Below are 230,686 nucleotides of genomic sequence, written 5' to 3' on the forward strand. Positions count from 1 at the left end.
AACCTACCCAGACGGTTCTACGGATGAAGTTCCAGTAAATGTTAAGGTCAAAGACTTAACCGACGCAGAAAAGAACACTCCACAAGGGCAAGACATCAACGCTAAAGTTGGTCAAACACCAGACGCTAAAGCTGGTATCAAGGATGCCGACAAGTTACCTCAAGGCACTAAGTTTGACTTCAAGGAACCAGTCGACACCAAGACACCAGGCGACAAGCCAGCTACTGTTGTTGTGACTTACCCAGACGGCAGCAAGGATGAAGTGCCAGTAAATGTTAAAGTTTCTGAAAACCCAACCCAAGCTGAAACAACTGACCCAACCGTCCCAGCCAAGACTGAAGTTGAAGATAAGACCAATTTAACTCCTGAAGAACAAGGCAAGGTTAAGAAGGCTATCGAAGACGCTAACAAGGATAAATTCCCTGCCCCTAAAGAAGGTCAAAACCCAACTACAGTTGAAGTAGGCAAGGACGGTACTGCTACGATCACCTACCCAGACGGTTCGAAAGACACCATCCCAGGTACGGACTTAGTCGTTGAACGTCCTAAGACTACGGTTGAAGGTACACCTAAGCCAGTTAAGCCAACTAACGATCCTCAAGACACCGGCCTTGTTGTGAAGAACCAAGACGACAAGACCCCAACCAAGGTGACTGCCAAGGACGAAGACGGTCAAGATGTTCCTGTAACCGTTGATCCTGCAACTGGCAAGGTTTCCGTAACCCCTGGCACTAAGGTAGATGGACCTATCACCGTAACGGTCGAAGACAAAGACTTACCTGAAGGCAAACAAGACTTCGTTGTCCCAGTCGAAGGTCATGAAGCGGGCCGCGACGACAACGGTACAGATAAGACCCAAGCAGATCTTACTGACCCAGTTGTCCCAGCCAAGACTGAAGTTGAAGATAAGACTAACTTAACCCCAGAAGAACAAGGCAAGGTTAAGAAGGCTATCGAAGACGCCAACAAGGACAAGTTCCCTGCTCCTAAAGATGGACAAAACCCAACAACTGTTGAAGTAGGCAAGGACGGTACCGCAACCATCACCTACCCAGACGGTTCTAAGGACACCATCCCAGGCACCGACTTAGTGGTTGAACGTCCTAAGACTACGGTTGAAGGCACACCTAAGACCGTTAAGCCAAGCAAGGATCCTCAAGACACTGGCCTTGTTGTGAAGAACCAAGACGACAAGACCCCAACCAAGGTGACTGCCAAGGACGAAGACGGCAATGATGTTCCTGTAACCGTAGACCCAACAACTGGTAAGGTTTCTGTAACCCCAGGTACTAAGGTCGATGGACCTATCACCGTAACGGTTGAAGACAAAGACTTACCTGAAGGCAAGCAAGATTTCGTTGTCCCAGTCGAAGGTCATGAAGCCGGCCGCGACGACAACGGTACAGATAAGACTCAAGCAGATCTTACTGACCCAGTTGTTCCAGCTAAGACTGAAGTCGAAGATAAGACTAACTTAACCCCAGAAGAACAAGCTGAAGTTAAGAAGAAAGTTGAAGACGCCAACAAGGACAAGTTCCCTGCTCCTAAAGATGGACAAAACCCAACAACTGTTGAAGTAGGCAAAGACGGTACCGCAACCATCACCTACCCAGACGGTTCTAAGGACACCATCCCAGGCACCGACTTAGTGGTTGAACGTCCTAAGACTACGGTTGAAGGCACACCTAAGACCGTTAAGCCAAGCAAGGATCCTCAAGACACTGGCCTTGTTGTGAAGAACCAAGACGACAAGACCCCAACCAAGGTGACTGCCAAGGACGAAGACGGTCAAGATGTTCCTGTAACCGTTGATCCTGCAACTGGTAAGGTTTCCGTAACACCTGGTACTAAGGTAGATGGCCCAATTACTGTAACTGTCGAAGACAAGGACCTCCCAGAAGGCAAACAAGACTTCGTTGTTCCTGTTAACGGTCACGAAGCCGGCCGCGACGACAATGGTTCAGACAAGAACCAAGCAGACTTAACTGACCCTACTGTCCCAGCTGAGAAAACCCCTGTAGCTGACAAGACCAACTTAACTGAAGACGAAAAAGCTCAAGTTAAGAAAGCCATTGAAGACGCCAACAAGGATAAATTCCCAGCGCCTAAGGACGGTCAACCTGCAACTAAGGTTGAAATCGGCAAGGACGGCACTGCAACCATCACCTACCCAGATGGCTCGAAAGACACCATTCCAGGTACCGACTTAGTTCGTGAAAAGACCAATGTTGACGCCAAGAATGTGAAGCCTGTTGATCCAACAGACGCTAAACAAGGCACCGACATTAAAGTCAATAATCCTGACAAAGACACCACAGTAACCGCTAAGGACGAAGACGGCAAGGGCGTTCCTGTTGTCATCAACCCAGAAACCGGCGAAGTGGAAGTCACTCCAGGTACAAATGTTGACGGTCCAATCGTGGTAACTGTTAACGACCCAGATCTCCCAGGCGGCAAACAAGAAGTTACCGTTCCTGTTAAGGGTCACGAAGCAGGCCGCGACGACAATGGTTCAGACAAGACCCAAGCAGATCTTACTGACCCAACTGTCCCAGCTGAGAAGACCCCTGTAGCCGACAAGACTAACTTAACTGAAGACGAAAAAGCTCAAGTTAAGAAGGCTATCGAAGACGCTAATAAGGATAAATTCCCAGCGCCTAAGGACGGTCAAAAGCCAACCACCGTTGAAATTGGCAAGGACGGCACCGCAACTATCACCTACCCAGATGGCTCACAAGACACCATCCCAGGTACAGACCTCGTTCGCGAAAAGACCAACGTTGATGACTCAGCCGTTAAGGAAGTCAACCCAAGTGACGAAAAACAAGGCACAGGCATCAAGGTTAACAATGCGGATAAGGATACGACAGTGACCGCCAAGGATGAAGACGGCAAAGATATTCCAGCCGTAATCAACCCTGAAACTGGCGAAGTTGAAGTCACTCCAGGTAAGGATGTTGACGGCCCAATCACCGTGACGATCACCGATCCTGAATTACCAGGCGGCAAGAAAGAAGTGACCGTTCCAGTCAAAGGCCATGAAGCTGGTCGCGACGACAACGGTTCTGACCAATCCGCTAAACCTACGATTGAAGCCATCCATGAAGGTGACGAAATCGTGGAAGGTAACGGGGTGCCAGGTGCTAAGATCGTGGTGAAAGACAAGGACGGCAAGGTCATTGGCGAAACCACAGTTGACGGTATCGGCAACTGGTCTGTCAAAGTTCCAGCCAACAAACTTTTCGCTGGGGACAAGGTGACAGTTGAACAAACCGAAGAAGGTAAGAAGCCTGCTGTTGAAACGGCAACGGTTCAAAAGGCAACGGGCGAAACGACACGCAAGGGAGACCCAGCTGTTGCTTACCCAATCGAATCCCACCCAGTTGTTAAGCATGTCGGCGACAGCTTGACCGCAGACGACATCACCAAGGCCATCGTTGTAGTCGGCGTTCCTGAAGGCTCTTACAAGGTAACCATCAATGAAGGTCAAACACTTCCATCAACCGATAAAGTGGGCGACGCCATCATCGATGTGACCGTTACCCTACCAGACGGCACCACCGAAGCTGCCCAAGTATGGGTCATCGTGAAAGCTCAAGGCGGCGCAACTCCTGAGGTCAAGAAGCCAACTACCGTGGACGACTCCCAAGTTAAGGAAGTTAACCCAACTAACGACCAACAAGGTACTGGCATCAAGGTGAACAACCCTGATAAGGACACCACAGTCACCGCTAAGGACGAAGACGGCAAGGACATCCCTGTTGTCATCAACCCTGCAACCGGTGAAGTGGAAGTGACCCCAGGCACCAACGTTGACGGCCCAATCACTGTGACCATCTCCGACCCTGAATTACCAGGCGGTAAGAAAGTCGTTGTGGTTCCAGTCAAAGGCCATGCCGCTGGACGTGACGATAATGGTTCAGATGCTGCTCCAGAACCTGCTGTTCCAGCGAAACCAGAAACACCAGCAGCTCCAGCTCAACCAGCTACCAAACCAGCCGCTCCTCAAAAAGCAGCCCCAGGCACTGTTAAAGTGGACAAGAAACAAGCAAGCGCTCTTCCAAAAGCTAGCCAAGCAGGCAAAGCCCATGCCAAAGCAGCTCAAACGAAGACCAAACTCCCACAAACCGGAGCCCTAGTCGGCCTAACGAGCGGCCTCGCCCTCGCTTTAGTCGGCGCTGGTAGCTTGCTGGCACTCGGCAAAGGCAAAAAGAAAGACTAAAATTTTTCTTGATTGCTAAAGCTGAATAAGAAGAAGCCCTCGCACGAGAATGTGCGGGGGCTTTTTGCGTGGGCGGGTATAATAGTAGGAAGTAGAATTTGGAGTGCTGGCCTAGGTCTGGGAGGGGCGGTTTAGCGCCAAATGAGAAGGGATATGTCGGTATCTCGGAGGCTTAGCGCCAAATGAGAAGGGATATGTCGGTATCTTGGAGAATTAGCGCCAAATGAGAAGGGTTATGTCGGTATCTTGGAGAGTTAGCGCCAAATGAGAAGGGATGTGTCGGTATCTTGGAGAGTTAGCGACAAAAGCTGAGGTGATCTGTCCGTAACTCGGAGAGAACCGGTCATAGGAGTAGGTGATCTGTCCGTAACTTGGAGAGAAAGGGACACAGGGGCAAGGGATCTGTCCGTTTCTCAGGAAGAACCGGCCATAAGGGTAAGGGATATGTCCGTAACTTGGAGAGAACCGGTCATAGGGCTAAGAGATCTGTCCGTATCTCAGGGAGAAATGGACATAAGCCAAGAGAAAAGGCAGTGAGTCGGCTAGAAGCTGCCAGTTCCCAAGAGAAGAGGCAGCATCTCCTTTAGAAGCTGCCTTTTCCTAAAAGGAAAGGTTCTTTCTCGCGGAGAAAGAGCTTCATCATAGGGAAAACTAGGAAGTTCAGCATAAATAGAAAAGCCAGGCTGCTTCTTTTGTCCGTTTGAGGGGGAGGCAGCCTGGCTTGTTATAAATTGGGTACTAATATAGTAGGAAGAGGTTCAAAATAGTAGGCCCGGCTTGTTGAAACGGCATAAGTCTGAGCGACATTACCGTATTCCAGCGCACCTGCCAGGTCTACAAGCGACCACGTAGTCGCTTTTCAGATCAACAGGGGTTTCCACACAGCCACTAGAGGTCTTTACGCTCATAAATCTTTACGGTCAGGATGAAGAGTGCGCTAGCGAGGCCCAGGCAGACCAGGCTGGCGGATAGGACGAGAAGGGTGGGGTCGAGCGACTGGAGGTAGCTGATGAGGCCTTGGACGAAGGCGCTGGTGAAGATGGTCCAGCCGAATGTGATTAGAACGAGGAAGAGGGCGACGCTGACGTAGTTCATGAAGACGGGACCGAAGAGGGTATAGAAGAATTGGTAGCCAACGAGTAGGACGATCGCGGCCAGGCCTAGCAAGAGAATTTCAGTCAGGCTGTTGGCTCTGTAGCCCGGGATCATGGCGTTCAAGATAATGAGCGGAAGGATGAGGGTGGCGACTTGCAGGAGGTGGGAGAGGATCTTGCCAGCGACGACTTCCCTGCGAGAGACGGGGAGGCTCTGGATTAATTGCTGGTAGACTCTCTCGTCGTCCAGGCCGTCGATGTTTCGGATATGGATGAGGGCGAGAAGCAGGCCGAGTGTTAGCGGGAACTGGCCATCCCCTACGATAAAGAGGCCTAGAAGGCTCACCACTAAGGATAAAAATAAGAGTTTGCGACCGATCAACCAGTCTTTGACTAATAAGGCTTTCATTTATTGGCCTCCTTTCAAAGTATAAACCATGATTTCTTCCAGGGAGGCGGGTTCGATCAAAACCTTGTCGCCGTAGAGTTCACGGAAAGTGTCCGCTTCTTGGGTCAGGCCAACAAAGCCGGTAGACGTTTCCTTGAGCCCCGCCAGCAAGGGCTGGGTGTCGGCGTCGAGCAGGTCTGTCGCTCCCTTGACCAGGCGGAAGCGGTCGAGTAAGTCGTCTTTGGCCTCGTCCATGACAATCGTCCCGTCCTGGATCAAGACCACATAATCGGCAATCTTTTCCAAGTCAGTCGTGATGTGGCTGGAGAAGAAGACGGTCTTGTTCTGGTCTTGGATCAGGTCATAGAGCAGGTCGAGGATTTCCGAACGAACGAGGGGGTCTAGGCCGGATGTCGGTTCATCCAGGATAATCAAGTCCGCATGATGGCTCAAAGCCACCGCCAGTGACAATTTGACCTTCATCCCGGTCGATAAGTCCTTGACTTTCTTCCTTGGCGGCAGGCTAAAGTCCTGGCAGAGCTGACGAAATTTGCTCGTGTCCCACTTGGAATAAAAGCCACCCACAACTTTGCCGATAGCTTCCACCGTCAAATTCTCGTAAAAAACATTCTCAGGATAGACAAAACCAATCCGGTCACGCACCGCCTTGCCAGCTTCCTGGTGGTCCATCCCGAAGATTTTAATTGCACCAGCATCTAGCTTGACTAAATCCATAATCAGCCGGATAGTCGTCGACTTGCCTGCACCATTGGGGCCAATAAAGCCGGTGATATAACCTTTAGGGATTTGTAAATTCATCTGGTCAATGCGGAAGTCTCCCAGATGCTTGGAGACATTCTTCAGTTCAATTGCGTCAGTCATTCCTTATTCCTCCATTCTATCTTGTATGCGCTGAGCCAGGTCCTGGGCGCTGAGGCCGATACTCTTAGCCTTGGTCGTAATTTCTGCTAGGTTCTGGTCAATCTCAGCCAAGATCTTCGCTTCAATCTGATCTGTATCTAAGTGGGCCACATAAGTCCCCTGGTAGGGCACCGTCATCAGAAAATGCTCCTGCTCAAGCTTCTCATAAGCCTTCTTGACCGTGATCACGCTCACTTCTAAGTCTTTGGCCAACTGGCGAAGCGGGGGCAACTGCTCTTCTTCCTGCAATTCTCCAGATAAAATATTGCGCTTAAGCTCTTGGACAATCTGCTGGTATAAGGGCAGCTTGGAAAATTTGGATAGGGTGATGTTCATCGGCACAGCTCCTTTGTATCTAGTGTATATTCTTTATACACAGTGTATACTGTGAGGGAACTGTTGTCAAGTTTGATTGGAGGATGTTATTGATAGGCAAAAAAAGCCAGGCGGCGATACTCCAGGCGGTAATACCCCAGGTAGCAAGCTGCCAGGTGAACTAAAGATTAAACAAACCATGTAGTGGTTAATCAAACGGAAACCCCTAAATCTCAAAGAAAAGCTACTAAAGGACACCAAATGGTAAACAGTAAATTACCACAAACAGACGCTATTGCTGGCGTACCCACAGCAGCACTTACAATATCCGTACTTTTGGGCTTTGCATCACTAACTTTAGGGTAAAAGAAAAAAGATTAATCAATAAAATAATCGCAGGTATTTCTTCTCAATATCTTTCGCAAAAGTATAAATAACAATAAGGCATATCAAAGACGCTATAAAGCTGATTTGATATGTCTTTTATTGTTTAGGGGGTGGGAGAGTGTAATAAAATTTTAGATATGTAATCCTTTTCATTTGTTGAATCTCTCATTAAATGATAGAATTTATCTATATTAAATTGGATGATTTGATGAGGATCTGTTTAATAATTCAAGAAAGGACTGAACTTGCCACAAATGCCAGCGCATACATAATAGTTATTTCGTTTGATTTAGAGAGTTATTAAGGAATGAGAGGAAAATTGTGAATAGGTTGTGGAAAAATATGAGACAAGTTCGTGTGCCTCATACATATGTTTTATTATTTAGTTTTATTGTAATTGCAGCTATCATGTCATGGATAGTGCCAGCAGGTGCCTTTGAACGTACGATGGTAGATGGGCGAGAGGTTATTGATCCTTCTTCATTCAGTTACGTTGAAAGGAATCCGCAGGGTATATTTGATATTTTGAAAGCTTTGCCAACGGGGTTTGAAAGAAGTCAACATATTTCTTATTTTTTATTCGTTGTCGGTGGAGCCTTTGGGGTCATTAATCAGACAGGTGCTATTGAGGCAGCTCTAAGTCGTATTGTACGAGCATTAAAAGGTAAAGAAGCGCTAGTTATCCCAATTGTCCTTTTAATTATGGGGATTGCAGGGTCAACTATTGGTTTAAGTGAAGAGACCATTTTATTTATTGCACTAGGTGTGACTTTAGCACGAGGAATAGGCTACGATGCTTTAGTTGGTGTTGGTATGATTGGCTTAGGCGCAGGATTAGGGTTTACAGCAGGCTTCATGAACCCTTTCTCTGTGGGAGTAGCCCAATCGATTGCTGATTTGCCACTATTCTCAGGGATGGGCTTGCGCTTAATTCTCTTTGTAGTGGTGTGGTTAGCCACGACAATTTATCTAAGTCGTTATGCTAAAAGAGTAAAAGCTGATCCTAGTCAAAGTATCGTATATGAAGAAGAGAAAGCAGCTCGAGCAAATAAAAAAGACCAAAAACAGAAAGAAGAACAGCCCTTTACCTTGCAGCAAAAAATTATTTCTGCCATTTTTGCTTTATCTTTTGTCCTGATTGCGATTGGTGTCATTCGATTTGGCTGGTATATCCAAGAAATTGGGGCTGTTTTCATTGGAATGGGGATATTATCTGGCTTTGTAGCAAAAATGCGTCCTGGAAAAATTGCTGATGGCTTTATTGAAGGGGCAAAGGATATGGTATACGCAGCACTGATTGTAGGGTTAGCTCAAAGTTTAATTGTCATCTTAGAAGATGGCATGATTATTGACACGATTATTAATGGTATGTCGAATGCGATTTCATCTTTGCCAAGCGTATTAAGTGCCGTTGGTATCTATATCGTTCAAATTATTATTAATTTCTTTATTTCATCAGGTAGTGGGCAAGCAGCCGTAACAATGCCAATTACGGTACCTTTAGCAGATGCTCTTGGGGTCACACGCCAAACTGCAGTATTATGCTATCAATTAGGAAATGGCTTCCTGGACTCCATTATGCCAATGTCTGGTATCCTAATGGCGCAACTAGCTATTGCTGATATTCCATATTCTAAGTGGGTTAAATTCTCGATGCCTTTAATGGTGATTTGGCTACTTATTGGTTTGATCTTTGTTATAGCGGCTCAATTGATTGGTTATGGACCATTTTAAATCATATTAAAATAAAAAAGTACTGTTAGAGGGCTCCTTCCTCTGTCACTAGTGGAGAATTATCGTATAGTGAACAGAGAAAGAAGTGAGTTCTAACAGTACTTTTTATTTATAAAAAGGAGTCTTCAATTGAAGACTCCCTTATCTATGCACCCAGCAGGATTCGAACCTGCAACCGCCTGATTCGTAGTCAGGTACTCTATCCAGTTGAGCCATGGGTGCGACTCATAACTACACCCATTATAATGCATAAGATAATAAAATGCAAGCTTTAAACTGTAAAATTTAACTATTTAATCAGCGATTGTGATAGAAGGATGGTGTTGGTCACAAATCTCAACTTTGACTTCTTGGTCAAAATAGCGATTTAGGAGATCTTCAAAGTAATCGATTAATTGATTAGCACGGCTAATTTGTTCGGGATAAACACTTTCAAATATAAGAATAGCATCGCGCGTTTCTTCAGTTAACATGGTACGTTGTGCTTCTCGCCAGTTAAAGTTACGACATACTGCGCCTGCATCATCTTTATATATAAGTTCACCAGCTAAGGCTGGATCCGATTCTTCTTGTCCAAGAGGGAAGAAGGACTCGCCACCCTCAGCGAAGGTGAAGGTAAGATTTCCTTGGATCTTCTCAATATCTTCGCCACCGCCTGGTACTCCATAAGTTAGGGAAGTACTATTATATAAATCCACTAAGGGATTAATTGGACGAAGTGTCTCGCCTTTATTTACGCGTTTAAATAGAGCCTCAATGGTCGAACGTGCCCCTTTCTTTGTTTTAAAGGCTCTAAAAATTTCGCGCCATTCTGCTACGATAGGATTGAAACGGAAGGTCTCTTCCGTTAAAAATTTTTGCGCTTCTTGACAGGCCTGGGTGAGCAGCTTTTCTCGATAGTCTTCGTTTTGTTTATGGTTATTGATACCTTTAAGAATAAAGATATGGAAAGTTATATCTGGAAAGAGATCAAAAACCGCTGGGTCAATCGTAAATTTTTTCATATATATTCCTCCTTAAGTTAATCATATCACAAATCAATCGAAAATTATTTTGAATTTAATTCTATTTTTTCTTTACTAGAAAGCTTGTTAGAACAAGGATGGAAGTTCAAATTGTGATGTAAGCGCAATCATAAATGTGATAAATCTCACATACGATATGTGACAAAGCTAAAGGAATCGCTTACAACACCTTGTTATACTACAAGTGTAATAAATAAAGAAGGAGAGAAAGAACAATGACACATGCGATTAATGTATTTTCTGAAATTGGCCGTCTGAAAACAGTACTTGTTCATAGACCAGGTAAAGAATTAGAAAATCTTGTTCCTGACTATCTCGATCGTTTACTGTTTGATGATATTCCATTTTTAGAGGAAGCTCAAAAAGAACACGATAACTTCGTAAAAACTATGGAAGATTTCGGTGTAGAAGTTGTCTATCTTGAACGTTTAGTAGCTGAAGCAATTGATGAAGCTGACGTTAAGGAACAATTTGTTGACGAATGGTTAAGTGAAACAGGTCTTGAAGCTGGAGCTGCTTGGGATGCTATCCGTTCTGACCTTCTCGCCTATGAAGATACCTTTGAAATGGTTCTTAAGACTATGGAAGGGTATAAGAAGATTGATGTGGATCTTGGAGAAGCCGCTTCACTTGATGATTTAGTTGATTCTGAGTATCCATTCTTAGTTGATCCAATGCCTAACCTTTATTTCACACGTGATCCGTTCGCAACAATGAGTCATGGTGTAACGTTGAACCATATGTATTCTGATACACGTAACCGTGAAACCTTATATGGCAAATATATTTTCACCTACCACCCAACATATGGTGGCGATGCAGTACCACGTTACTATGATCGTGACGAACGGACGCGTATCGAAGGTGGCGATGAACTCGTTCTATCTCCAACAACTTTAGCAGTTGGTATTTCTCAACGTACAGGGGCAGCTTCAATTGAAAAATTAGCTCGTCGTCTATTTAAAGAAACCGACTATAAAGAAGTCTTGGCTTTCTCTATTGCTAATAATCGTAAGTTCATGCACTTAGATACAGTATTTACGATGGTTGATTATGATAAGTTTACTATTCACCCTGAAATTGAAGGGGACTTAACAGTCTATTCAATTACTCCTGACGGTGATGATATTAAGATCGAAGAGCGTGTTGATGAATTAGAAAACATCTTACAAGAAGCTCTAGGTATTGAAAAAGTAACCTTAATTCGCTGTGGTGGCGATGATATTGTTGCTTCAGCTCGTGAACAATGGAATGACGGTTCAAATACCTTAACTCTTGCGCCAGGTGAAGTGTTAGTTTATGACCGTAATACTGTAACGAATAAATTATTGAAAGAACACGGGATTAAATTACACGAAGTTCGTGGTAGTGAATTAGTTCGTGGTCGTGGGGGCCCTCGCTGCATGTCAATGCCTCTATACCGTGAAGATATTTAAAAAGATCATAAAAGTAGTTAGCATATAAAATTCCGACAATAATATTCCTAAAATTAAGCTCCACTTTATAACAGGCATACAACAATTTATTAATAGTGTTTAGCCAATACATATACATTCCACTTTTACTAACTTTTAGATTCTACATTGTAGTCATAGGTCTCTACGATTTAATAATGCAAGCAAAAACTCATTTATCCTTAAAGGAGGAAACATATGTTTCAAGGACGTAACTTATTAAAAGAAATCGATTTTACACCAGATGAACTTAAGTATCTAATTGATTTCTCAATTCATCTTAAAGATTTGAAAAAACGTGGGATTCCACACGAATATATGAAAGGGCAAAATATCTGCCTATTATTCGAAAAAACCTCTACACGTACACGTTCAGCCTTTACTGTTGCAGCTAATGATTTAGGGGCAGCACCTGAATTCTTAGGGGCTAACGATATTCAGTTAGGTAAGAAAGAATCTGTTGAAGATACCGCTATCGTATTAGGAAGCATGTTTGATGGGATTGAATTCCGTGGCTTCTCTCAAGAAGTGGTTGAACAACTCGGTGAATTTGCAGGCGTTCCAGTTTGGAATGGCTTAACTGATGAATGGCATCCAACCCAAATGATTGCTGACTTCATGACAATGAAAGAAGAATTTGGTGAACTTGAAGGGCGTACTTTAGTTTACTGCGGTGATGGCCGTAACAATATGGCAAATAGCTTGATTGTTATGGGGGCTTTAATTGGTGTCAATATTACAATTGCAGCACCTAAAGAGTTACAAACCAGTGAAGACATTGTCAAAATGGCAGAAGGCTATGCGAAAGAATCAGGCGCTACTGTTAAAGTAACCGATGATGTAGTTGCAGCTGTTAAAGATGCTGATGCTATCTATACTGATGTTTGGGTATCTATGGGTGAAGAAGACAAATTCGAAGAACGTGTTAACTTACTTAAACCATATCAAGTGAATAAAGAGTTAACATCACATATTGAAAATGAAGATTGGATCTTCTTACACTGCTTACCAGCATTCCATGATACTGAAACTACTTATGGTAAAGATGTTGAAGAAAAATTCAATGTCAGCGAAATGGAAGTTACAGATGAAGTCTTCCGTGGCGAACATGCACGCCAATTTGAGCAAGCTGAAAATCGCATGCACTCAATTAAAGCGATTATGGCTGCAACAAATGGTAACCTCTTCATTCCAAAAGTTTAGGAAATAGAGGGTTAGTGTTTTGACTCAATAATGCACAAAATGAGGGTCAGGATGAGAGGCATCGGCCTTCTTATCCTGGCCTTTTATTTATAAATTTTAATAAAGGAGATGAGAGATATGGAAGAGGCAGGTCAAAAAAAGAAAAAATCTTTTAAGATGCCAACATCTTTTACGATTTTATTCTTAATTACAATTGTCATTGCCATATTTACATGGATAATTCCAGCGGGCCAGTATGATGTCACGGATGCAGGTGACTTTATTTCTGGAACCTACCAGACAATTGAAAGTAATCCCCAAGGTATTTGGGACGTATTGGCTGCTCCGTTCGCTGGTTTAACAGGGAATAAATTAACTGAAGGTGCGATTCAAATCTCGCTATTCATTTTAGTTTTAGGGGGATTCCTACAAGTCGTTACCGTTACAGGAGCTATTGATGCAGGGATTGGTGCAGCAATCCGTGCGAATAAGGATAATATGACACGTTTAATTTGGATCTTAATGGGTATCTTTGCTTTAGGTGGGAGTACCTATGGGATGTCTGAAGAAACCGTGCCATTCTACGCTCTATTGATTCCGATGATGGTAGCAGTTGGTTTTGATGCGATGGTTGGGATTGCAGTCGTTCTTGTTGGCTCAGGTGTTGGTTGTTTGGCTTCTACAGTCAATCCATTCGCAACTGGGATTGCGTCTTCAATGGCTGGAATAGGCCTGGGAGACGGTATTGTTCCACGTGTCATTATGTTAGTTGTGATGTATGTCATTGCAGCAAGTTATGTTACAAGATATGCGAAAAAAGTCCAGAAAGATCCAAGTAATTCTCTGATTGCGGATCAATATGAATCTGACAAAGAAAAATTCAAAATTGAAGGTAACATTGACCAAATTACATCGAAGCAACGTTCCGTATTGGGGTTATTCTTATTCACATTCTTAATTATGGTGATTTCTTTAATCCCTTGGAGCGAATTCGGTATTACTATCTTCCATGATATTCATGATTGGATCAATAGTATTCCAATCCTTGGTGCTTTGGTTGGTCAAAGTGTCATTCCTTTTGGTGAATGGTATTTAGGTGAAATTACAGTACTGTTCTTCTTAATGGGTATCATTATTGCCTTCGTTTATGGCATGAGTGAAGAAGATTTCGTGAATAATTTTATTGATGGTGCTAAAGATTTACTGAGTGTTGCTCTAATCTGTGCGGTTGCTCGTGGGATCCAAGTTATTATGAATGATGGTCAAATTACTGCCACGGTTCTGCACTGGGGAGAAATGGCACTTTCAAACTTATCTTCAGGATTCTTTATTATTCTAACTTATCTCTTCTACCTACCTATGTCATTCTTAATTCCTTCAACATCTGGGCTAGCTGCAGCAACTGTAGGGATTATGGCACCTCTTGGTGATTTCGCTGGCGTTGCTCAAAGCTTAGTCATTACAGCTTACCAATCAGCTGCAGGAATCGTTAACTTAATTACACCAACTTCAGGAGTAGTTATGGCAGCGCTTGCGATTGCAGGAATTGAAATTACTACATGGTGGAAATTTATGTGGAAGTTAATCTTAATGCTTGCAGCAGCTTCGCTCATTATCTTAGTCCTCTTTGCAATTTTCTAGAGAATAGAAGGGAAGAAGCCGTATGGAATATGAATTAACCGCAAGTGTTCAGAAAGAAGCTCTACGAAGTTTAGATCAGTGGATTAGCGTTCCATCTGTACTTGATGAAGACTCTGTGCATACACCTTTTGGCGATAACATTCAGCACGCCTTGGAAGTAGCGATGGAAACCTGTCAATCACTGGGGATGCAAACACATATTGACGAAAAAGGTTATTATGCATACGCAGAAATCGGTTCGGGAGAGAAACTATTAGCTATCTTATGTCATTTAGATGTTGTTCCTACTGGAGATGAAACTGCTTGGCATTTTCCACCATTTGAACTAAATCTTGCAGATGGAAAATTATATGGGAGAGGAACGCAAGACGACAAGGGGCCAAGTGTGGCAGCTCTGTACGGACTAAAATCGCTATTAGATCGCGGAGAAAAATTGAATAAGCGTGTTCGTTTTATCTTCGGAGCAGATGAAGAGACCTTATGGCGCTGTATGGAGCGTTACAATGCTAATGAAGAACAAGCTGATTATGGCTTTGCACCAGATTCAGCCTTCCCTTTAACTTTTGCTGAGAAAGGCTTACTACAACTCTACTTATATGGTCCAGGCAGTGTTGCGATCAGTCTTGATGTGCAACATGCTTTAAATGTGGTGCCAGATCAAGCGAAGTATCAAGGTAAAGATTTAGATGCAATTAAAGCTTCACTCGAGGAAATAGGAGCCAACTATGAGGAAAATGGCAATGGAGTAACTGTCATCGGCAAATCTATCCATGCTAAAGATGCACCTCAAGGGACCAATGCTTTAGTTCAATTAGCTAAAGCTCTTAATGAAAGTAATCAACATCCAATGCTTGAATTTATTAGTAAACATTTTACTAAGGCAAATGGTGAAGATCTATTTGGTGAAGTTGAAGATGAGATGAGCGGGGGGCTCACTTGTAATCTTGCCCAATTAAGTATTGATTCTAAGCAATCAAAATTAGGGATTGATATGCGGATTCCTGTAACAGCAAACAAGGAGGCCCTGGTGGCAGAACTGGAAAAGGTCGCGAGCGAATATGAGCTTCGCTATGAAGAATTCGATTACTTAGCTTCTTTATATGTACCAGAAGATAGCGATCTTGTTCAAACTCTTCTAAAGGTATATCGCGAGTTAACGGGTGACGATTCCAAACCCATGAGTTCTGGCGGCGCTACATTTGCTCGTACGATGCCCAACTGTGTGGCTTATGGTGCCTGTTTACCTGGTGTTCCTATGACTGAACACCAGATCAACGAAGCCATGCCATTAAAGAATTTTTATGATGCAATGGAAATTTATGCGCAAGCTATTCGCGCACTAGCAGTCGACTAAATCTAGAAAGGAAGATCATATGTCAAGAAAAGTTGTTGTTGCATTAGGTGGTAATGCCATCTTATCAGATGACCCAAGCGCAGAAGCACAAAAGAGTGCCTTAGAACAAACAGCAAAATATCTCGTTCAACTCATTGCTAATGGTGACGAATTGATTATCACGCACGGTAATGGGCCACAGGTAGGGAATTTGCTTTTACAACATATTGCAAGTGACTCCCCAAAAAATCCAGCCTTTCCTTTAGATAGCTTAGTAGCTATGACTGAAGGAAGCATTGGCTATTGGCTACAAAATGCTTTACAAAATGAACTACAAAAAAATAATATCGATAAATCAGTCGCGTCTGTTGTTACTCAAGTTGTAGTGGATAAAGAAGATCCAGCATTCAAAGACCCTTCGAAACCAATTGGTCCTTTCTATACCGAAGAAGAAGCAAAAGCTGAGATGGAAAAATCTGATGCTAGCTTTAAAGAAGATGCTGGACGTGGATGGCGTAAGGTTGTCGCATCTCCTAAACCTGTGCGCATCCAAGAAATTGCAGGCATTAAGAGTTTAATTGAAGCTGGACAAGTCGTTGTTGCAGCCGGTGGGGGCGGTATTCCCGTAGTTGAAACAGACAATGGCCTAGAAGGTGTAGAAGCAGTTATCGATAAGGATTTTGCTTCTCAACAATTAGCTCATGAAATTGATGCCGATCTATTCATTGTACTGACTGGTGTTGATTATGTTTACATCAACTACAACAAAGAAAACCAAGAAAAATTAGAAGAAGTTTCTATTGATCAGTTACAAACTTATATCGAAGAAGATCAATTTGCACCGGGGTCAATGTTGCCTAAGATTGAGGCAACCATGGCATTTGTTGATGGACATGAAGAACGTAAGTCGGTGATTACCTCCTTAGAAAACCTAGGAGAATTAATCAAGTCTGGCGCAGGAACTACCATTAAAAATTAAAAAGGGCCTTGTAATTTCTCTTAGACTATGGTAATGTAGTCTATAATTATGATATATAAAAATAATATCAAGAGAGTAAATAAGTGGATGAAGTACAGCGATTTGGGATGATGAGAGCCAAAATTCTAAACTTATTGAACCGCACTTGATTTCTGATAAAGTGAAACTAGCAATAGCTTTATCCGGTCTCAATCCGTTAACATTGACTAAAGGGATAATTTAATTATCTAAATTAGAGTGGTACCGTGTTATTGAAAGACACCTCTAGGACTTTTCCTGGGGGTGTCTTTTATTTATAAATTAATGGAGGTAAAAATATGAATGAAAAACAGAAAATTGTTGATTTAATCTATTCTAGTGTAGAAGAGCATTTAAATAAAGAAGAAATCATGGATTTGATTGAAGTTCCTGCTAATCCAGAATTTGGCGATTATGCTTTCCCAACCTTTCAACTCGCAAAAGCTTATAGAAAAGCGCCACAAAAAATTGCTGAGGAGATAACAGAAAGTCTGGAAAATCAAGAAGAGTTTACAGAGATTACAGCAGTCGGTCCATATATTAATTTTAAATCAAATCGTGAGCTAGTTTCTCAACATGTGCTTTCAAATGTTTTAGAGCAAGGCAGCGATTATGGGAGCACTGATATTGGCAAGGGCGGCAATATTACTATTGATATGTCATCACCTAATATTGCCAAGCCAATGTCAATGGGTCACTTGCGCTCGACCGTTATCGGGAATGCAATTGCTCTTATACTTGACAAATTGAATTATAATTCCATTCGAATCAACCACTTAGGTGACTGGGGAACTCAGTTTGGTAAATTGATTGTAGCTTACCGTAAATGGGGAGACGAAGAAACCGTTCGCCAAGATCCTGTGAATGAACTAGTGAAACTCTATGTTGAATTCCATGAACGCGCTGAAGAGGATCCGTCATTAGATGAAGAAGGCCGTGCAGCTTTCAAAGCCTTAGAAGATGGTGATGAAGAGGTTGTCGCCCTATGGAATTGGTTTAAAGATGAATCAATTAAAGCTTTCCAAAAGGTTTATGATCTCTTAAATGTTCATTTCGATTATTATACTGGCGAATCTTTTTACAATGATAAGATGCAACCGATTATTGATGAATTAGAAGACAAAGGGATTAGCGAGATTGAGCAAGGAGCGACAATTGTTCGTCTAGATGATGTCGACCTCCCACCAGCCTTGATCAAGAAATCTGATGGGGCAACACTTTACCTTACACGGGACTTGGCAACTGCCTATTACCGTAAAGCAACCTTTGATTTTGTGGAGAGCCTCTATATCGTTGGTAACGAGCAAACCAACCACTTTAACCAATTGAAAGCTGTATTGAAAAAATTGGGTAAAGACTGGTCTGATGATATGCATCATATTCCATTTGGTTTGATCACTTTAAATGGGAAAAAATTATCAACACGTAAGGGTAAGATTGTCTTACTCGAAGATGTGCTAAATGAAGCCACTAAATTAGCTTATGAGCAAATTGAAACGAAGAACCCCGACCTTCCGAATAAAGAAGAAGTGGCTGCACAAGTCGGCCCAGGTGCTGTTATCTTCCATGATTTGAAGAATGAACGCTTGCATAATTTTGATTTTAATTTACAAGAAGTAGTTCAATTTGAAGGGGAGACAGGTCCCTATGTTCAATACGCTCATGCTCGTATTCAAACAATTCTCGAAAAATATGGTAAAGAGGTAGAAGCTAACCCTGATCATGTACTGACGGATGACTATAGCTGGCAAATCGTTAAACTATTGGAGCAATATCCTAAGGTAATTATTCGAGCAGCTAAACAATATGAACCCTCAGTTGTATCGAAATATTTAATTTCTTTAGCTCAAGCCTTTAATAAATATTATGGGAATACACGTATTCTAGAAGATGATGACCAACTAGAAGCAAGAATCGCACTGATTTCTGCAGTTGCTATTGTCTTGAAAGATGGTCTAGGTTTACTAGGTATTGCAGCTCCTAATAAGATGTAATTCTGCGATAAGCTGACGCACTCTCTCAGGCAAATCAATTTTGTCTGAGAGTTTTTTATTCAATAAAAATACGCATTATAGTCTTACATTAATGTCAGGCGTGAATCTCTACTTGGGATGTGGTAATATAGACTTATGCTATGGATAGTCAATCGATATGTTATTTATTGAATAAAGATACAATTTAGGTTAAAAAGCAAAATGAATTTAATTTCTTCTATAATAATGTGTACCAGGGGAGTGACCTAAGTGTGAACCGAGATTTTGAATATTATATGGAAAATTTATCAGATGAAGAATTTTTCTCGCGTTTTACAGAAGATGAAATGATGAAAATAAAGAGTCATTCAATCATTCATCAATTTGGAAAAGGGCAGATTCTTTTCTTTCAAGAAGACTATAAAAATTATTGTTACTACTTGTTGAAAGGCTTAATTCGTTTGGAGAAGACAGACGAAACAGGAGACTTTCAATATATTGATTATGTGACAGCACATTCCTTCTTACTCTATGGTGAGTTCTTAAACCCAGATAATATGAACAAATATACTGGATTTGCTGCAACAGAAATCATCTTATTAATGATTCCACGTGATCTTCTGGAGAAGATTACGATGCAGAATAATGAGCAAATGATATATATGTATCAAATGATCGCCGAAGTACTCGTATTTCCTGAGCGGCGGATTCAAATGACCACTATCTCCAGTGCTAAACAGCGAGTGATTCAGACGCTTGCCATTTGGATGTACGATCTGGGGCAGCGTATGGGAGATAATATTGTAATCGATTATCCATTAACGATTGGTGAACTTGCAACGGTTTCCGGGACGACGCGAGAAACGGCAGGTCGTGTCGTTAAGCAGTTAACTAAAGAGGATCGGATTGATTTTACACGTCAAGAAATCATCTACCTTGATTTAGACTACTTCAATGAATTGTTGTGGTAAGGTCTTGTGAGTATACTATACCAAGTTCTCTTTCAGAAGATTTAGATCGATTGCTCTAGAATAAAAAATTGGCAAGCTTATTGTGTCATTTAAGCTTGCCAATTTTTTATTATAAGCTTTCTAGTGGATAGTTGGTGGTCATCTTAAAGGCGAGAGTTCATTAACTAAGTAATAAAAAAGGATATTGTAACCTACGCCCACAAAGACAAGGACGAAAGTAGAACGTAGGTATACAATATCCCCTATAATCAGTATAGGATAAAACTTTTAAAAATGCTAGGATAGTCTACAAAATTTAATCGATTTTTCAGGATGATATATGAGATGGTCAGCATATTTCTAAGCTAGTATTCACTATTTGGGAGATGATTCAGAATCAGTGAGGATAAGATCAATTGTTTTTTTACGATCAGGGATTAGAAAATAAATTTTTCCAGGTAAATTATAGTGTTTTGGAATATGAAGAGGACTTAGCTTGGTATATATGAAGCTAGTTTTATTATCTTCTAAAATTATATTATAAAGTATAACCGTAATAAATCTGCCCAATTTTGGTAGCAGATAGAGTATCGAATATAAGAAGAGGATAAAGTAAAAATGGTTGAGCACCATATTTTCATTAAACTGATAAGGAACTCTTACTTGGTAAGTTTTGCCTTCTGATTCTAAGGTCAAAATAGAATAGTTTATGTCACTTGGATCTGAACGTTTATTGATTAGTTTAGTTGGCGTAGGCTCTATAAGAATTGTTGACTGATCAACGACTTGTTCAGTTCTATTGCTTAAAATAAAGAAATTTAATTTTGAGTAATCATTTAGTTCATAATTTCCAAATTCTAGAGCTAATAAAAAATATGGAATGGTTACTGCAGAAATGACTATTTTTTCTAGCTTTGAAAGTGTGTAAAAACGTGGTGCTATTGTCTTTACTAGGTTGCCTGGCGCATTTTCAATAAAGAAGAGATAGATAATCCAAATAAAGCAATTTGTACATAAGAATATTAATAAATGGGACGTATTATACATGAATATGAACATAATACCAAAGCCAAAAATCACAAGTATAATAGCGAAATTAATCAATAAATTAATGTTGTTTTTTAAGCTCTGAATGTTCAGTTCAAAATTTTTACATTTAAATCCTAGGCCTCTGATTCTCCAGAAATAAAAATAATTTATATATGTGAATAGGACTAGTGCGTATATCAATATAATTTGCCCCATACTTTGCTCGTTAGGTAATTTCGAGTGAATCAAGCTACTTCCATATAAGATAAATATAATCAAAATAAATGCAGATTCAATAATATGTATAATTGCTTTATTACGTCGTCTTCTTCATGATTATCTATATGGCCGTTGTTCTTATCCAAAATAATTACTCCTTTTTAATTAATTATAAAATAAATAGTATAATAAGTCTTTTACAAAAATAGAGAAAGAATTACGGATGCCATGATCTGTTAAAGAAGATGAAAAAGTCGCTTGCTTCTCTTATCATTTGGAGTTGGATAAGGCAAGGCAGCTACTTTATTATTGTAACTGATATAATATGTCACTAATATAGTAGAAACTAGTTTTAAAGGGCGAGTATAGAGTGCACGTAAAGATAAATATTCCCTATTACCTAGGGGTCAGGAATGGAATTCTGACCCTAGACTTTAGCTATATCCTGCTGTTCAGGAGTACTGTTATACCGTTTGAGAGTGATCGGTTTTCTAAGATATTTTATATGTTAAAGTATATTTAAACATAATAAAATAGATTGGAGAAATTGATATGAAGAAATCAATAAAGTATCTTGGCTTAAGCGTGTTGACCCTATCCATGCTGGCTGCTTGTTCGAATACTGAGGAAGGTGCGAGTCAAGGACAAGGTGATGATCAAGCTGGTGGACAGGAATTAGTGACCAATTCAAAGTCTGACCAGAAGGAAGTAACAGAGGATGATGTTGACAAGATTAAAGAACAAATTGAGCTATCAGATCTTAAAATTGAAGAATCTAAACGGAACCCAGATGACTATCGGGTGCAGCCAAATGGTTCACTATGGGATACGTCATTCACTGTGACGAACAATAGTGATTTTACCGTGAGTTTCCCAGTCGAATTCTATACGACACGGGGGGTTGAAGATGAATATGGAGAAATTACTTCAGAACAGACGAATGAAGCAGGTTTCGGACAAAGCTTCGAAGAGCTGGAAACTGGAAATATTCTTGACAAGGGCTATGTTGCTTACCTTGAGCCTGGCGAAAGTCGAACTTATCAAGGTTATATGACAACTGGCGAAAATGAGGAAATTCATCAAGCAGTTGAAATGGGAGATATGTTCTATACGAATGTAGAGGATGCTGAAGATGGGAAGGTTCCTCATGTTGCGACGACTGATGAAATTAGCTATGAGTTATTTAAGGAGAGACCTGATGATGTAGTCATTAGTTTAAAAGCCAAAAATAACTTAGGCCAATATATTAAATCCGCTGACTTTTATTTCAAAGATAAGAAACAATCAGGGGACTCCCTGGTAATGTATGATGTTAGTCATCTAAAACCTAATGGGGAAGCTACATCTGAATTTGTTTGGGCTGGGGAGCCTGAAAACTTACAAAGTACTGGTTATGTTCTGTACTATGTCGACACAGCTAAACGCGACGAAAATAAATAAAACATTCTATCCATTTTAATACAAGAAAATCCAACGCAGAGCTTCACTGAAGGCCATGCGTTGGATTTTTTCTTAATTATGGTGTTGCTAGATCCTGCTCAAGCAACCAACCCAGGTAGACCCCTGGACTGGCCAAGAGATAGGCTTTCCGACTGCGGCTCTGCTTGACGGCCTTCTCACCAACTACCTTATAGGTCTTACCGAGTACCTTGGGATGGATGCGCTCGCCAGTCTGCCAGTGGCTGGCGTGCTTGGCGATGGTGATCTCTCGAGCGTCACGCAACTTGACTAATTCATTGACAGCCTGCTGGACGGTCGATGGATTGTGGCCAGCATTCCGGAGGCGGTATACTCTATCAGCCCCGTTGCCCCACTTGGCGTCTAGAACTTCTTTAGCGAGCTGGTAGTCCTTGTCAGTAGGCTTAACACTCGAACTATAGCGTGGCCTAGCATAGCCCTTGATTCGCCAGTCATTCCACCTGAAGCGATTGCGGCGGACCATGTTCCCCGAATTGCCTTCAATCGTAGTGACTTGACCTCCAGAAACGTTCTCCACAAAACCGATATGGTCCGCAAAACCGGCCCCGTCCCAATCAAAAGTAATGATATCGCCTGGCTTGGGGTAGACCCGACCTAACCAGATCCCGAGCTGGGTGAAGCGATGGATGTGTCGCTGGACGCCGCACTCCCGGCCGATGAGGGAACCCGCTCCCACTTCATCACTGACCGCCGTCACAAAGGCATCGCACCAGTCGTCGGCATAGGTCATGGTGTAGCCTACTGGACGGGGAAGAACCGCATTGTAGCGGTCGATCAGTGCCTTGTGTGCACCCGACCACTGGCGAACACCCAGATACTTGCGGGCACCATTAAGAATATCTTGGGCGCTGACCATTCCCGTCACCTCCCCCATAATAATGCTGGCTTGAAATCTGTAGGATGGTCCCCAAGAAGGCCGTGCCCAGGTTGATTAGCGTTATCCAGACATCAACAGCCTCCCAGTAGAGGACCTCACCAACCCCTTTTATTAAGACGGCTAGGGCGGGCAGGAAGATCAAGACCAACCACTTGGCCTTGTCGTAAGAATCATTATCTAAGAACATGTGACAACCTCCATTTCTTTGAGTCTTTCTTGAAACTTCTGAATGGCTTCTTGGTGGACCTTGATCTGGTAGCTGTGGACACCAACTTCCTGGGCGAGTTCCTGACGAGCTTCCAGCTGCCGGTCCAGCGTCTCCTGAATACTATCGATCCGAGTGATGAGGTCATGGATGGCGGTAATCAGCCGAACCAAGCGCCGAATCAGCGTGACCAAGGTTAAGACCGCCCCTGCTAGACTTCCGATTTCGATAAGGGTCATCGCTCTTTCCTTTCTATAAAAATAGCCCCGCTGATCGTACAGCGAGGCCAGACTCGAGGAACTTAGGCTTGGGCGTCAGCTTCCCCAGCGACGTAGAGCTCATCCACCTGGCGGGTCACATAGCGGGCGGATACGGCCTCGTCATAGACCAGGGTGCCCTCAGGTGTCACAAAGGCGTCTGCCCCAGCGATGGCTTCGATAGCCGCTTGGGCTTCTTCCGCACTGACATCCAGACGCGGCTTGGCAACGGTGATGCGGGTGGATTTTCCTAAACTGTTCTTGAAGTTGAGTTCAAGATTTTGCGTGATTTCTGGCATGCTATATTCCTCCTTCTAAGCTCTTAGGCAAACACATTGGTAACGACTTCGGCAACGGCGAAGATGTCGTAGGCGGACAGGCTGGCGTAGGCGTCTTTGACAGCGGTGGCCTCTTCCGTGGTCACGCCTTCCTTCAAGTTGTTGATATGGATCTTCTTGTCTTTACCTGACTCCTGGTCAAAGCCGATGAGCTGCAGGCGGGCGCTTTCGAATACTTTCATTTTTGTTTCCTCCTTTTTTCTGATGTCATGCATGACACCCTAAGAACGAGAATCGGGCGAAGGATGTCAAGGGCGGAGGATGTCGGCTAGGGGGAGGAGCTTCTCCCGCAGGCGCTTGACCCGGCAGTGGACGGATTGGCGAGAGACGCCGTCAGTTTCTGCGATACTGGCGAGGGAGTGGCCGGCCTGGAGCTGGCGGACAGTCTGGAATTCCTTGGCAGTGAGGATGGTCTTAGCCTGGGAGAGGAAGACCTGGACAGCCAGTGAATGTTGGCGCGGCGCCTCGTCTCGGAGGTAGTGGAGGCCTTCTAAGGAGCTTGTGTCCTGGGGCTTGCGGCGGAGGAGGTCCAGGCAGTACCAGGACAGGGCGCGTTTGAGATAGGCCGTGAAGCGGAAGCGGTCCTGGTCGAGCAGGTCACCGTCAAAAGATGCCGCCACCTTGAGCGCCTTGAGCCGGAGTTCCTGGAGCAGGTCGTCGTAGTCCGCGTGGTGGGGCGCAATGGAGAAGTTGGCGAGCACATGGTGGAAAAGGGGCGTGAACTGGTTGAGAATGGCGGTTGAATTGGTCATGGGGGCTCCTTTCTTGGGTCGGTCAAATTGTAAAAAGTGATGGACTGCTGAGCATGCGTTTCGCTGTTGAAGTTGGTCCTTGAAAAGCCATGGCACCGGTTCGGGCCAAGGTCCCTCACCTAGCAAGCTTCAAAGTTAGAGTGCGACAAAAGTCGGTTAAGCCTGAACCACTGGAGCAAAATCTAGAAGAGCCTTGCTAAAGGCTCGCCTAGATTTTGTGAAGTGGAGTCAGGGTTGACTTTTGGAGCAGGTTTGGGCTAGTAACGGCTAACGCCGACTATCCCTAATTCACATCGCTTGCTTTTTCATGGCTAAGGACCAACTTCAACGCTCCACTCCTGCTCAGAATGGCACTGCCTGATAACAATTTGACCTAGTCACTCAATGGAAAAAACAATGCTATTAAACTCTAACTCTATGATAAGGTCCCTCGCTGGTTTTTGCATTAGGTCTTTTTGTGCAAAAATGCGTCGAAAGTGAGCATAAGGGTGTGAAGGCGCAAGGGCAAGCCCCACTTGAGGAACTTGATTGTGTGTTAGATCCCATTAAGCCACACTCGGAGGGCCAGACTGTGTGCTGGACTTTGGCAACCCTCACTGTCACTTCCTGAGTGTGGCTTGCTGTCGACAAAGCCCCACTCGAAGTCCTCGACTGTGTCTTGGACCAACTCCAATCGCTCAGTATTCCACCGGATCCCGATTTGCATTCACTCTCCTCGAAAACAATTAGCGGCTTCCGATTTGCCTGCAGGATCTCTGAAGACAATTAGCAGCTTCCGATTTGCACATAGGGTCTTCGAAGGCAAATAGCACTTCCCTATGTGCACGCAGGCCTTCCAAAAGCAATTCGCCTCCCCGGATTTTGACCTGTAAAAATTTCCAAATAAAAACAGGTTATCCTGCCGATAACCTGCGCAATATATAATATCTATGTTTCATCAAGGAGACGGCTCTAGCCGAGTGACGGTCGAAAGTCTGTCGATGTATCCAAAGCCAGTTCCTTGGCGTAGGCGTAGATGGTCTCTGGGAAGCTGAGATCAAAGACCGCTTCCGACATGGCCCACAAGGCATAGAGTAAGTGGTTGAGGGGGTGGTAGATCAGGCCTTCGTTGCGGAGCCCCTTGACCAGGAGTCCGAGCTCGCGACTGACCGAGAGCTCCTCCACATAGCGGTAGGAGAGCTCGAGCTTGATTTGAGTCATACGAGACAAGGTGTAGAGCTGGACGAAGGCTTCCCCAATCCGCTTCTCGATAAGGGGGAGGTAGGTCGCCGTCTCCAGGTCATGGAAACATTCCACCAGGCCGAGCGCGAGTTCACTCGTCGTAGGATAGTCCGCCAGAATAATTTCTTCAAGATTTTCGATTTGCGTGATGGTTTGAGCCAAAAGTAAGCGTTCGATAAATTTTTCGCTGTCCACCAAGAAAAGATCTTCAATCATGTGGGGCCTCCTTGTTTTAATTAATTGAATTAATTGGTAACTCCGTATTTAATAGACTCCGTATTTAGTAACTCCGTAGTTAGTAACTAAGTACTTAGTAGCTTGCGATTCTCTACTGACTAGCTTTTCTACTTGTTGAAAATCAAGAAGTAGAGAATCTAGTGACTAGCTTTTCAAGATCAAGACCGACTCGCATTTACTGACCCAAACGGTAGAGGGGCCTTTCGAAGACGACGGTCTCCCAGTACTTAATCCGGCGGCCGGACCGATCGCGAATCGGATTACGTTCAATGTAACCCTGTTGAACCAGCTCTGCCCAGCCCTTGCGAAAAGAACTCGCCCCATCTGTGGTATGGGTTTCGATTTCCTTAAGCTTGATCACCCAATCGTCCGGCAGGGTGAGGAGGTAGGCGAGGATTCCCTTAGCCTTCCAAGAGAGGTCCGAGCGCCGGAGGAAGTCATTGTCCATAACCGTATAATTCTTGACCTTCTCAATCCGCACATAAGAAGTCTGGGGGCTGGGGCATATATGTTTAATCATCGAATGGTCTCCTTTGACTATAGGCTTTGCGTAAATTTTGAATCATTGCGGTCAGGTCGCACTTAGAGCACGTGCTCGCCCCGGCGACTGGTGATGGTGACAACCAGGTCCTCGGCATCTCCCAGGTAGATATAGTCCTTGTCCATCTGGTAGAGATAGCACATTGCTTCAAGAATGTGACAGGGCATTTGGCTGCTGTCCCGCTCATAACGGCGCAAGGTCTGGACGTGGATGCCACAATAATCAGCAACACTCTCTGCAGAAAGCCCGCTATTCACCCGGCAGGCCTTAATGGAAAATTTCATACGACTAAAAACCTCCATCTGATCATAAATTAATATTCAATTGTCAAAATAACAGAAAAATAATGCAAAAATGTTACACAAGTGAGGCCTCAAAATAAATATATCAAACCAGAAATTATTTTCAAGTCATAATAGGGGCAATGTATAAAAAATATAATTTGTGCTCACTTTTTGAGCATGGGGTGTTATTTAGGGGGAGGGACTCCAGTATCGTGTAATAGCTTAGTGAATGAACAATTTATGCTTTAAAACATATGCCTAGCATTCAAAAAATGATGCTTATCGTACGGTTTAGGAGTGTATTTCACTAGTTTGGGAGTCAAAAAGATACAAAGGCTTACAAAAGTGAAGAAAAAGTGAAGATATAGTTGCATTTCTATCAGTAATGTATTACACTACAAAATATACATAAAATTGGTTTAACTGATATTATGGATTCCCCTTCGGACTGAAATCAGCAATATTAGTCATTCAAGATCTTATTCATAGTATAATTTATGAATTAATTATGAATTATTTTATGATTTAGTGTGACTAATGTGTTGGTTTACGTTATAATAGGGGTGTGTAGGGAGAGGAAGAATTCAGCTTTGAATTTCAACTCTACATGATGTAGTTGTTACTAAGCATTTTGACTAAGGTCAAGGAGGAATTATCTATGAAAGACTTGAAAAAAGTTTTATTAACATCAGTTGCTACTACTGCAGCTGCCGGTGCCTTCTTCGCAGCTAACGCTAACGTTGCACAAGCAGCAGGATTAACTCTTGAAGAAGCTCCATTTGGCGCTGGTGGAATTGGCACACGTTTTGAAGAATTCCATAAAGAAGAAGCTCCTAAGGAAGAAACTAAGAAAGAAGAAACTCCTAAGGAAGAAACTAAAAAAGAAGAAAAAGTTGAAATTCCAGCAGATGAAAAAGCTCCATTAAGCAAAGAAGAAGCTCCATTTGCAGGAAAAGAAACTAAGAAACCAGAATTTAATTCAGCAGAAGCACCCTTCGCTGGCCGTACTCAAGGTGAAGAATTCACTAATGCAGAAGCACCATTTAAGAACCGTCAAGAAGGTACTGAATTAAACTCTGCAGAAGATCCATTTGGCGCTACTAAAGTAAACAAAGAAGCACCAACTACTTCATATGAAAACGTACCACACTACTTCGATACCTTACAAGATGCTTTAGGCGCTTATCCTAACGCTAAACCAATGTATGACAACAAGACAGATAAGTATGTTGTTTACTCAGACAAGGGTCAATTAGTTAAATATGAATTCAAATCTGTTGAAGAAGCAGCAGATGCCTTCCCTAATTTAGATCCGCTTGCTGAAAACGGTAAATACTATGTATATACTGACCAAGCACCTAAGTTAAAATATGTGTTCGATACTCGTGAAGAAGCATTCAACGCTTTTCAAGATATCGCACCAATGTTCGAAAACGGCAAATATGTTGTTTACACACAAGAATCACCAAAAGTTCGCTATGAGTTCAAGACTGTTGATGAAGCATTAGCTGCATTCCCAGGCTCAAACCCAATGGCTGACGGTGACATCTATGTTGTTTACACTAACATGAAACCTGTAGCTGGTACTGTTGCTGAAATCGTTCCAGGTAAAGTTGTTAAACCAACTGCATTAAATCCTGAAACTGGCAAGCCTTTAAACCAAGCTGCTGCAGCTCAACAAGATCCTAAGGCTGAAGGTGAAAAACCAGCAGACCAAAAAGATTCTAAAGTAGAAGGCCAAAAAGCTGGCGACAAGAAAGCTGCAGACAAAGTTGCTGCAGATAAGAAAGTAGCTGCTAAGAAAGCTGACGCAGTTAAAGCTAACAATAAGAAAGAAGCTGCTAAGAAAGCTAAATCTACCTTACCTAAGACTGGTGCGGTAGCTTCTGCAGCTCCTGCTGTATTAGGTTTAGCACTAGCTTCTGTTGGTACTGCATTCGCATTCGGTAAGAAGAAAGAAGATAAATAAGTTTCTTTCTAAAATTGAATAAGAAGCGAAACCACCCTAGCATTAGCATTATATGATCGAACGAGATAGGCAATTGCTACGGTAATTGCCTTTTTTCTCTTTTGCTGTTAAAATATAGACCGAGCTAGGTACTGGCAAGCCATATTTTCGGTCTTGCCGAAAAAATTAAAAGGAGGATGTCTATAATGAACTTCAAAAAAGTTTTATTAGGCTCTATTGCGACTACCGCTGCTGCGGGGACACTTTTTGCAAGTCAATTACAAGTTGCAGAAGCTGCAGCTTATGAAACACCAGTTGATGAAAATGGTAATGTTATTCTTGGAGGGGCTCCTGATGTTAACCCAGCTGATAAATCAGCAACACCAGGCGGATCCAACCAATTTGAATTATCATTAGATGAAAACGGTGTACCTACAACTGTTTCAAATAATCAAGAAGCTAAGCCTAAATCTGTTCAAGATCTTAAAGAACAAAATTTAAACGAAGGCTTTAAGACAAAAACAGAAGCAGAAGAAGCTGCTAAGAAAGTCCTTAAAGAAGATAAAGTGAACAAATCATTCACTGTTTCTCAAGGTGCAAATAGTAACTATTACTTCTCATTAAGCCCAAATGAACCTGCTAAGAAAGCGGACACTAAAGACAACCAAGCAAGTGTTGAAGCATTAAAAGAACAAAATGCAGGTGAAGGCTTCGCAACTAAGGCAGAAGCAGAAGAAGCTGCCAAGAAAGTTCTTGCAGAAGATGAAGTAAACAAATCATTCACTGTTTCTCAAGGGGCAAATAGTAATTACTATTTCGTCTTAAGCCCAAATGAAGCAGAAGCAGCAGATACTGAAAAATCAGAAGTAACTGTTGAAGATCTTAAAGAACAAAATGCAGGTGAAGGCTTTGCAACTAAGGCAGAAGCAGAAGAAGCTGCCAAGAAAGTTCTTGCAGAAGATAAAGTAAACAAATCATTCACTGTTTCTCAAGGAGCAAATAGTAATTACTATTTCTTATTAAGCCCAAATGAAGCAGAAAAAGCTGGCCAAGAAGATAAGAAAGACAGCCAATCCGAAGATAAAAAAGATACCAAATCTGAAACTGTTAAAGAACTTGAAGAGCAAAACTTAAACGACGGCTTTAAGACAAAAGAAGAAGCAGAAGAAGCTGCTAAGAAAGTTCTTGCAGAAGATAAGATTAATAAGTCTTTCACTGTTTCTCAAGGGGCAAATGATAATTACTATTACTTATTAAGCCCAAATGAAGCAGAAAAAGCTGGTCAAGAAGATAAGAAAGATAACAAATCTGAAGATAAGAAGGGTAATAAGTCCGAAGATAACAAATCTGGCGACAAGAAAAATACCAAAGGCGAAGACAAAGACAAAAAATCAGATAAAGAAGTTGCAGCTGATAAGAAAGTAGCGGCTAAGAAATCTGACGCCGTTAAAGCTAACGGTAAGAAAGAAGCGGCTAAAAAAGCAAAAACTACTTTACCTAAGACTGGTGCCGTAGCTTCTGCAGCTCCTGCTGTATTAGGCTTGGCTTTAGCTTCAGTTGGTACTGCCTTCGCATTCGGTAAGAAGAAAGAAGACAAATAAGTCTCTCCCTTTTAAGTCGAATGGCACTTAGCTAAATATGATCGAACGAGATAGGCAAGAGCTCAGGCTCTTGCCTTTTTGTGCAGCTATAAAGAAAAAAATGACAAGTGGATAAATAGTGTCAAATCAGGCTTTCCGGCAAATGTGAATTTTCTAAGAAGATTTTTCTTTTGCTGAGAATAGACAATGGGGTATGATTTGAGTTAGGTATAGACGGGCTTTTTTCCGATTTTACCGAATAAAAATTTTATCTTTCGAGAGGATGTCGAACTATGAACTTCAAAAAAGTTTTATTAACATCAGTCGCTACTACCGCTGCCGCAGGGGCATTATTTGCAACTAGCTTACAAGTTGCTGAAGCTGCTCCAGCTTACACTGCTCCAGTTGACAAAGACGGTAACATCATTCTTGGTGGCAACGCAGACGTTAACCCAGTAGATACTAACGCTGACAAGCCAGCAGATACTCCTGCAGACAAACCAGCAGATAAACCTGCTGCAACTCCTGATGCTTCAAACCAATTCAAAAAATCTGTAGACGCTGATGGCGTTCCTACAAGTGTATCTGGTAAACCAGCTGTAGAACAAAAAGAAGAAGTTAAAGCTGAAGATCCTAACTATTCACCATACGAATATGAAGCAGAAACTAAAGAAAAAGCTATCGAAATTGGTCAAGCAATGTTAGACCGTTCTAAATTAGAAGGTACTGCATTAGCACAAGTTAACAACCATGTTGATGCTGTTCAAACTGCTTCAGGTAAATGGACCCCAACTTTCAGCTTCGTAGAAAAAGCTGCTAAAGAAGACAAAAAAGCAGAAGCTAAGAAAGAAGATAAGAAAGCAGATCCTAAGAAGGACGTTAAAGTAGAAGATAAAAAAGCTGCCGACAAGAAAGCTGCTGGCGCCAAAGCTGACGCTAAGAAAGCCGCTGACAAGAAAGTAGCTGCTAAGAAAGCTGACGCTGTTAAGGCTAACGGTAAGAAAGAAGCAGCTAAGAAAGCTAAATCTACCTTACCTAAGACTGGTGCCGTAGCTTCTGCAGCTCCTGCTGTATTAGGCTTAGCCTTAGCTTCAGTTGGTACTGCTTTCGCATTCGGTAAGAAGAAAGAAGACAAATAAGTCTTTCCCTTTTAAATTGAATGACACCTAGTTAAATATGATCGAATGAGATAGGCAAGGGCTTGGGCTCTTGCCTTTTTTTGTGGCTTTAGGTGGAAAAGGGGGAGTTGGGGCTCGGCGCCGGTAGCGATAGGCTCTGTTTGCAAGCTAGCACTAGTCATTTTTTCTAATCGATAGAAAAAAATTAGCTAAGTGTGTTGACAAGTATATTATGATATACTAATATACTAATATGCCCAGGAAGGAGAAAGCAAATGGAAGTAAAAACTGATGCCCATAAGGCTTATATGATCCAGAAAGCTCAATTAATCAAGGCTATGGCACATCCCATACGCTTGTGTGTCTTGGATGAGTTGATCCAGAATGGTGAGAAGAATGTTAGTCAGATCAATGATTGCATGGGGGTTAGCCAGTCTAATCTCTCTCAACATTTGTCTAAATTAAGAGACCTTGGAATTGTTGAGTCAACGAAGCTGGGCAACCAAATTTATTACCGTTGTGAACGGGAAGATGTTATTGCAATCGTGAATGTGATTATGAGAGGTGAAAGATAAGTATGAAAATTATTGTAGTTGGTGGTGTTGCGGGTGGCGCAACAGCTATTGCTAGATTGAGACGTTTAGATGAGAATGCGGAGATTATTCTCTTAGAGAAGGGCAAGTATGTGAGCTTTGCGAATTGCGGTCTGCCATATTATATTGGCGGTGCCATTGCCCAGCGCGATGCTTTATTCGTCTCCAGCAAGGAATCGATCGAAGAGAAGTACAACATCGATGTACGCACAGAGAATGAAGCGACCCATATTGATAAAGACCGACAAATGCTTACGATCCTTGACCATCAAACAGGGGAAACTTATGAAGAATCTTATGATAAACTCTTATTATCAACAGGCTCTAATCCCTTCATTCCGCCGATTGAAGGCTTAGACCATGAGAATGTCTTCACGCTTTGGACGGTTCCGGATGTGGACAAAATTGATGCCTATATTGAGAAGGCAGCCCCCAAGCGCGCGCTGGTTGTTGGCGGTGGCTTTATCGGCCTAGAAATGGCAGAAAACCTCGTTGATCGCGGTTTAGAGGTGACTCTAGTAGAGATGGCTGACCAAGTGATGCCACCTCTCGATAAGGATATGGCTGTTCTTGTTGAGAATCATTTGAAAGAGAAAGGCATCCAGCTTGTTCTTGGCGAAGGCTTCGAAGGGCTGACTGCTGACGGCAAAGAAGCTAAGCTCCAATCAGGGCAAACGCTCGAAACGGACATGGTCCTCCTATCAATTGGCGTTCGTCCGAATAGCGAATTAGCTAAGGATGCCGGTCTCGACCTGAATGAGCGTGGCGGCATTCGTGTGGATGAATATGGTCAGACTTCAGATGCCAATATTTATGCTGTTGGGGATGCGGTTGGAGTTCGCGACTATGTCTTAGGCAATGAAAGCATGGTTCCTTTAGCTGGCCCCGCCAATAAGCAAGGCCGGTCTGTTGCTTCGAACATTTTAGGTTTAGAAGCCAAAGCTTATCCTGGCACCATGGGGACTTCCGTGGCTAAGGTCTTTGACTTAACCGTGGCTTCTGTCGGAGCGAATGAAAAGACCTTAAAGAAACAAGGCTGGACCTATGAGGAAGACTATTTCATCGCCTTAGTCCACCCTATGTCCCATGCCGGCTATTATCCTGGAGCGACCCCAATGACCCTTAAGCTTGTTTTTGCTAAGGATGGTAAGGTCTTAGGGGCTCAGGCGGTTGGTTTTGAAGGGGTCGATAAACGGATTGACACCATTGCAACCAGCATCCACTTCAAGGGGTCAGTTTATGACTTAGCTGACTTAGAATTGGCCTATGCCCCACCTTATTCTAGTGCTAAGGATCCGGTCAACTTCGCAGGTTATGTGGCAAGCAATATCTTGGAAGGTTTAACGGACCCGGTTCGTTTTGAAGAAGTGGCTGCCCATCCGGATGACTACACAGTGCTCGATGTCCGGGAAAATGTCGAACAGATAGCCGGTATGGTTGGCCAAGCCAAGTCCATGCCCCTGACCCAACTTCGGAATCGTCTAGATGAGCTTGATAAGGACAAACAGTACGCGGTCTACTGTGCGGTCGGCGTTCGTGGCTATATCTCAGAACGCATACTTAAGCAGAATGGCTTCAAGGTCCGCAATATAATTGGCGGTTATCGCACCTACCAAGACACCCAAGATGACGAGTCAGCTGATGATCAAGATCGTAAGGGAGTTTCCCAAGAAGAGGCCGCTGACCAAGCTGAGGAGGTGGTTGACCCAAAGCCAGCCGCTGACCAGCATGTAGAGGTCCTCGATGTCTGTGGTCTCTCCTGCCCTGGGCCCATTGTCCAAGTCTCTTCTAAGATGGAAGCCCTCAAAGATGGCGATATTCTCGATGTCACGGCTACTGACCCCGGCTTTGCCAAGGATATCAAGTCTTGGGCCAATAATACTGGGCACACCTTGCTTGATTCAGGCTCTTCTAAGGGCCAGTACACGGCGAAGTTGCAGAAGAATGGTGCTAAGCTAGACCCAGTAGAAACGAGCTCAGCAAGCCCAGCCAATCCTGTCAAAAAAGAGAAAACCATGATCATCTTTGACGGTGACTTGGATAAGGCGATTGCTTCCTTCATCATCGCTACAGGGGCAGCAGCTATGGGTAACCAAGTCAATATGTTCTTCACCTTCTGGGGCTTATCTATCCTGCGTAAGGAAGATGCGCCTAAGGTAGAGAAAGACTTCATGTCACGCATGTTCTCCAAGATGATGCCTTCCTCTTCTAAGAAGCTGAAACTCTCACAAATGAACTTCGGCGGCGCGGGCGCCAAGATGATCCGTGGTGTCATGGATAAGAAGGGTGTGAGTTCCCTGGAAGAGTTGATCCAGCAAGCACAAGACATGGGCGTCAAACTCACCGCCTGCCAGATGTCCATGGATGTCATGGGATTAACCAAGGAAGAATTAATCGATGGCGTAGAAGTTGGCGGTGTTGCCTCGATGTTGGAAGACAATGATAATTCCAATATGAACCTCTTTATCTAGAATCTAGAAAAAGCAGGAAGCTCAGTTGAAGAACTGGGCCTCCTGTTTTTTTGGATTGTGGGGGAGCTTTTGGTCCGGCGAGCCACAGTTTGGCGGTTTAATTGTGGATAGGGGTGTGCCAATCCCCACTTAGCGGCCAATATTGTGTGTTGGGGCTCCAGCTCTTATCTTTTTTTGTGAATTTGGGTGGAAGGAGGAGGGGTTGGGCTTTGGCAGTGGTGGTGTACTTGCAAAGGAGGGGCTTATTCGCAAGTTGGTGGCGCTCTACTTGCAAAGGGAGGTCTCATTAGCAAGTAGCCAGTGTTCTACTTGCGAACGGAGCTCTCATTAGCAAGTAGCCCCAATCCTACTTGCAAACCCAGCCTCCATTCGCAAGTTGCCCATCTAAATCTCCCTTCCCTATAAGGAAAAAGCTAGCAAGGCAGGGCCGCCTTGCTAGCTTGTTAATCAGTAGATTTTATTTTGAATGCAGTCTGCTCGAATTTTTATTGATATCTTGGAAATAATCGCACAATAAGCATAGGTCTACTAATTATCTTCGAGCAGGAGTGGAGCTCGAGTTTGATCGTTAGCCATGACCAAGCAAACGAAGCGAATTAGGGAGAGTTGGTGCAAGCCTTACTCTCCGTTTGAGTCTCGTTAGGTGAGAGACCGAGGCTCGAGCCGGTGCCATGGCTTTTTAACGATCAAACTCGAAGCGCAACGCATGCTCGCAAGCAGCATTGGATGATCATTGTTATTTCTTCAGCTCTTTAATGGTATCAATAAAGCCCTTAAAGAAGTCCTCAGAGGGTCCGTGGGCGTGGTGCCATTCGGGGTGGAATTGGACGCCGACTGCGAAGTGGTCGTCGTCTTTGGCTTCGATGGCTTCGACGACGCCGTCTGGGCTCCAGGCGGTGGCTTGGAGGGCGTCGGCGACTTTTTTGACGCCTTGGTGGTGGTAGGAGTTGACCAGGTCGCCGTCGAAGTAGGATTGGCTGATCCAGGAGTTGGCCTTGACGCGGATGCTGTGGGTGGCGATGTTGGTGGCCGACTTTTGCACGTGCTGGATGCGGACGTCGGGGTTCTCGCTCAGGTCCTGGTAGAGGGACCCGCCCAGGCTGACATTCATGAGCTGCATGCCCCGGCAGACGCCAAGGATAGGCAGTTTACGCTTCCAGGCTGAGTGGAAGACCGCCATCTCGAAGATATCCCGCTCATGGGAGATGTTCTGGAGCTTGAAGCCCGGTTCCTCGCCGTAGAGGTGGGGCGACAGGTCCTGGCCGCCCGTGAAGATGACGGCATCGACCAGGTCCAGGTAATATTCCGTTTCCGCTTTTTGGGTCAGGGGGAAGAAGATCGGCGTCCCGCCAGCCTTGATCAAGCCCTTGGGAAAGCCCTCATGTGTATAAAAAATCGGCAGGCCGGTGTAGTGCTCGTCATCACTCGTCAGCCGGTTCATTGGGATGCCAATGATAGGTTTGGACATGTGTCGTCATCCTTTCCAAATGAAAAACAGTTGTGGCTTATTATATGATTAAATGAGCGAAAATTCAAGCTAGGCCGCTTTACGCCGGGGCGTTTTTCGGTTAGAATTTGAAGGAGACTGATTGATTCAAAAGGGGGAATTTTGACATGCGAGTGATTGCAGGGGAAATGGGTGGCCAACGACTCAAGGCGGTACCGGGCAAGAACACCCGTCCGACAACGGATAAGATCAAGGAATCTATGTTCAACCGCATCGGGCCATATTTCGATGGCGGAATTGGACTGGACTTCTACGCAGGCTCGGGGGCCCTTGGTATCGAGGCCCTATCACGGGGGATCGAAAAAATCTATGCCTTCGAGAACAATCGCAAGGCCCAAGCGACCATCCGGGATAATGTTGAAACCCTCCGCCTGACCGACCGCTATGAACTCCTGCGCGGAGACAACCGGCACGGGCTCAAGAACCTGTTGGCTCGGGAAAAAGGCCTCCAGTTCGACCTGGTCCTCCTCGACCCACCCTATGAGGGTCAAAAATTACTGGAAATCCTAGAAGAATTCCAAGAGCTGGACTGCCTCGCCGACGACGCCATCATCCTCTGCGAACTGGGCAAGGAAGACGACCTGCCGGAAGTCATCGGACAATTGGAGCGCTGGCAGGATGTCACCATGGGGATCACCCGGCTGGTCACTTACCGCTATAGAGTGTAGGGTTGAAATGGATGAAAATGGATGGTGCTGATGAGCATTCGTTCCGCTTCGGTGTAAAATTAATGGGATGAACGGTGAGCATGTGTTCCGCTTCGCTGCAAAATTAATGAGCTTACCGCGTTAAGATAGTACCATTCATTGTTAATTTAATAATTGTAGAAGATAGCAAAAGGCTTGGGATCCCTATCCCAGCCTTTTTTGCTGTCAACTCGTCGAAGTTGAAAATTAGCAGGCTTGAATTTTTGGGCTTGAAGGTCCTAACTTTCAAACAAGGCTCGTGTTTAAAACTATCCATTTCCAATACGGCGAAAATGATGTAAGTAGAAATTTCCAAGCCAGCGGAAGTTTTGTTTTTTCTTCCTCTTCCAAAAGAATCCATCATTGATTTTATTGCATAATATAAATAACTTTTAGTATTCATGTGGTGAGCAGGAGTGGAGCTCGAGTTTGATAGTTAGCCATGAATAAGCAAGCGATGTGAATTAGGGATAGTCGGCGCAAGCCGTTACTAGCCCAAACCTGCTCCAAAAGTCAACCCTGACTCCACTTCACAAAATCTAGAAGAGCCTTGCTAAAGGCTCGCCTAGATTTTGCTCCAGTGGTTCAGACTTAACCGACTTTTGTCGCACTCTAACTTTGAAGCTCGCTAGGTGAGAGACCTTGGCCCGAACCGGTACTGCTATAGCCGTTGGAGCGTTAGCGACTTACGGATATAGTACAAAACGGCGAAAGCCGTTCTTGGTCCTCCAAGATTTAACGATCAAACTCGAAGCGCAACGCATGCTCACCAGCACAACTTCCATTTACAGAAAAGTTCTTTTAAAAGATTAAAATCACTTGATGAATTTTCCCCCTCCAACGTTTATATATCTATGAGGTGATTAAGATGTGGAATCGTTGGAAAGAATTATCCCTGGAAGCTATCCTGCGCGACTATGGCCGCTACCTACTAGGCGGACTGCTCGGCATTTGCCTCTTGGGCTTTTTCCTGGGGCGTTTTTTGGCAGGCAATGAGGCGGCTGAAGTGGTGGAGGAAGTGCCGGTGGCGGAATCGGTCGATCTGGAGGCGGCCCAGGCAGCTTCCATTCCGGATGAATCGAACGCGGGGAGCTCACAAACGCCTGTCGAAGAAACCCTCTACGTAGACGTCAAGGGCGCGGTCAAGGAACCCAAGCTCTACCAGGTGGAGGCGGGCATGCGGGTCTACGATGCGGTCATGCTGGCGGGCGGCTTCTTGCCCGAAGCGGACCAGGACCAGGTCAACTTCGCCCAGCGCCTGGAGGACCAGATGCTGGTCTATATCCCTAAAGAAGGGGAGGAGGTCCCGGACCACTTAAAGCTGGCGGTCCAGACAGGAGGGGGACAGTCCGGATCCAGCCAGGGGGACCAAGCTCAAACACCCGGCGACCAGGTCAACCTGAACACGGCAGACAGTGCCGAGCTCCAGACCCTGTCCGGGGTGGGGGAGAAGAAGGCGGCGGATATCATTGCCCACCGGGAGGCGAACGGCCCCTTCCAGACGGTGGACGATCTGGCCCAAGTTTCCGGCATCGGCGAGAAGACCCTGGACAAGCTCCGCCCCCACTTGACGGTGGACTAGGATGCTGGACCAGTTAAAATCCTACCATATTGTTAGCTGGGCCCTGGTTGTTTTACTGGCAGCCTGCCTGGTTCTAGCCCCCTCGCTTTGGGCCGGTGCTGGCCTGGTCATCCTGGTGCTTCGACTATTCTCTTTAAAAGAGCCCCGCTATTTTCGAAGCACTCTGGTCCTAGTAGGGGTCTGCTTGGCCTACTTTTCCTGGATACGGGCTGGTCAGGCTTCCCTCTTGGCGGTGGGGGATTTTGAAGGGACGCTGGCCATGGACCTAGCGACCCTACAGGTGGATGGGGACCAGGTCAAATTCCAGGGCGATTTGGTCTTAGAAGAGGGACAGACCGAGCGGATCCAGGCCTTTTACCGCTTGGGATCAGAAGAGGAGAAGGCGACTTTTGAGGGCTTGGACCAGGCCCTGACTTGGCAGGTCAGGGGCGAACTCAGCCGGCCCCAGCCCAACCGCAACCGCTATCTCTTCAACTACCGGGCTTATTTAGAGCGCCAGGGGATTTTTTACCTGGCTGACCTGGAAGACATGCGGCCCGTTTCCGTCCAGGGGGGCTGGCAGGCACGTCTGGCTGAGACCCAGGTCGGAGTCCGCCAAGCTCTAGCCCGGTTGGCCAATGACCAGGTCCGGGCCTATGTCCTGGCCCTCTTTTTTTAACGACAGCCAGTGGATCGACCCGGGGGCCATGGACTCCTACCAGACCATCGGCATGATCCACCTCTTTTCTCTGAGTGGTTTCCATGTGAACTTCCTACTCAAGCACTGCCGCTATGTCTACCTCCGCCTGGGCGGCCTGGTCGATTATTTTGACGGCCTGGCCCTGGTCCTCCTCCTGGTCTACGGGACGCTTTTGGCCTGGCCTTATGGGATGGTCCGGGCCATCGGAGTCTACCTCTACCAGGTCCTCTGCCGGGCTTTGGGACGCCCGCCGTCTAGCCTGGAGGGAACGGCCTGGGCCCTCATCATTTTGCTTTGGCTCAAGCCCTTTGCCCTCTTCTCCCTGGGCTTCCAGCTGTCTTTTGTCCTGGCTACGACCCTCCTTCTTTTGGATGGGGGGATACGCCGTCTGACTTCCCGACCGATTCTCCGCGAGCTGGCCCGGTCCCTGGCCTGCTCCCTGGTCAGCCTGCCCTTCCTCCTGGCCCAGAACCATGTCTTTTCCTGGATCTCGCTGGTGGTGAATTACTTCTACAGCCTCCTCTTTTCAAGTTTCCTTATACCGGTCCTCCTCATCCTCCTGGTTCTCCACGCTCTAGGTCTCGCCAATTTCTTCCTCGGCTTCCAGACGCTCCTGGGCCAGTCCCTCCATCTCCTTGAAAAAATCTCCCTGGCCCTGAGCCAATGGCAGGGGCTGACCTGGGTCACCGGTCACTTGCCAGCCTGGCTCTTCTTTCTCTATAGTCTGGCCTTGTTGGCGGTCTTTGCCAGCCTCCAAGAGGGTCGGATCAGGCGCAAGGCCGGCCTCTCTTTATTGAGCCTGCTCTTAGTCATCTACCTCTGGCCCAATCTCAAGGTCCAGGGACAGGTGTCGGCGCTGGCGATCGGTCAGGGGGACTGCCTCTTGGTCCGCCTGCCCTTTGACCAGGGCAACTACTTGATCGATGCGGGGAGCCAGCCCCAATTTTTTGACCGCGAGCCCTGGCAGGTTCGCCGGCAGACATCTACGGTGGCCAGCCGGGACATCCTGCCAGCGCTCCGGGCGGAAGGGGTCCGCCACTTGAACGGGATCTTTATCAGCCACTCTGACTATGACCACTATGGGTCCTTGGCGGAGATTTGTGAGAAGATACCGGTGGATAAGCTCTACCTACCGATTGGCCTGGCCCAGGATGAGGCGGTCTTGGCGGACTGGCAGGGTTTGACCCGGCAAGGTTGGGTCTGGCTGCGGACCGGCGACCGGCTTCGACTGGGACGCCAGGCGACTTTTGACATCATCCAGCCCGACCAGCTAGGGGAGGGGGACAATGAAGATTCCCTGGTCATCTGGGCGGAGCTCTACGGGCATTCCTTTCTTTTCACCGGAGACACAGAAGGCCAGGCAGAGGAAGCCATGGCCCAGCGTGTCCAGGGGCGGGACCTGGACTATCTCAAGGTCGCCCACCATGGCTCGGACCATTCCTCACCGGCTGACGTCTTGGCTAAATTACAGCCCCGGCATGCGGTGATTTCGGTGGGCCAGAACAACCGCTACGGCCATCCCAGCCCCCGGGTCCTGGCCGACTTGGAAACGGTGGGCAGTCAGGTCTGGCGGACGGACCAAATGGGGGGCATCCACTATATTTTTAGCTCAAAATCCGCTACAATAGAAAGGACGATCCAATTAGAAGAAGGGGAATGACGCGTGGAAATTCAAAAACAGCTCCAAAAGATCAAAGCAGGCAAGTGGGACCCGGTCTACCTCCTGCTCGGCCAGGAAAATTATTTGGTGGACCGCTTTCGTGAAACCCTGGTTGATTCGGTCCTCGCTGGGGACGTCAATGCCTTTAACTTTGTCCACTTCGACCTCCAAGAACAGGCCTTGTCGGACGCCATGCTGGAAGCCAATACTATTTCCTTTTTCCAAGAGACGCGGATTATCTGGCTCAGCCACCCCAGCTTTTTGACCGGGGACAAGAGCAAGGGGGCGGTCAAGCAGGACCCGGACGAGCTCCTGGCCTACCTGGACCATCCCGCTGAAGAAGTCGTTCTCGTGATTGAGGCCCCCTATGAGAAACTGGACAACCGCAAGAAGGTCGTGAAAGAATTGAAAAAAGCAGCCAGCCTGGTGGATGTGGGCGAGATGAAACCCGACCAGGTGGCCCGCTATCTGGAGGGCTATGTCTCCCAGCTGGACCAGGCCATGGACCGGGATGCCGTCAAGCTCTTCCTCGAGCGGACCGATTATAAGCTCAGCCGGACCATGGATGAGATGGCTAAGCTCCAGCTCTTCACAGCTGACGCGGACCGGATCACCGCCCAGGATGTCCGCCTCCTGGTTGAACCTTCCATTGATGACGACATCTTTCATTTGACCGACTACCTGATGCGCGGCCAAGCGGAAGCGGCACTCAGCCTCTACCGTAACTTGATCGCTGACAAGCAGTCGCCCATCGCCATCCTGGCCCTCCTCATGTCCAACTTCCGTTTATATTGCCAGATCAACCAATTCCAGTGCATGGGCTACGACCAGGGCTCCATGGCCAAGGCCCTGTCTGCCCACCCCTACCGGATCAAGATGGCCGGCAAACAAGCCGCCGCCTACCCCGGCGACCGCCTGATCCAAGCCTACCTGGCCCTGGTCGACCTCGACTACCGGATCAAAACTGGCCGGGTCGACCAAGACCTCGGCATCGAATGGTTTATCCTGCGCTTTTGCGGCTAATAATGAAAAACACCGCGCTAACTTTCTCGCTGGAGAGGGGGGAAGTTAGCGCGGTGTTTTGTGTTTACAAATTGTGCGGGTAGGGATGCCGTTCGCAAGTCGCCAATTTGCATTCGCGAGCCCCAAAAGTAGATAGCAGCTCACTAGCACGGTCCCTGCACAACTACCAATAAACATTCAAGGCCCAAATTCAAAAGCATAAGCTATACTCACAGCGCAGTCCTTATACAAATGATTTTTTACTAGCTCATAATTACAAATTGCAATAAATAACCATTAAGAAATATTTTGCTATTCACTCATGAGCAGGAGTGGAGCGTTGATCTTGGTCGTTAGCCACGTATAAGCAAGTGAAGCGAATTACGGATCGTAGGCGAAAGCCGTACGAGCCGTTTGAGAATCGCTAGGCGAGAGACCTTGGCTCGAGCCGGTGCCGTGGCTGTATAACGGACCAAGATCAACGCGGAACGGATGCTCATCAACGCGATATGGAGGGAAACAAAAAAACAGCCGATCATTCCGATCGGCTAGTTTCATCAAATCATTATTTGTTTAATTTTTTAGCGAGACGTGATTTTTCACGAGCTGCTTTGTTGCTGTGAATTAAGTTCTTGCCAGCTGCTTGGTCAAGTTCTTTTGAAGCTTGAACGAATAAGTCTTGGGCGTTGTCGGCACCAGCTTCAGCAGCTTGTTCGAATTTCTTCATCGCTGTACGCATCTTGCTTAATTTTTGACCGTTTTGAGCAGTACGTTTTTCTTCTTGGCGTACACGCTTGATTGCTGATTGAATTTGTGGCATGAGAGCACCTCTTTCTGTGATAGATTTCAAGTGATGAGTCACTAACAGAAATATTATATCGAATATTTTCACCAGATGCAAGGGGAAAAGAAATTTATCCTGGTCCGCCAAAGTGGCCCCACACAGCTTAAAATGATAGAATAGGGGGGGAATGGAGTGGATCGTGCATGGATAATAAAACACAAATGTTGGATCAAAAATTTGACCTGGTGGCCCCCTATGAACCGAACGGGGACCAACCAGAAGCTATTAAGCAACTAGTTGCCGGGGTGGAAAATGGCGACCAGGCCCAAGTCCTCTTAGGGGGGACAGGGACTGGGAAGACCTTCACCATGGCCAATGTGATTGCCCAAACCAACCGGCCCACCCTGGTTTTGGCCCACAATAAGACCCTGGCTGGCCAGCTCTACGGGGAGTTGAAGGAATTTTTCCCCAACAATGCCGTGGAATATTTTGTCTCTTACTATGACTACTACCAGCCGGAAGCCTATGTGCCGTCTAGCGACTCTTATATCGAAAAGTCGGCCTCGGTCAATGATGAGATCGACAAGCTCCGCCACTCGGCCACCTCAGCTCTCTTGGAGCGGCGCGATGTGGTGATTGTGGCCTCGGTGTCTTGTATCTATGGTTTGGTGAATCCGGAAGAATACCGGGACCATGTGCTCTCTATCCGGGAGGGCCAGGAAATCGACCGCAATGACTTCATGCGCCAGCTGGTCGATATGCAGTTTGAGCGCAATGATTTTGACTTCCAGCGGGGGACCTTCCGGGTGCGCGGGGATGTGGTGGAGGTCTTCCTGGCCTCCCGCGATTCTTCGGCCATCCGGGTGGAGTTCTTCGGTGATGAGATCGACCGGATCCGTGAGGTGGATGTCTTGACCGGCGAAGTAAAAAATGATGTCAAGCACTATCCCATCTTCCCAGCGACCCACTTCGTCGCTAACCAGGAACAGATCCTCCGCGCCGTGCAGACCATTGAGGCAGAACTTGATGAGCGGCTTAAGGAATTGGAAGCGGACAATAAGCTCTTGGAGGCCCAGCGCCTGGAGCAGCGGACCCGCTATGATATTGAGATGCTCCTGGAGATGGGCTATTGTAATGGGATTGAGAACTATTCCCGGCACATGGATGGCCGCCAGCCGGGCGAGGCGCCCTATACCTTGCTGGACTTTTTCCCGGACGACTGGTTGCTCATGGTGGACGAGTCCCATATGACCATGCCCCAGGTGCGCGGGATGTACAATGGGGACCGGGCCCGCAAGCAGCAACTGATTGACTATGGTTTCCGCCTGCCCAGTGCCCTGGACAACCGGCCCCTCAAGCTGGAGGAATTCGAGAAGAAGGTCAACCAGGCCATCTATGTGTCCGCGACACCGGGCGACTATGAAGTGGACCTGGCGGATGGTGAAGTGGTCGAACAGATCATCCGACCCACCGGCCTGCTCGATCCTCAAGTTGAAGTCCGTCCGATCAAGGGACAGATCGATGACCTGGTCAGCGAGATCAACGAACGGGTGGACAAGGAAGAGCGGGTCTTTATCACGACTCTGACCAAGCAGATGTCCGAAGACCTGACCGACTACCTGGAAGAGATCGGCATCCGGGTCAAGTACCTCCACTCGGATATCAAGACCCTGGAGCGGACGGAGATTATCCGCGACCTGCGCCTGGGTGTCTTCGATGTCCTGGTCGGGATCAACCTCTTGCGGGAGGGGATCGACGTGCCGGAAGTCTCCCTGGTGGCCATCCTGGACGCGGACAAGGAAGGCTTCCTGCGTAACGAGCGCTCGCTTATCCAGACCATTGGCCGGGCGGCGCGGAACAGCTCGGGTCATGTGATCATGTACGCCGACCACATCACCGGTTCCATGCGCTATGCCATGGACGAAACGGCCCGCCGGCGGAAAATCCAGCAGGCCTACAACAAGGAGCACGGCATCACCCCGCAAACCATCAAGAAGGACATCCACGATTCCATCCGCATTACCTCGGACGTCAACCTGGCCGAAGAATCCGAATCCCTCACCGAAAGCATCCGCGCCCTCAAGCGCAATGAGAAAGAAGAAGCCCTCCACAACCTGGAAATGGAAATGCGACAAGCGGCCAAGGACCTGGAGTTCGAACGCGCCGCAGAGCTGCGTGATGTTTTGATGGAATTGAAGGCTGAGTTTAAGATTAAATAAGGGTGTGAGCAAAGGCGTTTAGAAGCTTACCACTGGAGCACGAACGAAAAAGGGCGAGCTCTGCTTGCACGTTTCGATCGTGTGAAGTGGAGAAGCTTCTGCCTTTGCGAACCTGACTAGACAGGGTGTGAGAGCGCGCGGTTAGAAGTGGACCTCTGGAGCAAAAGACCGAAGAAGTCTGAAAGACTTCGACGGGATTTTGTGAAGAGGAGCCACTTCTGCGCGACCGAACCCGACTACAGGGTGTAATTTTTGGAATTGTATTAAGGAGCATCCGTTGCGCTCTTGAAAGTGATCGTTAAAGGTTTAAAGGATCAACACGGCTGAAGCCGTCTTGTACTTTATCCGTAAGTCGCTTGCGCTCCAACGGCTAAAGCATAGCACCGGCTCGGGCCAAGGTCCCTCACCTAGCAAGCTTCAAACGTATCGTACGGCTTCTGCCTACGATACGTAATTCGCTTTGCTTGCTTTTTCATGGCTAACGATCACTTTCAAGGCTCCACTCCTGCTCCTATCAATATTGCAAGTTATTTTTAAATCAACATTGAATAGTACTATCAAAATATCTCTTTTAATATTATGGGGTGTTGGTAAAGCGATGTTGTGGTCTTATCGATATTGTCTGCTGCGATAAAAATATCCCTTATAAAAAATTAGAAAACCAGATCCTGAACTGTGTAGGATCTGGTTTTGTGCTTTTATTAGGAGAGGGGCTTGCCAAGCCACACTCGGGCCTTTTAAGTGTGTATTGGGAAATGGCAATCCACATTCGTCCCTTTCAATTGTGGGTTGGGGATCATTAACCCACAATCGGCCCCTTCGATTGGGTGTTGGCGAATGGCAACCCACACTTGGCCCCTTTGATTGGGTGTAGGGGGTCGCCAATCCACACTTAGGCGGTTTAATTGTGGGCCGGCCGCTCTCCACTCTCCGATTCCACCCAAAATCAAAAGGAAAAGCAGGCACCCGGCCTGCTTTCGTTTATTATTGAACTTGTGGCCGCTCATCCACCCAACGGTCCATGGTGGCTTTGGCGAGGATGAGGCAGGCGAGTCCGAGCGATAATCCAGCCAGGGTGTCGGAGAAGTAGTGGACGCCGAGGAAGATGCGCGACCAGGCCAAAGCTAGGGAGAGGAGGCCCACTAAAGAGTAGAGGAGGGCGGGGTGCTTGAAGTGTCTAGGCCAGAGGTAGACCAGGGTCAGGGCCAGGCTGCCGTAGAAGACGACCGAGCCCATGGAGTGGCCGCTGGGGAAGGAGTAGCCGCCGACCAGGATGAGATGGTCGAAGAGGTCGGGACGCGGCCGTTCAATCAGGAACTTGACCAGCTGGTTGATGCCGGAGATGGTCAGGAAGTCGGTCAGCAGGAGCCAGATGGCCAATTGTTTTTCTCTCTTGTAGACCAGCCAGATTCCCAAGAGAGCGATGAAGATCAGCTGCAGGTAGTTGTCGCCCAGATAGGTGAAGGCGCGGATGATGGGGACCAAGAGGGGGTAGTGGCCGCCGTAGAGGGCCGTATTCACCGCCTGGTCCAGGGCCAAGAGGGCGGAGTTGCCCGTTGCAACAAGGCAAAGAATGATTAAAAAGGGCAGGCTAGCCAGTCCAGCGGCCCACAGGTAGTTTGTTTTCATGATTTTCCTCCATTAATGCAATACCTTTATTTTACGCGAATTTAAAGAAAAATAAAGTCTTTTTTAAGAGGGCTGAGAACAGACAGGGCAAAATTTCTTTGCTACAATGAATGGTAAGAATAAGAAATGGAGTGACGGGATGAAAGCAGCATTTATCATTGATAGTACAGCTAGTTTGCCGGATGACTTGAGGAACCGGGACAATGTCTTTCAAGTGGACTTGTCGATGCGCTTTCCGGATGGCAAGGAATTTGCGGACACTGCTGAACCCGAGGCAGCCCAAGCCTTCTACGACTACCTGGACGCTTCGCCTGAACTGCCCCAGACCTCGCAGCCAGAGCCCCTGACCTTCTACCAGCGGGCCCAGGAGATTATTGCGGGCGGCTATCATACGGTCTTCGCCATCTTCCTCTCCAGTAAGATCAGCGGGACTCTGAAGACGGCGCGGATGGTGCTGGAGGAATTCGCTGATGACTTCAAGACTTATTATATTGATTCCAAGGGGACCTCTTTCCAGATGCAGCACATCTTGCTTGAGGGCCTAGAGATGGTTGAAGCGGGTTGGCCGGCTGACCGCCTGGCCGAAGAGCTCCAGTGGATTGGCGATAATTCTCGGATCTATGTGGTGATTCCAGACCTCAAGACCTTCGTTAAAGGGGGACGGGCTTCCTTACTGACCGCCAAGCTGGGCAGCCTGCTCCGGATCAATGTGGTGGCCTACTTCAATGCGGCAGGGGAAGTTGTCCTCTACGACAAAGTGCGGACCAAGAAGAAGGTCATCCAAGCCTACCAGAAACTGCTGGACGAAGCCATCGCGGCCTATCCTCAAGGCATCCGCTTGGCCTTTGCCCATGGGGGAGTGCCGGAAGAGGCGGAGGAATTTAAGGCAGCTATCCACGGCCAGCATCCGGACCTAGATTGTATGATCGGCTATCTGACCCCTGTTTTGGGGACCCACGGCGGCAAGGGCTCGATCGGCATGGGGACCCTGGCCAAGCACCGCCCATTAGAGGATTAGTTTAGAAATATTTAAGGCATTTTCCCTTGCATTCTGAGCCTTTTGGGCGTATACTTTGGAGAGTGCCGTCATGGCATGACCTAGTACTTAGTCTTTGCGAGTCACCGACGATCGACTCAGTTCTAGGCAAAAATATAGAAAGAGGTGTTGTCAAAATGGCAATTTCAAAAGAAGAAAAAACACAAATTATCGAAAAATATGCAACGCATGAAGGGGATACTGGGAGCCCAGAAGTACAAATCGCTGTACTTACCGCAGAAATCAATGCGCTGAACGCCCATGCCCAAACTCATAAGAAAGACCATCATTCTTACCGTGGTTTGATGAAGAAGATTGGTCACCGTCGTAACTTATTAGCTTATTTACGTAACAAGGACGTTACCCGTTACCGTAACTTGATCCAAAGCTTAGGTTTACGTCGCTAATTCGATGTCAAAAAAGCGAGATTCGAGCAATTGGATCTCGCCTTTTTATTAAGAAAAATGAGCTTGGGGTTTGAATGGGAATTGTGCTATGAGCATTCGTTGCGCTGTTGAATTTGGGCCTTGAATGGATAGGGGATCAACACGGCTGAAGCCGTCTTGTACTTTATCCGTAAGTCGCTAAAGCTCCAACGGCTAAAGCATAGCACCGGCTCGAGCCTTGGTCTCTCGCCTAGCAAGCTTCAAAGTTAGAGTGTGACAAAAGTCGGGAGCTCTGAATCACTGGAGCAAAGGATGGAAGAGCCTTGTTAGAGGCTCGGCCAGCCTTTGTGAAGTGGAGTCAGAGCTGACTTTTGGAGCAGGTTTGGGCTCGTACGGCTTCGCCTACGATCCCTAATTCACATCTAGTCGGGTTCAGGCTAGCAGAAATAGCTCCTCTTCACAAATAGCCGCCGAAGACTTTCAGTCTTCTCTGGCTATTTGCTCCAGAGGTCTATTTCTCCCGCTAGCCTTCACACCCTGGACCTTGCTTGTTCACGGCTAACGATCACTTTCAAGCTCCACTTCTGCTCATGAGTAGATTCCAAGCTGCTTTTTGCCTGGTGCTTTGATAGTGGTGGTGCGGGGTTGTGCTGACGACTTGCTATCTGCATTCAGAGCTTTTGAAAGCAAATTGATGATCTGCTATCTGTGTTCAAAACCTCGAATACAAATAGGCGACCCGCTATCTGCACTCAAGACTCTTGAATGCAAATTGCTGACCTGCTATTTGCGCTCAGGACACTCGAAGGCAAACTGGCGGGCTGCTATCTGTACTCAGGGCTCCTGAATGCAAATAGGCGCCACCCTCTCACCCCTGAGATGGCTACGGCCTTTGCTTATGGGGGAATCCCAAGCTGATTTTTTATGTTGGAATTTGTTAGTGCCTGTCCAGGTCTACTTTTCCTGCCTATGGATACTATTGTAAGTTAATTTTTATTGGATGATTGTTGTTTGAAATGGTAAGCGGCGTCTGTAATTCCTACTAACCAAAGAAGTGGGGCCTGGCCTTCAATTTGGACCTAGTTCTTTGTTTAGTAGCTTACGACGCCATGCAAAAAGAGATAAAGGAGCATGACATGTCTGAAGAAAAGAAAGTCTATAAAATGAACTGGGCGGGGCGTCCGCTCCAGGTTGAGATTGGCCAGTTGGCTAAGCAGGCTTCTGCGGCGGTCCTCGTGCGTTACGGGGAGACGGTTGTTTTAACAGCTGTGGTTGGGGCCAAGGAGCCTAAGGAAGGACAAGATTTCTTCCCTCTCCAAGTGCTTTATGAAGAAAAAATGTACGCTGCGGGTAAGATTCCGGGCGGCTATATCAAACGGGAAGGGCGGCCAAGTGAGCACGCTACCTTGACGGCACGTTTGATCGACCGTCCCATCCGTCCGCTCTTCCCTGAAGGTTACAAGAATGATGTTCAGGTGATCAATACCGTGATGTCGGTAGACCCTGACTGCAGCCCTGAGATGGCGGCCATGTTCGGGTCTTCCCTGGCGCTCGGCATCTCCAGCATTCCTTTTGAAGGACCGATCGCGGGGGTCAATGTGGGCCGGGTGAACGGCGACTTGATGATCAACCCAACCGCCGACCAAGCAGCCCAGTCTGATTTGGAATTGACGGTTGCGGGGACTTCCAAGGCCATCAACATGGTGGAATCTTCCGCGTCCGAACTGAGCGAGGACGAGATGTTGGCTGCCCTCATGTTCGGTCACGCCAATATCAAGGAAATGACCTATTTCCAAAAACAAATCATCGACGAAATCGGCCAAGAAAAGGTCGACTATGTGCCGGATGAATTGGATCCTGAGCTGGAAGCGGAGATCGTGACCAACTACCACCAACGCATGGTGGAAGCCATCCAAACCTTCGACAAGTTGGAACGGGAGGAAAATATCCAAGCGGTTAAGGATGAAATCCTGTCTGTTTACGATGCCCGCTTCCTCGAAGACGAAGACTTTATCCAGATCCACCAACAAGTGGCTGACCTGGCTGATAAGTTGGAGTACAATGAAGTCCGCCGCCTGATTACGGATGACAAGGTCCGTCCCGATGGCCGTCAAATCGACGAAATCCGTCCTTTATCTTCTGAAGTGGGACTCTTGCCTCGCGCCCACGGATCTGGTCTCTTTACCCGGGGTCAAACCCAAGTGTTGTCGGCATGTACTTTGGCACCACTGTCCGAAGCCCAACACATCGACGGCTTAGGACCTGACTACGACCAACGTTTTATCCACCACTACAACTTCCCCCAATACTCTGTGGGGTCAAACGGCCGCTACGGCTCACCAGGCCGGCGCGAAATCGGCCACGGGGCTTTGGGCCACCGTGCCTTGAGCCAGGTGATCCCAGAGGAAGAAGACTTCCCATACACCATCCGCTTGGTAGCTGAAGTGCTGGAATCTAACGGCTCTTCTTCCCAAGCTTCCATCTGTGCGTCAACCTTAGCCATGATGGACGCTGGTGTGCCAATCAAGGCGCCGGTTGCCGGGATTGCCATGGGTCTGGTCATGAACGAAAAAGACGAAAGTAAGTACACCATTTTGACGGATATCCAAGGCCTGGAAGACCACCTGGGCGACATGGACTTCAAGGTGGCGGGGACGGCTGAAGGGATTACCGCCCTGCAGATGGATATCAAGATCAAGGGAATTACTGAGGAAATCTTGCGCGAATCCCTGGCCCAAGCCAAAAAAGCACGGATGCAGATCCTCGACCAAATCACCTCAACCATTGCCGAACCACGGGCTGAACTGAGCAAGTATGCGCCTAAGATCGGCAAGATCCGCATCGATGAAGACCAAATCAAGGTCGTGATCGGTAAGGGTGGCGAAACCATCAACGGGATCATCGACGAAACCGGCACCAAGATCGACATCGCGGATGACGGCCTGGTGACTATCTACTCCGATGACCAAGCTATGATCGACCGCGCCATTGAAATCATTGAGCAGCTGACCCTGAAGATCGAAGTCGGCCAAATCTACGAAGGCAAGGTCTTCCGCATTGAAAAATTCGGTGCCTTCGTTGACCTGGCACCTGGCCAAAACGGCATGATCCACATTTCCGAACTCCAACACAAACGGACCAACAAGGTGGAAGATGTGGTCAATATTGGCGATATCGTCCGCGTTAAGGTGATCGAAGTCGATGACCGCGGCCGGATCAACCTGTCCATGAAGGCTCTGACGGATAAGGACGAAGAGTAGGCTGGGATTGCATGCTTGATGATGGGGATTGAATGCATTAACATTGTTGAGCATACGTTCTGCTTTGAAAGTGATCGTTAAAGAGCCGTGGCATCGGTTCGGGCCAAGGTCCCTCACCTAGCGAGACTCAAACGTATCGTATGGCTAGCGCCTACGATACGTAATTCGCTTCGCTTGCTTGGTCACGGCTAACGATCACTTTCAAGCTCCACTCCTGCTCATGATTTGGAGAAGCAATCGGATTTCATTGTTTGCATTAAGCATTAAATTGAAAAAAAGAAATGGTGCTTTGATTTTAATAAGAGCAATCAAATAGCCAGCAACACAAATAAAGCAGCTAGTGACCTGAGAGAAGGGGCTAGCTGCTTTTTTGTGTATTTGTTGATGTGGTGTTAGTGTTAGAGCATGGAGTTAATGAATAGGGGGCGGACAAAAAGAAATAGAATCTGTTCGTACCGGTACTTTCATAAGAAAAGATGTGTTAAAGCTTTAGGATCTCGGAAGCAGCTGTCAAGCTTGTGCCTAGTAGGCAATAAGGGAAAAGCTGTTGGATCGGATATTTCAGTGTATCATCATAGAAACAAAAACCCAAAAAGTTAGGCTTTGAACCTAAACTTTTCGGGAAAGTAGGGAATGACTAACCTTATTTTTAAATTGTTCACCAAATACTATCGATAACGCCATCACGCTTCAGCTTGAGTAAGCAAAGTAAGTAGGTAGCTAAAGCCAGTATTTGGATAAGGTTTTTAAAGGAAAAAATGGTTTCAGTCCAAGACAGACCTAAAGCATAGTCGAGTAAACGTCCTAGAACGTAAAGCATACATACTAGGATAAAAATATAGGCATTCATAATTTTTTCTATTTTGCTTATCATAAGTTCACCTTACCTAAGTTTAGAAATAGTGAATGGCTTCTTTCGGGCATAAAAATATCTTCTTATTCAAAAAAAATGTACATTATAAATCGAATATAACATAAATATATGTTTAATTCAAATGATCAGGGGATTATGATAAGAATAAGCTGGTGGGATTGAAAGAGGAGAAGCTGCTAGTATTTATTTTTGTGGAAGATGCCGGATCGGAGGGGCACTGGCACAGTGCTTTTCAAGCAAAAAAATCCTCCAGCACTAGGCTGGAGGATAGGGGGGACAAGAGCGTGGAGCTTTTGTCATAGCTTGTAGTCGGGTTCGACTTGGCAGGCTTGGAGTGATTTCACAAGTCAGAAACGAGCGAATGCTTCGCTCTTATTCTGACTTGCTCCAATCATCCAATCCTAAACGCCAAATCTCACACCCTTTAGTTGGGTTCGGGCTAGCAGAAAGAGCTCCTCTTCACCAAAATCCGCCGAAGACTTCCAGTCTTCTCTGGCTTTTGGCTCCAGAGGTCTCTTTCTCCCACTATCCCTCTCACCCTTTATAGTCGGGTTCGAGGATGCAGAAAGGGCTCCTCTTCGCAAAGAGCCGCCGAAGACTTTCAGTCTTCTTTGGCTCTTTACTCCAGAGGTCCCTTTCTCCCGCATCCTCTCACACCCTTACAGAATCGTAATGGCTTGTCCATTATATTCAAGGTTGAACTTGCTGATTGGGAGCCAGTGTCTTGCGCCGAGGTCGTAGGCTGGGTTCTTACCACCGGTCATAGCGCCCTTGTTGGCGTTGGAGTAGAGTGGGTCGTAGACGCGGAAGGCGTTGTTCTTGTAACCGGTGATGACCTTGCAGTGGTTGCGAACATAGTCACCTGGTTTTTGGTAAGAGGAGTAGCCGTAGTAGAGGACAGGGTTGCCGGCGAGGACGGTATCGATGATCTCTTGGGTGTTAGCGCCCGTGATGTTTTTGACACCGGAGTAGTAGGTCTTCAGGTAGTTGGTCAGGCCTTTAGGGTTGATGACCCAGCCGAAGCCTTGGCCGGTGAAGACGTCGCCTTTTTGGCCGTTTGGATCGCTTGGGTACATTGGGGTGTTGCGGATGAGGGTGTCGAGGTTGAAGTCGACGTCCTTAGCGCCTAAAAGCATGGCAGAGGCAGCGCCGGCACAGCCCCAAGGTGCGAAGACGGGTTTGTATTGGCTGACATATGGCACGTGGTTGAGGACGCGTTCTGGCGCAATGGCTTTGGCGTCGATCCAGCCTTGGGTGCCATCTGCTAGGGTGATGTTGACCCAGTCGGCCCGGTTGGTGGAGACTTCTTGGTTGACCTGAACATTTTGGCCGGTGTAAGCCTTCATCTGGCCGCGAGACTTGATGGTTTCAAAACCTGGAATACCCCATGGTTTGGAGTCCAGGGTGTGGTTGCCGTTGGTTAAGCGAGCAGAGTAGTTGACCTTTTTCGCGTTTGAGGTGTAAACGTCGACTTGGCCCTTGGTTAAGCCGGCCCGGTCGAACCAGCCGCTAGTGCCATCGGATAAAGTAATGTAGGCCCAGTCTGCACGGTTGGTGGAGACTTCGCTACTTACCTTGACTTGGTCGCCGGTGTGTTTCTTCATGTCGGACCGAGTGGCGATGGTCTTGTAGCCAGGGATCCCCCAAGGTAGGGTATCTAGGGTATGGTTGCCGTTAGAAATCGTAGCGGTGTAGTTGACAGAGTTTTGAGGGCTGGTGTAGGAGTCGACCTTGCCGCGGGTCAAGCCCTTGATGTCGAACCAGCCGCTCGTCCCGTTAGGAAGGGTGATCAGTGCCCAGTTGGCCCGGTTAGTAGAGACTTCTTGCGAGACTTGGACCCGTTCGCCTTGGTGTTTCTTCATGTCGGACCGGCTAGCAATGGTTGAGTAACCTGGAATGCCCCAAGGTAGGGTATCTAGGGTGTGGTTGCCGTCAACGATAGTGGCCACATACTTCACGTCCTTGTGAGCTGAAGTGTAGTCATCGATTCCGTTGGCGCGCTTAGGACCAGCACCTGGCTTGAGGCCTGCCCGGTCGATCCAGCCCTTGAGCCCATCTTGGAAGGTCACATAGGCCCAGTTGGCACGAGTAGTGGACACTTCTTGAGAAACTTGGACGGTTTGGCCGCGGCGGGTCTTCATTTGGGCCCGGCTGCGGAGGGTTTGGTAACCTGGAATTCCCCAAGGCTTAGAATCTAAGGTATTGTCGCCGTCTTTGAGGTGGGCGGTGTAGTTGACATCTTTAAAAGCGCTCGTATAAGCGTCGCCAACTTTTTGGACGCCCTTGGTATCGATCCAGCCAGAAACTTTGCCGTCGAGGCTATCGATATAGACCCAGTTAGCGCGTTCGGTTGAAACGCCTTGGCTTACCTTAACGTTAGTGCCAACTAAGTTCTTGTAGGCATTGCGGCTAACTAAGTTTTGGTAGTCCTTGGTTCCCCATGGCTTGGAGTCGATGGTGTGGTTGCCCACTAGACGGCCATAGTAGTTCAGGCTTTCCACGTCAGAGGTATAGCGGTCAAAAGGCAACTTCTTGCTTAAGGCCTTGCGATCGACCCAACCAGCGAGGCTATCTTGGAAGTTCACGTAGGCCCAGTCGGCACGTTCAGTTGAGATGTAGTAGGACACCTTGACCAAGTCGCCTTGGCGGTCCTTCAAGTTAGCGCGGATAGTTTCATAGCCGGCCGTGCCGTAAGGGCGGGTATCCAAGGTGTGCTTGCCGGATTGGAGGGTCATCCATTCATCGGTCGCTTGGAGTTGGCTGGTGTACTTTTCACCGGTCTGGTTTTGGGTATCCAGTTTAGGCTGGCTGACCTTTGTTTCTTCCTTACCGATAACAATTTCAGGCTGCTTATCGAGGTCGGTCCCTGCATAGTAGCCCGCTTGGACTTCCTTCTTCTGAGGGGCAGGGGCTTCTTCTGTGACCTCAGCTTCAGCAGCTTGGTCAGCAGCAGCTTGGTCTTGGCCAGCTGGCGCGATTTCTTCAGCAGGTGCTTGGATATTTTCTTCGTTTTGGGCATCTGCAGCCAGTTCATCTGCCGCTACCGCTTCAGGGCTGTAGAGGAAGGCAGCTAAGGCCAGGTTCGACGCCAAAAGTAAGTGTGTTTTCTTCATAGGTCTCTCCTTTGATTAATATCTGATTAAATTAGACGATCGCATTAATTATAGGCAATCCCCGCCACAAAAACAAGGCCCAAAGCCCGACCTGAAAGAATTTTATAAGCGTTAAAATCAAGCTTCCAGGAGTATAAATTAAAATATGATGAGAATAGCTATGGGAAGCTTAGCTTTTTTAGCCAGAAGAAGTAGGGAGATCGGGACAAGCGATCGCTAAAGAATTCATAAAAAGCCCGTATTTGTCTGACAAATATGATACAATAAGGCTATTAATAAAAAAATCATGAGAAGAGAGTGTGACAAAAGTCGGTTAGGCCTGAATCAGCTAACGCATACTATATCTGTAACTCGCTACGCGTCGAACAGCTATAGCAACTGTCCGCAAACTATGTTCAATCGTTGGCCAACGATTGAACATAGTTTGTAGTTGGGTTCGACTTGGCAGTCTTGGAGTGGCTTCACAAGTCAGAAACAAGCGAATATTTCGCTTTTATTCTGACTTGCTCCAACCATCCAAGCCAAAGCGCCAAGTCTTACACCCTGCATAAACTGGATGTCAGGACTGACTTTTGGAACAGATTTTTGCCAAAAAGTCCGTTATTTAAAAAGAAGACGAAGCTTTTGTCCACGGCCTTCGGAATAGAAAAGTGAGGAAGCATTATGACTAAAGAATATACTGTTGCAATCGTTGGGGCTACTGGAGCAGTGGGGGAGCAGTTATGTGACCTCTTACCCCAAGCCGAAATCCCTGTCAAAGATGTGAAGCTTTTGGCTTCTGCCCGTTCAGCTGGGAAGGTCCTTCCTGTCGGTGATAAGACCTATGAAGTGGAAGAATTGACCGAAGACTCCTTCGAAGGTGTGGACATCGCCATCTTCTCTGCTGGCGGCGCTCTCTCTGAAAAATTCGTCCCTGCTGCGGTGAAGGCGGGTGCGGTAGCGATCGACAACACCTCTGCCTTCCGCATGGACCCAGACACCCCACTGGTCGTTCCAGAAGTTAACCCAGAAGCCTTGAAGGACCACAATGGCCTGATTGCCAACCCTAATTGTTCGACTATCCAAATGGTAGCGGCCCTCAAGCCAATCCACGATGCTTATGGCCTCAAGCGCGTCATTGCATCGACCTATCAAGCGGTATCAGGAGCTGGCGCTGAAGCTATTGAAGAAACCCTGGCCCAGTCCAAGGCCATTGTGGAAGGTAAGGAAGTGCCTGAAGCCGAAGTCTTGCCATGTGCTGGTGACGACAAGCACTATCAAATGGCCTTCAACGTCCTGCCACAGATCGACAAGTTCCAAGACAACCACTACACCTTCGAAGAGATGAAGATGACCAATGAAACCAAGAAGATCATGGGCCTCAAAGACCTACCTGTCTCCACTACTTGTGTTCGCGTGCCAGTTCTTCGTGCACATTCTGAGAGTGTTTATATTGAAATTGGCGAAAATAATGTTACAATTGAAGCGATACAAGATATCTTGCGCCAAGCACCTGGTATTGTGGTAGAAGACGATATCCAAAACCAAGTCTACCCACAAGCCATCAATGCAGAAGGGAAGAAGGAAACATTTGTCGGCCGGATCCGTAAAGATTTGGATGTTCCCAACGGCTTCCACCTCTGGATTGTTTCAGATAACTTGTGGAAGGGTGCCGCATTGAACTCCGTGCAAATCGCCGAAGAAATGATTAAGCAAGGCTTGATTTAAGTTTTAGATAAATGATGCTGATGAGCATCCGTTCCACTTTTGAATTTGGTCCTTGAATTATGGAGGGTCAAGAACGTCTGACGCCGTTTTGTACTTTATCCGTAAGTCGCTTTGCTCCTACGGCTAAAGCAGCACCAGCTCGAGCCAAGGTCTCTCGCCTAGCGAGACTCAAACGGTTCGTACGGCTTGCGCCTACGATCCGTAATTCGCTTCGCTTGCTTTTCATGGCTAAGGACCAACTTCAAAGCTCCACTCCTGCTCATAAATCAAGTGGTGGTGAGAAGTGTGCTCAATCGGCTATCAGCGGTGCTAAAAAATAAGAAGCATTTAATTAAACTGTGCTGGTGAGCATTCGTTACGTTTCTTTAGAATAGGGTGTTTAACATCAATCACCAATGCAAAAAAATTTTTAAAGTAAATTAAAAATAAAATCTAGTTCAGAAGCAAGCACTCATGCCGATTTAGAGGGTTGGAGTGCTCTGTTTCTGTCTAGGGATAAAATACCTAAGGAGGTTTCTATGAGTGAAATAAAATTTATTTCCTTGGGAGGCGTCCGCGAGAATGGGAAGGACATGTACATTGTTGAAATCGATGGCATGATCTATATCCTGGACTGCGGGCTTGTCTACCCACCTAATGAAATGTTAGGGATCGATGTGATGATTCCTGACTTTACATACCTAAAAGAGAATGAGGACCGGATTGCCGGGGTCTTCTTAACCCACGGCCATCCCGATGCTATCGGGGGTCTGCCTTATCTCTTGAAGGAAGTCAATGTGCCTGTTTTTGGGACCGAGTTGACCATCGAACTCTTGAAGGTCATGAGCCGGTCTGTGGGCGTGAAGAATTTCAAAGACTTCCATACCATTGACGACGATAATGAGATCGATTTTGGGGATGTGGTGGTCAGCTTCATTAAGACCACCCACTCTCTCCCAGATTCCGTGGCCATTGTCTTGAAGACCTCGGAAGGTAACATTGTTTACACCGGGGACTTCAAGATGGATGCGTCTGTCTCTGAAGACTATGCCACAGACTTTGCCCGCCTGACCCAAGTAGCTGGCGAAGGCGTTTTGGCCCTGCTCAGCGAATCCAGCAAGGCTGCTTCTTACTTCGAGAATGCCAGCGAAGTGCTGGTTAAGGAGTCCCTCCAAGATGAAGTGGTCAAGGCAGAAGGCCGGGTTATCGTTTCTGCGGTTGCTTCCAACCTCATGCGCCTCCAACAGATCATCGACGTGGCCCAGTCCACCGGCCGCCATATCTTTATTTCAGGGGAAGCTCTGGAGCAAATCATCGATGTGGCCATCCGCTTGGACAAGCTCAAGTTACCGAGCAAGGACCTGATCAAGCGCACCGAGCAGTTGGGCAATTACAAGGATGAAGAAATCATCATCCTTGAGACCGGTAAGTCCGGCGAGCCCCTCTATGCCCTTCAACGCATGGCCAAGGCCCGGGGCAACAAGCAGCTGAAGATCAAGGAAGGGGACCTGGTGATCCTAGCCACCACCCCCAATACCGATATGGAAAAGGTTGTCCCAGAAACCAAGGATATGGTCTACCGGGCAGGGGGCCACACCCTGGAACTCTCGTCCAAGTACCACACCTCTGGCCACGCCTCGCCTAAGGACCTGCAATTCATGCTGTCTATCCTGAAGCCTAAGTACCTCTTGCCCGTATCAGGCGAATACCAACTCATGCATGCCCACAAGCAACTGGCCGAGCAGATTGGTTTCACGGAAGACAGAATCTTCCTCCTCGACAAGGGCGATACCCTGACCTACAAGAAGGGTAAAATGACTCTTGGCGACAAGGTTCCCGCCAGCAATGTCCTCATCGACGGCTCAGGCGTGGGCGACATCGGAAATATTGTCCTCCGCGACCGGACTATGCTCGGGGAAGACGGCATCTTCGTCGTTGTCCTGACTATCTCCCGCCGCGAAGGCAAGATCCTGGCAGGACCAGAGATCATTTCTAGAGGCTTTATCTTCATGAAAGAAAGCGAAGACTTGCTTAAAGAATCAAGCGAACGGGTCCGCAAGGTGGTCCTTGACAACCTGGAAGACAAGAACTTCCAATGGTCCAAACTCAAATCGGGCATTCGTGATGAACTCGGCAAGTTCCTCTTCAAGCAAACCAACCGCCGCCCCATGATCCTACCGGTGATTATGGAAGCATCCAATTACCGCAAGGGTCGCAAGAAGAAGGGCGGAAAGAAAGGATAGTTTATGAAAGCATCACAGCGATTTATGACAATCATTGAAGGCTTTTTACTGGCACTACTAGCTGGGCTCTTGCAGCTGGTCTTCCCCGCTGAACTGGGAGAGACGGGACTGAGTCTGGAGATGGGACTCGTCCTCATCCTCTTCTATGCCTTCCGCCGGGGGGCCCTGCCAGCTTGCTTGGCGGGTGGATTAGTGGGCATTATCCAGCTCTACCAAGTGCCTGACGCCCTGACCAATTGGCCCCACAGCCTGGCCTTGGTTATCGCCTCAGCTGCTGTCGGACTTGCCGGACTCTTCGCCCGCAACCTCCAACGCACCTTGCATAATCGACGGATGTCTTCAGTCTATCTCAACCTGGTCACCGGGTCTTTCATCGGTGTCCTCTGCTACTTTATCTGTCGCTTCGTTGACCAGGTCTGGATCCAAGCCGAAAGCAGCGGCCTCGCCGAAGCCTTCCGCACGAACGGCCTCAGCTTCCTCCTCAACCTAGGCATCGCCCTAGCCATCCTAATCGTCACCCTCAACGTCTCCGCCAAATACTTCATCCCGCGCTACACCAAGTACATCTCGCGCAAAGAACGGTCGAGACTCCTGAACGATTAAAGGGTGTGAGGGAGCGCGTTTAGAAGTGGACCTCTGGAGCAAAAGACCGGAGAAGTCGAGAGACTTCGCAGGGATTTTGTGAAGAGGAGCCACTTCTGCGCAACCGAACCCAACTAGGCAGGGTGCGAGCAGTTGCGTCCAGACTTGAATGACTGGAGCCCAAACGGAAAAGAGCGGCTTTAGCCGATCGTTCCGATTGGGTGAAGTCACTTCAAGTCTGCAACTGCGAACCCAACTATACAGGGTGTAAACAAGAGCGTTTATCTTTGGATGCTTGGAGTAAGTTGGAATAAGGGCAAGTCCCACTTGCACGTTTCCAACTTGCGAAAGCACGCCAAAGCTGCTCTTGCGAACCCAACTAGGGTGTGAGGTCTGGCGTCTATTTGCCTTCCAATGTTTTAAAAGCAAATAGACCGCACCGATTTTTCGAAAACACTCAATCCAAGCTGACAAACCCAAATAAAAAATACTTCATAATCCAAAAAGAGGCCGAAAGCTATGTGGTTCTTTAATTATTTAGTGTTGGCAATTGATGGCTCAGTCACAGTGAGCCAGCTAATTATTTTTGAGCAGTAGTGAAGCTTTGGACCTGGTCCTTAACCATGGCTCTTCAATGAGCTAGTTCAAAAGCGCAACGGATGCTCACCAGCACCATCTCAATCAGAATCAGCTTATCGGCCTCTTTTTTTAAGAGGTGACTGCATGTTAGAAACAACCCAAACTGTTTTAGCCAATTTATTTTCGCTCTTTATTATTGCCAACACCATCCTGGCGGTCTTCACGGTCTTCCGCCAGCGCCGCCCGGTCACTTCGATCTGGGCCTGGCTCTTGGTTTTGATCCTCCTGCCTGGTTTTGGTTTTATTCTGTATTTCTTCGTTGGCCGGCGCCTGTCTGACGACAAGATTTTTTCCCTCTCCCAGCAGCAAGTCATGGGGATGAGCAGCCTAGTCGATAAGTACATCGATGAAGATGGCATGCACCGGGACTTGAAGACCTATCCCTCCAGCCAGCAGAGTCTGATCAAGCTTTTTTACCAGACGGATGATGCCCTCCTGACCAACAGCAACGACCTGGACCTCTATGTCGATGGCAAGGCCAAGATGCACCAGCTCCTGGAAGATATTCGGCAGGCCAAGGACCACATCCATATCCAGTACTACATCTTCTCTTCCGATGAGATGGGTTCCCAGGTAGTGGAAGCCTTGGCTGAGCGGGCAGAAGCGGGGGTCAAAGTCCGCCTGCTCTATGATCCTCTAGGCAGCCGGAAACTCAGTCGTAAGGACATCAACCGACTGGAAGAGGCAGGGGCAGAGACCAGTGGCTTCTTTAGCCGGGGCTACTGGCTGGTCGACCTCCGCCTCAACTTCCGTAACCACCGCAAATTGGTGATTATCGACGGTGACTTGGGCTATATTGGCGGCTTCAATATCGCCAAGGAATATATCGGACGGGGGCCCCTGGGCTACTGGCGGGACACCCACCTGCGCGTTCGCGGGGAAGCGGTCCAAGCCATGCAGACCCGCTTTATCCGCGACTGGTGCGCCTCCATGGACTACAGCTATGACGACTTCCTGGAGATCTCGGATGACGCCCGGTCCTATTTCCCGGAAGTCAACGAGGCAGACCACGGCCACGTGCCCATGCAGATTGTGTCCAGCGGGCCGGAAGACGACACCGACCAGATCAAGCTGGGCTACATCCAATTGATCAACTCGGCCGAGCACACCCTCTACATCCAGACCCCCTACTTTATACCCGATGAGAGTGTCTACGAAGCTCTGGAAATTGCGGCCCTGTCAGGGGTTGAGGTCCACCTCATGATCCCCTGCAAGCCCGACCACCCCTTCGTCTACCGGGCCACCGAGTACTACTGCCGGGAGATTATTGAAAAAGGGGTCCAGGTTCACCGCTATGACAAGGGCTTCCTCCATTCCAAGGTCGTTATTGCCGACGATGAAGTGGCCAGTGTCGGGACCGCCAACTTCGATATTCGGTCCTTCAGCCTGAACTTTGAAGTTAACGCCTTCGTCTATGACAAGGACCTGGTAGCCAAGCTCAAAGCCGCCTACCAGGACGACTTGAAGGTCTCAACAACACTGGACGCCGCCTACTTCGACCAACAATCCTGGTTTAAAAAACTCCGCCAGAACCTCTCGCGACTCCTCTCGCCCATCTTATAATGAAGTGAAAAAGCTGCCCTCTGCCAATAGAGGACAGCTTTTTATCTGGGGTGAAGGAAAGGGTCTTGGTGGGAGCTGGTCGACTTTTGAACTTGGCCCTTAAATGCTTAGAGCTTCAAGACTGCCAGGATAGGGCAGTGCTAACTTTCAAATGACAGCTCCGTTTATGACTAGGGGGTGGCTAACTTTCGAATATGTTAGCAAGTAGGAACGCGTCAACTCGCAAACGAAGGTCTGATTAGCTAGTAGGGTCACGCCAACTCGCGAAGAGGCCCTCGATTAGCAAGTTGTCCTCTCCATCATCATAATGAAAACAAGCTAGCAAGGCCTTGCTAGCTTGTTCATCCTTATTTGATATATTAATAATTGTGCTTGTCCCTGTATGGGACCTATTTATTGGATAGGGAGGGATTTCAAGTTTTCTTTCCCAACAGCTTTGATGGCCTGGATGCGGTCGAGGGCGATGAGGTGGGTGACGGGGTTGAGGGCTTCGGCGAAGACGATGCGTTCTTTGTGGTTGTCGATATGTTTAACAGTGCCAAAGAGGATGTCCTTGGTCAGGAGGGGACCATTTTGCCGGCTGACGGTCAGGTAGATAGGATCGCCTTGGCTCAGAGCCTGGTCCAGTCCGCGGGCGATGGCTAGGGCGGGCATGGTTTGGGTCAGCTGGCTGGGCTCAGTGCTTGGATTTTTTAGGTTCGGCTTAGGGCTGACTGCAGCCAGCTCATTAGCGGGGGTGAAGAGGGCTTTTAGACGTTGATAATGGGATAATTTTTCCATATGAAGGCTCCTTTACTGAAAATTTATCTCGAATAATCGCAAATACCGGAACGGATGTTCTGTACTTTTAGTATATCGAACGCCTGTTCCCTTGTCAATATTAAAACAAAAAATTTGATTCATGTTATAATGGAGCTATCAGATCAGCGACGGGTCAGAATGATAAAAAAATTGTAATCTTACTGTCAAAGGCTGAGATTTATGTTACTATAGTTGTTATATAAATTCAGAGGGTGAAAGGTGTTCTATGAAATCAAAAGGATTATTAGTTGTTTTATCAGGCCCTTCTGGGGTGGGAAAAGGTACCGTACGGAAAGCCTTGTTCGATACGGACCACGATCGTAACCAATTCTTCTATTCTGTCTCAGCAACAACACGTGAAGCGCGCCAGGGCGAAGTGAATGGCCAGGACTATTTCTTCGTTAGCCGCAGCAAGTTCGAGCAAATGATTGAAGAAGAACAATTATTAGAATATGCCGAATACGTGGGCAATTATTATGGCACCCCCTTGGCCTATATTGAAGACATGACCATGCAGGGGAAGGACGTCTTCTTGGAGATTGAAGTCCAAGGCGCCCTCCAGGTGAAACGTCGGATGCCGGATGGGGTCTTTATTTTCCTCGCGCCACCAAACTTGGGCGAACTCGAAACCCGGATCGTCAACCGCGGCACTGACGCCCCTGACGTCATCGCCAAGCGCATGGAGCAAGCCCGGGGCGAATTACAATTAATGACCCAGTATGATTATGTTGTTGAAAATGATGACGTATCCAAAGCTGTCGAAAACATCCAAACCATCATCCAAGCGGAACACCTCAAAGTTGACCGCTTCATCGATGACGTGGTTGAGAATTACTTAGACGAAGGAGAGACTAATTAATGATTATCTACCCATCCATTGACCGCTTACTCGAAAAAGTAAACTCCAAATACTCCCTGTGCAGCGTATCCGCCAAACGCGCCCACGACCTACAAGTCAACCGCAACCCCATGCTCAACGAATACCGCTCACCCAAGTACGTCGGCCAAGCCCTAGAAGAAATCACCTCTAACGACCTAGTTATCGATCCCGAATCGCTAAGATAGGGTGAGAGACTTGGCGGTTAGAGTCGGATGATTGGAGCAAGTCAGAATAAGAGCGAAGCATTCGCTCGCTTCTGACTTGTGAAATCACTCCGACTCTGCCAAGTCGAACCCAACTAGATAGGGTGTGAGACTTGGCGCTTAGCTTTCCTTCACTGGAGCAAGTCGCCAGAGCGGTCTGAAAGACTGCGGCGGAGACTTGTGAAGTGACAAGGAAGCTGTGCGACCGAACCCGACTAAGATAGGGTGTGAGCAAAGGCGTCTAGAAAGGGATGACTGGAGGCAAAGAGGATAAGAGCGGCTGCAAGCCGATCGTTCCACTTTGCTGAAGTCACTCCCTTTCTGCCTTTGTGAACCTGACTAAGGGTGTGAGGGTTTGTGGCCAATCCACAATTGCCCCCTTCGAGTGTGGCTTGCCATCGCTCAATCCACAATAAGACCCTAACAATGTGGGTTAGCAAGTTGCAAGCCACAAATAGACTCCGACAGTATGGATTGCTAACGTTCAACCCTCAAATGAGGGCTCTAAGTGTGGCTTATGATTGAAGTTAGGGTCAGTCAAGCCCATTCCCAGAGCGTTTTTTCAAACACTTCGACCTTTATACAGAAGCTGGAAATCCCATCCAGCTTTTTTTCATATTTGAATTACTTGTTAATTTTTTCGTTAATCTGTTATAAAGCCAAGACGGAAGGGATGCTCAAGCCCACCATTCGTGTTTACATCATTTTTATACAATTATAAATATATTCCCCAACGAAAAAATTTGTTTCTGGCCTTGAATCGTTTAAAATGGAAGAGAAGAGTAATTAGAGAGAGGAGGATTTTGTGAGCGAATCCATTGCACGTGTCATTGTAGACGTCCCGACCCAACAAACCGACCAAGCCTATGACTATGCTATCCCCGAAGAGCTGGCTGGCCTCGTTCAGCCTGGCATGCGGGTGGAGGTGCCTTTTGGTGTCCGAGAAGTCCAAGCCTATGTCCTAGACCTGGTCTCCGCTAGCGATTATGAGGGGGAGCTCCGGCCCCTAACTGCCCTCTTGGACGATGTGCCTGTCCTCAACCAGGAATTCTTGGACTTGGGTCGCTATATGGCCGACCATTATTTTTCTTTCTTGGTGACCTGCTACCACGCCATGCTCCCGCGCCTGCTCAAGGTCAAGTATGAGAAGTACTTCCGGCCTACGGAAAATTTGCCCTATCTCGACCACCAGTATTATTTTGCCGACAAGGAGGCCTATGCCTGGACCCAAGCTGACCAGGACGGCCATTTAAAAAACTTGCTCAAGCTCAAGGACCAGGGCAAGCTGAGCTTGGAATACCGGGTGGAAGACCAGAAGCGGGTCAAGACCGAGAACTGGATCCAACCCCTCCTGGACCGGGAGGACTTAGAGGAAGTCCATGCCGGCCTGTCCAAAACGGCCCACAAGCAGGTCCTCCTCTGTGAACTGCTTATGGAACTCGAGGGTAAGTCCCTGCCCACACGGACGCTGCGGGAGGACTATGACCTCAGCATGCAGACGGTCCGAGCTGGGGAGCGCAAGGGTTGGCTCAAGGTCTATGAACAGGAGGTCCGCCGCGATCCCCTGGCCGACAGCGACTTTGAAGCGACCAAGCCCCTGCCTCTCTTACCTGAGCAAGCCCAGGCCTATGACCAGGTCAGCCAGGCTATGGCTGCCCAATCCGACCAGGTCTTCCTCCTCCAGGGGGTGACTGGGAGTGGGAAGACGGAGGTCTACCTCCAGCTCATCCAGAAGGCCCTTGAAGCGGGACAAAAGGCCCTGCTCCTAGTTCCTGAAATCGCCCTGACCCCCCAGATGGTCCGCCATCTCAAAGGCCGCTTTGCCGACCAGGTGGCGGTCCTCCACAGCCAGCTCTCAGTGGGGGAGCAATTCGATGAGTGGCGGCGGATCAGACGCCAAGAAGCCCAGGTCGTAGTGGGCGCCCGGTCTTCCATCTTTGCTCCTTTAGAGAATTTAGGCATTATTATTATTGATGAGGAACATGAGACCAGCTACAAGCAGGCTGACCAACCCCACTACCATGCCCGGGACCTGGCCAAGTGGCGGGCGGCCTACCACCACTGTCCCTTAGTCTTGGGTTCGGCCACGCCATCTCTGGAATCCCGGGCCCGGGCCCAGAACGGGGTCTACCAGCTCTTGACCATCCGCCAGCGGGCCAACCAGAAGCCCTTGCCTCAGGTGGAGATTGTGGATATGCGCGAGGAATTCCGCCATAAGAATTACTATCAATTTTCCCGTAAGCTGCGGGATGCTATCCAGGAGACCTTGGACCAGGGCCAACAAGTGGCGCTTATGCTCAACCGCCGCGGTTATGCGGCCTATATGATGTGCCGGGACTGCGGCTATGTCTTCAAGTGCGAGCACTGCGACGTGAGCTTGACCTACCATTACCAGGCCCAGTCGCTGGACTGTCACTATTGCGGCTATTCCATCCACCTGCCCCAGCGCTGTCCCCTCTGCTCGAACCAGCACCTGCGGGACTTCGGGACGGGGACGGAGCGGGTCCAAGAAGAGATTGAGGAGCTCTTTCCCAGGGCCAATCTCGTGCGGATGGATAATGATACCACCCGGCGCAAGGGGAGCACGGCCCGGCTCTTGAAGAAGGTGGAGACCGGGGAGGCCGATATTCTCTTGGGCACCCAGATGATTGCCAAGGGCCTGGACTTCCCCAATATTACCCTGGTGGGCGTTATCAATGCCGATACGGCCCTTAACCTGCCCGACTTCCGTTCCAGCGAAAAAACCTTCCAGCTCCTCACCCAGGTCAGCGGTCGGGCTGGACGTGGGGACTTGCCGGGCCGGGTCTTTATCCAGACCTATAACCCCGACCACTATGCCATCCAGCTGGCCCAGACCCAGGACTATGACAGCTTCTATCTCAAGGAGATGGCCTTCCGTAAGATGAACCATTATTCCCCATATTATTACACCATCCGCCTGACCGTCTCCCACTTCGACGAACGGGAGGCCCAGCTAGCCATGAGCCGGCTATCGCGCCTGCTCAGGTCCTATGACCAGGGCCAGGGCACGCGGATACTTGGTCCCAGCCAGGCGCCCATTGCCCGGCTCAAGAACCGCTATTATTTCCAGCTCCTCTTCCAATACCGCCAGCTCGACGGCTTGGACCAGACCTTCAAGGAAATCCAGGCCATGGCCCAGGAATGGAGCAAGAAACAAGTCTATATTGCCATTGATGTTGAACCGATGACGTTTATTTAGGAGGTACTATGAAAAATATTGTCTTTATGGGCACCCCAGATTTTGCTGTAAAAAGTTTACAAGCCCTCTTGGACCAGCCCGACTACCAAGTGGTCGCAGTTGTGACCCAGCCGGACCGTCCGGTGGGCCGCAAGCGGCGCTTGACCCCAACACCCGTTAAGGAAGTGGCCCTAGCCCACGACCTTAAAATCTTCCAGCCTGAACACATTGCCTCGGACCAAGAAATTGCTGATTTCTTTGACCAAGCAGAGCTGGATCTTTTAGTGACAGCGGCTTATGGGCAATTCCTGCCCCAAAGCCTGCTTGAAGCACCCAAGTACGGGGCGGTCAATGTCCATGCCAGCCTGCTTCCTAAGTATCGGGGTGGGGCGCCCATCCACTATGCCATCTGGAAGGGCGACCAGGAGACGGGTGTCAGCCTGATGCAGATGGTCCCTGCCATGGATGCAGGCCCTATCCTAGCCCAGGCTAAAGCCTCAATCGACGACCAGGTCACAGTGGCGGAAATGTTTGACCGCCTGGCTGACCTGGGGGCTGAGCTTTTAATCGACAAGCTGCCGGCCCTTTTTGCCGGGGACTTACAAGCGGTCCCACAAGATGAGGACCAGGCCACTTATGCGCCCAATATCAAGAAGGCTGAGGAGCGGATCGACTGGACAGAACCTGCCCAGGCCATCCACAACAAGATCCGGGCCTTCAACTCCTGGCCAGGTGCCTATGCCCTCTATGAGGACCAGCGCTGGAAGTTCTGGCGGACCGAGGTCTTAGCTGACCAAACGACCGACCAGGCCCCGGGAACCGTTATTGGGATCAAGAAGAAACCGGCCCAGTTCCTGATTGCAGCGGGCGACGGCAAGGTCCTCAATGTCCTAGAAATCCAACCTAATGGCAAGAAGCAGATGGATAGCGCAAGTTTCATTAATGGGGGGGCTGGCCATATTGACGTCAACGACCGCTTCGAATAAGCCAACTCTTAAGCAGTCCGCCCGCTACCAGGCCATGGAAAGTCTGACGGCAGTCTTCCAGGAGGGCGCCTATGTCAACCATGTCGTTAGCCAGACTATCCAGGACCAAGCCGTTGTCCCACGTGACCAGGCCCTCTATACCCAGCTAGTCTATGGGACCCTCCAGTACCAGATCCCGCTCGAGGCCCTTTTCAGCCACATGGTCAAACGTCCCAACCGGGTGAAGAAATGGCTCAAGCAGCTGATTCTCTTAAGTTATTATCAATATTATTACTTGGATGCTATTCCCGAACACGCCATCGTCAATGAGGCGGTTCGGATCGCCAAGAAGCGGGGCAATGCCAGCCTGGGCCGCTTTGCCAATGGGGTCCTCCGCAACAGCTTCCGCCAGTATCCTGACCTGGAGACCTTTATTGGGGAAAAAGCGGCCAGTGAAGTGGAAGTCGCTTCCCTTCGCTATAGCCTCCCCACTTATTGGGTGACCTACTTCAGGGACCGCTTCGGAAAAGAGGCTGAAGACTTGATGGCCTCCCTCAACCAGGCACCAGCCACGGCCATCCGCATCCTAGATTCGGATCGGGCGGCAGCGATTATTCAAGGCCTGGAAGACGAAGGCTATGTGCTCGAAGCCAGCCCCATTAATGCTTCCAGCTACCGGGTGACCAAGGGCAATCCTGCCAACAGCCAGGCCTTCAAGCAGGGGCTGATCACCATCCAGGATGAGTCAGCCAGTCTGGCAGCCCAGGCCCTCAACGTCCAAGCGGGTGACCGGGTTCTCGATGCGTGTGCAGCTCCGGGCGGGAAGACCGTCCAGCTAGCCCAGGCAGTAGGGGACCAGGGCCAGGTCTATGCCTATGACATCCAAGACGCTAAGCTGCCCTTGATCGAAGAGAACCTAGAGCGGACCGGGCTCCGGGACCGGGTCCAAGTGGCCAGCCAGGATGCCCGTCACTTGGGTCAGAATTTTGAAGCAGAGAGCCTGGACCGGGTCTTAGTCGATGCGCCTTGTTCGGGGGTGGGCCTTTTCCGTCGCAAGCCGGACACCCGCTACCACAAGGAGGCTGCGGACTTGACCGCCCTCCAGGCCATCCAAGTGGCCATCTTAGACGAAGTCACCCCTCTTTTGAAAAAGTCTGGCCTTTTGACCTATAGTACCTGTACAATAACAGAAGAAGAGAACCAAGCTGTCGTGGCCGCCTATCTCGACCGCCATCCAGAGATGGCCCTCGAAGCCGTGCCCGTCAAAGAAGCGGCGCTCCAGCGTGCCCAGACAGCCCAGGGGTGTTTGGAAATCTTACCCCATTATTATTCCAGCGATGGCTTTTTTATTGCCAACTTTAGAAAGGAGACAGAGGGAAGTGATTAGATGGAAGTAGCGAAGTTAACGGATATCGGCATCCAGCGAAAGGAGAACCAAGACCAGCTGGGGGATTTTTATAACCAATCCGACCAAGCTCTGCTGATCCTGTGCGACGGCATGGGCGGGCAGAATGCGGGCGATGTGGCCAGTGAGATGGCCCTTTTCCAGGTGGGTAAGGCCTGGGAGGAGACGGTGGATATGACCCACCAGCGGGCCAGGGACTGGTTCCAGCTGGTCCTGCAAGATGCTAATGACCGCTTGATCGAGAAGTCCCAGCAATACCATGACCTAGAAGGAATGGGAACGACCGTGGTGGCCATTGCCGTGATGGACCGGGAGGCGACCATTGCCCATATTGGCGACAGCCGGGCCTATCAGATCCGGGACGGGGCTATTAAGCAGATTACCAAGGACCATTCCTATGTCCAAGAACTCCTGGACCTCAATATGATCTCGGAAGAGGAGGCCAAGGCCCATCCGCAGAAGAATATCATCACCCAGTCCCTGGGCGTCAAGCCGGACTTCTATGTGGATATCGACCGGCTCCACCTCTATCCGGATGATGTCTTTGTCCTCTGCTCAGATGGTTTGAGTGATATGTTGGCAGATGAGGATATCCTAGCCATCATTGACCACTATCCCCACCTGGACGAGTCCATCCAACGTCTGGTGGAAGCGGCCAACCAAGCCGGGGGCAAGGATAATATTTCAGTGATTTTGGCACGGATTGAGGGGAGCGACGAGTATGCGAATCGGGCAGCTCATTGATGAGCGTTATGAGCTCTTAAGTCATATCGGTTCCGGTGGGATGGCCAATGTTTACCTGGCCTTTGACCACATCCTCGAGCGACAAGTTGCCATCAAATTTTTACGTTTAGACTTAGATGATGAAACGGACTCTATCCGCCGCTTTCGGCGCGAGGCCATGTCCATTACCGAACTCGACCATCCCAATATTGTGGACGTCTATGATATCGGGGACAAGGAGCGGGAGAATTATATTGTTATGGAGTATGTCGACGGCAAGGATTTAAAGACCTATATTCGCGACAACCATCCCATCTCGCCCCAGACCTACCAGGCTATCATGCTGCAGATCCTCGACGGGGTCCAGTGCGCCCACGACCACGGTATTGTCCACCGTGACCTCAAACCGCAAAATATTATGGTCAAGGCCGATGGAACCGTGAAGATCATGGACTTTGGGATCGCCATTATTTCGACGGAAACTTCCATTACCCAAACCTCCACTATCATTGGCTCGGTCCACTATCTCTCGCCGGAACAGGCCCGGGGGAGCTTGGCCACGGCCCAGTCGGATATTTATTCCCTGGGGATTGTCTCCTTTGAGATGCTGACGGGCCATGTGCCCTTCGATGGGGAGTCGGCGGTTTCCATCGCCCTCAAGCACTTCCAAGAGGACCTGCCCGCCTTAGACGCGGAAAGATCCCATATCCCCAACTCCATCCAAAATGTGATCTACAAGGCCACGGCTAAGGACCCCAGCGACCGCTACCAGAGCTGCCGGGACATGGCCGAGGACCTAGCGACCGCCCTGGATGCCGAAAATCTAGAAGTGCCCTTGGTCAATGGCTCGGGCTTAGCGGCTGAGACCATTATCCTGGCCAAGCCAGACTTGGACGCTCAGGCAGAGGCTGACAGACTGGACCAGACTTTGGTTTTGCCCACTGCCGGGGCGACTTCGGGGACAACTTCGACAAGCCAAGTGGAAGCGTCAGATCTTAAGCGGTCAGAAGGGCCTCGTCCTGCCCCAGCTGAGGACCGGACTGTAAAGACGCGGTCCCAGGGCATCTGGGCCAAGCTCCAGTCCCTGCCGCGCTGGTTAGTAGCCAGTGCCCTGGTCGTCCTCCTGCTTCTGTCAGTGACCGTTTACTCGGCCATGACCCGGGTCCGAGTGCCCGATGTGGCCAAGATGACCCCCGACCAAGCCGTCCAGCTGATCCAAGAAGCCGGCCTCCGGGTAGGGGACCAGCAGGAGGAAAGTTCGGAAGACATCCAGGATGGCCGGGTCACCCGGACCGATCCGGAAGCCAGCAGCCGGGTCAAGGAAGATGCTGAGATTGACCTCTATGTCTCTACCGGTCCCAAGAAGGTCACCCTCAAGGACTACCGCGACAAGCCTTTTGACGAGGCCAAGCGCGAGCTAGAAGATGAGGGCTTCAAGGTGAAGAAGGAAGAGGTCTATGATAACCAGATCAAGTCCGGCCATGTGGTGGACCAGGACCCAGGCTCAGGCCAGGAAGTCCAGGTCAAAGGGACCACGGTGACACTCAAGGTCAGCAAGGGGAAGGAGACCTTTAGCCTCCAAGACTTGGCTGGGAAGACCCAGTCCGAAGTTCAGGCTTATGCGGATTCGATTGGTCTTAACCTGACCACTTCCAGTGAGTATTCCAACCAAGTGGAAGCAGGCCGGGTCATCCGCCAAAACCCTTCGCCTTCGACCAAGGTCCAAGCCGGTGACAGCCTGTCTGTGGTCCTTTCCCTAGGCCCTGAGAAGCCAGCCACCGTCCAGTTCTCCCACACCATCACCATCCCTTACAGCGATCCAGCTGAGGGCGAGGAAGAGGAAGAAGAGGAGAGCCGGTCATCATCCAGCTCCAGTTCCTCCAGACACTCCCGCCAAGACCGCCGCAATGACAGCACGGTCGGCCTGCGCAACTTGGCAGAACCGACCGCCCTCTTCAAGTCATGGCGGACCTGGCCTGTCTGGACCCGGGTCCAAGCCAGTGAGTGGACCAAGGACCAGCCGCTCTTGGCCCGTGGTGAGAACCATATTGAGATCTACATTGATGACTACAACCATTCCTATGCCAGTCCTGCCGACAGCTTCACCATTTCCCGGGATACCTCCTATACTCTGGATTTTGAAACCGTGGAAGGTGACATCGCCTCCTTCAAGGTGGTCCGGGACGGCCGTACCATTATAGAAAACCGGGTGAAAGCCAGTGACTAAGACAGACTACCAAGGACAGATTGTCCACGCCCTGAGCGGTTTCTACTATGTGGAAGAAGCTCAGAGCCATCAACGCTATGAAACCAGGGCTCGGGGCCAATTTCGAAAGACTAAGACCAGCCCTTTAGTCGGGGACTATGTGCGTTTTATCGCCGACCATGACCGGGAAGGCCTGATCACAGAGGTCCTGCCACGCAAAAACCAGCTCCAACGGCCCCCTGTGGCTAATGTTGACCTGGCCTTCCTCGTGGTCTCAGTCAAGGAACCCAGCATCTCGCCCAAGCTCTTGGACCGCTTCCTGGCTTATCTGGCCTATGAAGGCATCGAGGTGGTCCTCTATTTCAGCAAGCTGGATCTCTTAGCAGAAGACGAGCGGGCGGAAGTGGCAGACTTCATGGCCCTCTATGAAAAAATTGGCTACCGGGTCTTCCAAAGTGATGCCCTGGACCTAGCTGACCTGGAAAGCTTTAGCCAGGGCCAGACCATGGTCGTGGTGGGCCAGTCGGGGGTGGGCAAGTCGACACTCCTCAACCGCCTCTTGCCCGAACTTGACTTAGAGACGGCAGAAGTCTCCAAGTCCCTGGGCCGGGGCCGGCATACCACCCGGGATGTCCAGCTCCATGACCTCTTAGGGGGCAAGTTCTTGGATACCCCAGGCTTCTCCTCTATCGACCTGCCGGACATGGAAGCGGCCGAGCTGACGGGGTGTTTTCCAGATATCGCCGCCTATGCTCCCGCCTGCAAGTTCCGCGGCTGCCTCCACCTCAAGGAGCCCAAGTGTGCGGTCAAGGCAGCGGTAGCGGAAGGGGAGATTGAAGAATCTCGCTATACCTCCTACTGCCAGCTCCTGGACGAACTCGCCAAGCGTAAACCCAAGTATTAGAAACTATATGAAAGAAGGAATCCAAATGAAAATTGCCCCATCTATTCTCAGCGCTGACATGTCAGCCTTTGCGAGTGAAGTGAAACGGATTGAGGAAGCCGGTGCCGACTGGGTCCATATCGACATCATGGACGGCCACTATGTCCCAAATCTAACCTTTGGGGCACCCATTGTCGCCGCCCTCCGTCCCAAGTCCAAGCTCTTCTTCGACTGCCATCTCATGGTCAGCCGGCCCGAAGACTATGTGGACAGCCTAGCTGAAGCAGGCGCGGACCAGATGACCGTCCATGCCAATGCTAGCCAGCACCTCCACGCCCTGATCCAAAAGATCCACGGCCAGGACATGAAGGCAGCAGTGGCTTTGAATCCTGCTGATCCTGTAAGCTTGGTGGAGCCGGTTTTAGGCCAAGTTGACATGGTCCTTGTGATGACCGTCAACCCCGGCTTCGGCGGCCAGGCCTTCCTGCCTGAAGTGACCGATAAGATCAGTCAGCTGGCCCAAATCCGCGATGAACGAGGCTTGGACTTCCTGATCCAAGTCGACGGCGGGATCACAGACCAGACCATCAAGACCTGCTACGACAAGGGGGCGGATGTCTTCGTCGCTGGCTCCTATGTCTACGGCCAAGAAGATGTGAAAAAAGCCATCCTTTCCCTGAGAGAAGCGGTGATCTAATGAGTCATGCGCAAGCCTTGCTGGTGGGGAGCGGGGACTTGGATGCCAAGTGGCTGGAGAGCCTGGACCTGGGTCCGGATGACTTTTGCCTGGGGGTGGACAAGGGAGCCCGTCGACTCTTAGAAGCCGGCATGCCCTTGGACCTGGCCCTTGGTGACTTCGATTCGGTGACAGCGGAAGAGAAGGCATGGATTTGTTCAAAAGCCAAGCAAGTGGTGGAACTGCCCGCCATGAAGGACGCCACCGACTTGGAGGAAGCTCTGGACTATCTCTTAAAGATGAACTGGCAGGGGACCATCCGGTGTTTGGGCTTTCTCGGTGGGCGCTTGGACCACACCCTGAGCATGGTCTGGTTGGGTTACGAGGATCGCTACCGGGAGATTCTCGAGCAGTTGACCTTCGAAGACCCCTACAACAGCCTGGGCTTCCTCTTGCCCGGTGACCACCAAGTCGACCGCCAGCCCGATAAGAAGTATCTGTCTTTTATTGGCCTGGGACCGGTGGCGGACTTGACCTTGAACCAGGTTGTTTATACCCTGGACAACTACCAGATGACCACCCCGCGCGCCTTTATCTCCAACGAATTCCTGCCCGATGTGTCGACCATGACCCTGAGCTTTACTTCGGGGCGTCTCTTGGTGATCCAGAGCCGGGATGCTTGGCGGTAAAAAAATCTTGCGAGGGACTGGACTTTATGCTATGATTGTTTGGTACATGATTTTTGAACGAAGGGAGTATGATGACATAATGGCTAAAGAATGCTACTTCACAGGTCGTAAAGCAAAAACAGGAAATAACCGTTCTCACGCTTTAAACGCTTCAAAACGTTCATTTAAAGCAAACTTACAAAAAGTTCGTATTATTGAAGACGGTAAACCTAAACGTGTATGGGCGTCAGCTCGTGCTATCAAATCAGGTCTTGTTAAGCGTGCCTAAGACTTATAAATAAAAAATGGAGCTGGGATTGTGGTCTCGGCTTCTTTTTTTGTGCTTAAAATTAAATGGTGCTGGTGAGCATGCGTTCCGTCTTGAGTTTGATCGTTAAATCTTGGAGGACCAAGAACGGCTTTCGCCGTTTTGTACTATATCCGTAAGTCGCTAGTGTTCCAGCAGCTCATCGACAATGTTATAAGTGAAACTGGTGCATCATGGACACTTTGTCTTTTTCTTTTATCTAATTTTTCCCCTTAAATGGGTTGACATATGAAAAGTCGTTCAATTATAATAAGATTACGAATGAGTAAGATTTCATGTAAGCCTTTGATTGATAGATGAACAAATATTCATATAATCGCGATTTAAGGAGGAAAATCAAATGTCTGAAAAAAGTTTAGAGGTCCAAGGGCAGGCAGCCCGGGCGGCCCATGAAGACCAGCACGACCATGACGGCAAGTTACCGGTTATCATGTACTTTGTCGGCTTAGCAGCTTTCTTTGTCGGCCTATTCCTGGAGGCCCGGGGCTTAGCCTATGCCAACCTAGCCTTCACAGTGGCGATTGTGACCGCTGGCTACCATATTATTCTCGAAGGTTTTGGCGATACCATTCGCAAGAGTCTCGAAAATAAGAAATTCTTACCCAATATCCACTTCCTCATGGCCCTAGCTACGGCCGGTGCCATGGCCATTGGCAACTTCGAAGAAGGGGCGCTCTTGATTGTGATTTTTGCAGGGGCCCACTTCTTGGAAGACTATGTGGACGGCAAGAGCAAGCGTGAGATTACCAATCTCCTGCAGATGAACCCAACAGAGGCCCGCTTGATTTTGGCCAATGGCGAGACCCAGCTGGTTCCTGTCGATCAGGTGAAGGTGGGCGACCAGTTGAAAGTCCTCAATGGCGACCAGATTCCAACTGACGGGGTCATCCTGTCGGGCTTGACCACGGTTGACGAATCTTCCATCAATGGCGAGAGTATGCCTAAGGAGAAGGGGGAGGGTGACGAGGTTTTCGGTTCGACCATCAACGGGACCGGGACCTTCACCATGGAGGTCACCAAGGACAGTTCAGAGACAGTCTTCGCCCAGATCCTAGACATGGTCAACCAGTCCCAGTCCAGTCTGACCAAGACCGCCAGCCTTATCCAGCGCCTGGAACCCAAGTATGTGACCTTTGTCCTCCTCCTCTTCCCCTTCGTCCTCCTGTCCGGTCCCTACATCTTCGGCTGGACCTGGGAGATGAGCTTCTACCGGAGCATGGTCTACCTAATCGCCGTTTCCCCTTGTGCTCTGGCTGCTAGCGCCGTGCCCGCGACCCTGTCCACCATCTCCAACCTGTCTAAAAAAGGGGTCCTGGTCAAGGGTGGGGCCTACCTCTCCAAGGTCGCTGAGCTCAAGGCCATCTCCTTCGATAAAACGGGTACCCTAACTTACGGCAAGCCCAGCGTGACCGATGCCTACTTCGATGCCTCGGTCGATGAAGCGGCCATGGTCGATATCCTTGTTGCCATGGAAAAGGAATCCAACCATCCCCTAGCTACTGCCATCCTCAAGCACTTCACGCCCCAGACTGCACCTGTTTTAACTGTTGCAAACGAACTGGGACGGGGCTTGTCAGCCAACTACCAAGGCCAGGCCTACCGGATCGGCAAGCCTTCCTCCTTCGACCAAGTCAAGGCAGACTTTAAGGCCAAAGAAGAAGCGCTGGGCCAAGAAGGCAAGACCGTGGTTTACATGGCGGTCAATGAAGAAGTGGTCGGCCTGATCGCCCTCATGGACCTGCCCAACCCAGCGGCCAAGGAAGCCATCGATTACTTTAACCGGGAAGGTATCCACACCACCATGATCACCGGTGACGCCAAATTAACCGGGGAAGCAGTGGGCCGGATGATCGGCATCCAGGAAGTAGTAGCCAATGTCATGCCCGAAGACAAGGCCAGCATTGTGGCGGACCAGAAGACCCGCTTCGGCACCACCGCCATGCTAGGGGATGGGGTCAACGACGCACCCGCCCTCGTCAAGGCCGATGTGGGCGTGGCCATGGGGGACGGAACGGACGTGGCCATGGACGTAGCTGACCTGGTCCTCATGCAAAACGACCTCTCCAAGATGGTCTACGCCCACCACTTAGCCAAGAAGATGGACCGGATCACCTGGCAAAACATCGCCTTCTCCATGCTGGTCGTGCTAACCCTGGTCACCCTCAACTTCCTTGGCAAGATGGACATCGCGATTGGCGTCATCATGCACGAAGGGTCCACCATCCTCGTCATTATTAACGCCCTCCGCCTCTTACTGACCCCACGTGAGTTTAAATAAGCGGGCGAATAAAAGGATGCTGGTGGACAGCCAAGCTCCACTGCGGCTCACAAATCAATAGCCGTACTTTATCCATTGCTTGAAATAAAAATGAAAAGCGAACGCTTGTGAATGACTAGCGTTCGCTTTTTTGACGGTGGGAGTGAAGGGAAGCCAGACGGGGCTCTCAAAAATAGAAACGGACAAATCACTAACATTCTTGACCATAAAGACTGAGAACCTGCCACTTCTCAAGGGGACTGGCAGTATCGGCACGAGAAGCTGCCACTTCTCAAGGGGACTGGCAGTATCGGCTTGAGCAGCTGCCACTTCTCAAGGGGACTGGCAGTATCGGCACGAGAAGCTGCCACTTCTCAGAGGAACTGGCAGTATCAGCTTTAGAAGCTGCCTTTTTTCAAAGGAAGTGGCAATATCGACTCAAGAACCCGCCACTGCTCAAAGGAAATGGCAAAATCTCGATTTCTTATTGCCTTATCATTTAAGATAAGCTTTTGTATTTCTCGCGATTGAAAATGCCTAGCACAATTAAGGTCATAGAAGAGTTAAGATTTGAGCAGGAGTGGAGCTTGAAAGTGATCGTTAGCCATGAATTAGCAAGGATAGGGTGTGACGGCTAGCGGGAGAAATAGAGCTCTGGAGCCAAAAGACAGAGAAGACTGCAAGTCTTCGGCGGCTATTTGTGAAGAGGAGCTATTTCTGCTAGCCTGAACCCGACTAAGCAGGGTGAGAGGGCTGGCGGTTAGCTTTCGTTCACTGGAGCAAGTCACCAGAGCAGTCTGCAAGACTGCGGCGGGGACTTGTGAAGTGACACGAAAGCTGCCAGACCGAACCCGACTAGAAGCGAATTACGGGGCGTAGGCGTAAACCGTACGGACCCAAACCTGCTCCAAAAGTCAACCCTGACTCCACTTCACAAAATCTAGGCGAGCCTTTAGCAAGGCTCTTCTAGATTTTGCTCCAGTGGTTCAGGCTTAACCGACTTTTGTCGCACTCTAATTCTTTGAAGCTCGCTAGGTGAGAAGAAGGTAGCAACGCTGCTGGCGCAGCCTTGAACTTCATCTCTAAGTCGCTCCGCTCCAAGAGCTGAAGCTGCTCGAACCGGTGCCACGGCTCTTCAAGGGCCAACTTCAAAAGCGCAACGCATGCTCACTCGCAATTACTATTAAGCAACCTATATTTACGATTTACCAGCTTTTTAAATAATAAATATCTTAATTTACATAATTTAGCTAAAGAATATAGTATAATGAGAGAGAATGTGTAGAAATTGTGCTTTGAATCCGTTACACTATTCATAAGGATTTTTTAAATTAATAGCTTCATATATCTATAAGGAGGCTTTTTAGATGACAGTAAAAATGGAAGCAAAACATGGTGAAATTGAAATTAGTGACGAAGCCATTGCCATGGTAGTCGGCAAGGCCACCACCCAAAACTACGGCGTGGTCGGCATGGCCTCGAAGAATCAAATTCGTGACGGCATCCAAGAAATTCTCAACCGAGAAAACTATGCGCGCGGCGTGGTGGTCCACAGTGAAGACCAACGCGTGGTTGTAGATGTCTATATTATCGTGAACTATGGTACTAAGATCTCCGAAATTTGTCGTAACGTCCAAAGTTCTGTGAAGTTTGAGTTGGAGAAGGTCCTAGGCCTCTCTGCCAACGTGGTGAATGTCTTTGTCCAAGGCATTCGAACGGATGTCGACTAGGAAAGCTTGAGGAGGTTTAATGTGAATTCGATAGATGCAAAAGAGTTAAAAAATATGATTTCGGTAGGGGCTAAGCGCCTCGAAGACCAGGCGGAATATGTCAATTCCTTGAACGTCTTCCCGGTTCCAGATGGGGACACAGGGACGAATATGAGCCTTTCCTTCACTTCAGGCTGCGACCTGGTGACGACTAATAATGCCCAAGATGTCGGTCAGGTAGCCCAAGACCTCGCCAAGGGACTCTTGATGGGCGCCCGGGGCAACTCCGGCGTGATCCTGTCGCAGTTATTCCGTGGTTTCGCCAAGGGCTGCGAGGAGAAGGAAGTCCTCTCCGGCCAAGACCTGGCGGATGCTTTTAACCATGGGGTGGAAACAGCCTACCAAGCAGTGATGAAACCAGTGGAAGGGACCATCTTAACCGTGGCGCGCGAGGCAGCAGAAGCGGGGATGGCCGCCGCCAAACAGCAGGATGATCCTATCCATGTCATGGAAGAAGTCCACAAGGGGGCGGAGGAAGCGCTGATCAAGACGCCAGACCTCCTGCCTGTCCTCAAAGAAGTGGGCGTTGTCGATAGTGGGGGCCAAGGCCTCTTCATTATTTACACCGGCTTTTTAGAAGCGCTCAAGGGTGAAAAGATCGAAGTCGATGACAAGGTCGGCATGTCTCAAGCAGATGTGACGGAACTGGCCCACCAAGAAAACTTCTTCAAGACCTCCCATGCCGTGTCCAATGAAGACATCACTTATGGCTACTGCACGGAGATCATGGTCAAATTGGGCGAAGGGGAAACTGTTACCGACAGCTTCGACTATGAGACCTTCCGCAACTTCCTCAACGACCTGGGCGACTCGCTCCTGGTAGTTAACGACGAAGAAGTGGTCAAGGTCCACGTCCATACCGAACACCCCGGCCAAGTGCTCGAATATGGGCAAAAATTTGGCTCGTTGATTAAGATCAAGGTCGACAACATGCGCCTCCAACACGACACCATCCTCGAAGGCAAGGCCCAAGCCTCTGCGCCAGCCAAGCCTAAGGAAAAAATTGCCGTGATTGCGGTGGCAGCTGGCCAAGGTATCCAGGACATGTTCCAGAGTCTGGGCGTCTCCAAGGTCATCAATGGCGGACAAACCATGAACCCATCGACGGAAGACATTGTCAAGGCGGCCCAAGAAGTCAACGCGGAAAGCTATCTGATCTTGCCGAATAATAAGAACATCTTCATGTCCTCCAAGCAGGCGGCGGAGATCTTGGACCAAGACGCCCGCGTGGTGGAATCCAAGTCCATCTCCCAAGGTCTGACGGCCATGTTAGGCTACAACCCAGAAGCCAGCCTGGATGAGAATGCGGAAGCCATGACTAGCGAACTGGCCTATGTCAAGTCTGGCCAAGTCACCACCTCTGTCCGCGATACCAAGATTGGCGACCTCACCATTAAGGAAGGCGACTACATGGGCATCGTCGACGGCGACATCATCAGCAGCCAAGCTGACCGAAAAGCCCAAACCCTAGCAACCGTTGAGGCCATGCTGGATGAGGATTCCGAAATCGTGACCCTCTTCTTCGGCGAGGGGGTAAGCCAAGACGAAGCAGAGGCTTTGGCAGAGGAAGTCGAAGCCAAGCACGAGGACATCGAAGTGGAAGTCCACGAAGGCCAGCAACCGGTCTATGCTTATTTGATTTCGGTGGAATAGGAGGATAGTACCTTATGAGCATGGTAAAGTAAAATTTGCCAGTTGCTTAATAAATTTTATTACGAAAAAACAAAAATCTCCCATTTCAATAGATGGAGAAAAAAGCAGTGTCAATGTAAATGGTGCTGCTAAAGAGGGTTCTGCCGTTTGAGGTGGGACCTTTTTTGTTTATCTTATTGATCATAATGAGTCTGCTTTCAAAAAATGATTTTAAAAAATAAAAAGGCATGTGCTATTTAAGTAAGGTATGCTGCTGAGCATGGCATTGTTGATGATTATTACAAGTAAAGACATATCTTGGACAAATTATGGAAAGACAATATTGATTCATGATGCATTCTAAAGTTTGAGTAGTGAGATTTTAAATTTTTCAGTTTTAGTTTTAATAGGTATGCAATATTTTTTGCGGGTTAAGTCTGAGCAGAAGTGGAGCGTTGAAGTTGGTCCTTAGCCGTGAAGAGCAAGTAAAGCGAATTACGGATCGTTGGCGCAAGCCTTACGAGCCGTTTGAGATTTGCTAGGCGAGAGACCAAGGCTCGAGCCGGTGCCACGGCTTTTCAAGGACCAAATTCAACAGCGCAACGGATGCTCATCAGCACAGCCTTAATCAACCATTTATTTCTTTGTAAATACAAAATCTGTACAAATCCCCCAAAACTTCGGGACAAAGACTTTCCGGTGATCGGCTCAGTTGATAGGCCCTGCCTTGCTTTGGCCAGCCCTTGGATAGGCAGGAGGGGAAATGCTTGTAGGCTAACTATAATTTAGTGTTATAATAACCTTAATGAGGAAAATTGCAGAGCCCAGTGCTTGTGGCTAGTGGGCGTGGGAGGAATGTTGGAATGAACGGCAAGCAGACGAATATTGGGATTTTGGATTTTATTCCCCGGGACAAGGACACGACGGCGGCGGATGCTTTTGATAGCTCGGCCCAGTTGATCCAGTATGCGGACCAGCTCCAGCTAAAACGCTACTGGTTTGCGGAGCACCACAGCACACCGTCGATCTTTAGCTCGAGTCCTTTCTTGCTGACGGCGCACTTTGCCTCAAAGACCGAGCAGATCCGGGTAGGGGTTGGGGGCGCCATGGTCAATAACCAGTCGACCTATCAGATGGCGGAGAAGATCCGCACCCTCCAGGCCATGTACCCCAACCGCGTCGATGCAGGCCTAGGCAAGAGCCGATCTGGGGATGCCATGAATGACATCCTGGACCGGGAATTCTTCCAGTCTGACTTGACTTATGAGGAGAAGCTCCAGTCAACGGCGGCTTTCTTGGCGAATTCCTTTCCGCCTGGCCACCCCTATGCCAACCGGCTCTTGATTCCCCACCGGGTGGGGGACCAGCCTGAGCTCTTTATCCTAGCTGGGAGTGCCAACAATGTTCAAGCAGCAGCGCGGATGGGTTTTGGTTTGAACTATGGCCTCTTTATCAACAGCGACCTTAAGGAAGCTGAGCGGGCCATTGCCGACTACCGGGCTAATTTTGAGCCCTCCGCCTTCTTCAGCCAGCCCCGGGTCATTGTGTCCTTATATGTGGTAGCAGCCTATGATGAGAAGCTCCTGCCCGCCCTGGAGACGGCAGTTGACTATTGGAGCCTAGCCTTCAAGTTCGACAAGCGGTCGGTCTACCAGCTCCTCTCGGTCGATGATGCTGCCGATTTCCCCTTTGACCAGCGAGAAAAAGCCCTCTTGAGGGAGAACAAGAACCAAAAAGTCGTCGGGACGCCCAAACAGGTGGCCAGCCAGCTCCAGAGCTTGAAGAAGCGCTTGGACTGCGACGAATTCATGGTGCTCAACCAACTGCCGGCCCACATTTACCGCAAACAATTGTTGGAAATCTTGAGCGAGATAGTGATTTAAGGCCATTTATGTTAAAATTAAAGAAGAATATTTAGAAGGGAAGTGAAGCATGATGTCAAGTCTTTCCGATCCGGTGACAAAGATCCCAGGGGTAGGTCCTAAGACGGCCGAGCGCCTGGAAAAAATTGGAATTGTAACGGTGAAGGACTTGCTCTACCACTTCCCTTTTCGCTATGAGGACTTATCGGTGAAGGATGTGGCCGAACTAGAAGACGGGCAGAAGGCGACGGTCATGGGCCGGGTCACAACGCCCGCCGTTATCGATTATTTTCGCGGCAAAAAGGGCAGCCGGCTGACCTTCACCCTGGCCGTCCAGCACGAGGTCTTGCGGGTGGTCTTCTTCTACCAGCCCTATCTTAAGGACAAGGTCAAGGTAGGGGAGGACTTGGTGGTCTACGGCAAGTTCGACGCCAACCGCCAGCAGATGATTGGCCAGCGGATTATTGACCTGGCCCAGTCCGATGACCTGAGCGAACAAGCCTCGGTCTACCGGCTGACGTCCGGCCTGTCCCAGAAGCAGCTCGTGACTTATATCCGCCAGGCCTGGGAGCTCTACGCTGACCAGATTGAAGAAGTCCTGCCCGATGAATTGCGGGAGAAATATGGCCTAGTGACCCACCGCCAAGCCCTGGAGTGGATGCACTTTCCAGCGGATGGGGAGGCCTCCCGCCAGGCCCGCTACCAGATCAAGTACCAGGAATTCTTCCTCTATATCCTCCGCATCCAATGGCGGAAGCAAGTCAAGCGCCGGTCTGAACAAGGCATTGCCATCGCTTACGACAACCAGGCCCTGGTCCGCTTTATCCAGTCCATTCCCTTCGAACTCACCCAGGGACAAAAAGAAGTGGTCAATGAGATTTGCGCTGACCTCCGCCAACCCTATCAGATGAACCGTCTCCTCCAGGGGGATGTGGGGAGCGGGAAAACGGTCGTAGCCTTCATTGCCTTAATGGCGGCTGTCTACGGAGGCTACCAAGGGGCTTTTATGGTACCTACAGAGATCCTTGCCGACCAGCACTACCAGTCGGCCCAGAGCCTCCTGCCTTCTGACCTTAAGCTGGCCTGTCTGACGGGGTCGACCAAGGCCGCCGATCGCCGGCAGATTCTTGAAGACCTGGCCAATGAAGACCTAGACCTCTTGATTGGGACCCATGCCCTGATCCAGGACGAGGTCGACTTTGCTCAGCTCGGCTTCATCATTATCGATGAGCAGCACCGCTTCGGGGTCAAGCAGCGGGCACGTTTGATCGAGAAGGGCAAGTGGGCCCTGCCCAATGTTCTCTACATGACGGCAACCCCTATCCCGCGGACCTTGGAGATCACCACCATGGGCGACATGGACGTCTCCAAGCTCAAAGATCTGCCCAGCGGCCGCCAGCCCATCACCACGACTTGGCTGCGTCCCAGCCAGGAAGAGACGGCCCTGGACCAATTGGAAGGGGAGCTTCGATTGGGCCACCAGGCATATATTATTTGCCCCCTGATTGCGGAATCGGAGACCCAGGAAGCCCAGAACGCTGAAGAGATCTACCAGCGCTTTTGCACTTACTTTGCGGGCCGCTTCCAGGTGGGCCTCCTCCATGGTAAAATGTCCAATGAGGAGAAGGACCAGGCCATGGCTGACTTCCAGGAGCGAAGAAGCCAGGTCTTGGTGGCCACCACGGTGGTTGAGGTCGGGGTCAATGTCCCCAATGCGACCTTTATGATAATCCTGGACGCTGACCGCTTCGGCCTGGCCCAGCTCCACCAGTTGCGCGGGCGTGTGGGCCGGGGGGATGCCCCCTCCTATTGCGTCCTGATTGCCGACCCCCGTACCGAGAACGGTCGTGAACGGATGGCCATCATGACCCAGTCGACGGACGGCTTCTACCTGAGCCAGGCTGACCTGGAGCTCCGGGGGGCGGGGGATTATTTTGGCACCAAGCAGAGTGGCCTACCTAGCTTCAAACTGGCGGATCCCCTGGCGGACGCGACCATCCTCGAAGCCGCCCGCCAGGATGTGGGCTACTTCATGCCCTATCTGGAGACCCACGCTGGCGACTATCCCCAACTCTTGACCTATCTCAAGGCCCTGGACCAGGATGTTCAAGCCTAGCCCTTTTGACCAATGAAGCAAGACAAAACAAGGATTAAAGGAGAAAACAATGAAAATTGCAATTGATGCCATGGGCGGCGACCACGCCCCAGAAGTTCCTCTGAGAGGCGCTCTCAAGGCTGCCCAGGAATACCCAGACTTAGAGATTCAACTATACGGCCAGACGGAGGCCCTAGATGCCTATCTGCCCGACGCCCTGCCGGCTAACCTCCAAATCGTCGAGGCAGAGGAAGTCATTGGGACAGCAGAAGAACCCGTCAAGGCCCTCCGCCAGAAGAAAAAATCTTCCATGGTTCTCGGCTTAAAGGCCGTGCGCAAGGCCCAGGCCGACGCCTTTATCTCAGCCGGCAATTCGGGCGCTCTGATGGCCGGGGCCCTCATGCAGGTGGGGCGGATGAAGGGCATTAGCCGGCCCGCCTTCCTAGTCAACATGCCCTGCTTTACAGACTTCAACAAGTCCTGGGTCCTGATCGATGGAGGCGCCAATGTGGACAACAAGCCAGCCCACCTCCACCAATACGCCATCATGGGCTCGGCCTACATGGCGGCGGTCAAGGGGATCGACCAGGCCCGGATCGGTCTCTTGAACAATGGCAAGGAAGCCGGCAAGGGCAACCAGCTCACCCAGGCCGCCTATGAGCTCCTCAGCCAGGAAGAGACCATCAACTTCATCGGCAATGTGGAACCCAGCGAGGTCCTCAACGATGCTTGCGATGTGGTCGTGGCAGATGGTTTTGCGGCCAATATGGTTCTCAAGAGCCTGGAAGGGGCTAGCAAGGCCTTTGTGACCCTCTTGTCCGACACCCTGAAGACGGCCTCCTGGAAGAGTAAGGTCGCCGGTCTCTTAGTCAAAGAAGACCTCAAAACCGCCTTTGCGGGCCTCAACTCCGATAATATTGGTGCCGGTGTGGTCTTTGGCGTCAAGCAACCGGTCCTTAAGTGCCACGGCTCAGCCAAGGATGATGCCTTCTACTATGCCATCCTCCAAGCCCGGCAGATGGTCGATAGCCAGCTTTACGACCAACTAGCCCAAGACTTTGCAGTTTTAGCCCAAAGAGAGAAAGAGGAAGATTGAGATGGAAGTGGAGTTAAAAGTCTTTCAAATGATCATTGACCGCTATGGGGTGGAAGCCGAACGCGTCAGCCGGGACCTGTCCTTCACTGACGACCTCGGCGCCGACTCCCTGGACGTGGTGGAATTGATTATGGAACTTGAAGACATCTTCGGCATCCAGATCCCTGATGATGAGGTAGAGTCGATCGAAACGGTGGGGGATGTCCTCGATTACATTCGCGATAACGTCCCCTCAGCCGAGGATAAAGCCTGAGGATAGATAGCGATGGAATGTCCGAGCCCTGCTGGATATTCCATCGCTTAGTCTATTTATTTCGGTATAGATATAGAAAAAATGTAAGTGTAAACTGTAAACGGTGCTGGTGAGCATCCGTTGCGCTGTTGAATTTGGTCCTTGAATTATAGAGGGTCAATAACGGCTAACGCCGTTTTGTACTATATCCGTAAGTCGCTAACGCTCCAACGGCTATAGCAGCACCGGCTCTTTAACGATCAATTTCAAGACGTAACGGATGCTCACTAGCACCATTAAATTAAAAAAAATATATTACAAAAAAGAAAGCGAGCGATTGGTATGAATTTTGATGCGATTAAGGACTTATTTTCCAGCCAATTCGGTTTAGAGATCCAGAATTTGGCTTATTATGAAACAGCCTTCACCCATTCCAGCTATGTGAATGAGAAGAAGCGCGAAGACCTGAATGACAATGAACGAATTGAATTCTTAGGGGATGCAGTGATTGAGCTCCTCGTCTCTAATTACCTCTACGCCCACTATCCCGAACTCCGCGAAGGCGACCTCTCCCGCTTCCGGGCCCGGATTGTCTGCGAAGAGAGCCTGTCCAAGCGCTGTGTGGAACTAGGCTTGGACCGCTTGATCCGCCTGGGCAAGGGGGAAGAGGCTAATGGCGGGCGCCAACGTCCCGGCCTCCTGTGCGACCTCTACGAAGCGGTCTGTGGGGCAGTCTACAAAGACCTAGGTCTAGAAGCTGTCGAAGTGATCCTGGCTGACAATATCTATCCTAAGATCAAGGCTGGGCGCTTTAACCGCCAAGTGGACCCTAAGACAGCCCTCCAGGAAGAATTACAGAAGAACGGTGAAATCAACCTCTCCTATGACCTGCTTGAAGAGTCCGGACCGGCCCACAACCGGGTCTTTCGCATGGCCGTTTCACTCGACGGCCAAGTTATCGGGGAAGGCCAAGGCCAGTCCAAGAAGGCCGCCCAACAAGCTGCGGCCCAAGAAGCCTTAGACCAACTCGCTAAGAAAGACCAGTAGAAGGGGGCTTTCAGTGTATTTAAAGTTAATCGAATTGACCGGCTTTAAGTCCTTTGCGGAGAAGACCCGGATTGAATTGGACCGGGGCTTTACAGCTATTGTCGGCCCCAATGGTTCGGGCAAGTCCAATATTACCGAGGCCATCAAGTGGGTGCTCGGCGAACAATCGGCCAAGTCCCTGCGCGGCAAGCGGATGGATGACGTCATCTTCGCCGGGTCGGAGGCCAAGCGCAAGGCCCAGTATGCCGAGGTGACTTTGACCTTCAACAATGAGGACCGGGTCCTGGCCATTGACCAGGACGAGGTGTCCATCAGCCGCCGCTATACCCGGTCAGGGGAAGCCACTTACATGATCAACCGCCGCCAGTGCCGGCTCAAGGACATCACGGAACTGATGCTGGATACCGGCGTGGGCCGGGATTCCTTTTCCATTATTTCCCAAGGACGGGTGGAGGCGATTTTCACCCAGAAGGCGGAAGAGCGGCGGGGGATCTTCGAAGAGGCAGCTGGCGTGATGAAGTACAAGACTCGCAAGGTCGAGGCCGAGCGCAAGTTAGCCCGGGCCGAGGACAATCTCAACCGGATTGAAGATATTTTAAGCGAGGTGGCGGGCCAGCTCGAACCCTTGGAGGACCAGCGCAATGTCGCCCTCAAGTACCAGGCGACCAAGCAGGAGCTCTCAGAGATTGAGATCGCCCTGACCAGCGTCCAGGTGGAGACCCTGTCCGAGCAGTGGCAGGTGGCCCAGCGCGACCTGGAGGAGTGTAAGGACCAAGTTAACCAGCTCAAGGCCGACCTGAAGACCTACCAGGACCAAGCCGACCAGGTCAAGAGTCAGGAAGAAGCCAAGGAGAACCAGGTCAACCAGCTCCAGACGGACTATGTGGATACGGTCCAAAAGACCGAGAAGCTCCAAGGGAAGATCCGTCTCTACCAAGAGAAGCAGGACTTCCACCAGCGCGACCAGACCAGCCAGCAGAACTTCTTAGCTGAGCTTGACCAGGGCATCCAAGAAGCCAAGCAGGAAGTCGAAAAGCTGAGCCTTCACTTGGACCGGGTGCGCCAAGACTATGCCGACCAGGAAAAGGAACACCAGCGGCTCAACCAGGCCCTGGAGGAATTGACTGCCGGCCAGGCCGAGCTTTTGGAGACCAAGCGCAATGACTATATCGACGCCCTCCAGGCCCAGGCCCGCTACGATAACGAACAAAAAGAAATCACTAAGGAAAGCGACCGGCTTAAAGACCAATTGGCCCGCTACCAGAAGGACCAGGAAGCCAAGCAAACCCACTACGATAAGCTGATCAAGGAGCGGGAAGACCGCGACCAGGCCTACCAGGAAAAAAAGCAGGCGACCGAAGACTTGCTCAGCAACTACCAAGAACTCGCCCAAGAGGCCAAGACCTACCAGGCCGACTTGGAAGCAGCTGACCAAGCCTACCGCCAGGCCCATGAGCGGATGATCCAGGTCCAAGCCCGGTTAACCAGCCTAGAAGACCTGGAAGAGAGCCATGCCGGCTTCTTCTACGGGGTTAAGAATGCTCTGGGGATGAAGGACCGGATCCCCGGTATCCACGGGGCGGTGGCCGAACTTATCCAGGTTGACCCGGCCTATACAGCAGCCGTCGAAACGGCCCTGGGCGGCGGCCTACAAAATATTGTCACTGCAGATGCCAAAGTAGCCAGCCAGGTCATCCAAGCCCTGAAGAAAAGCCGGGGCGGCCGGGCCACCTTCCTGCCCCTAGCTGTGATCCGGCCCCGCCAGCTCAGCCAACAAGTCCTGAACCAGGCCCAGTCCTGCTCCGGCTATGTGGGCGTTTTGGCAGACCTGGTCACTTATGACCCGACCTACCGCGCTGTCATGCTGAATCTCATGGGAACGACCCTGGTAGCCGACAAGATGGATAATGCCCGGCAGATGGCAGCCAAGCTCGGCCAGCGCCAGCGGATTGTGACCCTGGAAGGTGATATCATCCATGCCGGGGGTTCCATGACCGGGGGCCAGCAGAAGCAGGACAAGGGCGGCCTCCTCTCCCGTAAGCAGGAGATCGACCGCTTGCAGACTGAGCAAGACAAATTGGCCCAGGCCCAAAGCCAGAGCCAGGCCGAGCGTGAAAGTGTCCAGGCTAAAGGCCAAGCCATCGTCGACCGAATGGAAACTGTCAAGGAAGCCGGCAGCGAGAGCCGCTTGGAAGAGCAAGAGCTCAAGCAGGCCCTGGACCAAGTCGACCGAGACTTGAAGAATTTAGAAGCCGACCTGGACCTCCTCAAGCTAGACCAGGCCAGTGCCAAGGAACAAGTCCAAGACTTGGATCTGCAGGCAGGCGAGCTTGACCATAAGTCGAAAGACCAGGCTAAGATAGTCCAAGAGCTTAAGGCTAGCATCGAGCGGATGAATTTATCCGAATCGGACCGGGCCCAACGCCTCCAGGACTTCCAAGCCGAACTCCGACACTTTGAGAGCCAGTTCGCTGTCCTCGCCGAGCAGAAGAAGCAGGCTGAGAAGGACTACCAGGCCGCCCAAGCGACCCTCAAACAAAAAGAAAAAGACCAGGCCCAAACCATCCAGGCCCTGGCTGACCTGGACCAAGAATTGAGCGAGCAGTCCGGCCAGGCCGAGCGCTACCAGGCCGACTACCAAACGGCTAAAGCCCAGCTCAAGGAAGTCGACCAGGCCCTCAAGGCAGCCCGTCAAGCCCGCAAGGACCTCCAAAAAGAAAGCCAAGCATTGAGTCAAAAACAACAAGCTTTAAACGACCAGCTCCAGGAAGCCCTGGGCCAGCAAGCCAAGCTCGGGGCGACCGTTTCCCGCTATGAGGTTTCAATCGACAACCACTTGGACCACCTGCGGGAAGAATACGGCCTGACCTATGAGCGGGCCCGGGAGATCAGCCAGCTGGACATGTCCATGGAAGCTGCCTCGACCAAGGTCCGCCAGCTCAAGCAGACCATTGAAGACCTGGGGCCCGTTAACCTGGCGGCCATCAAGGACTATGAAGAGGTCAAGGAACGCTATGATTTTATGACCAAGCAGTGGGAGGACGCCGACCAGGCCAAGACCAACCTCTACCAGACCATTCAGGGGATTGACCAGGAAGTCACCGAACGCTTCAAAGTGACTTTTGAAGCCATCCGCGACGCCTTTGAGAAGGTCTTTCCCAAGCTCTTTGGCGGGGGCAAGGCAACCCTTGTCCTGACCGATCCCGATGACCTCTTGAATACCGGGGTCGAAATCATGGCCCAGCCACCCGGCAAGCACCTCCAGCTCCTCAGCCTCCTCTCGGGCGGGGAGCGGGCCCTGACTGCTATCGCCCTGCTCTTTGCCATCCTCCATGTCAAGACCATCCCCTTCACCATCCTGGATGAGGTGGAGGCTGCCTTGGACGATGCCAATGTCCGCCGCTACGGCCAGTACCTACAGAATTTTTCCAAAGAAAACCAATTCATCGTCATTACCCACCGCAAGGGCACCATGGAGGCCGCCAATGTCCTCTATGGGGTAACCATGCAGGAATCGGGGATTTCCAAGCTAGCCTCAGTCAGCCTGGCAGACTTTGACGCGGAAGCACTTGAAGAAGGAAAGGAGTCTCGTGATGAAAGCACTCGTGGCCATTGATCTTGACGGCACCTTACTCAATCCAGACAAGGAGGTGAGTGCGGCCAACCGCCAGGCCATCCAAGAGGCCCTGGCAGCCGGCGTCGAGATAGTGATTTGCACCGGCCGCCCCTTAGCGGCTATCGAAGCCATTCTCCAAGAAGTTGGCCTGGATAGCGCTGACCACTACAGCGTGACCTACAATGGGGGACTGGTGGTTGCCAACCGTGGCCAAGAAGTCCTCTTCGAAGAAACGCTGACTATGGAAGACCTGGAAGCCATTTATCCAGTCGTCCACGACTTGGACCTGCCTCTAGAAGCAGTCAGCCGGAACCAGGTCTACCAGTTGCCCTATCCAACAGACTATCCGGGACACTATGGGGATGCCCGCGACTTCCTACCGACTGAAAAAGTTAGCCTGGCAGATCTTGACGGCGACCTGACCTTCCCCAAGCTGGTGGTCGCCACAGAGCCTGACCACTTGGACGCCCAGATTCCCAAGCTGCCCCAGGATTTTTACCAAGATTACTCCCTCATCCATTCGGTTCCAGAAGAGCTGGAATTCATGGCCCAGGGGATCGACAAGGGCAAGGCACTGGGGATTTTGGCCGACCGCCTAGGCTATTCGAAGGACCAGGTCTATGCGATTGGGGACGAGCGCAACGATGCCGCTATGTTCGCCTATGCCGGAACAGGGATTGCCATGGCCAACAGCCATCCGGATATCCTGGCCCAGGCCGATTTAGTCACCCGGTCCAATAGCCAAGACGGGGTCGCCTATGCCCTTAGAGAATTTATTTTAAAAAAACCAGGAGACTTGATACAATAAGACAGAAGCGACAAGTTGTCGCAAGGACAAATAGAAAGGTGGCCCAAGCATGGGATTATTTGATCGCATTAAGAAAGCCTTCACTGGGGAAGACCCCATTGTTACGGACAAGCAAGAGACAGCCGAAGAAAAAGAAGAGCAGATTGTCTTTGAGAAGTATGATAAGGGGGTTGAAAAGACCCGGAAGACCTTCTCAGAGCGGATTAATGAGCTTTTTGCCGGCTTTAGAGAAGTGGACGAAGACTTCTTCGATGATCTAGAGGAGACCCTGATTTCAAGCGATGTGGGCTTCGACATGACCATCGCCCTGTCGGATGCCGTCCGCGAAGAGATCCAGTTGAAGAATGCCCGGTCCGGTGAAGAAGTGAAAAATACCGTGGTCGAAAAGATGATTGAAATCTACGACAAGGGGGAAAGCCCTGAGGTCGAAATCAATGAAAGCCAAACGGACGATCCGACCGTGATGCTCTTTGTGGGCGTGAACGGGGTCGGCAAGACCACTACTATCGGTAAGATTGCCTACCAATTGAAGGCCAAGGGGAAAAAAGTCCTACTCGTGGCCGGGGATACCTTCCGAGCTGGGGCTGTAGAACAACTGGAAGAATGGGCCCAGCGAGTGGATGTACCGATTGTCTTAGGCCGCGACCAGGGTGACCCGGCCTCCGTTGTCTTCGATGGGGTCAAGCGGGCCAAGGCAGAAGGCTTCGACTATCTCTTGGTAGATACGGCGGGCCGGCTCCAGAACAAGGCCAATCTGATGGCGGAGCTGGACAAGATGAACCGGGTCATCCAGCGGGAAATCCCCGATGGCCCCCACGAAACTCTGCTCGTGCTCGATGCCACAACGGGACAGAATGCTCTCCAGCAGGCCAAGGAATTCGCCAAGGTCGTGAATATTACGGGTATTATCCTGACTAAGATGGACGGGACCGGCAAGGGTGGCGTGATCTTTGCTATTCGCTATGAGCTGGATATTCCAGTCAAGTTTATTGGCCTGGGCGAGCAGCTGGATGACTTGCAGAAGTTCGATCCGGAGCAGTTTATCTACCAGATGGTGCGCGATGTGGTGGAAGTGCAATAGGCTGGGGGTTGAAGTGAAAAGCAGATTATTTGCTTGATGGAGATTGTGCCGATGAGCATACGTTCCGTCTTGAAAGTGATCGTTAAAGAGCCGTGGCACCGGTTCGGGCCAAGGTCCCTCACCTAGCATTCTTCAAACGGCTAGTAAGGCTATCGCCAACTAGCCGTAATTCATATCTAGTCGGGTTCGCAAGAGCAGCTTTGGAGTGCTTTCGCAAGTCGGAAACGTGCAAGCCTTGCTTGCCCTTATCCCGACTTACTCCAAGCATCCAAAGCTAACCGCTCTTGCTCTCACCCTTGAACTTGCTTTTTCACGGCTAACGATCACTTTCAAGCTCCACTCCTGCTCATGACATGAATTTCTTATTTTTTATATAATGCAATAAAATCATTGATGGGTTCTTTTAGAAAATGGATCAAAAAACAGAAATTCTGGCAGCTTGGAGCTCTGCTACTTGCAAACAAAAAAGCTTGTTTGAAAGTTCGCCTCCAATTCAAAACAATTCAATCGTACTAATTTTTCAATTTACATTCGTTGACAACAAAAAAGGCTGGGGCAGGGATCCCAACCTAATTATTTTAGGTCTAATCAGTAGTTTTTATAGTGGATAACGCAATATAAGTGCTTCAACATGATTACTTATGAGCAGGAGTGGAGCTCGAGTTTGATCGTTAGCCATGAAAAAGCAAACGAAGCGAATTAGGGAGAGTTGGCGCAAGCCTTACTCTCCCTTTAAGTCTCGTTAGGCGAGAGACCTTGGCTCGAGCCGGTGCCATGGCTTTTTAACGATCAAACTCGAAGCGAAATGGATGCTCACCAGCACGATTTTCTGGGAAGATTTGAATTGACTTTCTATTGGGGCTTCGTTATCCTTAAGTATTGTTAGGAGGAGCGGCGGACTTGTTTTGCTGGCTCCTAGATCAGTTAAGGGGCGAATGTGAATGGAATTGGAAAAGACGAATGAGATGAACCGCCTCTATGATTTTTATGGCGATTTGTTGACGGCTAAGCAGCAGGCTTATATGGCGCTCTACTACCAGGATGATTATTCGCTGGGGGAGATTGCGGAGGCTTATGATGTGAGTCGCCAGGCGGTCTATGACAATATTCGGCGGACGGAGAAGATTCTCCAGCACTATGAAGCGGTCCTCCATAATGTCAAGGCCTACCGCCAGCGTAAGCGTTTGGGTCAGAAGGTCCAATCCTATATCGACAGCCAGTATCCGGAAGATCAAGTCTTGCATGAGATGCTGGCAGAATTGATGTTATTAAATGATGAAATCGATGACTAAAGTGTGAGGTGTAAATATGGCATTTGAAAATTTATCAGACCGCTTGCAGGGTGCCATCCAGGGTGTCGGCAAGAAGGGTAAGATTACTGAAGCAGATCTGAAGGAAATGATGCGGGAAGTCCGCCTGGCCCTCTTGGAAGCCGATGTTAACTTCAAAGTGGTTAAGAGCTTTGTCAAGCGGGTCAATGAGCGGGCTCTGGACAGTGAGGTCCTAGCCTCCTTATCGCCGGCCCAACAGGTGGTTAAGATTGTTAACGAAGAGTTGACCGAGCTCTTAGGGGGCGAGCAGGTAGGCATCGACTATGCGTCAGCTGGTCAACCGACTGTCCTCATGATGGTCGGCCTCCAGGGGGCAGGGAAGACGACAACAGCTGGGAAGTTAGCCAACTACCTGCGCAAGGAAAAAGGCCGCAAGCCCCTCTTGGTGGCAGGGGACATCTACCGGCCAGCTGCCATCAACCAGCTCCAAACCATCGGCCAGCAGCTGGACCTGCCCGTCTTTGAATTGGGTAACCAGGTAGACCCGGTCGAAATTTCCGAGAAGGCCATCCAATACGCCCAAGAAAAGGGCTATGACACGGTCTTTATCGATACCGCCGGCCGACTCCAAATCGATGAGAAGTTGATGGATGAGCTCAAGAATATCAAGGCAGCGGTTAATCCTAATGAAATTCTTTTGACCGTTGACGCGATGACGGGGCAGGAAGCTGCCAACGTGGCCAAGGCCTTCGATGATGAGCTCGAAATTACCGGGGTCATGCTGACTAAGCTGGACGGGGACTCCCGCGGTGGGGCGGCCCTTTCCATTGCCAGCATCACGGGCAAGCCCATCAAGTTCGCCGGGACCGGGGAGAAGTTGGAAGACATTGAAATCTTCTACCCTGACCGGATGGCCAACCGGATCCTGGGCATGGGGGACATGTTGACCCTGATCGAGCGCGCCCAGAAGGAATTCGACGAGGCGGAAGCTGAAGCCATGGCCGCTAAGATGCGGGAGAATACCTTCGACTTCAACGACTTCATGAAGCAGATGGAGCAGATGAATAAGATGGGGCCGCTGGAAGATATTATCAAGATGATCCCTGGCCTCAACCAAATGCCGGGCTTGGACCAGCTCAAGATTGATCCAAAAGAAATGACCCGGACCAAGGCCATTATCCAGTCCATGACCAACTTCGAACGGGAAAATCCTGATGAAATCTCCCAGAGCCGACGCAAACGGATTGCTAAGGGTTCAGCGACCACGGTGGCTGAAGTCAACCGCCTGATCAAGCAGTTCAACCAATCGCGTGACATGATGAGTAAGATCTCTAATGGCAACTTGGGCGGCTTGGACAAGCTCATGGGCGGCATGGGCCAAGCAGGGGGCGGCAAGCGCAACAAGATGCAGGAAGTCGCCAGCCGCCGTATGATGCGCAAGCTTAATAAGAAGCTGGGGAAAAAGAAACGCCGTTAAGGATTGGTTGTAGTTTATTGTTTTGGGAATGGTGCTGGTGAGCATGCGTTCCGCTTTGATTTTTTGTCGTTAAAGAGCCACGGCACCGGCTCGAGCCAAGGTCTCTCGCCTAGCGAGCTTCAAAGGGCTAGTAAGGCTGACGCCAACTATCCCTAATTCACATCGCTTGCTTATTCGTGGCTAACGACAAAAAATCAAGCTCCACTTCTGCTCACATCTAAATTGCCGAACCAAAAAGTCCAATCATTGAACGGCACGGGAAGATATGAATAGTTTTTAAGGGCGGCTTTATTAAGTTTTGCCCTTTTCTTGATTTTGTTTTTTTGGAAAGTGCATTGTCTTGCGGGAAGATGCAGTAAAGCGCTAAAAAACTGCATTGTCCTGAGAGAAGATGCAGTAAAGCGCCGGGAAACTGCATTGTCTCAAAGAAAGTTGCAGTAAGCAGCTAGCAGAATATTCTTTGTCTGTGATGACTGGTCAGGACCGCTTTGAATAAAAAAATGGGCCTGTAAAGAAAAAATACTTTACAAGCCTGGGAAAAGCTGATATAGTATACAAATGTGATTAAAGAAAATATATATTGAAAAGAAACAAGGAGGAAATTAACTCATGGCAGTTAAAATTCGTTTAAAACGTATGGGTGCAAAACGTAACCCATTCTACCGTATTGTTGCAGCAGACGCACGTGCACCACGTGATGGTCGTATCATCGAAAAGATTGGGACTTACAACCCAACAACTGAACCAGAAGAAGTTGTTCTTGATGAAGAATTAGCGCTTAAATGGTTAGCTAACGGTGCGCAACCAACTGATACAGTACGCAACATCCTTTCACGTCAAGGGATCATGAAGAAACATCACGAAGCTAAAAACAACAAATAAGACTAGGATGAGCTAGCATGCCAGATATTGAAAACTTACTGCTAACGATTGTGACTCCGTTAGTAAAATATCCAGAAGATATCCACCTGGAAATTGTCGATGGTGACGAATACTTAGAATACCACCTGCAATTAAACCCAGAGGATGTGGGGCGTGTGATCGGTAAAGGTGGCCGTGTAGCAAATGCCATTCGCACCATTCTCTACAGCGTCCGCGTCGAAAACCACCGCCGCGTCCGCCTACTCATTGATCGAGATGGAGACTAGGGTGTGAGGGAGCGCGGGAAGAAGTGGACCTCTGGAGCAAAAAGCTTGAGAAGGCTGCAAGCCTTCGAAAGATTTTTTGTGAAGAGGAGCCACTTCTGCGCGACTGAACCCGACTATAAAGGGTGTGAGAGGATGCGGTAGAAAGGGACCTCTGGAGTAAAGAGCCAAAGAAGACTGAAAGTCTTCGGCGGCTCTTTGTGAAGAGGAGCCCTTTCTGCATCCTCGAACCTGACTAGAAGGGTGTGAGGGCTGGCGTTTAGACTCGGATGATTGGAGCAAGTCGGAAAAAGAGCGAAGTATTCGCTCGTTTCAGACTTGTGAAATCACTCCGAGTCTGCAACTGCGAACCCAACTAACACGTCACAAATATGCTAGAATGAGCTAGGGCGACACTGCCCTAGCTTTTTTAAATAAGAGCATCAAGCTTTTGGATCATGTTAAGAAGCATCCGTTACGCTTTTGAATTTGATCGTTAAATTTTTAAAGGATCAACACTGGCTGAAGCCGTCTTGTACTTTATCCGTAAGTCGCTAACGCTCCAACGGCTAAAGCATGGCAACGATCAAATTCAAATGTCTAGACTGAAGCCTAGCCTCTACCTATTTAAGACTAAACAAAGCTTATCTATTTTTAGCAAAACCAACAATAAAAACCACTAAAAGGAGGTCATGCAGATGACAGAGACTTATTATCAGGTGGGTAAACTGGTCAATACCCACGGCATCCGCGGCGATGTCCGGGTGATTTCGTCCACCGATTTTCCAGACCAGCGCTACCAGCCAGGGAGCCGGTTGACCCTCTTCGACAAGGGCCAAGCGGTGGAGGAGGTGGAAGTGGATAAGCACTACGTCCACAAGAACTTCCACATCCTCCACTTCAAGGGCTATCCCTCCATTAACGATGTGGAACGTTTCAAGGGCATGGTGCTCATGGTCGCAGGGGAGGACCGCGAAGACGACCTGGAAGAGGGGGCCTTCTACTATGAAGACATTATCGGTCTGGAAGTTCGCACGACAGAGGGTGAGCGTCTGGGCCGGATCCGGGAGATTACAGCGCTTGGCCCCAATGACGTCTGGCATGTCCAACGTTTTGCCAAGGGGGCGGACATCCTCCTCCCTTATATCGAAGACGTGGTCAAGGAGGTCAACCTGGACGAGGGCTATGTCCTGATTGACCCCATGGAAGGATTGATCGACTAATGCAGATTGACGTCTTAAGCCTATTCCCCGAAATGTTTGCGCCCCTGACCCAGTCCATCATCGGCAAGGCCCAGGAAAAAGGCCTGGTGGATATCCGGATTACCGACTTCCGCCAATACGCCGAAAACAAGCACGGCCACGTGGATGACTATCCCTTTGGCGGTGGTGCTGGCATGCTGCTCCAGGTGGGGCCCATCTACCGGGCCCTGGAAGCTATCAAGGCCAGCCATCCCGACACCGACAAACGGGTCATTCTCTTGGATCCAGCTGGGAAGACCTTCGACCAGGCCCAAGCTGAATCTCTAGCCCAAGCGGACCACTTGATCTTTATCTGTGGCCACTATGAGGGCTACGACGAGCGCATCCGCCACTATGTCACGGATGAAATCTCCCTGGGCGACTTTGTCCTAACTGGGGGTGAATTGGGTGCCATGGCAGTCATCGATGCCACCGTCCGCCTCCTGGATGATGCTGTCGGCAATGCCGAATCGGTGGTGGAAGATTCTTTCTCCACCGGGCTCTTGGAGCACCCCCAATACACCCGGCCGCGCGAATTCAATGGTATGACCGTGCCCGATGTTCTGCTGAGCGGCGACCACGCCAAGATCGCCGACTGGAAGCAAAAAGAATCCCTGCGTCGGACCCTAGAACGCCGTCCCGACCTGCTCGAGGACTACGAACTCTCCAACCAAGAAAAAATCTGGTTGGCTGATATGCAGGCGGACCAGGAAGAAAATAATGAATAAACCGTATGGAGCCGGGTAAATTTGCCCGGTTTTTTATCTACTAGGCTTGCCTTGCTTCTAACTAAGGGAGTCAATGCTACAATCTCTTTTGCTTTTCTCTAAATGGCTCTCTATAATAGGAAGCAAGTTGAAGACAAGAGGAGGGACAAGCATGCGAATTGTAATTATCGGTGGCTCTTTTGCGGGGCTGGAGGCGGCTTTGGCCTGCCGGGAGGAATATCCTGAAGCGGAGGTCAAGCTTTTTGAAGCGGGGGAAGACCTGGCCTTTAGCCCCAATAGCTTGAAGGAGGTCTTGACGGGTCACTTGGCGGACTTGAGCCAGGGAGCGACCGTCAGCCTTGGCCAGCTTGAGTCACAGAAGATTGACTGCCACTTGCAAGCGCCAGTCCAGGCGATCCAGGTCGAGGACCGGACCATAACTTACCAGGAGGACGGAAAAGTATCCCAGCAGCCTTACGACTACCTGGTCTTAGCCATGGGCAGCCAGGTCTATCCTAAAGATTTGAGCTCCGACCAGGCCCAGCGTTTGATCCGGACCAAGGACCGTGTGACCAGCCAACAGAGTCAGAAAATTATTAAGCAAGTGGACCATATTCTAGTGGTTGGGGGCGGTCCTATCGGCATTGAGGCTGCCGTCCTCTACCGCCAGCTGGGTAAGCAAGTAACTTTAATCGAGGCTGGCCCCTATCTGGCCTACAAGCTCTTTGACCCCTGGCTGGGCGACCGGCTCCAAGACCAGCTCATCCAGTTGGGCGTCCAGGTCCACTGCCAGGCGACCTACCAAACTTTTGAAGCGGACACGAGCGGCGTCCAGGTTCAGACCCAGCAGGCGACTTATCAGACTGACGCCGTCCACTTTGCCATCAACTTGGCGCCGCGGACAGAACTTGTCCAGGACCAGCTTGTCCTTAACCCGGACGGGACCATCTGGGTAGATGCCTACTTGCGGACTTCAGCTCCTGGTGTCTTTGCCTGTGGGGACCTGGTCCGCCTGCCATTGGGTCCGGAGAAGTCTCAGACCTACCTGCCCCTGGTCAGCCATGCCAAGCAGACAGGGCGGCTAGCCGCCTTGAACTTGGAGGCAGCTCGCTATCCAGTGCCGGTTTCTCAGAGGACTGAGGCCTTGACCTTGGACCAGAAGATTTATTTTACCGGTGGGATCAGCCAGACCGAGGCGGACTACCAGGACCTGGCCTATTGCCTGACCCGCTATGAGAGTGACGGGCTGGCTATCCAGTTCATTAGTGAACAAGCCACGGGCAAAATCTTGGGCCTCCAAGCCTGCCTATCCGACCAATCGACGGGTCAAATGGTCCTGGTCTTGATGGCAACAGCCCTCCAGGCGGGACTGACCGACCACTTCCTGAGCCTTCAAGCCAATCTCTACCAGGGGCGCCAGGCCTTGATCGATCCGGACTGGTTCCAGGCCATCGGTCAACACTGGCGGACTCGGCGCCGAATCTTAGACGGAGAGGAGGGCGACCATGCAGATTAGTCAATTGATGGAACGCAGCCAGGCTGCGACCTACCAAGTCGTCCACCAGCTCATCCAGCAAGCTGGCCCCCTGCCGATTAAGACGCTCAAAGACCAGGTCGACCTCTCCCAAGCTACTCTAGACAAGTATCTACGTGCTATCCAGGAAGCCGGCCAAGCAGGGGAGATGGCTTGGCGCTTGGACTGGCAGGACGACCAGGTCAATCTCTGGCTGGACCAGCACCTATCCCAAGAAGAGATTCTGGCCTATTTTCTCCAGGACAGCATCAAGTACCAGGTCTTAGACTACTTATTTGAGAAGGGGGAATTCGCCATTAACCAACTGGCCGACCAGCTCCTCGTTTCTGAAGCCACCCTCAACCGAAACCTGGCCCAGCTCAACCAGGACCTCCAGGAATTCGGCCTGCAGATCAGAAATGGCCGGCTCAAGGGCCCCCACCACCAGGTCCTCTACTTCTACTACCAGCTCTATACAAGCAGCCTGCCGCCAGCAACTAAGGACGGGCTCATTAAGCAATACGGTCTCAAAGCCTACCTGCCTTATTTTGAAAAGATTAATAAGGGGCCATTCACGCCGCGAGGGGAAGACCGGCTGGCCCTCTGGCTCTATGTGACCCAGCGCCTGGCTAGCTTCAATGACCGCGATTATGAAAGTCTCTACCGAATCAGTGCCGACCTCCAGGACCGTCCCTTCTACCAGCGGGCCCGCCAGCACCTTCTCCGCTACCAGTCCCAGCTGGCCCGCGACTTCCAAGAGGGCGACCTGGTCAGCCATGTCCTCTTCCTCAGCTCCCACTACCTCCTCTCACCCAGCGTCAACGAACAATTCCTGGGCTACGGCGGCCCCATCATGTCAGCCACCAGCCAGACCGTCCGCCTGCTCAACCAGGACCAAGCCCTGGACAAGCGAGAAAAGGCCCGGATCGTCTATGAAGCCGGCCAGTCCTATTCGGCCCTCAGCTACTTCCAAGGTTTCCTCCTCCAAGGGCCTCTGCCTGATGCGAACAGTTCTTATGCCCAGGCTGCCCGAGACCTCCTAGCCCAAGTTGTACCCAAGACCTTGCCCATCAGCCTAGATGACCGAGGCGACCTCCTGACCTGGGTCCAGTGGAAGTGGGGCCAGACCCTGGAGACGCTCGATCTGAGAGAAGAAGCCGTCTACCAAGTCGCTGTCCGCCTGGATCCCTTGACCAACCTGGATCGAAAGACCATGTTGGAATTACGCCAACAGCTTGAAATCCACCGCCGGCTCAGCCTGGACCCCTACCAGGAAGGCATGGCCTACGACTTCCTCATCAGTGACTACCGCCAAGCCAGCGACTATCCCGCCCAGACTTACTATCTCAAGGAGAACTTATCCCCCTACGACCTCAAATACCTCAAACAAGTCCTCCAGCAAAAAGTTGGGACTTAAAGGATATATCTAATCATAAAAATAAGAAAAAGGATGATGCCCAAACTTGGACCTCATCCTTTTGGCTTATTCTTAGCATCAAGCTTCCTTTGTAAATCGTGGCAGTGTTTAATTGTCAAGTAATTAGAAATAATTAAGACAAGAATCGTTATCAACTGTAGGGTATCTTTCAAGAGGGATCACTCATAAAGAATTGCAAATTTCTTTTATTCTTACAAGTTCACCTTAACAAACGTTAAAAATATGTTCAAGTGCTCCACTTCTAACTTTTTTAAGTTAGTCTTGAATTGTTTTTAGCTTTTAAAACATGCTATAGTGAGAATAAAAGTGGAGATCTGCCAGAATAGACGCCCTAGTATATATGGGCATTAGTTTGAAATATGATATTGGAGTGAAGATTATGCAAAGAGAAAAGTTTTTACGCTATAGTATTTTTTTAAGCCTTCTTTTTTTAGTTCTATTTGCAATAATTTATCCTGATAACAGAGAAATAGAGCGTTTCATTATTGTAATAATAATTATATTACAGGTCATTAATATCCTTCTCCATAGAAAAGACAACTAAGTAAGAGTAATGAAAAATTCTTGTGATTCTTGCAATCGCCCAAACACTTGGACACCATCCTTTTACTTTATCATTCAAGGCTCCAATTCAGAAGTGCCAGGCCTGCTCACTAGCACAATCTCTATCTGTATGCAGGAACTATCAGCTTTTTTCAAAATCCTAAAAAAGTTAAGACCATCTATGTAAGCGCTAACGCTATAATATTGACAGAACTTAGAAATCAAGTCCAATTCTATTTGAACAATAGGAGGTTAAGATGGAAAAATATATTATGGCCATTGACCAGGGCACCACGTCCACCCGGGCAATTATCTACAACCACCAGGGTGAGAATGTGGGCTCCTACCAAAAAGAATTCGAACAAATCTTCCCCCATGCTGGCTGGGTGGAGCACAACGCCAACCAGATCTGGAATTCCGTCCAGTCTGTGATTGCCGGAGCCTTTATCGAGTCCGGACTCAAGCCCGAACAAATTGAGGGGATTGGGATCACCAACCAGCGGGAAACGACCGTCATCTGGGACAAGGAGACGGGGCTTCCTATCTATAATGCCATTGTCTGGCAGTCTCGGCAGACCGCAGCCATCGCCAACCAACTCAAGGCAGCCGGCCATACGGAGATGATCCGCCAGAAGACGGGCCTGGTGATCGACGCCTACTTCTCCGCGACCAAGATTCGCTGGATTTTAGACCATGTGGATGGGGCCCAGGAACGCGCGGAGAAGGGCGACCTGCTCTTCGGAACTATTGATTCCTGGATCGTCTGGAAGCTGACCGATGGCAAGTGCCACGTGACCGATTACTCCAATGCGGCCCGGACCATGCTCTTTAACCTGAAAGAACTCGACTGGGACCAAGAGATCCTCGACCTGCTTAATATTCCCCGCTGCATGCTGCCGGAAGTCAAGTCCAATTCCGAGGTCTACGGCCACACCATTCCCTTCCACTTCTATGGGGCGGAAGTCCCAATCGCCGGGATGGCGGGGGACCAGCAGGCAGCCCTCTTCGGCCAGCTTGCCTTTGAGCCTGGGATGGTCAAGAACACATACGGGACCGGGGCCTTCATTATTATGAATACCGGTGAAGACTTCCAGCTCTCGGACAACCGCCTGATTACGACCATTGCCTATGGGATTAACGGCCAGATCCACTATGCCTTGGAAGGGTCCATCTTCGTGGCAGGGTCTGCCATCCAGTGGCTGCGGGACGGCATGCGGCTGATCCAGTCCTCACCGGAATCCGAAGATCTAGCCCAAGCCTCCACCAGTGAGGATGAGGTCTATGTCGTCCCTGCCTTTACCGGCCTGGGCGCCCCTTACTGGAATTCCGATGCCCGGGGCTCAGTCTTCGGCCTGACCCGAGGAACTAGCCGGGAGGACTTTGTCAAGGCAACTCTCCAGTCCCTGGCCTACCAGACCCGGGACATCATTGATACCATGGAGAAGGACACGGGCATGCCCATCAATGTCCTCAAGGTGGACGGTGGGGCAGCTATGAACAACTACCTCATGCAGTTCCAGGCCGATATCTTAGGTATTGAGATTGCCCGGGCCCAGAACCTGGAAACCACTGCCCTGGGTGCGGCCTTCCTGGCAGGTCTGGCAGTGGGCTACTGGGAAGATCTGGAGGAACTGAAGACCCTCAATGCGGTCGACCAAGCCTTCAACCCATCCATGAACAATGCCCGCAAGGAACAACTCTACAAGGGCTGGACCCGGGCTGTTAAAGCCACCCAGGTCTTTGCCGATACAAGTGATGAAGCGTAGGATAATCTTTAGAGGAGGATAAACCATGAAATTTTCATACCAAAGTCGTCAACAAGCCATTCAAAAGATGCAGGACCGGGAACTCGACCTGCTCGTAATCGGTGGGGGGATTACCGGGGCCGGCGTCGCCCTCCAAGCGGCCGCGTCAGGCCTAGAAACCGGTCTGATTGAGATGCAGGACTTCGCTGAAGGAACTTCCAGCCGGTCGACCAAGCTAGTCCACGGGGGGATCCGCTACCTCAAACACTTCGACGTGGAAGTCGTATCCGATACGGTCAAGGAAAGGGCCGTGGTCCAACAGATCGCTCCCCACATTCCTAAGCCCGACCCCATGATTTTGCCGGTCTATGATGAAGAGGGTGCAACCTTCAACCTCTTCCGGCTCAAAGTGGCCATGGACCTCTACGACCTCCTGGCAGGCATCCAGACCTCGCCTTATGCCAACAAGGTCCTCTCCAAGGAAGAAGTCCTGGCTGAAGAACCTGCTCTTAAAGCAGAAGGCTTACTGGGTGGGGGCCGCTACCTCGACTTCAACAACAGCGACATCCGTCTCGTGATCGAAAACATTAAGCGGGCCCAAGACGACGGTGCCCTAGTCGCCAGCCGGGTCCAAGCAGTGGGTTATACTTATAATGAAGCGGGAGATATCACAGGTGTCCGGGCCCTCGACCGACTTAGCGATAAAGAATTCGAAATCAAGGCACGGGTGGTCATCAATACGACAGGGCCATGGTCCGATAAGACCCGGAACTTAGACCGGTCGGACCAAGAAGCCATCCACCAAATGCGGCCTACTAAGGGCGTCCACCTGGTTATCGATTCCGCCAAGCTCAAGGTCAACCATCCCGTCTACTTCGACAGCGGCCACAATGACGGCCGGATGATCTTTGTCATCCCAAGAGAGAATAAGACCTACTTCGGGACGACCGACACTGATTACCAAGGCGACCTCAAGCACCCCCAAGTCACCCAAGAGGACGTGGACTATCTCCTGGCAGCTGTCAACGGCCGCTTCCCAGATGCGGACATTAGCCTAGAGGATGTGGAATCCTCCTGGGCAGGGCTCCGGCCACTTCTCGCTGGCAACTCGTCTTCCGACTACAACGGGGGCGATAGCGGCAAGCTGACCGACGACAGCTTCGACCAATTGATCCAATCAGTCCAAGCCTATCTCAAGGAGGAACAGACCCGCGAACAAGTCGAAGGGGTCGTGGCTAACCTAGAAGGCAGCCTGTCCGAACAACAATTGAAACCTTCCGAAGTCTCCCGGGGTTCGGACCTCTCCATTGATGACAATGGCTTAATCACCCTGGCTGGCGGCAAGATCACGGACTACCGCAAGATGGCAGCCGGTGCTCTGGAGAAGATTATCGGCATCCTGGCTGACAAGTTCGACCGCCACTTCCGGGCCATCAATTCCAGAACCTATCCAGTCTCAGGCGGGGAAATCAACCCCGACAATATCGAACGCGAATTCGAAGCCTATGCCCAAATCGGTGTCAGCCGCGGCTTGACCAATGAGGAAGCCTATGAAATTGCTGCCCTCTACGGGTCCAATGCTCCTCAAGTCTTCCAATTGGTCGACCAGATCGACAAGGATGACCGCCTGACCCTCAAGGAGAATATCATGCTGGCCTATGCCATGGCCTATGAAATGACTCTGACCCCAGTGGACTACTTCCTGCGCCGGACCAACTACCTGCTCTTCAAGCGGGATGAGGTGGACCATATGATCGCACCGGTCTTAGACATCATGGCAGCAGCCTATGACTGGACCGCTGAGGAAAAACAAGCCCAGCTGGACCAATTAAAGGCAACCATTGAAGAAAATGATCTGCAAGTTCTCAAGGACCAGGCTGGATAAGGAGGGACCACCATGCCCACAGATGTACTCGGAGAATTTCTCGGCACGGCCTTCCTGGTCCTCCTAGGGGACGGGGTGGTGGCCAATGTCAGCCTAGACCGGACCAAGGGCAAGGACGCGGGTTGGCTGACCATCACCATCGGCTGGGGCCTGGCCGTCGCCATTGCCGCCTATGCCACCGGTCACATGGGACCAGCCCATCTCAACCCAGCCGTTAGCTTGGCCTTTGCCCTCAGAGGGGCCATCAGCTGGGGGACCTTCCTGGCCTATACCATCGCCCAGGTCCTGGGAGCTGTTTTAGGCGCAGTCGGCGTCTGGCTCCTCTACCGGCCCCACTATGCCCAGACCGAAGATCCAGATACTATCCTGGGAACCTTCGCTACGGCACCGGCTATCGATTCACCCCTGGATAATGTGATTGCGGAAGTGATTGGGACTTTCATCCTGGCCTACGGGATTCTGGCCTTCGCCTACACTGAGATGGCGCCAGGGATAGGTACCGCTGTAGTCTCTGCCTTGATCGTGAGCATCGGGGTCTCCCTGGGTGGGCCGACTGGCTACGCCATCAACCCAGCCCGGGACTTTGGCCCCCGCCTGGCCCACAGCTTCCTGCCCATCCCTCATAAGGGGTCTAGCCAGTGGTCCTATGCCTGGGTGCCGATTCTTGGCCCCATGTTAGGGGGCTTATTGGCAGCAGGACTGGATGTTTTGATTAATGCATAGAGTGAATGGAAGAGTCGGCCTTGGGGGCTGGCTCTTTTAATTTGGCTTGGATAAATAAAAATGTGCTGTGAGCATGCGTTGCACTTATGAAGTTGGTCCTTGAAAAGCCATGACACCGGCTCGAGCCACGGTCTCTCGCCTAGCGAGCCTCAAACGGTGCGTACGGCTGGCGCCTACGCTCCGTAATTCGCAACGCTTGTATATTCATGGCTAAGGACCAACTTCAACGTTCCACTCCTGCTCACAATTGACTAGCAGACAATCCCAAAAAAGTGTGTAATATGAGTAATTGATAAATAGAATTGTGCTGGTGAGCATGCGTTCCGTCTTGAGTTTGATCGTTAAATGTTTAAAGGATCAACACGGCTGAAGCCGTCTTGTACTTTATCCGTAAGTCGCTAAAGCTCCAACGGCTAAAGCATAGCACCGGCTCGAGCAGCTTCAGCTCTTGGAGCGAAGCGCCTTAGAGATGAAGTTCAAGGCTGCGCCAGCAGCGTTGCTACATTCTTCTCGCCTAGCAAATCTCAAACGGAGAGTAAGGCTTGCGCCAACTCTCCATAATTCATATCAGTCGGGTGCGCAAGAGCAGCTTTGGAGTGCTTTCGCAAGTTGGAAAGGTGCAAGTGTGGCTTGCCCTTATTCCAACTTACTCCAAGCATCCAAAGCTAGGCGCTCTTTCTTACACCCTGGGCTTTCTTTTTCATGGCTAACGATCAAACTCAAGCTCCACTTCTGCTCACGATTGAATTGCTGCCCAATCAAAAAGATGCGTGTAATATGAGTAATTGATAAATAGAATGGTGCTGGTGAGGATCTACTTTGCTTTTTTATCTGCTTCTTATTACATTTGACGAGCAGCTTGAAAAGTTTTAAAGTGAATTTATAAGATGGATTTATGATTCTTTTAAAGTCAAGGAGGAGTGGTAATGAAGGATAACTTGGAATTGTGGATTGGTTTAGGATTAATTTTTGGAATAGTTATTGGTGTATTAACAGGTAGACTAGGGATTGGAATAGGCTTTGGTTTAATCATCGGAGCTTCTTTAGGTGTTGCTTTTGAAGGGGATGAATAGCCTGAGTCTTAGTACTCTCTTGCGCAAGATGCGATTAGATGTTATGGGATATAAAAGTCGGCCTTGAGCTGACTCTTTTTTATTAATTCAAGATAGCAAATATAATAGTCTTTGCTTATATATATAAATTAGGTCTATTTGTAATAAATAAAACCAATATTGATTGACAGGAGAAGCTAAAACCTTTACAGTAGCTTTAGAAGCTAAGAAATATCAATCTTTCAAGTATGGTTATCGATTGAGGGAGGAGAGGTATGAAAGATAATTTTGGATTCTGGCTTGGTTTAGCGATGATAGTTGGCGTGTTCCTGGGGTGGACGATTGACAGTATGCCTCTTGGTATTGGATTAAGTCTTGTAGTCGGTACGGGAATCGGGATGGGCTTGAAGGATGATGGTAAGAAGGAAGATTAAGTTAGTGATGACTAAATAAAGGAGGCCTGTAATGAATGACCAGTTAAGAAAGCGCCGGTTGAGCGCGAAGTACGGCTTTTATGCCTATTTCCTTATTTTTGCGATTACTATTATTGTGGATGGGGTGGCGGGGAACTTTCAGTATGTGCTCGACACGTCGGCCAGTCATATTCTTGTTTTTGTCCTGCAGAAGTTTTTGGCTTATAATTTAATCGCCATCCTTCCAGCAGTGATTATTGCCCTAACTTTTTACTTCTTTATCTTGAGAGAATGTGACGAGTAATCCTTAGCGACAATGATTTTCGGAATTTGAAGCATCATTTAATTTAAGGAGGCACTATGAAGAAATTTATACTCGATGTTATAACCCTCGCCCTAGCCTTTATTATCCAAAGTGTGCTAGGAAATTGGATAAACTTAGACAACTTGTTGATTGATTTTCTTTCCTTTGTGATCATCTTTTTCATCATTCGTGGCTTAATGTCCAAGGCCTACGATTAAAGAGATAGCCGCTACAAGCTCGCTAAGAATGTCGAAATCTAATGGTTAAAAACTAAAAACAGGCCTCCCAACGTATGCCGTTAGGAGGCCTGACTGCTTATGATAGGTTAGAAGGGGGCCATGACGTTAATGAGTGTGCTCAACAGAATACCGACGACTAAGCCGCCCACAAAAATTAGAATATTGCGCATGATCTTGTTGTCCTTCATCACTCGCCAGCTCCTCTCTTAAAAAACTAACTGCCTCTTGCACCTCCATTCTAACAAGAAAAGATAAGCGTTTTCAACCGATAAAATCCGAAAATTATATTTATTGATTAGAAGATAAAACTACAATCCTTCTTAAAAACTAGGGTCGCGTTTAAAAGTGTAGCGAATATCATAATTACTTTTTATAAAGATAAGCTTGCCTTTTATAGAGGATGACTAGCAATTTGAATTTTATTTTTACATTTGTCACTAGTGAGCAGGAGTGGAGCTTTGAATGTGATCGTTAGCCATGAAAAGCAAGCGAAGCGAATTATGGATCGTTGGCTTTAGCCATACGAGCCGTTTGAGTCTCGCTAGGCGAGAGACCTTGGCTCGAGCCGGTGCCATGGCTCTTCAACGATCACATTCAAAAGCGCAACGCATGCTCACCAATACAATTCATTAAATAAGCAAAGCAAAACAAATCCCCCAAAAGCTGGCCACTAGCAGACTTTTGAGGGCTTTATATTATTTAAAATCTAAAACGATTTATTTTACCGCATCAATAATCCCAGTGAAGCTGTCAACTTCTAGACTTGCGCCACCAACGAGGACACCGTTGATGTTGTCTTGGGATAGGATTTCTTTAGCGTTAGCTGCTTTAACAGAACCGCCGTAGAGGATGCTGGCTTCTTTAGCCAAGTCTTCAGAAGTCAATTCAGCAATGACTTGGCGGATTTCGGCACAAACTTCTTCTGCGTCTTGGGCAGAAGCGGTCTTACCAGTTCCGATAGCCCAGATTGGTTCGTAGGCGAAGACAACTTGTGAGATGTCATTAGCGTCTAAACCTTTGAGGGCAGCCTTTAATTGTTCAGTGATGAAGGCAATGTATTCATCGGCTTCACGTTGTTCCAAGCTTTCACCCACGCAGAGGATAGGGGTTAACTTGTTGTCTAGGGCAGCTTTGACCTTAGCGTTGATGTCTTCGTCGGTTTCCTTGAAGATTTCGCGGCGTTCAGAGTGGCCGAGGACCACATAGTCTACGCCGAGGTCGCTCAAGGCAGCAGGGCTGGTTTCACCTGTGTAGGCCCCGCTATCTTCGGAGTAGCAGTTTTGGGCCCCTACTTTAAGGGCAGAATCTTGAGTACGTTCCACAGCGTCAGCTACGAAGAGGGCAGGTGGGATAACCACCACATCAGCGTCCACATTAGCGTCCACTTGTGCTTTCAAGTCATCGATGAAGCTCTTCGCTTCACCAGCAGTCTTATTTAATTTCCAGTTTCCGGCAATAATTGTCTTAACCAATTTAAAATCTCCCTTCAGAAATTAAGTACACCTGTATTCTACCATTTTTGTCATGAAAACACTATTGTAAAGTGAAGAAAATCTCAAAGGGGGCGAAAGCTAGCGGGAGAAATAGACCTCTGGAGCAAGAGACCTATTTCTGCTAGCCTGAACCCAACTAATAAGCAACATAAAAGTCAGTTCCAACGAAATTTCTGACGAAGCAGCTAAGAATTTTCTCATTCGTCAGAGAAGGGCCCAAAATGTGTTAGAATGGAGGGGATGTGTGACGTGACAAGCGACTGAGAAGGAGAGCTTATGCTGAAGAATTTTATTTTTGATATTGATGACACCCTCTACGACCAGATGGATCCCTTCCGTCGGGCTTTGACGGAGGTCTTCCCCGACTTGGACCAGGACCGGGCCCCTATCTGGTATAAGAAGAGCCGTTATATTTCCGATACGGAGTTCCCGGGTCTTGCCTTCGACCCCGAGGGCATTAAGCAGATGCAGATCAAGCGCATCCAGTCGCCCCTGGCTGATGATGGGATTGACATTTCCAGTGAAGAAGGCTGGGCTTTCCAAGAAGCCTACCAGCGCTACCAAAAGGACCTGGACCTCCAAGGCGACATGCGCCAAGTCCTCGATCTCTTGAAGGCAGCGGGCCAGCCCCTAGGCATTATTACCAATGGAGAAACCGCCAAGCAGTGGGCCAAGGTAGAGACCATGGGCTTGATGGACTGGATTCCAGAAGACTATATCTTAGTTTCCGAAGAGGTGGGAGTGGCCAAACCTGAGCGCAAAATCTTTGACTTGGTCTGCCAGCGGATGGGCATCCGACCTGAAGAGAGCGTCTACTTCGGCGATAACTTCAAGCACGATATGGTGGCGGCCAAGGAAGCTGGTTTCCATACCGTCTGGCTCAACCACCGGGACCGCGAATTTGAAGGCGTTGATGATTATGTGGACCAGGTCTGCATGGACTTCCCTGAAGTTCTTACTTGGGTCCAAAAAAATCTCAAATAATCCTTTACAAATCCACTCGAATTTGTTAAAATGTGTACTTGTGAGTTATTGTCACGTATCAAACGATATTCCGCTAGTAGGTCTGCCTGCTATGAGTGTTTGTTGGAAGGAGAAAAAACATGAGTAAATTAATTGAAAGCATTACAAATGAACAATTACGTTCTGATATCCCAGACTTCCGTCCTGGTGACACCGTTCGTGTCCACGCTAAGGTTGTCGAAGGTGACCGTGAACGTATCCAGCTCTTCGAAGGTGTTGTTATCAAACGCCGCGGTCAAGGCATCAGCGAAACTTACACTGTTCGTAAGATTTCTAGTGGTGTTGGTGTGGAACGGACTTTCCCAGTTCATACCCCACGTGTTGACCAAATCGAAGTGATCCGTCAAGGTAAAGTTCGTCGTGCGAAATTATACTACTTACGTGATCGTCACGGTAAGGCAGCTCGGATTGCTGAACGCCGTCGTAAATAGTTCGATAGATATTGAAGCAGCAGGCTTGGCTTGCTGCTTTTTCTTTTTGGTGGATGGTAATAGGTATACAAATTGTAATGATGAGCATCCGTTCCGCTTTTGAATTTGATTGTTAAAGAGCCATGGCACCGGCTCGAGCCTTGGTCTCTCGCCTAGCGAGACTTAAACGGACCGTACGGCTAAAGCCTACGCTCCGTAATTCGCTTCGCTTGCTTGTTCATGGCTAACAATCAAATTCAACGCTTCACTCTTGCTCATGAGTAAATTGTTAATTATTAAGCTAAAAGAGTAAAAGTTTTTGATTTTCTAGCTAAGAGAAAAAGCAAATTGATTTTTCTACAAAAAAGTAGTCTGATGCCTGCTTCATGCGTGAGTCTTGTGAGAGGAAAGGGCCCGCTGGTTAAACCGCTTTCCCTTTTTGATTGAGTTGGGCTTTTTGCCTGTGTTAAAATGAAGTTAAAGGAGGTCGTGATGATGACTGAAGAATATACGATGGAAGAGAAAGGCTGGGGGCAGCGCTTCTTGGATATTTTGAAATGGATTGGCTTGATGATTTGGGGAACCCTACCTATGGGCTTGATGCTTGTGGTCAATGGTAATTCCCATCGTTTTTCCTGGCCAATAGTAGCTGGGCTGACCCTCTTGGTTCTAGTTTTTGCTTATGTGACTTACCGTTTTCTTTATAACTTTTATTACAAGCGTGCCCAGGGCAAGGACAACTTCGACCGCTTGGGATGGAAGGATGTAGGCATCGTCTTCCTCTATTATATTGGGGTCCGCGTGGCGGTGGTGGTATTGACCATGGCCAACCAAGCTGTCTATGAGACGGGGGTATCGGCCAATGACCAGATGCTCTTCTCCGGCGACCCTAACTTAGTATCGCCTATTTCCAATATTGCTTTCTTTCTCATGATGGGCTTTGCGGTGCCGTTTCTCGAAGAATTGGTCTTCCGGGGCATTTTCCAGCATCTTTTCTTCAAGGCTGAAAGCTTCTGGTGGCCCCTGGTCTTGAGTTCGCTAATTTTTGGTCTCAACCACTTGTCCAGTAATATGATTGAGGCTTTGATGTATATCATCATGGGGATTGCCCTCTACCTAGCCTACCGCCGGCGGAGAAATCTCAAGGACGCTATCCTCCTCCACATGATGAATAACGGCTTTGCGGCTCTTATTCTTTTAGGCACTTACCTCCTCCAATTTTTTAGCTAAGTGCTCAGCTCCTAGTCCGATTCGGCTGGGAGTTTTTTGCTTTCTTTATCAAATTGTACTAGTGAGCATCCGTTGCGTTGTTCCCTCAAAATAAAGCGAATTAAAAAATAGAAAAGAAACCGCTTTTATGTTAAATTATAGGAGAAAAGAATGTGCGCATCGAATGAAAGGAAGGAAAGATCAATCATGAAAAAGATTATCAACCAGGCGTCTGATGTGGTCGATGAGATGCTCTCGGGCATGGTTCTGGCCAATCCCAAGATCGAGCGGATTGAGGATACAGGGATCCTGATAGCCAAGGACTTGCCAGACCAAGTTTCGGTGATCAGTGGCGGGGGCAGTGGCCATGAGCCCAGTCACGCTGGCTTTATTGGAGATGGGATGCTGGCAGGGGCAGTCTGCGGCCAGGTCTTTACTTCACCGACCTCCGACCAGGTCTACCGGGCCATCCAGGAAGCCAACCAGGGCCAGGGGGTCATGCTGGTGATTAAGAATTATTCGGGGGACATCATGAACTTCGAAATGGCCATGGAGATGGCAGAGATGGATGATATTCCGGTCGCCAAGGTGGTCGTGGATGACGACATTGCCGTGGAAGATTCCGACTTCACCCAGGGCAAGCGCGGAGTGGCTGGCACTGTCTTCGTTCATAAGATTCTCGGCGCCGCTGCCCGGTCTGGAGCCAGCCTGGAAGACTTAGCCAGCCTGGGTCAGCAGGTGGTCGATCATTTATCCTCCATCGGCCTAGCCTTGTCTGGCGCCACAGTCCCAGAGTCCGGAAAGCAGGGCTTTAACCTGGCGGATGATGAGATCGAGTTCGGGGTCGGCATCCACGGTGAACCGGGCTACAAACGCGAAAAACTCCAGCCTTCCCGGGCTATGGCCCAAGAAATGTTGGAGAAGCTGAAGGCCTATAACAACTGGCAGGCTGGCGACCGTTATGCCATCCTCGTCAACGGCATGGGGGCCACGCCGCTGATGGAGCAGTACATCTTTTTAAATGATGTGATGGGTCTTTTAGCAGACGAGGACTTGGACATTGCCTTTACCAAAGTAGGCAATTTGATGACCTCGATTGATATGGCAGGGATTTCCTTAACTTTCTTAAAATTAGAAGACGACTGGCTGGACTTACTCCAAGCCGATGTTGATGTGGAAGGATGGTAGACTGATGAGTCAAGAACAAGCAGTACGCGAGGCTTTAAGCCTTTTTAGCCAAAAAGTTACGGAAAATAGAGAATACCTGTCCGAATTGGATACGCCGATCGGGGACGGTGACCATGGTGGTAACATGAAGCGGGGCGTGGATGCCCTCCAGGAGAAGCTGGACGACCAGGCGGAGGACGCCTCAGTGGTGGACCTCTTAAAGGCAGCAGCCATGGCCATGATGTCCAAGGTTGGCGGGGCTTCGGGTCCGCTCTACGGGACGGCCTTTTTGGAGATGGCCAAGGCCCTGCAGAGTCAAGAGGGTAACTGGGAAGCGGCTATCCAAGCAGCTGCCGATGGAATCGCCAAGCGCGGCCATGCCCAAGCAGGAGACAAGACCATGCTAGACGTCTGGCTGCCTGCTGCGGAAGCCCTGAAGGAAGGCAGCTTGACTGCCGAACAAATTGACGGATGGGTTCAAGCGACAGAGGATATGCAGGCCCGCAAAGGCCGGGCCTCCTATGTGGGCGAACGGTCAGTTGGCCATATCGACCCGGGCGCCATGTCCACATCTTACTGGCTCAAAGCCCTAGTGGAAGCAGGTGTTCTCCATGACTAGCGCCATTCTCTTAGTCTCCCATGTGGCGGACCTGGCCCAAGGCGTGGCGGCTCTCTTAGGGGAAGTGGCCCAGGATGTGGAAATCATCCAGGCAGCAGGCCTCGAAGATGGTGGGATTGGGACGTCCTTCGAACGGATCCAGACCGCCATCGACCAGGCTGAGGCCGATCAGATCTACGCCTTCTATGACCTGGGCTCCGCCAAGATGAACCTGGAAATGGTCCAGGAAATGTCCGACAAAAAAATTACCATCTATGACACCGCCTTCGTCGAAGGGGCCTACAACGCCGCTGCCCTGACCCAGGCTGGTTTGGACCAGGAAGAAATGGAAAAACAGCTGAAGGATTTAGTGGTGAAATAAAATTCCTTGGTAAGAGGTGGTGCTAGTGAGCATGCGTTCCGATTCCAACGCTTCACTCCTGCCCATAAAAACAGTGCCAAGCCGATATTTTAATCATTAGTAGCTAATGGAAATAAAAAAGTGTCGCCTTCTCTTATTGTCGAGGGAGGCGACACTTTTGTTATTTCATTAGAGACAAACACGGGCCAGGAGGTCGTCGAATTCGCGGACGTCTACCTTACGGCCGAGGCTGATCTTGATATGGCCAGCCCGAGTCCAGAGTTCGATTTCAGAGGTCAGGTCGAGCCGGCCTGCGTTCTCCGTGGACCACATGGTGATGGAGCGGTAGGGGAGGCTGTAGATTTCAATTTTCTTGCCAGTTAGGCCCTGGCTATCGCGGACGATCAGGCGCTTGTTGGTAAAGATAGCGATATCGCGGATGGTCTTGAAGGCACGGAAGGCTTCTTCGCCGGGCACTAACATCTTTTGAACGTCATCTGGAACAGGCACTTCTTCATCAAAAATCCAGGACGTTACTTCATTAATTTCGGACATAGGGTCCTCCTTTTTTGCCTTTAGTCTAACAAAAAGCAAGCAAAAAAGCTAGGCGGGTGGCCTAGCTTTAAAGTGGTTTGTTTAGTTGGGGCGCAGAGTTAGAAGCTTTTCCACCTCTAATCGCTCTTGCTCACACCCTTTTCTAGTCGGGTTCGCAAAGGCAGAAAGGGAATGACTTCAGCAAAAGGGAACGACCGGCTAAAGTCGTTCTTATCCCTTTTGCCTCCAGTCATCCCTTTCTAAACGCCTTTGCTCACACCCTTTTTTTAGAATAATTGTTTGTCACTACCGAAGCGTTGACCCAGTGCTTCTTGGGCAACTTGGTTGAAGTAGTGCCAAGTGTTGTCGTATTCAGGTTGGAAGAAGAAGTCAGCTAAGGCGAGGTCTTCAAGTGTCCAACCGGCTGAGATGGCAACGGATAGGGTGTTGATGTCCCGTGCTAAGTTCATGGTGGACATGATTTGTGCCCCGACTAACTTGTGGTCGTCTTTGCGGTAATGGATCTTCATGAAGACTTCTTGGTCGTCTTTCATGAACTTAGGCAGGACAGGAATTTGGAGGAATTGGCTTTCGACTTCGCCATCAATTTCTGCCTTGTCGCAGTCCTTAACGCCTGTTGCCGCAAAGTGGTAGTCGAAGAGGGCTAGGCCGCTGGTACCGTTGACGCTAGGTGATTTGACTTTGTTTTCCCCAGCGATAATGTTTTGAGCAGCTGCAACCGCTTGACGGCGGGCATTGCTGGCGAGGGCAATAGCCTTGCCTTTACCAGTTGGGTTGAATGGAATTTCGGTGGCGTCACCGGCAACATAGATGTCTTTTACAGAGGATTCCAGGTATTCGTTGACTTTAACGAAGCCTTTGTCATCTAGTTCTAGGGTGCCCTTGAGCCATTCGGTGTTTGGTTTAACGCCAACAGCGAAGAGAACGGTGTCGGCGGGGTATTCGCCCTTGTCTGTAATCACTTTGGCAACTTGGCCGTCTTTGCCTTCGACAGATTGGACGCATTCATTGCCGTGGAAGTCGAGACCTTTATCAGCTGCATGAGCTTCGAGGACTTCGGTGAATTCCTTGTCCAGGTAAGTTGGTAAGATGCGGTCTTGGCTATCGATCACAGTGGTCTTAATGCCAGCCTTGGTGAAGGCTTCTGCCGCTTCAATCCCGATGTAGCCGCCGCCTACAACAACGGCTTCTTTGGCTTCTGCCATACGTTTTTTGACGCGGTCTGCCCAGTCACGGCCCCGCAGATAGTAGACGTGGTCGAGGTCAGTCCCTTCAATAGGGAGTTCAACAGGCACTGCACCAGGACTTAAGAAGAGCTTGTCATAGCTGACCTGGTGTTCACCTTGGTCGTCTTTAACAGTCACTTCCTTGGCATCACTATCAATCGCAACTACTTGGCTATTGGTGTAGGCGTTAATACCTTGTTTCTTGTAAGAGTCTTCTGTTGCATAATGAAGATCGTCCAAGTGATCGGACTTGTCTTCTAAGTAAGACTGAATCCCACAAGATAGGAAGGACATGGTGGATCCACTTTCATAGAGATCGATTTCAATGTCCTGGTCAGCCTTGAGCAAAGTTTGAACCATTTCGTAACCAGCATGTGACGTTCCGACAACAACAACTTTCATCGTATACATCCTCCTTAATATTTTGCTACCCCCATCCTAGTACAAAAGGAGAGATTTCACAAACAAAAGGGCTCAGGAAAAGATTAAAATATGCTGAAAAATAAGGGCTTCTATCCCGTCATATGGGAGCGACTTATGCTAGAATAGGAATAAGTGAACAAGTAAAGGAGGCGCTTATGAACCATTTCTTAGAATACCTCAACAGTGACCAACTCGATTCTGAACTCTTTATTGAGAAGGCCCTTTATTCCTTGGCTGCCATCTTGTTGACCTTCTTGCTCATGAAGGGGATCAAATGGCTCTTACCTAAGCTAACGGATAATGAAAACCTGGCCCAGCGAATTAACCGCTTTAGCCGACTCATTGTCTTCTTCTTGGCCTTTATCTTTATCCTCAGCCTCTGGTTCTCCCAGGCCAAGCTCCTGGGGGTCATCATTCTGATTATCCTGGCCTTCCTCACCCTGGCCTCGCGGGATGTGGTGGTGGACCTGGTGGCCTATCTCTATATTATCCTGCGCTCACCTTTAGAAGTGGGCAGTGTGATCGATATTAATGGCGTCTCCGGCGAAGTGGTTGACCTGGATTTTCTCCAGATTAACCTGGCTGAAGTGGGGACCATGACCAAGGCCCGGACCCATACCGGCCGCTACATCTCGGTACCCAACCGCTGGATCTTCGAGCACGCCATCTATAATTACAACCACGACAGCCCCTATGTGGTGGTGGATGTTATGGTGCCTATTGATTACGGCCAAGACTTGGAAAAGGTGAAGAAGATTACGGCCAAGGTGGCCTATGAGAAGTACGAGGGCTTCCTCGAACAGTGCACGGAAGAAGAATTGGCCCTCTTCAAACGCAAGATGGATGGTTTGGAGGCCTCAACCAAGCCCCAGATCCGGATCGAATACGGCAACCGGTCCATGAATGTCTACATCCAATTCTTCACTCCCTACGACAAGATTGCCGTCAACAAGATGATCATGCAAAACGCCCTCTACTTCGACCTCCGCAGTCGCGGTATCCAAGTCACCAGCATGCAAGTGGTCAAATTTGAAGAATAGAGTGCGACAAAAGTCGTTTAGTCCTGGACCACTGGAGCAAAGGGTGATCAATCGTAGCTATACGATTGATTATCCTTTATGAAGTGGACGCCAGGGCTGACTTTTGGAGCAGGTTTTGAATAGAGTGCGAGTAAAGTCGTTCAGTCCTATATTCTTGAAAGAAAAAGAAGCCGCCACCATCTCGTCAGAGACGCGCTGGCTTTTTCTAAAGGGGAAGCTAGGGGGCAGTAACCCACACTCTTAAGCTCTGATTGTGGGGAGTGGTCGTCAATCCCCACTCCTACTTTCTAAGTGTGGGTTGGCGCTTGTCAACCCACACTCCCAGGATCCGAATGTGGCTTAGCAGCTGCTAACCCGCACTCCTAGGCCCGGAGTGTGGCTAGCTGGTCGTCAAGCCACACTCGCCGCCCCCAATTGTGTCTTAGGCCCCGGAAGGTTGACATTATAAGTCCGTATACTTTTTATTCTGCCCTCGGCTCTTGTCGACGGGATATTTGATGGCGTTTTTGGCGAGTTTGCGGGGGATGAGTTCTTCGATGTCGAGGTCCAGGTTGTCCGCCAGCATGAGGGCGTAGATGAGAACATCGGCCAGCTCATCCTTGATCGCCTCGATGTCTTGATTGCCTTCTTCCGCAGTCTTCCATTGGTAAATTTCTAAGAGTTCACTTGCTTCGAGAACCAAGGACAGGGCCAGGTCCTTCTCATTGTGGAACTGCCGCCAGTCCCTCGCATCACGGAAAGCGTTGATTTGTTCAATTAGGGTCATTGGAATCCTCCTTTCTTTCTCCTTATTATAAGACTTCTGCTGGCTTGGTCCAAGCTTGGATGTTTTTACCAGCAATTGCCAAGCCGGTGCCTTTACTGGTAGAATAGGGGTATTCAAGCCTTTTGGATAAGGCCGCGCAGCAATTTGAAGGAGTGGGAGTGTCAAATCATGGATGAATTAATGGAAGAAATTTTAGTTTCTAAGGAAGACTTGCAGGTTCGGATTAAGGAATTGGCGGATGAAATTGCAAAGGACTACCAGGATAAGAATCCGCTCTTGGTCTGTGTCCTCAAGGGGGGCATGCCCTTTATGGCGGACCTGATGAAGGAGATGGATATTCTCCTGGAGATCGATTTTATGGATGTGTCGAGCTATGGGGATGGCTTCGAGTCGAGCGGTGAGGTGAAGATTGTCAAGGACCTCTCCCAGCCAGTCAAGGACCGCCATGTGATCTTTGTGGAGGATATTATTGATACGGGACGGACCCTGACCTATCTTTACCAGGTCTTAGAGAGTCGCCAGGCAGCTTCCATTAAGACTGTCTCCCTCCTGGACAAACCGGCTCGCCGGACCAAGGACTTCCAGGCTGACTGGATTGGTTTTGAGATTCCCGATAAGTTTGTAGTGGGCTATGGCTTGGACTTCAAGGGCCAATTGCGCAATTATCCACAGATTGCGGTTCTCAAAAAAGAAGTTTATAGTTAGAATTCTTAGTGCCAGGTGAACGGCCTGGTACTTTTTTGGCTCTTGGCTCCAGTGAAAGGAAGCTAACCGCGCGCCCTCACACCCTAGTCGGGTTCGCAAAGGCAGAAAGGGAGTGACTTCAGCAAAAGGGAACGACCGGCTGCTAGCCGCTCTTATCCCTTTTGCCTCCAGTCATCCCTTTCTAACCGCCTTTGCTCACACCCTGTTCTAGTCGGGTTCGAGGATGCAGAAAGGGCTCCTCTTCGTAAAAGGCTGCCGAAGCTCTCTGAGCTTCTCTAGCCTTTTACTCCAGAGCTCCCTTTCTCCCACATCCTTTCACACCCTGGTGCTTTTTGTTTGGTAGCGCTATTTTTTTGAATTATAATAAAGGAAAAAAGAAAGGACGTGTGTGCAATGGGTTTATTTGACCAAGCAGGCAATTTAATTGGGATGTTGACGGGTCAGGGCGGCCAGTCCAATGACTCCTTAGCCAAGCAAGCCAATGTTTCTTCAGCGGACTTTGGGAAGATCATGACGCTGGGCTTGCCGATGATTATGAAGGCGATCAACCGCAACAGCCAGGACCAGTCGGGGATTGACTCGCTCAACCAGGCCCTAAACGATCACGACAAGGCCGACCAGTTCGAATCCGTCGATCAGGCAGCCGAGCAGGTGGACCAGGAGGACGGCGACAAGATCCTCAACCATGTCTTCAAGGACCAAAATGAGAAAGAGGGCATCATCGATAAGATCGCCCAGGCCTTGAATATGGATACAGCTTCTGTTAAGCGGACCCTGATTGTCCTAGCGCCCATGGTTCTCATGTACTTGGCCCACCGCCGGAAGTCTAATAATGTAGCTGAGGAAGACCTGGGTCAGGAAGTCGACCAGGCCTCCCGCGAAGTAGAGGGGCAGGCCCGCCAAGAAGGAGGCAGCCTCCTAGAACGGGTCCTCGATGCCGTAACGGTGGATGAGAATCAGACCGAAGATGATAGCCTCTTGGGTAAGGTTATCGACAATGTCACCGTCGATGAAAAGGACCAAGCTGCTAAGAAAGAAGCCAGTCAAGAGGACGACGGCGGTCTCTTGGGCGGTCTGATTGATAAGCTGACCAAGTAAATGCATCGTTCTTTGAAAAAGCAGCCCTGGAAGCTGCTTTTTCTTTATTTTCAGAGGCCAATCTGCCACAATAGGACTAAGCAGACTTTATGGAGAGGGGGAGATGGATGGCAGAGCTGAGTATTGAAGCGATCCCTGTTGAGGAAGCTGGATACTTGTCTGGACTGAGCTGCGAGTGTTACCTAGCGACCTTTGAGGGGACGTGTTCGGATAAGGATATGGCGGCTTACTTAGAGACCGTTTATGCGCCAGAGCGCTTGGCCCAGGAATTATCAGAGGAAGACTCTTACTTCTATTATCTTAAAGAAGGGGACATGGTCTTGGGCTATATCAAAGTCAATCGCGGCGACCAGCAGTCGGAAGAACAACCCCGAGACTGGCTAGAGGTCGAACGCCTCTATATTCGTCCGGGATACCAGGGGAGAGGTCTCGGTTCTCTACTCATGGATTTTGCCCTAGTCAAGGCAGGAGGCTGGGACTGTCCCTATATTTGGCTGGGGGTTTGGGAGTATAATCTAAGGGCCCAGGCCTTCTATAGGAAGTATGGTTTTGAACGTTTTTCCGAGCACGCTTTTGTGATGGGGGAAGAAGTCCAGTGTGACTGGCTCCTCAAACGTCCCCTGGTGCTCGGTCAGGAAAAGGAGGAAGATGACAGATGAAAGTTGGATTTATTGGTTTGGGTGTGATGGGACAGTCCATGGCCCGTCACATCCTCGAAGCAGGCTATGAACTCTTTGTCTATAATCGCACCAAGGCCAAGGCAGATGACCTGGTCTCCTTGGGCGCGCAATGGTGCGCGTCGCCCCAGGCATTAGCCGGCCAGGCAGACCTTGTGTTAAGCATTGTCGGTTATCCTGATGATGTGCGTGAGGTCTATCTCGGCGACCAGGGTCTCTTTGCGGGGGCACGCCAGGGGCAGATTTTTGTCGATATGACCACTTCGACCCCGGCCCTGGCCCAGGAGCTAGCCCAAGTTGGCCAAGACAAGGGCGTCCAAGTTCTGGATGGGCCCGTAACGGGTGGCGATGTCGGGGCGCGCGAGGGTCGTTTGACCTGCCTCTTAGCGGGCGACCAAGCTAGTGCAGATAAAATCCGTCCGGTCTTAGACACTTTCTGTGCCAGCGTCCAGTATTTTGGCCAAGCAGGTGCCGGCCAACACGCCAAGATGGCCAATCAAATCATGATTGCTGCGACCATGTTAGGCGTCATGGAAACCCTGGTCTACGCCAAAGCGGCAGGACTCGATGTCAACCAGGTCATTGACACTCTATCTTCTGGCGCCGCTGGGAACTTCTCCCTGACTTCCTATGGCCCACGGATCGTTAAGGGCGACTACAGCCCAGGTTTCTTTGTCAAACACTTCATTAAAGACCTGGGCATTGCCCTCGCCGAAGCCGACCGCATGAAGATCGATCTCCCCGCCTGCCAAATGGCCTACGACTTCTACCAACGCCTAGCCGACAAAGGCTACCAAGACGCCGGCACCCAGGCCCTGATGAAACTCTGGGATAACAATTATTAAAGGAGGGTGTGAGCAAAGGCGGTTAGAAGCTTACCACTGGAGCACGAACGAAAAAGGGCAAGCTCAGCTTGCACGTTTCGCTCGTGTGAAGTGGAGAAGCTTCTGCTTTTGCGAACCCGATTAGGAAGGGTGTGAGCAGTTGCGCCCAGACTTGAATGACTGGAGCCCAAACGGAAAAGAGCGGCTTTAGCCGATCGTTCCGATTGGGTGAAGTCACTTCAAGTCTGCAACTGCGAACCCGACTACAAGGGTGTGAAGGCTAGCGGTAGAAATAGACCTCTGGAGCCAAAAGCCAGAGAAGACTGAAAGAATTCGGCGGATTTTGGTGAAGAGGAGCTATTTCTGCTAGCCTGAACCCGACTAAGCAGGGTGCGAGACTTGGCGCTTAGGCTTGGATGATTGGAGCAAGTCAGAATAAGAGCGAAGCACTCGCTCGTTTCTGACTTGTGAAATCACTCCAAGCCTGCCAAGTCGAACCCAACTATATAGGGTATGAGAAAGAGATTTAGATTAGGAAAGCCTAGTGTCTTATAGAATTAACAAATCTATTATTATGCTGAGAGGTTGAGCTTTTGTCTCAACCTTTTTATGCGATAAATTTACGGCTCTCTTTACTAAGGCTCTCCAATTTTCAAACGAAGGTCTAGTTAGCAAGTAGCCGCTCTCCAACTTTCAAATGAGAGACTCCTTAGCAAGTAGCCACTTCTAAAATCTATGACCAAGCAAGTTTAAAAGAAAGCTTTGAAATTCTGCTTCTAATCTTTTTTTATAACCATTCTACATTTCCCAGAATAATTTAATTTTTTAATAGAATTTATTCAGCAATGCATCTATGAGCAGGAGTGGAGCGTTGAAGTTGGTCCTTAACCACGTCTAAGCAAGCAAAGCGAATTACGGCTAGTAGGCTATTTTTTAGCCCTACTAGCCGTTTGAGTCTTGCTAGGCGAGAGACCACTAGGACTCGAGCCGGTGCTGCTATAGCCGTTGGAGCGTAAGCGACTTACGGATATAGTACAAAACGGTGCTAGCCGTTCTTGATCCTCTATAATTCAAGGACCAAATTCAAAAGCGTAACGGATGCTCATCAGCACAGCTTTAAAAGCTTTACAACCCAAAGATTAAAATCATTTCAAAAAAAACTTAATTTTTCCGGCAAAATAGTTTGACAATTCGATCAGATTAGATTAAGATTAAAACATGCATTAAGAAATCACAGAAAGGGAGTAAGAACAATGGACTTTATGACTTCGCAAACTAACATGCCAATGACCAGCAACTATCCTTGTTGTAACGATTTCCGTCATCTTGCTCTCTTATTATTATGCTAGCAGGCGCATATGTGGTTCTTAAACTAACATCTGCGTCCTATTTGCGTACACAAAGGGGAGCAGGTGGTAGGCACCTTGTTCCGTAACAAGGTGCCTTTTCTTTTGAAGTGATGAATTCCAAAAATGTGGAAAGGAAGAGACGAATGAAACAGATTGATTTTTTTGATACAACCCTCCGTGATGGGGAACAGACGCCAGGCGTTAACTTCAATACCCAAGAAAAAGTTCGTATCGCTAAACAATTAGAAGAGTGGGGCATTGATGCCATTGAAGCCGGCTTCCCCATCTCAAGTCCTGGTGACTTCGAAGCCGTGAAAGCTATTGCAGATAGCCTAGAGTCAACGACGACAGTTGGTCTGGCCCGCTGCCGTGAGAAGGATATCGATGCGGTTCGTGATGCCTTAGTGAATGCGAAGTCACCTTCCATCCACGTCTTCCTTGCTACTAGCCCTATCCACCGCGAATTTAAATTAAAGATGACCAAGGAAGAGGTCCTCGAAAATATTGACCACCATGTCCGCTATGCCAAACAATACTTCGAAAGTGTTCAATTCTCACCGGAAGATGCGACGCGGACTGAGCTCGACTTCCTCGCCGAAGCCGTCAATACAGCCATTGACGCCGGGGCCACCATTATTAATATTCCGGACACTACCGGCTACACCAACCCTAAGGAAATGGCTCAGATCTTCCAACACCTTCAAAAAGAATGTCCAAAATTCGATGAGGTCATGTTCTCCTGCCACTGCCACAATGACTTGGGCATGGCAACAGCCAATGCCTTAGCTGCCATTGAGAACGGGGCCACCCGGGTGGAAGGAACCATCAACGGGATCGGTGAACGGGCTGGGAACACGGCCTTGGAAGAAGTGGCTACGGCTTTGAGAATCCGGGAAGACCACTACCAATGCACCAGCCATATCAACCTGGAGCAGACCAAGCGCTTGTCTGACCTGGTCTCCCACTTGTCCGGGATGCCTGTTCCACGGAACAAACCGATCATCGGGGACAATGCCTTCGCCCATGAGTCCGGCATCCACCAAGATGGCGTCCTTAAGAATGCCTCAACGTATGAAATTATTACGCCCCAAATGGTGGGGGTTCAGACCAATGCCTTGCCACTGGGTAAACTCTCCGGCCGCCATGCCTTCAGCAAGCGCCTAGAAGATTTGGGCTTCGACTTATCCGAAGAAGACATCAAGTCTGCCTTTGCTAAGTTCAAGGTCCTAGCTGATAAGAAGAAGCAGGTATCAAATGAAGATATTCGTTATCTCGTGCTCGGCCACGAAGACGAACAAGCGGCCGACTACAAACTGGTTAGCCTCCAATTAATGACCGGGACCAATGGCATTCCATCGACTGTGATCCAAATCAAGGAAAACAAGGAAGATGCCGAAGTGGTAACTGGACAAGGCATGGGCAAGGGCCCGATCGAAGCCATTTTCAATACGGTGGATGACATCATGCAGGCCAATTCCCACTTGACCGACTACCGCTTAGAAGCCCTGACCGGTGGGATCGATGCCCAAGCTGAAGTCCACGTGGCTGTTGCCAATGAAGACGGGACCCAGTATAACGGGAGTGGGATCGACTACGATGTGGTTACCGCTTCGGCTATGGCCTATGTCCAAGCCTGCGGTAAACTGAAAGCTGACCAAGACACAAAGGAGGCCTAGCCGATGACTGATACCAAGAAGATTGTTGTCCTAGCTGGGGATGGCATCGGTGAAGAGATCATGGCCAGCGCTTTGGCGGTTCTCGATGCGGTGGCCGACCGCTACGGCTATCACTTTGACTTAGATCCTCAGCCCTTTGGTGGGGCTGGGATCGACGCTTGCGGCCATCCCTATCCAAAGACCACCCAAGAAGCCCTCCACCAAGCTGATGCCATTCTTTTAGGCGCAATTGGTGCACCCCAGTATGAGCACTGCGAGGTTACCCCTGAAGCTGGACTCTTAGCCATGCGCAAGGACTTGGGTCTCTTCGCCAACTACCGGCCAGTCAAGGTGGGGGCTTCTTTAGCCGACCTCTCGCCATTAAAGGCTGACCGAGTAATTGGGACAGACTTTGTCGTGGTTAGAGAATTAACGGGTGGGGCCTATTTCGGCGACAAGGTGGAAGGCACGGACTATGCCTCTGACCTCATGCCTTACCGCCGGGAGGAAGTGGAGCGGATCGCCCGCAAAGCCTTCGAATTGGCCCAGAGCCGGCGCGGGAAATTAACCAGCGTTGACAAGGCTAATGTCTTAGCCTCTAGCCGCTTGTGGCGCCATACGGTTGAAGCCATCAAGGCGGACTATCCGGATGTTGAGGTCAACCACCTCTACGTCGACGCAGCATCGATGAAGATTGTGACCCAACCCCAGGACTTCGATGTGGTCTTAACCGAGAACCTTTTTGGTGATATCTTATCCGACGAAGCTTCTGTTCTTTCTGGCTCTCTAGGCATGCAGGCCTCGGCTAGCCACGGCACAGTGGGGCCTTCGCTCTATGAACCTATCCACGGCTCAGCACCTGATATTGCCGGGCAAAATATTGCCAACCCCATGTCCATGATCCTCAGTGTCACTATGATGCTCAGACAGAGCTTTGCTTTCAATGAGGCAGCGGACTTTGTGGAAGCTTCAGCAGAAGAATTAATGGCCAAAGGAATAAAAACCAAGGATTTAGGGGGTGAAGCCAGTACGACAGCCTTTACCCAAGCCTTGTTAGACTTGATGAAAGGAGCCAAATAAAAAAATGGGAAAAACACTCTTTGATAAAGTTTGGGACCGCCACGTCCTAGCCGGCGAAGAAGGCGGGTCCCAACTCCTCTATGTGGACCTGCATATGATCCACGAGGTGACCACGCCTCAAGGTTTTGAATCCTTGCGCGAACAAGGACGGCCAGTCCGACGCCCAGACCGGACCATTGCGACGATTGATCACAATGTACCAACCAAGGATGTTTTTAATATACAAGATGAAATCAGCCGTCAACAGATTGATGCCCTGCGCAAGAACTGTGAGGACTTCGGCATTGAGCTGAACGATATCGGTTCGGACGGCCAGGGGATTGTTCATATGATTGGACCGGAACTCGGTGCTAGTCAACCGGGACGGACCATTGTCTGTGGGGACTCCCATACAGCGACCCATGGTGCTTTCGGTGCTATAGCCTTTGGGATTGGTTCATCAGAAGTGGAACACGTTCTCGCTACCCAGAGCATCTGGCAGACCAAACCTAAGAAATTGGGGGTTGAAATCACCGGCAAGCTGCCCCACGGAACCTATGCCAAGGATATTATTTTGAAATTAATTGCTAGTTATGGCTCAGGCTTTGGGACCGGTTATGCGGTAGAATACTTCGGTGAAACTATTGAAAATCTAACCATGGAAGCCCGGATGACGATTTGCAATATGAGCATTGAATTCGGGGCTAAGATGGGCATGATGGCGCCTGACCAAACGACTTTTGACTGGTTAGAAGGCCGCCCCTATGCGCCAGAAAATATGGTAGCGGCTATTGCGGACTGGAAAGAGCTGAAGACGGACCCTGATGCCCAGTATGACGCCTATATTGCCTTGGATGTATCAGACCTCAAGCCTTATGTGACCTGGGGAACCAACCCTGAGATGGGGGTAGCTATCGATGAACCCTATCCAGAAATTAACGGCAATTCGGACTACGAACGGGCCTATGCCTACATGGATGAGAAACCTGGCATGTACCACCAAGATGTTCCGCTCCAGCATATCTTCATTGGCTCCTGTACCAATTCCCGGCTCGCCGATCTGGTTGAAGCCGCCAAGTATCTCAAGGGGCATAAGGTTGCCGATCATATTTCAGGTATTGTGGTGCCTGGGTCCAAACGGGTCAAGCAGGCAGCAGAGCGACTCGGCATTGACCAGATCTTTAGGGAGGCGGGCTTGGAATGGCGGGAACCTGGTTGTTCGGCTTGCCTAGGGATGAATCCCGACGGCTATCCAGCCTACGAGCATGTCTTGTCGACCTCTAACCGAAACTATGAGCATCGGATGGGCCAACATGCTCGAACCCACCTGGCCAGTCCAGCAACTGTCGCAGCCTCAGCTGTTGCTGGCAAGATTGTTGACGTCCGTCAAATTGAACCCGCAGAAATCGAGGTGCCCGATGGAGCCTATTAGACAGCACACCGGCCGTATCGTGCCGATGATGAATGATAATATTGATACCGACCAGATCATGCCCAAAGCCTTTATCAAGCGGATCTCCAAGTTCGGTTATGAAGACTTCATCTTCTTTGAGCAACGTTACCTGGACAAGGAGATGACAGATAACCCTGACTTTATCCTCAACCAAGAGGAATATAAAGGAGCCAGTATCCTAGTAGCTGGCGATAACTTTGGCTGTGGGTCCTCGCGTGAGCACGCGGTTTGGGGACTCAGCCAATACGGCTTCAAGGTAGTCATTGCAGGAAGCTTCTCGGATATCTTCTATATGAACTGTACCAAGAACTCGCTCCTGCCGGTTGCCATTGAAGACGAGGCCTACCGTCAAGACCTGGCTGATCTCGGCTCTGAAACAGAGATTGAAGTCGATCTTGAAGCGCAAGTTATCCACTCACCATTGGGGGACAAGCATTTTGACATCGATGATCAGATCAAGAACAAGTTCCTCCAAGGTCTGGACGATATTACGGAAACTTTGAAACATGAAGATGCTATCGCCGCTTATGAAGTAGCGAATGACCATAAATACGACGCTTAAATAATAGAAAGAAGGATTACTATGACAGAGACAAAGAAAGTACATTGGGATGGCCAAACAAACCAGGAAGCCGTTGATATTCTTTTAGGCCAAGGTGGGATGATTGTTTCCCCAACCAAGGTGGGCTACATTATCGGGACTAGCGACAAGGAAGGCTTGGAACGTAAATTCGCGGTGAAACACCGTAAACGGAACAAACCAGGCGTTACCCTCTGCGGTTCTATGGAACAATTGAAGAGCCTAGCTAAGATGACCCCTGAAATCGAAGCCTTCTACCAACAATGCTGGGACGAAGACATCTTGATGGGCTGTATCCTCCCTTGGCAAGAAGAGGCTAAGGCTAAATACATGCCAGGAGACGGATCTGAAGAATTAGCGACGGACGTTCGTGGTACCAGCTGCTTCGTTATTCGCTTCGGGGTACCAGGGGAACAAATCGCCCATGAACTTTGGGAACGCGAAGGCCGCCTGATGTTCGCTTCCTCTGCCAATCCTTCAGGTAAAGGGAACCGCGGCGTCGTTGAAGGCATCGGGGAAGAAATCGAACAGGAAGCCGACCTGATCATCGAAGCCGATGACTATGTAGCCTCCATCCAACCCAACAAGGACGAAAACACCCGCTACGAACAAGGGGTCATGGTCTCCTTCGTTGAAGACGAATCCGGCGAACTGGTGCCTGAACAACACGGCGAACGTGACGTCACCCCAGCCCCAATCTTGATCCGTAAAGGCGTCTACAACGACCGCATCCTCCAAATCCTAGCCGACCACTTTAACAGCTGGGACTACCGCCACGGACATTATTATTAAAAAAGGGTGTGAGGGCGCGCGGGTAGTTTCCTTTCACTGGAGCAAGTCACCAGAGCAGTCTGAAAGACTGCGGCGGAGACTTGTGAAGTGACAAGGAAGCTGCGCGACCGAACCCGACTAGATAGGGTGTGAGAGGATGCGGGAGAAAGGGAGCTCTGGAGTAAAATGCCAGAGAAGGCTGTAAGCCTTCGACGGCATTTTACGAAGAGGAGCCCTTTCTGCATCCTCGAACCCGACTAGACAGGGTGTGAGGGCGCGCGGGGCGTTTCGAACAAGAAATTAACACACAAACCGGTTCTTTGAGTGTGGATTGACGCTGTCCAACATTCAAACAGAGGCTTCAAGTGTGGGTTGACGCTGTCCAACATTCAAACAGAGGCTTCAAGTGTGGGTTGATAGCAATCAGCACACAAACAGGGGCTTCAAGTGTGGATTGATAGCAGCCAGCCCACAAACAGAGGCTTCAAGTGTGGGTTGATAGCAAGCAACACACAAACAGGCCCTCCGAGTGTGGATTGCTCGACCAATCCGACTAGGGGATGAGAGCGGGCACTTACCTCCCTCAATCATAGATGAATAAATTAGCCAGGCAGCGTTTAGCCTGGCTATTTTTTTATTTTTGAAAATGAAATCAATTTTTTAGAGATTTTCTAATATATAGAGGTGCTCTTGGAAGGTGTATGTTTGTCTAGTTTCGAATAGGGGAGCCATTCGCTATCCTCCTTTCCCCAGCAGAGGGAAGCCTTGCAAAAGCTGATGTCTCTCAACATTTCCCTAGCCCTCCGCTCAGGGAAATGTTATAATGAAAACGCTAACATATTTAAGAGGAGTGATGGGATGAAAACGATGGCATTATTAATTAACCCGATTGCCGGTATGGGTGGTCGGGCTGGCTTGAAGGGGACGGATGGGGCCGATATCTTGCAGCGGGCCCTAGACTTGGGCGCCCAACCGGAAGCGGAGGTCAAAGCAGGCAAGGCGCTAGACCAATTGGCAGCTGTTGATGTCCCGGTAAAAATTCTGGTGGCGGCTGGTGCCATGGGTGAAAATGCGGCCAAGGCAGCAGGTCTCGACTATGAGGTCATCTATGAACCGAGCGGAAAGACAGCCTTGGAGACTCAAAAGTCCGATACGGAAGCCTTCCTGGATGCCGCCAAAGCTGCTCAGCCAGATCTCCTTGTCTTTGTGGGGGGTGACGGGACAGCCCGGGATGTCTGCCGGAAGATTGGCTTGGACATTCCAGCACTTGGCGTTCCAGCCGGGGTTAAGATCTACTCCGCTGTCTATGCTAATTCCCCTGAGTCTGCTGGCCGCTTACTGGCGGAATGGGCCCAGGACAGCCCCATGGACTACCATGAAACCGAGGTCTTGGACCTGGACGAAGCGGGTTTCCGCCAAGATGAGGTCGATATTCAAGTATTCGGCTACCTCCGCGTGCCCCAGCACAGTCAATTTATGCAGAACCTGAAGTCGGCCAGTCCCCAGTCGGACGAGGCGGCCCAGGAATCCATCGCCTTGGATGTCTTGGACCATATGGATGACGACGCTATCTACTTGATTGGCTCAGGGACTTCCACCCGGCATATCATGAACGAATTAGGTCTAGATGTGACGGTTCTCGGGGTAGATATCATCAAGAACCGCCAGCTTCTCGTTAAGGATGCCAATGAGCAGGAGATTTTGGATGCCATTGAAGGGGAAGAAGATGTCCGCCTAATCGTGACGCCCATGGGTGGCCAGGGCTACATCCTCGGTCGGGGCAACCAGCAGCTCTCCAAGCGGGTCCTCGCCCACATCGACAAGGACAAGTTAAGCATTGTCGCCACCCCAAGTAAGATCATGACCATCGGCACCAACCCCTTCCTCATCTACACCATGGACGACGCCATCGATGAGAAGTTCACCGGCTACTACAAGGTCACCACCGGCTATGGCCAGTACTCCATGCACAAGGTCGAAGCCATGAAGTAAAAAAGACCAGTAAAAAGCCCCAGTTTTCTCCTTGGCTTGGCAAGCTTGCTTGTCGGCCTAAGGAGGGCAGGGGCTTTTTGATTTGGAATGATTTGTGGCTCAAGCGAGTAAAAATAGAATCAGCCCACCGCAAGCTCCAGAGTCTTCTCAAAGTTGAAAAATTTGTGTTAGGATAAGCAGAGAATGATGAAATCCCAAGCGCTTGTTAAGGAGGACTTGCAATGAAGCCAAGAGAATTACTCGATACTTTATCAGTGGCTGCCAAGTTAAAGGACACGACCCGACACTGTTACACAGAGGAGGGTCGGCATGAGAGTGTAGCTGAGCACTCCTGGATGATGACCCTGATGGCTTTTCTTTTGATGGAGGAATTTCCGGAAGCGGACATGAACAAGGTGATTCAGATGTGCATCATCCATGACCTGGGCGAGTGCTTCACGGGAGATATTCCGACCTTTGACAAGGGCGAAGCGGACGAGGTCAGGGAGCAGGACTTGCTGAAGAATTGGGTGAATTCGCTTCCTGATGACACCGCACAAAAAATGACGGAACTTTACCGTGAGATGGAAGAGCGCACGACCCTTGAAGCCAAGATCTATAAGGCCATCGATAGCCAGGAAGCCCTGATCCAGCATAACCTTTCTGACTTAGACACCTGGACTGACCTTGAGAAGTCCTTCAACCTGACCTATGCCGACGACAAGGTCCAGTTCTCTAACTACATGACCCAGCTCCGCGAAGAAATCCGCAAAGATACCCAGGCTAAGTTAGCGGATGAGGAAATAATGAGTTAGGTAAAAAAATGTCTAATATAAGATAGATATAGACAATATCGTTTGAAAGCGCTTATAACCTGTGTTAAGTTTAAGGTGTAAAGTGTAACTTTGGAACCGAAAGGAGAAGAATATGTTTAAAAAGAAACTTTCTGTGATTACATCTATTCTGGCCATAAGTTTACCAATTTTTATAAACGTGCCTGTAAGTGTTAGGGCTATTGAACAAAATGAACAAGTTGGATTACAACAAGAGTCTAATCAAAAATATTCCATATCTGACCATATAACAAATGAAGATAAAAAATTTATGGAGAAATATTCAGCTACTTATTCCCAGTTTGAATTAGATAGCGAAGGAAAATTATTACTTGGTTTAACTGATGATCAACTAATTAATGATTATAATTTTTCTAATTCTGAAGTGGAAAAAATTCATGAAATAATAAACTATCAACACACTAATGTAGATAATGCAAAGAATATGACATCTAATGGAGATACTAGTATTGTTACACCTTATTTACATGTCTCAGATTGGAAAGTATATTTTACATATGATGATTTAGTAATGTATGTATCTTCAGCTGCACAAATTGGACCACAAGCTATTGTAGCAGCGTTAGCTGGACTAGGTAGTGTTGTAGCAACACCCGGTGTAGGGACAGTAATAGGCACAGCTATTGGTCTTTTTAGTGCAGGAACTATTGCTTATCAAGTCACGCAAGCCTTAGCTAACCAACAAGGCTGGTATATTGGAGTAACTTGGAATGGTGCATTTCCTAATCCAGATTCGGGAACTTGGTAGTAACTTAGGGGGCAAGCCTAATGACTAGAGAAATTCTAAAATCATTTTTACTCACTCTGTTGCATGCAAGTTTCATATTTCTGCTTTGTGCAGTAATTGAAAAGTTTTTTTCTATTGATATACCGTATATAGTCCAACTTATTTTTGTTAGTCTATATGTGTTTTGGCTATTCAAGCGAAGTCGTCTAGACCGGTCAAGTGAATAATCAATCATTAAAAGGTGTTGGTCCATCTTCAATGAAGACAGGCTAGTACTTTTTCGAGTGGATGGTCTAATAGTTTTCAAAGTCCCTGAATATGCTCCCCCCTAAAAGTTGAACCTAGACTCTAACTTTTAGGGGGCACTACAGAATGGCTAATATAAGCTAGATATAGACAATATCGCTTGAAAACGCTTGTAATTCTTGTTACTTTAAACATGTAGCTAGCCCCCTTGGACAAGAAAGGAGCACTATATGTATAAAAAGAAGTTTTTAGCTTCAACTGCCGTCGCCCTTTTACTTTCACCCATTGCCCTAAGCTCTGGCTCTAATATTGTACAAGCTTCTCAAGTTGAAGAGGAAACTGTACAAAGGCAGGAGCAAACTATAGTGACTTTTACGAACCAAGACATTGTTAATTCTGCTCAAGAAGCCTATCAATCTGGTCAGATTGATAAAGAAACTTATGATTATGTTTATGCGACTTTGAATCCTACTTCAAGAGCAACCACACGCGGAGAGAATAAGATTGTTGATTTAGGAAATGGCCAGTTTGATGTCTATATGAATAGCTTAGTTGTTAATACTCTAGTCGGTACGGGAGTAGCAGCAGCTGGTGCTATACTTGCACCAATAATTGGACCGGCACTAGTAAGTGTTGGAATTAGTGCAACAGCTCAAACTTTCGTAGGAACTATTTTAACTTTTACTTTAGGTAGCATGACGGAGGATGTATTAAGTAATGGAGCCATCGTGCGCGCTCAATATATTGAAGGAGCCCCTGCTGAATTTGGGCCATTGGTAAGCCCAATCAGCATTCGTTCACAGTAAGAAAGGACTGATCGCATGGATAATTGGGGTGGTAAACTCGCCTTTTTCCTTTCGGCTTCATTAACTTTCGCTCTTATTGAGTGGATCAAGAAGAAATATCTGTACGAAGATAAGGACCAAGACAAGAGATCAGATAATGAGAAAAAAGAAGATCAATAAAAAATACAAATAGACTAAGTTAGGGGATTAAGAAATGATAGCTGATATAAGCTGGATATAGACAATATCACTTGCAAGCGTCTATTATTCTTGTTAACTTTGACATGTAGATATGCCGCGATATCAGGCTAAGGGAGGCCTTTTCATGCTAAATAAAATCCACCAATTCTTTTACAAACTACCTGACCTTGTAAAGTTCTTTTACCTTACAGTTTTAACTGCTGCTACATTAGATTATTTATTCGAAAGGGGCTTAACCGTCTTTAAAGTTATTGTTATTCTGGTAGTGACTATCTTTAATTGTCTGATCATATTTAAGCCAAAAGAAAAATAATTCGCTTGCCCAATAGCTAGTAGTTAATACAGCACTAAGTATAGAAGACAGGGGCTTTCATGTTTAAATAAAGCCATTATAAATTTTATAGCCTATACTTTTCAAAATTTGGGATTCTTTTATTATCAGTATTGATAACCAGTAATTAAAAAAGCTTATACTAGTTGCTTTTTGAGCAGGAGTGGAGCGTTGAAGTTGGCCCTTAGCCATGAAAAGCAAGCGATGTGAATTACGGCTAGTAGGCCCTTTTTGGGGCCGTACTAGCCGTTTGAAGCTCGCTAGGTGAGGGACCTTGGCCCGAACCGATGCCATGGCTCTTTAAGGGGCAAATTCAAAAGCGAAACGGATGCTCACCAGTACAATTTGTTAAAGTAATAGGCTTTGTTCTGATCATGTTACTGTTTTTAAAGCAAAAGAAAAAGTTGAGATCCTAGCTCAAGCTAGTTTCTCAACTTTTTTCTCATCTTCTAATACCTTTCAAAAGCTTCTCGGATGGCTTGGGGGTCCTGGGTCTGGGTCAAGATCAGCGTCAACAAGATCTTGGCCTTGCTTGGAGGGAGGCTGCCGGAGGGGATGAAGGGCATACCCCCGTCGACGCTTGCTTCGTAGAGGGTCAGGCCGTTCGCTACCCGGGAGCTGCGGACGATAGGGGGGAGCTGATCTTCATGGGACTTGATGTAGTCGCACCAGTCCTGGCTGATATTGCCGGTGCCTACGCCGGCAAGGACAATCCCGTCCGAGTGGTTCTTGAAGAAGTCTAGGATATCGGTTGAAGCGCCCACATGGTAGTAGGCGATGTCCACTCGGGGCAGCTGGCCCACTTCGCTTAAGTCGATCTGGGGACTGGGCTTCGTAGGGCCTTGGAGGAAGTAGGCCTGGTCTTCGCGCAGGTAACCCAGGCAGCCCAGGTCCCGGCTGTCGAAGGCTTGGGGGCGGAAGTTGCTGGTCTTTTGGACTTCGCGACCAGAGTAGATACCGTCGGAGAAGGCGACCAGGGCCCCCATGCCCACTGCCTGGTCGCTGGCAGCCAGGCAGATGGCCTGGTAGAGATTCATGGGTCCGTCCGCGCTGGCAGCTGTGGCGGGGCGCATGGCTCCAGTTAGGACAATCGGCTTGTCTGAAGGCGCGGTGAGATGAAGGAAGTAGGCTGTTTCCTCTAAGGTATCGGTTCCGTGGCTGATGACGATCCCATCGATGCTTTCATCGGCCAGGACCTCTTGGACGCGCTGGCCCAATTGGAGGAGTTGGGCATTGGACAAGGACTCGCTGGCTACCGAAAAAATCTGCTCATAGGTCAGATCGGCAATTCCATCCAGGGAAGGGAGGCCCTCCAGCAATTGGCTGGCATCGAAGGCCCCTGCCTGGTAGGATGTGGTCTTGCCGGCTGCACCGGCTGCTGAGATGGTGCCACCGGTGCCGATGACATGAATTCGTTTTGTCATAATAAGCTCCTTTCTGGGGTCTTTTTTCCTTAATTAAAGGCTACAGCGGTGGAAAAGTCAATAGCCGTCAGCTGAACTCACACAAAAGGCAAGCAGATGTCAAGATCAGCCGCTAAAGCTATCAAGATTATTGCAAATTTTGCAAGAAAAGGACAAAATGATCAAAAAAGCTTATTTTATCACTTGGACATGCTATAATGACCCTAAATGAAAGGAACAGAGGAGGACGTCTGAATGGGAGAATGGACTGTTGAAATGGAATTTTACCGCTTGCGGAAGGCGCCTGGGGATGAGGAGAAGGCCGAGTCCTTGGAGTATCTCGAGCGGGCCTGGGCCCTGGAGATTGTGTCGGCACATGAGCGCTACCTGGACCAGGCCCTGGAGCTATGGCCGGAGAACTTAGATGCCCTGATGCTGCGCTTGGAGCGGATTCCCCTGCCTGCCCGGCTCCTTTACCTGGAGGCGCTAGCCCAGGAACACAAGGCGACTTATCTGAAGGGGCCTAAGCTGTCCTATGCCAACCTTGCCCAGCGGCCTTATCTCCGCTTGCTCCATGAGATTGGCTCCCTCTATACGGAGATGGGGCGCTATCCCCTGGCAGCTGAGATCTATGACATCTTGCTCCGGGCAGGAATGACTGAGCGTTTTGAATTTAAGCGGGAAATCCTGATTCTCTACTACCATACGGGGGACTGGGAAGGGATGGCCCAAGTTTACCCCAAAATAGAGGCGGACGAGATCCATGAGATCATCCTCCTGCCCTGCCTGCTACTCGCTTACCGGACTGACCACTTGCTCTGGGTGGATTACTTCTGGCAAGAACTCAACCGGCTCAACTCAGACTTGGCCGAGTTTTTCAGCCAGGACAATTGGCCTATTGAAGACATTGTGAACCTCGAAATGACCCCTCACAATCTAGTCGATTACCTGACCAAGCACGACTACCAGACCTTGGTCTTGGCGGCTAACCCCATCCTGCCTAGTCTCTTGTCTGATGACTACAGTTATAAGTTCTTCAAGGAAAAGGCTAAAGCCAAGCCAGCCCAAAGCTTGACTTTGGCTGACCTGGAAGAGGACCATAACCTGGCGGAAGCTCTCAACCTCTACCACCTGTATAATGCCGGGAGTGATAACAGCGAGAGCTTCCGGGACCGGGCCTATTCCGCATTTCTTTTTGAAAGGGGCGAAGCGCATGACCAAGAAGCTGGGCCAGAAGTGGCGGCTTGGTGGCTTGAGCAAGTGATCGGTGAGAAGGGCGCTGCCTTGTTGACAGAAGCAGGCTATGCGAGCTTTGAGGCTCTGGCCCAAGCCAACGCCAATGACCTCCTCGCCATCAAGGGAATCGAACACGAAATGATAGTCCGTCTCAGACAATGGGGGCTGGCTATCTAATGGCTCAATTGGAAAGCCATGCCGCTAATGAAATAACTGAGATCCTGTTGACCGCAGGATCTTTTTTGTTTTGCCGTGTCATCAAGGAGCTGTAAAGATTAAGATCCTTTAAAATTTTGTTTACTTTGCCTGACGCTTTTGCTATGATTAGAATACAGTGGGAAAAATTAAAAAATACTCATATTTTCCACCCCGGTGGTTTTTTATTTTTAGGAGGATTGCTTATGACGAGTGAGCAGAAAAAGAAAAAATTAGGCCTTGTGCCGCGACTGATTATTGCTATTATTTTAGGGATTATTGCCGGTCAACTGTCCTTTATTCCGGAATGGTTCCTGCGTGCCTTCATCACCTTCTCCGCCATCTTCTCTAGTTTCCTGAACTTTGTGATTCCTTTTATGATCATTGGTTTAGTGATCAAGGGGATTGCTGACTTGAGTGATGGGGCGGGGCGTCTGTTGGGGATTACCGCACTGACTTCCTATATTTCGACCTTGATCGCGGGGTCCATCGCCTATACCACCGCCATTACCCTCTTTCCTCACTTCATCACGGATGACTTAGTCCAGAAGCTGAATGAGGCAGGGGAGGGCTTGACCCCTATCTTTGAAATTCCCTTGGAGCCCTTCTTCGATGTGACAGGTGCTATTATTTTTGCCTTCATGATGGGGCTAGGGATTTCTTGGTTACGGCAAAAAGGCCAGGGCGAGGCCCTTTATGAAGTTTTCAGCGACTTTGGGGAAGTGATCACCCAGGTCTTAGCGACAGTGGTGATTCCCTTACTTCCTATTTATATCTTCGGGAACTTCGCCAACCTATCCTACACCGGATCGGTCTTTACGATTCTGGGCGTCTTCTGGAAGGTCTTCATTGTGGTGATTATTCTTCACCTGCTCTATATCAGCGCTATGTTCGTGGTAGCTGGTCTCTATGCGGGTAAGAATCCGATCCAATTGATCAAGAACCAGATCCCAGGCTATATCACAGCCGTTGGGACCCAGTCATCAGCAGCAACCATTCCAGTCAATATTGAATGTGCTGAGAAGAATGGGGTGTCTGAGGATATCCGGAACTTCGTGGTGCCGCTCTGTGCGACCATCCACTTGGCCGGGTCGATGATCACCATTACTTGCTGTTCCATGACCCTCTTGCTGATGTATGATATGCCCCATCCTTTCTCGATGATGCTTGGCTTTATCATGATGCTAGGGATCGCCATGGTTGCTGCACCAGGAGCGCCAGGTGGAGCCATTATGTCGGCCCTGCCTTTCCTGCCCATGGTTGGAATTGTTTCAGACTCTATGCAGCAGTTGATGATTTCCCTCTATATTACCCAAGATAGTTTTGGGACCGCCGCCAATGTGTCGGGTGACAACGCCATTGCGGTCTTCATCGATAAATTACACCAAGACAAGAAGTAAAATATTTTCCCACTGAAGAGCTCGATTTTACCGGGCTCTTTTTTAATTGCAATTTCAGAACATACGTTCTATAATAGGTGGGAACACACGTTCTATTGGAGGGAGTATTATGGAAGTTCATGATGATTATATTTTTGACTATGATAAGGAACCGCGCCGGGAGATTCTCTGCATTGACTGCAAATCTTTTTATGCTTCCGTGGAGGCGGTAGACCGCGGCTTAGATCCTTTGACAGCTAAATTAGTCGTGATGTCCTACCCGCCAGATGGACCGAGGAAAAGGGCTTCGGGCTTGATCCTCGCCTCGTCACCAGCTGCCAAGCAAGCCTATGGGATTTCCAATGTGTCCCGAGCTAGGGACCTGCCCTATCCTTATCCTGACGACCTCTATATCGTTCCCCCGCGCATGCGCTATTATATGGAGAAGAACCAGGAGATTAACCAAATTTACCAGTCTTTTGTGGCGGCGGAAGACCATGCCGTCTACAGCATCGATGAGAGTTTTATGGACATTACCGCATCGATGCGGCTCTTCAAGCAGAAGACAGCGGGGAACTTTGCGGCTATGGTCCAGCGGGCGGTTTATGAAGGAACTGGCATTTATGTGACGGTCGGCATCGGAGATAATCCTTTATTAGCCAAGCTGGCCTTGGACAATGCGGCTAAACATCAGAAAAATATGCGGGCGGAGTGGCGCTATGAAGATGTCCCCCAGACCCTCTGGCAAATGGACTGCCTGACTGACTTTTGGGGGATCGGTAAGCGGATGGCCCGCAAGCTCCAGGCCCTGGGCATCCAGTCCATTTACGACCTGGCCCACAGCAACCCCTATCTGCTCCGCGATAAGTTTGGCCGGCTAGGCGAGCAGGTCTATGCCCACAGTTGGGGGATTGACCGGTCTTTTATCGAACCGCTCAAGCCGCCGAAGACTAAGAGTCTGGGCAACCATCAAATCTTGCCCCGCGATTATGACCAGGCTGGCGAGGTCTTGACTGTGGTCAAGGAGATGGGTGAGCAGCTGGCCACGCGTTTGCGCCGGGAGGGCTATAAGGCGCAGGGCCTGACCTTGGTCCTGGGCTATTCCAAGGGCTACTGTTCGCCGGATGGCAGGACCTTCCGCCGGGCTTCAGGTCGACTCTTGGCTAGCCAGCGACGGTCTGAGCTTCTCCCCGTCCTCGAGCGCTTATTTGCTCAAATCTACCAGGGGCAAGTGGTTCGAAATATCGGCGTTTCGGCCTTTGACCTGGAGGAAGCGGGCTGTGAGCAGCTGTCCCTCTTCGCCGCTGATCCCAAGACGGATGCCCTGGAAGCAGTCATCGATAAGATCCGTCAGAAGTATGGCTTTAAGAGCCTGGTCCCCGCTACCTCGCTATGTTCCGGTGCCCGCGCCATCGCCCGGTCCCAGCTCGTCGGCGGACATGCAGGGGGCATGGCAGGGATCGAGGATGTGGCGACGGATGGCTAGGAGGGGCAAGCACTTTACCGATTACAATGCCTACCACGACCGCGGCTTTCACTTGAAGTGGCGGACGGCTTTTGCCTTAGATGAACTGGTCCAGAGCATTGAAGGCAACATCAAAGAAGACCAAAAAGACAATGCCAAAGAAGCTCAAATGTCCGCTCGAGCAATAAGCCAAGTCCTCTACCAGGCTTATGTTTACCAGCGCCCGGTGGAATTCCAGCTCAACCGCTATGACCAGCTGGGCCGCATCTCTGACAAGCGCCAGGCATATTTTAATGGTCTCTGGGATGCTAGAGGACTTTGGCTGGACGGGGACTTTTACCCCTGGGAAGACCTCCGCCACATCCGACTCCTGCCTTATCAGAAATGGTCAAAATAAAGGTCAAAAAATGTCAATTAAAAGGTTGACCTTTTCTGACCAATAGGCTATAATAAGAGTATGCAAAGGAGTGATAAGATGAATAATATGGAAATGACAACGGCCATGCAAGAAGCCTTAGCCAATGCCCAACAGATTGCTAAGGTCCGCCAACATCAAGAAATAACCGTTGCACATTTATTCAAAGCCATGGTAGAGCCAGGCAACTTCGCATACAATTTCTATCAACGTTTAAACATCGACATGAATGCGCTAGAAGCTGAATTAGACCGTGAACTCGATAAAATTGCCAGTGTCAAAGGGGACAATGTCCAATATGGGCAGGCAATTTCTAGGGGACTTGCTGAATTAATTCAAAAGTCCCAAGACTTAGCTGCTGCAAGAGGGGATGAATACCTCTCCACAGAAGTTGTCCTCTATGCGATTTTTGACTTGACTTATTTAGAGCTCAGCCAGTGGCTCAACCGCGTATCCAGTAAAGAGGCTGCCCAAGCCTTGATCGATGACTTAAGAAAGGGTGATCGTGTGACTTCCAAGAATGCAGAAGAAAACTACGAAGCATTAGAAAAATATGGGGCCGACCTGACCCAACTTGCCCGGGAAGGGAAGATGGATCCAATCATTGGTCGGAACGAAGAAATCCGTGATGTAATCCGGATTCTCTCGCGTAAAACCAAGAATAACCCTGTCCTGATCGGGGAACCAGGGGTCGGTAAGACCGCCATTATTGAAGGCCTGGCCCAAAGAATTGTCAAAGGGGATGTCCCCAGCAACTTAAAAGATAAGAAATTAATCTCCCTCGATATGGGGGCGCTGATTGCAGGGGCCAAGTACCGGGGCGAATTCGAAGAACGGCTGAAGGCTGTTTTAAATGATGTGAAAGCTTCTGATGGGGAAATTATCCTCTTCATCGATGAAATCCACATGATTGTTGGGGCTGGTAAGACAGAAGGCTCCATGGACGCCGGTAACTTGCTCAAGCCTATGTTAGCCCGGGGTGAATTGCACTGCATCGGGGCCACGACCCTGGACGAATACCGGGAATACATGGAAACCGACAAGGCCCTGGAACGCCGCTTCCAAAGAGTCTTGGTTAAGGAACCAACTGTGGAAGACACCATCTCTATCCTGCGTGGCCTGAGCGAAAGCTTTGAAAACCACCACCATGTCAAGGTCCACGACCAAGCCCTAGTGGCAGCAGCCCAGTTATCGGACCGCTATATTACCGACCGCTACCTGCCAGACAAGGCCATTGACCTGGTCGACGAAGCCTGTGCTGAGATCCGGGTGGAAATGAACTCCATCCCAACTGAACTAGACATGCAACGCCGCCGTCTTCTCCAATTAGAGATTGAAGAAGAAGCCCTCAAGGAAGAAGAGGATGACTTTTCTAAGCAAAGATTGGCTGAACTCCAAGAAGAATTAGCTGAAGTCCGGGAAAAAACCAACCAGTTAACCATGGAATGGGAAAACGAAAAAGAAGGGCTCAAGAAGATCCAAGACAAACGTCAAGAATTGGATGACGCCAAGCGGCAATTAGAAATGGCCCAACAAAATTATGACCTGGAAAAGGCAGCTACCCTCCAACACGGGACCATCCCTGCCTTGGAAAAAGAATTGAACCAAATGGAAGCTGACTATGCTGAGGACATGGAAGGCCGGTCCAGCCTAGTCCAAGAAGCTGTCACAGAAGAACAAATTTCTGAAGTGGTTTCTCGTCAAACCGGCATTCCTGTGTCGAAATTGGCTGAAAGTGAACGGCAAAAACTCCTCGACTTAGATGACCGCCTCCACCAACGTGTGATTGGTCAAGATGAGGCCGTGGATACCGTCAGCAACGCTGTCCTCCGCTCGCGGGCCGGCATCCAAGACCCTGACCGCCCACTCGGTTCCTTCCTCTTCCTAGGACCAACTGGGGTCGGGAAGACCGAACTGGCCAAGGCCTTGGCTGAACAAATGTTTGACAGCGAAGACAACATTGTCCGCATCGACATGAGCGAATACATGGAAAAAGCTAATGTCTCCCGCTTGGTCGGTGCCGCACCAGGATACATTGGCTACGAAGAAGGGGGCCAATTAACTGAAGCTGTCCGCCGCCACCCTTACTCTGTCGTTCTTCTAGACGAAATCGAAAAGGCCCATCCGGATGTCTACAACATCCTCTTACAAATTCTAGATGATGGTCGCTTGACTGATGGCCAAGGCCGGACCGTCGACTTCAAGAATACCATTATCATCATGACCTCTAACCTAGGCTCCGATATCTTGCTAGAAGACAGCGAGTCAGGTCAGGATGAAATTTCTGAAGAAGCGCGTGACCAAGTCAAAGACCGTCTCCATAGCTACTTCAAACCTGAATTCTTGAACCGGATTGATGACATTATCTTCTTCAGTCCACTGTCTAAAGACAATATGACAGGCATTGTGGCTAAGCTCTTGGAACAACTCAACCAACGCTTAGCTGACCAAAACATCCACCTCGACTACAGCCAAGAGGTCCTCCAATGGATTGCTGATGAAGCCTATGAACCTCAATTTGGGGCCCGTCCACTGCGTCGTTTCATCACCAACCATATCGAGACCCCACTGGCCCGGGCAATTATCGCCGGCGATATCCAATCGGGGCAAGCAGTGCAAATTAAAGAAAAAGACGACCAAGTCAGTTTTGAAGTCGAATAATACGATAGAGTCCGACAACAGTCGACAAGTCCTGGATTGTAGCCTTATTGTTAAGAGAGCACAAGGAAAGTCATAATTGGCTTTCCTTGTGCTCTCTTTTGCTTTTAAAGGGGCAATTCTTTCCGTTTTCTTTGGGATACTGGTAAGATAGAGTTAAAGGAATGTCCTATAATTTAGAGAGGTGGTTTCTATGGAGAAGCAGTCTTTAGTAGGAATAGTCAGACATTTGCGAAAAGAAATTCAGGAGGAAGGGCAAGCTCTCTATGCGAGTTGGGAGCCTCAGACTATCCGGGAAGATTTTCGATCGAGTGCTAAGAACCTGGCGGCCTATGCGGTGATGCGACGGAGGGACCTGCGCGAGCTCCAAGACCGTCTCGACAAGCTCGGTTACCAGGGGTTCAGAGGGATTGAGGCCAATGTGCTCGCGGGCCTCGATCACTTAGTCCAGGTCATCCAGGGGGAGGCGGTGGCCAATGAAGAGGCGCGCTGGGCTGAAATGGACCAAGCCAAGGCCCAGACTTTCCAGATTTTCGGCCTAGAAGCTGGTAAGCGGGCCCAGAACCTGGTGAACTTGCCCACGGAGGCTGGTCGAGATCCCTATTATGTTAGTGATTTAAGCCAGGCGGGTATGGACCTGGCCCGGATTAATTGTGCCCATGACCAGGCTAAGACCTGGCAAGCTATGGCCAAAAATATCCAAGCAGCTGGTAAAGCCAAGGGGCGCCAGCATCCCATTTACTGTGACTTAGCAGGGCCCAAAGTCCGCATCGAAGCCCTCTATACTGAGCAGCAGAATCCCCGAGTCTTTGCATCTGATACTTTCTTCATTAGCCATGTCAAGCCCTTGGAAGATTTCCAAGACCAAAACTTGGTGCTCTACACTCCCCAGCAAGACCTGATCCAATCTCTGGAAGTGGGGGATCCGGTGGTGATGTATGATGGCGACCTCCTCGCCCATGTGACCTCCCAGCACGAGGAGGGGGTTGTGGTTGAAGTCGACCGGGTGCGCAAGACCAAGGGGCAGAAGATTAAGGCGACCAAGGGAATGAACTTCCCCGGTCGAGATAACCAGCTGCCCATTCTCACACCTGCTGACTGCCAAGCCATGGAAGCAGTCAAGGATTTTGCCTGGGGGTATAACTTTTCTTTTGTCCGTCAAGTGGCAGATATTGTGGCGATTAAGGCCCAGCTTGCTGAGGTCTACGGGGAAGAAACGGACCAACATCCGCCTTTCTTTATCAAAATTGAAACCCAGTCGATCCTCGAAAATCTTTTCCCAATCTTAGTGGAGGCTAACCGTAACCATTATGCGGGTCTGATGATTGCCCGGGGCGACTTGGCGGCTGAACTGGGCTTCTGACGCTTGGCCAGTGTCCAAGAAGACCTGGTCGCTATCGCCCGAGCCGCCCGGATTCCGGTGATTTGGGCCACTCAAGTGATGGAGAATATGGTCAAGACCGGTATCCCTACCCGGGCTGAGATGGCCGATGTCATGTTGGCTGGCCGCTGTGACCTGGTCATGCTCAATAAGGGCGGCCACATCCAGGAAGGCATCCAACTCCTCAACCAGGTCCTAGACCAGTCGCGCTACTATATGCCAACCAGTCCCTCCCCCTTGCGTCCACTAGGTTTAGAACCTGACAAAAAAGATGCTAGTAGCTTTTAATTTACAAGTTTTACAAAAAATTAGCCCTGGTTTCATTTCAAAAATGATGGACCAGGGCTAAAGGTTTTTGTCATAGCCCTGCTTTTGCCTCCCGTCCTTTTTACTTGCGGGCTGGCCCGTGCTATACTAGGGGAGAAAAAAGGAAATGAAGAGGCGGTAAAGGATGAAAACTCTATATTTAATGCGACACGGTCAGACCCAATACAATGTGGAAGGCCGGATCCAGGGCTGGTGCGATTCGCCCCTAACGGAAACAGGGCGCGACCAGGCCAGCCGGGTGAATAGCTACCTCCAAGCAGAGGGGCTAGAAGACTGGGCTTATTTGGCTAGCTCTGATTTAAAGCGGGCCCAGGATACCCTAGCCTTGGCTCAGAGCCCCAGAGAAGATTTCCACCTGCTGTCGGGGCTAAGAGAAGCTTGCTTCGGCCAATACGAGAAGCAGTCTCGCGACCACCTGCCCCGGGAAGACTTCAACCGGAAGATTAAGGCAGCGGGTGGGGAGACCATCCCAGAGGTCCAAGAGCGGCTGGTACGCACCTGCACCTATATTATGGAACAGATTGAAGAAGGCGAGAAGGCCTTTGCGGTTGCCCATGGCCGCTGTATCCGCCTCTTTGCGGATTACTGGCAGGCCAAACAAGGCCAAGAAGCGGTCGGTGAAATCGCCAACTGCTCACTTTTGGTCTTTAACTACGACGGCCAAGCCTTCCAACTCAAAGAAATCATCGTCCCCTAGGGTGTGAGGGAGCGCGGGTAGAAGTGGACCTCTGGAGCAAAGCGCCAGAGAAGCCTGAAAGTCTTCGACGGTGCTTTGTGAAGAGGAGTCGCTTCTGCGCGACCGAACCCGACTACCCTAGGGTGTGAGGGAGCGCGGGTAGAAGTGGACCTCTGGAGCAAAGCACCAGAGAAGCCTGAAAGTCTCCGACGGTGCTTTGTGAAGAGGAGTCGCTTCTGCGCGACCGAACCCGACTATAGGGTGTGAGAGGATGCGGGAGAAAGGGAGCTCTGGAGTAAAAGACTAGAGAAGGCTGGAGGCCTTCGACGGACTTTTATGAAGAGGAGGCCTTTCTGCATCCTCGAACCCGACTACAAAACCTGCTCCAATGGTCCAGGCCTAAACGACTTTTGTCACACTCTAGGCAGGGTGTGGGCAAGACCCTTTAATTTTCAAAGCCTGGCAGTTACAGTGATCGGGTGCTCGATCTGGTTAGGGTCCAATCGGCTTTTGTCACCGTCTTGGCTATGGTATACTTAGGCTAAGAAATAAACGGAGGACAAGCCATGTTAAAAAAATTCCAACCGACCTGGATGTTGGATACGATTCTACAGATTAGCCCGGACCAGGCCCGAAAGCACCAGATCAAGGCCATCATTACGGACTTAGATAATACACTCATACCTTGGAATTCCGCCCAGGTTCCGGAATACTTGAAACAGTGGGCGGAGGAGATGACCAGTTCGGGCATTGAGATCTTGATCTTGTCCAATAATAACGGCCTCCGTGTTGCCGATGTGGCCAAGCAGTTGGGGGTCCGCTATCTGGCTCCAGCCTACAAGCCGCGCTCGTCGGGTTACCTGGCAGCCCTCAAGGCATTGGATATGACCAAGGATGAGGTGGCCTTTGTGGGCGACCAGCTCCTGACCGATGTCTTCGGCGCCAACCGTCTGGGCATCCGTACCATCCTGGTCAAGCCCGTCGTCAAGACAGATGGCATGTGGACCCGGGTCAACCGCGGTGTTGAGAAACCCTTGAAATTTTTACTAGATAAATTCCATAAGAATTGGGAATGGAGGAATCAATTAGATGACAGATGAGTCATTGAAATGTATCGGATGCGGCGCTAGCATACAGACAGTTGATAAGAACCAGCGAGGCTATACGCCCAAGTCCGCCTATGAGGCTGGACTTGAGACTGGTGAACTGTACTGCCAGCGCTGTTTTAAATTGCGTCACTACAATGAATTGCAGGGGGTGACCATGAGCCACGACGACTTCCTGGCTATCCTCAATGGGATTAGCGACGAGGATGCCTTGGTGGTAAATGTGGTGGATATTTTTGATATCTCGGGCAGCCTGATCCCTGGTCTCAAGCGCTTTGTAGGGGACAACGACCTCTTGCTGGTGGCCAATAAGCTGGACCTTCTGCCCAGCTCCATCAAGGAAAGTCGCTTGACACACTGGGTGAAGAAATACGCCCGGTCCCAGGGCCTAGTGGTGGAGGACCTGCTCTTAACCAGCGCCCAAACCCAGCACCATGTGGATGATTTACTGGAAGAGATCGAGCGCTTGCGCAAGGGCCGCAATGTCTATGTGGTCGGTGTCAGTAATGTCGGCAAGTCAACCTTAATTAACAGTATCCTCAAGGCGACAGGGATTGCTGGTGACCTCATCACGACCAGCGTTTTTTCCGGAACGACTTTGGACTTGGTGGAAATTCCCTTCGATGAATCCTCTTATCTCATCGATACCCCGGGGATTATGGAAGACGGCCAGCTCACTTCCCAGCTGTCCGCTGAAGGGCTCAAGCAAGTCATGCCCAAGAAACGAGTTAAGGCCCGGACCTATCAAGTCAACCCTGAGCAGAGCTTCTTTATCGGAGGCCTGGTCCAGGTTGACTACTTGGCGGGGGACCGCAATAGCTTCACCTTCTACCTGAGCAATGCTCTGAAGATCCACCGCCGCAAGCTGGAGGGGGCTGAAGCCTTCTACGTCGACCATGTGGGGGAACTTCTGACCCCTACGATTGAGGGAGCTGGTGACCGGGTCCGGCGTGAATTCCAAGTCAAGGCCGGCCAGGATCTGGTGATTTCAGGCCTGGGTTGGTTGACGGTGGCAGAGGATGCCAAGCTAGCCATTTACAGTCCTAAGGGGATCGATGTCCTCGTGCGGGAAGCCCTCATTTAAGTTAAGGAGCGTGAAAGATGTTAAACAATAAAGAAAAGAAGTATCTCAAAAAGATTGCCCAAAAGGAAAAGGCCATTTTTCAAATTGGAAAGAATGGCTTGAATGATGAATTAATTAAGCAAGTGGACCAGGCCCTAGAGAAGCGGGAATTGGTAAAATTAAACATCCTCCAAAATTCCAGCGCCGAGGTCGACCAAGCAGCTGAGGAATTGGCGACTGGCTTGCGGGCAGAGGTTGTCCAAACCATCGGCAAGACCCTGGTTCTCTACCGGCCTTCCCAAGAAGCCAAGAACCAAAAGCTGTCAGCTGAAGTCAAGGCTTTGGGCTAGGAGGCGAGCGTATGGGAGCGCGTGACCAAAGCGCTGGCCTTGCGCTAGCCAGCCAATTAGAAGAAAGGACAAAGAAGCGGCGCCGTGTGGGGATCTTAGGCGGGAGCTTTAACCCCATCCACCAGGGCCACTTAATCATTGCCGACCAGGTCTATGATAAGCTCTGCTTGGACCAGGTTTACCTGATGCCCAACTACCAGGCCCCCCATGTGGATCCCAAGGCTTTTCTGGATGCAGACAAGCGCTTGGCCATGTTAGAGTTGGGGATTGCCGGCAATGAACACTTGGCTATTGAAAGCCTTGAACTCGAACGCAAGGGCAAGTCCTATAGCTTTGATACTATGGATATCCTGACCAAGCTCAACCCCGATACGGATTATTATTTCATTATTGGTGCGGACATGGTGGAATACCTGCCGACCTGGTACCGGATTGACGACTTGGTCGAGATGGTTCAATTTGTTGGGGTTAAGCGTCCAGGCTATCAACTGGAAACAGACTATCCGGTCCTCTATGTCGATGTGCCGGAAATGGCGATTTCCTCGACCCAGATCCGCCAAGCTGTTAGCCAGGGCCACAGTATTCGCTACCTTGTCCCTGAAGCTGTCAGACACTATATTGAAGAGGAGGGATTGTATCTTGACGCTTGACGAGATGACCTATCAAAAAAACTTAATCCAGGTTTCTCGAGCAGAACTCTTGGACCGGGCCCAAGCCCGCTTGTCTAAGAAACGCTTCCGCCACCTCTTAGGGGTAGAAGAGGCAGCCGTCCACCTGGCTGACCGCTATGGCGAAGATAAGGAGCGGGCCAGTATCGCAGCCTTGCTCCATGACTATGCCAAGGAGGCGAGCTTAGACGAGCTCCAGGCCTTTGCTGACCATCCAGATTACGATCCAGACTGGCCTGAAGCGGGCAATGCCATTTGGCACGGGCCGCTCGCTGTTCTGATGGCTAAGCGCGATCTGGGATTGGACGATCGGCTGATTGAGCAAGCCGTTTGGAACCACACCCTGGGGAGTTTAGCCTGGACGGGCTTGGATAAGATTTTATACATTGCCGATTATATTGAAGCCAACCGCGACTTTCCCGGGGTCAAAGAAGCCCGCAAAGTCGCTGAAAAATCACTGGACGCTGCCGTTGACTACAAGATCCGGCATAGTTTAATGCATTTATTGGAAACAAGGAAGCCAATCCACCCACAAACGATTGCCGTTTATAACCAGTGGGTGCAAGCACATGAGGAGGATGCCTTTTAATGACAGCTAAGAATACGGAACTATTAGAATGCGTGGTAAAAGCGGCGGACGACCGTTTGGGTAAGGACATTGTTGCCTTAGATATGGCGGGCTTGACCACCTTGGCCGACTACTTCGTGATCGTAACGGCCAATAATGAGCGCCAGGTGAACGCAGTCGCCGACGCTGTGGAAGAAGCGGTCTATAAGAACGGCTTTGACGTCAAACAAGTGGAAGGCCGCCAAGCAGGCAAATGGATCCTACTGGATTGCCACGATGTCATTGTTCACATCTTCCAAGCGGATGAGCGGGAACGCTATAACTTGGAAAAACTTTGGCATGAAGCCCCACTTCTAAACCTTAACAACTGGTTGAGCTAAGATGGCTGACAAGAATTACCAAGTCTTCCAGGAGGTTTACGACCTCCTCTTCGACAAGTCCCTCTATCCGGCTTGGGCTGATTTTTGCCAGGAGGCTCTGGACCGCTACCTGCCAGGCCAAGACCGCTACCGGCTCTTGGATGTAGCCTGTGGGGACGGGGAGTTTGCCTTGGAGATGCTTGAGCGCGGCTTTGACGCTAGGGGCTATGACCTGTCCGAAGACATGGTAGATCGCGCCCAAGCCCGCTTGGAAGAAGCTGGCTACAGGGACCGCATCTACCAGGGGAATATGTTGGAAGACCAAGCAGAAACAGGCTATGACTTGCTGACTCTTTTCTGCGACAGCCTCTGCTACTTGGAGGGGCCAGAAGAGCTAAGCCAATGTTTCATGGCCCAGGCCAAGGCCTTAAAAGCTGGGGGACTTTTTATCTTTGACATCCATTCGGCCTACCAGATGAACCAGGTCTATCCCGGCTACCAATATATTGAAGAATGGGATGATGCCGTTTTTACTTGGCGGAGTGAACAAGTTCGGGGCGAAGGGACCATCGACCACTTGCTAAATATCTTTGTCGAAGACCCAGAAACGGGCTATTATGAACGCCATGAAGAGCTTCACCGGGAACAGATTTTTCCTTTGTCCTGCTACCAAGACTTGCTCAAGCAAGCCGGCTTTGTGAACGTGCAGGTGAGTGCTGACTTTAGCTTTGAAGCTCCTGGTCCCGAAAGTCAGCGTCTCTTTTTTACCTGTGTGAAGGAGGCTTAGGATGCGTGCCTGTGGTGTGATTGCAGAGTGGAATCCTTTCCACAATGGCCACGCTTACTTGTTGAGTGAGGCCAGGCGGGTCAGCCGAGCCGACCTGGTTGTGGCCGTGATGAGCGGCAATTACTGCCAGCGCGGGGAACCGGCCATCGCCTCGAAGTGGGACCGGGCTGGGGCGGCTTTGGCCAATGGGGCTGACTTGGTCGTGGAACTGCCGCTTTGGTGGGCTAGCCAGTCGGCCAATTATTTTGCCCAAGCAGCTATTGCTTATCTGAATGTCCTGGGCTGCCAGGATATCGCTTTTGGCGTTGAGACGGCTGATTTTAGCCCTTATCTGACCTTTGCGTCTTGGTTGGCTCAGCATCCTGAAGCTCTGGACCGGGCCCGGCAGACAGTCAGCCAAGCCAAGGACAGCCATGCTGACCAGGAATTGGCGACTTGGGCCTATCTTTTGGACCAGGAAGAGGACTTGGCAGGTCTTCATTTAGATTTTGAAGACCAGTCCAATACCCTCTTGGCCATGGTCTACGCCTTAACGATTTACCGTGGTCAATTCCATATGATGCCCCATCCTATCCAGAGGCAAGGCGACGGCCACCGGCAAGATCAGGCGGTGGACCAACACTTCGTCTCGGGGACCTATCTCAGGCAGGCCCTCCAATCAGGGGAGCTAGGAGACCTAGTCCCTTACTTGCCGGAAGAGATGCTTTCACGCTTGGCCAAGCAGGAGACTTTTCCCAGTCTCGAAGCTCTTTATCCCTATATTCGCTACCTGCTCTTAGTCCAGGACCGAAAGACTTTGGCCCAGGTTCATCTGGTGGATGGGGGGATTGAAGGTCGACTCCAAGACGCTGCCCGTCAGCACCGGAATTTGGAGGACTTCTTGGCTATCGCTCAAACGCGGTCCTGGCCCCGCTTGCGGCTCCAGCGTCTCCTTCTCATGCTGGCCCTGCAAGTTTCCAAAGACCGGCTCCAAGCCCTCCATCAGGGGCCCCAGCCCATTTTTATCCTGGCCCAGTCAGAGGCAGGACGGGCCTATTGCCGGTCCATCAAGAAAGCTTTACCCGCTAATTACTGCTGGATAGGGCGGGTCAACCGCGACGTCGCCCAGACCTGGCCCGAGTGGCTAGCGGCCGACCAAATCTACAGCGACTATTTAATCCAGACAGACCGAGACGAGAACTTTGGGCGTTGGCCGATAAGCCCTTGAAAAAATAATCATAGAAAGGGAGCAAGAAGAAAAAAATGACTTGTCAAGGAAATATCATTGACAAATGCTCGATGAGTCGGTATAATTTTTCTTGTTGCTTAATGGTGGTCAATCATGAAATGGTCATTTCAAGAATTACGAATTCAGGCGCAAGATCCTCTAGCCATCGATACCAGCATCGAAATCTCCGATGAGATGCAGGAGCGTAGCGATGAGATCCTAGCCATGTCGCCCGTGAAGGTTGACGGCTTCGTGATTTATGAAGAGGCAACTGTATTGGCACAACTGCAAATAGCATTAGATGTGACGCTACCATCTTCACGATCCTTAGAGCCTGTCAATGTGTCGATGGCCTTTTCCATTAATGAGCGTTACTTGCCTAAGGGCATGGAAACAGATATCATTGATGATGAGGCGGTTCTACAAATCGAAGTTGAAGGGAATTCAGTCGATCTCAAAAGAGCGATTGAAGACAACATCTTGCTCCATTTGCCGCAACAGCGCTTAACAGCTGAAGAAGCAGAGGAGCAAGAGCTTCCAATGGGCAAGGACTGGGATATGATGACGGAGGATTCTTACCGCTCAAGTCTTAAGGGCGAGGAAAAAATCGATCCGCGCCTTGCAAAGCTGAAGGACTTGTTTGCTGATGAAGCGTCTGAAGATTAAATGACGATATAGGAGGTGTGAATGATGGCAGTACCAAAGCGTAAAACATCAAAAGCAAAAAAACGTTCACGTCGTACACATTATAAATTAAACGTACCAGGTATGAACGAATGCCCTAACTGCGGCGAATTACGTAAATCACATCACGTATGCCCAGCATGCGGTTACTACAACGGTAAAGATGTGATGACTGAAGAAGCAGCTGAATAAGTTGATTAGAAAGGTTGGGATCCCCAGCCTTTTTTTGTTAGGGTGTGAGGGCGCGCGGTTAGCTTCCTTTCACTGGAGCAAGTCACCAGAGCAGTCTGCAAGACTGCGGCGGAGACTTGTGAAGTGACAAGGAAGCTGAGCGACCGAACCCGACTAGTTAGGGTGTGAGACTTGGCGCTTAGACTCGGATGATTGGAGCAAGTCAGAAAAAGAGCGAAGAATTCGCTCGTTTCTGACTTGTGAAATCACTCCGAGTCTGCCAAGTCGAACCCGACTAATAAGGGTGTGAAGGCTAGCGGGAGAAATAGACCTCTGGAGCCAAAAGCCAGAGAAGGCTGAAGGCCTTCGACAGATTTTGGTGAAGAGGAGCTATTTCTGCTAGCCTGAGCCCAACTAGGGTGTGAGCAAGAGCGCCCAGACTTGAATGATTGGAGGCTCATCGAAAAAGGCTGACCTTGGTCAGACGTTTCGATGAGCTGAAATCACTTCAAGTCTGCTCTTGCGAACCTGACTATAGGGTGCGAGAAAAGGCGGTCAGAAGCTTACCACTGGAGCACGAACGAAAAAGGGCAAGCCCCTCTTGCACGTTTCGATCGTGTGAAGTGGAGAAGCTTCTGCCAAGTCGAACCCGACTACAGGGTGTGAGCAAGAGCTAATAACTAGGCCCGGACTACTCTTACAAAAACTTAGCGTAAGTGCTTACAGACTTTTGCCACATTCCTTATTAAAAGTATGCTAAAATAAAAGAAAAAAGACGGGGTGTTGCTCATGGAAGCTTTTACTTGGTTTGAAATTATTCTCTATATCCTTCCCATCCTCACCATTATCCTGGTGGCTAAGTATGGGAAGCCTTATTTGTCGGACGGCAAGCATATTAACTTGGTGGTCATTGATGTGGTCCACCCTATTCTCTGGCTCTGCTTCCACCTCGTCTCTCAATTGGTTCTCCACTGGTCCTTCCTGCCTATTGTGCTCGGTATCGTTTCCGTTCTGGCCCTAGCCATCCTCGCCATCCAGTTCCGCGATAACCTGCCCTTCACACCGGGGCGCTTTCTGCGTCGGCTGTCCAACCTAAGTTTTATTATCGTTTTTCTTCTCTATTACGGCTTTGTTTTCTACCGGATCTTCGCTTTGATCTTCGCCTAGATTGCTTATCTAAATATTAAATCAATTGAAATCCATCAATCCATGGACCCCAAGCCAGCAGCCCACCGCTCCTGGTTTGGGGCCTTTTTTTGTATCTTCCCCTCAATCTTTAAACTTTTGTTTAGTCTGTTCACGAAAGGGGAAAAATTGTGGAGAATTGTGGTGCAAAGTGGTAGATTATGGTAAACTTAACTTAATTTAGGAATTAAATCTTTGAAAAGTGGTTTAAACCATCGGGGCTGAGGCTGAGGGTGACGATAAGATGTTAATGGGCGAGTACAAACATAATATCGATAGCAAGGGTCGTCTAATTATTCCAGCGAAACTGCGGGAAGAATTAGGGGAGCTTTTTGTGCTTACCCGGGGGCTCGATGCCTGCATCTTCGCCTATCCCTTGGCCACTTGGGAGCAGATCCAGTCGAAATTAAAGGACCTGCCCTTGGTGAAACGCCAGGCCCGGGCCTTCACCCGCTTCTTTTATTCAGCAGCGGTTGAAGTTTCGGTCGACAAGCAGGGTCGGGTTAACATCCCCCAGGTCTTGTTGGACCATGCTCAGATTGAGAAGGCTTGCCAGATTGTAGGCGTTATGGACCGGGTAGAAATCTGGAGTAGCGACACTTGGCAAGCCTACCAAGACGAACTTGATGATAGCTTTGAAGATATTGCTGAAGAATTATTTGACTTAGGTTTATAGGAGGAGGTCCTAGGGTGACAGAAGACTTTAAACATATTACCGTGCTGCGTGAGGAAAGCGTGGAGGCCCTGCAGGTGAAAGCAGATGGCATCTATGTGGATTGTACCTTGGGCGGTGGGGGCCATAGCCGGCTGATTTTAGACCACTTGTCTGACCAAGGTCGGCTCTACGCCTTTGACCAGGACCTCACAGCTATCCAACATGCAAAAGAACGATTTGCCGAAGAAATCGCCCAAGGCAAACTGCAATTGATCCACCGCAACTTCCGCTATCTTAAGGAAGAATTGGCGCGTTTGGACGTTGACGGTGTGGATGGGGTTCTCTATGACCTGGGCGTCTCCTCCCCCCAGCTGGACCAAGTCGAGCGGGGCTTTAGCTACCACCAGAACGCGCCCTTGGACATGCGGATGGACCAAACAGCTTCTTTGACTGCCGAAGATATTGTCAATGACTGGTCCTATGACCAGCTGGTTAAGATCTTTTACCGCTATGGTGAAGAGAAGTTTGCCAAGCAGATTGCCCGGCAGATTGAGCACCGTCGCCAGGACCACCGGATCAAGGAAACTGGCGAATTGGTCGAGCTCATTAAAGAAGCCATTCCAGCTCCTGCCCGACGCAAGGGCGGTCACCCGGCCAAACGGGTCTTCCAAGCTATTCGGATTGCGGTTAACGATGAACTCGGCGCTGTGGAAGATTCCTTAGAAGCGGCCTTGGACTTGCTCAAGGTCGGCGGTCGGATTTCCTGCATTAGCTTCCAATCCCTGGAGGACCGGATCGCTAAGCAGCTCTTCAAGGACGCCTCGACGGTCGACCAACCACCGGCCAATATTCCAATCCTCGCCCAGGACCTGGAAGAGGCCTCCTACCGCTTGGTCACCCGCAAACCAATCTATCCATCAAAAGAAGAATTGGCCCATAATCCACGGGCCCAAAGCGCTAAATTGCGTGTTATCGAAAGAATTAACGATTAATCACACTCGTGAAGGGAGAAAAAACATGGGACTCTTCGCACTACACCCAGAACAAGCAAGTCTTGCCTATGCCATGCCAGCTGAGAAGGCGGCGCCCTTGGAGGATCAACCATCTAGCCCCAAGAAAAGTCAGGTCCACCTGGTCCAAAAACCAGCCCATAAAGTACGCAGTCAGAAGCGTTTTCTGACGACGGCGGACTGGATCAAATTGATCAGCATGTTCATGGCGACTGCTGCCTGCCTGATCTTTCTCGTTGCTAGCAAGGCCCAGTACATGCAGGCCGACCAGGAACTCAAAGGCATCCAGGCTCAAATTTCGGATGTGCAGAATAACAAGAATAATATCCAACAGAAGGTCAACGAACTTGGTAACTATGACCGGGTCATGGAGGTCGCTAAAGACCAAGGATTGACCATGGATGAAGACAATATAAGGAATGTGGAAGAATGAAAACAAGCCAAGAGCAAAGAAAACAGCGGCGTCAATTCCTACATTGGATGCTGATCGCTGTTGCCGTCCTCTTCGCTAGCTTGATCTTGAGATTTGCCTTTATTATGCTCGGTGGCCATGTTAATGGAGTGGACCTCGAGCAGAGCGCCCAAGCCATGTATCAACGAAGTAGTATCTTAACGGCTAAACGGGGGACCATCTATGATATCGGTGGCAACCCCCTCGCCCTGGATGCTACTTCTTATTCATTGTATGCCGTCTTGACCGAGGCTTGGCAGGACGCTGAACACGTTACTGCAGAAACGCGTGACCATACGGCTGAGGTCTTGAGCCAGCACTTGGATATGGATAAGGAAGAGATCCTGAAGATCCTCTCAACGAAGAATGTTAACCAGGTAGAATTCGGCAATGCGGGGTCAGACCTCTCCTATGCCCAAATGGACGCCATCCGCCAGGAAAAATTACCAGGCATTGAATTTAGAGAAACACCGAGCCGGTCCTATCCTAATGGGGTCTTTGCTTCCCACCTGGTTGGCTACGCCCAGTTCAAGCAGGCTGAGAATGCCATGGATGACCGCTTAGTCGGCCAGCTGGGTCTGGAGAAGAACAAGGACCAGGAACTCCAAGGCAAGAATGGCTATGTGAGCTTTAGCAAGGCCGAGCAAAACGACCAGGAAGAGGAGGCGGCAGATGACCAAATCGCCCCTGTGGATGGACAGAACCTCTACACGACCCTGGACTCTCGCTTACAAACCTATTTAGAGACCCTGGTGACCCAGGTCAATGACACCTACAAGCCAGAGAACCTAACAGCCATGCTGGTGGACCCAAAGACCGGTAAGATCGCAGCGGCTACCCAGCGCCCCACCTTTAACCCGCAGACCCGGGAAGGGCTGGATACCATGTGGAAGAACTTGCTCGTCGAAGAATCTTTCGAGCCGGGCTCTACCATGAAGGTCTTGACCCTGGCAGCTGCCATTGAAGAAGGGGTCTTTGATCCTAATGCTACCTATATGTCAGGGGCTATCAGCGTGGATGGCGGCGTGATTCGCGACTACAACCATGTCGGCTGGGGTATGATCAGTCAGCTGGACGGGGTAGCCCGGTCTTCCAACGTGCTCTTTGTCCAATTAGTGGGCGATATGGGCTATGATGTTTGGAAGGAATACATGTACGAATTTGGCCTCATGCAAAAACCTAACTCCGTCTTCAAGGAAGAGGTTGCGGGGTCTATGTCCTATGACTATGAAATTGAAAAAGTCTCAACCGGCTTCGGTCAGGGTCTCCGTGTGACGCCTTGGCAGATGGTCCAGGCCTTCACTGCCATTGCTAATGGGGGAGAGATGATGCGCCTGCAAATTATCGACCGGATGGAAAACAGCCAGGGCGACTTGCAAGTGGTCCAACCCGAGAAGATTGCCGCCCCGATCTCCAATGAAACGGCCCAAAAGACTCTCCAATACCTGCGCCGGGTGGTCGAAGATCCCCAAGGTACCGGACAAATGTATGCCGTGGAAGGCACCGAGATTGTGGCTAAGACGGGGACGGCTGAAATCTATGATACGGACAAGCAGACCTATCTGAGTGGAGGCTTTAACTACCTCTATTCGGTAGTTGGTTTTGCCCCAGCTGATAATCCCCAATACATCCTCTACCTCACCATCAAAAAACCGAAGATGGCAGGGGATGGTAAACAACCAGCAGTCATGTTAGCAGATATCTTTGTTCCCCTATTAACACGGGCCCTAGATTATGCTAAGCTAGCTGAGACAGGAGGCTATGACCAGACTGAGATGGTCGATGTGACTGGGAAGAATCCGGGCGCTGCCCAACAAGAATTAGAGCGCCAAGGCTTCCTCAAGGTAGAAGTCCTGGGAACTGGCAAGCAGGTCATCGACCAGTCACCTAAGCCAGGGAGTAACTATTCTATGGCCAAGAAGGTCTATCTCTTGACTGATGAAGGCGTCCGCCTGCCAGACTTTAGCGGTCTGACACGCAACGAGAGCGAGGCACTAGCCAAGCTCCTCAACATCCCGGTGCGGATTGAGGGCGAAGGGCTCGTCGTCGGTCAGAGTGTGGATGTGAACACACCGATTGAATCAGTCGACCAAGTCCTCCTACAACTCCAACAACCTTAACTGAAAACAACGAAAGGGTTTCGATATGCTATTAAGTTTCATTTTCTGCTATGCCATCACCACGCTGGCCATGCCTTTCTTTATCAAGTACATGCACCAGAAACAGTTTGGACAAGCTATCCGTGAAGAAGGGCCGGCCTGGCACCAAGCCAAGAGTGGGACTCCAGCCATGGGGGGCCTGGTCTTTTTGGGGGCCAGTGTGGTCACCATCTTGATGATGAGTATTGTCCAACAGCACTGGTCTAACAGTGCTTGGTCCCTTGTCATCGCCCTCCTCTTCTTTGGCGGGATCGGCTTTGCGGATGACTTTCTGAAGATTTTCAAGAAGCAAAATGAGGGCTTATCCTCCAAGCAGAAGTTTGTCCTCCAGCTCTTGGGATCGGCACTGATGTCCTTTATCTTTGTCCTCTTTGGCTTGGAAGTTGAAATCCCTATCTTCAACATCGCCAGCCTGAGCCATCCCATCTTGATTTTCTTCTTCTTACTTTTTTGGATCACCGGCTTTTCCAATGCCTTTAACCTTACCGATGGGCTGGACGGCCTGTCGTCAGGTTGTGGGATTATTTCTTTTGCTGCTTATTTAATCATGGCCCTCCAAGCTGGCGAGCAAGGAATTGCCCTTTTCTGCGTGACCATGATTGCTGCCTTGCTCGGTTTTATCCTCTTCAATGTGAAGCCAGCCAAGATCTTTATGGGGGATGTGGGGTCTTTGGCCTTGGGAGCGGTGCTCGCCGTTCTCTCTCTTTTGATTGGTAACCCGTGGACCCTGCTCTTTGCTGGGATTATTTATGTGGCAGAGACGGCCAGCGTGATCTTGCAGGTAGCTTCTTTCAAACTGACGGGCAAGCGGATCTTTAAGATGAGTCCTATCCACCACCACTTCGAGATGCTAGGTTGGTCTGAATGGAAGGTCGACCTAGTCTTCTGGGCTGTTCAAATTATCGGCGCACTGATCGCCATCGCTATCTTCTAGGAGGAAATTATGGAAGAAAGACTAGAAATTAATCGGGAATCGCTAAAAAATAAAAAAGTCCTGGTCCTAGGCTTGGCCATGACAGGGATGAGCGTGGTTAGACACCTGACGGACCTGGGCGCCTTCGTCACTGTTAATGATATCAAGCCCTTAGAAGAAAATAAGGAAGCCCAGACCTTGATCGAAGAGAATGTCCGGGTCATTGCGGGCTCGCACCCGGTGGAATTGCTGGAGGAAGACTTTGCCTTTATGGTCAAAAACCCTGGCATTCCCTACAGCAATCCCATGGTCCAGGCCGCCCAAGCTAAAGGCTTGCCGGTCTACACGGATATTGAGTTGGTCGGCCAACTGACGCCAGCTGAAATTATTGGTATCACGGGGTCTAACGGTAAGACCACCACCGCTTCCTTGACCTTTCATATTTTAGAAGCTGCGACGGACTTGCCGGGCAAGAATTACCTGGCAGGGAATATCGGTCTAGCGGCCTTGGATGTGGCCCTGGATGCCAAGGCTAGCGATCGCTTGGTGCTCGAGCTTTCCAGTTTCCAATTGATGGGGACCTGCAGCTTCAAGCCTAAGATTGCCGCCATTACCAATCTTTATCCGACACATTTGGACTACCACGGGAGTATCGAAGCTTACCTGGAGGCCAAGTGGCAGATTACGGCCCAGCAGGAGGCTTCCGATTACCTGCTTTTGAACGCCGACCAGGCAGTGCTCTGGGACAAGCGTCATGAGACCCAAGCCCAAGTTATTCCTGTGTCACTAACGGGTCAGTCCCGGGAAGGAGCTTGGTACGACCGGGCTCACCAGCGCTTGATGTGGCGAGAAGAAGCCGTTGTCGAGCGGGACCAGGTCTTTATTCCTGGCGACCATAATGTCCAAAACGCCCTAGTAGCGATGGCCATTGCTAAATTATTAGGTGTTTCCAATACGGCCATTCAAGCCGCTTGCCAGAGCTTCCATGGGGTCGCCCACCGGATGCAATTTGTTTTGGACTACCAAGGTCGTCGCTTCTATAATGACTCTAAGGCAACCAATAACGACGCCGCGAAGACAGCTTTGCGGAGCTTCCAAGCCCCTATCGTTTGGCTTGCAGGAGGCCTCGACCGAGGACTTGGCTTAGAGGACTTGAAGCCCGAACTCGGCCAGGTCAAGGCCATGGTCGTGATGGGGCAGACAGCTGACCGCTTTGCCAAGCTAGCTGAAGACATGAAAATCCCTTATGTCCATGCCAAGAATATTGAAGAAGCCACTGACTTGGCCTATGCCCAGAGCCAAGCCGGCGATGTGATCTTGCTCTCGCCAGCCTGTGCCTCTTGGGACCAGTACCTCAATTTCGAAATGCGGGGCGAGCGCTTTGTCCAAGCGGCCAAGCACTTAGCCCAAAATAAAATGGATCATTAAATAGGAAGGATGGAAAGCATGCGCGTTGTCTTATCGGGTGGCGGAACGGGAGGCCATATTTATCCCGCACTTGCCTTACAGAAGAATATACTAGCCCATTACCCAGATGCTGAATTCCTCTATATTGGGACCGCCCAGGGAATGGAAGCGAAGATTGTGCCAGAACAGGGGATCCCCTTCAAGACAGTCCGAATCCAAGGCCTGAAACGGTCGCTATCAATGGATAATTTGAAGACGGCCTTTTATATGCTCCAGAGTGTGTCAGCGGCCCGCAAACTCTTGAAAGACTTCCAACCTGACGTAGTAGTCGGCACAGGGGGCTATGTCTGCGCGCCTGTCCTCTACGCCGCTTCACACTTGGGCCTGCCAACCGTGATCCATGAACAGAACTCGGTAGCCGGGATTACTAATAAGTTTTTAAGTCGTTATGTGGATAAGATTGCAATTTGCTTCGACCGGGTCAAGGCGGACTTTAGTCGCTATGCCCATAAGATTGTCTATACCGGCAATCCTCGAGCCCAGGAAGTGGCTGCTATCTCTGACAAGGTTGATTTGACGGAATATGGCCTGGTCAACAACCGTCCGACGCTCCTGATCTTCGGGGGTAGCCGGGGCGCTCAGCGGATTAATGATGCGGTCATGGCCTCGCTGGAAGCTTTCACCAAGCGGCCCTACCAAGTCCTGATCGCCACGGGTGAGATCTATTACGACGACTACCAAAAAGAATTTGATCACTTGGACCAGCTGACCAATGTCAAGGTGGTCCCTTATATCAAGAACATGCCCCAACTCTTTAATACGGTGGACCTAGTCGTCTGTCGGTCAGGGGCAACCACGTTAACTGAACTAACGGCTCTGGGGACGCCGAGCCTGCTGATTCCAAGCCCTAATGTGACGGGCAACCACCAGCAGCGCAATGCCGAATCCCTAGTCGACCACCGGGCAGCCAAGATGCTCTTAGAAGAGGACCTGAATAATGACCTCTTCTTGGAAATGATTGACGAATTGATGGCCGACGATATCCAGCGGGTACAGATGAGCCAACAAGCCCGACTGCTCGGAGTACCAGATGCAGCGGACCGTCTCCGCCGGGTCCTGGAGACAGCCATCGAAGAAAAATAAAGCCTAAAGGGGGATCAGCATGGACTGGGAGAAAGAAAGACGACGTTATCAAAATAAAGCACATCCCTCAAGATCCCGGGTTAGTGGTCGGGAGGAAGGCCAGCCGTCGCCAGCTTCCTCGCCTCAGTCGCAAGCAAGCTCTGCAACCCAGCCGAAAAAACAGGCCCGACCAGCCAGCCAAAAGCCCCAAGCTCCAAAGAAGCAGGGGCGGCGGTTTAAAGTTTGGCGGTCGGTCAAAGACCAATTCGGGCGTCAAGACAAGGGCCAGGCCAAGCCTAAGCCCCCTAAGCAAAAGAAAAAAGCCAAGGTGCCGACTAAGACACGCTGGGCCTACTATGGCTTCTTTATCTTTCTTCTGTTAGTCGCCATCTACTTGGCCTCGCCGCTCAATCATGTGCGCGGCATCCAAGTGCGGGGGACGCGGCAGATCAAGGAAGAAGACCTGGTCCGGGTATCCGGCCTCCATCCTTCCATGAACCTAGGCCGGGTGGAATCCCTCCAGGAAAGCGCCATGCAGCGGATTAATACCGCCTATCCTCAGGTCCAGAGCGTGAACATCCAATTGGACGACCAGCGCAATGTCTTGATCAATGTCCAAGAACACCGGGTAGTCGGTTACGTGAAGAAGAAGGACTTCTACTATCCGGTCTTGGAAAACCAGATGATCTTGGATAAGGCCTTGTCTGAACCCGACAAGCAATTGCCGGTCTTTGAAGACTTCGATGACGGTCAAATCCTTAAACTAGCGGAGCAGTTAGGCAAGTTGCCAGACCGTATCCTCCAGCAGATTGGATCGATCCACAATATCTCAACGGCTGATTATCCCAACCACCTCGCTCTAAAGATGCGGGACGGGAATATTGTCACGGGCTTTATGCTGAAATTTGTGGACTATCTCCAGTACTATGACCAAGTTTTGGAAATCTTGGACGGACAAAAAGGGCTCTTGGATATGGACCTGGGCATTTTCTTTACCGAATTGACACCAGGCAATAATCCATTTGCCAGCCCAGAAGAGAAGGAGGCCTATGAAGCCGCCCACCCATCGCCTGCCCAAGAGGACCGTCAAGAAATTGAAGTTAAGGCGGAAGGGGACCAAGCAGAGGCAAGGGCTGAAGCGGGTCAGTCATCAAGTGCTTCGAGCCAGAGTCAGGCTAGTACAGCTGGTTCATCTGGCACAGCCAGCGCAGCAAGCACGGCCAGCCAGGCGACTCCCGACCAGGTTCCGGCTAGCCAGGTCGCACCAGCTGGCCAAGCAAGCGGAGCTCAGGTCAGCAGCCAGGCCCAGTAGCAGACACTCAGTCGATTAAGTCAGAAGCGGAATTTTCTTTCCGCTTTTTTATTTTTGAATTTCTTGACAAATCCCAGCTTTTCCTCTTGGGGTGCTTGCTTCTGATTGCTATAGGTATTTCTGTATGGTAAACTTGATTATAATCTGATATTTATAGCTTCTATGAAGAGGAAAGTGTGACAAAAGCTAACAGGCTTTGGATGTTTGCAAGGATGGTAAGGAATTTTATCATTGCTGAACTTGAAGTAAAACTTGGCTTTTGGAGCAGGTCCTAGTCTCTTTATCAAGAGGAAAGCTTGGCACTTGCTAGCTTTCTTTTCTTTCATTGATTTAGGAAAAGTTTACTGCTTTTGCTACTTTATTTATGTTAAAATAGAAGCGATATAGACATATCTTGATTATTGATTAAAGAATTTGGAGGTTTCAATTACATGGTGCAACCAAAAGTTTATGCGAGTCTCGATATTGGAACCACTTCAGTAAAAGTTGTTGTTGCCGAATATGTGAACCAACACCTGAATGTCATCGGTGTTGGGAGTGAACGTTCAGAAGGCTTGAGCCGGGGTGTGATTGTGGATATCGACAAAACGGTCGAAGCCATTAAGAGCGCTGTCCGTCAAGCTGAACGCAAGTCAAACTGTGAAATCAAAAACGTCATTGTTGGCGTACCATGTAATCAAGTGAACATAGAACCTTGTTATGGGATGATTGCAGTGGCAAATGAGAACCGTGAAATCACGGACAAAGATGTCAACAATGTCCTATCTGCAGCTAAAGTACGTGCAGTTCCACCAGAACGGGAGATCATTTCGGTGATCCCTGAAGAGTTCGTGGTTGATGGTTTCGATGGCATCCGCGACCCACGTGGGATGATTGGCGTTCGTTTAGAACTCTATGCGAGCATGATTACGGGGACCAAGACGATTATTCACAATATTCGCCGCTGCGTTGAGAATGCGGGCTTGAATATTGCCGACTTGGTCGTTCAACCCCTAGCAACAGCAGCTGCAGCCTTATCTGAAGGGGAAAGAGATTTCGGAACGATTATTATCGACATGGGTGGTGGCCAAACAAGCGCCAGCGTTATCCATGACAAACAATTAAAATTTGCCTACATCGACCAAGAGGGTGGGGAGTATATCACTAAAGATATCTCCACTGTCCTAAACACTACCATCGAGAATGCAGAGCAGATTAAGTTGGAATACGGCTATGCGGATTCCCGCCATACCAGCGAGAATGAATTTTTCCCAGTTGAAATTATCGGTAAGAAAGAGCCTGCTAAGGTAGACGAACACTATCTTTCTGAAATTATTGAAGCTCGCGTGATGCAAATTTTGGAAACGATTAAGCGTGCCTTAGACCAAGTCGAAGCCTTTGACCTACCTGGTGGCGTGGTTATCACGGGTGGGGCTGCTGCTCTGCCTGGCGTGATTGACCTGGCTTCAGAGTATTTTGAAACGGAAGTGCGTTTCTATATTCCTGAGCATGTAGGTCTGCGCAATCCGATGTTCGCGACGGCGGTTGGTCTGGTGGAATATGCTTCGGGTCTCGAAGAAATTTACCATGTGGCCCAAGGTTATAACTTTGACAACCGGAGTCGGGACGCAGCCAAGCAAGAGGAAGAAAGCTATACCCGCCCTCAAGTCCGGGCTTACGAGCCGGAAGTCGACCATGAAGTTCAAGCAGAGAGCGTTCCTGAAGCGCCTTATGCTAGCTATGAGGAAGAACTTCATGAAGAAGAAAGCAGGGGCACTCGCCAAGCAGCCGACCATGCGGCTAAAGAAGGCAATGAAGGCTTCGCTGATAAAGTGAAGAGCTTTTTTGAAGATATCTTTAACTAAGACGAGTAATGATTCAGGAGGATAAAAGATGGATTTAGAATTTGACAATTTACAAGATTTTGAACGCGGCGCTAACATCAAGGTTATTGGTGTTGGTGGCGGCGGTAACAACGCGGTTAACCGCATGATCCAAGAAAATGTACGTGGCGTAGAGTTCATTGTAGCGAATACCGATACCCAAGCCTTAGCGCACTCAAGCGCTGACGTGAAGATCCACCTCGGGCCTAAGATTGCCCGTGGACTCGGTGCTGGGGCCCAACCAGAAGTTGGCCGCAAAGCCGCTGAAGAGAGTGAAGACCAGATCCGTGAAGCTCTGCAAGGGGCAGACCTTATCTTCATCACAGCTGGTATGGGTGGTGGGACCGGTACGGGTGCCGCACCGATCGTCGCTCAAATCGCTAAAGAAGAATTAGGCGCTTTAACGGTAGGGGTTGTGACCCGTCCCTTCACCTTCGAAGGACCTAAGCGTGGCCGCTCAGCTGCGGAAGGGATTGCCAAGATGAAGGAACATGTCGATACCTTGGTTACAATCTCCAATAACCGCTTATTAGAAATCGTTGACAAGAAGACTCCAATGCGGGAAGCCTTCGGTGAAGCTGACAATGTTTTACGCCAAGGGGTTCAAGGGATTTCTGACCTGATTACCTCGCCTGGCTATGTGAACTTGGACTTCGCGGACGTACGGACCGTGATGCAAGACCAAGGGACAGCCTTAATGGGGATTGGCGCTGGCCAAGGTGAAAACCGGACCTCTGACGCGACCAAAAAAGCTATTTCCTCGCCATTACTTGAAGTATCTATCGATGGGGCAGAACAAATTCTCTTGAACATCGCTGGTGGCGAAGACTTGACCCTCTTCGAAGCTCAAGATGCTGCTGATATTGTTTCTGCTGCTTCTTCTTCAGAAGTGAACATCATCTTTGGTACAACAATCAATGAAGACTTGGATGATGAAGTTATCGTAACGGTCATTGCGACTGGGATTGACGAAGAACGCCGCCATGAAGAAAAGAAAGCTAGCCGTCAAAGCTCTGCCTTCAAGACTGGTGCCCAAAGTGCAGCCAGCCGTGACTATGGCAACCGTCCTGAACACTTTGAGCAAAAACAAGCCCCAAGTCGTCCAGCCCGTCCAAGCCGTCAAGATAACTATGATGATTGGGAAGCACCACGCGATAACCGTCGCCCAGCTGGAGATGACTACAACAACTACAATGCACCGAACGAAAGCTATGGCAATGAATTAGGTGAGGATGAATTAGATACCCCACCATTCTTTAGAAAGCGTCGTCGGTAAGCATGACCTACCAAGATAATGTACAGGCCGTTCGCCAACGGATTCAAACTGTGCAGCAGGAATCAGCCTTGGCCTCTGAGGATGTCAGGCTGATTTGTGTTTCTAAGTACCATTCGGTGGAAGAGACCATGTCACTCTACCAAGTGGGACTGAGAGACTATGCTGAGAATTATGTGGATGGTCTTTTAGAGAAGAAGGCAGCCATGCCTGATGACTGTGTTTGGCACTTAATCGGCCCCTTGCAATCGCGTAAGGTCAAGGATGTTATTAATGAAGTGGACTACTTCCATGCTTTGGACCGGTTAAAGATTGCTAAAGAGATTCAAAAGCGAGCCGACCATGTCGTCAAGTGTTTCGTCCAGGTCAATGTATCAGGGGAAGAAAGCAAGTCAGGAATGGCTCCAGAAGAATTAGAAGCTTTTATCGAAGACCTGGCCAAGTTTGACAAAGTGGAAGTGGTCGGTTTAATGACCATGGCTCCCCATGACGCCAGCGACGAGGCCATCCATAGCTACTTTGGCCGCTTACGTGAGCTGGGGCAAAGTATCCAAGCTAAGAAGCTAGCCTATGCCCCTTGCCAAGAACTGAGCATGGGAATGAGTTCGGACTATCCTTTAGCTATCGCTGAAGGGGCGACCTGTGTCCGGATAGGCTCTGCCTTGTACCAAGAATAAGTGGGGGATTTATGGCATTTAAAGACTTTGTGCAATCGATTTTTATCAATGACGACCAAGAGGTGGAGGACTACGCCTTCGACGATGACCTAGCGGCTTCCCCAGAAGCTGCAGATGCCTTGGCTAGAGAAGATTTTGAACCGGAGGAGGATGTTCAGATGGCTGACCAAGCAAAGAAGACCAATCAAAAATTAATTCGTATGGATGGGGGCCGTCAAGCAAGCCAACAGACGATTCAAATCTTCCTGCCGAGAATTTTTGGCGAAGCGGAGCGTATCGGTGACCTGCTCTTAGAAGGCAAGGGTGTGATCTTGAACTTTGACCGGATGGACGATGCCGATGCTCGCCGCTTTATCGACTATATCGCGGGTGTGGTCTTTGCTATCCATGGTGACATGCAGCGAATTGGCCAGGATGTCTTCCTAGCTGTTCCGGCGACGATTGACATCCAAGGGGTCTACGAAGACCAAGTCGATCCGAGCCATTATCGTTACGAGTCCGACCGCCGTTATGACCCTTTCAAGGAGGAACAAGACATCCATGACTAATATCATTTGGTTACTACAAGAACTGATCCAGCTCTACAGCTTTGTTCTCATTATTTATGCCCTTCTCTCCTGGTTTCCCGGAGCAAGAGATAGCAAGTTAGGACAATTGATCAATAGCCTGGCCGAGCCCTATATCTCCTTCTTTGATTCCTTCATTCCTTCACTCGGAGGAATTAGTTTCAATGTAGTGATTGGTCTGCTCGTGCTCCAATTAGCCCAACGTGGCCTGACAATCTTTTATTAAGAGGACAGGGATATGAGAGGATGCAGGAGAAAGGGATTTTTATGAAGAGGAGCCCTTTCTCCCTTTGCAAACTTGACTAGATATGAACCGAATTAGTGATTAAAGTGAGAATTAACAAGCTAGCAGAAACCTTGCTAGCTTGTTTTCGTTATGGTGATCTCAGGCATCTTGCTAGCAGAGTTTCGACTTGCTAATGGGTGCTTTATTCGCAAGTTGACCCCAAGCTACTTGCTAATGCGAGCCTTGTTAACAAGTTGCCGCAAACCTACTTGCAAATGGAGGGCTTGTTCGCAAGTCGCTAGACACAAGGGAGGCCCAGCAAGCTAATTGATAAAAGAACCAGCACAACTTCCTATAGTCTGCTGTGAACTTTATCAATCTTGCCAGCAATTTTCAACGAATTCTTTCCACTTGGGCAAGTCTTAGTGTAGAATAAAGGAAAGAGTGAAGAAAGGAGGGCTCCGATTTGTCGGGAGACCTATTCCAACATTTTCCTGCAGAAGAAAAAAATTTCGTCGAACAAGTGCTAGACTGGCAAGGCCAGGTTCTTGACCAATACCGGCCTATTTTGTCCGACTTTCTCGATCCGAGAGAACAGGTAATTGCTCAAACAGTTCTGGGAAAGTCGCATTCAGACTATCGCTATGCTTTCTGGGGTGGCTATGACCAGGCAGAGCGCCAGCGCCTCTTCATCTATCCTCCTTATCTTGAAGCGGAAGAAGGGGACTACGACTTGGTCCTGGTTGAGATTTCCTATGCCAAGAAGTTTAACCAGCTGAGCCACCGCCAGGTCCTGGGCAGTTTGCTGGGACAGGGGCTCGAGCGCAAGGTTTTAGGAGATATCCTTAGCGATGGCGAGCGATGGCAATTCATTAGCAGCCAAGAGCTCCTGCCTTTCTTCATCCAGGAAGTCGACCGGATGGGCCGGGCCAAGGTGGAGCTCCAGCCCGTCCCTTGGTCAGACCGCGTCCAGAGTCAGGAGAACTGGCAAGAGCGGACGATTAGTGCGGCCTCCTTGCGCTTGGACCTAGTCCTGGCTGAAGCTCTTAACTTGTCTCGAACCAAGGCCAAGTCACTGGTCCAGGCTAAGGCCATTAAGCAGAACTGGCAGGTCCAAGACCGGGTAGACCGGGAAGTGGCTGTTGGCGATACCCTCAGTGTCCGCGGCTACGGCCGGCTCTATATCGACCAGATTCTCGGCCAGTCCAAGAAGGGCAAGGTCCGCTTGGCCATCCAGTATTTAGCGAATCAATGAAAAGAGGTTGATGATAGTGAATGCAAGTGATTTAAAGGATAAGACTTTCAAGAGTAAATTATCAGGCTATGACAAACAAGAGGTAGATAGTTTCCTGCAAGAAGTGAGACACGCCATGGATAATCTGGAAACCTTAAACCAGTACATGCAACAAGAAATCTTCGAAAAGAATGCTGCATTGGATGAATTCCGGGGCAAGGAATCAGCCCTCAACCGGTCCATCGTGGTGGCCCAGGAAGCCGCAGATAAATTGCGAGAAGAAGCCCTCAATGAGGCTGAGCTGATTGTCAGCCGGGCTGAAGAATCGGCCAATGAGCTCTTGACCCAAGCAGCAGAACGGGCTGTGGCTGTCGATACCGAAACAACCTATCTCCAACAGCACGGCCAGGTGCTAAGGGGGCAGCTCTTAGGACTCATCCACAATAGCCAACAGAGCTTAGAAGATGAACGCTGGGATAAGATTTTCACCGCTCGCGAAGAAGCCCGGGGACAGTGCCCTAATCTGGAAGAATTGATTACTGACTTGGATCTGCCTGTGCGTAATGACAAGGCGGCAGAGATCTTTGACCTGGCCAATGCCCAAGTCGATGAAGCCAAGCAGAAAGAAGAATTCTTCAACAATGATCAAGTAGCTGTGATGCCTGATGAAGTCAAGGAGGTCCTCGAGCCCGAAGATGTTGAGCACCTCACCCAAGGCCAAACCGCCGAAGACGAGACGTCAAACCAAGAGGGAACAGGGGCAGCCCCTGAGCAAAAGCAAGCATTAGTCTTTAAGAATGCGGACGAGCCGGACGATTAAGAAGTCTAGGCTTGAAAAATGAGAAGAATTTTAGTATCATTAGCCATGTATATAAAACAGAACGGAACACGGTCTTAAGGGGCGCTTATCAGAGAATCTGCGGTAGCTGTGAAGCAGACTAAGCTAAGCTTAAGATTATCATCCGAATGAGGCTCTGCTGAATTGGAGTAGGCAGAGACGTTAGCGGCGTTAACGCTTTAAGAGTTGCTTGCAACTAAATTTGGGTGGTACCACGATCGCTTCGTCCCTTGCGGATGGAGCTTTTTTTATGTACAGGATATGGATCAAAGAAAGCGGGGAAAAACATGAAGATGAAAGAAACCCTTAATTTAGGGAAAACCAAGTTCCCAATGCGCGGGAACCTACCAGTTAAAGAAGTTGAACGGCAAAAGGAATGGGAAGAACAAGATATCTATGGCAAGCGCCAAGCCTTAAACAAGGACAAGACACCCTTTGTCCTCCATGATGGCCCTCCTTATGCTAATGGCGCTATCCACATTGGCCATGCTATGAATAAGATTGCCAAGGATATTATTGTCCGGTCCAAGTCCATGTCAGGTTACCGGGCACCTTATGTACCAGGCTGGGATACCCACGGCCTGCCTATTGAACAAGCTGTCACCAATTCCGGTGTTGACCGCAAGGCCTTGTCAACCGCAGAATTCCGTAAGATCTGCGAAGACTATGCTTGGAAACAAATTGAAGGCCAAAGGGAAGACTTCAAACGTTTAGGGGTTGCCGGTGAATGGGACAAACCTTATGTGACTTTGGATCCAAAATTTGAAGAAGAACAAATCCGTGTCTTCGGGAAGATGGCCGCCAAGGGTCTTATCTACAAGGGCAAGCGCCCGGTTTACTGGTCACCATCTAGCGAATCGACCCTAGCCGAAGCTGAAGTGGAATACCGGGATGTAGAATCCCCAAGTATCTACGTGGCCTTCAAGTTAAAGGATGGCCAAGGCAAGTTGCCAGAAGATAGCGAACTCGTTATCTGGACCACGACCCCTTGGACCTTGCCAGCTAACCTAGGGATCTCCGTCCATCCTGACTTTATCTATTCCGTGGTTGAAGTGGATGGCCGTCATTTTGTGATTGCTAAAGAGCTCCTAGAAGACGTAGCGGAAACTTTAGCCTGGGAAGACTACCAAGAAATTGATGAAATTAAAGGTTCTGATATGGACCGCATGGTGGCCCAGCATCCTTTCTATGACCGGGATTCCCTTGTTATGGTAGGGACCCATGTCACTGCAGATTCCGGTACTGGCCTGGTCCACACCGCTCCTGGCCACGGGGAAGACGACTTTTACATTGGCCAAGCTTACGGTTTAGACGCCCTGTCGCCAATTGACGACCAAGGCTGCTATACCGACGAAGCGCCAGGCCTGGAAGGGGTCTTCTATGAAGATGGGAACGAAAAAGTTCTCGCCAAGTTAAAAGAAGTTGGCGCCTTGCTCCATGTGTCTTACTTCACCCACAGCTACCCTCATGACTGGCGGACCAAGAAACCTGTCATCTACCGGGCAACCCCACAATGGTTCTGCTCCGTTGATAAGATCCGTGACCGTTCGCTTGAAGCCATTGAGAATGAAGTGGACTGGCTCCATCCTTCTGGTGAAAAACGTATCTACAATATGATCCGCGACCGGGGCGACTGGGTGATCTCCCGCCAACGGGTATGGGGCGTGCCGCTCCCTATCTTCTATGCCGAAGATGGCCAAGAAATTATTAGCGAAGAAACCATTAACCATGTGGCAGAGCTTGTTGGCGAACATGGCTCTAATGTCTGGTTCGAGTGGGAGGCTAAGGACTTACTTCCTGAAGGCTTCAGCCATCCTGGTTCACCGAATGGCCAGTTCACCAAGGAAATGGATATCATGGATGTTTGGTTTGATTCTGGTTCAACCCACGCCGGCGTTTTAGGGACACGGGATAATTTAACCTTCCCAGCTGACCTCTATCTAGAAGGTTCTGACCAATACCGGGGCTGGTTTAACTCAAGTCTCTTAACCTCAGTTGCTGTCAACGACCAAGCACCTTACCGGGCCGTACTTTCCCAAGGTTTCGTTAATGATGGGGAAGGGCGCAAGATGAGTAAGTCCTTAGGTAATACCGTGTCACCAAATGATGTCTGCAAGCAACGCGGGGCTGATATCCTGAGACTCTGGGTAACTTCTGCTGATACTTTATACGATGTGCGGATTTCTGACGATATCCTCGGCCAAGTGTCTGAAGCTTACCGCAAGATCCGGAATACCATCCGCTTTATGCTGGGTAACCTGACCGACTTCAAGCCAAGTGAAAATGCTGTCAGCTATGATAACTTAGACCCCATCGACCAATTCATGCTCAACAAGCTCAATGAACTGGTTAAAGAAGTGGAAGCTGCCTATGACCGCTATGACTTCATGACCGTCTACCAAGGTATCCTCAACTTCCTGACAACGGAAATGTCCAGCTTCTACCTGGATTATTCCAAGGACGTGACCTATATCGAATTAGCGGATAGCCCAGCCCGCCGGAAGATGCAAACTGTGATGTACCAAGTGGTTAGAGACCTGACCCTCTTGCTTACACCAGTTATCCCACATACGACTGAAGAAATCTGGCAATATCTGGATGAAGAGGCGGACTATGCTCAATTGGCTGAATTCCCTGAGCTAAAAGACTACAGCAACAGCCAAGAATTATTGGACTTCTGGAATGCCTTCCTCGATTTCCGTGACGATGTCAACAAGAGCTTGGAAGAAGCTAGAAATACTAAGTTAATCGGAAAGTCACTTGAAGCTGACCTGATTATCTATGCCGATGCGGATACCCAAAGCAAACTGGCCCAAGTTGGCGACCAACTCCGGACCTACTTGATTGTCTCCCAAGTTGAAATCAAGCCGCTAGAAGAGAAGACTGACCAAGCCCATGACTATGACCACTATGCCTTGGAGGTGACCCAGGCAGACGGTGAAGTTTGCCAGCGTTGCCGGGGCGTTTACCCAAGTGTGGGTCAAATCCCTGAAGCACCAACGCTTTGCCAACGCTGCTATGACATTGTCAGCGAACACTTCCCTCAAGCTTTAGTAGAAGAAGAGGAGTAAATTCATGTACCAAGGAATTGTGAAATCTTATTCAGCTGATAAGGGCTATGGCTTTATTGACCTCCCACAAAATCCCGAAGAAGATAGTCTCTTCTTCCATGCTTCTGCCCTCCAAGGGGCCTTCAGCCGCCAACTCAAAGCAGGACAAAAACTCCGCTTTGAAATTGCGGAAGGGGAGCGCGGCCCACAGGCTGTGAACATTCATCTTGACCAATAATTGCTAGAAAATAAAACTGTGCGACCTAGGATTTAGGTTTCGCACAGTTTTTGTATTTAATAAAGTCTGTTAGTGAGCATGACTTGGGCTAGCAACTTGTGAACAAAGCCACTATTAGCGAGTTGACTGGTGGCTACTAGCAAATGGACCCTCTATTAGCAAGTAGGCTGAGTTCAACTAGCGAATAAGGCCTCCATTAGCGAGTCGACTGCTGGTAACTTGTGGACAAGGCTCCCATTAGCAAGTAGCTTGGCAATAACTTGCCCTTATTCCGCCTTACTCCAAGTATCCAAAGCTAAGCGCTCCCTCACACCCTGTAGTTGGGTTCGAGGATGCAGAAAGGGCTCCTCTTCGTAAATGACCGTCGAAGGCTTCCAGCCTTTTCTGGTCGTTTACTCCAGAGGTCCCTTTCTCCCGCATCCTCTCACACCCTGAAATAAAAAGGCTGTATCCGGAGGGACACAGCCTGTGTTTTTCTTAGCTTATACTACCGTTTTATGCGAAGCGGCGCATGAGCCAAGAAACTAAGATGACTAAGATAACGGCACCAATGATGGATGGAATAATAGCAATTCCGCCCCAAACTGGGCCGAAGACGGGTAGGAGTTTACCGCCAATCCAGCTGCCGATGAGACCAGCAACGATGTTACCGATAATTCCAAATGGGATATCCTTGCCTGCAATCCATCCTGCGATTGCACCAACGATACCGCCCCAGATAAGTGTCCAAAGCATGTGATTCATCCCTTTCCTTCTTTAATATATAACAATTATAGTACATTCGTGTATTTGAAGCAATTCTTAGCCCCAGGCCCAGTTTCTAGGCCTGGCGGCGGTCCATATCTTTGAGCAAGCTTTCTTTGAGTCGGTCTTCCATATTGATGAGTCGGCCTTCTGCTTCTTGGCGCTTCTTCCGGCCTTCTTGTTGGATTTGGAAGGTCTCTTCAATGGTATGGACCAGGCTCTTTTGAACATGTTCCAGGGTTTCGATGTCGATGATGCCCCGCTCATTTTCCCGGCTGATCTCTAAGCTAGATTGCTCCAACATATCTGCATTCTGACGGAGGAGCTGGTTAGTTGTATCTGTGACTGCTTGTTGGGCCTTGAGGGCATCGCTTTGCCGCTGGAGGGAGAGTTGGATCGCCATCTGGTTCTTCCAGAGAGGGATTGCCGTGTGAACTGAGGACTGGATCTTTTCAGCCAGAGCCTGGTTGGTATTTTGGATCAGGCGGATCTGCGGGGCCTGCTGGATAGAGACTTGGCGGGTTAACTTGAGGTCGTAGATCCGCTTCTCTAGGCGGCTGGCGAATTGACGGAGGTCGGCAAGTTCTTGGGCGACCATTTGATTGTCTGCTGCCTGGGCTTCTTGAAGCTTCTGAGGGATTAATTCTTCTTCGAGCTCTTGGTACTTGAGCTGGGCTGCTGCAATATAGATATTCAGCACCTTGAAGAATTCGTAGTTTTCGTCATAGAGGCCATCGAGGTCTTGGTTGTCCTTGAGCAGTTGGGCCTGGTGGCGGTCTAATTGGTCAGCAATTTGGTCGACTTGGACAGCGGCTTGTTGGAATTTGGCGTTGGCCTCATAGAGAGATAGCTTGGACCGGTTGAAGAAACGTTTAATGGGATTCGTCTCATTTTGTTGGAGCTTGTTCAACTCGCTCTCATTTAAGCGATCCATGAGCTGGCGCAGGCTGACCCCAATCTCTCCAGTATCCTTATTGCGAACCTGGTCGATCATGGCATGGGAGAATTGGTTGAGCTTGGACTGGGCCTTGCTGCCGTAAGCGGTTAAGCCGGACATGTTCTTTTCGTCAATCATCTTGGCCATGGCCTGGGCTTGCTGTTTTTCCTTATCCGACAAGCGGTCGAAGAGACTTGTATCCTGCTTTTGAGCTTGGGTCTGGAGCTCTCCTTCCTCCTGGTCGAGGGCAAAAGGCTGGGCTAATAGATCATCGAAATCATTAGAAAAATTATTCTGAGTCATTAACAACACTCCTTCTAGATAGTGAGGGCAAGAAAGTCTTTGTAAGATGCTTGGATCTCCTTGCCTAAGCGGTCGAGTTCTTTGCGACTGGCAGCCAGTTCACTGGCGTCTTCCCGAGCTGTGGTTAAGAGTTGGTAGTGGCACAATTCCTTCTCTAAGCTAGGGAGGAGCTGGTAGCGAAAGTCCGCTGAATCAGCCAATAAATGGGGGTCCTGCTGGATGGCATGGAAGTAGGCCTTGATCTCTTGGGCCTTGACTTGACCATGCGACTTCCTGCCTGTTTGGGCGAGGAGGGCTAAGATCCGTTCGATTTGCTCTAGGCTAGTTGCCATCTCCTGGCGAAAATACTGGATGTCTTGGTCGGACAGGCCATGTTCCTTATAGTGCTGGTAATTTTTCCGAGAGAGATGGGGGGCTGAATGTCGTTTTTCAAGATAGTAGCAGATGGCAAAGTTGACTAGCAGGATGGTCGCTAGGGTCGGCCAGAACTTTAAGTCTAGCCACCAGGCCGCTAGAATCAATAAGACATTGAAGGGACTGTAGAGGACCTGGTCCCAAGTTCTTTTACATATTTTCTTCATTAAACCGCCTTCTTTACTAATTTTAATGTTATTATAGCAAGGAATTCTCCCTGGCCCATCCGTCTTAGGGATGACTTTGCTTAGCTAGCAAGGGAGAGTGGATTTAGAAGAATATTTATAATTTTCCATGTATAATATAAAGTGATAATTTTGTGAAAGGATGGTAGGTCATGGAAATTGGTGAAAAAACTTTAAGTAGTGAAGTGATTTATGAGGGGAGTCTACTGACCTTAGAGAAGCAGACTGTGGAGATTTTCAATGGTGAAAAGGCCAATCGCGAAATCATCCACCATGCCCCAGCAGTTGGCATTATTGCTATCGATGAGGACCAGCGGCTGGTCTTGGTTAAGCAGTTTCGTAAGGCTATTGAACGGCCGATTCTTGAGATTCCAGCTGGTTTAGTTGATCCCGGGGAAGATTTCCTCGCCGCTGCCCAGCGTGAACTGGAAGAGGAGACCCAGCTTCAGGCCGAGGACTGGCAGACCCTGGATAAATTTTATGTTTCGCCCGGCTACTTGGATGAATACCTGCAGATCTACTCTTGTCGCGGCTTAGAAACAGTCAGCAATCCTAGGCCCCAGGATGCGGATGAACATATCGAAGTCTTCCGTCTCAGCTTGAGTGAAGCCAAGCAAGCTGCCGCTAGCGGGGAGATCTGTGACATGAAGACCATCTATGCCATCCAATACTTAGAAAAGCAACTATTGAAGGAAGGAAATCATGGCTAAAGATCCTCTAATTACTCGACAGTCTTATCGCAAATACCAAAAGAAAAAAAGAGAAAAGGCCTTAGAAGAAGCCAAGCAGGAAGCCGGACAAGGGGCGAAGAAGTCTCGGCCGAAAGCAGCGGCTGCCAGCAAAAAGCCCAAGCAAAAAGCTCGTCCCGCTTCCCAAGCCAGCCAGCGCCCCCGGACCAAGTCCAAGCCGGCTAAGTCTTCAGACCGGGGCAGGACCTGGCACTGGCGCCAGGGTCAGGAAGCTAAGCAGCTGGACGACCAGGCCGACCAGAAGCCTGACCCAAGACCGATTGATGAATACCTCAACTGGGGAATTGGGCTCAGTCTCTTAGGAATTATCATTGTTACCTTGATTGCATTTTTTGTATAGGAGGATGAAAAGCTTGAAGATTGCTATTGTTGCAGCCTTGACCAAGGAAATTAGCTACTATTTAGATGAAATTACGGACCTCGAAGCTTCTCAGCAGGCAGGCGTTAAGATCTGGCGGGGCCATTACCAAGGCCACGAGCTTGCCATTGCCCAGTGTGGGATTGGCAAGGTCAATGCGGCCCTAGCGACAACTTTGCTAGCTATGGACGGACCTGACCTGATTATTAATAATGGCTCAGCGGGAGCTGTCGATAAGGACCTGGCAGTGGGCGACTTAGTCCTTGCCCAGGAAGCAGCCTACCATGATGTTGACATGACCGCTTTTGACCAGATTTATGGCCAGATTGAGGGCTTGCCTGCCTGTTTCCAAGCAGATTCCAATTACCTTTCACGTTTCGAACAATGCCTGGCTGACCAGGGCGAGACGGTCAACCGAGGCTTAGTCGTTTCAGGGGATAGCTTCGTAGCAAGCCCAGCCAAGGTGGAAGAGATCGCCCAGAATCTTCCAGGTGCCCTCTGTACCGAGATGGAAGGAGCGGCAATTGCTCATGTCGCCTATCAGTTCCAGCTTCCTTTCCTGATTGCTCGGGCTATGTCAGACACTGCTGAGCAGGATGCGGCTATTGACTTTGACCAATTTATTTCTGAAGTGGGGCCTAAGAGTGCCCGGTTGACTTTGAACTTTATCGGCCAATATTTGAAAGATTAAGCTTGACAAGCCGATTAAAGCTTGATAAGATAATCTTTGTGTAAAATAATGCAGCACAGTTGAAGCAAGCTCGTCAACAGTCCTCCCACATAGGTGAAGCAAGTATCCGCGGCTGCAATAGGAGAAAGCCAAGGAGCGGACTGCACGAATGCGATCAGCTGAATGACTTATTTTACTCCAATAAATCAATTTATATGGAGGAATTCATCAATGTCACGTTATACAGGACCAACATGGAAGGTATCCCGTCGTTTAGGGATCTCATTATCCGGTACAGGTAAAGAATTAAGCCGTCGCCCTTACGCACCAGGTCAACACGGACCTAACCAACGCCGTAAGAGCCTTTCAGAATACGGTTTACAATTACAAGAAAAACAAAAATTACGGTACATCTATGGGATGACTGAAAAACAATTCCATAACTTGTTCGTAAAAGCTGGTAAAATTAAAGAAGGTAAGCTCGGGGTTAACTTCATGATCTTACTTGAACGTCGCTTAGACAACATGGTTTACCGCTTAGGTTTGGCTTCAACTCGTCGCCAAGCTCGTCAATTGGTTACCCACGGCCACATCTTAGTTGATGGCAAACGTGTGGATATCCCTTCTTACTTAGTGGATGTTGACCAAGTGATCGGCGTTCGTGAAAAATCTAAAGAAATCCAAGTGATCAAGGATTCTGTTGAAGGTTTATACGGCCACGTTCCATATGTATCATTCGATGAAGAAAAATTCGAAGGCTCATTAACGCGCTACCCAGAACGCGACGAAATGAACCCAGATATCGATGAATCACTCGTCGTTGAATACTACAACCAATTATCTTAATTTTAAGCTTAAACGATTTAAAGGAGCTAGCCTGGCTGGCTCCTTTTTTGTCGGAAAAAATAATTTCCAAAGAGCAAAATTAAAATTTTGGATGCTTAAGCAGACACTTTGACAAAAGCTCAGAAAAGAAAGAAGGGCAGTCAAGGGCTTTTTATGGACTCTCCCTAGGCTAAAGGGCTTTTTTCTGCTATAATTTATGAGTATAAGAAAGTAAGACATGATAAAATATTAATGAATTGGAGGAGCGAATGTGGAGCTATTAATCGCATTGCTCGTCGTGATTCTGATTGTGCTCATCAGCTATGGCATACTGTATTATTTAAGTAAGAAGCAGACTAAGACCAATCAGGAACTGGATGAGCAGAAACAAGAAATCATGGCGATTCCGGTTGCTGACAAACTCTATACGATCAAAAACAAGAATGTAACAGGTAAAACCGGACGGGCGCTCGAGAACGAACAGGCCAATTGGCAAACCGTAACCCAATACAAGTTACCCGAAATTGAAGCGGTTCTCGTCTCAGCCCAGGACGCTACAGATAAATTATTTTCAAAAATTAAAGCCCGGCAAATGTCGGACAAGGCGGAAGACCTACTCCAGGAAGCTCGGACGGAAGTCGAGGGGATTAACCAGCGCTTGGAGAAGCTCTTGGACCAGGAGGACGCCAATGCGAGCTACCATGAAGAGCTCTATGACCGCTATGCTAAGATCCGCAAGCAATTACTTGCTCATAGCTATGCTTACGGGCCTTCCCAGGAAACTTTAGAGAAGAACTTGTCCTATATTGAATTAGATTTCACCAAATACAATGAATTGATGAATGATGGGGACTTTATCGGGGCCCATGAAATCTTAGAACAGATCCAGCGGGACATTGAGTCCTTAGAGGGGATGATGGAAGAAATTCCTAGCCTCCTGACTCGGATCGATGAAGAATACCGGGCCCAGTATGAAGACCTCAACCAAGGCTATAAGGCTATGTTGGATGAAGACTATCGTTTCCCTATGGATGTGGATATTCCTGAAGAGATCAACCAAGTGGACAAGGTCATCAATAATGCCAAGGAAGCCATTGCTCGGGCTGACCTGGATGAAGCCCAAGCCATTATGGAGCGGGCGGAAGTACAGATTGATCGGACCTATGAACTGATGGAAGCGGAACTTCGAGCCAAACAATACATTGGCGGCAACCAGGGGGCTATGCAACAAACCCTAAGTAAGGTTCACCAGTCCAACCGTTATGCCATCTTAGAGATCGACCGTGTTGCTCAGAATTACCAGCTATCGGGTAGCGAGATGTCCCAGATGCGTGACTATGCTGATCAGATTGACCGCCTCCAGGAAACGATCGATTATACCAACCAGCAGGAAGGCAACCATACCATTGCCTACAGCGATATGGAAACCCGCTACCGGGATAGTTATGAGACCCTAGCTGAGATTGAGAAAGGCCAGTCCAAGATTGTTTCGTCATTGGCTGGTCTCAAGCAGCAGGAGCGGGAAGCCCGCGACCAGCTCTATCTCTACGAGCTCGACCTCCGCAATATCAAGCGCAAGGTTGGCCAGTACCACCTGCCTGGCCTAGATCCAAGTTATCTGGACCGTTTCTTTGCTTGTGAGGATACCTTGGATGCCATGCGCTCCAAGCTCAACCGAGTCAAGTTGGATATGGAAGAAATCAACCGCTTGAGCCAAATTGCTTCTGAGGATATTGAATATTTGGATACGGAAATTGAGAAGACCCTCGACTATGTGCGCTTGACCGAGACAGCTATCCAATATGCCAACCGTTACCGAGCTAACCATCCTGAGATTAATGATGCGGTGGACTATTCCCACTACCTCTTCAATGAGCGCTACGATTATCAGGGAGCCTACCAGGCCATCGTGGATTGTGTAGCGAAATTCGATAGCCAAGCTCAGAGCGAAATCGAGAAAATTTACCGCGCAGATAAGAACAAATATAATTATTAGTATCGTCAAGTTCCCTCTCCTGATCGGCGAAATCTGGAGAGGGTTCACTGTTTTAAGAGAAAGGAAGCTAACTTTATGTCAAAAACCATCTATTTTGACAACAGTGCCACCACTAAGATCTTTAAAGAAGCAGCAGAGTCTATGCTTAAAACGATGGAAACTTACTATGCCAATCCTTCCAGCCTCCATGCCTTGGGTAACCAGGCCCACCGTCTCCTAGACTCAGCCCGCAAGCAGGCTGCTGATATCTTAGGCTGTTCGCCAGAGGAAGTCTTTTTCACGGGATCGGGAACGGAGTCAGACAACTGGGCGGTTAAAGGAACAGCCCTGGAAAAAGCTGGAGCAGGCAAGCACCTGATCACCAGTCAGGTCGAACATCCCGCCATCATGAATACCATGCAGGCCCTTGAGAAACAAGGCTTTGAAGTGACCTACTTGCCTGTAGACAAGGAGGGCAAGGTCCATGCCGAAGACTTGAAGGCGGCCATTCGTCCTGATACGACCTTGGTCTCTGTGATGGCCATCAACAATGAAATTGGGAGCCAGCAACCTATCGCGGAATTGGCTGAGGTTTTAGAAGACTATCCGAGCATCCATTTTCATGTGGATGGGGTTCAAAGTTTCATGAAGACCCCACTTCCCCTTATCCATTCCCGGGTGGATTTGATGAGTTTTTCAGCACATAAGTTCAATGGGCCTAGGGGATGTGGTATCCTATATAAGAAGGCCAACCGGCAGATCCTGCCCCTCTTAGATGGGGGCGGCCAAGAGCACTTGCTCCGGAGTTCGACTGAGAACTTGCCCGCCATTGTGGCTACCGTTAAGGCTATGCGCTTGACCCAGGAAGGCGCTAATGAGGAAAGTAAGAGTCACCAAGCCTTCCAAGACCGGCTCCGTCAGTTCTTGGCGGAGGAGGGGGACCAGGTAACTGTCTTCAGTCCCCAGGATGGTGCGGCTCATATTCTCTGCTTTGCCCTCAAAGGCGTTCGTGGTGAAGTGATGGTCCACGCCTTAGAAGAAGAGGGCATCTATGTGTCAACGACTTCTGCCTGTGCCAGCCGGAAGAGCCAGCAAGGATCCTCGACCCTGGCCGCTATGCCGGTAGATCCTAGCCTGGCCCGGTGTGCTATCCGTTTGAGCTTCGGATATGACAACCGAATGGAAGAAGTGGAAGACTTTATCGAAGTCTACCGCCGCTTACTCCACAAATTTGCTAAAATCCAATAGGAGGTCCTATGAAAAAAATTATTATGATCCGCTATGGGGAATTGTCCATTAAGGGTAAGAATAAGCGCCGTTTTATTCGGATACTCTCGGATAATATCAAGCGCGCCCTCTATGACTATCCCCAAGTTAAAGTTAGCCAGCAACACGACTTTATGTTCCTACATCTTGAAGATGCCCCTCAAGACAAGATTCTCGAGCGCCTGCAGGATGTCTTCGGCATCCAGTCCTACAGTCCGGCGCTAACCATCGAACGCGACTTCGAGAAACTTAAAGAAGTGGCTGTTGAAGTAGTCGCTAAGGAGATGGCCAAGTCTGATATTAAGACCTTTAAGATTGCTACCTCGCGTTCGGACCATTCCTATCGTCTAGATACTAATGCCATCAACCGGGAATTAGGTGCCCATGTCGGCGCAGCCTATCCAGAGCTCAAGGTCCAGCTCAAGCAACCTGATCTGACCTTGCGGGTGAAGGTGCGCGAGCAAGACTTCCTCTTATCGACGGATTGGCTGCCAGGGCTGGGTGGCTTGCCCGTGGGTTCCAGTGCCAAAGCGACGCTCATGTTGTCGGGAGGTATCGATTCGCCGGTAGCTGGCTACTTGGCCATGAAGCGGGGCATCCGGGTGACCGCCCTCCATTTTGCCTCACCACCTTATACCAGCCCTCAAGCCCTAGAAAAGGCTAAAAAATTAGCCGGCAAGCTTAGTCGTTTTTCGGCCTGGATTAACTTCTTAGAAGTGCCCTTTACTGAGATCCAGGAAGAAATCAAAGAAAAAATCCCTAAAGAATACCTGATGACCGTGACCCGGCGGATGATGTATCGGGTGGCAGACCGCTTGCGGGACCAGTATGACGGCTTGGCCATTGTAAACGGGGAATCGGTAGGCCAGGTGGCTTCTCAGACGCTAGAGAGTATGTACACCATCAATGAAGTCACCTCGACACCCATCCTCCGTCCCCTAGTGACCATGGATAAGCTTGAGATTATCGATATTGCAGAAAGAATTGACACTTATGACTTATCCATCCAACCCTTCGAAGACTGCTGTACCGTCTTTGCGCCGCCATCGCCTAAGACCAAGCCCCATTTGGACGAGGTGGAATACTTGGAAAAACGCTTAGCCATCGATGAACTCGTCCAAGCAGCAGTCGACCAGACCAAGTTTGAGCGGATTGAATGGCAAGACCAAGTCGAAGAAGCTGAGCATATTGCAGATGAATTTGAAGATTTGTTGTAAAATAGAAGTAAGCATTAGAGTGTGATAAAAGTTGGGAGCATACAAAAAGACTGGGGGGTTCCCAGTCTTTGCTAGTCGGGTTCGAGGATGCAGAAAGGGCTCCTCTTCGCAAAAGCCCGTCGAAGGCTTGCAGCCTTCTCAGGTCTTTTACTCCAGAGGTCCCTTTCTCCCGCATCCTCTCACACCCTTGCTAGTAGGGTTCGCAAGAGCAGCTTTGGCGTGCTTTCGCAAGTTGGGAACGTGCAAGCGTGGCTTGCCCTTATCCCAACTTACTCCAAGCATCCAAAGCTAAACGCTCTTGCTCACACCCTGTCTAGTCGGGTTCGGTCTGGCAGCTTTCCTGTCACTTCACAAGTCTCCGCCGCAGTCTTGCAGACTGCTCTGGTGACTTGTTCCAGTGAAGGAAAGCTAAGCGCCAGCCCTCACACCCTTGTTAGTTGGGTTCGGTCGCGCAGAAGTGGCTCCTCTTCACAAAATCCCTTCGAAGTCTTTCAGACTTCTTCGGTTTTTTGTTCCAGAGGTCCACTTCTACCCGCGCGCCCTCACACCCTATAGTAGGGTTCGCAAAGGCAGAAAGGGAGTGACTTCAGAAAAGTGGAACGACCGGCTAAAGCCGCTCTTATCCGCTTTTCCTCCAGTCATCCCTTTCTAGACGCCTTTGCTCACACCCTTGTTAGTTGGGTTCGCAGTTGCAGACTTGAAGTGACTTCACCCAATCGGAACGACCGGCTAAAGCCGTTCTTATCCGATTGGGCTCCAGTCATTCAAGTCTAGACGCAACTGCTCACACCCTTGTTTTACCCGGCGTAGTAGCCGTAGAGGGCCATGGCGGTGGCGAAGACGACGGAGCCGATGATGGCGATGAGGCCGATCCAGATTAAGATTTGGCCACGACGTTTTTTCTTCTTTTTGTTATTGTACATTTTAGATTTTGGCATGTGCTGTGGCATAAGAAACCTCGCTTTCTCTTGTAAGCTGTACGCTTTTTATTATAGCATAGGGATATATGAATTGCTTAAGGAATATTTTTTCACAAAAACTAAATATTATGGAGATGGAGTGTGAATGAGATGAGTGAAGAAGCAACACGTGTATTAATTATTGAAGATGAAAAGAATTTAGCCCGTTTCATTGAATTGGAGCTGAAATACGAGGGCTATGAAGTGGAAACTTGCTACAATGGCCGGACGGGACTCAAGGCCGCTCTTGAAGAAGACTGGGATATTATCCTGCTCGACCTCATGCTCCCAGAAATTAATGGGGTGGAAGTCTGCCGCCGCCTGCGCCATGAGAAGACGACACCAGTGATTATGATGACTGCCCGCGATTCTATTATTGACCGGGTGTCTGGTTTGGATCAGGGTGCCGATGACTATATTGTTAAACCTTTTGCGATTGAAGAACTCCTGGCACGGATGCGGGCCTTGCTTCGTCGCATCAATATTGCAGAGAGTGAATTCCAAGTGAAACAAACCAAGCTGACCTTTAAGGATATCACGGTCGAAAAAGAAAACCGGATTGTTCACCGGGGGGATGATATCATCGACTTGACCAAGCGGGAATACGAGCTCTTAGTCACTTTGATGGAGAATGTCAACGTCGTCCTCTCCCGCCAGGAATTACTCAATAAGGTCTGGAATTATGACACTGAGATTGAAACTAATGTTGTGGATGTTTATATCCGTTACTTGCGCAATAAGATTGACCGCAAAGACCAACCTTCTTATATTCAAACTGTGCGCGGAACAGGCTATGTGATGAGGACTGAACAATGAAATTAGATAATCAACCTGATAACCAAGAGAAGAAAAAGCGAATTTCACTTTTTTGGAAATGGGGGCTCTGCCTATCAGGGATTATCTGGCTCATTGCCATGCTGGTACCAATAGCGATTGTGATCTTGAGTCCGGGAGAATTAGTGGTCTCGCTCACTTTTATCGCTTTCTTCCTCCTCTTTGCTTCAGGGGTGGCAGGTTTCTTAACGGCGTCTTGGATGCTCCAGCCCATCCGCGATATTAAATTTACCCTGGATCGAATCTCCTTTAAGAGCATTGCCGATACCCGGGTGATCATCCGCGATAGTCAGGACGAGCTGACGGATATTTCCCTGGGGATTAACCAGCTCTTAGACCGGATGACCCATTATATCGACCAGCAGGTGCATTTTGTCGAGGATGCTTCTCACGAGCTGCGGACTCCAGTTGCGATTGTCCAGGGGCACTTAAAGATGCTCAACCGCTGGGGCAAGGATGATCCGGAAGTTTTACAGGAGTCCATCCAATCGGCCCTGAGTGAGATTGAGCGCATGCGCGTTTTGGTCCAAGAGATGCTCGACCTGTCGCGGGCTGGCCAAGTGGAGATTCACTACCAAGATGAGGCGGTTGATGCCGGTATGGTGGTGGAAGAGTCTTATGAGAACTTCAAGATGCTCCACCCTGACTTCACCTTCATCTTGAATAATGAGCTCTCTAAGCCTTATTATGTGGCCATTAACCGCCACCATTTAGAGCAGTGCCTCATTATCTTATTGGACAATGCAGTCAAGTATTCCACCGATACCCCCTTGATTCATATTACGGTATCTACGGATGTGATCCGCTATGTGGAAATCGCCATCCAGGACTTTGGCGAAGGGCTTTCTCAAGAAGACCAGGATAAGATCTTTAACCGCTTCTACCGGGTGGATAAGGCCCGGTCTAGGGAAAGAGGTGGCAATGGTCTCGGGCTTCCCATTGCCCGTCAGCTGATCGAGGGTTACAAGGGTCAGCTCTTCGTGGAATCTTCCTTGAATAGCGGCTCGGTCTTCCACATCCGCCTGCCCTTAGCTGAGGAAGTTGACGATAAGGTCCGGTCAGTGGAAGAAGACTCAGATGCAAATTAAAAAAATGCCTTAAAGCAGGACGAGTGTGCTGCTTTAAGGCATTTAATTTTGTTTTTGTGATAAGTGAGCATCCGTTCTTTTTTTGAATTTGGTCATTAAGTTACAGATGTTCAAGAATTGCTAGCGTCTACTTACGCTTTTGCTTGCCGGCATTCCGACCTTTTTTCGGACCCTTGTCAATTTGACGAGGGGCGTCGTCTTTGACGCTTTGGGTGACGTCTTTGGCTTGTGTGCTTGGACTAGTTTTCGCTTTAATTGGATTTTTCTTCATCTCTTCTTCAATACGGGCCGTGATGCGTGGCCGGTAGATGAGATTGGTGTAGAGCGATTGGAGAACACCCCAGAGCGCTGATACAATAAAGTAGAGGGTCAGACCAGCTGGTGCGCTGAAGACGATGAAGCCCATCATAATCGGCATCATAAACATCGACATCTTCATTTGAGCCCGTTGCTCTTCTGGAATACCTTGGAGAGAAACCCAAGATTGCAGGGCATAGAGGGCAATCGTAATGATGGCGAAGAGTAGGCTTGGTTCGCCTAGAGGAATGCCAAAGAAGGTGTAGGCCTTGATTTCAGGGCTGGTTCGGATTGCCGCATAGAGGCCAGAGAAGATCGGTAATTGAATAAGGAGAGGCAGGCAGCCTTTCATCCCGCCTAGCATGGAGATATTATTTTCTTTAAGAAATTCTTGCTGCTCCATGGCGAGGCGCATCCGCTCTTCGTCAGAGCTGGCATTCTTTTGCCGCTCTTGCATTTCTTTCATATAGGGCTGGAATTCTTTCATCCGGACCGAATGTTCCATAGTGGAGTTCAACTGGCGCATGGTGAGCGGTAGAAGAACCAGACGCACCAGGATGGTCATGGTAATGATGGCTAGGCCATAATTTCCATTAAAGATCTCAGCAAACCAGTTGAGTAAACGGTTGATCGGCATGGCGAACCAACGGAAGCCAAAGCCGTCCGGATTATTCGGGTTGGCACAGCCAGCTAGTAATAGGGTACTAGTTAGCGTCAGGGCAAGCAGTTTGGCCCGCTTGCCTGTCAATGATTTAAACAATATGTCACGTCCTTTAATCTTTGATAAAACTTACCCTATTATTCTATCGAAACTCGCTTATGATTTCAATAAAGCGTTTCAAAAGAATCTTTAAAGTCTAAGTCTTCCTCGGCTATCAGGTCGACTTGGTCAATCCGCGCATAGGGATTGGCTTCTTCGAGGGCTTGGAGAAAATCCTTTCGGGTCTGGGCATCTGCTTGGAGGACCAGGCTGACACTGCCATCTGCCTCGTTCTTAACCGAACCCCCTAAGTGCCACTGGCGGGCTAGTTGACTGCAGTGAAAACGGAAGCCGACCCCTTGGACCCGGCCGCTGATACGAAGTTTACTGGTTAACATCTTGCAACCTCCTTTCCTTAATCATAGCATGCTTTGCTGGGCTGGGGGAATAGCTAGTAAAGAAATCTAACTTGTGGGGAAATTATTCCTAGCCCATAAGCTGCGTAAAAGCTGAAAATTGTATATAATATAGAGTGTATAATCGTCGAATCGATTAGTCGAGAAAGGATGTTGTCGGAAGTCAATGGCAAAAAGAAGAAGGAAAAAAACAAAAAAACGTACATTTAAAAATGAAGCGGTTGCCCTTGGCATGCTTGTAGTGATTTTATTTGGCATTTTCCGCTTAGGCTTTGTCGGCCGGCTCATTGCCCAGGTTATGCGCTTATTGGTGGGCGAGCTTTACTTGCCGGTCTTTGTTGGCCTGACCTTGGCCATGGTCTGGCTGATTCTAACAGGCCAGGGCCCTAACTTGCGCAACCGTCTGTCCCAAGCCTGTCTCTGGCTATTGCCCCTGCTAGCACTGATCTTACATTCTTGGTATTTTTCAGCCTTTGCGGATCAGGGCCAGTCTCTGATTAATGTGACCTGGTCTTTAGCGGCGGAAGCCCTCCGCCAGGGGACCTTCAGCCAGAGTTTGGGTGGGGGCATGCTTGGGGCCTTGCTTTACACTGTCTCTTATTTTACTCTGGGCCAAGTGGGGACTTATGTTCTCATCTTTATCGCCGTCCTGGTCCTGCTCTGCTTTGTCATGAATATCTCCTGGCAGGAATTCTTGGAAGGCATCCAGATGCTCTGGACGGTCTTTTCAGATTGGTTCTCCAATTTCCTGGCAGATAGTAAGGAGAACTTGCAGAAGCAGTCAGAGAAGCGCCAGGCCAAGGCCAAGCAAAAGGCTAAGCAGTCTGAGCCCAAAGAAAAGAAGAACCGCATCCGACCTAAAAAAGAAAGGACTGACCAAGAGGCCCAGCCTGCGCCAAGAGAGCCGGTAGAAATCGTCGGCCTATCCTCTTCCCAGTCTTCAGGAGGGAGCCGGGCTAAGTCGAGTCCGAGTCAACAAGAAGCTCCTGCTCAAGCCGGCGCGCCTGCCCAAAATATTCCCTTAAAATTTGAATACGATGAGGAAGAAGAGGAGGACCATGAAGACCTGGCTGACATGAAAATGGAAGCCGAGGAAGAGAATCCTAATTATCGCCTGCCTCAGCCTGATCTCTTGAATGATCGCGAAGAAACGGACCAGTCCGGTGAATACAGTGTGATCCAACACAATATTGAGAAATTAGAGGAGACCTTCGAGAGCTTTAATGTCGATGCCAAGGTAGTCAAGGCTAACTTGGGACCAGCTGTGACCAAGTTTGAAATCCAGCCTGCTATCGGGACCAAGGTTAGCAAGATCACCAACCTAGCGGATGACATTGCCCTGGCCCTAGCAGCCAAGGATATTCGGATTGAAGCGCCGATTCCTGGCAAATCGGCCATTGGGATTGAGGTTCCTAACCAACAAGTCAGCCTGGTCGCCCTGCGTGATAGCTTGGAGAATGCTCCCAAGTCCCCCAAACTCTTGGAAGTTCCCCTGGGACGGAGTATTGCAGGCTCCATCCAGATGGCTGACCTGGCCAAGATGCCCCACTTGCTGGTAGCGGGCTCTACGGGATCGGGTAAATCGGTTTGTATTAACGGGATTATCATCTCGATCTTGATGAAGGCCAAACCTCATGAAGTTAAGTTAATGATGATCGATCCTAAGAAGGTGGAATTGAATGTCTACAACGGCATCCCCCATCTTTTAACCCCTGTTGTGACCAACCCTCGTAAGGCTGCCCAAGCCCTGAATAAGATTGTGGCAGAAATGGAAAGGCGCTATGAACTCTTTGCCGAAACGGGGGCTCGGAATATGAAGGGCTACAACCAACATATCCGTGAAAAGAACCGGGAAGAGGGAACGGACGATCCCTGCCTGCCCTATATCGTTGTCATCGTTGATGAATTGGCTGACTTGATGATGGTCGCCTCCAAGGAAGTGGAAGCTGCCATCATCCGTCTAGCTCAGATGGCCCGGGCAGCTGGTATCCATATGATCCTGGCCACCCAGAGACCTTCCGTTGACGTCATTACAGGGATCATCAAGGCTAATGTGCCTTCCCGGATCGCCTTTGCGGTCTCCAGTGGGACGGACTCGCGGACTATTATCGACCAGAATGGGGCCGAGAAGTTGCTAGGTCGCGGCGACATGCTCTTCATGCCGATGGGCGAGGGCAAGCCGATCCGTGTCCAAGGGGCCTTCATTGATGATGATGAAGTGGAACGCGTAGTTGATTTTGTGAAGTCCCAGCAAGAAGCAAATTATGTTGAAGCGATGATGCCCAGCGAAGCCAGTGAAGAGAATCCAGCTGATGAACTCGATGAGATCTGGTCTGACGCCATGGAATTTGTCAAGGGTCGGGATACAGTATCCACGTCCATGATGCAGCGCCGCTTCCGCATCGGCTACAACCGGGCCGCCCGTATCATTGATGATATGGAACAGCGGGGAATTATCGGACCGGCTAATGGATCTAAGCCACGGGTTGTCAACATTTCCGATAACAGCGATGAGCCTTCACAAGCAAATTAAAGGAGAATTGAGAGATGAATTTACCTAATAAATTAACGATATTTCGGATTTTACTGATTCCCGTCTTCCTGCTCTTAGTGGAATTACCCTTGGATTGGGGGACCTGGCATTTCTTAGGCAGTGCGATCGACCCCCATTTGTTTTTAGCGGCCTTGGTCTTTATCTTTGCTAGCTTTACTGATTGGTTGGACGGCTATATTGCTCGCCGCGACCACTTAGTCACTAATTTCGGTAAGTTTGCGGACCCCATCGCTGATAAAATGCTCGTCGCGACGGCCTTGATTGAATTGGTGACTCTAGGTAAGGCCCCAGGTTGGGTGGTCAGCCTGATTCTCATGCGGGAACTAGCTGTTTCTGGCCTGCGCTTGATCTTGGTACAAGAAGGGGAGGTCATGGCAGCTAAATTTATCGGCAAGGTTAAGACTATGACGCAAATGTTCGCTGTCATCTTCCTTTTGGTTGATGATGCGCCCTTTGGCTTCCTACCCTTCTCAATCGGTCAGGTCTTGCTCTACCTCGCCCTCTTCTTCACCCTCTATTCGGGCTTTGACTATTTCATTAAGAACAAAAAAGTATTTAGTGATGGCCTCTAAGGGCTCAGCATAGAAAAAAGAAAAGTGATTAGGTCAAGCTCCTAGTCACTTTTTTATCAGGCAAGGACTTTTGGCCCAAGCTTTTTTTAAAAATTTGTTAGAATAAAAGTGAATTTTGGAAAAAATGGTCTATATATGAATAAGGAGGAAAGAAATGAAAGCTGAAATTATTGCGATTGGGACGGAAATTCTTATGGGGCAAATCCTGAACACTAATGCCCAATTTTTGGCCCAACAACTGACAGAACTGGGGGTGGGGCACTATATCCAAACGGCTATCGGTGACAATCCCGACCGCCTAGCAGCGGTCACCAAGCAGGCAGAAGAGCGGTCTGATATAATTATTTATTCAGGCGGTATCGGGCCTACCCGAGATGATCTGACCAAGCAGGCCCTGTCTGCCTATCTCAATGAGCCCTTGGTCTATGATGAGGAGAATCTAGATCGGGTCCGCCAAGATTTTAGCCGGCGTAAAGCGACCATGTCGGACTTGAACCAACGCATGTCCCTCTATTTTAGCCGGGGGAAAAGTCTCAGAAATCCTGTGGGGCAAGCGGTGGGCACGGCCCTGGTCAAGGATGGTCGACTTTATATAGTCCTACCTGGCTTCCCTAAGGAGATGCGGGCCATGTTCCTTGAAGAGGGCAAGGCCTTAATCCAAGACTTTATAGCTGAAGATAGCCGGCAGGTACTGAGCTCGCGCTACTTGAATTATTATGGACTGGGGGAGTCCCAGCTAGCCGAAAGCTTAGATGACTTGATTCAAAGCCAGGAAAATCCCACCATCGGAACTTATTCTAAGCATAATGTTCTGACCCTGCGCTTGACGGCTAGTGGCTCGGATGAAGGGACGACCCAGGCCCTCTTAGATACTCTCGAAGAAACAATTAACGACCGCCTTGGGGCTTACTATTATGGCCAAGGCCTGGACTATATGCCCAGCCAGGCCCTGGTCCAGACCCTCAAGACCCAGCAAAAAACAGTCTCAGTTGCTGAAAGCCTAACGGGTGGGATGGCGGCAGCTGCTATTGTTGACTGCCCAGGCGCTTCAGAAATTTTTGAAGGGGGCGTCGTGACCTATAGCCTCCAAGCCAAGCGCGATGTCCTAGGTGTCTCCGCTGAAACATTGGACCAAGAAGGCATGGTTAGCCAGGCTTGCGCCAAGGAAATGGCAGAGAGGTGCCGCCAGCTCTTTCAGACGGACTATGCCTTGAGCTTTACGGGGGTTGCCGGTCCAGACCAGATGGAAGGCCAGGATGTCGGAACGGTCTTTATTGGCCTAGCCGGTCCCGCCGACTGCCAAGTCCACCGTCTGCACTTATCAGGCCAGCGTGAGAACATCCGCCGGTCAGCAGTCCATGCCGCTTGCCTGGCCCTTATCCAAAAATTAAATTAGAACAACTGTTCGCTTTTTGCTTGCTATTTGAGCAGAAGCCCGCTACAATATAGCTAGAGTAAATGTACGACAAGGAGGAAGTACTGTGAGTAAATCCAACAACGATTCCAACCGTCAAAAAGCCCTTGACGAAGCCCTCAAAAAAATTGAAAGAAATTTTGGTAAGGGTGCCATTATGAAGTTAGGTGACACGGCCGACCAAAGAATATCAACAGTACCGTCTGGGTCACTGACTCTCGATATCGCCTTAGGGGTCGGCGGTTATCCTCGGGGCCGGATTGTTGAAGTCTATGGTCCAGAATCTTCAGGTAAAACAACGGTGGCCCTTCATGCGGTCGCTGAAGTCCAAAAGCGGGGTGGCATTGCAGCCTTTATCGATGCGGAGAATGCCCTAGACCCTGAATATGCCAAACACTTAGGGGTCAATATTGATGAATTGCTCCTGTCTCAACCTGATACGGGTGAACAAGGCTTAGAAATTGCCGATGCCTTGATTTCATCAGGGGCCATCGACATTGTAGTTGTTGACTCCGTTGCTGCCCTAGTGCCCCGGGCCGAAATTGAAGGGGAGATGGGGGATGCCCATGTGGGTCTACAAGCCCGACTCATGTCGCAAGCCCTCCGTAAACTATCCGGGACTATTAACAAGACGAAGACCATTGCCATCTTTATCAACCAGATCCGTGAAAAGGTGGGCGTGATGTTCGGAAACCCTGAAACTACACCAGGTGGTCGGGCTCTGAAGTTCTATTCTACCGTCCGCTTAGAAGTTCGACGCGGTGAACAACTGAAAGCCGCAGGGGAAGTAATCGGTAACCGGACCAAGATTAAAATTGTCAAAAATAAGGTAGCCCCACCTTTCCGCGTGGCAGAGGTTGATATCATGTACGGCCAAGGAATTTCCCAAGCTGGCGAATTGGTTGACCTAGCCGCTGACTTGGATATCATTCAAAAATCAGGCTCTTGGTATTCCTACGGGGATGACCGGATCGGCCAAGGTCGCGAAAATGCCAAGAACTTCTTGAAGGAAAATCCGGATATTTTCCAAGCGGTGGACCAACAAGTCCGTGCCCATTATGGCTTTGGCGGTGAAGCCGCTGAGTCTGACTCAGAAGAAGCCACTGGGCAAGCTGCTTTAGACGTGGACGAGAAGGAAGACAATAAGGAATAGGGCCAGAGCTGAAGACCTCTTAGTCCTTCAGTAGCAACAATTAACCGCACTGCCAAAGATTAAGAATAAGCGTTCGTAAATCATAATTTTTACAAAGAGACTGGGAGTTTTCCTAGTCTTTTTTGTGCTTAGTCATTGGTCTAAATTGAGGGGCCTTTAAAGAACAATTGACAGATTAGAAACAAAAATATACAATATATAATAGGTGTAAAAGTTTTTACACTGAGTAAAAATATTTAAAGTATTTAAGACTACAATTAAATAGAAACGGAGGTGAACTATGCAGTTTACAGGAATAGCCTTCGTTATCGTTGCTTTAATTGTTGGCCTTTTAGTCGGGAACTATGTTGGGGACAAGCGTCGCCAGGAACGGATGGAAGCCGAACTCGCTGAAGCTGAACGTTCAGCCCAGGATATTATCAACCGTGCCGAGCGTGATGCCAAATCTCAATATAAAGAAATGATTGTTGAAGCGAAGGAAGAAGCCCAAACTTATCGAACCGAAGCTGAGAAAGATTTAAAAGCTGATCGTGATGAACTTAAACAACGTGAAAACCGTTTGAACCAGCGGGAAGAAAGCATGACCCGCCGCGAAAACACGCTAGATAATAAAGAAGATCAGCTCAACTCCAAAGAACAATCCTTGCGTGACCGCATGACCAATCTTGAAGAAAAAGAAGCCCATGCGGACCAATTGATCCAAAAACGTGAAGAAGAAGTTCAAAGAGTATCGGGTTTAAGCCAAGAAGATGCGAAAAACTTGATTTTATCTGAAACAGAACGTGAATTGAGTAATGAAGTTGCGATTAAAATTCGTGATGCTGAACAAGAAATTCGTGAAAAAGCTGATAAAATCGCTAAATCGATTATCCTTCAAGCCATTGAAACGAGTGGGGCGGACACTGTATCTGAAAGTTCAGTGACAGTTGTCCACTTACCTAATGACGATATGAAGGGCCGGATTATCGGTAAAGAAGGGCGGAACATTAAGACGCTAGAATCCTTAACGGGGATTGACTTAATTGTCGATGATACCCCTGAAGCTGTCGTCTTGAGTGGTTTCGACCCGGTGCGCCGAGAAATTGCTAAGATCGCGCTCGATGCCTTGATCGCAGATGGTCGGATTCACCCGGCCCGGATTGAGGAAGCAGTGGAAAAGGCACGCAAAGAAATGGATACCCGTATCCGTACCATTGGGGAGGATACCGTCTTCGACCTCGGCATCCATGATATGCATCCGGACCTGATTAAGCTCGTTGGTCGCTTGAATTATCGGACCAGTTATGGCCAAAGTGTCTTGGGCCACAGTATCGAAGTGGCTAAGTTAGCGGGTACTCTGGCTGGTGAATTAGGCTTAGATGAAGCCTGCGCCAAACGTGCCGGTCTCTTGCATGATATCGGCAAGGCCGTGGATCATGAAATTGAAGGGACCCACGTTGAAATTGGTGTCGAATTGGCCCAACGCTACCATGAAAACGACCTCGTGATCAATGCGATTGCAAGCCACCATGGGGATGTAGAAGCCATTTCACCAATTTCAGTGCTTGTCGCAGTTGCCGATGCGCTATCTGCTGCACGTCCAGGTGCCCGGTCAGAATCGCTTGAAAATTATATCCAACGCCTACGCAGCTTGGAAGACATTGCCAACCGTGCCGACGGTGTCAGCAAGTCTTATGCGATTCAAGCGGGACGTGAGATCCGCGTCATGGTCCAACCTGACCAGGTAGATGACCTTGAAGCAGTGAAACTCTCGCATGACTTAGCCAAGCAAATCGAAAAAGAACTTGACTATCCAGGTCAAATTAAAGTAACGGTAATCCGTGAAAAACGTGCTGTCGACTATGCACGTTAAGTCGTATTACCCCTTATAATTTGCAGCAAAAAGAGCTTGGGAATTTCCAAGCTCTTTTTGCTATCTTTACTTGCTCCAGTGAAGGAAAGCTAAACGCTCTTGCTCTCACCCTTTAGCCCTCTGCTTCTTCCATTTCGGCGGCGAGGTTGTCGTAGTCGATGTCGTTTTCCATAAATTCTGTATAGTCTGTCGCGAAGTGCTGCTCTAGGCTATCGATGGTTTGGATTTGGACCTTGGCGTCGGTCACTATGTAGTCCAGAATATGGCCCCCAAATTTACGGTCATCACTAATAAAGTGGCAGTGGAAGCCGCCCTTGGCTACGCCATCGTAGAGGTGGGGCGTATAGATGCCGACTGCCGTCCCCATGATATCGTATTGTTCGAATTCAGGTTGGACCCGGGTGGCTTCAACTAAGCGCGGATAGGGTTTCTCTTGCTTTGGTACCGCCCGGGTATGGACATAATCGAAGTGCCCGTCAATCCGAATCACTGAGAAGACATTCTTGCTTTGGACCATCTGTCCAATCTCAGAACGCATTTTTTTCAGGGTCGTGGGCCGCTTGATTTCTTCAAAGCGGTCTGGTTTGAAGAAGGTGACGGCAGCATAGGGGCTGGTCAATTCAGACTCGACCTCTACGACCTGGCCGGAAGCTTGAATTTGATAAGCTTGGCCGTCGACCATGATAAACTCCCCGTCGAAGGCGTGGAAGGTGCCGAGACCGGTATCGCCATGGTCAAGGAGCTCACCGAAACGGATACTGCCATCAAAGAACCCCGCCATCAAATCGCCTAAGCTTTGGTGTTGAAATAATTTAGACATATAGACTCCTTTCATTAAATGGGACGAAAGCCAGAGAAAACTAGTTTTTTGTAGCCTAAGAAGCGAAAGAGTCCAATCTCCCAGTCGCCCCGGTCAGAGAGACGGACAGATCGGTGCAGGAAGATCCTTACCGGCCCGGCTTGGTAGCTCTGATAGTTCTCCGGATGGTCGGGCTGTCCGCACTTGACCTCAGGCTCAAAATTACTGGCTTCACAGCAAGAATTGAATACAGACTGGGGGTATTCCACCCGTAAAGCATGGACCCCCTCAGCTTTTAAATAGTCTTGAGCTGCCTTGGAAATCATCGCAACCTCCTTTTATTATCCTTAGTTATTTAAGCTTATTTTAGCACAAGGGATGAAGGCAGAGCAAAAAACATAGAGGGTTTAAAGTTCAATAAATTTTCTTTAGCCGATGGACGGTCAAGTGGAGTTTTTTTGATCTTATGTTAGAATAAAAGTGCAGTAGATAAAATGTTAAAAATTTAAGTAATTAGATCTTCTTGAGAAACGTAGAGGAGAAGTGGTTAAATTGCTAGACCGTCTACTATTCGTATTATATGTGATGTTTGTATCTTTCGTAACGCTAGCATGGTTCTATTTCTGCAAACATCTAACCTTAAGAGGCTTTTGGTCAAGCTTCTTTAAGATAAAAGATGGCAATGATGAAGATCAAGATGATTAGTTGATTTTGTTTCCTTTAGATAGAAATAATCAAATGAGATGGATGAATAGAAAACAAGCAGCCTGGCAGATTGACCTGCTGGGCTGCTTGTTTTTATAGAGAGAAAGCTAGCGAATAAGTCTTTATTCCTTCCATTAGTTCATTAATTGAAAAAATAAGACACAGCTCGATGGGCGCTTCTGGCTTATTGAGTTGACTTGCTTTATGATGTAATTATAAAAATAAAGCCAAGGAGCTGACAACATGTATACTGAGGATTATTTGAAGGATTTACTTGTTAGACTGGCCTATCATTCGAGTGCGATAGAGGGGAATACCATTTCTTTACCAGAAACCGTATCAATTATCGTCGAAAATGCCTTACCCAACCAATCCAAGAGCATCCGAGAATTTTATGAGATAGAAAACCATAAGCAAGCCTTTGCCTATTTGTTAGAAGCTCTAGATAATGATGAAACACTGAGCGTTTCCATGGTCAAAAAGATTCACGCTCTATTAACTGACCGCTTACAGCATGATCGGGGCCAGTTCAAAAGCTCCCAGAATGCCATTGTGGGAGCTGAGTTTAAGACAGCTTCACCGCAAGAGACGCCGCTGTTAGTGAGTCAATGGGTAGACAATATCCTTTATCGTTTGGAAAAGCAAGAAGAAGTTTTAACTGTCTTAGCAGATTCCCATATTACTTTTGAACGTATCCATCCCTTTAGTGATGGCAATGGACGTACGGGCCGATTAATCTTATTATTTTTAGCGATGAAATATTTAAAGACGCCAGTTATTATTAACCAAGAGGCTCGCGCTAAGTATATTGAATATTTGGCCAATCAAGATACAGCGAATCTAACCCTTATGCTAGAGGAATCCTATCAGTATGAGAAAGAACGAATGATGCAATTCTAATAACAGTTAGCTAGTCTCTAGAATTTTATAATAGAAAAAGCGCTCAGATACTTGAACGCTTTTTCACTTTCTATTTTTTAATCTAGTTTTGCTATGGAGGACTTTTGGCCATAATTTTATTCCTCGTGTAATCTCTCAAGTAAGAGTCCGAAGAATTTTATTTGCCAGGGTCATAGTTCTTCCCCTCATGCTATGATATCAACTTTTAAGGCCTTTATGATAGCTTTAAAACGTTAAAAAGGAGACGAAGGGATTCGAACCCTCGTGCCGGTAGTCACCGACAAGTTGATTTCGAGTCAACCGCGTTATGACCTCTTCGCTACGTCTCCATAGAATAAGTACAAGAATTATCTTAACGCTAATCGGCTAAAAATTCAAGTGGAAATCGGCATGCATCTGGAAAATAAGGCAGCGGCCAGAAAATCTTCCCCGCCTGCCTAGGCGGTCTTGAGAGATTTGTGTTAAAATGGGGAGATGAATCGTTCGGCCAAGCTCATTCTCGCTTGGAAAGCCTAGGATAGATAAAGATACGAGCAAAGGAGTGCATGATGGTTCAAAAGACTAAGAAAACCCCAATGATGGAGCAGTATGATGCCATGAAGGCTAAGTATCCAGATGCTTTTCTCTTTTTTAGGTTGGGGGACTTTTATGAATTATTTAATGATGATGCCTTGAAAGCGGCCCAGTTGTTAGAGATTACCTTGACCAGCCGCAATAAGAATGCAGAGAACCCCATTCCTATGTGCGGGGTGCCCTACCATGCGGCGGGGGATTATATTCGCCAGCTGATTCGTTTAGGTTATAAGGTGGCCATTGCTGAGCAGATGGAGGACCCCAAGCAAGCCAAGGGGATGGTGCGCCGGGAAGTGATCCGCTTGATTACGCCTGGAACCTACCTGGAAGAAGGCAGCCAGCAGACTAATAATTACATCTGTGCCTTGGTTAAAGCAAAATCAGGCTATGCCTTAGCTCACAGTGATCTAGGGACTGGGGAGTTGCAGGTGACCCAGCTTGGGAGCTTGGAATCCCTCTTAACGGAGTTTGCCCAGCTTCAGCCTAGTGAGTTAGTGGTAGAAACAGAGCTTGAAGAGGATTTCTTAGACAAGTTCAAGCGCCTAGCTGACTTCACGCTTTCGGTTTACAAGCCGGACCCAGCAGTCATTGAAGGCCAGGACCATCTCTTGGCGGACATAGAAGCAGCAGATGAGCGGGCAGCTTTGACCCTGCTTTTGGCCTATGTGCAAGCTACGCAGTTCCAGATGGTGGACCACTGGCAGGAGGCTGAGCACTATGAGGTGGACCACTACCTGCATTTGGACCACTATGCCAAGCGTAACTTGGAACTGACGGAGTCGATTCGGACCCGTCAGCAGGCTAATAGTCTCTTGGCCTTCCTTAATCAGACCCGGACCGCTATGGGGAGCCGGCTCTTGCGTCAGTGGCTCGACCGTCCTTTGATTATCGCGGCTGATATTGAGCGCCGGCAGAATTGTGTGGCTGATCTCATGGACCAATATTTCGTTCGTTTAGAGATCCAGGAGCAATTGAAAGGGGTCTATGACTTGGAACGCCTGGTGGCTAAGATTTCCATGGGCAGTGTCAATGCCCGGGAACTTCTCCAGCTCAAGCAGTCTCTAGCCAAGGTGCCAGCTATTGTCCATAATCTTCAAATCCTATTAGGAGAGGATGAAAGTCGCCAGGCTCACTGGCAGCCAGTCTTAGAGACTTTGACGGCCCTACCGGAAGTGGTTGACCTGATTGACCGAGCCATTGATCCCAACGCCAATGTGCAGGTTACAGAAGGTGATATCATTCGTGATGGCTTCAATGACCAGCTCGACCACTACCGGGAGGCCATGCGCCACGGCAAGGCCTGGATTGCCCAGCTCCAGGCGGACGAGCGTGAGCGGACAGGGATCAAGTCGCTCAAGCTGGGTTATAATAAGGTTTTTGGCTACTATATTGAGGTTACTAAGGCCAACCTCCACCTTCTTGATGATTTGGAGGAGAATAACTATGAGCGTAAACAAACTCTAGCCAATGCTGAACGTTTTATTACTCCTGAACTTAAAGAAATGGAAAGAACCCTTTTAGAAGCGGAAGACAAGTCCATCGACTTGGAATATCAACTTTTTATCCAGGTCCGGGACCAGGTCAAGGCCTATAAGCAAGACTTGCAGGCCTTAGCCAAGTCAGTAGCTAGCCTAGACGTCTTGCAGAGCTTTGCCCAGATCAGTGAGGACCATCAATTTGTCCGTCCCGAAATTTCTCTAGACGACCGGAATTTAGAGATTATTGACAGCCGCCATCCGGTCGTGGAAGCGGTGATCGGCAAGGACCAATTCGTTCCCAATTCCATTGAAATGGACGACAAAACCAATGTCTTACTGATCACAGGCCCCAATATGTCCGGGAAGTCAACCTATATGCGCCAATTAGCCCTGATTGTGATTATGGCACAGATGGGCTGCTATGTTCCCGCCAAATCGGCCAAGATGCCGATTTTTGACCAAATCTTCACCCGGATTGGGGCAGCTGATGACCTGATTTCAGGCCAGTCGACCTTTATGGTGGAGATGTTGGAAGCCAACCAGGCCATCCAATATGCGACCGACCGCAGCCTCTTGCTCTTTGATGAGATCGGCCGGGGAACTTCGACTTATGATGGGATTGCCTTGGCCCAGGCCATCTTAGAATACCTCCATGACCACTTAGGGGCCAAGCTCCTATTCTCTACTCACTACCATGAACTGACCAGCTTAGAGGACTCTTTGCCCGGGCTCCGCAATATCCACGTGGGGGCTAGTGAGAAAGATGGGGAACTGGTCTTCCTCCACAAGATTTTCCCTGGTCCAGCTGATCGCAGCTACGGGATCCATGTGGCGAAGCTGGCGGGCATGCCAAAAAGTCTCCTAGCCAATGCCGACCGGATCTTGAAAGACCTCCAAGCGAGCCACGGGGAGGATCAAGGGGGACAGTTGAGTCTCTTTAGTGTGGCAGAAACCAGTCCCCAAGCTGAAGATCCGACAGCGACCTGGGTCATGGACCAATTGGACCAGTTGAATCTAAACGATACCACTCCTATGCAGGCCTTTGAGCTCTTACGCAAGCTAGTAGCTAAAGTGGAAGGAGGGGATTAAGCATGGCGATCCAACTCTTACCCAGCCAAGTGGCGGACCAGATTGCAGCGGGCGAGGTGGTGGAACGGCCCGCTTCCGTTGTGAAGGAACTGCTGGAAAATGCCATCGATGGCCAGGCCCAGGAGATTGAAATCCGAGTGGAAGAGGGAGGACTCCGCAGCATCCAGGTGATTGACGATGGTATCGGCATCGCTTCTGATGAGGTGGAGTTAGCTTTTAAGCGCCATGCCACCTCTAAGATCCACCAGAGTCAGGACTTGTTCCGGATTCATTCGCTCGGCTTTCGTGGGGAGGCCCTGCCGAGTATTGCATCAGTTTCTGAAATGACCTTGGAGACTTCAGATGGCCAGACGGGGACCTGGATCTACTTGCAGGCCGGTGAGCTGGTGGACCGGCGCGACAGCCATCTCCGCCAGGGGACCTCGGTTCTAGTGGAGAATCTGTTCTACAATACGCCAGCGCGCTTGAAGTATATCAAGAGCCTGCCAACCGAGCTCTCCCATATTTCCAATATTATTAACCGCCAGGCACTGGGCCATCCCCAGATTCGTTTTCGTTATTTTAATGAGGACAAGCTGGTCTTTGAGAGTAATGGCAAGGGCCGGCTCCAAGAAGTTTTGGCGGCTGTTTATGGCTTTAAGCAGGCCCGGGAGATGTACCCGATCGAAGCCGAGAGTTTGGACTTCAAGTTGACAGGCTATGTGTCCCCACCGACCTTGACGCGGGCCAGCAAGAACTATATCTCCCTCTACCTGAACGGCCGCTATATCCGCAATTATAAGTTAAGTCAAGCGGTCATCGATGGTTACCGGGAGAAGTTAATGATTGGCCGCTACCCAATCGCTGTCCTCCATATCGAGGCCGATCCCCAGCTCCTGGATGTCAATGTCCACCCCACTAAGATGGAGGTGCGGATCTCTAAGGAAGACGTCCTCTATGATCTGATCAAAGAGAGCCTGGACCATATCTTCCAACCCCTCCAGCGGATACCTGAGGCCAACCAACCCCTCCAGTATACCGAAGAAGCCAATCCAGAGCCCTTCCGCTTAGAAGAAAGCTATGAGCAGGGCCACTTGCCCTTGTCCAGCCCTCGCCCTCAATCGCCATCAAGGAGAGAAAGCCAGCTAAGCGAGCTGGTTTCCTCAACAAATGACCCTTGGGAAGAAGCGGGAAGGTCAAGTGGAAATGCTAGCCTTGATTCAGAAGCTAGCCCAAGTCAGGCTCAGCCGGTTTCTTCAGAGACGATCCAGCCTTCAATCGAGGAGCGCCAGCACAAGCACAGTGAAAAAGAAGTCTGGCGGGATGTGGACCGGATTACATCTATTGATGCCAAGCAGGTCGACCAGTCCCCGCGCTTTCCTGACCTGGACTATATCGGTCAATTGCACGGGACCTACCTCTTAGCTTCAGACGACACAGGCATGTACCTACTGGACCAGCATGCCATGCAGGAGCGGATTAAATATGAATACTACCGGGACCATATCGGAACTTACGGGACCGCTATGCAGGAATTGCTGATCCCCGAACTTTTTGAATTTACCCAGGATGAAATGCTTGAGATCCAGCCCCTCCTGCCCAAATTAAAGGAGATGCAGCTTGACTTTGAACTCTTTGGCAGCCAAACCCTGCAATTATCTGCCCATCCCACTTGGATTCGGTCTGACCAAGTCCATGAGACGGTAGAGGAATTGATCCAACTGGCCCTGAACGATAAGTCAGCCAGTGTGAGTAAGTTCCGCCAGGCGACAGCCATCATGATGAGTTGCAAGCTCTCGATTAAGGCCAACCACTACTTGTCTGATGACCAAGCTAAGCAACTGATTGCTGACCTGAGCCAGTGCCAGAATCCTTTTAACTGCGCTCATGGTCGGCCAGTCCTAATCCACTATTCGACTTATGAGATCGAGCGTTTGTTTAAACGGATCCAGGATAGCCATTAGTCCCGGGCACAAATGTTCGCATTCGGCAAGCTTTATGTTAGAATGAAAGTGACAAAACCTTAAAGGAGTGACTGAAATGGACCAAGCCAATAAAGAAGCACGTTTGAAAGAATTAGATGATATCCAATACCGGGTGACTCAAGAAAGTGGGACTGAAGCACCTTTTTCAGGGAAGTATGATGACCATTATGATAAGGGGATCTATGTGGATATTGTTGATGGGAGCCCGCTCTTTGCCTCAACGACTAAATTTAATGCGGGGTGTGGTTGGCCTTCCTTCTCTAAGCCGCTCTTTGACGACCAAATTAAGGAAAATACCGACACCAGCCACGGCATGGTGCGAACCGAAGTGCGGAGCCAAGCCGCAGATTCTCACCTCGGCCATGTCTTTAATGATGGGCCAAAAGACCAAGGCGGTTTGCGCTACTGCATCAATTCCGCAGCCTTAGACTTCATCCCTTATGAAGAGATGGACGAAAAAGATTACGGCGACTATAAGAAATTTGTAGAATAGGAGCATTCCGTCATGTATGCTTATTTTAAAGGAAAGATAACCAGCATCTTACCGAATGCGATTATCATTGAAGTGAATGGGATTGGTTACCAAGTGATTATGGCCAATCCCTATCGCTTTTCTAGCCAAGTGGGGCAGGAAGCAAGGATCTGGCTCTACCAATCAGTCAGTCAAGATAGTATCCGTCTCTATGGTTTTAGCGATGAAGCGGAGAAGGACTTATTCCTGCATCTGATTTCGGTCTCAGGGATTGGACCTAGGAGTGCCTTGTCTATCCTCAGCTTGGGCGACCACGAAGGCTTAATCCGGGCCATTGACCAGGCAGATAGTCAATTCTTGACCAAGTTTCCTGGTGTCGGCAAGAAGACGGCCCAGCAGATTATCCTCGACTTGCAGGGTAAACTAACGAGTGATGTTGAAGATAAAGCGGCATCCCAAGCCGCTTCGACGAGACCCTCCCATCCCATTGCCCAAGAACTGGAAGAGGCCCTGGACAGTTTGGGTTATTCCCAGCGCGATATCCGGCGTGTGGTCAAGCAGATGGACTTTGACCAAGTGGCGACTACTTCGGACGCTATCCGTCAAGCCCTGCGCTTGATGACTGCCCGCTAGTTGATTCAGGACAAGGAAATTTGAAAGGAGGCCTGCAGTGGCAGAGCGTATACTAGATGAGAATAACCAAGGCCTAGGGGAGGAGAAGTTTGAAGGCTCGCTCCGTCCCCAGTACTTAAGGGAGTATATTGGGCAGTCTGCTCTCAAAAAGGAGCTAGCTGTCTATATCCAAGCTTGCCAGGCCCGTGATGAATCCTTAGACCATGTCCTCCTATACGGCCCACCTGGCTTGGGGAAGACGACCCTGGCTTATGTCTTAGCCAATGAACTCGGGGTAGGGGTCCACACGACCAGCGGCCCAGCGATTGAGAAGACAGGGGACTTACTCGTCTTACTCAATGAGATGGCACCGGGGGATATTCTCTTTATTGATGAGATCCACCGCTTGCCCCGGGTGGTGGAAGAGATGCTCTATTCGGCGATGGAAGACTTCCGGGTGGATATTATTGTGGGTCAGGATACCGAAGCCCACGCTATCCAGTTCGACCTGCCCCCCTTCACCTTACTGGGGGCCACCACACGGGCAGGGGCCTTATCAGCGCCTCTGCGCGATCGTTTCGGTATTGTCAAACAGTTGCGCTACTACAGTCCTGACGAGCTCAATGCCATTGTTCAGCGGACCAGCCAGGTGCTCAATAGTCCCATCGATGACCAGGCCAGTTATGAAATTGCCTTGCGCTCGCGCGGGACGCCACGGATTGCCAACCGTTTGTTGAAGCGGGTCCGGGACTTTGCCCAGGTCTTCAATGAGGACCAACGCATTGACCTGGCTATTACCCAGAAGGCCTTGGATATTTTGGAAGTGGATGCCAAGGGACTGGACGCTGTTGACCGAAAGATCTTGGAAACCATGATTTTTTACTACCAAGGCGGCCCGGTCGGCTTGTCGACAATTGCTGCTAATATTGCCGAAGACCCCCTCACCATCGAAGATATGTATGAACCCTACCTGATCCAAAATGGCTTTCTCCAACGGACGCCTCGGGGACGGATCGTCACCTCCCTAGCCTATAGCCATTTAGGGATCAACCCAGAAGAAAGCAAGTGAAAAAAGGAAGCGAATGGAATGACATTAAAAACTTCAGACTATGACTATGACCTACCCGAAGAACTGATTGCCCAGACCCCAAGCAAGGACCGGTTAAACTGCCGGCTTTTGACCCTCGATGCCCAGACTGGCCACTATGCAGACCATATGTTTGCTGACTTGCTCGATATCTTGGAAGCTGGAGATGTGCTCGTCCTCAATGACACCCGGGTCCTCCCTGCCCGGCTCTTGGGCACCAAGGAAGAAACCGGCGGCCATGCCGAGCTCTTATTGCTAAATAACTTGGAGGGGGACCGCTGGGAAGTTCTCGCCAAACCAGCCCGCCGCCTGAAGACAGGGACCATTATCCAATTTGGAGACGGCCAGCTAAGGGCTAAGGTGGTGAAGGAATTAGACCACGGGGGACGAGAAATTGAATTTCTTTATGAGGGCATTTTTATGGAAATTCTGGAAGCCCTGGGAGAGATGCCCCTGCCTCCTTATATCAAGGAGCACTTGGATGACCCGGACCGCTATCAGACGGTCTACGCCAAGGAGAATGGGTCAGCAGCGGCGCCTACAGCCGGTCTGCATTTTACCGAAGACTTCCTAGACCAGGTCCAAGCTAAGGGCGTTGACCTGGCCTATCTGACCCTCCATGTGGGCCTAGGTACCTTCCGCCCTGTGAGTGCCGATGATTTAACTGACCATGAGATGCATTCGGAATTCTACCGTTTGGACGAAAATAATGCCCAGAAGATCAAGACTGCTAAAGCAGCGGGCAAGCGGGTCGTTGCGGTGGGCACCACCTGTATCCGTACTTTAGAGACCATTGCTCAAAAATTTGAAGGTCAGCTGCAAGCAGACTCAGGTTGGACCTCTATTTTTATTTACCCAGGTTTTGATTTCAAAGTGGTTGACGCTATTATTACCAACTTCCACCTGCCCAAGTCGACCTTAGTGATGTTAGTTAGTGCCTTTGCCGGCCGCCAGCATGTCCTGGCAGCCTATAAGCACGCAGTGGAAGCCTCTTACCGCTTCTTTAGCTTCGGGGACGCTATGTATATCCAAGGTCCCCAATACCGTGAAGACGATTAACTTGTGACCATACGGGGAAAGGAGAGAGCTTATGTTTGCCCCCTTGCATGTCAATAGCGCCTATACCTTACTCAAGAGCCCCATATCCCTAGCTGACTATGTGGCTTTTGGCAAAAAATTGGGCTACCAGGCACTAGGCTTGGCCGATGTCAATGTCCTGTACGGCGCCTGTGAATTCTACGACCTCTGCCAGGAAGCGGGGATTAAGGCCCTGATTGGTTTATCCCTCCAGCTCCCTTCTGAATTTATGGGCCAGGACTTTGAAGAATATGTGGTCTATGCGCGCAACCAGGCAGGCTACCAGGTCCTCATGAGCTTGTCTACCCTGGTTAAAACCGGGCGTTACGCAGAGACTCTAGACCTATTAAAAAAGGAGAATGATGACCTCCTGGTAGTCCTATCCGCCGTTTATGGCCCCCATATGGCAAGGATTAAAGAGAATCAAGACGCAGAAGCTCTGGCCTGGTGCCAGGGCTTTAAAGCGCATTTTAAGGCAGATAATCTTTATATTGGGCTGAGTGCCCAGGCCTTTGACCGCTACCACTTGGATAGCATTAAAGCGCTGAGCCAGAAGACTGGCTTAGACCTCCTTGCCTTGCCCTATGTTGCCTACTTAGAGACGGAGGACTCTTTCTACAAGCAAGTCCTAGCAGCTATCGATCAGAACCAGCCGCTAGACGATATTGAAGCTAGCCGGGAGGGACGGGGCCCTCACTTTCTAAGGTCGCCGGCAGATTGGCGGGCTGAATACGCTGAAATCGGATTAGCGGAGGCGGTGGACCGTCTGTCTGACTTAGTCGCTGATCTGAATGTAGAGATGGTCTACCACAAGGAACTCTTGCCGCGCTTTCCCCTGGATGAGGGGGAGGATGCCCAGACTTACTTAGCCCAACAGGCAGCCCAAGGTTTGGCCGAACGCGTGGGCGACCAGGCAAATTTTAAAGCTTACCAGGAGCGTTTGACCTATGAACTCCAAGTGATTCACCGGATGGGTTTTGATGATTATTTCTTGATCGTTTGGGATATTATGCGCTATGCCCGGGCCTCTAAGATTACTGTAGGGCCAGGCCGGGGGTCAGCAGCAGGCTCCTTGGTCGCCTATGCCCTCTTCATTACCCATGTCGATCCGATTGAAAACGACCTACTCTTTGAGCGCTTTCTCAATCCGGAGCGCCACAGCATGCCCGATATCGACTTGGATTTTCCCGACAACCGCCGCCAGGATATCCTCCACTATGTCTTTGAAAAATATGGGGCCGACCATGTGGCCCAGATTGCTACCTTCGGAACTTTTGCTGCCCGCAAGGCCTTGCGCGATGTGGGCTCAGCCCTAGGTAAGAGCCAAACCGAAATCAGCACTTGGGCCAATCAAATTGAGGGGCAAATCAGCTTGCGTGAGGCTTATCAAGGATCCAAAGACTTCCAGCGTTTGCTAGAGGAAACGGAAGATGGCAAGCTCTGGCTCCAGGCGGCACTCAAACTGGAAGGCTTGCCCCGCCATGTCTCAACCCATGCGGCAGGGGTCCTGATTAGCGACCGGCCCCTGGTGGCAGATATTCCCCTCCAGCAGAACGCCAACAATGAAATCTTACTCTCTCAATTCACCATGGGCGAAGTCGAGCGGATTGGCCTCTTGAAGATTGACTTCTTAGGTCTTATCAACTTGAGCATCCTCCACGATGTCAAGGAAGCCGCTGAGAAATTAGGCTATAAGGACTTAGACCAAAAATTGGCTCAAAAGGATGATCCGGAGGTCTACCAGCTCTTCCAGCGGGCTGAGACCCTGGGCGTCTTCCAGTTTGAATCGGATGGTATTCGCAATGTCCTGCGCCAAGTGAGTCCCGAATCCATGGAAGACCTGGCAGCCGTCAATGCCCTCTTCCGGCCGGGACCAATGAAGCAGATCAACCACTTTGCCCGACGCAAGCACGGTCAGGAAGCCATCAGTTATCCCCATGAGGACCTTGCCCCGATCTTGGAAGCGACATACGGGGTCATGGTCTACCAAGAACAAGTCATGCAGGTGGCCCAAAAGATTGCTGGCTTTAGCCTCGGTCAGGCTGATATTCTGCGCCGGGCCATGGGCAAGAAGCAGCAGGAAGTTTTAGATGGCCTCCATGATCAATTCATCACGGGAGCTATCGACCAGGGCTATGAGGCAGGCTTGGCCGAAGAGGTCTACCACTATATCGATGCCTTCGCCAATTATGGCTTCAACCGGTCCCATGCCTTTGCCTATTCTTACTTGGCCTATGACTTGGCCTGGTTCAAGGTCCATTGCCCGGCTGCCTTTTACTACGGCAATCTTCGCCACACCAGCATCCATGACGTCAAGGGTAAGCAGCTCTTAACGGAGGCCCGATCAGCTGGCATTCAAATTGACCTGCCCAGTGTCAATCAGTCCTTCATGCCCTTGGACCTGGTCGACCAGTCGACCCTCCGCCTGGGTCTATCCAATATCAAGACCCTGAGCCGGCCGGTGAGTCGGAGCATTATTTCAGAGCGCCAGTACGGAGGTGCCTATAAGGATCTTATGGATTTTGTCAGCCGCTTGGACCAAGCAGCCGCCCGGGAAAAGGTGCTGACCGCTCTGGCCTTATCCGGCGCCCTGGATGACTTTAACTATAACCGCCGGACTCTAGTTGAAGATGCCCTGCCTAAGTTGCTGGACCACCGCAAACTTTTTGGTCAGCAGAGCCAACAGAGCCAGCTAGACCTGGGCATGGCCAATGACTACCAGTCCCTCTTCGCTCCGGTCATTGAAGAATACGAAGAGTACAAGGATTCCGAACTGATCCAACAAGAAATTGACTACCTAGGCCTCTGTCTGAGTGTCGATCCCTATGCAGCCTGGAAGGACTTCTACCAAACAGGCCAGCTCCAGGCCATTAGCGATCTCAAACCAGGCCAGGGAGTTCAGGTTATCGGTGAAGTCGTCCATGTCAAACGGATCCAAACGAAGAAGGGACAACCCATGGCCTTCCTGGAAGTCCAAGATGCCACGGGGACGGTTAACTTAACCGCCTTTCCCCAGACCTATATCCGCTATGCCGCCTTCTTGCGGGATAAGCAGAAACTGGCCGTGCGCGGGAAGACTGAAGAGCGGCGCGACCAACTCCAAATCCTAGTCGACCAAGTTTATCCCCTGGACCAAGCCCACTACCAGCAGCTCAAAGACCAAGCCATTAAGCAGGGCAGGGCGGGGGCCTTCCACATCGAAGTTGCCAACCAAGCAGCAGCTTCCCAGAAGAAAGCAGACTTGCTGGCCCTTGTCCAAGACCAACCTGGCATCACGCCCCTCCACTTTATCTTCAAAGAAGAGGGCAGCCAGTACTGGTTGGCTTCTCAATTTGCGCTCGCTCATACGCCCCAGGTCCTCCAAGCCCTAAAGGATATTTATGGGGAAAAACATGTCATTCTCAGCTAACAAGTTCGTGAAAAAATTACAAATGGGGCGACATTCTTTGAAAAAAATGTTAAGATAAAATTGTATGAATTAATTTTTTGAAACGAGGTGTCCAAGTGGTTAAACGTATTGGCGTTTTAACAAGTGGTGGTGACGCACCAGGGATGAATGCCGCCATTCGTGCTGTCGTTAGAAAAGCAATCTACGACGGCAACGAGGTTTATGGTATCCGCTATGGCTTTCGTGGACTAGCAGAAGGCGATATCTATCAAATGGGTATTGATGATGTCGGCAACTTGCTGTCGCGCGGGGGGACCATGCTGTACACGGCGCGCTATCCTGAATTTGCTGAGAAAGAAGGACAGGAGAAGGCCATTGCGCAATTAAAGAAATTTAAGATTGATTCTTTAATTGTAATCGGTGGGGACGGTTCCTTCATGGGAGCCAAAGCCCTTAGTGAGCACGGTTTTCCAACGGTTGGTATTCCTGGGACGATTGATAATGATATTGCAGGGACTGATTTTACCATTGGTTTCGATACAGCCTGCAATACCGTCATCGAGGCAGTCGATAAGATTCGGGATACAGCTACCAGTCATGAGCGGACCTTCATTATTGAAGTGATGGGACGTAACGCTGGAGATATTGCCCTCTGGACCGGTATTTCTTCCGGGGCTGAGAAGGTAATTATTCCTGAAATTGGCTTTGATATGGACCAAATTGTGGAAGATATCAAGGCAGGCCGTGAGCGGGGTAAGAAGCATATCATTATTATTCTCGCTGAAGGCGTGATGTCTGCTAATAAATTCATGGATGAGCTCTCGACTTACGGGAACTTCCACAGCCGGGCAACGGTGCTCGGTCACATGCAGAGAGGGGGCGCCCCTTCCGCACGCGACCGTGTCCTTGCAACCATGTTTGGCTTTAGGGCTGTAGAGCTCTTGAACCAAGGTCACTCAGGTATCTGCTTGGGCATCCGTGGCAATGATATTGTCTATGGCGATATTTCGGAAGTCTTGAACCGAGAAACCCACACCCCATTGATGGAATTGTATGAAATTAATGGTGACATTTCCTATTAAGTCGCTTATAATGTCTATTCGTTCAAAGGATTAAAGCAAAAAAGGAGAACAAAAATGCAAAAGAACACTAAAATTGTTTGTACTATTGGCCCAGCTTCTGAGTCAGTTGAAACCTTAGTTCAATTAATGGAAGCGGGCATGAACGTTGCTCGTTTGAACTTCTCACACGGTTCGCATGAAGAACATGAAGCCCGGATTAAGAACATCCGTGAAGCTGCCAAACAAAGCGGCAAGCGGGTTGCCCTCTTATTGGACACAAAGGGGCCTGAAATCCGTACCCACAATATGGTTAACCATGAACCTGTTTTACTCGAAAAAGGTACTACCGTTTCCATCTTTTCAAGTGAAGTGGAAGGGGACGCAAGCAAGTTCTCAATTACTTACCCAGAATTGATTGATGATGTTCACGTTGGTTCACATATCTTAGTCGACGATGGTCTGGTTGACTTACTGGTTACTGACATTAACAAAGCCGATGGTGAAATTGTAACTGTTGTAGAAAACAGCGGGATCATCAAGGACAAGAAGGGCGTCAATGTACCAGGCGTTTCAATCAATTTACCTGGGATTACGGATAAAGACGAAGCAGATATTCGCTTCGGTTTGGAACAAGGCATTGATTTTATTGCGGCTTCCTTTGTTCGTAAACCAGAAGACATCCTAGAAATTCGCGAAATCTTAGAAGAAACAGGCAATGAAGATGTTCAAATCCTGCCTAAGATCGAAAACCAAGAAGGCGTGGACAATATTAAAGAAATCATGAACGTTTCCGATGGTTTAATGATTGCCCGCGGGGACTTAGGGGTTGAAATTCCTGTAGAAACTGTTCCAATCGCTCAAAAAGATATGATTGAACTCTGCAATAGCTTGGGTAAACCAGTCATTACAGCTACCCAAATGTTAGATTCCATGCAACGGAACCCACGTCCAACGCGTGCTGAAGCGTCAGACGTTGCCAATGCTATCTACGACGGTACCGATGCGATTATGTTATCTGGTGAAACAGCTGCAGGGGACTATCCTGTTGAAGCCGTTCAAACCATGAATCGGATTGCTTTAGCAACTGAAGCTCAAATCGCTGTACACTCAGAAGGTGTTTTACCTAACCATGTGGAACGTGGTGACCATGCCCAATTAGACGTGGCCGAAGCTATCAGCCAATCCGTTGCTTATACAGCAAGCAACTTGGGCATCCGTACCATTGTTGCTGCCACAGATTCTGGGTTTACTGCTAAAATGATTTCTAAATACCGTCCAAATGCGACAATCTTGGCTTTAACCTTCTCTGAAAGCCGCGCCAATAAGCTCATGCTTTCGAGTGGGGTAGAACCAATTGTAGCTGAACGTCCAGCAACAACTGATGACATGATGATCTTAGCTGCTAACTTAGCCAAGGAAAATGGCTATGCCCAAGACGGCGACAAGATCTTAGTAACTGCTGGTGTTCCTGTCGGTGAACGTGGCACAACTAACTTAATGAAGATCCAAATCGTTGGCCGTCAAATCGTTCGCGGCCAAGGTATCGGGGAAAATTCTGCTGTCGGTCACGTTGTCTTAGCTAAGGACGCGAAAGAAGCTAACGAAAAAGTAACGGCTAATTCTGTCCTTGTTGTGAAGACAACAGATGAATCATACAACGATGCCATTAGCAAAGCGAAGGCAGTTATCGTTGAAGAAGGCGGCGTAACGAGTCATGCTGCAGTACTTGGCATTAACACCAATACCCCAGTCATCGTAGGGGCTGAAGGTGCAGTTGCAGAAGTGACTGAAGGTCAATTAGTCACCGTCGATGCCCGTCGTGGTGTCGTTTATGAAGGTGGCGACGCTTAATTAAGCTGAAACTAGATTGAGAATTTTGCTTGTTGGATTAACCAATGAGCAAAATTCTTTTTTTATAAGATCAGGTCGAGCGCTCAGAGCTTAAAGTATGCTAGAATAGAAAGCGTATGAAATTGGATACGATTCGACCAATGAAAGAGGTAGACCATGAATAAATATTTAGGAAGCCTGGTGACAGGCATTGTTACCGATGAGAACGACAAACACTTTTTTGTGCAAAAAGATGGCTTGTCCTACCGCTTAGACAGAGACCAAGCTGGATCGCTCAAAATGGGTGACAGCATTCGCGGCTTCGTTTATGAGAACAGCCACAAGCAATTGTGCATGACCCTGGACCTGCCTGATGTCCGCCAAGACCGCTACGGTTGGGGAGAAGTCACTTCTGTTAAACCAGATTTAGGGGTCTTTTTGGCTATTGGCTTGCCGGATAAGGACATGGTTTTATCCCTGGATGACCTCCCACAAGAGAAGCATCTGTGGCCTAAAAAAGGCAGTAAGCTCTTTGTGCGCTTGGAAGTGGACAAGAAGGACAGGGTCTGGGCTAAACTTGCGGACGACCAGGTCTTCCAACAAATCTCCAAGCGTTTGTCCCCCCATACTTCAACTTGGAATAATAAAACGGTGAAAGCTCGGGTCTACCGCTGTAAGTTTGTGGGGACCTATCTTTTGACAGAAGACTACTACCAGGCCTTTATCCATGAGAGTGAACGCTATGAAGAGCCTGCTCTGGGTGAGGAAGTGACAGCCCGGGTGATCGGTGTGGGCCAGCACGGCAACTTAAACCTGTCCCTTAAACCGCAAGCCTACCAGGTCATCAATGAAGATGCTCAAATGATTCAGGCTATCCTGGAAAGGCAACCAGACCACTTCCTACCTTACAATGATAAGAGCCGGCCGGAAGATATTCGTAAGTTCTTCAACCTTTCCAAGGCCCAGTTTAAACGTGCCCTCGGCCATCTGATGAAAGAGGGGATCCTGCGCCAGGACCAGGCAGGAATTTATTTAGTAAACAAAGGGGATGAGGACTAGTGGGGACAGACCAATTTCAAGAGCTGAAGGCTTCGGTTCAAGCTTCTGGATTTAAGCTGACGCCCCAACGTCAGAGTACCCTACAGGTATTGATTGAGCAAAGCGACCAGTTGCTGAGTGCCGAACAAATCTATATGTACACCCGGGAAAAGAATGAATCGATCGGTCTGGCCACTGTCTACCGGACCTTGGAGATCTTAACATCCATCCAGGTGGTCAGCAAGGTCATCGGCAGCGAAGGTTTGGCCTACTACAGCCTCATCAACCGGCAATCCCAGCATGCCCCCCACCACCTGGTCTGCATCCATTGTGGTCGAATAATTGAAATCAACGAGGACCTCCTGGACGCTGTAGAAAAAGAAGTCGAAAAAAACTTCCACTTCAAGGTGACTAACCACCATTTGGTCATCCACGGTCTCTGTCAAGACTGCCAAGAAGGAGACTTGCACTATGACGAATAAGGAACTTTTGGAAGACTTTCTGATGACACTCAAGGTAGAAGCAGGTTTATCGAATAACACTATCAAGAGCTATGCCAATGATATCCGGGGCTTGGATACTTGGATGGATGACCAAGGCTTTAGCCATTACAAGGACCTAGATCGCACAGATATCCGAGCCTTTCTCAAGTTCAAGAGCGACCAAGGACAGAAGACGACTACCCTCAGCCACTTACTGTCATGCTTGCGGCGTTTCTTTTCCCACTTATTGTTGAACGGACAGATTGACCAGAATCCCGTCGATCAGATTGCCATGCCCAAGAAACGGCAGACCCTGCCCACTGTCTTAAGCATGGATGAAGTGGACCGCTTGCTCCAGGCCCCAGATATCGGGACACCCCTAGGACTTAGAGACCGGGCCATGCTGGAGCTCCTCTATGCTTCGGGCCTTCGTGTGAGTGAGCTCGTCCATCTCAAAGTGACGGATATCCATCCAGAATTAGGCTTCCTCCAGAGTTTGGGCAAGGGGGACAAGGAGCGGATTGTGCCCCTGGGGGAAGTGGCTGCTGATTGGATTGGCCGCTACCAGGACTATGCCCGCGACCAACTGCTCAAGGATAAGGATTCGGAGATCTTATTCCTAAACCACCACGGAAAGGGGATCAGCCGTCAAGGGGTGTGGAAGCGCATCAAGGCCTATGTCCAAGAAGTCGGTATCCAAAAAAATGTGAGCCCCCACACCCTCCGTCACTCCTTTGCGACCCATATTCTTGAGAATGGGGCGGATTTGCGGGTCGTCCAAGAATTGCTTGGCCATAGTGATATTTCCACGACTCAAATTTATACCCATATCCATGCTCCCCATCTCAAAGAAATTTATGCTAAGTCCTTCCCACGGTCTTAAATGCACTAAAAAAAGCCTTAAAGTAAACAGCTTGCCTGTTTCACTTTAAGGCTTCTTTATTTGCCCTAGGGCTTATTAATTTCCAGATTATCTAAGTTAAGGTCTGGAGCAACACTGGCAAAGTCTTTGTCAGTGGAATATTTCAGTTCTTTCGTTTCGCCATTCTTCAGGACGTCAATTTTTTCGCTTTGCTTGTCCACTTCATTGCCATCCTTATCGAGGAACTTGATGGTGATGGTGAAGTTGGCTAAGTCCGCCCCTGTAGTATTGGATAATTGACCGCTGATATTGGTTTGGCCATTTGCATCCTTGCTCCCTTGGAAGCTCAGTTTATTGAGGTCTTCTTGGAATTTCTTCAGGATATCGGTTCGCTCCTCAGCCTTGGCCTTGTCTTTCTTAATCTGTTCACGGTCTAAGGCTAGGTCATCTTCCGAGCCCTCAGGTAGGACATAACGCTTGTCTTTGGAGAGCTCCTTGAGATAGCCTACCCGCTTGTCATAGTGGTTAAGATAGTTTTCAAGGTCGTCATAGCCCAATTGGTCCGTGTCTAGGGCTTCAAGACAGGCTCTAACTTCTTTGAGATAATTTTGAACCGTTTGACCGAGTTCAGGATCTTCGAAATCAGCATTTTCATACTTTTCTAGGCCCTTTAATTCCGTTTCAAAGATTGCCTTGAAGGACTTGGTGATATCATTTTCCTTTTCCACTTTCTTCATAGTTTCCGTCCGATCCTGCCAGGTTGAGGCCAGGTCGGCGAAGAAGGCGTCGTCCGTCTTTTGGACTTGGGAACAGCCGCCTAAGAAAATAAACAAGGCTAAGCCGATGATGGATAAGAATTTACGCATTAGGAATAACCTCCACTTCTTTATGTATTATATTAACAGAAAATGCAATAAAGGGTTAATATTTTCCTTTAAATTTCTGCTTTTTCCTAAGCTCTGTTAAAATAGAAGCAGAGCTTGAATCGATGAACTGAGAAAGGGTGGTATCATGGAAAAAATAGAACAATTGCAAGCATTAATTGATAAGAGTCAACATTTGGTCTTTTTCGGTGGGGCAGGGGTGTCAACTGAGAGTGGTATCCCCGATTTTCGCTCCTCTGAGGGGCTCTATAGCAGGGACCAAGGGGCACAGATTCCGGCCGAAGAGGTGATTTCCCACCATTACTTTATGGCCCATCCAGAAGAATTCTTTGCTTTTTATTTCGAACATCTGGTCTTCCCTGAGGCGAAGCCCAATCCTGCCCATCGCTACCTGGCGGACTTGGAGGATAGAGGAAAGGATGTAACGGTCATTACTCAAAACATTGATGGCCTCCACCAGAAGGCTGGTAGCCAGCGGGTGTTTGAATTACATGGGTCCGTTTGGCGCAATTACTGTATGGACTGTGGCCAGTCTTATGCCTATGAAGACTTGCATAAGGACCGAGACGGGATTCCTCGCTGCGAAAAAGATCAGGGCATCGTGCGGCCAGATATCGTGCTCTATGAAGAGGGTTTAGATGACTCTGTCCTCCAAGCTGCTGTCCAGGCCTTGCAAGAGGCGGATTTGCTGATTATTGCTGGGACCTCCTTAGTCGTTTATCCGGCAGCGGGCTTGATTAATTATTACGGCGGCAAAGACCTGGTCTTAATTAATAAAAGCCCCCTCCAAGTGGCTCAGAAGCAATCACTCACTGTCTTCCAAGACCGGGTAGGCCGGGTCTTTAGCGCTCTGGGTTAGCTTGGTCGTTGGCTAGAACTTCTTGCTGGCGTTCGCGGGATAGGCGCATGATTTCCTGGTAGAGCTTTTGGACACTGTCAGCATTGGCTGGATTCTTTAAGCCTTTTTGAACATTGTCGATCACGGCCTGTTCCCGGTCAGCTACGAAGATATCCGCCCCCTGAGCGGCTTTGAGTCGGGCAATTTCTTCACTGACTTTGAGCCGGTCTTCATAGAGGGCAACAATTTGCTGGTCAATCTGGTTAATTTTCTTTCTTTCTTGGTCTAGGGACATGCTTTCACTCCTTATGATTTACTGCATTTTACTTAATTATAGATAAAATTTTGAGTTCTGACAATTAGCAGAACTAGAAAGGTAATGATGAATTTATTATTTGCTATTGACCATCACTTTGTCGATCAAATGTTGACGACCCTTACTTCGGTGATAGAGAACAGCAAGGAAGCGGTTGAGGCCGTCTATATTTTGACCAAGGGAGACTTAGCGGGGAAAGAAGCGATCCAAAGTCTGACGGCTAAGTTTGCCATCGACCTCCACTTGATCAATATGGAGGAGGCCGACTTTAGCCAGGCCCCTGTTTCTAAACGCTATCCGGAAACCATTTACTACCGGCTTTTGGCCCAAGACTTCTTACCGGACCATTTAGATCGGATTCTCTACCTGGATGCAGATATCCTCTGCATCAATGACTTGTCAGAGCTCTACCACTTAGACCTGGCTGACCACCTATATGCGGCGGCTAGCCATTCCCGTCTCACCAGGCTTTCGGATGACTTTAACCGGCTTCGTTTACAGCGAGAGGATGGGGGCTCCTACTATAATTCAGGAGTGCTCTTGATGAATCTGCCGGTCCTTCGAGCCCAGGTGCGTGCGGATGACATTTACCGCTACATTACTTCCCATTACTTCCAGCTCTTCTTACCGGACCAGGATGTTCTCAATGCCCTCTATGGCCACCAGGTCTATGCCTTGCCCGACCAAATTTATAATTACGACATGCGTTACCAGAAGACCTATGAACTGATTTCAGCGGGGGCATGGGATGACCAGTGGGTGATTGCCCATACGGCTCTCTTGCATTTCTGTGGCAAGCGCAAGCCCTGGGAGGCCCATGCAAGCGATAAATTTGCTCTTCTCTACCAGCACTATTGGCAGCGGATGCACCGCCACTTAAGCCAAGAAAGCTTGTAAGAATTGCAAGATCTGTGATAATATGTTAGAGTTTCGTTAATTAAATTTTGACTTTTAGATTGGGAGATAACATATGCTAACACCATATATTCCAAAGTATAAAAAAGTAGCAATGGGTTTACTCTCTTATATTCCGCGTTTTAAGGACTATGAGGAGATGAGTAATGAAATTGCCAAAATTGAATCCGGCTACCGGTCCTTATACCTCTACAGGGACCAGGCATCCGATAATTACCATGCCTTGATTGCTTTTGATGAAGACTTGGATAGCCAAAGTATTATTTTGCGCTATGTGGCGGTGACGCCTTCTTTTAGGGGCGAGGGCTTGGTTTCGCAGATGATAACGGAACTCAGTGAGCTTTTTCCCCAGCGTAATTTCTCAGCTTCAATTGAGATGTCGGATTTTTTCAAGAAATGGAATCTTGAGATGCGCCAGGCTAAAGGCAAGCATTCAGCAGAGGGAGTGTCAGACCTTTAATGGAAGAAAATAAGCAGCTTGAAGACTATCCAGCCTCTGCTTTGAGGCTGGATTTAGCTAGTTTTGAAGGGCCCTTGGACCTGCTTTTGCACTTGATTAAGACCCTTGAAGTGGATATCTTTGATATTCCCATTGTCTTGGTTACGGAGCAGTATTTGGCCTACTTGGAGGCAATGAAGGAATTGGAACTGGACCTGGCCAGTGAGTACTTGGTTATGGCGGCGAGCCTGATTGAAATTAAGTCGAAGATGATGCTGCCAAAGCCCAAGAAAGAAGCGACAGAAGAGGAAGAAGATCCCCGCGAAGACCTAGTCCAGCAATTATTGACCTACCAGCAATACCAGAATGTGAGCAAGCTCTTGGAAGAGAAGCAGGAGGCCCGGCAACTGGAGTATCCCAAGGCAGCTAGCGACCTATCTGCCTATCAGACCAAGGTCCCCTTAGCAAAAGGGGCTTTCGACCAAGATGACTTACTGGCGGCCTTACGTAAAATGATGCGCCGCTTGAAGAGCCAGGCCCCTTTGGAACGCCAAGTGCAAGCAGAGACTTACTCTGTCCAGGAAGCCATGGATGACCTGCTCCAAGCTTGTCCTCATGGTCGGGTAATTTCTTTTTATGACTTGATCGTGGATGGCCCGTTGACCCGCGAACGGATCGTGACACTCTTCTTGGCCCTCTTACAACTGGTCAAAGCTGCGAACTTGTCCTTTGCCCAGACTGTGGGCCAGACCGATATTGAGATCAAACGAAATGAGGTGGGGGAATGAGAGCCATGCAGGCCATTGAAAGTTTATTGTTTGTTGCCGGCGACCAAGGCTTGGACCTAGAAGAATTGGCTCAATTGCTCGACTTGTCCATCGACCAGACCCGCTATGCCCTTTTGAAATTGGCTGAGAAATACCAGGCGGACCAGCAGTCTGCTTTGAAGCTATCTTGGGTCAACCAGTGCATCCAGCTCGTTACTAAATCAGAGCTAGCGGATGTGGTCAAGTCTTATGCTCTGTCGCCTTTCTCGGTTAAGCTATCGCAAGCAGCCCTGGAAACTTTGGCCATCATTGCCTACCAGGCCCCTATCACGCGGATGGAGATCGATGATATCCGGGGAGTCCAGTCCTCAGCCATGATTCAGAAACTCCTCCAGCATGACCTGATTGAAGAACAAGGCCGTAAAGAAGGGCCTGGCCGGCCCATCATCTATGGGGTGAGCGATTACTTCTACCAATATTTTGGCCTGTCTTCCTTAGATGAACTACCGGACCTCACTAGGCTCAAGACGGAGGAAACAGAGGAGGCTGAACAGACGGCTTTATTTGATGCAGGAGAGCTCGCTGACGACAGTGTGGAGATATAATTTGCTTAAAGGAGATTGAGCTATGGAAAGATTACAGAAAGTCATTGCACATGCAGGCGTGGCTTCACGCCGACAAGCGGAAAAGTTAATTACAGCTGGCCGGGTGAAGGTCAATGGCGAGACGGTGGTGGAATTGGGGACCAAGGTGAGTCGCCACGACCGGGTGGAAGTGGATGAAGTTCCAATCTACAAGGAAGAACCCAAGTACTTTGTCCTCAACAAGCCGACGGGCGTCATTTCAGCAGTGGAAGATGACCGTGGGCGCCCTTGTGTGACCGACTATTTCCCAGATGTGGAAGAGCGGATTTATCCGATTGGCCGCTTGGACTATAACACGAGTGGCCTCTTGCTCTTAACCAATGATGGGGAATTTGCTAACCTCCTCATGCACCCCAGTCACGAGGTGGCTAAGGGTTATATCGCCAAGGTCAACGGCATTCCAACCCGCGACGACCTCCGCCGCTTGGAGAAGGGGGTCATTATTGACCGCAAGAAGACGGCCCCAGCCAAGGCACGGATGATTAAGACGGAAGAAGCCAAGGACTATGCTGTGGTTGAATTAGTCATCCACGAAGGCCGCAACCGCCAAGTCCGTAAAATGTTCGACGCCATCGGTCATTCCGTACAAAAATTGCGCCGTGAATTCTATGGGAATATCTACCTGGATGATCTGCGGCCCGGTCAATCCCGTGTCCTCCTGCCCTTTGAGGTCCAACAGCTCAAAGACTTGGCAGAAGATGGAAAGGAGAAGTAGTTGTGAAGGCTAAAAGATTAATGTTTATAGCGATTATGGGAGCACTGGCTTATCTCTTAATGTTCTTTGCCTTTCCCATTCTTTTCGCCTTACCGTTCTTAAAGATTGACTTCTCAGATATCCCGCTCTTATTAACGACCTTCCTCTATGGTCCCCTGTCCGGTGCTCTAGCAGCCTTGATCCGGACCCTGCTCCACTATATCCAAACTGGTGGGGATGCGGGTTACCCAATTGGCGACTTGGCCAGCTTCTTAGCTAGTCTGGCCTATATCTTACCGATTTACTATTTCCTACGGGGTCACTTAGGAACCATCAAGGCTAAGGATCGCCAACTAGCTTGGTCGAGACTCCTCTTAACTTATGGCTCGGCGACCCTATCGTTGACCCTAGTGATGGTCGCCTTGAACTATTTTGTGCTAGCGCCTTTCTATTCGGCAGTGATGAATTTTCCAATTAATGATATGGTCCAATACCTACTCATGGGCATTGTGCCCTTTAACCTCGTCAAGGGGATCTTGGTATCTATCGTCGCTCACTTCTTCCTCAGACGCCTCCTACCGATCTTGGATCGTTGGTTGTAGATCTTGTAGAGGAAGAGGGCAGACAAAGAAAAAGCTTTCCGTTATAATGGGACTGAAAGGTCCCATAACGGAAAGCTTTTTTAATTTTTGACCCGCTGGATAGCGCCTGTCGGACAATGGGTGAGGGCCTGGCGGAAGGCCTCGACTTGATCGTCTGGAATCTGGGCTCGGTAAGCCTGGTCTGCGTTTTTGAAGTAAGCGATGCCTTCATCGTCATAGTCGAAGATTTGCTCGGCTTTGAGCTGGCAAATCCCGCAGGCAATGCAGGCTTCGGGAATAATTTGTCCTTGCATCATCAATCACCTTTCTGGAGGGAGTCGCGTGAACGAAATTCTTGTCAAAGTTATCACTAGCTGTCAGGGCCTGGCGCCGAATTCGACCTACCAAGTGTTGGTTGGCAAGCGGACGCCATCGACCCTCTACTTTGCGAAAAAGCATCAATTGGAGGCTTATTTTGGTCTTTTCCCCCAGCTCAAGAAGTCTGACTGGGGCCAGGTTTTAGCCCAGCAAGCGAGTCGTCAGAATTATTCTAACACAAAGCCTTCTTTCTTGGCAGACCTGCTTGATTACCGCCAGGGCATGATCTTCCCCCAAAACCGGCAGAAACGCTATGAGGCCTACTTGCTTCTCGTCCAAGCTGCCTCCCAGCTGGCTTATGGCCAGAAGCGCTATGTGACGGTGACCCAAGACTGGGAAGTCCAGCAATTTGTGAAAGCCTATTTTAGCCAGCTAAGGATTCAGGGACGGGAGGCCTTTACAGCCTCATTTTACCAGGAATGGGCACGGCTTTTAGAAGACTGGCCTCAGGACAAGGCTGATTTCTTGCTCAGTCAATTTTCAGGACACGACCTCCCCGCTTTGGCGGCTGAGGATTGGTTAGATGTATTGCAGGGCCAGAAATTTACCTTGGCCCGACATTTTGTTTTAGGGCGCTTGGACCAGGCCCTTGGATCAGCAGAGGCTTGTCCTTATCTTATTTATTTCAAAAAAGGACTCAACCGGCGCTTCCCTGCCTGGAAGCCTTCTGCTGATCTGACCTTGAAAGGCTTGGACCAGGGAGCTAGCCTAGCGGAAGTCCAGGCCAGGAGGGGACTCAAAGCCTCGACACTGGCCGATCATTTGATTGAAGTGGCTATCTTTGACTGTGACCGTTTCTTGCCCGGCCTGAGCCGAGCTCTGGGGAAAGCCCCTGAAAGCTTCTATGAGGAAAAAGCTCCAGAAGACTTTGCCTCTTTCCAGGATCAATATGGGGACCAGGCATTTTGGCTCTACCGGGTCTGGCAGATTGCTAATCTTGAAGCAGAAGGGGGGGACTTCGCTCGTGCGTGATTTTAAGCAGGAATTACAGACTTATTTTGGCTTGGACACCTTTAGACCCGGTCAACTAGAAGCCTTGGAGGCCTTGGAAGCCGGCAAGCAGGTCATGGCCTTGATGCCAACTGGGGGCGGAAAATCCTTGATCTACCAACTCTTTGCCCAGGGCAAGTCTGGACTAACGGTCATTGTATCTCCTTTGATTGCCTTGATGCAAGACCAATTGGCCCAGCTCCAGCTCGGCGGTTTTAAAGGAGCCATGGCCTTAAATAGTGCGCTTAGTCCCCAAGCCTTCAACCAGGCCTTGACCCAGCTAGGGGACTATCGTTTTCTTTTCTTATCGCCAGAGATGATCCAACAAGGACGGGTCAAAGACCGGCTCCGGCAACTAGCGATTGACCTCTTTGTGGTGGATGAGGCCCATTGTATCCTCCAATGGGGGGTAGACTTTCGGCCCGAATATTCCCAGCTCAAAGCCCTCCGCCAAGACTTGGGCCGTCCCCTAACCCTAGCTCTGACCGCAACGGCGAGCCCGGCTGAACTTGGGACCATTCAGTCCTACCTCTTTGACCCTGAAGAGAAAGTCAAGACGGTGAAACTCCCTCTGGACCGCCCCAATATCTTCTACGATTGTGAGCTCTTGGATGCGGCGGACAAGTTTGAATTTCTCGGTCAAAAATTGAGCCACTTACCTAAACCAGGTATCATCTACGTCCACCAAAAAGCCGAACTCGAAGCACTGAGTCAGACTTTTCGGTCCCAGGGTCTGAATGTGGCAGCCTACCATGCTGACCTTCCGGATAGCCAACGTTTTGCTATCCAGGAACAATTTCTGAACCATAGCTTGGATGTGATTTTTGCCACGTCAACCTTCGGAATGGGAATTAATCAAGCAGACTTGCGCTTTGTTATCCACTACCACCTGCCTTTTTCTTTGAATGAATTGAGTCAGGAGAGCGGCCGCGCCGGTCGCGACCGCAAGCAGGCCTACCACTTGATCTTAGTGGACCAGGAAGAGAAGCGGCGCATGCTTTACTTTAGGCAACATCCAGAAGAAGAGGCAGACAACTTCTTAGCTTTGTTAGCTCATAGCTTTAAGATGACTGACCGCCAACTTTCCCAACTTTCCCACGGGCTTGACCAGGGCGTCAGCGCCCGGCTTGACTTCTATCGTTTTCATTTTAATGATTTTGACCAAGCTAAGGCTCACTATCAGGCTTATATCAAGAAGAACCAGCTAGCCCTAGACCATCTACTGGCTCTAGTTGAAGGGGAGACCTGTTTGAGACAAGGGCTTCTGGCCTATTTCCAAAGTGGGGAAGAGGGAGAAAAACCTGCTTTTTGTTGCAGCCGCTGCCAGCCTAACTTTGAATCTTTGGCCCCCTGGCAGGCTTACTTGGCATCTGGGCAGGCGGCCAAAAAGGCGGGGCGTCCGAACTGGCAAGAACGTTTGGACCAACTATTTAACCGCAAGTGAGCGAGGAATTTAAATGACTTTTCAGCTATAAAGTGATACAATTTTTTTAAATGAATTGGAAAGGATTGACCCGTTATGAGCTTACGCGATAAGTTTAATCAGTTTAGAAAGCGCCCTTCAGATGATTTGGACCAGGAGGACTTCGACTACGACGCTTATGATGAAGTCGATGACTATGACTACGAAGACCTAGGAGATGACCCTGAAACGAGTGAATTTACTGATGAGGCCGACCAGAATTTTGGTGAATACGAGAACCTGAAGAAACGCCAATATTCCCGTTCAGCCCGCAATCCCAAGGGCCATGATGAGAAGATCTCACCCTTTGCTAAAGTCTTGACCTTCATCCTCTTAGTGATGGTGATTGTGCCTTTGATCATTACGGTCTACACCGCTAACCAGAAGAAGACGGTTGAACCCCAATCAACCGACCAAGTGATGGTGTCCAAGACCCAGAATATTTCCGCTAGCAAGGCTGAGGAAGAGAGCCGGAAGAAGGCTTCGGAGTCCAAGGCTAAAGAAGAAGCCGATAAGAAGTCAGCCTCTATCGCTTCCTCAGAACAAGCGGAGAGCGCTAACCAAGCTAGTCAGTCAGCAGCAGCTTCAGCTAGCATCGCAGCTCAGCAACAACAAGCTGCCCAAGCTTCCGAACGTGCTTCCTTGGCCCAGTCTTCGGCTAATGCCCAACAGAACCAACAAGGGCAAAATACTGCTGGGACTTCTGGTACCTATACCGTTCAAGCAGGGGACAACCTCTACCGGATTGCTGTTAACCATGGCATGACCTTGGACCAATTACTCCAAGCTAATGGCCTGAGTGCAAATTCGAATATTGCCCCAGGTACCGTCCTTAGGGTACAGTAATGCGGAAAGGAGCGCCTGAATTGACTCAAAATTTCCAAATTGCGATTGACGGACCAGCTTCTTCGGGCAAGTCGACCTTGGCTAAACGCCTGGCCCAACACTATGGTTATATTTACTTGGATACTGGGGCCATGTACCGCTGTCTAAGTTTAGCCGCTAGCCGGGCTGGGATTGCACCAGAAGAGGAAAAGACCTTAAAAAAACTCTTGGAGGAAATTGAGATTTCCTTTCAAGCTTCAGACCAGGGCCAGTTGGTCTATCTGAACGGCGAAGAGGTGACTCGGGCGATTCGTGAGGACCAGGTATCTAACCTGGTCTCTTATTATGCAGCCATTCCCTTGGTTCGCCAGGAATTAGTTAAGCGCCAGCAAGAGATTGCTAGCTGTGCGGCAGGGATCGTCATGGATGGCCGGGACATTGGGACAGTGGTCCTGCCCCAGGCCCAAGTCAAGATTTACTTGATCGCTTCCGTTCATGAGCGAGCCAAGCGTCGCTATCTCGAGAACCAGGACCGCCAGTATTCAGACCAAAGCCTGGAAGAAATTGAAGAAGAAATCCGCCAGCGGGACCATTATGACATGAACCGGGAGGAAAGCCCTTTGCGCCCAGCCCTTGATGCGGTCCATGTCGACAGCTCAGAATTGACCATCGAAGAGGTCCAAGAGCGTTTAATTACCATTATCGACGAAAAAAAGCGTGAGAAAGCTGAAAATATTTAGTGGATCGCTTGTTTTATTAAGGCAAACATGGTAAAATCAACGTTGTAACACTGGTCTCTTGACTGGTGGCTAGTACTTTAGGAGAGGATACAATATATGTCAAACGAATTTGAAGCACAAAATCATGAAGTAGAAGAAACAGAGGCAATGCCATCAATGGAAGATGTCCTTGATCAAACCTTGGACGTTAAAATTGGCGACACTGTTAATGGTGAAGTTTTAACCATCGATGAAAACAACCAATTAATCGTAGGGATCGAAGGCGCCGGCGTTGAAGGCGTTGTGCCATTCCGCGAAATCTCATCAACACCTATCGACAATGTTGAAGACGTAGTTAAAGTTGGCAACGTCATTGAATTGGTTGTTGTTAAACAAATCAAAGAAAAAGAAAACGGTTCTTTCTTACTCTCACGCCGTCGCGTTGAAGCTAAGAAGATCTGGAAAGAACTTGAAGAAAAAGCTGAAAACGACGAAACAATCACTGTTCCCGTTAAGAAAGTGGTTAAGGGTGGTTTAGTTGTTGACGCTGGCGTTCGTGGTTTCATTCCTGCTTCAATGGTAGAAGATCACTTTGTTAAGGACTTCACTCCTTACAAAGACAAAGAATTAGAAGTTAAAATTGTGGAAATCGATCCTGCTGAAAACCGCTTGATCCTATCCCACAAAGAAATCGCTGCTGAAAAGGCTGCTGCTGAACGTGCTGAAAAATTAGAGCAATTCGAAGCTGGTCAAACTGTTACTGGTACAGTTGCGCGTTTAGCTAACTTCGGTGCCTTTATCGATTTAGGCGGCATTGACGGTTTAGTTCACATTTCACAAATTGCTCACCATCACGTGAAGCATCCTTCAGATGTTTTAACTGTTGGCGAAGAAGTAGACGTGAAGATCTTATCTGTTGATGAAGACCGCGGTCGTATTTCACTTTCAATTAAGGAATTAGTTCCTGGACCATGGGAAGATATCGAAGAAAAAGCGCCTAAGGGTGCCGTATTAGATGGTATTGTACGCCGTCTTGTTGACTTTGGTGCCTTCGTTGAAGTATTCCCAGGCGTTGAAGGTTTAGTTCACATTTCACAAATTGCGCATGAGCATGTGAATACACCAGCTGATAAATTATCAGAAGGTCAAGAAGTACAAGTTAAAGTGCTTGATGTGGACCCAGAAGAAAACCGCTTATCATTAAGTATCAAAGCCTTAGAAGAAGCACCTGCTAAAGAAGAAGGCGCTGACCGTGACCACAAACCACGTGCTAAGAAATCTCGTCCAGCACGTAAGAATAACCGTGGCCAAGCTGCACGTCAAAACCAAGCAGCTGAAGAAGATACAGGCTTTACTTTTGGCGACTTATTAGGCGACCAATTAAAAGGATTAGACCTTAGCGACGAAGACTAATCTAAAGATAATGAGTTGAAAATAGAGGCTTGAGCAAAATACTTCATTTTGCCAGCCTTTATTTTTTTATCAGAAAGAAAGTTGTTTAAAGGAGGTTTTTAAATGGCTAATTTAACCATTGCGATTGTGGGACGGCCCAATGTTGGTAAGTCGACCATCTTTAACCGTTTGGCGGGGGACCGGATCTCCATTGTGGAAGATACGCCTGGCGTCACCCGCGACCGGATCTATGCCCATGCGGAGTGGCTAGGCCGACGCTTGAATATTATTGATACCGGTGGGATTGACTTCTCCAATGAATCCTTCCAGGACAAGATTCGCGCCCAAGCAGAGATTGCTATGGAAGAAGCAGACGTTATTGTCATGCTGACCAATGTCCGCGATGGCGTGACCGACACCGATGAAATGATTGCCCAATTGCTCTACCGGACCAATAAGCCCGTTATCTTGGCAGTCAATAAGGTGGACAATGCGGAACAACGGGCGAATATCTATGACTTCTATTCCCTAGGTTTAGGCGATCCTGTGCCAATTTCAGGTGCCCACGGTTTGGGCTTGGGTGAGCTCTTAGAGACGGCATTGAAGCTCAGCCCCCAGGAACCAGACCAGGGCCCTGTGGATGATACCATTTCCTTTGCAGTGATTGGACGGCCAAATGTGGGCAAGTCCTCGATTGTGAACGCCATGCTCGGGGAAGAGCGGGTTATTGTCTCCAATGTTGCTGGAACGACCCGCGATGCTGTTCATACCCAGTTCACAGTGGACAAGCAGAAGTATCGGATTATCGATACAGCTGGCTTGCGCAAGCGGGGGAAGGTCTACGAAAAAACGGAAAAATATTCGGTCCTTCGTTCGATGCGCGCCATTGAAGAAGCCGATGTGGCCCTCCTCGTTTTGAATGCTGAAGAGGGAATCCGCGACCAGGATAAGAATATTGCGGGCTATGCCCATGAAGCGGGGCGTGGCTTGATCATCGTTGTCAACAAGTGGGATGCTCTTAAGAAGGATAATCACACGATGAAAGAATTCGAAGCCGAAATCCGTGCTCACTTCCAATTCATCGACTATGCACCGATTGTCTTTGTTTCAGCTAAGACCAAGCAACGCCTCCACCAATTACCGGAACTAATTAAGCACGTTCATGAGAACCACCAACGCCGGATCCAATCCTCACTTCTCAATGATGTCTTAAACCGGGCCATTACCATTAACCCAGCGCCTTCAGACAAGGGGCGCAAGTTGAGAGTCTATTACCTGACCCAGGTGGCTACAGCTCCTCCTTGCTTTGTTGCTTTCGTTAATGATGTTGATCTGATGCACTTCTCCTATGAACGCTTCCTCGTGAATCAAATCCGAGAATCCTTCGATTTTGAGGGGACACCGATCAAATTAATTACCCGTGAAAGAAAGTAAAAGAGACATAAACTTTATCTAATTTACCTAGAAAAACATTGTAGTGACAAGGCTTCTGTGGTATCCTTAGAATGGATTATCTAAGTAGATAGAGAAATCCTAAAAATGTTTTCAATAAACATTCCGATAATCTTTATCGGAGGAGGTGAACTAAATTGGCAAATAAAGCAGACTTAGTACAAAGTGTTGCTAACGCAGTTGGAGATTCAAAGAAAAACGTGACTCCAGTAGTTGATGCAGTTTTTGAATCCATCCAAGCTTACCTTGAAGAAGGTGAAAAAGTACAAATCATCGGCTTCGGTAACTTCGAAGTTCGTGAACGTGCAGCACGTAAAGGACGTAATCCACAAACAGGTGAAGAAATCCAAATCGCAGCAAGTAAAGTACCTGCCTTCAAACCAGGTAAAGGCTTGAAAGACGCTGTTAAAGGAAATTAATCTCGTCAAAGAGTAGTAAAAGTCAGGTCTTCGAACCTGGCTTTTTATTTTTACTAGTCGCTTCAAGGACTTATCCTTGGGCTGGGCGAACAGTATGCTAAAATATAGCGGAGGAGGAATGCGCATGCAGACTGAAAAAAATATTAGCCGCTTGCTTCAAGCAATCCGCTTGCAGGACCAAGCGGGTATCGACAAATGCTTGGAAGACTTGCAAGCTAACTTCCAGGCTTACAGCCAAGACCAGCTCTTAGACCTGATTGAGGCGGTCCGGACCCTAGGTGACTTGACCAGCTTGCTTAAGATTTATGACTTAGCCCAGGAGGTAGAGCCAGGTAATTTGGAATGGCAGCTCCTGAAGGCAGAGGCCAAGATTGACCAAGGCGCTTACGCGGAAGCTATCGATGACCTGCTGGCCTTAGGTGACGGCCACCCTTACCAGGTGGAGGCCCTCTTGATGCAGGCAGATGCTTATCAAATGCTGTCACTGCCAGAAGTGAGCATGGTCAAACTCCAGGAAGCCCAGGCCCTGGCCCCAGATGAAACAGTCATTCGTTACGGGATTGCCCAATTGAAGTTTGACCAGGGAGACTTCCAATCCGTCTTATTAGACTACCGTCAACTCTTGGATGATGAAGAATTGCCGGACCCAATTCGCGAGAAAGTAGAAGAGAACTATCTTTTTGCCCAGACCGCTGTGGGTAACTTTGATGAAGCCTTGGACCGGCTCCAAAGCAAGAACCCGGAAGAGCGGACGGAGTCTGAAGAGAAGCAATTGGGCCTGCTTTATGCCCTGAACGAAGACTATGAGAAGGCCCAGGGGATCCTGGAATCCTTCTATCTCGAAGACCGATTGACTGCCAAGGAATTGGCCCTCTATGCAGAAGTGAAAGAGGCCTTCCACGAAGACGATGAAGCGCTCAGGATGCTGACCTCTGCCCTTAACAGCCAACCCTTTGATGCGGACTTGTGGGGCCAGCGGGCAAGACTCTACCAGAAGCTCGGTCAAAGTGACCAAGCCCTAGCTGACGCCCAGCAAGCCCTGGCCTTAGACCCTGACTATACGACCATGCATGAACTCATCCTCCACGGCTATCTAGCAGCGGAGGATGGTCAAGCCGCCTTGGACCAGGTCCAAGCTATGCCGGTCGAATCCTATCAGTCAGGCGAATTGGCCTGGCTCGTTGCCCGGACCTATGACTTAAACGAAGACTTCGCTAAGGCCCACGACTACTATCAAAAAGCTTATCCTGACTTAAAAGGAGATGTTAGCTTTGTTTATGACTACTTGCGCTTTATGCGTGAAGAGGGCGACCAAGAAGCGATCGCGCACGTATTAGCTGACCGGCCTGAACTCAAGTCCGACCCGTCCTTCTATCCCTTCTTATCGGACCAAGATATGGGTGAATATTTCTAGGAATAAATGCTATAATGGAAGGGTAATCTTTTGAGACAAAAGAAAAGCGAAAGGATGCGTAAGGATGAAAGTTTTAGTAACAGGATTTTTAGGACGGATGGGGCAGACTTCTGCTCATATGGTGGTTGACCATGAGGGTTTCGACTTGGCTGCCCTGGTTGATATCAGGGCTGATCAAGCCGAAGACCTCAGCGCTTGGCAAGACCTAGCCCCCGTCTACAGCAGTATTGAAGAAGCTTTAGACAAGGAAGCCATCGATGTAGCCATTGATTTCTGCCAACCTGATGCGGCTTACTACAACACCCGCTATTATATTGAACATGGGGTCCATCCCGTTGTTGGGACCACTGGCTTTAGCGCTGACCAGATTGAAGAACTGAAGGAACTGAGCCAAGAAGCCAAACTAGGTGGCATGATTGCGCCTAACTTTGCGATCAGCTCGGTATTAATGCAGGTCTTTGCCCAGCAAGCGGCCAAGTATCTTCCTGATGTTGAGATTATTGAAATGCACCATAATCAAAAATTAGATGCACCAAGTGGGACCGCCCAAAAAACTGCTGAACTCATTTATGAAGAGCGAGGCGATTATGCGAGCGGTCACCCTGATGAAAAAGAACAAATGGCTGGCGCACGGGGCGCCGACTTCCATGGCATCCGCATTCACAGTGTCCGCCTGCCTGGCCTCAACTCCCACCAAGTCGTGCAATTCGGTGGTACTGGTGAAGCGCTGACCATCCGCCAAGATTCCTTTACCCGGGAATCTTATATGAAAGGGGTGGCTATGGCAGTTGACCATGTGATGGCAAGTCAAGAACTGATCTATGGCCTTGAGAATATCCTATGATTCAAGATCCTGTCTTTCAACAGGCCCTGCCTGTCCTCAAGGCCTTAGAAGCAGCAGGCTATGAGGCTTATTTTGTCGGTGGGGCGATTCGGGATGCCTTACTAGGCCTGCCCATCCATGATGTGGACATTGCGACTTCGGCCTACCCCCAAGAGGTCCAAGAAGTCTTTCCCAAACACTTTGATGTGGGCTTAGAACATGGAACTGTAATGGCCTGGTATGAAGGGGAGACCTATGAGATTACGACCTTTCGAACAGAGTCTGGCTACCAGGACTATCGGCGGCCGGACAAAGTTGAATTTGTTCAATCTTTACAGGAGGACCTCCTGCGCCGGGACTTTACCATGAACGCCCTGGCAATGGCTTCAGATGGTCGGATTATCGACTACTTTGAGGGGCAAGAGGCGATTAAAGAGGGGCGGATTGAAGCGGTTGGCGTGGCCAATGAACGTTTCCATGAAGATGCCCTGCGCATGATGCGGGCTGTCCGGTTTGCTAGCCAATTAGATTTCGATATTGCCGAAGAAACCTCCCAAGCTCTCAAGACCAATGCCCCTCTCCTCGAGAAGATTGCCATTGAGCGTATCTTAGTGGAGATGAACAAGTTGTGGCAAGGTAAAAATTGGCAAAAAGGCCTAGCACAGATGCTGGAAGCTGACTTGTGGGCCTATTGCCCTTATCTGGACCGCCAAGTCTTGGAGGCCATGCTAAAACTCTTAGCAGCTAGTCCTTTTGCGGATTCGGATATGGCCTGGGCCTTCTACCTCTATTTAGACCTAGGCCCTGCGGCAGACCGTCAAGCTTACAATCAAGCCAGTCACCAGCTGGCCCGAGCCTGGAAGATGTCCAAGCGTGAAGACCAGCACATTGCCGGCCTGGCTTATGCCTTGGCTGTCCGCCAAGGGCTAAGTGTTTGGGACCCCGAGGCACTCTATCCCCTCGGTTTTGACCTTGCTTGGCAGGTAGAAAAAGTCCTAGACCAGGAAGAAGCTGAGGGAAGCTTGCTGAGCCAGAGCTTTAGTCCAGCGAATCTCGTCGCTTGCCAGGAGAATTGGCAAGCCCTTCCCATTCATTCCTTAAAGGACCTGGCTGTGAATGGCTCGGACTTGATCCAGGCCTTCCATCCCCAAGAAGGGGCACAGATTGGTCGCTGGTTAGGGGCTTTAGAGGCTGCTGTTTTGGCGGGTCAAGTCGCCAATGATAAGGCCAGTCTGCTGGCCTGGCTAAAAGAAGAAATTGCAACGGAGGAGGAACATCTGTGATAAGAAGATATGCCGTGGTAGATATTGAAACAACCGGTCCTTCCTTTAAAGAAGGGGACAAAATCATCCAAATCGGTCTGGTTCAGTTAAGCGACCAAGGCATTGAAGCTGAATACAGCTGGGATGTCCAACCTGGGCAAAAAATTCCTCCGCGCATTGTCGACTTAACTGGAATTACGGATAGGCAGCTGGCCCAGGCCCCGACTTTAAGAGAAATTGCCGATGACTTCCTAGATAAGTTGGGCGACCGGATCTTAGTGGCCCACAATATCAACTTTGACTACAAATTCTTGAGTCGGAGCTTGGAAAAGCTGGGCTATCCGCCGCTTAGCAATGAGGGGATTGACACGGTCGAATTGATCCGTCTCCTCTATCCTTGTGATCAGAGCTATAAGTTAGGGGACTTTGCGGAAAAACATGGCATCAACTTGGTTCATGCCCATACGGCCCTCGATGATGCCCGGGCCACGGGCCAACTTTTGTTACTGATTCAAGAAAGAATTAAAGCCTTGTCTTATGACTTGCTCCAAACGATTCAGCCTTTGACCACGACGATGATCCGACAAACGGGTCTCTACTTCAATGCTTGGGTCGAGGACTGGGCACCGCGGACAAGGGAAGGCTTGGTTAAGAAGGGCCCCTTCTACCTTGCTGAACAGAAGGGGCAGGGCTTGGTCTTTCCTAAACAATTTGGCCAAGACCAGGCTGACTTTGTTG

Annotated in this window: 199 protein-coding genes, 2 tRNA genes, 2 pseudogenes and 1 other annotated feature (1 of these 204 cut by a window edge); of the genes and pseudogenes, 166 read left to right on the forward strand and 37 right to left on the reverse strand. The window is 49.3% G+C overall.

Features of this window, described 5'->3' with window-relative positions; translation table 11 throughout:
• Positions 1 to 4,222, forward strand: a 4,222-nt coding sequence (locus QP339_RS01645; protein ID WP_284910131.1) for a MiiA motif-containing surface protein, incomplete at its 5' end; no start/stop codon positions are given.
• Between the two features lie 888 nt (positions 4,223 to 5,110).
• Here QP339_RS01645 and QP339_RS01650 read toward each other — a convergent pair.
• From QP339_RS01650 to QP339_RS01660, 3 genes are read right to left on the reverse strand one after another with little or no spacing between them, the layout of a single operon-like run.
• On the reverse strand, positions 5,111 to 5,725 hold the full coding sequence (locus QP339_RS01650; protein ID WP_284910132.1) for an ABC-2 transporter permease: 615 nt from the start codon (positions 5,723 to 5,725) through the stop codon (positions 5,111 to 5,113).
• A complete protein-coding gene (pmtA, locus tag QP339_RS01655) occupies positions 5,726 to 6,586 on the reverse strand; it encodes a phenol-soluble modulin export ABC transporter ATP-binding protein PmtA (RefSeq protein WP_284910133.1) in 861 nt (286 codons plus the stop codon).
• Positions 6,587 to 6,589: 3 nt separating this feature from the next.
• On the reverse strand, positions 6,590 to 6,961 hold the full coding sequence (locus QP339_RS01660) for a GntR family transcriptional regulator (RefSeq protein WP_284910135.1): 372 nt from the start codon (positions 6,959 to 6,961) through the stop codon (positions 6,590 to 6,592).
• Between the two features lie 708 nt (positions 6,962 to 7,669).
• Here QP339_RS01660 and QP339_RS01665 point away from each other — a divergent pair.
• Positions 7,670 to 9,061 (forward strand): YfcC family protein, encoded by a 1,392-nt coding sequence (locus tag QP339_RS01665; protein WP_284910136.1) that lies wholly within the window; start codon positions 7,670 to 7,672, stop codon positions 9,059 to 9,061.
• Between the two features lie 148 nt (positions 9,062 to 9,209).
• Here the strand turns inward: QP339_RS01665 and QP339_RS01670 are convergent.
• Both QP339_RS01670 and QP339_RS01675 read right to left on the reverse strand, forming a co-directional pair.
• A tRNA-Arg gene (locus tag QP339_RS01670) sits at positions 9,210 to 9,283 on the reverse strand.
• A 71-nt stretch (positions 9,284 to 9,354) separates the two neighbouring features.
• Positions 9,355 to 10,065 carry a B3/B4 domain-containing protein gene (locus tag QP339_RS01675; RefSeq protein WP_284910137.1) on the reverse strand — a complete coding sequence of 237 codons (711 nt, stop codon included), beginning with the start codon at positions 10,063 to 10,065 and terminating at the stop codon, positions 9,355 to 9,357.
• Between the two features lie 236 nt (positions 10,066 to 10,301).
• On the opposite strand from QP339_RS01675, the gene arcA reads away from it, so the two are divergent.
• From arcA to QP339_RS01710, 7 genes are all read left to right on the forward strand, one after another.
• A complete protein-coding gene (arcA, locus tag QP339_RS01680; protein ID WP_284910138.1) occupies positions 10,302 to 11,522 on the forward strand; it encodes an arginine deiminase in 1,221 nt (406 codons plus the stop codon).
• Between the two features lie 216 nt (positions 11,523 to 11,738).
• Positions 11,739 to 12,743, forward strand: coding sequence for an ornithine carbamoyltransferase (gene argF / locus QP339_RS01685; RefSeq protein WP_284910140.1), 1,005 nt, complete (start codon positions 11,739 to 11,741; stop codon positions 12,741 to 12,743).
• A gap of 108 nt (positions 12,744 to 12,851) precedes the next feature.
• On the forward strand, positions 12,852 to 14,363 hold the full coding sequence (locus tag QP339_RS01690) for a YfcC family protein (RefSeq protein ID WP_502869641.1): 1,512 nt from the start codon (positions 12,852 to 12,854) through the stop codon (positions 14,361 to 14,363).
• A 22-nt stretch (positions 14,364 to 14,385) separates the two neighbouring features.
• Positions 14,386 to 15,717: a M20 family metallopeptidase gene (locus QP339_RS01695; protein WP_284910142.1), complete on the forward strand. Its 1,332-nt coding sequence runs from the start codon at positions 14,386 to 14,388 to the stop codon at positions 15,715 to 15,717.
• Between the two features lie 19 nt (positions 15,718 to 15,736).
• Positions 15,737 to 16,675: a carbamate kinase gene (gene arcC / locus QP339_RS01700; protein WP_284910143.1), complete on the forward strand. Its 939-nt coding sequence runs from the start codon at positions 15,737 to 15,739 to the stop codon at positions 16,673 to 16,675.
• 60 nt (positions 16,676 to 16,735) lie between these two features.
• Positions 16,736 to 16,944 (forward strand) — a binding site (T-box leader).
• Between the two features lie 48 nt (positions 16,945 to 16,992).
• A complete protein-coding gene (gene argS / locus QP339_RS01705; RefSeq protein WP_284910144.1) occupies positions 16,993 to 18,687 on the forward strand; it encodes an arginine--tRNA ligase in 1,695 nt (564 codons plus the stop codon).
• Positions 18,688 to 18,938: 251 nt separating this feature from the next.
• Positions 18,939 to 19,637, forward strand: a complete 699-nt coding sequence (locus QP339_RS01710) for a Crp/Fnr family transcriptional regulator (RefSeq protein WP_284910145.1) — start codon at positions 18,939 to 18,941, stop codon at positions 19,635 to 19,637.
• A 354-nt stretch (positions 19,638 to 19,991) separates the two neighbouring features.
• Here QP339_RS01710 and QP339_RS01715 read toward each other — a convergent pair whose 3' ends face one another.
• Complete coding sequence (locus QP339_RS01715) at positions 19,992 to 20,861, reverse strand: hypothetical protein (protein ID WP_284910146.1); 870 nt, start codon at positions 20,859 to 20,861, stop codon at positions 19,992 to 19,994.
• 555 nt (positions 20,862 to 21,416) lie between these two features.
• On the opposite strand from QP339_RS01715, the gene QP339_RS01720 reads away from it, so the two are divergent.
• Positions 21,417 to 22,304 (forward strand): hypothetical protein, encoded by an 888-nt coding sequence (locus QP339_RS01720; protein ID WP_284910147.1) that lies wholly within the window; start codon positions 21,417 to 21,419, stop codon positions 22,302 to 22,304.
• 76 nt (positions 22,305 to 22,380) lie between these two features.
• Here QP339_RS01720 and QP339_RS01725 read toward each other — a convergent pair whose 3' ends face one another.
• The 9 genes from QP339_RS01725 to QP339_RS01765 all read right to left on the reverse strand — a co-directional run bounded on the left by QP339_RS01725 (position 22,381) and on the right by QP339_RS01765 (position 27,055).
• Positions 22,381 to 23,199, reverse strand: coding sequence for a CHAP domain-containing protein (locus QP339_RS01725; RefSeq protein ID WP_284910148.1), 819 nt, complete (start codon positions 23,197 to 23,199; stop codon positions 22,381 to 22,383).
• Positions 23,174 to 23,407 (reverse strand): phage holin, encoded by a 234-nt coding sequence (locus QP339_RS01730; protein ID WP_284910149.1) that lies wholly within the window; start codon positions 23,405 to 23,407, stop codon positions 23,174 to 23,176. Before QP339_RS01730 ends, QP339_RS01725 begins: the two co-directional genes overlap by 26 nt.
• Positions 23,398 to 23,664 carry a hypothetical protein gene (locus QP339_RS01735; RefSeq protein WP_070619436.1) on the reverse strand — a complete coding sequence of 89 codons (267 nt, stop codon included), beginning with the start codon at positions 23,662 to 23,664 and terminating at the stop codon, positions 23,398 to 23,400. Before QP339_RS01735 ends, QP339_RS01730 begins: the two co-directional genes overlap by 10 nt.
• Before the next feature lie 62 nt (positions 23,665 to 23,726).
• Entirely contained in the window at positions 23,727 to 23,981 is a 255-nt protein-coding gene (locus QP339_RS01740; RefSeq protein ID WP_284910150.1) for a DUF2922 domain-containing protein, read from the reverse strand.
• A 23-nt stretch (positions 23,982 to 24,004) separates the two neighbouring features.
• Positions 24,005 to 24,202: a DUF1659 domain-containing protein gene (locus tag QP339_RS01745; RefSeq protein ID WP_070619431.1), complete on the reverse strand. Its 198-nt coding sequence runs from the start codon at positions 24,200 to 24,202 to the stop codon at positions 24,005 to 24,007.
• A gap of 66 nt (positions 24,203 to 24,268) precedes the next feature.
• A complete protein-coding gene (locus tag QP339_RS01750; protein ID WP_284910151.1) occupies positions 24,269 to 24,772 on the reverse strand; it encodes a sigma-70 family RNA polymerase sigma factor in 504 nt (167 codons plus the stop codon).
• Positions 24,773 to 25,723: 951 nt separating this feature from the next.
• Positions 25,724 to 26,209, reverse strand: a complete 486-nt coding sequence (locus tag QP339_RS01755; RefSeq protein WP_070619422.1) for a hypothetical protein — start codon at positions 26,207 to 26,209, stop codon at positions 25,724 to 25,726.
• Between the two features lie 196 nt (positions 26,210 to 26,405).
• A complete protein-coding gene (locus QP339_RS01760; RefSeq protein WP_284910153.1) occupies positions 26,406 to 26,750 on the reverse strand; it encodes a helix-turn-helix domain-containing protein in 345 nt (114 codons plus the stop codon).
• A 62-nt stretch (positions 26,751 to 26,812) separates the two neighbouring features.
• Positions 26,813 to 27,055, reverse strand: a complete 243-nt coding sequence (locus QP339_RS01765; RefSeq protein WP_284910154.1) for a helix-turn-helix domain-containing protein — start codon at positions 27,053 to 27,055, stop codon at positions 26,813 to 26,815.
• A 658-nt stretch (positions 27,056 to 27,713) separates the two neighbouring features.
• Here QP339_RS01765 and QP339_RS01770 point away from each other — a divergent pair.
• The 5 genes from QP339_RS01770 (at position 27,714) to QP339_RS01790 (ending at position 34,765) form a co-directional block, all read left to right on the forward strand.
• The gene (locus QP339_RS01770; protein ID WP_284910155.1) at positions 27,714 to 29,024 is read left to right on the forward strand and encodes an LPXTG cell wall anchor domain-containing protein; all 1,311 of its coding nucleotides are present in this window, start codon (positions 27,714 to 27,716) and stop codon (positions 29,022 to 29,024) included.
• Between the two features lie 185 nt (positions 29,025 to 29,209).
• A complete protein-coding gene (locus QP339_RS01775; protein ID WP_284910156.1) occupies positions 29,210 to 30,604 on the forward strand; it encodes a DUF5633 domain-containing protein in 1,395 nt (464 codons plus the stop codon).
• Between the two features lie 272 nt (positions 30,605 to 30,876).
• Positions 30,877 to 31,722 (forward strand): LPXTG cell wall anchor domain-containing protein, encoded by an 846-nt coding sequence (locus tag QP339_RS01780; RefSeq protein ID WP_284910157.1) that lies wholly within the window; start codon positions 30,877 to 30,879, stop codon positions 31,720 to 31,722.
• Between the two features lie 254 nt (positions 31,723 to 31,976).
• Positions 31,977 to 32,276, forward strand: a complete 300-nt coding sequence (locus QP339_RS01785) for an ArsR/SmtB family transcription factor (RefSeq protein ID WP_070619403.1) — start codon at positions 31,977 to 31,979, stop codon at positions 32,274 to 32,276.
• Positions 32,277 to 32,278: 2 nt separating this feature from the next.
• Positions 32,279 to 34,765: an FAD-dependent oxidoreductase gene (locus tag QP339_RS01790; protein ID WP_284910158.1), complete on the forward strand. Its 2,487-nt coding sequence runs from the start codon at positions 32,279 to 32,281 to the stop codon at positions 34,763 to 34,765.
• Between the two features lie 736 nt (positions 34,766 to 35,501).
• Here QP339_RS01790 and QP339_RS01795 read toward each other — a convergent pair.
• Positions 35,502 to 36,233 (reverse strand): gamma-glutamyl-gamma-aminobutyrate hydrolase family protein, encoded by a 732-nt coding sequence (locus QP339_RS01795; RefSeq protein ID WP_284910159.1) that lies wholly within the window; start codon positions 36,231 to 36,233, stop codon positions 35,502 to 35,504.
• A 143-nt stretch (positions 36,234 to 36,376) separates the two neighbouring features.
• On the opposite strand from QP339_RS01795, the pseudogene rsmD reads away from it, so the two are divergent.
• From rsmD to holA, 5 genes and pseudogenes are all read left to right on the forward strand, one after another.
• A pseudogene (gene rsmD, locus QP339_RS01800) lies at positions 36,377 to 36,940 on the forward strand (16S rRNA (guanine(966)-N(2))-methyltransferase RsmD); the annotation flags it as partial.
• Between the two features lie 886 nt (positions 36,941 to 37,826).
• On the forward strand, positions 37,827 to 38,540 hold the full coding sequence (locus QP339_RS01805) for a helix-hairpin-helix domain-containing protein (protein WP_284910161.1): 714 nt from the start codon (positions 37,827 to 37,829) through the stop codon (positions 38,538 to 38,540).
• Position 38,541: 1 nt separating this feature from the next.
• Positions 38,542 to 39,198, forward strand: a complete 657-nt coding sequence (locus tag QP339_RS01810; RefSeq protein ID WP_284910163.1) for a DUF4131 domain-containing protein — start codon at positions 38,542 to 38,544, stop codon at positions 39,196 to 39,198.
• Positions 39,176 to 40,879: a DNA internalization-related competence protein ComEC/Rec2 gene (locus QP339_RS01815; protein ID WP_284910164.1), complete on the forward strand. Its 1,704-nt coding sequence runs from the start codon at positions 39,176 to 39,178 to the stop codon at positions 40,877 to 40,879. The genes QP339_RS01810 and QP339_RS01815 overlap by 23 nt, the downstream gene beginning before the upstream one ends.
• 3 nt (positions 40,880 to 40,882) lie before the next feature.
• Positions 40,883 to 41,902, forward strand: coding sequence for a DNA polymerase III subunit delta (holA, locus tag QP339_RS01820; protein ID WP_284910165.1), 1,020 nt, complete (start codon positions 40,883 to 40,885; stop codon positions 41,900 to 41,902).
• A gap of 544 nt (positions 41,903 to 42,446) precedes the next feature.
• Here holA and rpsT read toward each other — a convergent pair.
• Positions 42,447 to 42,701, reverse strand: a complete 255-nt coding sequence (gene rpsT, locus QP339_RS01825; protein WP_070619377.1) for a 30S ribosomal protein S20 — start codon at positions 42,699 to 42,701, stop codon at positions 42,447 to 42,449.
• Between the two features lie 185 nt (positions 42,702 to 42,886).
• Here rpsT and uvrB point away from each other — a divergent pair, with 185 nt between their 5' ends.
• Positions 42,887 to 44,884, forward strand: coding sequence for an excinuclease ABC subunit UvrB (gene uvrB, locus QP339_RS01830; protein ID WP_284910319.1), 1,998 nt, complete (start codon positions 42,887 to 42,889; stop codon positions 44,882 to 44,884).
• Positions 44,885 to 45,868: 984 nt separating this feature from the next.
• On the opposite strand, the gene QP339_RS01835 is transcribed toward uvrB, so the two are convergent.
• The gene (locus QP339_RS01835) at positions 45,869 to 46,513 is read right to left on the reverse strand and encodes a phosphatase PAP2 family protein (protein WP_284910166.1); all 645 of its coding nucleotides are present in this window, start codon (positions 46,511 to 46,513) and stop codon (positions 45,869 to 45,871) included.
• A 139-nt stretch (positions 46,514 to 46,652) separates the two neighbouring features.
• Here QP339_RS01835 and QP339_RS01840 point away from each other — a divergent pair, with 139 nt between their 5' ends.
• The 3 genes from QP339_RS01840 to pnp all read left to right on the forward strand — a co-directional run bounded on the left by QP339_RS01840 (position 46,653) and on the right by pnp (position 51,195).
• Positions 46,653 to 47,531: a DegV family protein gene (locus QP339_RS01840; RefSeq protein ID WP_284910167.1), complete on the forward strand. Its 879-nt coding sequence runs from the start codon at positions 46,653 to 46,655 to the stop codon at positions 47,529 to 47,531.
• Positions 47,532 to 47,686: 155 nt separating this feature from the next.
• Complete coding sequence (gene rpsO / locus QP339_RS01845; protein WP_067972344.1) at positions 47,687 to 47,956, forward strand: 30S ribosomal protein S15; 270 nt, start codon at positions 47,687 to 47,689, stop codon at positions 47,954 to 47,956.
• A gap of 1,115 nt (positions 47,957 to 49,071) precedes the next feature.
• A complete protein-coding gene (gene pnp, locus QP339_RS01850) occupies positions 49,072 to 51,195 on the forward strand; it encodes a polyribonucleotide nucleotidyltransferase (RefSeq protein ID WP_284910169.1) in 2,124 nt (707 codons plus the stop codon).
• A 1,533-nt stretch (positions 51,196 to 52,728) separates the two neighbouring features.
• Here pnp and QP339_RS01855 read toward each other — a convergent pair.
• Complete coding sequence (locus tag QP339_RS01855) at positions 52,729 to 55,182, reverse strand: GW dipeptide domain-containing protein (RefSeq protein WP_284910171.1); 2,454 nt, start codon at positions 55,180 to 55,182, stop codon at positions 52,729 to 52,731.
• Positions 55,183 to 55,845: 663 nt separating this feature from the next.
• Here QP339_RS01855 and QP339_RS01860 point away from each other — a divergent pair.
• The 4 genes from QP339_RS01860 (at position 55,846) to cls (ending at position 61,895) form a co-directional block, all read left to right on the forward strand.
• On the forward strand, positions 55,846 to 56,889 hold the full coding sequence (locus tag QP339_RS01860; RefSeq protein WP_284910172.1) for an aspartate-semialdehyde dehydrogenase: 1,044 nt from the start codon (positions 55,846 to 55,848) through the stop codon (positions 56,887 to 56,889).
• Between the two features lie 518 nt (positions 56,890 to 57,407).
• Complete coding sequence (locus QP339_RS01865; RefSeq protein ID WP_070617538.1) at positions 57,408 to 59,111, forward strand: ribonuclease J; 1,704 nt, start codon at positions 57,408 to 57,410, stop codon at positions 59,109 to 59,111.
• A gap of 3 nt (positions 59,112 to 59,114) precedes the next feature.
• Positions 59,115 to 59,714, forward strand: coding sequence for an energy-coupled thiamine transporter ThiT (locus QP339_RS01870; protein WP_284910173.1), 600 nt, complete (start codon positions 59,115 to 59,117; stop codon positions 59,712 to 59,714).
• A 702-nt stretch (positions 59,715 to 60,416) separates the two neighbouring features.
• Positions 60,417 to 61,895, forward strand: coding sequence for a cardiolipin synthase (cls, locus tag QP339_RS01875; RefSeq protein ID WP_284910175.1), 1,479 nt, complete (start codon positions 60,417 to 60,419; stop codon positions 61,893 to 61,895).
• Between the two features lie 393 nt (positions 61,896 to 62,288).
• On the opposite strand, the gene QP339_RS01880 is transcribed toward cls, so the two are convergent.
• On the reverse strand, positions 62,289 to 62,675 hold the full coding sequence (locus tag QP339_RS01880; RefSeq protein WP_284910176.1) for a hypothetical protein: 387 nt from the start codon (positions 62,673 to 62,675) through the stop codon (positions 62,289 to 62,291).
• Between the two features lie 247 nt (positions 62,676 to 62,922).
• Here QP339_RS01880 and gmk point away from each other — a divergent pair, with 247 nt between their 5' ends.
• The 37 genes from gmk (at position 62,923) to QP339_RS02065 (ending at position 107,981) form a co-directional block, all read left to right on the forward strand.
• Positions 62,923 to 63,555: a guanylate kinase gene (gmk, locus tag QP339_RS01885; protein ID WP_067972310.1), complete on the forward strand. Its 633-nt coding sequence runs from the start codon at positions 62,923 to 62,925 to the stop codon at positions 63,553 to 63,555.
• On the forward strand, positions 63,555 to 63,761 hold the full coding sequence (gene rpoZ, locus QP339_RS01890) for a DNA-directed RNA polymerase subunit omega (RefSeq protein ID WP_067972308.1): 207 nt from the start codon (positions 63,555 to 63,557) through the stop codon (positions 63,759 to 63,761). The genes gmk and rpoZ overlap by 1 nt, the downstream gene beginning before the upstream one ends.
• A gap of 823 nt (positions 63,762 to 64,584) precedes the next feature.
• Positions 64,585 to 66,999, forward strand: coding sequence for a primosomal protein N' (priA, locus tag QP339_RS01895; RefSeq protein ID WP_284910177.1), 2,415 nt, complete (start codon positions 64,585 to 64,587; stop codon positions 66,997 to 66,999).
• An 8-nt stretch (positions 67,000 to 67,007) separates the two neighbouring features.
• Positions 67,008 to 67,964, forward strand: a complete 957-nt coding sequence (gene fmt, locus QP339_RS01900; protein WP_284910178.1) for a methionyl-tRNA formyltransferase — start codon at positions 67,008 to 67,010, stop codon at positions 67,962 to 67,964.
• Entirely contained in the window at positions 67,939 to 69,330 is a 1,392-nt protein-coding gene (gene rsmB, locus QP339_RS01905) for a 16S rRNA (cytosine(967)-C(5))-methyltransferase RsmB (RefSeq protein ID WP_284910180.1), read from the forward strand. The genes fmt and rsmB overlap by 26 nt, the downstream gene beginning before the upstream one ends.
• Positions 69,331 to 70,092: a Stp1/IreP family PP2C-type Ser/Thr phosphatase gene (locus tag QP339_RS01910; protein ID WP_070619305.1), complete on the forward strand. Its 762-nt coding sequence runs from the start codon at positions 69,331 to 69,333 to the stop codon at positions 70,090 to 70,092.
• Positions 70,070 to 72,298: a Stk1 family PASTA domain-containing Ser/Thr kinase gene (pknB, locus tag QP339_RS01915; protein WP_284910181.1), complete on the forward strand. Its 2,229-nt coding sequence runs from the start codon at positions 70,070 to 70,072 to the stop codon at positions 72,296 to 72,298. Before QP339_RS01910 ends, pknB begins: the two co-directional genes overlap by 23 nt.
• A complete protein-coding gene (gene rsgA, locus QP339_RS01920; protein WP_070619310.1) occupies positions 72,291 to 73,181 on the forward strand; it encodes a ribosome small subunit-dependent GTPase A in 891 nt (296 codons plus the stop codon). Before pknB ends, rsgA begins: the two co-directional genes overlap by 8 nt.
• A gap of 19 nt (positions 73,182 to 73,200) precedes the next feature.
• On the forward strand, positions 73,201 to 73,857 hold the full coding sequence (gene rpe / locus QP339_RS01925; RefSeq protein ID WP_284910320.1) for a ribulose-phosphate 3-epimerase: 657 nt from the start codon (positions 73,201 to 73,203) through the stop codon (positions 73,855 to 73,857).
• A complete protein-coding gene (locus tag QP339_RS01930) occupies positions 73,857 to 74,525 on the forward strand; it encodes a thiamine diphosphokinase (protein WP_284910182.1) in 669 nt (222 codons plus the stop codon). The genes rpe and QP339_RS01930 overlap by 1 nt, the downstream gene beginning before the upstream one ends.
• Positions 74,526 to 74,604: 79 nt before the next feature.
• A complete protein-coding gene (gene rpmB, locus QP339_RS01935; RefSeq protein WP_067976505.1) occupies positions 74,605 to 74,793 on the forward strand; it encodes a 50S ribosomal protein L28 in 189 nt (62 codons plus the stop codon).
• Positions 74,794 to 75,172: 379 nt separating this feature from the next.
• Positions 75,173 to 77,110 (forward strand): heavy metal translocating P-type ATPase, encoded by a 1,938-nt coding sequence (locus QP339_RS01940; RefSeq protein WP_284910183.1) that lies wholly within the window; start codon positions 75,173 to 75,175, stop codon positions 77,108 to 77,110.
• Between the two features lie 1,346 nt (positions 77,111 to 78,456).
• Positions 78,457 to 78,819 carry an Asp23/Gls24 family envelope stress response protein gene (locus QP339_RS01945; protein WP_067972279.1) on the forward strand — a complete coding sequence of 121 codons (363 nt, stop codon included), beginning with the start codon at positions 78,457 to 78,459 and terminating at the stop codon, positions 78,817 to 78,819.
• Between the two features lie 54 nt (positions 78,820 to 78,873).
• Positions 78,874 to 80,511 carry a DAK2 domain-containing protein gene (locus QP339_RS01950; protein ID WP_070619323.1) on the forward strand — a complete coding sequence of 546 codons (1,638 nt, stop codon included), beginning with the start codon at positions 78,874 to 78,876 and terminating at the stop codon, positions 80,509 to 80,511.
• A gap of 842 nt (positions 80,512 to 81,353) precedes the next feature.
• The gene (locus QP339_RS01955; protein ID WP_070617547.1) at positions 81,354 to 82,373 is read left to right on the forward strand and encodes an MsnO8 family LLM class oxidoreductase; all 1,020 of its coding nucleotides are present in this window, start codon (positions 81,354 to 81,356) and stop codon (positions 82,371 to 82,373) included.
• 49 nt (positions 82,374 to 82,422) lie between these two features.
• Entirely contained in the window at positions 82,423 to 84,468 is a 2,046-nt protein-coding gene (recG, locus tag QP339_RS01960) for an ATP-dependent DNA helicase RecG (protein ID WP_284910184.1), read from the forward strand.
• 49 nt (positions 84,469 to 84,517) lie between these two features.
• Entirely contained in the window at positions 84,518 to 85,543 is a 1,026-nt protein-coding gene (gene plsX / locus QP339_RS01965; protein ID WP_284910186.1) for a phosphate acyltransferase PlsX, read from the forward strand.
• Position 85,544: 1 nt separating this feature from the next.
• Positions 85,545 to 85,796 (forward strand): acyl carrier protein, encoded by a 252-nt coding sequence (locus QP339_RS01970; RefSeq protein ID WP_070617554.1) that lies wholly within the window; start codon positions 85,545 to 85,547, stop codon positions 85,794 to 85,796.
• A gap of 321 nt (positions 85,797 to 86,117) precedes the next feature.
• Positions 86,118 to 86,822 carry a ribonuclease III gene (rnc, locus tag QP339_RS01975; protein ID WP_284910188.1) on the forward strand — a complete coding sequence of 235 codons (705 nt, stop codon included), beginning with the start codon at positions 86,118 to 86,120 and terminating at the stop codon, positions 86,820 to 86,822.
• 13 nt (positions 86,823 to 86,835) lie between these two features.
• Positions 86,836 to 90,438 (forward strand): chromosome segregation protein SMC, encoded by a 3,603-nt coding sequence (gene smc, locus QP339_RS01980; RefSeq protein WP_284910189.1) that lies wholly within the window; start codon positions 86,836 to 86,838, stop codon positions 90,436 to 90,438.
• Entirely contained in the window at positions 90,416 to 91,246 is an 831-nt protein-coding gene (locus tag QP339_RS01985; protein ID WP_284910190.1) for a Cof-type HAD-IIB family hydrolase, read from the forward strand. The genes smc and QP339_RS01985 overlap by 23 nt, the downstream gene beginning before the upstream one ends.
• A gap of 49 nt (positions 91,247 to 91,295) precedes the next feature.
• Positions 91,296 to 92,327: a signal recognition particle-docking protein FtsY gene (gene ftsY, locus QP339_RS01990; protein ID WP_284910191.1), complete on the forward strand. Its 1,032-nt coding sequence runs from the start codon at positions 91,296 to 91,298 to the stop codon at positions 92,325 to 92,327.
• Between the two features lie 941 nt (positions 92,328 to 93,268).
• A complete protein-coding gene (locus QP339_RS01995; protein WP_070617568.1) occupies positions 93,269 to 93,619 on the forward strand; it encodes a putative DNA-binding protein in 351 nt (116 codons plus the stop codon).
• A 16-nt stretch (positions 93,620 to 93,635) separates the two neighbouring features.
• The gene (gene ffh, locus QP339_RS02000; protein WP_284910192.1) at positions 93,636 to 95,075 is read left to right on the forward strand and encodes a signal recognition particle protein; all 1,440 of its coding nucleotides are present in this window, start codon (positions 93,636 to 93,638) and stop codon (positions 95,073 to 95,075) included.
• 609 nt (positions 95,076 to 95,684) lie between these two features.
• Positions 95,685 to 95,957 (forward strand): 30S ribosomal protein S16, encoded by a 273-nt coding sequence (rpsP, locus tag QP339_RS02005; protein ID WP_067972242.1) that lies wholly within the window; start codon positions 95,685 to 95,687, stop codon positions 95,955 to 95,957.
• A gap of 17 nt (positions 95,958 to 95,974) precedes the next feature.
• On the forward strand, positions 95,975 to 96,223 hold the full coding sequence (locus QP339_RS02010) for a KH domain-containing protein (protein ID WP_067972240.1): 249 nt from the start codon (positions 95,975 to 95,977) through the stop codon (positions 96,221 to 96,223).
• 674 nt (positions 96,224 to 96,897) lie between these two features.
• Positions 96,898 to 97,422 carry a ribosome maturation factor RimM gene (gene rimM / locus QP339_RS02015; protein ID WP_284910193.1) on the forward strand — a complete coding sequence of 175 codons (525 nt, stop codon included), beginning with the start codon at positions 96,898 to 96,900 and terminating at the stop codon, positions 97,420 to 97,422.
• The gene (gene trmD / locus QP339_RS02020; RefSeq protein ID WP_284910194.1) at positions 97,422 to 98,168 is read left to right on the forward strand and encodes a tRNA (guanosine(37)-N1)-methyltransferase TrmD; all 747 of its coding nucleotides are present in this window, start codon (positions 97,422 to 97,424) and stop codon (positions 98,166 to 98,168) included. The genes rimM and trmD overlap by 1 nt, the downstream gene beginning before the upstream one ends.
• A gap of 151 nt (positions 98,169 to 98,319) precedes the next feature.
• Positions 98,320 to 99,663 carry an NAD(P)/FAD-dependent oxidoreductase gene (locus tag QP339_RS02025; RefSeq protein ID WP_284910196.1) on the forward strand — a complete coding sequence of 448 codons (1,344 nt, stop codon included), beginning with the start codon at positions 98,320 to 98,322 and terminating at the stop codon, positions 99,661 to 99,663.
• Positions 99,653 to 101,077: a helix-turn-helix domain-containing protein gene (locus QP339_RS02030; protein ID WP_284910197.1), complete on the forward strand. Its 1,425-nt coding sequence runs from the start codon at positions 99,653 to 99,655 to the stop codon at positions 101,075 to 101,077. The genes QP339_RS02025 and QP339_RS02030 overlap by 11 nt, the downstream gene beginning before the upstream one ends.
• 821 nt (positions 101,078 to 101,898) lie before the next feature.
• Entirely contained in the window at positions 101,899 to 103,407 is a 1,509-nt protein-coding gene (gene glpK, locus QP339_RS02035) for a glycerol kinase GlpK (protein ID WP_284910198.1), read from the forward strand.
• 25 nt (positions 103,408 to 103,432) lie between these two features.
• The gene (glpO, locus tag QP339_RS02040; RefSeq protein WP_284910199.1) at positions 103,433 to 105,271 is read left to right on the forward strand and encodes a type 1 glycerol-3-phosphate oxidase; all 1,839 of its coding nucleotides are present in this window, start codon (positions 103,433 to 103,435) and stop codon (positions 105,269 to 105,271) included.
• A 12-nt stretch (positions 105,272 to 105,283) separates the two neighbouring features.
• Positions 105,284 to 105,994 (forward strand): MIP/aquaporin family protein, encoded by a 711-nt coding sequence (locus QP339_RS02045; protein ID WP_284910201.1) that lies wholly within the window; start codon positions 105,284 to 105,286, stop codon positions 105,992 to 105,994.
• A gap of 926 nt (positions 105,995 to 106,920) precedes the next feature.
• Entirely contained in the window at positions 106,921 to 107,067 is a 147-nt protein-coding gene (locus QP339_RS02050; RefSeq protein WP_284910202.1) for a glycine zipper family protein, read from the forward strand.
• Positions 107,068 to 107,321: 254 nt separating this feature from the next.
• The gene (locus QP339_RS02055; protein ID WP_284910203.1) at positions 107,322 to 107,480 is read left to right on the forward strand and encodes a glycine zipper family protein; all 159 of its coding nucleotides are present in this window, start codon (positions 107,322 to 107,324) and stop codon (positions 107,478 to 107,480) included.
• Between the two features lie 31 nt (positions 107,481 to 107,511).
• The gene (locus QP339_RS02060) at positions 107,512 to 107,763 is read left to right on the forward strand and encodes a hypothetical protein (protein ID WP_284910204.1); all 252 of its coding nucleotides are present in this window, start codon (positions 107,512 to 107,514) and stop codon (positions 107,761 to 107,763) included.
• Between the two features lie 56 nt (positions 107,764 to 107,819).
• The gene (locus tag QP339_RS02065) at positions 107,820 to 107,981 is read left to right on the forward strand and encodes a hypothetical protein (protein ID WP_284910206.1); all 162 of its coding nucleotides are present in this window, start codon (positions 107,820 to 107,822) and stop codon (positions 107,979 to 107,981) included.
• 737 nt (positions 107,982 to 108,718) lie between these two features.
• Here the strand turns inward: QP339_RS02065 and tpiA are convergent.
• Positions 108,719 to 109,474: a triose-phosphate isomerase gene (gene tpiA, locus QP339_RS02070; protein ID WP_284910208.1), complete on the reverse strand. Its 756-nt coding sequence runs from the start codon at positions 109,472 to 109,474 to the stop codon at positions 108,719 to 108,721.
• A 297-nt stretch (positions 109,475 to 109,771) separates the two neighbouring features.
• On the opposite strand from tpiA, the gene QP339_RS02075 reads away from it, so the two are divergent.
• The 6 genes from QP339_RS02075 (at position 109,772) to dhaM (ending at position 114,284) form a co-directional block, all read left to right on the forward strand.
• Entirely contained in the window at positions 109,772 to 110,479 is a 708-nt protein-coding gene (locus QP339_RS02075; RefSeq protein ID WP_284910209.1) for an HAD family hydrolase, read from the forward strand.
• Positions 110,480 to 110,598: 119 nt separating this feature from the next.
• Positions 110,599 to 110,949 (forward strand): 50S ribosomal protein L19, encoded by a 351-nt coding sequence (gene rplS, locus QP339_RS02080; RefSeq protein WP_284910210.1) that lies wholly within the window; start codon positions 110,599 to 110,601, stop codon positions 110,947 to 110,949.
• A gap of 471 nt (positions 110,950 to 111,420) precedes the next feature.
• Entirely contained in the window at positions 111,421 to 112,158 is a 738-nt protein-coding gene (locus QP339_RS02085) for a CPBP family intramembrane glutamic endopeptidase (protein WP_284910211.1), read from the forward strand.
• A gap of 186 nt (positions 112,159 to 112,344) precedes the next feature.
• Positions 112,345 to 113,325, forward strand: coding sequence for a dihydroxyacetone kinase subunit DhaK (dhaK, locus tag QP339_RS02090; protein WP_284910213.1), 981 nt, complete (start codon positions 112,345 to 112,347; stop codon positions 113,323 to 113,325).
• A gap of 4 nt (positions 113,326 to 113,329) precedes the next feature.
• Complete coding sequence (gene dhaL / locus QP339_RS02095; RefSeq protein ID WP_284910214.1) at positions 113,330 to 113,923, forward strand: dihydroxyacetone kinase subunit DhaL; 594 nt, start codon at positions 113,330 to 113,332, stop codon at positions 113,921 to 113,923.
• Positions 113,916 to 114,284: a dihydroxyacetone kinase phosphoryl donor subunit DhaM gene (dhaM, locus tag QP339_RS02100; RefSeq protein WP_070617621.1), complete on the forward strand. Its 369-nt coding sequence runs from the start codon at positions 113,916 to 113,918 to the stop codon at positions 114,282 to 114,284. Before dhaL ends, dhaM begins: the two co-directional genes overlap by 8 nt.
• A 168-nt stretch (positions 114,285 to 114,452) precedes the next feature.
• On the opposite strand, the gene QP339_RS02105 is transcribed toward dhaM, so the two are convergent.
• Positions 114,453 to 114,818, reverse strand: a complete 366-nt coding sequence (locus QP339_RS02105) for a PH domain-containing protein (RefSeq protein WP_284910215.1) — start codon at positions 114,816 to 114,818, stop codon at positions 114,453 to 114,455.
• Positions 114,819 to 115,084: 266 nt separating this feature from the next.
• Positions 115,085 to 116,446, reverse strand: coding sequence for an FAD-dependent oxidoreductase (locus QP339_RS02110; RefSeq protein WP_284910217.1), 1,362 nt, complete (start codon positions 116,444 to 116,446; stop codon positions 115,085 to 115,087).
• Positions 116,447 to 116,622: 176 nt separating this feature from the next.
• Here QP339_RS02110 and QP339_RS02115 point away from each other — a divergent pair, with 176 nt between their 5' ends.
• On the forward strand, positions 116,623 to 117,507 hold the full coding sequence (locus QP339_RS02115; protein ID WP_070617629.1) for a mechanosensitive ion channel family protein: 885 nt from the start codon (positions 116,623 to 116,625) through the stop codon (positions 117,505 to 117,507).
• A 442-nt stretch (positions 117,508 to 117,949) separates the two neighbouring features.
• Here QP339_RS02115 and QP339_RS02120 read toward each other — a convergent pair whose 3' ends face one another.
• Positions 117,950 to 118,273 (reverse strand): nucleotide pyrophosphohydrolase, encoded by a 324-nt coding sequence (locus tag QP339_RS02120; RefSeq protein ID WP_284910218.1) that lies wholly within the window; start codon positions 118,271 to 118,273, stop codon positions 117,950 to 117,952.
• 168 nt (positions 118,274 to 118,441) lie between these two features.
• On the opposite strand from QP339_RS02120, the gene hpt reads away from it, so the two are divergent.
• From hpt to QP339_RS02190, 14 genes are all read left to right on the forward strand, one after another.
• Positions 118,442 to 118,978 (forward strand): hypoxanthine phosphoribosyltransferase, encoded by a 537-nt coding sequence (hpt, locus tag QP339_RS02125; protein ID WP_141744578.1) that lies wholly within the window; start codon positions 118,442 to 118,444, stop codon positions 118,976 to 118,978.
• 393 nt (positions 118,979 to 119,371) lie between these two features.
• Positions 119,372 to 120,076, forward strand: a complete 705-nt coding sequence (locus QP339_RS02130; protein ID WP_284910219.1) for a DUF937 domain-containing protein — start codon at positions 119,372 to 119,374, stop codon at positions 120,074 to 120,076.
• 107 nt (positions 120,077 to 120,183) lie between these two features.
• Positions 120,184 to 120,735 (forward strand): GNAT family N-acetyltransferase, encoded by a 552-nt coding sequence (locus QP339_RS02135; RefSeq protein WP_284910220.1) that lies wholly within the window; start codon positions 120,184 to 120,186, stop codon positions 120,733 to 120,735.
• Positions 120,732 to 121,598 carry an NAD(P)-dependent oxidoreductase gene (locus QP339_RS02140; protein WP_284910221.1) on the forward strand — a complete coding sequence of 289 codons (867 nt, stop codon included), beginning with the start codon at positions 120,732 to 120,734 and terminating at the stop codon, positions 121,596 to 121,598. The genes QP339_RS02135 and QP339_RS02140 overlap by 4 nt, the downstream gene beginning before the upstream one ends.
• 1,471 nt (positions 121,599 to 123,069) lie before the next feature.
• Positions 123,070 to 124,602, forward strand: coding sequence for a 2-isopropylmalate synthase (locus QP339_RS02145; protein WP_284910222.1), 1,533 nt, complete (start codon positions 123,070 to 123,072; stop codon positions 124,600 to 124,602).
• 3 nt (positions 124,603 to 124,605) lie between these two features.
• Positions 124,606 to 125,661, forward strand: a complete 1,056-nt coding sequence (gene leuB / locus QP339_RS02150; protein ID WP_284910223.1) for a 3-isopropylmalate dehydrogenase — start codon at positions 124,606 to 124,608, stop codon at positions 125,659 to 125,661.
• Positions 125,662 to 125,665: 4 nt separating this feature from the next.
• Positions 125,666 to 127,072: a 3-isopropylmalate dehydratase large subunit gene (gene leuC / locus QP339_RS02155; protein ID WP_284910224.1), complete on the forward strand. Its 1,407-nt coding sequence runs from the start codon at positions 125,666 to 125,668 to the stop codon at positions 127,070 to 127,072.
• Entirely contained in the window at positions 127,059 to 127,655 is a 597-nt protein-coding gene (gene leuD / locus QP339_RS02160) for a 3-isopropylmalate dehydratase small subunit (protein ID WP_284910225.1), read from the forward strand. The genes leuC and leuD overlap by 14 nt, the downstream gene beginning before the upstream one ends.
• A gap of 21 nt (positions 127,656 to 127,676) precedes the next feature.
• Positions 127,677 to 128,465 (forward strand): L-threonylcarbamoyladenylate synthase, encoded by a 789-nt coding sequence (locus tag QP339_RS02165; RefSeq protein ID WP_141744579.1) that lies wholly within the window; start codon positions 127,677 to 127,679, stop codon positions 128,463 to 128,465.
• Positions 128,466 to 129,302: 837 nt separating this feature from the next.
• Positions 129,303 to 130,436, forward strand: a complete 1,134-nt coding sequence (locus QP339_RS02170) for an ATP-NAD kinase family protein (protein ID WP_284910226.1) — start codon at positions 129,303 to 129,305, stop codon at positions 130,434 to 130,436.
• Positions 130,437 to 130,657: 221 nt separating this feature from the next.
• Positions 130,658 to 131,230, forward strand: a complete 573-nt coding sequence (locus tag QP339_RS02175; RefSeq protein ID WP_284910227.1) for an HD domain-containing protein — start codon at positions 130,658 to 130,660, stop codon at positions 131,228 to 131,230.
• Between the two features lie 112 nt (positions 131,231 to 131,342).
• Positions 131,343 to 132,017 (forward strand): hypothetical protein, encoded by a 675-nt coding sequence (locus QP339_RS02180; protein ID WP_284910228.1) that lies wholly within the window; start codon positions 131,343 to 131,345, stop codon positions 132,015 to 132,017.
• 455 nt (positions 132,018 to 132,472) lie between these two features.
• A complete protein-coding gene (locus QP339_RS02185; protein ID WP_284910229.1) occupies positions 132,473 to 133,048 on the forward strand; it encodes a hypothetical protein in 576 nt (191 codons plus the stop codon).
• A gap of 15 nt (positions 133,049 to 133,063) precedes the next feature.
• Positions 133,064 to 133,207, forward strand: coding sequence for a hypothetical protein (locus QP339_RS02190; RefSeq protein WP_284910230.1), 144 nt, complete (start codon positions 133,064 to 133,066; stop codon positions 133,205 to 133,207).
• A gap of 801 nt (positions 133,208 to 134,008) precedes the next feature.
• Here QP339_RS02190 and QP339_RS02195 read toward each other — a convergent pair.
• Entirely contained in the window at positions 134,009 to 134,983 is a 975-nt protein-coding gene (locus QP339_RS02195; RefSeq protein WP_284910231.1) for an asparaginase, read from the reverse strand.
• 234 nt (positions 134,984 to 135,217) lie between these two features.
• On the opposite strand from QP339_RS02195, the gene QP339_RS02200 reads away from it, so the two are divergent.
• From QP339_RS02200 to QP339_RS02370, 35 genes and pseudogenes are all read left to right on the forward strand, one after another.
• Positions 135,218 to 136,375, forward strand: coding sequence for a helix-hairpin-helix domain-containing protein (locus QP339_RS02200; protein ID WP_284910232.1), 1,158 nt, complete (start codon positions 135,218 to 135,220; stop codon positions 136,373 to 136,375).
• A 224-nt stretch (positions 136,376 to 136,599) separates the two neighbouring features.
• Positions 136,600 to 137,793, forward strand: a complete 1,194-nt coding sequence (locus QP339_RS02205) for a dicarboxylate/amino acid:cation symporter (RefSeq protein ID WP_070617677.1) — start codon at positions 136,600 to 136,602, stop codon at positions 137,791 to 137,793.
• Between the two features lie 109 nt (positions 137,794 to 137,902).
• Positions 137,903 to 139,258: a Y-family DNA polymerase gene (locus QP339_RS02210; protein WP_284910234.1), complete on the forward strand. Its 1,356-nt coding sequence runs from the start codon at positions 137,903 to 137,905 to the stop codon at positions 139,256 to 139,258.
• Positions 139,239 to 139,634, forward strand: a complete 396-nt coding sequence (locus QP339_RS02215) for a hypothetical protein (RefSeq protein WP_284910237.1) — start codon at positions 139,239 to 139,241, stop codon at positions 139,632 to 139,634. The genes QP339_RS02210 and QP339_RS02215 overlap by 20 nt, the downstream gene beginning before the upstream one ends.
• Positions 139,635 to 139,712: 78 nt before the next feature.
• Positions 139,713 to 142,313 carry an ATP-dependent chaperone ClpB gene (clpB, locus tag QP339_RS02220; RefSeq protein WP_284910238.1) on the forward strand — a complete coding sequence of 867 codons (2,601 nt, stop codon included), beginning with the start codon at positions 139,713 to 139,715 and terminating at the stop codon, positions 142,311 to 142,313.
• Positions 142,314 to 142,809: 496 nt separating this feature from the next.
• Positions 142,810 to 143,979: pseudogene (locus QP339_RS02225) on the forward strand (pyruvate kinase).
• A 163-nt stretch (positions 143,980 to 144,142) separates the two neighbouring features.
• Entirely contained in the window at positions 144,143 to 144,715 is a 573-nt protein-coding gene (locus QP339_RS02230) for a histidine phosphatase family protein (protein ID WP_284910240.1), read from the forward strand.
• Positions 144,716 to 145,260: 545 nt separating this feature from the next.
• Positions 145,261 to 145,794: a YqeG family HAD IIIA-type phosphatase gene (locus QP339_RS02235; RefSeq protein WP_284910242.1), complete on the forward strand. Its 534-nt coding sequence runs from the start codon at positions 145,261 to 145,263 to the stop codon at positions 145,792 to 145,794.
• On the forward strand, positions 145,784 to 146,884 hold the full coding sequence (gene yqeH / locus QP339_RS02240) for a ribosome biogenesis GTPase YqeH (RefSeq protein WP_284910244.1): 1,101 nt from the start codon (positions 145,784 to 145,786) through the stop codon (positions 146,882 to 146,884). The genes QP339_RS02235 and yqeH overlap by 11 nt, the downstream gene beginning before the upstream one ends.
• A gap of 17 nt (positions 146,885 to 146,901) precedes the next feature.
• A complete protein-coding gene (gene yhbY, locus QP339_RS02245; protein WP_284910246.1) occupies positions 146,902 to 147,213 on the forward strand; it encodes a ribosome assembly RNA-binding protein YhbY in 312 nt (103 codons plus the stop codon).
• An 11-nt stretch (positions 147,214 to 147,224) separates the two neighbouring features.
• Positions 147,225 to 147,863 (forward strand): nicotinate-nucleotide adenylyltransferase, encoded by a 639-nt coding sequence (locus tag QP339_RS02250; RefSeq protein ID WP_284910247.1) that lies wholly within the window; start codon positions 147,225 to 147,227, stop codon positions 147,861 to 147,863.
• Complete coding sequence (gene yqeK / locus QP339_RS02255) at positions 147,853 to 148,470, forward strand: bis(5'-nucleosyl)-tetraphosphatase (symmetrical) YqeK (RefSeq protein WP_284910248.1); 618 nt, start codon at positions 147,853 to 147,855, stop codon at positions 148,468 to 148,470. Before QP339_RS02250 ends, yqeK begins: the two co-directional genes overlap by 11 nt.
• Positions 148,470 to 148,829, forward strand: coding sequence for a ribosome silencing factor (rsfS, locus tag QP339_RS02260; protein ID WP_284910249.1), 360 nt, complete (start codon positions 148,470 to 148,472; stop codon positions 148,827 to 148,829). Before yqeK ends, rsfS begins: the two co-directional genes overlap by 1 nt.
• 1 nt (position 148,830) lies before the next feature.
• Positions 148,831 to 149,595, forward strand: a complete 765-nt coding sequence (locus tag QP339_RS02265) for a class I SAM-dependent DNA methyltransferase (RefSeq protein ID WP_284910250.1) — start codon at positions 148,831 to 148,833, stop codon at positions 149,593 to 149,595.
• 1 nt (position 149,596) lies between these two features.
• A complete protein-coding gene (locus QP339_RS02270; protein WP_284910251.1) occupies positions 149,597 to 150,802 on the forward strand; it encodes a nucleotidyltransferase family protein in 1,206 nt (401 codons plus the stop codon).
• A 114-nt stretch (positions 150,803 to 150,916) separates the two neighbouring features.
• A complete protein-coding gene (locus tag QP339_RS02275) occupies positions 150,917 to 151,468 on the forward strand; it encodes a YceD family protein (RefSeq protein ID WP_070617709.1) in 552 nt (183 codons plus the stop codon).
• A gap of 24 nt (positions 151,469 to 151,492) precedes the next feature.
• Positions 151,493 to 151,678, forward strand: a complete 186-nt coding sequence (gene rpmF / locus QP339_RS02280; RefSeq protein ID WP_083272321.1) for a 50S ribosomal protein L32 — start codon at positions 151,493 to 151,495, stop codon at positions 151,676 to 151,678.
• Between the two features lie 768 nt (positions 151,679 to 152,446).
• Positions 152,447 to 152,824, forward strand: coding sequence for a DUF3397 family protein (locus tag QP339_RS02285; RefSeq protein ID WP_067972090.1), 378 nt, complete (start codon positions 152,447 to 152,449; stop codon positions 152,822 to 152,824).
• 262 nt (positions 152,825 to 153,086) lie between these two features.
• Positions 153,087 to 153,518 carry a division/cell wall cluster transcriptional repressor MraZ gene (gene mraZ, locus QP339_RS02290; RefSeq protein WP_070617712.1) on the forward strand — a complete coding sequence of 144 codons (432 nt, stop codon included), beginning with the start codon at positions 153,087 to 153,089 and terminating at the stop codon, positions 153,516 to 153,518.
• A 14-nt stretch (positions 153,519 to 153,532) separates the two neighbouring features.
• On the forward strand, positions 153,533 to 154,489 hold the full coding sequence (gene rsmH / locus QP339_RS02295; RefSeq protein ID WP_284910252.1) for a 16S rRNA (cytosine(1402)-N(4))-methyltransferase RsmH: 957 nt from the start codon (positions 153,533 to 153,535) through the stop codon (positions 154,487 to 154,489).
• A gap of 25 nt (positions 154,490 to 154,514) precedes the next feature.
• On the forward strand, positions 154,515 to 154,940 hold the full coding sequence (gene ftsL, locus QP339_RS02300; RefSeq protein WP_284910253.1) for a cell division protein FtsL: 426 nt from the start codon (positions 154,515 to 154,517) through the stop codon (positions 154,938 to 154,940).
• The gene (locus tag QP339_RS02305; protein WP_284910254.1) at positions 154,937 to 157,078 is read left to right on the forward strand and encodes a penicillin-binding protein; all 2,142 of its coding nucleotides are present in this window, start codon (positions 154,937 to 154,939) and stop codon (positions 157,076 to 157,078) included. The genes ftsL and QP339_RS02305 overlap by 4 nt, the downstream gene beginning before the upstream one ends.
• 25 nt (positions 157,079 to 157,103) lie before the next feature.
• The gene (mraY, locus tag QP339_RS02310; RefSeq protein WP_284910256.1) at positions 157,104 to 158,051 is read left to right on the forward strand and encodes a phospho-N-acetylmuramoyl-pentapeptide-transferase; all 948 of its coding nucleotides are present in this window, start codon (positions 157,104 to 157,106) and stop codon (positions 158,049 to 158,051) included.
• 9 nt (positions 158,052 to 158,060) lie between these two features.
• Entirely contained in the window at positions 158,061 to 159,458 is a 1,398-nt protein-coding gene (gene murD / locus QP339_RS02315) for a UDP-N-acetylmuramoyl-L-alanine--D-glutamate ligase (RefSeq protein ID WP_284910257.1), read from the forward strand.
• Positions 159,459 to 159,476: 18 nt separating this feature from the next.
• Complete coding sequence (gene murG / locus QP339_RS02320; protein WP_070617729.1) at positions 159,477 to 160,580, forward strand: undecaprenyldiphospho-muramoylpentapeptide beta-N-acetylglucosaminyltransferase; 1,104 nt, start codon at positions 159,477 to 159,479, stop codon at positions 160,578 to 160,580.
• Between the two features lie 19 nt (positions 160,581 to 160,599).
• A complete protein-coding gene (locus QP339_RS02325; RefSeq protein ID WP_284910258.1) occupies positions 160,600 to 161,871 on the forward strand; it encodes a cell division protein FtsQ/DivIB in 1,272 nt (423 codons plus the stop codon).
• 431 nt (positions 161,872 to 162,302) lie between these two features.
• Positions 162,303 to 163,715, forward strand: a complete 1,413-nt coding sequence (ftsA, locus tag QP339_RS02330; protein ID WP_070617736.1) for a cell division protein FtsA — start codon at positions 162,303 to 162,305, stop codon at positions 163,713 to 163,715.
• Between the two features lie 28 nt (positions 163,716 to 163,743).
• Positions 163,744 to 165,009 carry a cell division protein FtsZ gene (gene ftsZ, locus QP339_RS02335; RefSeq protein WP_070485703.1) on the forward strand — a complete coding sequence of 422 codons (1,266 nt, stop codon included), beginning with the start codon at positions 163,744 to 163,746 and terminating at the stop codon, positions 165,007 to 165,009.
• 2 nt (positions 165,010 to 165,011) lie between these two features.
• A complete protein-coding gene (locus tag QP339_RS02340; RefSeq protein WP_070617739.1) occupies positions 165,012 to 165,683 on the forward strand; it encodes a YggS family pyridoxal phosphate-dependent enzyme in 672 nt (223 codons plus the stop codon).
• A gap of 11 nt (positions 165,684 to 165,694) precedes the next feature.
• Positions 165,695 to 166,231 carry a cell division protein SepF gene (locus QP339_RS02345; protein WP_284910259.1) on the forward strand — a complete coding sequence of 179 codons (537 nt, stop codon included), beginning with the start codon at positions 165,695 to 165,697 and terminating at the stop codon, positions 166,229 to 166,231.
• Positions 166,224 to 166,475 (forward strand): YggT family protein, encoded by a 252-nt coding sequence (locus tag QP339_RS02350; protein WP_083294330.1) that lies wholly within the window; start codon positions 166,224 to 166,226, stop codon positions 166,473 to 166,475. Before QP339_RS02345 ends, QP339_RS02350 begins: the two co-directional genes overlap by 8 nt.
• Positions 166,476 to 166,941: 466 nt before the next feature.
• Complete coding sequence (locus QP339_RS02355) at positions 166,942 to 167,730, forward strand: YlmH family RNA-binding protein (RefSeq protein ID WP_284910260.1); 789 nt, start codon at positions 166,942 to 166,944, stop codon at positions 167,728 to 167,730.
• Between the two features lie 16 nt (positions 167,731 to 167,746).
• A complete protein-coding gene (locus tag QP339_RS02360) occupies positions 167,747 to 168,529 on the forward strand; it encodes a DivIVA domain-containing protein (protein ID WP_284910261.1) in 783 nt (260 codons plus the stop codon).
• 305 nt (positions 168,530 to 168,834) lie between these two features.
• Positions 168,835 to 171,618 carry an isoleucine--tRNA ligase gene (ileS, locus tag QP339_RS02365; RefSeq protein ID WP_284910262.1) on the forward strand — a complete coding sequence of 928 codons (2,784 nt, stop codon included), beginning with the start codon at positions 168,835 to 168,837 and terminating at the stop codon, positions 171,616 to 171,618.
• A gap of 4 nt (positions 171,619 to 171,622) precedes the next feature.
• Positions 171,623 to 171,835 (forward strand): cold-shock protein, encoded by a 213-nt coding sequence (locus tag QP339_RS02370; RefSeq protein WP_284910264.1) that lies wholly within the window; start codon positions 171,623 to 171,625, stop codon positions 171,833 to 171,835.
• A 495-nt stretch (positions 171,836 to 172,330) separates the two neighbouring features.
• Here the strand turns inward: QP339_RS02370 and QP339_RS02375 are convergent, their stop codons facing one another.
• The 3 genes from QP339_RS02375 to QP339_RS02385 form a co-directional block, all read right to left on the reverse strand.
• A complete protein-coding gene (locus QP339_RS02375) occupies positions 172,331 to 172,579 on the reverse strand; it encodes a GlsB/YeaQ/YmgE family stress response membrane protein (RefSeq protein ID WP_070429985.1) in 249 nt (82 codons plus the stop codon).
• A gap of 76 nt (positions 172,580 to 172,655) precedes the next feature.
• Complete coding sequence (locus QP339_RS02380) at positions 172,656 to 173,819, reverse strand: toxic anion resistance protein (RefSeq protein WP_284910265.1); 1,164 nt, start codon at positions 173,817 to 173,819, stop codon at positions 172,656 to 172,658.
• A gap of 14 nt (positions 173,820 to 173,833) precedes the next feature.
• Positions 173,834 to 174,400: a 5-bromo-4-chloroindolyl phosphate hydrolysis family protein gene (locus QP339_RS02385; RefSeq protein WP_284910266.1), complete on the reverse strand. Its 567-nt coding sequence runs from the start codon at positions 174,398 to 174,400 to the stop codon at positions 173,834 to 173,836.
• Between the two features lie 170 nt (positions 174,401 to 174,570).
• On the opposite strand from QP339_RS02385, the gene QP339_RS02390 reads away from it, so the two are divergent.
• From QP339_RS02390 to thiI, 7 genes are all read left to right on the forward strand, one after another.
• Complete coding sequence (locus tag QP339_RS02390) at positions 174,571 to 175,128, forward strand: NUDIX hydrolase (protein WP_284910267.1); 558 nt, start codon at positions 174,571 to 174,573, stop codon at positions 175,126 to 175,128.
• Positions 175,121 to 175,507, forward strand: a complete 387-nt coding sequence (locus tag QP339_RS02395) for a hypothetical protein (protein WP_284910268.1) — start codon at positions 175,121 to 175,123, stop codon at positions 175,505 to 175,507. Before QP339_RS02390 ends, QP339_RS02395 begins: the two co-directional genes overlap by 8 nt.
• A 13-nt stretch (positions 175,508 to 175,520) precedes the next feature.
• Positions 175,521 to 176,216, forward strand: coding sequence for a 5'-methylthioadenosine/adenosylhomocysteine nucleosidase (locus tag QP339_RS02400; RefSeq protein ID WP_284910269.1), 696 nt, complete (start codon positions 175,521 to 175,523; stop codon positions 176,214 to 176,216).
• Between the two features lie 210 nt (positions 176,217 to 176,426).
• On the forward strand, positions 176,427 to 177,041 hold the full coding sequence (gene rpsD / locus QP339_RS02405; protein WP_067972024.1) for a 30S ribosomal protein S4: 615 nt from the start codon (positions 176,427 to 176,429) through the stop codon (positions 177,039 to 177,041).
• Positions 177,042 to 177,291: 250 nt separating this feature from the next.
• On the forward strand, positions 177,292 to 179,016 hold the full coding sequence (locus tag QP339_RS02410) for a septation ring formation regulator EzrA (RefSeq protein ID WP_284910270.1): 1,725 nt from the start codon (positions 177,292 to 177,294) through the stop codon (positions 179,014 to 179,016).
• Positions 179,017 to 179,091: 75 nt separating this feature from the next.
• The gene (locus QP339_RS02415) at positions 179,092 to 180,243 is read left to right on the forward strand and encodes a cysteine desulfurase family protein (RefSeq protein WP_284910271.1); all 1,152 of its coding nucleotides are present in this window, start codon (positions 179,092 to 179,094) and stop codon (positions 180,241 to 180,243) included.
• A gap of 8 nt (positions 180,244 to 180,251) precedes the next feature.
• Complete coding sequence (gene thiI, locus QP339_RS02420; RefSeq protein ID WP_284910272.1) at positions 180,252 to 181,478, forward strand: tRNA uracil 4-sulfurtransferase ThiI; 1,227 nt, start codon at positions 180,252 to 180,254, stop codon at positions 181,476 to 181,478.
• 797 nt (positions 181,479 to 182,275) lie between these two features.
• Here thiI and QP339_RS02425 read toward each other — a convergent pair.
• Positions 182,276 to 182,428 (reverse strand): MerR family transcriptional regulator, encoded by a 153-nt coding sequence (locus QP339_RS02425; RefSeq protein ID WP_141744581.1) that lies wholly within the window; start codon positions 182,426 to 182,428, stop codon positions 182,276 to 182,278.
• A 120-nt stretch (positions 182,429 to 182,548) separates the two neighbouring features.
• Between QP339_RS02425 and QP339_RS02430 the strand changes: the two genes are divergently transcribed.
• Positions 182,549 to 183,253 carry a response regulator transcription factor gene (locus QP339_RS02430; RefSeq protein WP_067972011.1) on the forward strand — a complete coding sequence of 235 codons (705 nt, stop codon included), beginning with the start codon at positions 182,549 to 182,551 and terminating at the stop codon, positions 183,251 to 183,253.
• Complete coding sequence (locus QP339_RS02435; RefSeq protein WP_070617780.1) at positions 183,250 to 184,359, forward strand: sensor histidine kinase; 1,110 nt, start codon at positions 183,250 to 183,252, stop codon at positions 184,357 to 184,359. The genes QP339_RS02430 and QP339_RS02435 overlap by 4 nt, the downstream gene beginning before the upstream one ends.
• A 127-nt stretch (positions 184,360 to 184,486) precedes the next feature.
• On the opposite strand, the gene yidC is transcribed toward QP339_RS02435, so the two are convergent.
• The gene (gene yidC / locus QP339_RS02440; RefSeq protein WP_284910273.1) at positions 184,487 to 185,416 is read right to left on the reverse strand and encodes a membrane protein insertase YidC; all 930 of its coding nucleotides are present in this window, start codon (positions 185,414 to 185,416) and stop codon (positions 184,487 to 184,489) included.
• A gap of 65 nt (positions 185,417 to 185,481) precedes the next feature.
• Entirely contained in the window at positions 185,482 to 185,754 is a 273-nt protein-coding gene (locus tag QP339_RS02445) for an acylphosphatase (protein WP_284910274.1), read from the reverse strand.
• A 184-nt stretch (positions 185,755 to 185,938) separates the two neighbouring features.
• Here QP339_RS02445 and QP339_RS02450 point away from each other — a divergent pair, with 184 nt between their 5' ends.
• The 5 genes from QP339_RS02450 to rny all read left to right on the forward strand — a co-directional run bounded on the left by QP339_RS02450 (position 185,939) and on the right by rny (position 193,317).
• Positions 185,939 to 188,305 carry a DNA translocase FtsK gene (locus tag QP339_RS02450; protein ID WP_284910275.1) on the forward strand — a complete coding sequence of 789 codons (2,367 nt, stop codon included), beginning with the start codon at positions 185,939 to 185,941 and terminating at the stop codon, positions 188,303 to 188,305.
• 14 nt (positions 188,306 to 188,319) lie between these two features.
• The gene (pgsA, locus tag QP339_RS02455; RefSeq protein WP_284910276.1) at positions 188,320 to 188,898 is read left to right on the forward strand and encodes a CDP-diacylglycerol--glycerol-3-phosphate 3-phosphatidyltransferase; all 579 of its coding nucleotides are present in this window, start codon (positions 188,320 to 188,322) and stop codon (positions 188,896 to 188,898) included.
• Between the two features lie 154 nt (positions 188,899 to 189,052).
• Positions 189,053 to 190,294 (forward strand): competence/damage-inducible protein A, encoded by a 1,242-nt coding sequence (locus tag QP339_RS02460; protein ID WP_284910277.1) that lies wholly within the window; start codon positions 189,053 to 189,055, stop codon positions 190,292 to 190,294.
• 85 nt (positions 190,295 to 190,379) lie between these two features.
• Positions 190,380 to 191,465: a recombinase RecA gene (recA, locus tag QP339_RS02465; protein WP_070617796.1), complete on the forward strand. Its 1,086-nt coding sequence runs from the start codon at positions 190,380 to 190,382 to the stop codon at positions 191,463 to 191,465.
• Positions 191,466 to 191,745: 280 nt separating this feature from the next.
• Positions 191,746 to 193,317, forward strand: a complete 1,572-nt coding sequence (gene rny / locus QP339_RS02470; RefSeq protein ID WP_502869642.1) for a ribonuclease Y — start codon at positions 191,746 to 191,748, stop codon at positions 193,315 to 193,317.
• Between the two features lie 112 nt (positions 193,318 to 193,429).
• On the opposite strand, the gene budA is transcribed toward rny, so the two are convergent.
• A complete protein-coding gene (gene budA / locus QP339_RS02475) occupies positions 193,430 to 194,137 on the reverse strand; it encodes an acetolactate decarboxylase (protein WP_284910278.1) in 708 nt (235 codons plus the stop codon).
• Between the two features lie 14 nt (positions 194,138 to 194,151).
• The gene (locus tag QP339_RS02480; protein WP_284910279.1) at positions 194,152 to 194,442 is read right to left on the reverse strand and encodes a CC/Se motif family (seleno)protein; all 291 of its coding nucleotides are present in this window, start codon (positions 194,440 to 194,442) and stop codon (positions 194,152 to 194,154) included.
• Positions 194,443 to 195,064: 622 nt separating this feature from the next.
• Between QP339_RS02480 and QP339_RS02485 the strand changes: the two genes are divergently transcribed.
• Positions 195,065 to 195,721 (forward strand): Fic family protein, encoded by a 657-nt coding sequence (locus QP339_RS02485; protein ID WP_284910280.1) that lies wholly within the window; start codon positions 195,065 to 195,067, stop codon positions 195,719 to 195,721.
• Between the two features lie 239 nt (positions 195,722 to 195,960).
• On the opposite strand, the gene QP339_RS02490 is transcribed toward QP339_RS02485, so the two are convergent.
• Positions 195,961 to 196,050 (reverse strand) — tRNA-Ser (locus QP339_RS02490).
• Positions 196,051 to 196,269: 219 nt separating this feature from the next.
• On the opposite strand from QP339_RS02490, the gene mutS reads away from it, so the two are divergent.
• From mutS to xerD, 12 genes are all read left to right on the forward strand, one after another.
• Complete coding sequence (gene mutS / locus QP339_RS02495) at positions 196,270 to 198,861, forward strand: DNA mismatch repair protein MutS (protein WP_284910281.1); 2,592 nt, start codon at positions 196,270 to 196,272, stop codon at positions 198,859 to 198,861.
• A gap of 2 nt (positions 198,862 to 198,863) precedes the next feature.
• Positions 198,864 to 200,804 (forward strand): DNA mismatch repair endonuclease MutL, encoded by a 1,941-nt coding sequence (gene mutL, locus QP339_RS02500; protein ID WP_284910282.1) that lies wholly within the window; start codon positions 198,864 to 198,866, stop codon positions 200,802 to 200,804.
• A gap of 76 nt (positions 200,805 to 200,880) precedes the next feature.
• Positions 200,881 to 201,318 (forward strand): peptide-methionine (R)-S-oxide reductase MsrB, encoded by a 438-nt coding sequence (msrB, locus tag QP339_RS02505; protein WP_284910283.1) that lies wholly within the window; start codon positions 200,881 to 200,883, stop codon positions 201,316 to 201,318.
• Between the two features lie 12 nt (positions 201,319 to 201,330).
• A complete protein-coding gene (gene ruvA, locus QP339_RS02510; RefSeq protein WP_284910284.1) occupies positions 201,331 to 201,930 on the forward strand; it encodes a Holliday junction branch migration protein RuvA in 600 nt (199 codons plus the stop codon).
• 37 nt (positions 201,931 to 201,967) lie between these two features.
• A complete protein-coding gene (gene ruvB, locus QP339_RS02515) occupies positions 201,968 to 202,978 on the forward strand; it encodes a Holliday junction branch migration DNA helicase RuvB (protein ID WP_284910285.1) in 1,011 nt (336 codons plus the stop codon).
• 18 nt (positions 202,979 to 202,996) lie between these two features.
• Positions 202,997 to 204,055: a tRNA preQ1(34) S-adenosylmethionine ribosyltransferase-isomerase QueA gene (queA, locus tag QP339_RS02520; protein WP_284910286.1), complete on the forward strand. Its 1,059-nt coding sequence runs from the start codon at positions 202,997 to 202,999 to the stop codon at positions 204,053 to 204,055.
• A 31-nt stretch (positions 204,056 to 204,086) separates the two neighbouring features.
• On the forward strand, positions 204,087 to 207,482 hold the full coding sequence (locus QP339_RS02525) for a DNA polymerase III subunit alpha (RefSeq protein WP_284910287.1): 3,396 nt from the start codon (positions 204,087 to 204,089) through the stop codon (positions 207,480 to 207,482).
• 143 nt (positions 207,483 to 207,625) lie between these two features.
• A complete protein-coding gene (gene pfkA, locus QP339_RS02530; RefSeq protein ID WP_502869644.1) occupies positions 207,626 to 208,543 on the forward strand; it encodes a 6-phosphofructokinase in 918 nt (305 codons plus the stop codon).
• Positions 208,544 to 208,597: 54 nt separating this feature from the next.
• Entirely contained in the window at positions 208,598 to 210,373 is a 1,776-nt protein-coding gene (gene pyk, locus QP339_RS02535) for a pyruvate kinase (protein WP_284910289.1), read from the forward strand.
• 156 nt (positions 210,374 to 210,529) lie between these two features.
• Positions 210,530 to 211,411, forward strand: a complete 882-nt coding sequence (locus tag QP339_RS02540; protein ID WP_284910290.1) for a CvfB family protein — start codon at positions 210,530 to 210,532, stop codon at positions 211,409 to 211,411.
• The gene (locus QP339_RS02545) at positions 211,411 to 211,872 is read left to right on the forward strand and encodes a Fur family transcriptional regulator (RefSeq protein WP_284910291.1); all 462 of its coding nucleotides are present in this window, start codon (positions 211,411 to 211,413) and stop codon (positions 211,870 to 211,872) included. Before QP339_RS02540 ends, QP339_RS02545 begins: the two co-directional genes overlap by 1 nt.
• On the forward strand, positions 211,862 to 212,755 hold the full coding sequence (xerD, locus tag QP339_RS02550; RefSeq protein ID WP_284910292.1) for a site-specific tyrosine recombinase XerD: 894 nt from the start codon (positions 211,862 to 211,864) through the stop codon (positions 212,753 to 212,755). The genes QP339_RS02545 and xerD overlap by 11 nt, the downstream gene beginning before the upstream one ends.
• A gap of 65 nt (positions 212,756 to 212,820) precedes the next feature.
• Here the strand turns inward: xerD and QP339_RS02555 are convergent, their stop codons facing one another.
• Positions 212,821 to 213,600: an FxLYD domain-containing protein gene (locus tag QP339_RS02555; protein ID WP_070617836.1), complete on the reverse strand. Its 780-nt coding sequence runs from the start codon at positions 213,598 to 213,600 to the stop codon at positions 212,821 to 212,823.
• Positions 213,601 to 213,745: 145 nt separating this feature from the next.
• On the opposite strand from QP339_RS02555, the gene QP339_RS02560 reads away from it, so the two are divergent.
• Complete coding sequence (locus QP339_RS02560) at positions 213,746 to 214,477, forward strand: NAD-dependent protein deacylase (protein ID WP_284910293.1); 732 nt, start codon at positions 213,746 to 213,748, stop codon at positions 214,475 to 214,477.
• On the opposite strand, the gene QP339_RS02565 is transcribed toward QP339_RS02560, so the two are convergent.
• Positions 214,461 to 214,751 carry a chorismate mutase gene (locus QP339_RS02565; protein WP_284910294.1) on the reverse strand — a complete coding sequence of 97 codons (291 nt, stop codon included), beginning with the start codon at positions 214,749 to 214,751 and terminating at the stop codon, positions 214,461 to 214,463. The genes QP339_RS02560 and QP339_RS02565 overlap by 17 nt on opposite strands.
• Before the next feature lie 87 nt (positions 214,752 to 214,838).
• On the opposite strand from QP339_RS02565, the gene QP339_RS02570 reads away from it, so the two are divergent.
• From QP339_RS02570 to QP339_RS02595, 6 genes are all read left to right on the forward strand, one after another.
• Complete coding sequence (locus QP339_RS02570; protein WP_284910295.1) at positions 214,839 to 215,669, forward strand: glycosyltransferase family 8 protein; 831 nt, start codon at positions 214,839 to 214,841, stop codon at positions 215,667 to 215,669.
• 73 nt (positions 215,670 to 215,742) lie between these two features.
• The gene (locus tag QP339_RS02575) at positions 215,743 to 216,147 is read left to right on the forward strand and encodes a hypothetical protein (protein ID WP_284910296.1); all 405 of its coding nucleotides are present in this window, start codon (positions 215,743 to 215,745) and stop codon (positions 216,145 to 216,147) included.
• Positions 216,147 to 216,914, forward strand: coding sequence for a segregation and condensation protein A (locus QP339_RS02580; RefSeq protein WP_284910297.1), 768 nt, complete (start codon positions 216,147 to 216,149; stop codon positions 216,912 to 216,914). The genes QP339_RS02575 and QP339_RS02580 overlap by 1 nt, the downstream gene beginning before the upstream one ends.
• Positions 216,911 to 217,498, forward strand: a complete 588-nt coding sequence (scpB, locus tag QP339_RS02585; protein ID WP_284910298.1) for an SMC-Scp complex subunit ScpB — start codon at positions 216,911 to 216,913, stop codon at positions 217,496 to 217,498. Before QP339_RS02580 ends, scpB begins: the two co-directional genes overlap by 4 nt.
• A 22-nt stretch (positions 217,499 to 217,520) precedes the next feature.
• A complete protein-coding gene (locus QP339_RS02590) occupies positions 217,521 to 218,252 on the forward strand; it encodes a pseudouridine synthase (protein ID WP_284910299.1) in 732 nt (243 codons plus the stop codon).
• A gap of 2 nt (positions 218,253 to 218,254) precedes the next feature.
• On the forward strand, positions 218,255 to 218,833 hold the full coding sequence (locus tag QP339_RS02595; RefSeq protein ID WP_230080880.1) for an ECF transporter S component: 579 nt from the start codon (positions 218,255 to 218,257) through the stop codon (positions 218,831 to 218,833).
• A gap of 80 nt (positions 218,834 to 218,913) precedes the next feature.
• On the opposite strand, the gene QP339_RS02600 is transcribed toward QP339_RS02595, so the two are convergent.
• The gene (locus QP339_RS02600) at positions 218,914 to 219,129 is read right to left on the reverse strand and encodes a ferredoxin (RefSeq protein ID WP_230080846.1); all 216 of its coding nucleotides are present in this window, start codon (positions 219,127 to 219,129) and stop codon (positions 218,914 to 218,916) included.
• 25 nt (positions 219,130 to 219,154) lie between these two features.
• On the opposite strand from QP339_RS02600, the gene QP339_RS02605 reads away from it, so the two are divergent.
• The 11 genes from QP339_RS02605 to QP339_RS02655 form a co-directional block, all read left to right on the forward strand.
• Positions 219,155 to 220,162: a YpbB family protein gene (locus QP339_RS02605; RefSeq protein WP_284910300.1), complete on the forward strand. Its 1,008-nt coding sequence runs from the start codon at positions 219,155 to 219,157 to the stop codon at positions 220,160 to 220,162.
• Positions 220,155 to 221,624 carry a RecQ family ATP-dependent DNA helicase gene (locus tag QP339_RS02610; protein WP_284910301.1) on the forward strand — a complete coding sequence of 490 codons (1,470 nt, stop codon included), beginning with the start codon at positions 220,155 to 220,157 and terminating at the stop codon, positions 221,622 to 221,624. The genes QP339_RS02605 and QP339_RS02610 overlap by 8 nt, the downstream gene beginning before the upstream one ends.
• Before the next feature lie 75 nt (positions 221,625 to 221,699).
• Entirely contained in the window at positions 221,700 to 222,488 is a 789-nt protein-coding gene (locus tag QP339_RS02615) for a LysM peptidoglycan-binding domain-containing protein (RefSeq protein WP_284910302.1), read from the forward strand.
• Positions 222,489 to 222,508: 20 nt separating this feature from the next.
• A complete protein-coding gene (gene cmk / locus QP339_RS02620; protein WP_284910303.1) occupies positions 222,509 to 223,207 on the forward strand; it encodes a (d)CMP kinase in 699 nt (232 codons plus the stop codon).
• A 96-nt stretch (positions 223,208 to 223,303) separates the two neighbouring features.
• The gene (rpsA, locus tag QP339_RS02625; RefSeq protein WP_502869643.1) at positions 223,304 to 224,599 is read left to right on the forward strand and encodes a 30S ribosomal protein S1; all 1,296 of its coding nucleotides are present in this window, start codon (positions 223,304 to 223,306) and stop codon (positions 224,597 to 224,599) included.
• A gap of 102 nt (positions 224,600 to 224,701) precedes the next feature.
• Complete coding sequence (der, locus tag QP339_RS02630; RefSeq protein ID WP_284910304.1) at positions 224,702 to 226,012, forward strand: ribosome biogenesis GTPase Der; 1,311 nt, start codon at positions 224,702 to 224,704, stop codon at positions 226,010 to 226,012.
• Between the two features lie 155 nt (positions 226,013 to 226,167).
• On the forward strand, positions 226,168 to 226,449 hold the full coding sequence (hbs, locus tag QP339_RS02635; protein WP_067971897.1) for a non-specific DNA-binding protein Hbs: 282 nt from the start codon (positions 226,168 to 226,170) through the stop codon (positions 226,447 to 226,449).
• A gap of 124 nt (positions 226,450 to 226,573) precedes the next feature.
• Entirely contained in the window at positions 226,574 to 227,863 is a 1,290-nt protein-coding gene (locus QP339_RS02640) for a tetratricopeptide repeat protein (protein ID WP_284910305.1), read from the forward strand.
• 64 nt (positions 227,864 to 227,927) lie between these two features.
• Positions 227,928 to 228,707: a 4-hydroxy-tetrahydrodipicolinate reductase gene (dapB, locus tag QP339_RS02645; RefSeq protein WP_284910306.1), complete on the forward strand. Its 780-nt coding sequence runs from the start codon at positions 227,928 to 227,930 to the stop codon at positions 228,705 to 228,707.
• Positions 228,704 to 229,969, forward strand: a complete 1,266-nt coding sequence (locus QP339_RS02650; RefSeq protein WP_284910307.1) for a CCA tRNA nucleotidyltransferase — start codon at positions 228,704 to 228,706, stop codon at positions 229,967 to 229,969. Before dapB ends, QP339_RS02650 begins: the two co-directional genes overlap by 4 nt.
• Positions 229,966 to 230,686, forward strand: partial view of an exonuclease domain-containing protein gene (locus tag QP339_RS02655; protein ID WP_284910308.1) — the 5' end (the start) only. Its footprint extends 2,033 nt past the window's final position; 721 of the gene's 2,754 nt are visible here — the first part of the coding sequence; its start codon is at positions 229,966 to 229,968; its stop codon lies off the right edge, out of view. Before QP339_RS02650 ends, QP339_RS02655 begins: the two co-directional genes overlap by 4 nt.

This window comes from Aerococcus sp. UMB7834, from assembly GCF_030215145.1.
Classification (GTDB): domain Bacteria; phylum Bacillota; class Bacilli; order Lactobacillales; family Aerococcaceae; genus Aerococcus.

What these genes read in the sequence shown, in the direction of transcription:
- QP339_RS02275 (WP_070617709.1), top strand. Translation starts at nt 150,917, where the DNA reads ATGAAATGGTCATTTCAAGAATTACGAATTCAGGCGCAAGATCCTCTA.
- QP339_RS01805 (WP_284910161.1), top strand. Translation starts at nt 37,827, where the DNA reads ATGTGGAATCGTTGGAAAGAATTATCCCTGGAAGCTATCCTGCGCGAC.
- QP339_RS02170 (WP_284910226.1), top strand. Translation starts at nt 129,303, where the DNA reads ATGAAAACGATGGCATTATTAATTAACCCGATTGCCGGTATGGGTGGT.
- uvrB (WP_284910319.1), top strand. Translation starts at nt 42,887, where the DNA reads ATGTTGGATCAAAAATTTGACCTGGTGGCCCCCTATGAACCGAACGGG.
- QP339_RS02265 (WP_284910250.1), top strand. Translation starts at nt 148,831, where the DNA reads ATGGCTGACAAGAATTACCAAGTCTTCCAGGAGGTTTACGACCTCCTC.
- cls (WP_284910175.1), top strand. Translation starts at nt 60,417, where the DNA reads ATGTTAGAAACAACCCAAACTGTTTTAGCCAATTTATTTTCGCTCTTT.
- QP339_RS02305 (WP_284910254.1), top strand. Translation starts at nt 154,937, where the DNA reads ATGAAAACAAGCCAAGAGCAAAGAAAACAGCGGCGTCAATTCCTACAT.
- argF (WP_284910140.1), top strand. Translation starts at nt 11,739, where the DNA reads ATGTTTCAAGGACGTAACTTATTAAAAGAAATCGATTTTACACCAGAT.
- QP339_RS02345 (WP_284910259.1), top strand. Translation starts at nt 165,695, where the DNA reads ATGGCATTTAAAGACTTTGTGCAATCGATTTTTATCAATGACGACCAA.
- plsX (WP_284910186.1), top strand. Translation starts at nt 84,518, where the DNA reads ATGAAAATTGCAATTGATGCCATGGGCGGCGACCACGCCCCAGAAGTT.
- QP339_RS02380 (WP_284910265.1), bottom strand. Translation starts at nt 173,819, where the DNA reads ATGACTCAGAATAATTTTTCTAATGATTTCGATGATCTATTAGCCCAG.
- clpB (WP_284910238.1), top strand. Translation starts at nt 139,713, where the DNA reads ATGAATAATATGGAAATGACAACGGCCATGCAAGAAGCCTTAGCCAAT.
- ftsA (WP_070617736.1), top strand. Translation starts at nt 162,303, where the DNA reads ATGGTGCAACCAAAAGTTTATGCGAGTCTCGATATTGGAACCACTTCA.
- QP339_RS02270 (WP_284910251.1), top strand. Translation starts at nt 149,597, where the DNA reads ATGCGTGCCTGTGGTGTGATTGCAGAGTGGAATCCTTTCCACAATGGC.
- QP339_RS01855 (WP_284910171.1), bottom strand. Translation starts at nt 55,182, where the DNA reads ATGAAGAAAACACACTTACTTTTGGCGTCGAACCTGGCCTTAGCTGCC.
- QP339_RS01740 (WP_284910150.1), bottom strand. Translation starts at nt 23,981, where the DNA reads ATGCCAGAAATCACGCAAAATCTTGAACTCAACTTCAAGAACAGTTTA.
- QP339_RS02110 (WP_284910217.1), bottom strand. Translation starts at nt 116,446, where the DNA reads ATGAAAGTTGTTGTTGTCGGAACGTCACATGCTGGTTACGAAATGGTT.
- QP339_RS01815 (WP_284910164.1), top strand. Translation starts at nt 39,176, where the DNA reads ATGTCCTGGCCCTCTTTTTTTAACGACAGCCAGTGGATCGACCCGGGG.
- QP339_RS02075 (WP_284910209.1), top strand. Translation starts at nt 109,772, where the DNA reads ATGCTGAAGAATTTTATTTTTGATATTGATGACACCCTCTACGACCAG.
- QP339_RS01865 (WP_070617538.1), top strand. Translation starts at nt 57,408, where the DNA reads ATGAGTGAAATAAAATTTATTTCCTTGGGAGGCGTCCGCGAGAATGGG.
- QP339_RS02480 (WP_284910279.1), bottom strand. Translation starts at nt 194,442, where the DNA reads ATGATTTCCAAGGCAGCTCAAGACTATTTAAAAGCTGAGGGGGTCCAT.
- pmtA (WP_284910133.1), bottom strand. Translation starts at nt 6,586, where the DNA reads ATGACTGACGCAATTGAACTGAAGAATGTCTCCAAGCATCTGGGAGAC.
- arcC (WP_284910143.1), top strand. Translation starts at nt 15,737, where the DNA reads ATGTCAAGAAAAGTTGTTGTTGCATTAGGTGGTAATGCCATCTTATCA.
- QP339_RS02235 (WP_284910242.1), top strand. Translation starts at nt 145,261, where the DNA reads ATGTTAAAAAAATTCCAACCGACCTGGATGTTGGATACGATTCTACAG.
- QP339_RS02395 (WP_284910268.1), top strand. Translation starts at nt 175,121, where the DNA reads ATGGCTAAAGATCCTCTAATTACTCGACAGTCTTATCGCAAATACCAA.
- QP339_RS01970 (WP_070617554.1), top strand. Translation starts at nt 85,545, where the DNA reads ATGGAAGTGGAGTTAAAAGTCTTTCAAATGATCATTGACCGCTATGGG.
- QP339_RS01985 (WP_284910190.1), top strand. Translation starts at nt 90,416, where the DNA reads ATGAAAGCACTCGTGGCCATTGATCTTGACGGCACCTTACTCAATCCA.
- rplS (WP_284910210.1), top strand. Translation starts at nt 110,599, where the DNA reads ATGAGTAAATTAATTGAAAGCATTACAAATGAACAATTACGTTCTGAT.
- rnc (WP_284910188.1), top strand. Translation starts at nt 86,118, where the DNA reads ATGAATTTTGATGCGATTAAGGACTTATTTTCCAGCCAATTCGGTTTA.
- ileS (WP_284910262.1), top strand. Translation starts at nt 168,835, where the DNA reads ATGAAGATGAAAGAAACCCTTAATTTAGGGAAAACCAAGTTCCCAATG.
- hpt (WP_141744578.1), top strand. Translation starts at nt 118,442, where the DNA reads ATGGATGAATTAATGGAAGAAATTTTAGTTTCTAAGGAAGACTTGCAG.
- rny (WP_502869642.1), top strand. Translation starts at nt 191,746, where the DNA reads ATGCAGTTTACAGGAATAGCCTTCGTTATCGTTGCTTTAATTGTTGGC.
- QP339_RS01735 (WP_070619436.1), bottom strand. Translation starts at nt 23,664, where the DNA reads ATGACCCTTATCGAAATCGGAAGTCTAGCAGGGGCGGTCTTAACCTTG.
- QP339_RS02460 (WP_284910277.1), top strand. Translation starts at nt 189,053, where the DNA reads ATGAAAGCTGAAATTATTGCGATTGGGACGGAAATTCTTATGGGGCAA.
- QP339_RS01650 (WP_284910132.1), bottom strand. Translation starts at nt 5,725, where the DNA reads ATGAAAGCCTTATTAGTCAAAGACTGGTTGATCGGTCGCAAACTCTTA.
- QP339_RS02525 (WP_284910287.1), top strand. Translation starts at nt 204,087, where the DNA reads ATGTTTGCCCCCTTGCATGTCAATAGCGCCTATACCTTACTCAAGAGC.
- ftsL (WP_284910253.1), top strand. Translation starts at nt 154,515, where the DNA reads ATGGGACTCTTCGCACTACACCCAGAACAAGCAAGTCTTGCCTATGCC.
- QP339_RS02560 (WP_284910293.1), top strand. Translation starts at nt 213,746, where the DNA reads ATGGAAAAAATAGAACAATTGCAAGCATTAATTGATAAGAGTCAACAT.
- QP339_RS02425 (WP_141744581.1), bottom strand. Translation starts at nt 182,428, where the DNA reads ATGCCACAGCACATGCCAAAATCTAAAATGTACAATAACAAAAAGAAG.
- QP339_RS02390 (WP_284910267.1), top strand. Translation starts at nt 174,571, where the DNA reads ATGGAAATTGGTGAAAAAACTTTAAGTAGTGAAGTGATTTATGAGGGG.
- rsfS (WP_284910249.1), top strand. Translation starts at nt 148,470, where the DNA reads ATGACAGCTAAGAATACGGAACTATTAGAATGCGTGGTAAAAGCGGCG.
- QP339_RS01750 (WP_284910151.1), bottom strand. Translation starts at nt 24,772, where the DNA reads ATGACCAATTCAACCGCCATTCTCAACCAGTTCACGCCCCTTTTCCAC.
- rpmF (WP_083272321.1), top strand. Translation starts at nt 151,493, where the DNA reads ATGGCAGTACCAAAGCGTAAAACATCAAAAGCAAAAAAACGTTCACGT.
- QP339_RS02140 (WP_284910221.1), top strand. Translation starts at nt 120,732, where the DNA reads ATGAAAGTTGGATTTATTGGTTTGGGTGTGATGGGACAGTCCATGGCC.
- rpmB (WP_067976505.1), top strand. Translation starts at nt 74,605, where the DNA reads ATGGCTAAAGAATGCTACTTCACAGGTCGTAAAGCAAAAACAGGAAAT.
- murD (WP_284910257.1), top strand. Translation starts at nt 158,061, where the DNA reads ATGGAAGAAAGACTAGAAATTAATCGGGAATCGCTAAAAAATAAAAAA.
- argS (WP_284910144.1), top strand. Translation starts at nt 16,993, where the DNA reads ATGAATGAAAAACAGAAAATTGTTGATTTAATCTATTCTAGTGTAGAA.
- QP339_RS01715 (WP_284910146.1), bottom strand. Translation starts at nt 20,861, where the DNA reads ATGGGGCAAATTATATTGATATACGCACTAGTCCTATTCACATATATA.
- QP339_RS01950 (WP_070619323.1), top strand. Translation starts at nt 78,874, where the DNA reads ATGATTTCGGTAGGGGCTAAGCGCCTCGAAGACCAGGCGGAATATGTC.
- ruvA (WP_284910284.1), top strand. Translation starts at nt 201,331, where the DNA reads ATGTATGCTTATTTTAAAGGAAAGATAACCAGCATCTTACCGAATGCG.
- QP339_RS01730 (WP_284910149.1), bottom strand. Translation starts at nt 23,407, where the DNA reads ATGTTCTTAGATAATGATTCTTACGACAAGGCCAAGTGGTTGGTCTTG.
- QP339_RS02190 (WP_284910230.1), top strand. Translation starts at nt 133,064, where the DNA reads ATGGATAATTGGGGTGGTAAACTCGCCTTTTTCCTTTCGGCTTCATTA.
- QP339_RS02210 (WP_284910234.1), top strand. Translation starts at nt 137,903, where the DNA reads ATGGAAGTTCATGATGATTATATTTTTGACTATGATAAGGAACCGCGC.
- QP339_RS01755 (WP_070619422.1), bottom strand. Translation starts at nt 26,209, where the DNA reads ATGATTGAAGATCTTTTCTTGGTGGACAGCGAAAAATTTATCGAACGC.
- leuC (WP_284910224.1), top strand. Translation starts at nt 125,666, where the DNA reads ATGGGAAAAACACTCTTTGATAAAGTTTGGGACCGCCACGTCCTAGCC.
- QP339_RS01765 (WP_284910154.1), bottom strand. Translation starts at nt 27,055, where the DNA reads ATGAAATTTTCCATTAAGGCCTGCCGGGTGAATAGCGGGCTTTCTGCA.
- QP339_RS01665 (WP_284910136.1), top strand. Translation starts at nt 7,670, where the DNA reads ATGAGACAAGTTCGTGTGCCTCATACATATGTTTTATTATTTAGTTTT.
- QP339_RS02350 (WP_083294330.1), top strand. Translation starts at nt 166,224, where the DNA reads ATGACTAATATCATTTGGTTACTACAAGAACTGATCCAGCTCTACAGC.
- QP339_RS02485 (WP_284910280.1), top strand. Translation starts at nt 195,065, where the DNA reads ATGTATACTGAGGATTATTTGAAGGATTTACTTGTTAGACTGGCCTAT.
- pnp (WP_284910169.1), top strand. Translation starts at nt 49,072, where the DNA reads ATGTCTGAAGAAAAGAAAGTCTATAAAATGAACTGGGCGGGGCGTCCG.
- QP339_RS02085 (WP_284910211.1), top strand. Translation starts at nt 111,421, where the DNA reads ATGATGACTGAAGAATATACGATGGAAGAGAAAGGCTGGGGGCAGCGC.
- QP339_RS02650 (WP_284910307.1), top strand. Translation starts at nt 228,704, where the DNA reads ATGATTCAAGATCCTGTCTTTCAACAGGCCCTGCCTGTCCTCAAGGCC.
- QP339_RS02180 (WP_284910228.1), top strand. Translation starts at nt 131,343, where the DNA reads ATGTTTAAAAAGAAACTTTCTGTGATTACATCTATTCTGGCCATAAGT.
- QP339_RS02230 (WP_284910240.1), top strand. Translation starts at nt 144,143, where the DNA reads ATGAAAACTCTATATTTAATGCGACACGGTCAGACCCAATACAATGTG.
- QP339_RS02565 (WP_284910294.1), bottom strand. Translation starts at nt 214,751, where the DNA reads ATGTCCCTAGACCAAGAAAGAAAGAAAATTAACCAGATTGACCAGCAA.
- leuB (WP_284910223.1), top strand. Translation starts at nt 124,606, where the DNA reads ATGACTGATACCAAGAAGATTGTTGTCCTAGCTGGGGATGGCATCGGT.
- QP339_RS02120 (WP_284910218.1), bottom strand. Translation starts at nt 118,273, where the DNA reads ATGACCCTAATTGAACAAATCAACGCTTTCCGTGATGCGAGGGACTGG.
- rpsD (WP_067972024.1), top strand. Translation starts at nt 176,427, where the DNA reads ATGTCACGTTATACAGGACCAACATGGAAGGTATCCCGTCGTTTAGGG.
- QP339_RS01775 (WP_284910156.1), top strand. Translation starts at nt 29,210, where the DNA reads ATGAACTTCAAAAAAGTTTTATTAGGCTCTATTGCGACTACCGCTGCT.
- QP339_RS01880 (WP_284910176.1), bottom strand. Translation starts at nt 62,675, where the DNA reads ATGGAAAAATTATCCCATTATCAACGTCTAAAAGCCCTCTTCACCCCC.
- QP339_RS01910 (WP_070619305.1), top strand. Translation starts at nt 69,331, where the DNA reads ATGGAAGTAGCGAAGTTAACGGATATCGGCATCCAGCGAAAGGAGAAC.
- QP339_RS02445 (WP_284910274.1), bottom strand. Translation starts at nt 185,754, where the DNA reads ATGTTAACCAGTAAACTTCGTATCAGCGGCCGGGTCCAAGGGGTCGGC.
- pknB (WP_284910181.1), top strand. Translation starts at nt 70,070, where the DNA reads ATGCGAATCGGGCAGCTCATTGATGAGCGTTATGAGCTCTTAAGTCAT.
- dhaL (WP_284910214.1), top strand. Translation starts at nt 113,330, where the DNA reads ATGAGTCAAGAACAAGCAGTACGCGAGGCTTTAAGCCTTTTTAGCCAA.
- QP339_RS01660 (WP_284910135.1), bottom strand. Translation starts at nt 6,961, where the DNA reads ATGAACATCACCCTATCCAAATTTTCCAAGCTGCCCTTATACCAGCAG.
- rpsP (WP_067972242.1), top strand. Translation starts at nt 95,685, where the DNA reads ATGGCAGTTAAAATTCGTTTAAAACGTATGGGTGCAAAACGTAACCCA.
- QP339_RS02200 (WP_284910232.1), top strand. Translation starts at nt 135,218, where the DNA reads ATGGGAGAATGGACTGTTGAAATGGAATTTTACCGCTTGCGGAAGGCG.
- QP339_RS02130 (WP_284910219.1), top strand. Translation starts at nt 119,372, where the DNA reads ATGGGTTTATTTGACCAAGCAGGCAATTTAATTGGGATGTTGACGGGT.
- pfkA (WP_502869644.1), top strand. Translation starts at nt 207,626, where the DNA reads ATGAATGCCGCCATTCGTGCTGTCGTTAGAAAAGCAATCTACGACGGC.
- QP339_RS02570 (WP_284910295.1), top strand. Translation starts at nt 214,839, where the DNA reads ATGAATTTATTATTTGCTATTGACCATCACTTTGTCGATCAAATGTTG.
- QP339_RS01835 (WP_284910166.1), bottom strand. Translation starts at nt 46,513, where the DNA reads ATGAAAACAAACTACCTGTGGGCCGCTGGACTGGCTAGCCTGCCCTTT.
- mutS (WP_284910281.1), top strand. Translation starts at nt 196,270, where the DNA reads ATGGTTCAAAAGACTAAGAAAACCCCAATGATGGAGCAGTATGATGCC.
- QP339_RS02590 (WP_284910299.1), top strand. Translation starts at nt 217,521, where the DNA reads ATGGAAAGATTACAGAAAGTCATTGCACATGCAGGCGTGGCTTCACGC.
- ffh (WP_284910192.1), top strand. Translation starts at nt 93,636, where the DNA reads ATGGCATTTGAAAATTTATCAGACCGCTTGCAGGGTGCCATCCAGGGT.
- recG (WP_284910184.1), top strand. Translation starts at nt 82,423, where the DNA reads ATGATGTCAAGTCTTTCCGATCCGGTGACAAAGATCCCAGGGGTAGGT.
- QP339_RS01870 (WP_284910173.1), top strand. Translation starts at nt 59,115, where the DNA reads ATGAAAGCATCACAGCGATTTATGACAATCATTGAAGGCTTTTTACTG.
- QP339_RS02385 (WP_284910266.1), bottom strand. Translation starts at nt 174,400, where the DNA reads ATGAAGAAAATATGTAAAAGAACTTGGGACCAGGTCCTCTACAGTCCC.
- QP339_RS02325 (WP_284910258.1), top strand. Translation starts at nt 160,600, where the DNA reads ATGGACTGGGAGAAAGAAAGACGACGTTATCAAAATAAAGCACATCCC.
- QP339_RS01945 (WP_067972279.1), top strand. Translation starts at nt 78,457, where the DNA reads ATGACAGTAAAAATGGAAGCAAAACATGGTGAAATTGAAATTAGTGAC.
- pyk (WP_284910289.1), top strand. Translation starts at nt 208,598, where the DNA reads ATGCAAAAGAACACTAAAATTGTTTGTACTATTGGCCCAGCTTCTGAG.
- QP339_RS01690 (WP_502869641.1), top strand. Translation starts at nt 12,852, where the DNA reads ATGAGAGATATGGAAGAGGCAGGTCAAAAAAAGAAAAAATCTTTTAAG.
- rpsA (WP_502869643.1), top strand. Translation starts at nt 223,304, where the DNA reads ATGTCAAACGAATTTGAAGCACAAAATCATGAAGTAGAAGAAACAGAG.
- QP339_RS02185 (WP_284910229.1), top strand. Translation starts at nt 132,473, where the DNA reads ATGTATAAAAAGAAGTTTTTAGCTTCAACTGCCGTCGCCCTTTTACTT.
- rpoZ (WP_067972308.1), top strand. Translation starts at nt 63,555, where the DNA reads ATGATTATCTACCCATCCATTGACCGCTTACTCGAAAAAGTAAACTCC.
- dhaK (WP_284910213.1), top strand. Translation starts at nt 112,345, where the DNA reads ATGAAAAAGATTATCAACCAGGCGTCTGATGTGGTCGATGAGATGCTC.
- glpK (WP_284910198.1), top strand. Translation starts at nt 101,899, where the DNA reads ATGGAAAAATATATTATGGCCATTGACCAGGGCACCACGTCCACCCGG.
- QP339_RS01760 (WP_284910153.1), bottom strand. Translation starts at nt 26,750, where the DNA reads ATGATTAAACATATATGCCCCAGCCCCCAGACTTCTTATGTGCGGATT.
- QP339_RS01780 (WP_284910157.1), top strand. Translation starts at nt 30,877, where the DNA reads ATGAACTTCAAAAAAGTTTTATTAACATCAGTCGCTACTACCGCTGCC.
- trmD (WP_284910194.1), top strand. Translation starts at nt 97,422, where the DNA reads ATGCAGATTGACGTCTTAAGCCTATTCCCCGAAATGTTTGCGCCCCTG.
- yqeH (WP_284910244.1), top strand. Translation starts at nt 145,784, where the DNA reads ATGACAGATGAGTCATTGAAATGTATCGGATGCGGCGCTAGCATACAG.
- QP339_RS02050 (WP_284910202.1), top strand. Translation starts at nt 106,921, where the DNA reads ATGAAGGATAACTTGGAATTGTGGATTGGTTTAGGATTAATTTTTGGA.
- QP339_RS02010 (WP_067972240.1), top strand. Translation starts at nt 95,975, where the DNA reads ATGCCAGATATTGAAAACTTACTGCTAACGATTGTGACTCCGTTAGTA.
- dhaM (WP_070617621.1), top strand. Translation starts at nt 113,916, where the DNA reads ATGACTAGCGCCATTCTCTTAGTCTCCCATGTGGCGGACCTGGCCCAA.
- QP339_RS02540 (WP_284910290.1), top strand. Translation starts at nt 210,530, where the DNA reads ATGAATAAATATTTAGGAAGCCTGGTGACAGGCATTGTTACCGATGAG.
- rimM (WP_284910193.1), top strand. Translation starts at nt 96,898, where the DNA reads ATGACAGAGACTTATTATCAGGTGGGTAAACTGGTCAATACCCACGGC.
- QP339_RS01995 (WP_070617568.1), top strand. Translation starts at nt 93,269, where the DNA reads ATGGAATTGGAAAAGACGAATGAGATGAACCGCCTCTATGATTTTTAT.
- mutL (WP_284910282.1), top strand. Translation starts at nt 198,864, where the DNA reads ATGGCGATCCAACTCTTACCCAGCCAAGTGGCGGACCAGATTGCAGCG.
- QP339_RS02450 (WP_284910275.1), top strand. Translation starts at nt 185,939, where the DNA reads ATGGCAAAAAGAAGAAGGAAAAAAACAAAAAAACGTACATTTAAAAAT.
- thiI (WP_284910272.1), top strand. Translation starts at nt 180,252, where the DNA reads ATGAAAAAAATTATTATGATCCGCTATGGGGAATTGTCCATTAAGGGT.
- QP339_RS02105 (WP_284910215.1), bottom strand. Translation starts at nt 114,818, where the DNA reads ATGTCCGAAATTAATGAAGTAACGTCCTGGATTTTTGATGAAGAAGTG.
- QP339_RS02615 (WP_284910302.1), top strand. Translation starts at nt 221,700, where the DNA reads ATGAGCTTACGCGATAAGTTTAATCAGTTTAGAAAGCGCCCTTCAGAT.
- pgsA (WP_284910276.1), top strand. Translation starts at nt 188,320, where the DNA reads ATGAATTTACCTAATAAATTAACGATATTTCGGATTTTACTGATTCCC.
- ftsY (WP_284910191.1), top strand. Translation starts at nt 91,296, where the DNA reads ATGGGATTATTTGATCGCATTAAGAAAGCCTTCACTGGGGAAGACCCC.
- QP339_RS02370 (WP_284910264.1), top strand. Translation starts at nt 171,623, where the DNA reads ATGTACCAAGGAATTGTGAAATCTTATTCAGCTGATAAGGGCTATGGC.
- QP339_RS02045 (WP_284910201.1), top strand. Translation starts at nt 105,284, where the DNA reads ATGCCCACAGATGTACTCGGAGAATTTCTCGGCACGGCCTTCCTGGTC.
- QP339_RS01810 (WP_284910163.1), top strand. Translation starts at nt 38,542, where the DNA reads ATGCTGGACCAGTTAAAATCCTACCATATTGTTAGCTGGGCCCTGGTT.
- QP339_RS02165 (WP_141744579.1), top strand. Translation starts at nt 127,677, where the DNA reads ATGACAGAGACAAAGAAAGTACATTGGGATGGCCAAACAAACCAGGAA.
- QP339_RS02055 (WP_284910203.1), top strand. Translation starts at nt 107,322, where the DNA reads ATGAAAGATAATTTTGGATTCTGGCTTGGTTTAGCGATGATAGTTGGC.
- QP339_RS01840 (WP_284910167.1), top strand. Translation starts at nt 46,653, where the DNA reads ATGAAAGCAGCATTTATCATTGATAGTACAGCTAGTTTGCCGGATGAC.
- QP339_RS02175 (WP_284910227.1), top strand. Translation starts at nt 130,658, where the DNA reads ATGAAGCCAAGAGAATTACTCGATACTTTATCAGTGGCTGCCAAGTTA.
- QP339_RS01745 (WP_070619431.1), bottom strand. Translation starts at nt 24,202, where the DNA reads ATGAAAGTATTCGAAAGCGCCCGCCTGCAGCTCATCGGCTTTGACCAG.
- scpB (WP_284910298.1), top strand. Translation starts at nt 216,911, where the DNA reads ATGAGAGCCATGCAGGCCATTGAAAGTTTATTGTTTGTTGCCGGCGAC.
- QP339_RS02115 (WP_070617629.1), top strand. Translation starts at nt 116,623, where the DNA reads ATGAACCATTTCTTAGAATACCTCAACAGTGACCAACTCGATTCTGAA.
- QP339_RS02375 (WP_070429985.1), bottom strand. Translation starts at nt 172,579, where the DNA reads ATGAATCACATGCTTTGGACACTTATCTGGGGCGGTATCGTTGGTGCA.
- arcA (WP_284910138.1), top strand. Translation starts at nt 10,302, where the DNA reads ATGACACATGCGATTAATGTATTTTCTGAAATTGGCCGTCTGAAAACA.
- budA (WP_284910278.1), bottom strand. Translation starts at nt 194,137, where the DNA reads ATGTCTAAATTATTTCAACACCAAAGCTTAGGCGATTTGATGGCGGGG.
- QP339_RS02640 (WP_284910305.1), top strand. Translation starts at nt 226,574, where the DNA reads ATGCAGACTGAAAAAAATATTAGCCGCTTGCTTCAAGCAATCCGCTTG.
- msrB (WP_284910283.1), top strand. Translation starts at nt 200,881, where the DNA reads ATGGACCAAGCCAATAAAGAAGCACGTTTGAAAGAATTAGATGATATC.
- QP339_RS01675 (WP_284910137.1), bottom strand. Translation starts at nt 10,065, where the DNA reads ATGAAAAAATTTACGATTGACCCAGCGGTTTTTGATCTCTTTCCAGAT.
- murG (WP_070617729.1), top strand. Translation starts at nt 159,477, where the DNA reads ATGCGCGTTGTCTTATCGGGTGGCGGAACGGGAGGCCATATTTATCCC.
- leuD (WP_284910225.1), top strand. Translation starts at nt 127,059, where the DNA reads ATGGAGCCTATTAGACAGCACACCGGCCGTATCGTGCCGATGATGAAT.
- fmt (WP_284910178.1), top strand. Translation starts at nt 67,008, where the DNA reads ATGAAAAATATTGTCTTTATGGGCACCCCAGATTTTGCTGTAAAAAGT.
- yhbY (WP_284910246.1), top strand. Translation starts at nt 146,902, where the DNA reads ATGTTAAACAATAAAGAAAAGAAGTATCTCAAAAAGATTGCCCAAAAG.
- QP339_RS02025 (WP_284910196.1), top strand. Translation starts at nt 98,320, where the DNA reads ATGCGAATTGTAATTATCGGTGGCTCTTTTGCGGGGCTGGAGGCGGCT.
- QP339_RS02555 (WP_070617836.1), bottom strand. Translation starts at nt 213,600, where the DNA reads ATGCGTAAATTCTTATCCATCATCGGCTTAGCCTTGTTTATTTTCTTA.
- QP339_RS01930 (WP_284910182.1), top strand. Translation starts at nt 73,857, where the DNA reads ATGAGTCATGCGCAAGCCTTGCTGGTGGGGAGCGGGGACTTGGATGCC.
- QP339_RS02145 (WP_284910222.1), top strand. Translation starts at nt 123,070, where the DNA reads ATGAAACAGATTGATTTTTTTGATACAACCCTCCGTGATGGGGAACAG.
- QP339_RS02435 (WP_070617780.1), top strand. Translation starts at nt 183,250, where the DNA reads ATGAAATTAGATAATCAACCTGATAACCAAGAGAAGAAAAAGCGAATT.
- rpsT (WP_070619377.1), bottom strand. Translation starts at nt 42,701, where the DNA reads ATGCCACAAATTCAATCAGCAATCAAGCGTGTACGCCAAGAAGAAAAA.
- QP339_RS01860 (WP_284910172.1), top strand. Translation starts at nt 55,846, where the DNA reads ATGACTAAAGAATATACTGTTGCAATCGTTGGGGCTACTGGAGCAGTG.
- QP339_RS02285 (WP_067972090.1), top strand. Translation starts at nt 152,447, where the DNA reads ATGGAAGCTTTTACTTGGTTTGAAATTATTCTCTATATCCTTCCCATC.
- QP339_RS02430 (WP_067972011.1), top strand. Translation starts at nt 182,549, where the DNA reads ATGAGTGAAGAAGCAACACGTGTATTAATTATTGAAGATGAAAAGAAT.
- QP339_RS01720 (WP_284910147.1), top strand. Translation starts at nt 21,417, where the DNA reads ATGAAGAAATCAATAAAGTATCTTGGCTTAAGCGTGTTGACCCTATCC.
- mraZ (WP_070617712.1), top strand. Translation starts at nt 153,087, where the DNA reads ATGTTAATGGGCGAGTACAAACATAATATCGATAGCAAGGGTCGTCTA.
- queA (WP_284910286.1), top strand. Translation starts at nt 202,997, where the DNA reads ATGACATTAAAAACTTCAGACTATGACTATGACCTACCCGAAGAACTG.
- der (WP_284910304.1), top strand. Translation starts at nt 224,702, where the DNA reads ATGGCTAATTTAACCATTGCGATTGTGGGACGGCCCAATGTTGGTAAG.
- QP339_RS02135 (WP_284910220.1), top strand. Translation starts at nt 120,184, where the DNA reads ATGGCAGAGCTGAGTATTGAAGCGATCCCTGTTGAGGAAGCTGGATAC.
- glpO (WP_284910199.1), top strand. Translation starts at nt 103,433, where the DNA reads ATGAAATTTTCATACCAAAGTCGTCAACAAGCCATTCAAAAGATGCAG.
- QP339_RS02205 (WP_070617677.1), top strand. Translation starts at nt 136,600, where the DNA reads ATGACGAGTGAGCAGAAAAAGAAAAAATTAGGCCTTGTGCCGCGACTG.
- dapB (WP_284910306.1), top strand. Translation starts at nt 227,928, where the DNA reads ATGAAAGTTTTAGTAACAGGATTTTTAGGACGGATGGGGCAGACTTCT.
- QP339_RS02600 (WP_230080846.1), bottom strand. Translation starts at nt 219,129, where the DNA reads ATGATGCAAGGACAAATTATTCCCGAAGCCTGCATTGCCTGCGGGATT.
- QP339_RS02030 (WP_284910197.1), top strand. Translation starts at nt 99,653, where the DNA reads ATGCAGATTAGTCAATTGATGGAACGCAGCCAGGCTGCGACCTACCAA.
- QP339_RS01955 (WP_070617547.1), top strand. Translation starts at nt 81,354, where the DNA reads ATGAACGGCAAGCAGACGAATATTGGGATTTTGGATTTTATTCCCCGG.
- ftsZ (WP_070485703.1), top strand. Translation starts at nt 163,744, where the DNA reads ATGGATTTAGAATTTGACAATTTACAAGATTTTGAACGCGGCGCTAAC.
- gmk (WP_067972310.1), top strand. Translation starts at nt 62,923, where the DNA reads ATGAAATCAAAAGGATTATTAGTTGTTTTATCAGGCCCTTCTGGGGTG.
- QP339_RS01695 (WP_284910142.1), top strand. Translation starts at nt 14,386, where the DNA reads ATGGAATATGAATTAACCGCAAGTGTTCAGAAAGAAGCTCTACGAAGT.
- QP339_RS01770 (WP_284910155.1), top strand. Translation starts at nt 27,714, where the DNA reads ATGAAAGACTTGAAAAAAGTTTTATTAACATCAGTTGCTACTACTGCA.
- QP339_RS02575 (WP_284910296.1), top strand. Translation starts at nt 215,743, where the DNA reads ATGCTAACACCATATATTCCAAAGTATAAAAAAGTAGCAATGGGTTTA.
- QP339_RS02195 (WP_284910231.1), bottom strand. Translation starts at nt 134,983, where the DNA reads ATGACAAAACGAATTCATGTCATCGGCACCGGTGGCACCATCTCAGCA.
- mraY (WP_284910256.1), top strand. Translation starts at nt 157,104, where the DNA reads ATGCTATTAAGTTTCATTTTCTGCTATGCCATCACCACGCTGGCCATG.
- QP339_RS02415 (WP_284910271.1), top strand. Translation starts at nt 179,092, where the DNA reads ATGTCAAAAACCATCTATTTTGACAACAGTGCCACCACTAAGATCTTT.
- QP339_RS02060 (WP_284910204.1), top strand. Translation starts at nt 107,512, where the DNA reads ATGAATGACCAGTTAAGAAAGCGCCGGTTGAGCGCGAAGTACGGCTTT.
- QP339_RS01790 (WP_284910158.1), top strand. Translation starts at nt 32,279, where the DNA reads ATGAAAATTATTGTAGTTGGTGGTGTTGCGGGTGGCGCAACAGCTATT.
- QP339_RS01795 (WP_284910159.1), bottom strand. Translation starts at nt 36,233, where the DNA reads ATGTCCAAACCTATCATTGGCATCCCAATGAACCGGCTGACGAGTGAT.
- QP339_RS01725 (WP_284910148.1), bottom strand. Translation starts at nt 23,199, where the DNA reads ATGGTCAGCGCCCAAGATATTCTTAATGGTGCCCGCAAGTATCTGGGT.
- QP339_RS02215 (WP_284910237.1), top strand. Translation starts at nt 139,239, where the DNA reads ATGTGGCGACGGATGGCTAGGAGGGGCAAGCACTTTACCGATTACAAT.
- QP339_RS02250 (WP_284910247.1), top strand. Translation starts at nt 147,225, where the DNA reads ATGGGAGCGCGTGACCAAAGCGCTGGCCTTGCGCTAGCCAGCCAATTA.
- QP339_RS01785 (WP_070619403.1), top strand. Translation starts at nt 31,977, where the DNA reads ATGGAAGTAAAAACTGATGCCCATAAGGCTTATATGATCCAGAAAGCT.
- QP339_RS02340 (WP_070617739.1), top strand. Translation starts at nt 165,012, where the DNA reads ATGACCTACCAAGATAATGTACAGGCCGTTCGCCAACGGATTCAAACT.
- QP339_RS02065 (WP_284910206.1), top strand. Translation starts at nt 107,820, where the DNA reads ATGAAGAAATTTATACTCGATGTTATAACCCTCGCCCTAGCCTTTATT.
- QP339_RS02580 (WP_284910297.1), top strand. Translation starts at nt 216,147, where the DNA reads ATGGAAGAAAATAAGCAGCTTGAAGACTATCCAGCCTCTGCTTTGAGG.
- QP339_RS01940 (WP_284910183.1), top strand. Translation starts at nt 75,173, where the DNA reads ATGTCTGAAAAAAGTTTAGAGGTCCAAGGGCAGGCAGCCCGGGCGGCC.
- rpsO (WP_067972344.1), top strand. Translation starts at nt 47,687, where the DNA reads ATGGCAATTTCAAAAGAAGAAAAAACACAAATTATCGAAAAATATGCA.
- xerD (WP_284910292.1), top strand. Translation starts at nt 211,862, where the DNA reads ATGACGAATAAGGAACTTTTGGAAGACTTTCTGATGACACTCAAGGTA.